The following is a 230059-nucleotide window of genomic DNA, read 5'->3' as shown; positions in this document are numbered from 1 at the left end:
CTCGGTCGAGGCGGCCTTGCAGCGCCTGCCGCCCCGGGCCGCCATCGCGGCCGAGACCCTGCGCGCCCGCGCCGGCGACGACATGCCGATCGCCGGGCTCACCGCCTATCTGGCGCGGGCGGGCTATGCCAAGGTCGGCACGGCGGGCGAGGCGGGCGAATATGCGGTCCGTGGCGGCATCGTCGATATCCTGCCGCCGGGGGCGGAGGAGGGGTATCGCCTGGATTTCTTCGGCGACACGGTGGAAACCATCCGCCGCTACGATCCAGAGTCCCAGCGCACGACCCGGAATGCCGACGAGATCGCCCTGGTCCCGGCCAGCGAAGTGCCTTTCGACGCGGAAGCGATCCGCCGTTTCCGCCAGGCCTATGTCGAATTGTTCGGCGCGGTGACGGACGAGGATCCGCTCTATGAGGCGGTGTCCGCCGGGCGGCGCCATGCCGGGGTCGAGCATTGGCTGGCGCTGTTCTACGAGCGGATGGATTCGGTCCTGGACTATTGCCCGGGGGCCGTGGTCACTCTCGATCCGCATTTCGAGGCGGCGGTGGATGCCCGTCTCGGCCTCGTCGCCGATTACCACGCGGCCCGCATCGCCGCGCGCGAGCAGAAGACCGTGGTGGTGCAGGGCACGGTCTACAAGCCGCCGCCGCCCGGGCTCCTGTACCTGACCGGTTCCACCCTGGAGGGGGCGCTGGCGCGGCGCCGGGTGCGCGTGTTCGAACCCTTCGCCTCGCCCAAGGCGGCCCTCAGCGTCGGCGGCCGGCCGGGGCGGGATTTCGCGCCGGAACGGGCCCAGGGCGGCAGTCCCTATCAGGCCCTGGCCGGGCATCTGGCTGCCGTGGTCGGCGCCGGCAAGCGGCCGGTGGTGGCCGCCACCTCGATCGGCTCGCGCGACCGGCTGCATACGGTGCTGCGCGATCACGGCATTGCGCCGATCGCCGCCGTCGACAGCCCGAAGGAGATCGCCGCCCTGCCGCGCAATTGCGTCGGCCTTGCGGTCATCGCCATCGACAATGGCTTCGAGGACGGCGAGATGGCCGTCGTCACCGAGCAGGACCTGCTGGGCGACCGCCTGATCCGCGCTGCCAAGCGGGCGCGCAAGGCCGACAATTTCCTGACCGACGCCTCGACCCTGGCGGTCGGCGATCTCGTCGTCCATGTCGATCACGGCATCGGCCGCTTCGAGGGCTTGAAGACCATCGAGGTTTCGGGCGCCCCGCACGACTGCCTGCACCTGACCTATGACGGCGGCGACAAGCTGTTCCTGCCGGTCGAGAATATCGAACTGCTCACCCGCTACGGCTCGGGCGACAGCGAGGCCGCGCTCGACAAGCTGGGCGGCGGCGCCTGGCAGGCGCGGAAGGCGAAGCTGAAGCGCCGCATCCGCGAGATCGCCACCCACCTGATCGATATCGCGGCCAAGCGCGCCCTGAAGACGGCGAGCCTGCTTCACGTCTCCGACGGGCTCTACCAGGAATTCTGCACCCGCTTCCCTTACGAGGAAACCGAGGACCAGTTGAAGGCGATCGCCGACGTCATGGCCGACATGACCTCCGGCAAGCCCATGGACCGGCTGGTCTGCGGCGACGTCGGCTTCGGCAAGACCGAGGTCGCCTTGCGGGCCGCCTTCATCGGGGCGCTGTCGGGCAAGCAGGTGGCGGTGGTGGCGCCGACCACGCTGCTGTGCCGCCAGCATGTCGCGACCTTCCAGAAGCGTTTCGCCGGTCTCCCTGTGCGGATCGAGCAATTGTCCCGCCTCGTCACCGCCAAGGAAGCGGCGGAGACGCGGAAGGGCCTCGTCGGCGGCGATGTCGACATCATCATCGGCACCCATGCCCTGCTGGGCAAGACGGTCGCCTTCAAGGACCTGGGCCTTCTCATCATCGACGAGGAGCAGCATTTCGGCGTCAATCACAAGGAACGCCTGAAGCAATTGCGCGCCGACGTCCATGTCCTGACCCTGACCGCGACGCCGATACCGCGTACCCTGCAACTGGCCATGTCGGGCGTGCGCGAACTGTCGATCATCGCCACGCCGCCGGTGGATCGCCTGGCGGTGCGCACCTTCGTCATGCCCTTCGACCCGGTGGTGATCCGCGAAGCCCTGCTGCGCGAGCATTTCCGCGGCGGGCAGAGCTTCTATGTCGTGCCCCGCATCGCCGATCTCGACGATGCCGCCGATTTCCTGCACGAGCATGTGCCGGAGGTGAAATTCGTCAAGGCCCACGGCCAGATGCCGGCGGGCGAGTTGGACGATGTGATGAACGCCTTCTACGACGGCAAGTTCGACGTCCTGCTGGCGACCACCATCGTCGAATCCGGCCTCGACATTCCGACCGCGAATACCCTCGTGGTGCATCGGGCGGATATGTTCGGCCTTGCCCAGCTGTACCAGATCCGGGGCCGCATCGGCCGTTCCAAGAACCGCGCCTTCGCCTATCTGACCACGGCGCCGCGGATGAAACTCTCGGCGACCGCCGAACGCCGCCTCGACGTGCTGCAATCGCTGGAAGAGTTGGGCGCCGGCTTCACGCTGGCCAGCCACGATCTCGACATCCGCGGCGCCGGCAACCTCCTGGGCGAGGAACAATCCGGTCACATCCGCGAAGTCGGCTTCGAGCTGTACCAGGACATGCTGGAGGAAGCGATCGCCAACGCCCGCCTTGCCGGCGGCGCGGACGACGAGGCGGACAGCACCGAATGGTCGCCGCAGATCAATATCGGCGCCCCGGTCCTGATCCCGGAAGGTTACGTCGCCGACCTCGACCTGCGCATGACCCTGTACCGCCGCATCTCGCGCCTGGAAAGCCGGGCGGAGATCGATGGCCTCGCCGCCGAGATGATCGACCGCTTCGGCCCCCTGCCGGACGAGGTGAAGAACCTTCTCACCATCGTCGAGATGAAGGCGCTGGCGAAACGCGCCGGCGTCGAGAAGCTGGACGCCGGCCCCAAGGGCGGCACGGTCACCTTCCGCAATCACACCTTCGCCAATCCCGCCGGCCTGGTGCAGTGGCTGTCGAAATCGGCCGGCACGATCAAGCTCCGCCCCGACCAGAAACTGGTCTGGTTGCAGGACTGGAACGATGTGGACAAGCGCCTGAAGGGCGCCTTCCACCTCGTGCTGCGCCTCGCCGAGATCGCCGACGCCGCGCCCGACCCCCAGGCGGCCAAAAAACTCCCGCCGCCCCCGCCGCCGGCCCCGAAGCCGGTGATCAAGGCCCCGCCGCCGAAATTCGGGCGGCGCTGATCGGCGGGGCATGGTGGCCCCGTTCACAACCGGGGCGCTTGTCCCGTGCTAGAGCAAGTGGGTGCTGCTTGGCCGGGAGATGCATATGGCGGAAAATGGACGGCAATTGCCCCATCTGCGGCAGGCGTTGGTCGATGAGACCGGCGGGCCCATCGCCCGGGGGAAGATGAAGGCCGCTTTCAAGCCGGGATCGGCCGAGTCGTTTTCCTGGCTTCAAACCGGCTTTCTCCGTCTGGCCAGAAGGGGCGGCGCTCTTCGGCCATGGTCGGGGGAGCGCCTCGCCAACGGCTTCATGGCGGCTGGGACCAGGGTAGGGGGACCCGCTCTCTCCCTGCCCGCGGCCCTGCGGGAAACCTTGAAAGAGGCTTTCCGGTCGGGGGTGACGGCGCCCGTGGTCCTGACATGGCAGGGGGTACACCGTGCCCTTTGGTTCAGGGACACGGCGACGGGGAAGATGGTCGAGTTGAGCTTGACCCGCTGGCAGATGGCGATACGCGAGGATGACGGCGATCTAGCCGTCCAGATCGCGGCCGAGGACGACGTGGGCGGTCTTGCCGTGACCGCGGATTTCATCCTGGATGCGATCACCCGTGTGGCCTGTTTCGGCGCCCTTGTGGAGACGTTGATTCAACCCTTCGTCTATCGCGAGACGCCGGCCTTTTGCACGACGCTCGATGGTCTCTTGCTCGAAAACGCCATGCTCGGCATGGTCGACCGTGCCTATGGCGTGGGCCGGGAGGGCTGGGTCAGCGTTGGGGAAAGCCGTTGGGACCCCGTGCTGGTGATCACCCCGGTGGTCCTGCCCGGGGGGCGCAACGACCTGGGCTTTGTCAGCAGTTTCGAGAATCATATCTGGCCAAGGCTTTGGGTGCACGGCCTGTCGATGGCGGCCATCGCCGGCTATCTGTCGTACGGCTGGTCGTTCCATCAGGTGTGGAGCGGCCGCCCCGGGGTGAAGCTCGAAGAGCGGGAATATAAGTACGGTGTCAGCGAGCTTGCGGAGGCCCTGACCCTGGACGGCAACCTGAGCAAGGCCGGGCTCAGCCTGACATTTACCGTCGAGACCAAGGTGGGCAGCCACTGGCGGCCGAAAGGCGGTCCCCTGGTGCGGGATTGCCTGCTGCCCTGGGAATTGCTGATCCTGCGCTTTCCCGAATTTACCAGCCATCTTCCCCATTTCCGCAAGCAGGGGGAAGCCGGGGCATCGTGAGGACGATGCCCCGCAAGGCGTTACGCCTCGCCGAAGACGCGCTTGAAGATCGTGTCGACGTGCTTGGTGTGATAGTCGAGGTTGAACAGGCTCTCCAACTCGGCATCGGAAAGTGCCGACGTCACCTTCGGGTCCGCCTTCAGGAAATCGAGGAAGGCGCCTTCGCCGCGCCAGACCTTCATGGCGTTTTCCTGGACGATGCGATAGCTGTCCTCGCGCGAGACGCCCTTCTGGGTCAGGGCCAGCAGCACGCGCTGGGAATGGACCACGCCGCCGAGACGGTCCAGGTTCCGCTGCATGTTTTCCGGATAGATGACCAGGCCGTCCATCATCGAGGTCAGGCGGGCCAGGGCGAAATCCAGGTGCACGGTGGCGTCCGGGCCGATGCCGCGCTCGACCGAGGAATGCGAGATGTCGCGCTCGTGCCACAGCGCCACATTCTCGAAGGCGGGCACGGCGGCCGAACGCACCAGCCGGGCAAGGCCGGTCAGGTTTTCGGACAGCACCGGGTTCCGCTTGTGCGGCATGGCGGAGGAACCCTTCTGGCCCTTGGTGAAGGCTTCCTCGGCTTCCAGCACTTCGGTGCGCTGAAGGTGGCGGACCTCGACGGCAAGGCGCTCGATCGAGGAGGCGACCACGGCCAGCGCCGCGAAGAAGGCGGCATGGCGGTCGCGCGGGATGACCTGGGTCGAGACCGGCTCGATGGCAAGGCCCATCTTGGCCGCGACATACTCCTCGACGCTCGGATCGACATTGGCGAACGTGCCGACCGCGCCGGAAATGGCGCAGGTGGCGATTTCCTTGCGCGCGGCGACCAGACGCTCGCGGCCGCGGGTGAATTCGGCATAGGCCTGGGCCATCTTCAGGCCGAAGGTGACGGGCTCGGCATGGATGCCGTGGCTGCGGCCGATGCAGACCGTATATTTGTGCTCGAGGGCCCGGCGCTTGAGGACGACGAGCAGGGCATCGACATCCTCGATCAGGATGTCGGCGGCACGCGCAAGCTGGACCGCGAGGCAGGTGTCCAGCACGTCGGACGAGGTCATGCCCTGGTGCATGAAGCGGGCTTCCGGCCCCACATGCTCGGCGACCGAGGTCAGGAAGGCGATGACGTCGTGCTTCACCTCGCGCTCGATCTCGTCGATGCGCTCGACGTCGAAGGCGCCGCGCTCCCAGATCGCCTTGGCCGCATCCGCCGGCACGATGCCGAGGCCGACCATGGCATCGGCGGCATGGGCCTCGATTTCGAACCAGATGCGGAAACGCGCCTCCGGGGTCCAGAGATCGGCCATTTTTGCGCGGGTATAGCGGGGGATCATGGGCACTGCCTGACGTCGAATGAGATGCGCCCGTGAATAGGGGAGGCGGGCCTTGCTATCAAGCCCGAATCCGGCAATCCCATGTTGCGGTGCGGCATGGCCGGTTGCTAGAGTTCGGCCATGGTGACGTTGCGTACCCCCGACCCCCTGCTCGATCGGATCGAGACTCTCTTCGATCGGCAGAATTTCGCCGCCCTCCTGGGCATGCGCCTTGCCCTGGTGGAACCGGGGCGGGTGATCATCGAGATGCCGCCCGACAGGAAGCTGACCCAGCAGCACGGCGCGCTGCATGCGGGGGCGACGACGTCGCTTGCCGATACGGCGGCGGGCTTCGCCGCGCTGACCATGATGCCGGAAGGGGCCGACGTCATGTCGGTCGAATTCAAGATCAACCTGATGGCGCCGGGCAAGGGCAGCCATTTCCGGGCCGATGCCCGCGTGCTGCGCGCAGGCCGCACCATCACCACGGTGGAAGCCCGCGCCCAGGCGAGGGGCGACGACGGCACCTGGGCCGATTACGCCACCTTCCTCGGCACGATGATCTGTCTCAGGCCGAGGACGGCCTGACGTTCAGCGGCGGTGGCCGAAGCCCCGCGATTTCACCGGGGCCTCGGCCTTGCGGCCCGTGGCCTGCATGGCGATCAGGGTCAGCACGCCCATGAGGCCGATGGCCGCCACCTGTTCCAGCAGCACCAGCAGGCTTGCGCCCTCGTTCCAACCCGTCGGCAGATCCAACATCTTCGCCTCCTTGCGGCAACCGTTGCGCCATTAGGCGGAAAGGCGGCCCTGGCTGCATTGACCTGCATCACAAATCGGTGCGCCGGGCCCCATGTTCAAGGGATGCGCTCACCGGGCCAGGAAATAGCGCCCGCCGTCGCCCCGCAACTGGCCGTGGATGGCCATGACTTCCAGAAGTTCCGCGACCCTTTCGCGCCGCTTGCGCCCGCCGGTAAAGGCGGCGGCCAGGGCATCGGCGGAAACCGGGCCGGCGTGGCGATGGAGGGTGTCATGCACCAGCCGCACCTGTTCGGCGAGGCCGGCGGGCCAGGCGGGCAGACCGCGGGCGGCCAGCGGCAGGCCGATGTCCGCATCCAGCTGTTCCGGCCGCGCGCCGGCGGCGAAGCGCGGCACCTGGAACGACGGCCGCAGCCAGCGGACCTGCCCGCGCCGTTCCTCGCCCTGGCGGGCAAGGTTCAACTCCACCAGCCGGCGAAGAATATCCTCGGCCGCGAGATCCGCCGGCCAGCCATAGGCGGCGGCCGTCGCGCGGTCGATGTCGTCATGCAGTTTCCGCAGGATCGAGACATGGGCCGCCTCGTGCAGCGTCCGCTCCTTTTCATCGAGGGGCGGGGCATCGGGATTGCGGCCCAAGTCGCGCAGCCGTTCGAGCGCATTGTAAAGCCCGGTCATGGTCAGGCCCGGGACCTCGGCCAGCCGCGCCTTGCGGAAGGCATCCAACCGTTCCCCCTGGTCCCGCAGGCGCACCCGGTCGGCGGCGGATAGTTCGGGGAAGGGGAAGGGATCGAAGCAGCGGGTCTTGTTGTAACGCGGGTCATTGCCCACCCCCAGCCGCCCGCCCGCCGCCAGGGCCCAGGTCACATGAATATGGGAGGAGAGAACCGCCAGCGTGCTGGCCTCGGCATCGCCGATGCAGACGAGCATATTGTCGGGAAGAACCTGCTCGTCCAGCAGGGTGAACACCCGGTGCTTTGTGGTTTCAACCGTGGCGATGTAACGGGAGAGGTGTGAAAATGCGGCCCGCAGGTCAGGCCTTGGCTTTCCGAACAGCCACCATTTGTCGGCATAGGCGGCGCTGTCCTTTGAACTCTCGCGCTTCGCCTCCCGCTCGTGTTTGACCTGTTCCAGCACCCACTGATAGACGGCGGGAAACCGCTCCTGCACCTCACCGGCCGAAAGGCCGAAGAGGTCGATCACCAGGGCGCCGCGTGGCTTGGCCGTCAGGTCTCTGCCGTTGCGATAGGGCCGGATGTGGCGTTCGAGGCCGGGGATCGTGCCGAGGCCGAGTTTGGCCGCTTCCGCCGCGGTGACGATGAAGCCGGCGCCGTGAAGTTTCACGCCCGGGCTGCACAGGCCCATGTTCGCGCGAAGGGGCAGGGCGGCGGCAAGATCGGCGCCGAGGGTGAGATGGGCGCGGATCACGCCCTTCTGTTCCTGCAACGTGACGCTTGGCTGGTCGGTATCGAGATCGGCTTCGGCTGTCACGGTCAGCAGGCGGCCGGGGCTATGCTCCAGGGTGGCGACGGTCATGGCGATGCGGACGGCCGCCTTGTCGCTGCTTTTCAGCCAGGGGTGGTCGGCGATGGCGAAGAGCAGGGAAAGCGCTTGCCGGTCCGCCATGTGCCGTTCGATCACGCGGCGGGAAAAGGTCTGGGTGATCGAATTTGTGGTGATGAAGCCGAAGCGGCGGATGGCCCCCGCGCGTAGGAGGTCGGCCGCCTGATCCCAGAAATGCATGACGAAATCGGCCCCGCCCGGGATCTCCGGGCGGGCGGCCCAGCAGGCTTCGGCATAGCCGTCGCCCAGTTCGGCGCGCATGTCCTTGCCGCCGATGAAGGGCGGGTTGCCGATCACGAAGTCGGCGGCCGGCCAGGGGGCGGGGCGGGGATTGCGATAGGCGACCAGCGGCACGCGGGCGGTTTCATCCGGCACCGCCCGCCCGGTCAGGGCATCGCGGCGGTGGCTGCGGCCGTCCCAGCGGCTGCGCGGCCGGCCCGCGGCATCGAGCAGGGGATCGGCGCCGTCGTGGCGGATCACCGCATCCTCGCAGCGGATATTGTCGAAGGCATGCAGGATCGGTTCCTTGATGTCGGCCCGCCCGCCGGTGCGCACCTGCCACTTGATGTAACCGATCCAGAGCACGAGGTCGGCGATCTGCACCGCGCGCGGGTTGAGGTCGAGGCCGAGGAACTGATGCGGATCGACCGCCCGGTCCGACAGGTCGAGCAGGCCCTGGGCGTCGCCCAGGTGCTGGAGGTAATCCAGCACTTCCCCTTCCAGGCGCTTCATCAGTTCCATGGCGACATAGAGGAAATTGCCCGTGCCGCAGGCGGGATCCAGCACCCGGACGGCGCAGAGCCTTCGGTGGAAATCATGGACGGCGGCGATCGCCTCGGCCTGCCGGCCTTCGGTGACCAGGGTCTCCGCCTCGGTCTGGGTCGCCTGCCAGTCGCGGTTCAAGGGCTCCAGCAGGGTCGGGATCACCAGCCGTTCGACATAGGGGCGGGGCGTGTAATGCGCGCCCAGGCGATGCCTTTCGCCGGGATCGAGGGCGCGTTCCAGCAGGGTGCCGAAGATCGCCGGCTCAACTTCCTTCCAGTCGTGGCGGGCGGCCTCCAGGAGTTGGCGGATCTCCGCCTCGTCGAGGTCCAGGGCCCGGGGATCGCGGAACAGGCCGCCGTTGAAGCGCCGGACCAGCAGGCGCACGCTGGCGGCGAAACCGCCGGTATCCATCGTGTGCCAAAGGTCTTCGACCAGCGGGCGGAAGCTGGCCGGTGCCTTGGCCGTATCCGCCAGCAAGGTGGTGAAAGCCTGCCGCTCCAGCAGGCCGACATCCTCGGCGAACATGGTGAAGAGGCAGCGCATCAGGAATTCCGCCACCATGCCCGGGGCATGGCCGCGGGCTTCCAGCCGGCGCGCGACCGGGGCGAGGCCGGCCGCCACTTCCGCCGTCACCTCGGCCGAGCGGCGGGCGGGGTCGAGGTCGTGGGGTGCCGTCCACACCAGGGACAGGCGCCGGCGCACCTTCGGGTCATGCAACTGGTCGAGGGACAGGCGGAAATTCTGCCGGTCGGGGAATTGGGCGTAATTCTTGCCCTGGCCCGAGAAATCGGCGTAAAGCTCGATCACATGGCCGACATCGACCACCGCCAGGAAGGGCGGCCAGCCATGGTCGCCGGGCAGGGACTTGGCATAGCCCTCGGCCTGGCGGCGGGCGTTCAGCATGGCACTGTCCCAGCCGGCGCTGCCGCGCCAGGCCATGCCCCGGCGCAGCGGGCGGCCGGCCGGCGGCTGGACCTGGCGTTTCGCGCTTTGCTTGCCCTCCATGACGAAGCAGCCGCGCTTGTAGAGATCGATGAAGCCCGGCGTGCTGCTGCCGTCCTCGTGACAGGTGGTCACGGGCCGCTCGAAGACGAAATCGTTCAGCCCGTCGTCCGGGGTCGAAGGCTGCGGCCGGGGCAGGGCCAGCAGGTCGCAGATCTCCAGCACGAAGCCCTGGAAATTAGACCGTTCGCCGCCGCCGGACGGTGCCCAGCGGGCGATGAAGGCATCGATCCGCCGCGCCCCCTCCGCCGTGGAAAGATCGTCCATGGCCCCCCCCCAAAGTCGTCTTTGCAACCCTTGGGAAGTTTAAGACGATTCTACCACCAGGAGTCCATGCGCAAAATGCCCGCCGGAGGATTGCTTACAGCAATCCCAGGCTCTTGAACGAGGCATGGGCCTGGCGGCCGATCACCAGATGATCGTGCAGGTTGATGCCCACGGCTTTCAGCGCCTTGTCGAGGTCGCGGGTCATCTCGATGTCGGCGCGGCTGGGCGTCGGGTCGCCGGAGGGGTGGTTGTGCACGAGAATGACGGCGGAGGCGGCGAGGTCCAGGGCGCGCTTCACCACCTCGCGGATATAGAGCGGCGACTGGTCCACCGTGCCCTTGCCATGGGCCTCGTCGGCGATCAGGACGTTCTTGCGGTCGAGGAAGAGGACGCGGGTCTCCTCCCTTGCCTCGCGCGACAGGCGGGCGCGGCAATAGTCGAGCAGGGCGGACCAGGAGGCGATGACCGGCTTCTGCATGACGTCGGCGGCCAGCAGGCGCAGCGCCCCCTCGCGCACCGTCTTCAGGGCGATGGCGGCGACCTCGCCCATGCCGTCCCGGGTTTCGAGCTGGTCGAGAGGGGCGGCGATGACATTGGCGAAGGAACCGAAGCGGGCCAGCAGGTCCTTGGCCAGGGGCTTCACGTCCCGGCGCGGGATGGCCAGCGCCAGCAGAAGTTCCAGGATCTCGTAATCCGGCATGCCCTGGCCGCCGGTTTCGCGGAACCGGGCGCGCAGCCGCGCGCGATGGCCGTGGTAATGGGGCGCCGGCTCGGCCGCCGGCGCCTCTCCCGGCAGGTCGGGCTGGCGCTCAGGCGGCATAGGGCGGCTTGGTATAGCCGGCGGGAGACAGGGTGAAGATTTCGAGGCCGGTCTCGGTGACGCCCACCGAATGCTCGAACTGGGCCGACAGGGTGCGGTCGCGGGTGACCGCGGTCCAGCCGTCCGCCAGCATGCGCACGTCCGGCCGGCCGATGTTGATCATGGGCTCGACGGTGAAGAACATGCCGGCCTCGATCACCGGGCCGGTGCCGGGCTTGCCGTAGTGGAGCACGTTCGGCGCATCGTGGAACACCCGGCCGAGGCCGTGGCCGCAGAAGTCGCGGACGACGGACAGGTTGAACCCCTCGGCATATTTCTGGATCGCCGCGCCGATGTCGCCGAAGGTGGCGCCGGGGCGGACCACGTCCAGCCCGCGCATCAGGGCGTCATAGGTGACGTCGATCAGCCGGCGGGCGCGCAGCGGGACGTCGCCGACCGGATAGGTGCGGTTGGTATCGCCGTGCCAGCCGTCCAGGATCACGGTGACGTCGATGTTGAGAATATCGCCCTCGCGCATCGGCTTGTCCGCCGGGATGCCGTGGCAGATGACATGGTTCAGCGAGGTGCAGATCGAAGCCGGAAAGCCCCGGTAGTTATAGGGCGCCGGCCAGGCGCCGTGATCGAGGATGAAGGCCCGCGCCAGATCGTCCAGGTGCTGGGTGGTGACGCCGGGCCGGACCTCGGGGGTCAATATGTCCAGGCATTGGGCGGCCAGACGGCCGGCCGCGCGCATGCCGTCGAAATCCTCGGCGGTGTGTATCTTGATCTTGTCCGACCGGCGGTTGACATAGGCGTCCTCCTCTTCGGGGCGCGACGCCTGGGTTGTCCTGTTCATCGTTGATCCAGTGTTCGGAGAGTGGGCACAGGCTAGCGCGGTTTCCGGCAAAGTGGAAACCGCTTTGCTGGATCGCGGCCTCAATCGACCGGCAGGGCCCGGTCCAGGGTGATGCCGGCCGGATCGATCCGGCAGGCGTGGCACAGCACCTCGACCCCTCGGGCCCGGGCATCGCGGTAGGCGCGGTCATAGGCGGGGTCGATGTCGGCGGCGACGGCGAAACGGGTCGCATCGGTCCGCTGCACCAGATAGAGGAGCACGGCCCGCCGCCCGCCCGCGACCGCCTCTGCCAGTTCGTCCAGGTGCTTGGCGCCCCGGGCCGTGACGCTGTCGGGGAATTCGGCAAGGCCCGGCCGGCGCGACAGGGTGACGCTCTTCACCTCGACCAGGCAATCGGGCCCGCCCGCGGCCGCATCGGACAGAAGCAGGTCGATGCGGCTGTTGCGGCCATAGGGCACTTCGCGCCGCAGATCGCCATAGCCGGCCAGGGCGGGAATGCGGCCGGCGGCCACCGCCTCCGCCACCACCACATTGGCAAGGCCGGTGTCGATGCCGACCAGGGCGCCGCCGATCTCGACCAGGCGCCACGACCAGCGCAATTTCCGCTTCGGGTCGCGCGCGGGCGACAGGAAGACCCGGGCCCCCTCGGGCGCGAGGCCCAGCATGGAGCCCGGATTGGCGCAATGGGCGGTCACCGTCTCGCCGGTGTCGAGAACGACATCGGCCAGGAAACGCTTGTAGCGGCGGATCAGGCGCGCGGGGACCAGGGGGGCATCGAAATTCACAGGCGATGGCCGGCGCAGCAGGCGTCGAATTCGGCGGGATCATGGGCGCAGAAGATGGTGATCTCGCGCCCCCGCGCCAGTTTCAGCTGGCGCAGCCGTTCCTGGTTCTTCTTGCGCAGCGCGCCGATCGTATCCGTCGCCGCCTGGAACAGGACGAGGCCGGGCGGCGTCGCCACCTTCTCCGCCAGCGAGCCGTGATGGAAATAGGCATCGCCGGCGTGCAGGATCCAGCCCTCGGGCGTGCGCAGGGCGACGCCGCAATGGCCGGCGGTATGGCCGTGCAGGGGCACCAGCAGGATTTCCCCCTCGGGGAAGCCGAGAGCGCGGACGCCGGCAAAGCCGAACCAATCCTCGCCGCCGCCGTCGCCATGGGGCACCCAATCGGGGCCATGGGCCCATTGCGCCGGGATATAGCGGGCCTTGGCGGCCAGGGTCTTCCGCGCCTGGGCCGCCTCGTGCTCGCGCAGGTGCAGGTGCACCTTGGCCCTGGGGAAATCGCCAAGGCCGCCGGCATGATCGAGATCCATATGGGTCAGCACGATGTGGCGGACGTCGGCGGCGGCAAAGCCCAGCGCCTCGATCTGCGCCAGCGCGGTTTCCGCCCGGTCGAGGCGGGGCTGGGTCAGGGCGACGAAGCCGGCCCCGAGCCGGCGCGGCCGGGCGATGTCGCCGGTGCCGAGGCCGGTATCGACCAGCACCAGCCCGTCCGAGGTTTCGATCAGCAGGACATGGCAGACCATGCGCGCCCGCGCCAGCAGGCCGCCGCGCCCCGCGATCAGGCGCCCGCCCCAGGGGCACATGGTGGCGGCATTCAGGTGATGGACACGCATGATGATTCCCCCTCCGGCTTTGGTGACATTTTATCACGAAAGCCGGGGGCGCGCGTCAGCCCGCCTTCTTGCGCGCCTCCTGCCCGAAGGAGGAAAGGGCAAGGGCGGTCTCCGGCAGTTTCAGCGTGCCGCCCTCCAGCCGTTGCCGGAGGTAGGTGAAGCTCTGCGCCGTCTGGGCGAAGAGATGCTCGCCGGCGATCAGGCCGGGGCGGGCGGGATGATCGGCATCGACGAAGCGGGGCAGGGGCTCCACCTCTGTCCCATAGTCGACATTGAAGAACAGGGGGAAGGAATAGCGCTCCTCCTTCACCTTGCGCACCCGGTGGCTGGTGGCGACGAAGGCGCCGTTGGTCCAAAGCTCCATCATGTCGCCGATATTGACGACGAAGGCGCCGGGCATGGGCGGCACGTCGATCCAGACCCCGGCGCCGTTCATGACTTCGAGCCCCGGCGCGGTGACATGCAGCAGGGTGAAGCATTCGTAATCCGTATGGGCGCCGATGCCGGTGGCATCCTTCGCCTCCGGATTGAAGGGATAATGGACCAGGCGCAACTGGCTGGGCGGCTTGGTCACCAGGTGGTCCAGCCCGTCGGGCGCCTCGCCCATCGCCTCGGCGAAGCCTTGCAGCAGGCGCCGCCCGACCGCGAGCACGGCGTCGTAATAGGCGCCCACCCGTTCGCGGAAGCCCGGCAGAGCCGGCCATTGGTTGGGGCCGAGCATGGGATTGCCGGCCAGGTAATCCGGATCCGCCGCCGGCAGGTCGAGGGCGAGGTCGTAGGCTTCCTTCAGGTCCTTGCTGGCGCCGTAGAAGACTTCCTCGCCCACCGGCACGTAACCCCGGTGATTGCTGGACCTGCCGATATAGACCTGCATCTTCTCGTCGTGCGGGCGGGCGAAGAATTCGGTCGCCGCGGCCAGCAGCCCGTCGAACAATGCGGGCGCCATGCCGTGGCCGGTGACATAGAGGAAGCCGACATCGCGGGCGGCCACGCGCAGGGCCGCCGCCGTGCGCGCCCGGGCCTCGGGATCACGGCCGCCCAGCGCCGAAATATCGACCACCGGCAGGCTGGTGAAATTGCGTGCGGTCATGGCCGGGCCTCAGCGCGCGGGGGCCAGCGCTTCCGCCTCGTGGCGGGCGTGCTGGCCGAACTGGTGGAGGTTGGAGGCATTGTCCGGCAGCACCAGCCGGCCCTCGGCGATCCGCTTCTGAAGGTAGACGAAGCCCTGGGCGGTGACCTGGAACAGGTGCTCGCCCGCGACCACGGGCTTGCGGGCCGGCTTGTCCCCGGTCACGAACATGGGCAGGGGGGCGACTTCGGTGTGATAGTCGACGCTGAAGAACAGGGGGAACGAATAGCGTTCCTCCCTGACCTTGCGCACCCGGTGGCTGGTGGCGATGAACTCGCCATTGGTCCAGGCTTCCATCATGTCGCCCAGGTTGACGACGAAGGCATTGTCCAGCGGCGGCACGTCGATCCATTCGCCCGCCCCGTTCATGACTTCGAGCCCCGGCGCGGTGACACGCAGCAGGGTGAAGACTTCCATGTCCGTGTGCGGGGAAATGCCGAGCGCATTGCCCGGCGCCTTTTCGTTGTAGGGGTAATGGACCAGGCGCAACTGGGACGGCGGCTTGGTCACATAGCTGTCGAAAAGCGACGGGTCCTGGCCCAGGGCTTCGGCGAAGCCGCGCAGCAGCACCCGGCCGACACTCATCACGCCGTCGTAATAGGCCCCGACCTTTTCCCGGAAGCCGGGCAGGGCCGGCCATTGGTTGGGGCCCAGCATGGGGTTGCCGGCCAGATAATCCGGGTCGTCCGCCGGCAGGTCGATCGACAGGTCGTAGGCTTCCTTCTGGTCGGGCACGCCGCCGTAGATCACTTCCTCGCCGGTCGGCACGTAACCCCGATGGTTCGAGGACTTGCCGATATAGACCTGCATCTTCTCGTCGAGCGGCCGGGCGAAGAAATCCTTCGCCGTGGCCAGGAGGTCGTCGAAGAGGCCGGGCGCCATGCCGTGGCCGGTGACGTAGAGGAAGCCGATCTCGCGGGCCGTCCGCCCCAGGTCCGCCACCACGCGGGCGCGGGCGTCCGGGTCGTCGCCGAAGAGGGGGGAGATATCGATGACGGGCAGGCTGGTGAAATTGCCGGGCTTCGCCATGATCGGCTTCCTTTACGCTTAAGGTTACAGCTTGCCTTCGGCCGCCATGGCGGCGAAGCTGTCGTCGTAGCGCAGCTTCACATTGTTCGGATCGCCCAGGATCTTGCCGCCGGGGATTTCGATGCCGACCGCATCCGGGCTCTTGGCGCCTTCGCCGAGCAGGCCGTGCTCGAAGCTGAACTTCGAGACCAGCGCCAGCGCCTCGGCCAGCTTGGGCGAGCGCAGGAACTCGATGGTTTCCTTCGGGGTCTGGAACAGGAAGGTGGTGTCGAGCTGGGTCTGGAAGCCCGGGATGTCGGTGCCCGCGCCCTTGGCCATGAAGTCCATGGCTTCCTTGCTCTTCTCGTCGCCCTTGGCGATCAGGGCCAGGGTCTCGTACCAGGCGCCGGTCAGGGCCTTGCCGAGGGCCGGATTGTCCTTCAGGACCTGGGTGTTCACCAGGGCGACGTCCAGGATCTCATAGGGGATCTTGGTGCTGTCGAAGACCGTGGTGACATCGGGCACCGCCTGAATGTCGGAGAGCGCCGGCTTCCACGAGACCAGGGCCTGGACGTCGGCGGTGCCGAAGGCGGCGACGAAATCGGCGTCCGAGATATTGACGGTCTTCAGGTCCGATTCCTTCAGGCCGACGCTGTCGAGCGCGCGGGCGAGCGTGTAATGCGAGACCGAGAATTGCACGACATGGACGGTCATGCCCTTGAGGTCGGCGACGGTCTTGCCCTTGCCCTTGATGACGATGGCGTCGTTGCCGTTGGAATAGTCGCCGGTGACCAGCACCGTGCTGTCGACCCCGCCCGCGGCCGGGATGGTGAGGGCGTCCATCGAGGCGATGGTGACGCCGTCGAACTGGCCGGCGGTATATTGGTTCACGGATTCGATATAGTCGGGCACCTGCACGAAATCGATGGTGATGCCGTATTTGTCCGCCCACTTCTTGACGATGCCGGCGTGATCGGCATAGGCCCAGGGCATGAAGCCCGCATAGATGCCCCAGGCGATGCGGAAGTCCTTCTTCGTCTCGGCCGTGGCGAGGCCAGGCAGCAGCGCGAGACAACACGAGAGGGCGGCGGCGAAACGTGTCAGGCGGCGAAGAAACATAAGCACTCTCCTCCTTGATGGACGGTTGGGCGGCTCAGCGAGCCAGGGCGGTGGGACGAAGGGCGGAAAAATCGACGAGATCGGTCAGGACGCCCTGCAGCGCCTGGATCGACCAGCGGCGATGGGTGGGCCGGCCGTCGGCGGCGGTTTCGCCAGTCAGCAGGCCGGCGCCGCCCTGGGCGGTGACCGGGGCAAGGTTGCAGCCCTCGCGCCAGGGCAGGCTGGAGCGGGTGATGATCCAGCCTTCGTCCGTCACGGCGCCGAAGGAAATCTCCATGTCGATCAGGGCGCGGGCGGCGGCCGGGGTCGGCGCGGCGGCGACCAGTTCGGCCAGGGTCTCGCCCGCGGGCAGGGCGGCGTCGCGGCCGCGGGCGAACATGAAATGGTCGCCGCTGCGCACGATCGTGCCCGGGCGGCCGTCTGCACCGGCCAGGCGGGCCGCGGCGGCGGGCTGGGTCGCTTCCGGGCCGCGGTGCCAATGCTCGATATAGGGAATGTCGCGGCCTTCCTCGACCAGGACGTCGCCCTCGAACCACAGTTTGCCGACATCGGAATAGGGCGAGGTCGGTTGCAGGTCGAGGTCGCGGCGCCATTCGAAATGGCCGCCGTCGAACAGCAATTCGCCGGCGAAGCCTTCCTGCGCCGCCAGCCACGCCAGGGCCGGGCGGTCCAGGTCGTCGAGGCAGGAATAGCCACCGAAGTCCGGCCGGCCCGCGGGCTGGCGCAGGTCGATATAGAGGCTGGGGCCCTGAAGCCAGCAGACGGCCGTGGCCGTGTCGCGCCGGCCGTCAGGCCACGCGATCAGCGAGCGTTGCCAAAGTCCCCTGACGATCGCGACAGACAGCACATCGGCCTCCATGATTGGAACGATGACAAATCATGGTCACTGATTGTGCGCTGCAATAGGTGGGAATTGTCAATGGAGGACATAGATTGAATCTATGCCTCCGGGTGCTCCAGCTCGTGGAGAATGCTGGAAAGCAGGATCCGGGTGGGGGTGCTGCGCTCGGTCTCGCCCCGGGTGATGACATAGACGTGGTAACTGGGCAGCATATCTTCCGGCAGCATGGGCGACAGGCTGGTCCCCGCCGCCTCGGCGACCACGGTGGGCAGGAAGCCGATGCCGAGGCCAAGCTCGATCAGGCGCCGCACCTCGTAGAGGTTTTCGGCCAGCCCCCCGACCCGTTCGCCGAGGCCGTAGCGGCGGCGGAACTGGCGCAATTGCTCGGTCTCGTCCTCCCCGGTCAGGATGAAGCGGTCGAGGGTGACGTCGGCGGGATGGCACGGGCCGTCGCCGAAGCGGGGATGGCGGGGGCCGCAGTACAGCTGCTGGGTCTCGCGCATCAGGGGGAAATAGGTCAGGCCGGCGGCCGGGGCGTGATCGCCGGCGATGCCGAGTTCCGCCTCGCCGGAGGCGACGGCCTGGATGACCGCGCTGTGGGTCGCGATGTCGAACTTGATCTCGATCCCCGGGTATTCGGCATTGAAGGCGACCAGGGCCCGGTCGAAGGCGGGGCAGACCAAGTTGGAAATCATGTGCAGGCGGATCGAGCCCTCGACCATGCCCGCCGCCTTCGCCACCTCGTGCGGGATGTCGCGGGCCGCCAGCGCCATCTGCTCGCAGATCTTCAGCAGCGCCTGGCCGGCCACGGTCGGGACCACGCCGCCGGCGGTGCGGTGGAACAGCCGCGTGCCCAACTGGTCCTCCAGGCGTTTCAGGGCGGCGCTGATGCTCGGCTGCTGGCGGTTCAGGCGGCGCGCGGCGGCGCCGATCCCGCCCGAGCGGGTGATCTCGACGAAGAGCTTGAACAGGTTCCAGTCGATGCGCTGGGCGAAGACGCGGTCGTTGGTGCTGTCGGCGGCGCGGGCCGGGCTGCTGCGGGCGGGCGGGGCGGGGGGAACGCGCGGGGGCTTCGGCATCGCTGTTTCGATCTGCTGCTGATCGGCCTATAGTGCGCCACCATGACGACCGCGAACAATGACCCCGACGCCCGAATCTATACGGCCGCCCTGGCGATCATCGGCAACGAGATCCTGTCGGGCCGGACGCAGGATGCCAATCTGGCCCATCTCGCCAAGACCCTGAACACCTGGGGCGTCGAGATGCGCGAGGTCCGGGTGGTGCCGGATATCGAGGGCGAAATCGTCGACGCGGTGAACGCGCTCCGCGCCCGCTATGACTATGTCTTCACCACCGGCGGCATCGGCCCGACCCATGACGACATCACCGCCGATTCGATCGCCAAGGCTTTCGCCCTGCCGCTGATCGAGCACCCGGCGGCGATCGCGCTGCTGGCCGCCCATTACCCGCCGGGCGAACTGACCCCGGTGCGCCGGCGCATGGCGCGGGTGCCGGACGGGGCCGACCTGATCGAGAACCCGATCTCCAAGGCGCCGGGCTTTCGCATCGGCAATGTCTTCGTCCTGGCCGGCGTGCCGGCGATCATGCGCGCCCAGCTCGAAGGGGCGCGCGGCTTCATCGCCGGCGGGCGCAGCGTGCAGTCGCGCACCGTTTCCGTCCTGGTCGGCGAAAGCCGGATCGCCGAACTGCTGGAAGACGTGCAGAAGCATTATCCCGATACCGACATCGGCTCCTATCCCTTCTTCCGCAAGGCGGGCTTCGGCACCGCCCTGGTGCTGCGCGGCCGCGACCTGCCCCGCCTCGAGGAGGCGACGGAAAGCCTGCGCCAGGCCCTGCGCGGCGCCGGGATCGAAGCGCATGAGGGCGAGATTCCGGCCTGATCGAACAGAGGATTCGCGCCGGAATGTGACAGCGGTCGCAACCGCGCCGCAATTTCCGCGTTATAATGCCGGAAATTGACGGGCCGGGAGTCGGCCCGGGTTCTTCGTCGGGAGCATCAGTTGAAGAAAATCGCCACCGTCTGTCTCGGTCTTGCGCTCGCCGGCTGCGCATCGGGATATCGCCCGGTGATCGACCCTGCGACCTCCAAGGCCCCGCCCGGCTATTACAACAGCGACCTCGCCTATTGCCAGAACCTGGCCGATCAGGTGCCCTCGGCCAATGAGGCGGCGGGACGCGGCCTGGCCGGCGCCGCGCTCGGTGCCGTCGCCGGCGGCATCATCGGTTCGCTGTCGGGCAATTTCGGCACCGGCCTTGCGGCCGGCGCCGGCCTTGGCGCCGCCTCGGGCATCGCCAGCGGCGGCATCAGCGCCGAGCAGGAAAAGCGCCAGGTGATCAACAATTGCATGCGTAACCGGGGCTATTCGGTTCTCAACTGATGCCGCTTTGACGGGTGCCGGCGGCATGCTAGAAGGCGCGGCGGCCGTTGCCGCCGCCGCTTCCCTCCCGGCGCCCGCTTGGCGGAATTGGTAGACGCAAGCGACTTAAAATCGCTCGGCTTTGCCGTGCCGGTTCGATCCCGGCAGCGGGCACCAGGGAGAATGATCATGAACCTTCGTGCTTCGGCCTTCTTGCTGGCGCTGGCCGCTGCCGGCGGCCTGGCCGGCTGCGCCAGCCCGCGCGCGGACGCGGCGCTGGAAGCCCAGAACAATCTGGTCGGCATGTCCAAGGCGACGCTGCTGTCCTGTGCCGGCGCCCCGGCGGCGGCCATGGCGGCAAGCCCGACCGAGGAAGTCCTGACCTATGAGAGCCGCAGCGTCCGGGGCTATCGCTCCGGCCCCAGCTTCGGCCTTGGCATCTTCGGCGGGTCGGGCCATGTCGGCTATGGCATGGGCTTCCCGATTTTCGGCGGTGCCGATTACGTCGATGATTCGGAAAACTGCCGGGCCAGCTTCACGCTGCGCAACGGCGTGGTGACCAAGGTCGTCTACGGCGGCACCGACCAGCGGACCGCCCAGCGCCTGGAGCAATGCTACCAGATCCTCGAAAACTGCCTGCAACGCCCTGCTGTCGCTTCCCCGGCCGGCTGAGCGCCGGCACGCGGCCGGCCCGGACAAAAGGAAGCCCGGCCGGAGGGGGCGGCCGGGCTTCTATGGTGCCAGACTAGGGCATCCGGATCGCGGCTAGGGGCAGAGGGGCAGTTGCGATCCTTAGGCACCACACCCCCGAGGGGGCTTTGCAATCACCGCTTCGTTCAGGCGGCATGTATGAATAATACCCCGAAATGGTGCCGGTTCCGGGCGGGAATGTGACCATTTCAGGGCACGGGAAAAAGACGGCGACCGACAAGGGCATGGCGCAGGATCAGACGACGGACACCGCCGGCGCGGGCGGTGCGGGGCTTACCGGCCTTGCCCGGTTCGGGCGGGCGTTCCGCCACCCGGCCTATCGCTATTTCTTTGCCGGCCAGCTGGTGTCGCTGACGGGGACCTGGGTGCAGACCGTGGCGCAAAGCTGGCTGGTCTACCGCCTGACCGGTTCGCCCCTGATGCTGGGCACAGTCGTCTTCGTCAACCAATTGCCCATGCTGGTGCTGGCGCCATTGTCCGGTGCGCTGGCCGACCGCCTGCCCAAGCGCCGCCTGATCGTCGCCACCCAGGCGATGCAGATGATGCTGGCGGCCGGGCTTGCCGGGCTCACCCTGGGCGGGGCGGTGTCGGTGCCCCTGGTGCTGGCGGTCGCCGGCCTGTCCGGCCTCGTGCAGGCGCTCGACGTGCCGGCGCGCCAGGCTTTCGTCGTCGAGATGGTGGGCAAGGACGACTTGCCCAATGCGATCGCGCTCAATTCCTCGCTCTTCAACGGGGCGCGGCTGATCGGGCCGAGTGTCGGCGGCCTTCTGGTCGCGGCGGTGGGCGAGGGCTGGTGCTTCGCCCTCAACGCCGGCAGTTTCGCCGCCGTCATCCTCAGCCTCGCCCTGATGCCCCTGCCGGCGCGGCCGCCGGTCGCGCGGCAGGCGCGCGGCCTTGCCGCGATCCGCGAAGGCTTCGCCTATGCCTGGGGCGAGCGGCGGGTGCGCCGCCTGCTTGCCCTGGTCGGCTGGACCAGCCTGCTCGGCATGCCCTATACGACGCTGCTGCCGGTCTATGCCGGCCTGAAGCACGGCGGCGGGCCCGCCACCCTCGGCACCCTGATGGCGGCGGCCGGGGCCGGGGCCTTTGCGGCCGCCCTGGTGCTGGCCGGCCTCGCCCGGGCGCCGCGCTTCCGGACCGTGGGCCTTGCCGCCACCGGCTTCGGCGCCGCGCTGGCGCTTTTCGCCGTCACCGATGTCTATCCCCTGGCGCTGGCGGCGCTGGCGCTGGCCGGCTTCTCGATGATGGTCGAGGTGGGCAGCGCCAACATCATCCTGCAATCCCTGGTGCCGGATGCGCTGCGCGGCCGGGTGATGGCGCTTTATGCCATGATGTTCCTCGGCATGGCGCCGTTCGGCGGCCTGCTCGTCGGCTTCGCGGCCGAGCGGTTCGGCATCGTCGCGGCGACCGTCGGCGGCGGCCTGCTGTGCGTCTGCGCGGGTGTGATCGTGCTCACCGGCGGCAGGCGGCGCGGTGTGCTCTGATCCTGCCGCATTTCTGTCGTGATTCTGGCATTCTCTGCCGCGCCGGCAGGGGGGCCGGGTGATTCAGTTCGAGGGTGAGGATGAGCAAGGCCTGGATATTCCTGAAACAGCTGTGGGCCTTGACCTTGCCCTATTTCAAGTCGCGGGGCGGTCTCTGGGCGCTCGGCTTCTTCGGCTTCCTGGTCGGGCTCAGCTTCGTGATCGTCGAGATCAACGTCCGCCTGAGCTATTGGAACAATCGCTTTTTCACCGCCTTGCAGGAAAAGAACCAGGATACGTTCTGGGCCGAGATCGTCGTCTTCGCGCAATTGGCCGGTCTCTGGATCGCCTTTGCGGTCCTGCGCTACGTCTTGACCCAGGTCTTCGAGATCCGCTGGCGCACCTGGCTGACCAATCATTTCATCGAGCGCTGGACCCGGGCCAATGCGGCCTACAAGATGCAGCTGACCCACCGCGGCACTGACAACCCCGACCAGCGCATCGCCGACGACCTCCGCCTCTTCGTCGACAAGACGCTGGCGCTGTCGCTCAGCTTCATCAGCAATGCGGCGACCCTGGTGTCCTTTTCCTTCGTCCTGTGGAGCCTGTCCGGACAGGTCCAGACCGTCACCCTGTTCGGCGCCGACTATGTCGTGCCGGGCCTTCTCTTCTGGGTGGCGCTGGTCTATTCGGCGCTCATCACCTGGGTCCTGCACCTGATCGGCCGGCCGCTGGTCCGCCTCAATTTCGAGCGCGAGCGGCGCGAGGCGGATTTCCGCTTCGATCTGGTCCGGGTGCGCGAGAATGCCGAGGCGGTCGCCCTCTACGGCGGCGGCGAGGCCGAGCGCGAGCGCCTGAGCGGGCGTTTCGAGGAAGTCCGGCGCAACTTCATGGCCATCGTCAACCGCCAGAAAGTGCTGGTCGGGGTGCAGGCGACCTTCGACCAGGCGGTGATCCTGGTGCCCTATCTGGTGATGGGCGCGGCCTATTTCGGCGGGCGCATCCCCCTCGGCCATATGACCCAATCGGCCGGGGCGTTCAATTCGGTCCAGGGCGCCTTCTCGTGGTTCGCCAATCTCTATACCGCCCTGGCCGAATGGGCCGCGGTGGTGCAGCGTCTGACCAGCTTCCTGCAGGTCCTGAAACAGGCCGAGGCCCAGCAATCGGCCTTCGCCGCCACCCCAGCCGGCGGTTCCGACTGGGTGGCGAGCGATCTCGACATCGCCCTGCCGGACGGCCGGCCGCTGCTGTCGACCGATTTCACCCTGAAGGAAGGCGAGCACGTCCTCATCACCGGCGTTTCCGGCTCGGGCAAATCGACCCTGTTCCGTGTTCTCGCCGGCATCTGGCCGTTCGGCGAGGGCGGGCTGGCCATCCCGGCCGGGGCCGCCGGCAAGGGCACCCTGTTCCTGCCCCAGCGGCCCTATGTGCCGGTGGGCACGCTGCGCGCCGCCGTCGCCTATCCCGCCAAGGCGGCGGAGGTTCACGACGATGTCCTGCGCCAGGCCCTGGCCGATGTCGGCCTGCCCGCGCTGGCGGGGCGGCTGGACGACGAGGGGCATTGGCAGAACACCCTGTCGGGCGGCGAATTGCAGCGCCTGGCCCTGGCCCGGGCGCTGGTTCAGCAGCCGCGCTGGCTGTTCCTGGACGAGGCGACCTCGGCCATGGACGAGGCGATGGAGCAGCGGCTCTATACCCTGATCCGCGAGCGCCTGCCGCAGACGACCGTGATCTCCATCGGCCACCGCAGCAGCCTGCGGCCGTTCCACGATCGCGAGTTCCGCCTCGGCCCGGCCTGACCGCGCGGGCTCAGAGGCCCCGGCTGGCGGCCAGTTCCGCCAGCGCCACGGCTTCCGGGTTGCGCCAATAGCGCACCCGGCCGATCTCGGTGCGGATGGCGGCGGCATAGGCGGCGCATAGCGCCCGGCCCCGCCCTTCGATTGCGCCGGGCTGCTGGAGCCGGGCGGCGACGATCAATTGGGTGTTGCGGCTGGTCGGTTGCAGCAGGGGGGCGATGGAGGCGCCGGCGGCCTCGGCCAGGTCTTCCAGCCGTTCGAGATGGGCGAAGCGCTCGGCGAGGCGGGCGCCGAGGTCGCCTGTCTCTTCGTCGAATTCCGGCTCGCCGTCGTTTTCGAGCCGGGTCGCCCGGTGCAGGGCCTGCTGGAGATCGATGTCGATCTGGTCCCGCCATTTGTTCAGGGCGTGGACCGGCAGGCCGGTCGGCCGCAGCGCCGCCCGCAGCCGGAGCAGCCAGCGTGCCACCTGCACCGCTTCCGCATGGTCTTCCGCGAACCCGTCCCGCCGCATCATGGCGGCGGCGATGCGCTGGCCGCTGCGCTGGATCGGGCCGCGCGCGAGCAGCGTGACCGGGCCGCTTATGGTCGACAGCAGCAAGGGCGGCAGGCTGGACGCCTCGAAGATGCCCGCCTTCAGGTTGGCGCCGGCCAGGGCTTCGATGTGCTCGACAAGGGGGGCGAGGCGGGGGGGAAGATCCGGGTCGAGGGCGAGGGGCAGGTCGGGACGGCGGGGCTCGGGCAGCAGGCGGTGGCAAAGGACGGCGAATTCGTGAAGGGCGCTGGCCAATTGCACCACCAGGGCCTGGGCCACGCGCTTGCCCTGGGCGGCACCCCGCCGTTGCAGGTCGTCGGCGACAAGGTCGCGGGCGCGCCGGCGGTAGAGAAACGCCAGCGGCAACTGGTCGGCGCCGATGGTGGGCAGGCCGGCCGCGGCAAGATCGCGGCCGAGCTGCCGCACCGCCGCGGTGAGGGCGGGGCCCGACGGGTCGGGCAGGGCCAGGGCGGCCTCCAGCGCCGGCGCCGCGACCGGCCACAGGGTAAGCAGTTCGAGAACGTCGGCGATCACGTCGGTGTCGATCGGCGGCAGGTTGCGGGCCTGTTCGGCGAAGAAGCGGTCGCGCAGGCCCATCGCCAGGGTGCAGAACTGGTCCAGGGCGGCGCGGTCCAGCGCCAGCTGGCTCAGCCGGGCGACCGCCAGCCGGCGCAATTCCTCGCGCAGTGCCCGGGCCTCGGGCAGGGCGAGGGCGGCCTCGATCAGATGCCCGGCGCACAGCCGTTCCATCATCTGCACCGCCTCGGCGGCCTTTTCGGGAAAGGCGGCGCGGGCGAGGGCGCCCCAGAGCGCGCCCATGTCGGCCCGATAGAGGGCCAGGGGCGGCCGCCCGGCGCCGCCGGGCATGCCCGGTTCCTCGATCAGGAAGCGGTCGACGAGGCTGGTGAAGAGGCGGCGGGCGCGCTGGGGCCGCAGGCTGTTCAGGCGTTCGACCAGGGCATGGCGAAGGGCCGCGACGCGGTCGTCGCCCTGGCCCGGCGGCGGCAGGCCTTCGAGCAGGGTGACGATCTTTTCCGCCGGCAGGGACATGGCGAGCGCCGTCGCCCGGGCGATGGCATCGGTGCCGTTTCGCGGGCCGTCGGTGGGATCTTCGGATGTCGTCATGACGGGACCTTAGGGGGATTTGCCTTAACGAGTGGTTCCCGCCCCGGCTAAGATCGGGGACGGGACGATGGCGAGGAACGCATCAACGTGAACAGCACTGAACGCCTGCCGGGGCTGGTCCGCCTCGGCCTCTGCGCCGGGCCGGCGGAAACCGGACGGCCGGCACGCATCACCGACGGCGCGCCCGTCACCAGCCTGTGGAACGAATACGGCGACAACAGCGGCCGGCTCTTTTCCGGCATCTGGTCGTCGACCGCCGGCAGCTGGCAGGTCGATTATACCGAAGAGGAAGTCTGCGTCATTCTCGAGGGCCGCATCCGCCTGACCGCGGCGGACGGCATCGCCGAGGATTTCGGCCCCGGCGACAGTTTCGTCATCCCCAGCGGCTTTCGCGGCACCTGGACGACGCTGGAGCCGGTGCGGAAACTCTACGTCATCTACGAGCCGCCGGCCGCCTGAGCGCGGCCGCGGCGGCAGGACGTCGGCCAAATGGACGAGGCCCCGCGGGCGGGCCTTAGAGGCCGTTTGGAAATCCGCCGGATCGACCCGTCCGGGGTTTCCAAACGGTCTCTTAGCGGCGGCCCAGCACGCCCGGCGGCAGGGCGTTGCCGGTGTCGTCCTCGATCACCTGGTTGCGTTCGCGCTGGTTCTGCTCGCGGATCGCCGGATCGCGCATGATCAGGGGGGCGAGGTCGGTCAGGTCGAGGAAACTGTCGGCCTGGCGGCGCAATTCGTCGGCGATCATGGGCGGGCTGGAGCGCACGGTCGAGACCACGGTGACGCGCACGCCCCGGGCCTGCACCGCTTCGACCAGCCGGCGGAAGCCGCCGTCGCCCGAGAACAGCACGGCATGGTCGAGGCGCGGGCTGAGATCCAGCATGTCGCAGGCGAGCTCGATGTCCATGCCGCCCTTGATGCGGCGCCGGCCCTGGGAGTCGGTGAATTCCTTGGCCGGCTTGGTGATCACCGTATAGCTGTTGTAATCCAGCCAGTCGACCAGGGGCCGGATCGGCGAATATTCCTCGCCCTCGAGCAGGGCCGTGTAGTAATAGGCCCGCAGCAGGCGGCCCCGCTTGCCGAATTCGCCAAGCAGCCGCCGGTAATCGATATCGAAACCGAGGTTGCGTGCGGCAGAGAAAAGATTGGCCCCGTCGATGAAGAGCGCAATGCGCTCGTTCGCGTAAAATGTCATCGCTCAAATGTCCTTGTAAATGGACCGGATCCGAATATCGGGGGGATTGATCCAGTCTGGATTACAGAGTCTAAGGCATTCCGCAGCCAGGGTGAAAGAATTATCATGCTTCTGATCGGTATCGGCGCCAACCTGCCCGACAGGGAGGGACGCATGCCGCGCCATTCCGTAACGGCGGCGATCGAAAGGCTGCGGACCGCCTCCTCCTGGTCCGTTGACGCCGTTTCCCGGCTTTGGGAGACCGCGCCCGTCCCGATCTCCGATCAACCCTGGTATGTTAATGCGGTGGTTGCCGCAAAGACAACCCTCGGTGTGGGTGAGATCCTGAATTCCTTGCACGACATCGAAAACGACTTCGGCCGCACCCGCAACCGCCGCTGGGAGGCGCGGATCCTGGATCTCGACCTTCTGGCCCACGGCCCCCTGGTGTGCGGCCGGGACCAGTTGCGCGAGCCGGTCGTGCCGCATCCAAGGCTGGCGGAGCGGGCCTTCGTGCTGCTGCCGCTGGCCGAGGTGGCGCCCGGCTGGCGCCACCCGGCCACCGGCGAGACGGTGGAGGCGATGATCGCCCGTCTCGATCCCGGCCAGATCTGCCGCCCGCTCGAGGCTTGAGGCCGGGGGCGGCACCGCGACGCAAACCTTGCTTTCGCGGGGGGCGCTCTCTATGTTCAGTGTTCGCCTTTAAAACTAGCGGGAGTTGCCGCGTATGGCTCGCGTTACCGTCGAAGACTGTGTGCTCAAGGTTCCGAACCGGTTCGAACTGGTTCTGCTGGCGGGGCATCGTGCCCGTGCCATTTCCGCCGGGGCGCCGCTTTCCGTCGCACGCGACAACGACAAGAACCCGGTCGTCGCGCTGCGCGAGATCGCCGACGAGACGGTGGCGATCCGCGGGCTCCGCGACAGCCTGATCGGCACGCTGCAGCACCATGTCGAGCGCGACGAGCCGGTCGAGGACGACATGCCCCGCCTGATGGCCGGCCAGGACGCCGCCATGGAGGGGATCGCCGTCGATGCCTATGCCGACACGATGTCGGATCTCGCGGCGGAACTCGACGCGGCGCTCGGTGGCGACGACGACGACGAATAACCGGCGCCCTGCGCCCGCCACGGCCCGTACCGTCCCGGTGCGGGCCGTTTCCGTCTGTTCCCCCTGTTTTCCGTCTGTCTGACCGGGGAGGCCGTCCGTGATCCGCCAGTACGAACTTGTCGAGCGGGTACGCGCCTATGATCCCCAGGCGGACGAGAATCTCCTGAACCGCGCCTATGTCTTCTCGATGAAGGCGCACGGCAGCCAGAAGCGCGCCTCCGGCGATCCCTATTTCTCCCATCCGCTCGAAGTCGCCGGCATCCTGACCGAGATGAAGCTGGACAGTAACACCATCGTTACCGCCCTGCTGCACGACACGATCGAGGATACGGTCGCCACCTACGAGGATATCGAGCGCCTGTTCGGCTCGAAGATCGCCCAGCTCGTCGACGGCGTGACCAAATTGTCCAAGCTGGAGCGGCCGGCCTCGGAATCCGCCCGCCAGGCGGAGAATTTCCGCAAGCTCCTGGTCGCGATGTCGAACGACATCCGCGTGCTGCTGGTGAAGCTGGCCGACCGGCTGCACAACATGCGCACGATCCATTTCATCAAGGATCCGGAGAAGCGCAAGCGCATCGCCGTCGAGACGATGGAGATCTATGCGCCGCTGGCCGAGCGCATCGGCATGCAGGAAATGAAGGAAGAGCTGGAGGATCTGGCCTTCGCCCAGATCAACGGCGACGCCCGCGAGGGCATCCTCGCCCGGCTCGAATTCCTGCGCTCGAAGGGCGGCACGCTGATCCCCAAAGTGTCGGAACAGCTCTACCGCACCCTGGTGCAGGCGGGGGTCGACTGTTCGGTGCAGGGGCGCGAGAAGCGGCCCTATTCGATCTGGCGCAAGATGGAGAAGAAGAACATCTCCTTCGAGCAGCTGTCCGACATCATGGCCTTCCGCATCATCGTCGGCGATATCGGCGACTGCTATCGCGCGCTCGGCGTCATCCACGCCGCCTATCCGATGGTGCCGGGCCGCTTCAAGGATTACATCTCGACGCCGAAGCGGAACGGCTACCGTTCCCTGCATTCGACCGTGATCGGCCCCGAGCGGCAGAAGATCGAGGTCCAGATCCGCACCCGCGAGATGCATCAGGTGGCGGAACTCGGCGTCGCCGCCCATTGGCACTACAAGGAAGCGCCGGCAGGGCCGGCCGGGCAGGCCGCACCCGCGCCGACCGACGGCATGCAGTACCGCTGGCTGCGCGAACTGCTGGAAATCCTGGAGCATGCCTCGACGCCCGAGGAATTCCTCGAGCATACCAAGCTCGAAATGTTCCAGGACCAGGTCTTCTGCTTCACCCCGAAGGGCGACCTGATCGCCCTGCCCAAGGGGGCGACGCCGCTCGACTTCGCCTATGCGGTCCATACCTCGGTCGGGCATACCTGCGTCGGCGCCAAGGTCAACGGCCGTCTGCAGCCGCTGCGCACCGAACTGCAGAACGGCGACCAGGTCGAGATCGTCCGCTCCAAGGCCCAGACGCCCAGCGCCGACTGGGAAAACCTGGTGGTCACCGGCCATGCCCGCTCGGCCATCCGCCGCTTCCTGCGCGGCCAGCAGCGCGAGCAATACCTGACGCTGGGCAAGGAGATCATCGCCAAGGCGTTCCAGCAGGGCGGCCACGAGGCGACGGAAAAGGCGGTCGAGGCGGTCTTGCGCAATTTCCGCCAGAAGACGGTCGAGGATCTCTATGTCGCGGTCGGCCAGGGGCTGGTCACCGGCCGTGCGGTGGTCGAGGCGGTCTTCCCGGGCGAGAAGCTGAAGGAACAGGGCAAGGTCGTCCCCATCACCCGGGGCAAGACCAGCCGCGGCACGGCCAAGGGCGTGCCGATCAAGGGCCTGATCCCCGGCATGGCGATCCATTACGCCGGCTGCTGCCATCCCCTGCCGGGCGACCGCATCGTCGGCATCGTCTCGACCGGGCGCGGCGTCACCGTGCACGCCATCGACTGCAAGACGCTCGAGCAATACAACGACCAGCCGGAACGCTGGCTCGACCTCGCCTGGTCGGGCGACGAGAGCGACGGCCCCCATACCGGCCGCATCACGGCCATCGTCTCGAACGAGCCGGGCTCGCTGTCGACCGTCGCCAATGTCATCGCCAAGGGGCTCGGCAATGTGGTGAACCTGAAGTTCACCGACCGCACCGCCGATTTCGTCGAGATGATGATCGACATCGAGGTGCGCGACCTCAAGCATCTCACCACCATCGTCGCCGCGCTGCGCGCCAATCCCGCCATCAGCTCGGTCGAGCGCGCCCGCGGCTGATCCCCTCCCGCCCCGCCGCTCCTCCACGCCGGCGCGGGGCCTGCCTATAGGAACGACAATCATGGACCAGGCCCAGGTTCTGGACGAATTCCGCGCCGCCAAGGCCCTGCTGGAGGGCCATTTCATCCTCACCTCCGGCCTGCGCAGCCCGCTGTACCTGCAATGCGCCCGCGTCCTCATGGACCCGCAGCGGGCCGGCCGCCTGTGCGCCGCCCTTGCCGGCAAGGTCCGCGCCGCGCTCGGCGGGGACGGCGTCGATCTGGTCGTCTCGCCCGCCATGGGCGGGGTCGTCGTCGGTTACGAGATGGGGCGGCAGCTGGGCGTGCCCGCGATCTTCGTCGAGCGGGTGGACGGCAAATTCGCGCTGCGCCGCGGCTTCGACATTCCGGACGGGGCGCGCTGCCTGATGGTCGAGGACGTGGTGACCACCGGCCTGTCGTCGCGCGAATGCATCGACGTCATTAACGGCCTCGGCGGCCGGGTGGTGGCGGGCGCCTGCCTGGTCGACCGTTCGGACGGCAAGGCGGAGATCGGCGTGCCCCTGGTGCCCCTGGTGCGGCTGGCCGTGCCGGCCTATGCTCCCGACGCCCTGCCGCCGGAACTGGCGGCGCTGCCGGCGGTGAAGCCGGGCAGCCGCGGCCTGAAGTAACTGTCGGAAGTAGACGTAACAGTCAGGGGACCATGACATGGCGTCGGCACCGCATCTGCGCCTCGGCGTGAACATCGACCACGTCGCCACCATCCGCAACGCCCGGGGCGGCCGCCATCCGGACCCGGTGCGGGCGGCGCGGCTGGCGGCGGCGGCCGGGGCCGACGGCATCACCGCCCACCTGCGCGAGGACCGGCGCCATATTTCCGACGACGACATTTCCCGCCTGGCGCGGGAGATCGACCTGCCGCTGAACCTCGAAATGGCGGCGACCGACGAAATGCTGGCGATCGCCCTGGCCCACCGGCCCCACGCCTGCTGCCTGGTGCCCGAGAAGCGCGAGGAAAAGACCACCGAGGGCGGCCTCGACGTCGCCGTCGGCCACCGGCTGCTGGCGCCCTTCATCCGCCAGCTCGTCGATGCCGGGATCCGGGTCTCGCTCTTCGTCGATCCGGAGGAGGTGCAGCTCGCGGTCGCCAAGGCGCTGGGCGCCCAGGTGGTCGAACTCCATACCGGCGCCTATTGCGAGGCGGAAGGGGCGGGCAGGGCGGCGGAACTCGCCCGCATCACCCGCGCGGCGGCGGTGGCCGAGCGGCTGGGCCTCGAATGCCATGCCGGCCATGGGCTGTCGTTCGAGACGGTGAAGCCGGTCGCCGCCATCCCGACCGTGGTCGAACTGAACATCGGCCATTTCCTGGTCGGCGAGGCGATCTTCGTCGGCCTCGAGACCTCGATCCGCCATATGCGCCGCCTGATGGACGAGGCGCGGGAAGGGCGGGCGGCATGATCATCGGCATCGGTTCCGACCTGATCGACATCCGCCGCATCGAAAAGACGCTGGAGCGATTCGGCGACCGCTTCCTCGACCGCGTCTTCACGGAGACGGAGCGGGCCAAGGCGGAGCGGCGCCTGCGCACCAAGGTCGCGACCTATGCCAAGCGCTTCGCCGCCAAGGAAGCCTGCGCCAAGGCGCTGGGCACCGGCTTTTCCCGGGGCGTCTTCTGGCGCGATCTCGGGGTCGTCAACCTGCCGGGCGGCAAGCCCACCCTGGCGCTGACCGGCGGCGCGGCCGGGCGGCTGGCGCAACTGACGCCCCCCGGCATGCGCGCCGTGATCGACCTCACGATCACCGACGAGCCGCCGCTGGCAAGCGCGGTGGTAATCATTTCCGCCGTACCCGCCTGACGGCGCGGCCGCCGCCTGCCGCACCCCAATTTGGTGCCACCCCCCGGATTTGGGCTGTTGCATCGCAAAGTGGATTGAATCACACTGATTTTGACACGACCCGCCGCCGCGCGGCGGGCGTGCTTCGTCGTTCTTTAATATATCTGTTTTGTGACAAGCGGCATCACTCATTGGGGGGTACAATGATGATCGACTGGACGAGCGGCGGGCGGCAGGGCCTGCGCAGAATGGCCTTGGGCGGGGTCGCTCTTGCGGCCATGGCGGCTGCGGCGGCACCGGCTGCGGCGGCGGGCGTCGACTTCGTGTTCATCGTCGACGAGTCGGGCTCCATGGGCGGGGAACATGATTTCATCCCGACCCTGGTGAACGACCTGAACGGCGTCTTCAGCGCCAACGGCTTCTCGGACAACCGTTTCGCCATGATCGGCTTCGGCGACGCCAATGTCGTGCCGCGGCTGGTGACCGGCTTCACCACGGCGGCCGATGTCTCGGCGCTGGCCAGCACGCTGAAGGTGAACGGCGGCACCGAGGACGGCTATGCCGCCATCGACTTCTCCTTCGCGACGCTGAACACGCCGCCGAGCAGCATCCGCGCCGATGCCGGCCAGTTCCTGCTGATCACCGACGAAGACCGGGACAATACCAACAGCTCCCTGTCCTTCAATTCGATCCTCAGCCAGTTCCAGACCAACAACGTCGGCCTGAACGGGCTCTACGATATCCAGACGATCTCGATCGTCCCGGGCGCCTCGCCCCCGACCAGCACCGACCGGAACAACCTCGGCACCTATAACGGCCAGGTCCTGGCGGTCGATACCCTGAACAACAAGGTCTATGTCGTCGACAGCCACACGCCGGGCGGCTATCGCGCGATCACCCTGCCGGGCGGGATCACGCCGATCGTCGGCGGTGCGGGGACGACCCAGGCCGACTATGTCAACCTGGGCACCAATACGGTCGGCGGCTGCGTCGGCTCGCTCGACCAGCTGCGCAGCAATATCCCGGTCGTGGTCGGCGCCTTCGCCGGCGCGCTGGTGGACTGCCTGACCGTCGTCGTCGTCAACAACCCGGGCTCGTTCCAGGCGCGGACCCAGGTCGTGCTGAAGAATTTCTTCGGCACGGCGCAGTATTCCACGATCCTGCACTCCTACCCGGGCGTGCTGGCGCTCGACTCGCGCAATCCCTACAGCCGCCGCACTGCCGGCCGGACGCCGGGGACCTTCTCCTTCGCCGCCGCGGGCAACGGCCTCGACGGCGCCGCCTCGGGCGCGACCGCCGACTATGTCTCGCCGGACGGCCTCTACACGGTCTATGGCAGCTTCAGCTTCGACTGGGGCCGCGCCGGCCAGACGGCGACCTCGATCGGTTCCAGCTTCGATTCGCAGACCCTGCTGGTCGGCGGCGACTATGCGGTGACCGGCAATATCGCCGTCGGTGCCGCCTTCGCCTATTCGAACACGACCAACACCCTGAACAACAAGACCGACGAGCAGGATATCGACGGTTACAACCTCTATCTCTATGGCACCTATGCGATCGCCAAGGCGCATTTCGAGGCCGTGGTGAACGCCGGCCTTCTCGATCAGGACACCACCCGCACCGCCGGCGGCAACAGCTTCAGCGGCAATACGGACGGCTGGGTCTGGGGCGGCCAGATCAGCGGCGGCTATGACTTCGACCTGGCCGACGGGCTCAGCGCCGGTCCCGTGGTCGCGCTCCGCTACAGCAAGCTGACCTTCGATGCCTACAATGAATCGGGCGGCGCCGGTGCCGCCGCGGTCGGCGACCAGGAAGCGCAGGCGCTGGTCCTCTCGCTCGGCGGCCGTGCCGCCTTCACCATCGTGAAGGACGACACGACGGCCCTGCTGCTGCGTTTCCGCGGTGCCTGGGAACATGACTTCAAGGACGGCGCCGAGCCTGTCACCGTCGCCCAGATCGGCGGCGGCCAGACCTTCAGCGTCGTGCCCGACGATGCCGACAACAGCTGGGTGGCGCTCGGCGCCGGGGTCACGCTGGACGGGGCTGGTTACAGCTTCTTCGGCGATTTCGACACCCGCGTCGACTACGAGAATGCCGACCTCTATTTCGGCCGGGTCGGTGTGAAGGTCTACTTCTGATCCCGTGCCGGGGGGCGGCGACGCCCCCCGGTGCATCTTGATGACCTGGGGCATAGATGACCTGGGGCGTAATCGACCACGCCCCCGCGATGACGGAGAGTGATGCGGCCGGGGTTTCCACCCCGAACCCTTGAGAAAAGGATGCCGCGATGTCTCTCTCCGCTCTGCTTCGCTCCGCCCGTTCCCTGCTGCTCATCGATGCCGCGACCTGCCTGGCCATGGGCGCGATCCTGCTCGCCGCCGGCGATGCCGTCGCCGGCCTGACCGCGCTCGATCCCGCACTCCTGTTCTGGGCCGGCGTGCTGCTGCTGCCGATCGGGGCCTATATGGCCTTGGCCGCTCTCGGGCCGCGGGTGGCGCCTTTCCATCTGGGCGTGATCGTCGCCGGAAATTTCCTCTGGGTCCTGGCCAGCGTCGCGGTCCTCGCGGTGGGCGCGGCGAACGGGCCCGGCATCGCTTTCGTCGGGGTCCAGGCCGTGGCGGTGGCCGTCCTCGGCGGCCTCGAACTGCGGGCGCTGGCGGGCGGCGGCGGTCCGGCCGCGGCCGTCGCAAAACAGTAACTGCGGCGTTTCCAAGCCGAAAGAGCGGCGTCACAAACGCCTGCTAACTCTCGCCTCCGTACCCTGAGCGAGGGCGGAGGCCGGGACGGCGGGAAGCCGCCGTCCCGGCCTGTCGTTTTCGCGGGCAGGGCCAACAACAGTAGCGAGAGTAACGATGGCGCTCTTCCCCTTGATCAAGGATTCGATCTCCGACCGTCTGGTCACCCCGAACACCGAGGCCCAGTCGATCGACCTGAAAAAGGTCTTCGGCGTCGCCGGCGCCGGGGGCTATACGTTCTCGGTCCAGAGCAGCGATCCGGCGGTCGTCAAGGGCGCCACCATCGATCCCGCCACCGGCATCCTGACCTTCGCCTATGGCACGCTCGGCGTGTCGGACATCACCGTAACCTGCCGCGATCTTCTCGGCATCACGGTGACCGACGAATTCCGCATCCGCGTCGCGGGCGAGAACGCCTATACGATCGCGGTCCTGCCGGATACCCAGGACTACACCGATGCCGGCCCGCTGGATCCGACCTTCGGCAAGATGACGCAGTGGCTGGTCGACAACAAGGACAGCCACAACATCCAGTTCGTCGTCCATGTCGGCGACATCACCCAGAGCAACACGACAATCCAATACGGCGTCGCCGATGCCGCGCTGAACAAGCTCGACGGCGTCATTCCCTATTCGGTGCTGCCGGGCAACCACGACGGCACCTCGTCGATCTACGACGGCGGCAATTTCGACAAGTATTTCTCGCCGGCCCAGCAGGCGGCAGCCAACCCGACCACGTTCGGCGGCACCTACGACCAGGAGCCGGAAAGCGGCCGCAACAATTACCAGACCTTCACCGCCCCGGACGGCACCAAGTGGCTGGTCCTCTCGCTCGAGTTCGGCGCGCGTGAGGACGTGCTGCGCTGGGCGGGCGAGGTCATCGAGGGCCATCTCGACCACCGCGTGATCCTGGCCAACCATTCCTACATGACCTGGGCCGGCCGCCACGACGCCACCGGCGCCCCCCTCTACGACGAAGGCACCGGCCCCGACTACGGCATCGGTTCCTCGACCGAGCGGGCGAGCGACGGCGAGATGATGTACCGCGCCCTGGTGCAGAAGTACCCGAATGTAACCTTCACCTTCTCGGGCCATATCTTCGGCGACGGCGCCGAGACGCTGGTTTCCTACAATCAGTACGGCCAGCCGGTCTACCAGATGATGGTGAACTACCAGGACGGCGTCGCCCGCGAGATCACGGGCAACGGCGACAGCGGGAAGGGCGGCAACGGCGGCAACGGCGCCATCCGCCTGATCGTCATCGATCCCGACAACGGCACCATGTCGACCGAAACCTATTTCGTGAATTTCGACGAATATCTGGCCGGCGGGCGCGCGAACGGGGCCCTGGCCGGCGCCTATCGCGGCCATCAGGAAAGCTATGAGGTCGATCTCGGCACGCCGCTGGTCGCCGCCGTCGCCAAGGCCGGCAACGACATCCAGGTGAAGGCGGCGGGCGCCGGCACGGCTGCGGTTACGCTGCACGGCGAGGGCACCCTGAACCCGGCGAAAGACGCCGGCCTGTCCCACGTCTGGAAGGACGACGACGGCCATGTCGTCGCCCGCGGCGCGACCCCGACCCTGGATCTCGCCCCCGGCAACCACCGCTTCACCCTCGAGGTGGCGGACAGCGCCGGCCGCGTCTCCACCGACGGCGTGCTGGTCCAGGTCGGCAACGGCTCGACCTTGCTGATGGACAATTTCAACGACGGTGACGCGGCCGGCTGGGGCCGCCCGGGCGAGAATGCCACCGCCATCGGCTTCGGCACGCCGGAATCCTTCGGCCTGCCGGCGATCCCCGGCGGCGCGGAGGCGGTCGCCGCCATCCCCGCGCTGACCAATACCCAGTCCCTGGTGGTGTCGCCGAACCTCGGCGCGCCGCAGGGCTCGCTGCTCGCGTCCTATTCGCTCGTCTTCGACATCTATGTGAAGAACGGCGGCAACGGCGCCTTCACGTCGCTGCTGCAGACCGACCTGACCAATACGTCGGACGGCGACCTGTTCATCCGTAACCTCGGCAACGGCACCGGCGGCATCGGCATCGGCGGCGACTATGAGGGCGGCTTCAAGTACGACGCCTGGCAGCGCCTGGCGGTCACCTATGCCGAACAGGCGGACGGCAGCGTCCTGCTGACCAAATATGTCGACGGCGTCAAGGTCGGCGACCAGACCATCTCGGGCGATCGCTTCAAGCTCGACCTCGCCAATGGCGCCGCCCTCTTCACCGACGAGGACGGCGAGACCAACAATGTCTTCGTCTCCTCGCTGCTGATCACCGACAAGGTCTATACCGCCGACGAGATCGCGGCCCTCGGCGGGGTCAAGGCGGGCGGCATCGTCGGCGCCGCGCCGACCCAGGGCTCGGTCCAGTTCGATTTCACCAACGGCACCCTGGCCCCGACCTTCGGCGTCTCCACCCTCTCGCTCGGCGACAGCAACGGCGGCAGCGGCAGCTTCCTGGTCAAGGGCTCGGCCGCTTCCCGCGATACGGTCGCCGAGGGCCAGGCGGGCCTGGAAGGCCGGGTCTATGAACAGTCCGACAGCGCGAACAACACGCTGGTCTGGAACGATCCGGCGGCCAAGGCCTGGAAGAACTATGTCTACGAGGCGACGCTGGCGACGACGGACAACGACGGTATCGGCGTCGTCTTCTATTATCAGGATGCCGGCAACCACTACCGCTTCGTGCTGAACGCCGAAGGCAATACCCGCAGCCTGATCAAGGTCCAGGGCGGCGTCGAGACCATTCTCGCGGTCACCCATGCCGGCACGCCGTTCCAGCAGGACATGGCGGTGAAGGTGGTGGCCCAGGACGGCCGCATCGCCGTCTTCCTCGACGGCACGGACGTCTTCGGCACGGTCGCCGATCAGGCGCCGCTGGCCGGCGGCACGGTCGGCTTCTATTCCGACACCCAGCGCAGCTCGCAGTTCGACGACGTCTCGGTCAACCCGGTCCGCCTGACCGCCGAGGCGGGCGCGCTGGCCCCGGCCCTGGACCGTGACGGCGACGGCCGCGTCGACGTCACCCTCGACGGCGGCGCCAGCTATGCCCCCGGCGCGATCGCGGCCTATGAATGGCTGAATGCGGCGGGCGAAGTGGTCGCTACCGGCGCCCGGCCGACCCTGGCCCTTGGCGCGGGCCAGCATGAACTGACCCTGAAGGTGACCGACGGCGCCGGCGCCACGGCGACCGACAAGGTCTTCGTCGAGGTGGTGGGCAAGGACCGCATCCTGCTGGACGAGGATTTCGGCGCCGCCGACAGTCTCTCGGCCTGGAAGATCGTGGACGAGGGCACCAAGGGCGGTGTCGGCGCCGACGGCAAGGCCTCGGACTGGAAACTGGTCGACGGCCAGCTGGTGCAGCTGTCCGGCCTGATGAGCGACCAGCTGACCTGGACCGGCGCCTCGGCGGCCAACGACTGGCAGAAGGGCTGGAGCCCGCTGGGCGACGGCGTCAACGTGCTGCGCAAGGGCACCTACGCCCTCTATGACCAGGCGGCGGCGCTGGAGTGGCAGGATTACGCCGTCGAGGCCACGATCGCCACGCCGGACAAGGATGCCCTCGGCCTGTTGTTCTATTACAAGGACGCCGGCAACTACTACAAGCTGGAGCTGGACGCCAACGGCGACTACGACCGCAACCCCAGCAACGGCGCGGGCAGCCTGTTCCAGCTGATCCAGGTGAAGGACGGGATCGAAAAATACCTGACCCAGATCCCGGCCAAATACACCCCGGGCGAGGCTTTCGACCTGCGGGTCGAAGTGCTGGACGGCAAGATCCAGGCCTATGTCGACGGCATGGAACTCTTCGCCTATGCGATCGAGGACCGCGCCCATGAGGGCGGCACCATCGGCCTGTTCTCCTGGGGCAGCGCCGGCGTCGCCTTCGACGACGTCCGCGTCTATGCCCTGGGCGACCAGCCGCCGGCCGGGCCGACCGTGATCGCCGGCACCCCGGGCAACGACCTGCTGACCGGCACCGCCGGCGACGATGAATTCGACGGCAAGGGCGGCGTCGACGTCATCCTCGGCGGTGCGGGCGCCGATGTCGCCATCGTCGGGACCCTGGCGCCGGCGATCGTCGGCAAGGTCGGCGACACCACGGTGCTGGTCGACGGCGACAAGGCCCTGGTCCTCGACAGCGTCGAGACCCTGCGCCGCGCCGACGGCACCACGGCCGCGGTCGCGGCGCTGGCGGTGAACGGCAACCTCGAAGGTTCGGCGAGCGACGATCTGCTGGCCGCGAGCGCGGAAAAGCCGGTCGTGATCGGCGGCGCGGGCGACGACGTGGTGACCGGCGGCGCCGGCCCGGTCAGCGTTCTTGCCGGCGGTGCGGCCGACGATATCCTGGTCGGGGGCAGCGGCCGGGCGATCGCGGTGATCGACGCGGCTTTCGCGGATGTCACCATCCGCCAGATGTCGCTGGCGGAAGTGAAGCTCTACAACCGCCTGCTCGATGCCCGGGGCATCGCCCTCGATCTCGACGTGCCGGCCTATAAGGTCAAGGGGCCGGACGGGACCGACGTCATCCAGGCCGATGTCCTGAAGCTGAACGACCGGCTGATCGCCCTGGCCGAGCCGGACGACCGTATCCTGCTGGGCGACGGGGACGACCATCATACCGCGACCGCCGGCGACGATATCGTCCTCGGCCGCGGCGGCAACGATGTCATCGACGGCGGGGCCGGCAACGACATCCTGGCCGGCGGCGCCGGGGACGACACGCTGATGGGCGGCGCCGGCAACGACTGGCTGGTGGCCGACCGCGGTGCCGACAATCTCCTCGGCGGTTCGGGCGACGACCGCCTGCTGGTCCTCACCGGCGACGGCAGCAGCGTCGCCGCCCTCGGCGGCTCGGGCCGGGATATCTATATCCTCGGCTTCGATCCGGCGCAGGGCCGGCTGGATGTCGATCTCATCATCGCCGATTTCGCCCCGGGCGAGGATGTGATCAATCTCGCCGGGCTGCGCGACAAGGGCGGGGCCCGTCTCGACCTTGCCGATATCCTGGCCGCCGCGACGGAAGACGCGGACGGCAGCGCGGTGATCGATCTCGGCGCCTTTGCCGGCGCCGGGGGCGAGGCGGTCGCGGGCAGCATCACCCTGGCCGGCCTGGCCAAGGCGGACCTGACCGCAGGCCTCTTCGACACGCTGACCGCGATCGAGCCGCCGCGGCCGCTGGACGACCTGCTCGTCGCCTGATTTCCGCAGCACACTTCCGACCGGCCGTGGCCCCCGCCACGGCCGGTTTCATTTTTTCTTCGCGGTAGTTTTAGGGAAGCGTCACGCTACCGTAAAAGAGCGGCGGCATCCTCCCCCCACTGACGACTGTGTGCCTTTTTGGGGGGCTGAGCCATGTCTTATACCTTGCAGATTCTTCACGCATCCGATCTCGAGGCCGGCTTGGCCGCGCTGGAGCGCGCTCCCAATTTCGCCGCCATCATCGATTGGCTGGAAGACACCTACTCGAACTCGATCACCCTGTCGGGCGGCGACAACATCCTGCCCAGCCCGTTCTTCAACGCCGGCGCCGATCCCGCGCTGCGCGCCACCTTCATCCAGGTGATGAACGAATTCTACGGCCTGCCGCGCGACGTGAACGGCGACGGCACGCCCGATTCCTACGCCGACCTGCGGGAATCGCTGGGCCGCGTCGATATCGCGATGATGAACATCATCGGCTTCGACGCCTCGGCCATGGGCAACCATGAATTCGACCAGGGCACCGGCGTCCTCTCCGAGATCATCCGTCCGGACTACCGCACCGCGGGCCTTGGCAACGACCGCTGGGTCGGCACCCAGTTCCCCTATCTCTCGGCCAACCTCGACTTCTCGAAGGACCCGAACCTGGCGTCCGCCTACACGAACAGCATCCTGAACGTGAACGCCTTCGACAGCGGCCCGGCGCAGTCCCTCGCCAACACCACCGTGCCGAAGATCGCGCCGGCCGCGATCATCGAAGAGAACGGGGAAAAGATCGGCCTCGTCGGCGCCACCACCCAGATCCTGGCCACGATCTCGTCGCCCGGCGCGACCGAGGTCAAGGGCCCGGACGCCAACGACATGCCGGCGCTGGCCGCCATCCTGCAGCCCTATGTGAACGACCTGATCGCCCAGGGCGTGAACAAGATCGTCCTCATGTCCCACCTGCAGGACATCAACCTGGAAAAGGCCCTGGCGCCGCTGCTGACCGGGGTCGACGTCATCGTCGCCGCCGGCTCGCACACCCTGTCGGCCGATGCCACCGACCGCCTCGCGGCGGGCGACACCAAGCAGGACGATTATCCGGTCGTCTCAGCCGGCGCGGACGGCAAGCCGGTCGCCATCGTCTCGACCGCGAATGAATATTCCTATGTCGGCCGCCTGGTCGTCACCTTCGACGACGACGGCGTGATCGACCCGGCCAGCATCGACGCCGACATTTCCGGCGCCTATGTCGCCGATGCGGCGACGGTCGAAAGCCTGTGGGGCTCGCTCGATGCCGCCTTCGCGAACGGCACCAAGGGCGACCTCGTCGGCACCCTGACCGCCGCCGTGTCGGACCTCATCGTCGCCAAGGACGGCACCGTCTACGGCCAGACCGACGTCTACCTCGAAGGCCGCCGCGAACTGGTCCGCACCGAGGAAACCAACCTCGGCAATCTCACCGCCGACGCCAACCTGGCGCTGGCCCGCGAAATCGACCCGACCACCGCGGTCTCGATCAAGAACGGCGGCGGCATCCGCGCCCCGATCGGCGAAATCACCGTGGTCGGCACCGGCGATCCGCAGTACCTGCCGCCGGCGGCCAATCCGGACGCGGGCAAGCAGGCGGGCGACATCAGCCAGCTCGACCTCGAGAATTCGCTGCGCTTCAACAATGCCCTGTCGCTGGTCACCGTGACCGCCGAAGGCCTCCTGAAGATCCTGGAGCACTCGGTCGCGGGCGTCGCCCCGGGCGCCACGCCGGGCAGCTTCCCGCAGATCGGCGGCCTGCACTTCTCCTATGACCCCTCGGCCCCGGTCGGCGACCGCATCCAGTCCGTCGCCCTGAAGGACGAAGCGGGCAACACCACCAAGATCCTGGTGCAGGACGGCAACGTGGTGGTCGATCCGGCGACCCCGGTGCGCATCGTCACCCTCAGCTTCCTGGTCGACGGCGGCGACGGCTACCCGTTCCCGGCGCTGGTGACCAACCGCGTCGATCTTTCGACCGACCTCGCCGAGCAGGCGGCCTTCGCCCGCTACCTCGAGGACAATTACAGCGACACGCCCTATAACACCGAAGACACGACCATCGGCCTCGACTCCCGCATCCAGAACCTCGCCGAGCGTTCGGATACGGTCGATGCCCCGGTCGCCAGCCAGCAGATCGGCGCCAGCCTGCTCGGCGTCGCCGACTCGGGCTCGGGCGCAACCGGTTCCGAGGTTTCGGCCTTCGATCCGGCGACGCTGCGCCTCTTCGTCACCAACGGCGCGCAGAACGCCATCGACATCTTCAACCTCGCGGATCCGGAATTCCCGGTGAAGATCGGCCAGCTGGACCTGTCCAAGCTGACCGCGTTCGGCGGCGTCACCTCGGTCGCGGTCAAGAACGGCCTGGTCGCCGTGGCGGTCCCCAATGCCGACGGCACCAAGGACGGCCAGATCGCGGTCTACGGCACCGACGGCACCTTCCTGAAGACCTTTGCCGCCGGCGCCCTGCCGGACATGGTCACCTTCTCGCCGGACGGCACCAAGATCCTGACCGCCAACGAAGGCGAGCCGGTCGCCGCCGGTAACCCCAAGGGTTCGGTGACCGTGGTCGACATCTCGACCGGTCTCGATACCGCGGTGGTCACCCAGGTCGGCTTCACCGCCTTCGACGGCAAGGAAGCCGATCTCCGCGCCCAGGGCGTGCGCGTCTTCCCGGGCCAGACCTTCTCCAACGACGTCGAGCCGGAATATGTCACCGTCTCGGCCGACGGCACCAAGGCCTTCGTCACCCTGCAGGAACAGAACTCGGTCGCGGTCATCGACCTCGTGACCAAGACCGTGACCTCGATCCTGCCGCTCGGCACGATCGATCACAGCAAGGACGGCTCGGGCATCGACGCCTCCGACCGCGACGATGCCATCAACATCACCACCCACCCGGTCTTCGGCATGTTCATGCCGGACGCCATCACCAACTACACGGTGGGCGGCAAGACCTACTTCATCACCGCCAACGAGGGTGACGACCGCGGCGAGACCGCCCGCGTCCGCGACCTGAAGCTGGACCCGACCGCCTTCCCGAACGCCAAGGAAATCCAGGCCAACAGCGACCTCGGTCGTCTGACGGTCTCGACCATCGACGGCGACATCGACGGCGACGGCGACTATGACCGGCTGTATTCCTACGGCACCCGCTCGTTCTCGATCTTCGACGACCAGGGCAAGCTGGTGTTCAACTCGGGCGACCAGTTCGAGAAGATCATCGCCGAACTGACCCCGGCCCTGTTCAATGCCGACAACGGCGCCTTCGACGGCCGTTCGGACAACAAGGGGCCGGAGCCGGAAGGTGTGACCCTGGCCACCATCGACGGCCAGATCTATGCCTTCATCGGCCTGGAGCGGGCCAGCGGCATCATGATCTACAACGTCACCGATCCGGCCAAGGTCTCCTACGTCACCTATATCGACGGCCTGAAGCTCGGCCAGGTTTCGCCCGAAACCCTGCAGGTGGTCTCGGCCACGGACAGCCCGACCCACAAGCCGCTGCTGATCGTCGCCAACGAGGTCAGCGGCACCACCGCGATCTACGAACTGAGCGGCGCCGGCATCGCCGACCATGAAGTCACCGGCACCTCGGGCGACGACACCCTGGCCGGCACCGTCGGCGTCGACGTCTATGACGGCGGCGCGGGCGACGACGTGGTCACCGGCGGCACCCGCGACGACAAGCTGGCGGGCGGCGCGGACGACGACATCATCCTCGGCGGCCGCGGCACCGACGTGGCCAGCTTCGCGGCCCACATCGGCGATGTCACCATCACCCGCATGTCGGCTTCGGACATCGCCCTCTACAACCGCCTGCTGACCGGCAAGCAGGTCGCTCTCGACACCAATGAAGCGGCCTTCAAGGTTTCGGGCCCCGACGGCGTCGACGTCGTCCAGGCCGAGGAACTGCACTTCGCCGACGGCGTGCTGCGCATCACCGACGGCATCCTGGTGCTCGACGGCCGCGCCGACACCTTCAAGGGCGGCACCAAGGCCGATGCGATCGCCGGCGGCGCCGGTGACGACGTCATCGACGGCGGCAACGGCGACGACCTGCTGATCGGCGGCGCCGGGGCCGATACCCTGATGGGCGGCGCCGGCAACGACATCCTGGTCGCCGACCAGGGTGACGACAACCTGCTGGGCGGTTCGGGCAACGACATCCTGATCGCGCTCGGGGCCGACGGCGCCTCGGTCGCCATGCTGGGCGGCTCGGGCAACGACGTCTTCGCCTTCCTGGCGGGCGACAGCCGCCTGGGCCTGGACGTCGATGCCATCATCGCCGACTTCTCGACCGACGACCGCATCAACCTGGGCGACCTGCGCAGCGCCTCGGGCGCGGTGCTGACGCTGGCCGACATCCTGGCCGTGTCCAGCGACGTCGGCGGCGACGCGGTGATCAACCTCGACGGCTTCGTGACCGCCGGCGGGGCCGATGTCGGCGGCAGCATCACGCTCGCCGGCGTCGAGGTCGGCAGCCTGACTGCGGCGTCCTTCGACTTCGCCGCCCTGGTCCTGCCGGCGACGGCGAACTTCGCCGATGTGATCGATCCGGTCGCCCACGCGGCCTGATCAGGTTTGGCGGGGGCGCTGCGGCGCCCCCGTTCATCACGAAATTGTCATCGGACCGACCGGGAACCGCAACCGGTCGGCTCTATCACCTGGGCAGGCCCGGCCGGATTCCGGCCCGGCCGCATCAGCAAGGACGAGGCGAATGAGCGTATCCGGTATCGCCGAAACCGAAGGTTCCGTCTTTTTTGTCGACGCCCGCAAGCAGGCGGCCGAGCTTCTGCGCCGGCGGCCCGCGGCTCCGCGCGGCAATCGGGCGGGGGCGGGGCTCGGCCTTGCGTCCATGGCGGTGCTGCTCGGCGCCTGCGGCCTGAACGACAGCGACGGCGGCAGTGCGCCGCCCGCCGCCGTGACCGGCCGGGTGGTCAAGGATTACGCCGCCGGCACCAACGTCTTCGCCGACGCCAACAACAACGGCGTGCGCGACGCGGGCGAGCAGGGGGCGGTGACCGGCACCGACGGCAGCTTCGTCGCTTCCAATTTCACCGGCATCATGACCGCGACCGGCGGCATCGACACCGGCAACGGCGTTGCCCTGTCCGACATCGTGCTGCGCGCCCCGGCGGGGGCGACGGTGATCACGCCGCTGACCACCCTGATGGTCGCCGGCGCCACCGAGGCCGAGGTGATCGCCGCCTTCGGCCTTGCCGCCGGCACGGATATCGACCGGCTGGATGCCCTGGCCGGGGTCAAGGCCGGCACCGCCGGTGCGGCGGCCGTGCTCACCGCCGGCCATGTCGCGACCGTGACCATCCGCGCCCTCGCGGCCCTGAACGGCGAGAGCTTCACCGCCGCCGCGACCCGCCTGGCCGACAGCCTGACCGGCCAGGCGGTCGATTTCACCAGCAAGGATGTCCTGAAGGCCTATATCAAGGGCGCCGATGCGGTCACCGCCGATCGTGCTGCCAGCCTGATCGGGGCCGTGAACGACGCCCTGCTGGACCGTGCCGCCAATCCGCTGGGCGCCGGCCTGCAGGCCGCCTCGCTGCTTGGCCAGACCGTGCTGATCGCCGATCTTCAGCGCTTCCTGGCGGCGCCGGCCGAAGAGGCCTGGGCCGCGCTCACCGCCCGCTACAGCGGCCAGACGCTCACCGATCTGATCACCGCCGCCGAGGGCGCGCTGCCCGCCGCCAATGCGGAAGTGATCGCCGGCATCGATCATCTGCTGACCGACGCCGGCAAGCCGGCCGTGGTCAAGGCCGCCGATCTTCTGAAGAACGACCACAGCGTCGACGGCGACGCCCTCAGCCTGACCGGGGTCGAGGTTCCGGCCGCCCAGGCCGGGCGTCTCGCCGTCGTCTTCGATGCCGCCACCGGCACGCTGACCGTTACCCCGGCCGCCGGCTTCACCGGCCTTGCCAGCTTCACCTACCTCGGCAAGGACGCCGAGGGCAACGCCTTCAAGGGCACGGTCCTCGTCGATGTCGACGGTTCGATCCTGCCCGACGGCGCCGGCAACGACACGATCACCGGCACCGGCGAGCGCAATGTCATCATCTCCGGCGCGGGCGACGATACGCTTTACGGCCTCGGCGGCGACGACCGCCTGATCTCGCTGGCCGGCAGCGATGCCATCGACGGCGGCAGCGGCGCCGATATCCTGGTCGCGGCCGGCCGCGACGGGGCCGAGGTCGTGCTGCGCGGCGGCTCGGGCGCCGATCTCTTCGTGCTCGCCCCGGCCAAGGCCGATCTCGCCCTCGATGTCGAGGCGATCATCGTCGATTTCGCCAAGGGCGCCGACCGCATCGACCTGTCGGCGCTCCGCGACGGCGACGGCAGCGTGCTCACCATCGACGACATCCTGGCGGCCACCGGCAATGCGAACGGCGATGCGGTGATCGACCTCAGCCATTTCGTCACCGCCGCGGGCAAGGATGTCGAGGGCGGCATCACCCTGACCGGCATCGACAGCGCCGATCTGGGCGCCGGTGATTTCGTTCTGGCCGGCGGCACCGATTGGCGCGCCGGGATCGAGGACCTGCTGGCAACCGCTGTGACCGTATGATGTTCATCTTTTCGCGCCGGCCGTCGCCGGTGCTGGTAGGGCCGGCACTGGTTGCCGGCCTTATCCTGTTGACCGCCTGTGACGACCTGGAGATGCCGCCGGAAGCGGCCGTCGTCCAGCCCGCGGTCCTGCCCGCCGCCAGCGCCCCGGTTCATGTCGAAATCGCAGCGCCGGCGCCGGCCCCGGTTCCGCCGGTTTCAGCCCCCCTGGCGGACGACCTCGGCCTCGTGGAGCGGATCGAGGCGCGCGAACGTTTCGCCGTAGGTCCGCGCCTGCCGGCGGAAGCCTTCGTCACCCTGGTGCGCGATGCCGTGATCAGCCATCCGCAATACAACAGCGCGGCCACCGAGGCGGAGATCGGCGGCTTCGCCATCGACGAGGCCTGGGCGGGCCTGATGCCCCAGGTCAGCGTCGGCGCCACCGGCAGCGCCAGCCAGTTTTCCGCGACCCGCAGCGACATGTCCGGCACCAGCCGGAGCCGCGGCTTCGAAAAGGATGCGGATGTCTTCGTCCGCGCCCGGCAATTGCTGTTCGATGCCGGCGCCACTTTCGATCGCATCGGCCAGGGCGAAGCGGAATATGCCGCCGGCCTCCGCCAGCAGGAAGCGACGGCGACCGGCCTCGCGGTCGAGGCCATCGCCAGCTATTACGAGACGCTGGCCTTCACCATGCTGGTCGGCCTCGGCGAGGATCACCTCGGCCGGCTGCGCGAGCTGGAGGAGATGGTCGACGCCCGGCGCCTCGGCGGCGGCGGCGATCTCGGCGACCTTGCCGAGGTGCGGGCGGAGCGGGCCAATGCCGAAACCCGCCATGTCTCGATCCGGCGGCGCCTGACCGATGCGCGCAGCCGCTTCGGCGAATTGTTCGGGCGCGAGCCCGGCGCCGAACTGCCCTGGCCGGCGATCGCCCCCGGCCTTCCGCCGACGCGGGAAGATGCCCTGGCGATGGCGGCCGCGACCCATCCGGCCCTGCTGGCGGCGCGCGAGAAGGTCAGGGCCAGCGGCCTCGCCCTCTCCGCCGTCGAGGCCGAGCGCTATCCGAACCTCAGTCTCGAAGTGGACGGGGCGCGTTACGACATTGCCACCGATCCGGTCGACGGCGTGACCTTCCGCATCGTCGGCAGCATGAAGCTCTATGACGGCGGCCTGTCCGATGCCCGCGAGGGGCGGGCAGGGGCGGCGCAGCGGAAGGCGCGTTTCGACGAAGCCTATGCGCTGCGCTCCGTCGAGCGGCGCACGGCCGCGGCCTTCGATGCGCTGCGCCTGATGGAGGACGAGAGCCGCGCCGCCGATGCCGCCCTGGCGGCGACGGCGGCGGCAAGGGTCGCCACCCGCGAGCGCTTTCTGGCGGTCGGCGGCAATCTTCTCAACGTCCTCAATGCCGAGGTCGACGCCCATAATGCCGCCGTCGCCTGGATCGAGGTGATGGTCAACCGCGAGATCGCCCGCTTCCGCCTGTTGGAAGCGACCGGCGGCCTTGCCCCCTATATGGGTCTGGAGGTATCGCCATGACCGAACAGCTGGAGGCGCGCGACCGCCCGTGGCGCGAGCATTGGTTCTGGGGTGCGTTCTGGCGCAGCCGCGGCATCTATGGCCAGGTGGTGCTGGCGGCGGCGGTGACCAATGTCTTCGCCCTGTCGACCTCGCTGTTCTCGATGACGGTCTATGACCGCGTGATCCCCAATGATGCGATGGAAAGCCTGGCGGCCCTCGCCATCGGCATGGGCGTCATCGTCTTCTTCGATCTCGCGATCAAGCTGATCCGCGCCTATTTCATCGATATCGCCAGCCGGCGGGCCGATCTCGATATCGGCGAGAAAGTCTTCGAGCAGGTCCTGCGCATGCCGCTGGCGGCGCGGCGCGGGGCTTCCGGCGCCTTCGCCTCGACCATGCGGGAATTCGAGACGCTGCGGGAATTCTTCACCTCCGCCACCCTGGTTGCCATCGTCGACCTGCCGTTCATCCTGCTGTTCCTGCTGGTCATCTATATGATCGGCGGCTGGCTGGTGCTGGTGCCGGCGCTGTCGGTGCCGCTGGTCCTGCTCGCGGCGCTGGCGTCCCAGCCGGCGCTGTCGCGGCTGTCGCGCCTCGGGCTGAAGAGTGCGCGCACCCGCCAGGCCGTGCTGGTCGAGACCCTGGCCGGGATCGAAACGGTGAAGGCGGTGGGCGCCGGGGCGGAGATGGCCGGGCGCTGGCGCGCCGGCATCGCCCATGGCGCCGAAATCGGCCAGCAGTCGCGCTTCTGGTCGCAGCTGGCGGTCAATGCCGCCGCCTTCGCCCAGCAGGCGGTGCAGGTCGGCATCGTCATTCACGGCGTCTTCCTGATCAAGGACGGGCTCTTGTCCATGGGCGCGCTGATCGCCTGCTCGATCCTGGCCGGGCGGGCGCTGGCGCCCCTGGCGCAGCTGGCCAACGTCCTGGCGCGGGCCCATCATGCCGCCGCCTCGTTCAAGGTCCTGTCCGAGATCATGGCCGCGCCGGTGGAGATGCGGGCGGGGCAGGGGGCCCTGACCAAGAGCCGCTTCAACGGCGCGATCGAATTCCGCAACGTGATCTTCCGCTATCCGGGCAAACCTTATCGCGCGCTGGACGACGTATCCTTCCGCATCGAGCCGGGCGAGCGGGTCGCCCTGCTGGGCCGGGTCGGCTCGGGCAAGAGCACGCTGGCGCGCCTGATCCTCGGCCTCTACACGCCTGAGGACGGCACGGTCACCATCGACGGCACCGAAGTCCGGCAATGGGATCCGGATCATCTCCGCCGTTCGGTCGGCGTCGTCTTGCAGGATGTCTGCCTGTTCTCGGGCACGATCCGCCACAATGTGACGGTCGGCCTCGACGATGTCGACGACGACCGCCTGCTCGCCGCCGCCGAGGCCTCGGGCCTGCACGACATGATCGGCCACCTGCCGCAGGGTTACGACCTCGAGATCGAGGAGCGGGGCGAGGGCCTGTCCGGCGGCCAGCGCCAGGCGATCGCGCTCACCCGTGCCCTGGTGCGCGATCCCGCCATCTATGTGATGGACGAGCCGACCAGCGCCATGGACGTCCGCACCGAGGCGCAGTTCATCGAACGCATGAAACCCCTGGTCGAGGGCCGCACCCTGGTCCTCGTCACCCACCGGACGGCGATGCTCGACCTCGTCGACAAGGTGATCGTGCTCGACCGGGGCAAGGTGGTGGCGGCCGGCCCGCGCGACCGGGTACTGGCGGCGCTGAGCCCGAAGGGCCCGCGCCCGGCGGCGGAGGCGGTAGCATGACCATGGCCCCGATCGAACGGCCGGAAGACATCAAGCCGGCCATTTCCGCCAGCCTGCTGGTCGGCATCGTCGCCCTGTTCCTGGTCGTCTTCGTGCTCTGGGCCGGCTTTGCCGAACTCGACAAGGTGACCCGGGGCGACGGCCGGGTGATCCCGTCGCGCCAGGTCCAGGTGGTGCAGAACCTCGAGGGCGGCATCGTCAAGGAAATCCTGGTGCGCCAGGGCGACCGGGTGAAGGCGGGCGACGTCCTGCTGCGCATGGACGGCGTCGCCTTCGACGCCGAATTCCGCAAGACGCGGGAGGAATATCTGTCGCTCGCCGCCCGCTTCGTCCGCCTGGAGGCGGAGGCCGACCTGCGCCAGCCCGTGTTCCCGGACGATCTGCTGCGCGATGCGCCCGATTACGTCGCGGCCGAGCGGGCGCTGGCCGCCGGGCGGCGCAACGACCTCGACGTCCGCCTGTCGATCCTGTCGTCCCGCCTCGACCAGCGCCGGCAGGCGCTGGCGGAGGCGACCTCGGCGCTGGCCAATGCGGAAAAGGCCATGGCGCTGGCCCGGGCCGAGCATGAGATCATCGAGCCCCTGGTGTCGCGCGGCTTGCAGCCCCGGGTCGAGCTGGTGCGCGCCGACCAGCGCCTGACCGCCGCGACCGGCGAGCGCGACCTCTCCCGTCTCGCCATGGAGCGGAGCGCCCAGGCGATCACCGAGACCGAGCGCGAGATCGAGAGCACCGGCCTGCAATTCAAGGCGGAGGCGCTGGAAGCCCTGACCGAGGTGAAGCGCCAGCGCGACCTGCTGGAACGGGCCATGCCGGCGATGGAGGACCGGGTGGAGCGGACCGAGGTGCGTTCCCCCCTCGGCGGGATCGTGAACCGGGTCCTGGTCCATACCATCGGCGGCGTCGCCCAGCCGGGCATGCCCCTGGTCGAGGTCGTGCCGCTGGACGACACGCTGCTGATCGAGGCCCGCATCCGCCCGGAAGACATCGCCTTCCTGGCACCGGGGCTGGACGCGCGGGTCAAGCTGACGGCCTATGATTTCGCCGTCTACGGCGCCCTGCCGGCGACGGTGGAGCATATCAGCGCCGATGCCGTGACCGACGAGAAGGGCGAGCGCTTCTATATCGCCCAGGTCCGCACCACCCGCCCCAGCCTGGGCCGGAAGGGCGGGACGGAAGAATTGCCGATCCTGCCCGGCATGGTCGCCCAGGTCGATATCCTGACCGGCAAGCGCAGCGTGCTCGACTATATCCTGACCCCGATCGTCCGGGTGCGGGACACGGCATTCCGCGAAAGCTGATTTTTGGCTCGCCTGAATCGCCCGTACCGCTGAAGCTGGGGTGTGTTCAGGCGAAGCGGAAGCGTCGGCTTCCCCCTCACCCCCGCCCTCTCCCCCAAGGGGCGAGGGAGTCGATGCCGTGCGTGGGTGGACTCCCTCGCCCCTTGGGGGAGAGGGCGGGGGTGAGGGGGAACTTCAGCCGCTTGGCGTATGCGCTCAAGGCATCTTAACGGGATCGAGGCGGGCATGGCTGTCGAAGGCGCGGGGAGCAATCTGGCCCCGATCGTGGTGTTGCTGGGGGCGGGGGTGGTCGCGGTGCCGCTGTTCAGGCGCCTCGGGCTCGGCTCCGTGCTCGGCTATTTCACCGCGGGCCTCGCCATCGGGCCGTTCGGCTTCGCCTTTTTCTCCGATCCCGCTGCGATCCTTCATGTCGCCGAACTGGGCGTGGTGCTGTTCCTGTTCATCGTCGGGCTGGAGATGCGGCCGGCCAAGCTGTGGGGCCTGCGGCGCGAGATCTTCGGCCTCGGCGTTGCCCAGGTCGTCGCCTGCGGCGCCCTGCTCACCGGGGTCGGCGTGCTGCTCGGCTATGCGCCGGTGGTCGCCTTCATCGGCGGGGCGGGCTTCGTGCTGTCGTCGACCGCCGTCGTCATGCAGGTGCTGAACGAGCGGGGCGAAACCGCGACGCCGGCCGGCCAGCAGGCGGTCTCGATCCTGCTGCTCGAAGATCTCGCCATTGTGCCCCTGCTGGCCGTGGTCTCCCTGCTGGCGCCGGCGGGCGATGCGGCGGCGGGGGACGAGCGCTGGCTCGGCGTCGTCGTCGCACTCGGGGCGCTGGCGGTGCTGGTCGCCGCCGGGCGCTGGCTGCTCAATCCGCTGTTCGCGGTCCTGGCCGGGGCGCGGGCGCGGGAAGTGATGACGGCCGCCGCCCTGCTGGTGGTCCTCGGTTCGGCCCTGCTGATGGAAAAGAGCGGGCTGTCCATGGCGCTCGGGGCTTTTCTCGCCGGCGTGCTGCTGTCGGGGTCGAGCTTCCGCCACCAGTTGGAGGTCGATATCGAACCTTTCAAGGGGCTGCTGCTCGGGCTGTTCTTCCTGGCCGTCGGCATGTCGCTGGATGTCGGGGTGGTGCTGGCGGAATGGCGGGTGACGCTGGCCCTGGTCGCGGCCTTCATGGCGGCGAAGGGGCTCGGCATCTATATCGTCGCCCGGGTCTTCGGGGCGTCGAACCGGACCGCGATCACCCGCCTGTCGCAATTCGCCCAAGGGGGGGAATTCGCCTTCGTCCTCTATGCCGCTGCCCTGGCCGCCGGCCTCATGGGCGCAAGGGACGGGGCGGTGATGTCGGCCGCCATCATCCTGTCCATGGCCCTGACCCCGATCCTGATCCTGGCCGTCGACCGGGCCAACCGGGCGCCGCAGGATGCGGGCGACGATCTCGACCGGGCGGAGGACCTGCACGGCAAGGTCCTGATGATCGGCTTCGGCCGCTTCGGCCAGGTGGCGTCGCAAGTGCTGCTCGCCCGCGGGATCGAGGTTTCCCTGATCGACAACGACCCCAACCGCATCCGCGAGGCCGGCCGGTTCGGCGTGAAAGTCTATTACGGCGACGGCACCAGGCTCGACGTCCTGCACGCCTCGGGCGCGGGGGAGGCGGCGGCGATCCTGGTCTGCATCGACGACCGGGCGGCAGCGACCCATATCGTCGATATCGTCCGGGCCGAATTCCCGCTGGCGAAACTGCTCGTGCGCTCCTACGACCGGCGCCACTCGATCCAGCTGATCCGCAAGGGCGTGGATTTCGAGGTGCGCGAGACGTTCGAATCCGCGCTCGCCTTCGGCAGCGCCGCCCTGAAGTCGCTGGGCGAGGAGGGCGAGGACTGCGCCCAACTGAAGGCCGAGATCCGCCGGCGCGACGCCGAGCGCCTGGCCCAGCAGGTGCTGGAGGACGGTCAGATCGGCAGCGGCCGCGCCGCCGGCCCGGTGCCCGAGCCGCTGACCCGGCCGCGCAAGGGGGCGTGATCGCCGCCCTGGCCCATCAGGTGCTCGATGAACAGGTTGAACAATTCGGTCTGGCTGGAGATGCCGAGCTTGGCGTGAATATGCTTGCGGTGGATCTTCACCGTGCCTTCGGCGATTTCCAGCGTCCGGGCGATGGACAGGCTGGAATGGCCGCGCAGGATCAGGCTGACGACGGTCTGTTCCCGGGGCGTCAGCCGGTCCTGGCGGAAGCTGCGGAACGCCGCCTCGACGGTTGCCGTGCGCTGGCCCTCGCTGTGGCGGGCGGCAAGGTGGTGCCAGTGCCGGGCCATCAGCGCGCCGACCATGGGCGCCGCCGCGCGCAGGCGCTCCATCTCCGCCGCCGCGAAGGGGGCATTGCCGTGCTGGCGCATCAGCGAATAGGCAAGGCTCAGATCGCCGGCCAGCGGCGCGATGAAGACGATTTCCTCCGCCAGCGTGCCGGTCTCCATCGAGATGCAGGGATGGACCGCCGGTGACTTGAAATAGTCGCCGTCGAAGAAGGCGTCGGGTGCCAGGTCGCGCAGGCGGTAGAGGCCCGGGGCCACGCGGCGCCGGCAGGCGGCATAGACCGCGTCGAGCAGATAGGTGCCGTTCAGGTAATTGTCCATGATCGCGGCCGGCGACACGCCGTTCAGCCCGTCATGCAGCAGAAGCGGCCGATCCTGCCCCGGATAGGCGAAGACGCAGCTGATGTCGAAAGGGGCGACGGTCGCCAGGGCACGGTCGAGGGACGCTGGAAACCCCTCCCGGCCGATCATCGACACGAGGTCGGGGGTGCGCGCGTGCCAGTCGCCGATCTGCAAACCCTGCCCCTTTTTGATGCACCGCAGCATATCCCCTTCGGGGTATGTACGCACTGTCGCAGGAAACGAACATGATCGGTAGGAAAAAGCTGGCGCTCCGGTCAAGATTCTGCGGGCGCGGTCGAGCGGTGACCAACGCGAGGGGCAAGGGGCATGGCCGGCAGGCTGGCAGGCAAGATCGCACTGATTTCGGGCGGGGCCACGGGCATGGGCGGGGCGGCAGCCGTGCTGTTCGCCGCCGAGGGGGCGAAGGTCGCCATCGTCGACCGCAATGAGGCGGCGGCGGAGGCGACGGCGGCGCAGATCGCGGCCGCGGGCGGCGAGGCGGCGGTCTTTCCCGCCGATGTTTCCGACGAGGGCGCGGTGGCGGCCGCGGTCGATGCCGCCACGGCGCGCTTCGGCGCGATCACCACCCTGTTCAATCACGCCGGCTCGATCGTCATCAAGCCCTTCCTCGAGACGACGCTGGCCGAATGGGAATGGCTGCATGCGGTCAACGTCCGCTCCATGTTCCTGATGACCCGCGCGGTGCTGCCGGGGATGATCGCGGCCGGCGGCGGCTCGATCGTCTGCACCTCGTCCATCTCGGCGGTGGCGGCGACGCCGATGGAAGTGCTCTACGACACCACCAAGGGCGCCTGCCACATGTTCGCCCGCGCCATCGCGGTCGAATTCCGCGACCGCAACATCCGCTGTAACGCCGTCTGTCCCGGCTTCATCCGCACGCCCCACGGCCTGCGCGAGGTCGAGCTGCTGCAATCCTACGGCGTCGACGTCTCGGAAGCCGCGCTCGCCGCCCAGCAGGGCCGCATCGGCGAGCCGGAGGAGGTGGCGAAGGCCGCCCTCTTCCTCGCCAGCGACGAGGCGAGTTTCGTCAACGGCGCCCAGCTCTTCGTCGACAACGGCTTCACCGCGATCTGAGGGGCAACATGCCGGGTTTCATCAAGGCTTACGTCCGCTTCATGGACCGCATCAGTTTCTGGACCGGCCTCTTTGCCATGTATCTGGTCTTTGCCCTGCTGGGCATCCTGCTGCTCGCCTCCTTCATGAAGGTGTTCTTCCTGCCCCTGAACTGGACCGTCGAGATGGCCCAGTTCGTCATGGCGTCCTATTACCTGCTGGGCGGGGCCTGGACCTTGCGGGAAGGGGAACATGTGCGCATGGACCTCGTCTACGGCGGCTGGCCGGTGAGGCGGCAGGCCAAGGTCGACCTCTTCACCAATCTGGCCATGATCGCCTTCCTCGTCCTGCTGCTTTACGGCGGTGTTTCCAGCACGGTCTATGCGATCGAATACGGCGAGCGCAGTTTCTCGCCCTGGCGGCCCTATATGTGGCCGGTCAAGGTGGTGCTGACCTTCGGCATCCTGCTCACCCTGTTGCAGGCGATCGCGATCTTCTTCAAGGACTGGGCCGCGGCCCGGGGGGAGACCCTGCCGTGAGCTATGAACTCATCGCCCTCATGATGTTCAGCGGCATGATGCTGCTGCTGCTCACCGGCCAGCGGGTCTTCGCGGTCATCGGTTTCGTGGGGGCGGCGTCGGCCCTGCTGCTCTGGGGCGACGGTTCGGCCGAACTGTCCTTCGCCTCGGCCATGAAGCTGATGAAGTGGTATCCCATGCTGACGCTGCCGCTCTTCGTCTTCATGGGGTACATGCTGGCGGAAAGCCGGATCGCCGACGATCTCTACAAGATGTTCCATGTCTGGATGGGGCCGGTGCGGGGCGGGCTGGCGCTGGGCACGGTCATGCTGATGGTGGTGATCTCGGCCATCAACGGCCTTTCCGTCGCCGGCATGGCGGTGGGGGCGACCATCGCCCTGCCGGAACTGCTGCGCCGCAACGCCGACAAGGTCATGGTCACCGGCGTGATCCAGGCAGGCTCGACCCTCGGGATCCTGCTGCCGCCCAGCGTCGTCCTCGTGCTCTACGGCATGATCGCGCGCCAGCCGGTCGGCCACCTGTGGATGGCCGGCGTCTTTCCCGGCCTGCTGATGGCGGTCATCTTCGGCCTCTATATCGTCATCCGCTGCTGGCTTCAGCCGAACCTCTGCCCGCCGCTGACCAAGGAGGAGCGGGCGAGCTATACCTGGGGCGACAAATTCGCCCTGCTGCGGGCGGGGCTGATCCCGCTGGTGATCTTCGTCACCATGACCGGCCTGTTCCTGACCGGGGTCACCAGCCTCGTTGAAAGCTCGGCGGTCGGGGCGCTGTCGTCGATCGTCGCCGTCGTCGTCCGCGGCCGCTTCACCTGGAAGATCCTGCACGAGACGGTGAAGAAGACGCTGGGCATCTCCTGCATGTTCATGTGGATCCTGCTGGCGGCGCTCTGCTTCGGCGCGGTCTTCGACGGGCTGGGCGCGGTCAAGTCGATCGAGCATCTGTTCGTCGGCGAACTGGGCATGGATCGCTGGGTGATCCTGATCATGATGCAGGTCACCTTCCTGATCCTGGGCGCCTTCCTCGACGATACCGCCATGCTGGTGATCGTGGCGCCGCTGTTCATCCCGCTGGCCGGCAGCCTCGGCTTCGATCTGGTCTGGTACGGCGTGCTCTATACGATCACCTGCCAGGTCGCCTATCTGACGCCGCCCTTCGGCTACAACCTGTTCCTGATGCGCTCTATGGCGCCGCCCGAGATTACGCTGCCCGACATCTACCGCTCCGTGGTGCCCTTCGTCGGCCTGATGGTGCTGACCCTGATCATCATCGGTGTCTTTCCCGAAATCGCCACGTGGCTGCCCCACTACTACTACGGCAATTGACAAGGAGGCTGGGTGATGAAGAAGACCAACAGGCGTGATTTCCTGAAGAAGGCCGGCATCGCCACGGCCGCCGCCGCGGGCACCGCCACCATCGGCGCGCCCTATGTCAAGGCGGCGGAACCGATCAAGTGGCGGTTCCAGACCTATGCCGGCTCGGTTCTCGGCCAGCATGTGACCAAGCCCGCCATCGACGCCTTCAACAAGGCCGCCAAGGGCGAGATGGTGATCGAGCTTTACTACGCCGACCAATTGGTGCCGACCGGGGAATTGTTCCGCGCCCTGCAATCCGGGACCATCGACGCCGTCCATTCCGACGACGATTCCATGGCCGCGCCGGTCGAAGTGGCGACCTTCGGCGGCTATTTCCCCTTCGCGACCAAGCATGCCCTGGACGTGCCGACCCTGTTCACCCAATACGGTCTGGCCGATATCTGGCGCGACGCCTACAAGAAGGCGGAGGGCGTGGTCTGGCTCTCGGCCGCCGGCCAGGACCCCTGTAATTTCAACACCAAGAAGCCGATCCGCTCGGTGAAGGACCTGGAGGGCCTGCGCCTCTATACCTTCCCGACCGCGGGCCGTTTCCTCGCCCAGTTCGGCGTGGTGCCGGTCTCCCTGCCCTATGAGGACGTGCAGGTCGCGGCCCAGACCGGCGAGATCGACGGCATGTCCTGGTCCGGGATCACCGAGGATTACACCGTGGGCTGGGCCGATGTAACCAAATACTTCCTGACCAACAATATCTCGGGCGCCTGGATCGGCTCCTGGTTCGTCAACGAGAAGCGCTGGGCGGAATTGCCCGAGCACCTGAAGGAACTCTATCTCGCCTGCGTGAAAGCCGGTCACCAGTACCGCGACCAATGGTATTGGGGCGGCGAGGCCAAGCTGCGCGCCACCGGCACCAAGCTGGAACTCACCACCGTGCCCGCCGCCGAATGGGCCGTCCTCGAAGAGGCGGCCAAGAAATTCTGGGACGAAGTGGCGGCCGAAAGCGAGATCAAGGCCAAGGTGGTTTCGATCTTCAAGGAATACAACGCGACCATCGGCAAGGCCGGCGGTCTCTATTCCTGCGGCTGAGGGACCCGGCCCTCGGCGCCTCGGGCGTCCGAGGGCTGTGTCCGGCGCGGGGGGCTATGCAGGCGCCGGCCTTGCCGTCCCGCCGCCCGCGCTGAAATAATCCGCCGCGCTGCCGCTGCGGCGAGAGAGAGACATGAACCCCCAAGATGCCGGCACCGGCGGGTCTTTCCGGCCCGCCCTCGGCTTTCGCGAATTCGTCGCCATCGTCGCCTTCACCATGTCGCTGGGCGCCCTGTCCATGGACAGCATGCTGCCGGCCTTCGGCCAGATGCGCACCGCCTTCGGCCTGGCTGACCCGAACGAGATGCAGCTGACCGTGGTCGTCTTCATGGCCGGCTTCGGCGTCGCCCAGCTTCTCTACGGGCCGCTGTCGGACAATTGGGGCCGGCGCCCGGCGCTGATGCTCGGGCTCGGGATCTTTACCCTGGGCTCGCTGATGGCGATCGCGGCGCCCAGTTTCGAGGTGCTGATCGCCGCCCGCCTGGTCCAGGGGATCGGCGCGGCGGCAACGCGCATCATCACGACCGCCATCACCCGCGACCGTTTCGAGGGCGCGGAAATGGCCCGGGTGATGGCGCTGATCATGATGGTCTTCATCGTCGTGCCGGTCTTCGCGCCCTCGATCGGCAGCCTGATCCTGCTGGCGGGCGGCTGGCGGCTGGTCTTTGCCGGCATGCTGGCGGTCGGGCTCGTGGTCGCCCTGTGGTTCCACCTGCGCATGCCGGAAACCCTGCATCCCGAATACCGCATGCCCCTGTCGGCGCGGCGCATCGGGGCGGCGGCGCTGCGCTGCATCCGGACCAGGCAGAGTTTCGCCGCCGCGACCTCGACCGGCCTCCTCTACGGCTGCTTGATGGCCTACATCGCTTCGGCGGAACAGATCTTCGCCGGGCCGGTCTATGGCCTCGGGCCGCTGTTTCCCGTCGTCTTCGGGCTGATCGCGGCGCTGATGGGCGGGGCGTCCTTCACCAATTCGCGCCTTGTCCGCCGCCTCGGCATCCGTCGGCTGCTGCATACCGGGCAATGCGGCTTCGTCGCCTGCGCCCTGGTCATGGTCGGCCTCGCGCTCGGCTTCGACGGCAGGCCGCCGCTGGTCGCCTTCTGCCTGGTGCTGACCGCCTGCCTGTTCCTGTTCAGCCTGACCATGCCGAATTTCAATGCCCTGGCCATGTCGCCCCTGGGCGATATCGCCGGCACCGCATCGTCCTTGATCGGCTTCTATACCACGATCGGCGGCGCCATGCTGGGCGGGCTGGTGGCAAGGTTCTTCGACGGCACGGTGATCCCGCTGTCCCTCGGCTTCCTCGTCCTCGGCGGGGCCTCGCTGGCGGTGACGCTCTGGGCCGAAGGGGGGCGCCTGTTCGGCGACGCCCCCGCCGCCCCTCACTGAAGGGCAGCCAGCGGGTCGCTGATCTCGACCCGCAGATCCGGCCGGCCGGTCGCCGCGAATTCCCGGCGCAGGCGATCGGCCAGGAGCCCGGCGTCGCGGTGATAGGCGGCAAGGCGCGCCGGCGTCCAGGGCGGCAGGTCTTCGATCTCGGCCCGGTCGTATTCCTCGCTCCAGGCATTGAGATCCAGGGTCAGCTGCCAGGAAATCCCGATCCGGTCGGGCGGGAGCGCCTCGTCCGCCGGGGCCAGGCTGCGCAGCGGCCAGTCATAGAGCGCCGGCACCAGCATGACCCCCCCGTCCAGGTCGCGGGCCGGGGGCACGGGCAGGGCCGCGGGCTCGAAGCTGATCGCGGTATCGGGCAGGGCGGCCCGGACCGCCGGCAGCAGCGCTGCGCCCGCCGCGTCGATCCCGGCCTGGGCGGCGGGATCGAGCAGGGCGGCCCGGCGCGGGTCATGGGCATCGGCCCGGGACTGGAACAGGTCGATCCAGCCGAGCAGGCGCGCGGTCAGGTCTTCCGGCAGGTAGGCGCGCTGTTCCCAGGTTTCCCAGGGCAGGCCGGTTTCGGCATCGATCAGGCCGGTGCCGCCCCAGGACGGCGTCAGGATCAGCCGCGCCGGCACCGGTTCCGGCGCCATGCCCCCGTCGATCGCGTTGCCGCCGCCCGGCCGGTCGACCAGCTGCCGCAGGACCATGCCGTAACCGAAGACGAAGCAGAAGATCGCGATCGCGAGAAGCGCCGGGTGAAGCGCCTCGAACGGCCGCAGCGTGCCGGCATGGCCGGCCCAGATCACCCCCGCGGTCGCGACGAGATAGAGAAGGAAGGCGTTCCAGGTGCTGCGCCGGCCCTTCGCGTCCGGCGGATCTTCCGGGTCGAGGTAGCGGGGCGCCACGATCACCAGATAGACCGCCTGGGCCAGGGCATTGACGATGAAGAGCACGACCGCCCAATCCCACAGCATGATCAGGGCGAAGCCGCCGGCGCCGATGCCGACCGGGGCGGCGGTCAGCCAGATCTGGCGGATGCGCTCGGCCCGCGGGGTCCGCTTCATCGACAGGGCGGCGAGCGCCCGGTCGATGAAGCCGCCCATGACCGCGGCCCGGAGCGCGACGAGGCCGGCGAAGCCATAGAAGGCGCCGAGCGGGCGCAGCACGAGGTCGGCAGGCGTTACGTCCATCACTTCCGTTCCGTCTCTTGCCCTTCGGCGCCGATCCCCAGGCGCTCGATCACCATGTCCATTGGGGTGCCGCGGGCGACGACCAGCAATTGTTCCGGCGCCCGGCTGCAGGCGATGGTCACGGCGCCGCGCGGGCAGACGTCGAAGCAGCGGGTCTCGACGATGCCGGTCTTCGGCTTCGCCTTGCAGTCGCCGCCCAGGGCCCGGGACAGGGCCTTGGCGAAATCCTGCTTGCCGTCCGGGCCGAAGCCGCGCTTGGCCTTCCGCTCGCATTTGCCGCAGACGAGGACGAAATCCTCCCATCCGGTCTTGATCGGCTTGCTGATGTCCTTGACCATCGTTCCTTCCTTGCGGCACCACCTTATGCGGTGAAGAACATGGGGCCGCGATGATGCCGTTCACAGGGGCAGCGTTCACAGGGGGGGCCGGGCGGGCCAATCGGTCGCATTGCCCGCGCCCGGCCGGGGGCGCGAAGTGTGCGACATGAGACTCTATCGCAAAATCATGGCCGGACTCGCCAGCGCGGCAACGGCCTTCGCCCTGGCGGCCACCGTTGCCGGGCCCGGCCATGGCGCCCCCGCTGCCGATCCGGCGGCCCTGGCCCGCCTGGGCGAACAATTGTTCCATGATACCAACCTGTCGCGGAACCGCACCCAGGCCTGCGCCACCTGCCATATGCCCGACCTCGGCCTCGCCGACGGCCGCGAGGTCGAGGGGACGGGAAGGGCGGTGTCGCTGGGCGACGACGGCACTTCGATCGGGACCCGCAATGCCCCGACCGCCGGCTATGCCCTGCTGTCTCCCGCCTTTGCCCTGACGGCGGCGGGGGCCTATGTCGGCGGCCAGTTCCTGGACGGGCGGGCGGCGACCCTCGAGGACCAGGCGGCGGGCCCGCCGCTCAACCCCCTCGAAATGGCGATGCCGGACAAGGCGGCGGTGGTCGCGCGGCTGCGCGAGAACAAGGATTATGTCGCCGCCTTCGGCGCCCTGTTCGGCAAAACCGTCCTCGACGATGCCGAGACCGGCTATGCCGCCATGACCGGGGCGATCGCCGCCTTCGAGCGGACGCCCGCCTTCGCCCCCTTCGATTCCAAATACGACCGTTTCCTGCGCGGCGAGGCGGTGCTGACGCCGGAGGAGGAATTGGGCCGGGTCCTGTTCTTCTCCAGCCAGTTCACCAATTGCAGCCAGTGCCACCGGCTGAAACCCGTGGGCGGGCAGGAGGGGGAGACCTTCTCCAACTACCAGTTCCACAATATCGGCGTGCCGGCCAATCCCGCCCTCGATGCCGCGCAGGGCAAGCCCGTGGCCGACCAGGGCCTGGCCGCCAACGACGCGGTGACCGACAAGGCGGCCGCGGCCGGCCGCTTCAAGGTGCCGACCTTGCGCAATGTCGCGGTCACCGGCCCCTATATGCACAACGGCGTGTTCAAGGACCTGCGCACGGTCATCCTCTTCTACAACAAGTACAACGCCAAGGCGGCGCGCCGGCAGATCGACCCGGAAACGGGCGCGCCCTGGGCGCCGCCGGAAGTGGCCGGCAATATCTCGCTGAAGGAACTGGAATCGGGGCCGGCCCTGGACGACAAGCGCATCAATGCCCTGGTCGCCTTCCTGAAGACCCTGACCGACCGGCGCTATGAGGCCCTGATCCCGGCGGAATAGCAATTTCGCATGGCACCACGGGGGTCCGTCCCGGCATCATGGCGTGAGCCCTGCCTTGCCGAGTCCAGACCATGTCCGATGCCGTCCTGACCACGCCAGCACCCGCGGTCGACCCGGCCGAAGCCGCCGCCCTCCTGCGCGAGCATTTCGGCCTGGCGGGCGAGGTGACGGCGCTGGCCGGCGAGCGGGACCGCAATTTCCGCCTGCGCACGGCGGACGGCCGGGCCTTCGTCCTCAAGATGGCGCATCCGGCGGAACCGGCGGCGGTCACCAATCTCCAGACGGCGGCCCTGATCCATATCGCCGCGCGCGACCGCGCCCTGCCGGTGCCGCGCGTGGTGCCGGGCCTGGACGGTGCGGTCGAACGTGTCCTGCCCTTCGCCGACGGCCGCGCCATGGTGGTGCGCCTGATCACCTATCTCGACGGCGAGCCCCTGCACAGCAGCACGGCGTCCCCCGCCCAGGCCTTGGCGCTGGGCCGCGTCCTCGGCCGGCTGGACCGGGCGCTCGGCGATTTCGCCCATGGGGCGGCGGAACGCGACCTGCTCTGGGATGCCACCCGTGTCACCCGCATGCGCCGCCTCTTGGCCTATCTGCCGGGGGAGGAGGAGCGCGACCTCGTCGCCCGCCTGATCGACCGCTTCGAGGTGGAGGCGGCGCCCGTGCTCGACGGCCTGCGCCGGCAACTCATCCACAACGACCTCAACCCGCATAATGTCGTGGTCGATCCGGCCGATCATGCCCGCATCGCCGGCATCATCGATTTCGGCGATGCGCTGGCCGCGCCCCTGGTGGCCGACCTCGGCACCGCGCTCGCCTATCAGGTCGAGGGGGGCGACGATCCTTTGGCGCGGGTGCGGCCCTTCGTTGCCGGCTTTGCCGCCGAATGCCCGCTGACGGCGGCGGAAATCGCCGTCCTGCCCCACCTGATCCTGGCGCGCATGATGCTGACGGTCTGCGTCACCCATTGGCGGGCGGGGCTGGCGCCGGACAATCGCGATTACATCCTGCGCAACAATCCGGGCGCCTGGCGCGGGCTGCGCGCCCTGGCCGCCCGCCCGCCCGCCGCCCTGGCCGGCGACCTGCGCCGGGCCTTGAGGGATTGAGCCCATGACCATGATCAACGCCTATGTGCCCGGCACCGCGGCCGGGGATGCCGCGGAACAGGCCATGATCGCGCGCCGCCAGCGCCTGCTGGGGCCGGCCTATCGCCTGTTCTATGCCCATCCGGTCCATTTCGTGCGGGGCGAGGGGGTCTTTCTGTTCGATGCGGCGGGCACGCCCTATCTCGACGTCTACAACAATGTCGCCTCGGTCGGCCATTGCCGGCCCGAGGTGGTGGAGGCGATCGCCCGGCAGGCCGCGATCCTCAACACCCATACCCGCTACCTGCACGAGGGCATCCTCGATTTCGCCGAGCGCTTCCTGGCCGAATTCCCGGCCGCGATCGGCCACCTGATGCTGACCTGCAGCGGCAGCGAGGCCAATGATCTGGCACTTCGCATCGCCCGCAAGCATACGGGCGGGCAGGGGGTGATCGTGACCCGGCTGGCCTATCACGGGGTGACCGCGCAACTGGCGGAACTGTCGCCGTCCCTCGGCCCCGCGGTCGAGCCCGGGCCCCATGTCCGCCTGGTGCCGGCCCCCGATGGCTATCGCGGCACGGGCGAGGTCGGCGCCGCCTTTGCCGCCGGCGTCCAGGCCGCGATCGACGACTTTAGGGCGAAGGGCATCAGGCCCGCCGCCCTGCTGGTCGATACGATTTTTTCCAGCGACGGCGTCTATGCCGATCCGCCGGGCTTCCTGGCCCCCGCGGTCGCGGCGATCCGGGCGGCGGGCGGCGTCTTCATCGCCGACGAGGTGCAGCCGGGATTCGGGCGTACGGGCGATGCCCTGTGGGGGTTCGCCCGCCACGGCGTGGTCCCGGACATGGCGACCGTGGGCAAGCCCATGGGCAATGGCCACCCGGTTGCCGGCGTCGTGCTGCGGCCCGAGGTGGTGGCCGCTTTCGGCCGCGACATCCGCTATTTCAACACCTTCGGCGGCAATCCGGTCTCGGTCGCGGCGGCGGATGCGGTGCTGTCCGTCATCCAGCGCGAGGGCCTGCGCGAGAATGCCCGGACGGTCGGCGCCTATCTCGCCGCCGGACTGCGGCGCCTGGGCGACCGCCACCCGATCCTCGGCGATATCCGGGGCGCCGGCCTGTTCATCGGGGCCGAACTGGTGCTCGACCGCGCGTCCAAGGCCCCGGCGACGGCGGAAACCGCCCGCATCGTCAACGGCCTGCGCGAGCGCCGGGTACTGATCAGCGCGACCGGGCCGGCGGCCAATATCCTGAAGATACGGCCGCCGCTGGTCTTCTCGAAGGCGAATGCGGACCTTTTCCTCGCCACCCTGGACGAGGTCCTGGCCGCGCTCTGAGTTTTATTTCCCGCTATATTGGGCCGGGCGCTTCTGGAGGAAGGCGGCGACGCCTTCCTGGAAGTCGGCGGTCTGGCCGGCGGCGCGCTGCAACTGGCGTTCGAGGTCCAGCTGCTGGTCGTAGCTGTTCTCGAAGCTCGCCTGCATCATCTTGCGGATATAGCCGATCGCCTTGGTCGGGCCCTTGGCCAGTTTCCGCGCGATCCCGGTCGCCACCGGCAGGAGGTCGGCATCCTCGACCACCCGGTTGATCAGGCCCCAGTCGAGCGCCTTTTCCGCCGGCAGCTTTTCCGCCAGCAGGGCAAGTTCCAGCGCCCGTGCGCGGCCGACCAGGCGGGGCAGCAGCCACGACGAGCCGCCGTCCGGCACCAGCCCGATCTTGGCGAAGGCCTGAAGGAAGCTGGCGGATTTCGCCGCGACGACGATATCGCCGATCAGGGCGAAGCTCATGCCGACGCCGGCGGCCGGGCCGTTCACCGCGGTGACGATCGGGATGCGCAGGTCGCGGAGGCGCTTGAATACCGGGTTGTAGAATTCCTCGAGCACGCTGCCGACATCCGGAACGCCGTCGCCGGACAGGCCGTCCGGATCGGCCAGGTTGGCCCCGGCGCAGAAGCCGCGCCCGGCCCCGGTGATCAGCAGGGCGCGGGCGCCCTGGGCCGGATCCTCGGCGATCGCAAGGGCCGCCGCGATTTCGCGGATCATCGCCTTGGAGACGGCGTTCAGCGCCGCCGGCTGGTTCAGAGTCAGGGTCATCAAGCCATCGTCGAGGTCGACGGTGATCTTCTCGAACGCATACGACATGAAGGTCAGGCTCCGGTAAAGGCGGGTTTCCGCTTTTGCAGGAAGGCGGCGACGCCCTCCATCGTGTCATGGGTGTTGAAGGCGATGCGCTGGGATTCCGCCTCGAAGGCGAGCTGGCTCTCGAAGTCGTTGCCTTCGGAGGCCAGCAGGGCGCGCTTGATCAGGCCGAAGCCGGTGGTCGGGCCGGCGGCCAGCCGGTCGGCGACGGCTTCGGCCTCGGCCATCAGCCGGTCGTCGTCGACGGCGGCCCAGATCAGGCCCCAGTCGGCGGCCTTTTCCGCCGGCAGCCGCTCGCCGAGCAGGGCAAGGCCGAGTGCCCGGGCCCGGCCGACAAGGCGCGGCACGGCCCAGGTGCAGCCGATATCCGGCACGATGCCGAGGTTCGGCCCGAAGACCTGGATGAAGCTGGCGGATCTGGCGGCGATCACGATATCGCAGGCAAGCGCCACCCCGACGCCGCCGCCGGCGACGACGCCGTTGACGGCGGCGACCACCGGCTTCCTCAGCGCGGCGATGCGGGCGACCATCGGGTTGATCAGGCTGTGCATGGTCTCGGCGACGCCGTCGCCGAGGGTGCCGCCCTCGGGCGTCTGGCGCGGCCGGGCGAGGTCGGCGCCGGAACAGAAGGCCCGCCCGGCCCCGGTCAGCAGCACGGCACGGACGGCGGGATCGGCGGCAATATCGTCGAACGTGCGGGAGAGTTCACGGTACATCGGCTCGTTGAGGGCGTTCAGCACCTCCGGCCGATTGAGCGTGATCTGCGCAACTCCCCCCCGACGCTCGACCAGGAGCGTTTCATAGGTCATTTGGTCCTCTTATGTCGCGGGACCGGGCGATTAGAGCGGCTTTCCGAACGGAAGTGAACCCTGTTCACTTCCGGCCAGGGTGCCGCGACGGCAATCAGCGCCGCCGGCGCGCCGGCTTTCGCGCGGACTCGGACGGTGCCACCGGCCAGTCGGGATCGGGCAGGGCTTCGAAGGCGGCGAGAATGCCCTTGGACCAGCCTTCCGAGATCGCCGTCATATAGGGATCGTTGCGCGGGATGCGCCGATAATGCCCGACCTTCAGGCTGTCCCGTTCATAGATCAGGACATCCAGCGGCATGGCCACCGAGACATTGGAACGCATGGTGGAATCGAAGGAGATCAGGGTGCATTTGGCGGCGACGGTCAGGGAGGTGTCGGGCCGCACGATGCGGTCGATGATCGGCTTGCCGTATTTGGTCTCGCCGATCTGGAAATAGGGCGTGTCCTTGCCCGCTTCGATGAAATTGCCGGCGGCATAGATCTGGAACAGGCGCGGCGCCTCGTCGCCGATCTGGCCGCCCAGGATGAACATGGCGTTGAAATCGGCGCCATGCGCCTTCAGGTGCTCGCCGTCCAGGGCATGGACCTCGCGCAGGGCGGCGCCGACGATGCGGGCGGCCTCGAACATGCTGCCTGCCCGGCTGATGGCGCGGTTGGCGCGGGATTTCGCCACTGCCGTCTTCGGCGCCGCCTGGTTCCAGGCATGCAACTGGCTGACTGCCGATTGGGTGATCGCGAGATTGCCCGAGCCCATGAGGACGATCACCCGTTCGCCCGGGACTTCGAACACCGTCATCTTCTTGAAGGTGGAAACATGGTCGACACCCGCATTGGTGCGCGTATCGGAAGCGAAGACGATCCCGGCGTCGAGAAGCAGGCCGACGGCATAAGTCATGGGCGGTGATCCGAAGGAGTGATGAAGGGCGCCCCTATAGCACGCCGACCCCCATCCCTTCACGCTCTTCCGCGATCAGCCAAAGAAAAAGGGGCGGCCGCGGGGCCACCCCTTTTCACTGTCGCCTTGCAGCGGGATCAGGCAGCGACGCGGCGCTTCTCGATCTCGGCGGCGAGGGCGGCGAAGCGGCTGTGCAGCGGCTCGATGGTGGCGCGGATGGCCGAGGCGGTGGTCTCGGCGATCTTCTGGGTGTGGGCGAGATAGATGTCGAGCGCGGTCTTGGTGTACTTGTCCTGCAGTTCGACGGCTTCGCCGAAGGACTTGACACCCCAGAGCTTCTTCGCGGTTTCGACGTTCTCTTCGGTCGCGATCTTCACGGCTTCGGCGACGGCTTCGCCGACGGCCTTCAGGCCTTCCGCGGCGGCCTTGCCCGAGGCGGCGACGTCGGTGGCCGAGGCCTTGCCGAATTCAGCCACGTCGGTCGCGGTCGCCTTCAGGGTGGCGTAGCGGGACTTCGACCAGTCCTGCGCCTTGCTGAAGTTTTCCTTCACGTCGGCAACGGCCTTCTTGGCGTTCTCTTCGACCTTCGAGGTCACTTCCGTCACCTGCTCGCGACCCCAGGCAATGGCCTTCTCGAACTGGTTCGAGGCATTGTCCAGCGCGGTCTCGACGGCTTCGCCGGCCTTCGCGGTGACTTCTTCAACGGTTTCCACAGATTCCACAACAGTCTCCAGAACTTCACCGGCCACGTCTTCGGTGGCGGTGGTCTTCTTCTTGGTGGCCATCTCTGCTCTCCTGATTCTGCGTTTCTTCAAAAGGGGGAAATCGGCTACGCTTGGTACCAACCGCCGCGGGGCACATCATTGTGCGGCGCAACATGCAGCTTAGATAAGATGTCTGCTGCGGCGCGTCAATACGATTTTTCCGCACTGCACAAAAATGAAATGTTGCAGCGGACCGGAACCCGATTCCGGTATTTGCTCTCAGGCGCAAATTCTGACAATTTATCGGTATAAAAGGGCCCACGCCCGAGGAGAGGGAACATGAGTTTGGCCGAACAACGTTTCGAACCCGCGGGCAGCAGCCCGGCCGCGACCATCCGCGACACCCTGGACCGCATGCGCCGCGACTTCATCAAGGCGGGGCCGCCGCCCCTGGCCTTGCGCCGCGACCGGCTGGCGCGGCTGAAGAAGGCCCTGATGGACAATAAGGATGCCTTCCTCGATGCGGTTTCCGCCGATTTCGGCCATCGTTCGCGCCACGAGACCCTGCTGACCGACTTCGTCGTGACGGCCGAGGGCATCAAGCATATGACCAAGCATGTGGCGCAGTGGATGCGCCCGGAAAAGCGCCCGGTCTCGATCAATTATTTCCCGGCCTCGAACCGGATCCTGTTCCAGCCGCTCGGCGTCGTCGGCGTCATCTCGCCGTGGAACTATCCGATCCAGCTCGCCTTCGGGCCGATCGCGGCTGCCTTTGCCGCCGGCAACCGGGTGATGCTGAAGCCGTCCGAATTCACCCCCCGGACCTCGGAACTGATGGCCAAGGCGCTGCGCGCCGAGTTTAGCGAGCTGGAAATCACGGTCTTCACCGGCGGCCCGGAAGTGGGCGAGGCTTTCTCGCGCCAGCCCTACGACCATTTGTTCTTCACCGGTGCCACCTCGATCGGGCGCCATGTCATGCGGGCGGCGGCGGAAAACCTGGTGCCGGTGACGCTCGAACTCGGCGGCAAGTCGCCGACCATCGTCGACCGCAACGCCCGCCTCGATGCCGCCGTCGGCAGCATCGTGCAGGGCAAGTTCCTGAATGCCGGCCAGACCTGCGTCGCCCCCGACTATGTCTTCGTGCCGGACGACAAGCGCGACCAGTTCGTCGACCTCGTGCAGAAGCAGGTGGCCAAGGCCTACCCGACCCTCAAGGACAATGACGACTACACCTCGGTCGTGAACCAGCGGCACTTCGACCGCCTGAAGGGCCTGATCGCCGATGCCGAGGCCAAGGGCGCCAAGGTCATCCAGGTCAACCCGGCGCAGGAGAGTTTCGAACAGCAGCCGGCGCATAAGATCCCGCCGACCCTGATCCTCGACGCCACCGACGACATGAAGGTGATGCAGGACGAGATCTTCGGGCCCCTGCTGCCGATCAAGACCTATCGCCAGGTCGACGAAGCCATCGATTATGTGAACGAGCATCCGCGCCCGCTCGCCCTCTATGTCTTCTCCGACGACAGGGCGGTGCAGGACAAGGTGCTGACCCGGACCACCTCGGGCGGGGCGGCGATCAACGAGACGGTGATGCATGTCGCCCAGGAAGACCTGCCGTTCGGCGGCGTCGGCCCCTCGGGCATGGGATCCTACCATGGCCGCGAAGGTTTCCTCACCTTCAGCCACAGGAAGGCGGTCATGCACCAGTCGAAATACAACCTGCTGTCGATGATGCGCCCGCCCTTCGGCAAGACCATCGATCGCCTGCTCGGCTTCATGCTGAAGTAAGCGGCAAAGCAAGCCCGGAAACGACAGCGCCCCGGCCATCGGCCGGGGCGTTTTGCAATTCTCCGGCGCTCGGCAAGGGGGCGTCCACGGCCGCAAGAGCCAGCATCGATTGCGAGCGCGTGAAAAAATTGATTTGATGGAGACCCAGTCTTAAGGGGAAGCCGCGAATGGTTGCTGAACGGCGGCCGGCATCAGGATCCGGGCTCTATGACGACGATATCCTGCTCTGGTCGGCGGAGCAGGCCGCGCATTTGCGGGCACGGCGGTTCGACCGACTGGATATCGCCCATCTTATCGAGGAGATCGAGGATTTGGGGGCGTCCCAGAAGCGGGCACTTGAAGCGCATCTCTACAATATCCTGCGTCATATGCTGAAGCTGACGCTTTCGCCGTCAGGCGAACCGAGAAAACATTGGAAATCTGAAGTTTCGGCCTTTCGGATCGCGGCACGGCGAGACCTGAGGAGAACGCCGAGCCTGAAGCATCACATCGACAAGCTGTTTGAAAACGCTTGGGAAGATGCCAGGGACGCCGCGATCGCCGACTTCGCGGCTTTTGACGAAGCCGTGGCGGTACCCGAGACTTGTCCCTGGACTCTCGAAGATGTGCTGAACGGCGGCGAGATCTCGACACCGGCCGGCAAACCGCCTTCGAACCACGAGCAGACCTGACGATCGGTTCGCCTCGTTGCCCTCGGTCTTGATCGCGCATGTCGAATGAAAAAGGTCCCGGGTCTTTGAACCCGGGACCTTCAGATCATTCACGCGGTGGCGTTCGTCTCGATCAGGCTTCGATCGGAAGCGGTTCCTTGGCCGGATAGACCGGGCGCAGGATGAAGGCGGGGACATGGTCGCCGAAGCCGATGACGCTGGGGCCCAGGTCGTCGTCGCGGCGGCCGCGGCGCTCACGGCGGTCACCCCGGTCGCGCTCGTTCCCGCGCTCCGACCGATCGCGTTCACCCCGATCGCGCTCGCTCCGGTCACGCTCGCTCCGATCACGCTCGCTCCGATCACGCTCACTCCGATCACGCTCGGGCGCGGGATCGGGCCGGGCCGGGCGCTCGGTGCGGTCTTCGCGGGCGACTCGCTCCTCGCGGGGGGGGGCGTCGTCGTTCCGGCGGCGGTTGCGGCCGCGGGGGGGACGGGAGTCTTCGGCCGCGGCGGGGGCGGCGGCTTCGACCGTTTCGGCCTCGGGCTTCCGGGCCTTGGGGCCGCGCACGCCCTTCACCGTTGCGGTGGCCCGGCCGCGGCTGCGCTTGCGGGCCTTGGCTTCGGCGTCGGACAGAAGCTCGCAGGGTTCGATCCCGTCGACGCTCAGGCGCTCGATGCTCTGCTTGATCAAGTCTTCGATCGCCTTGACGAATTTCGTGTCATAGGGGCTGGCGAGGGTGAAAGCCTTGCCCTCGCGGCCAGCGCGGCCGGTGCGGCCGATGCGGTGCACGTAATCCTCGGCATGGATCGGCACGTCGAAATTGAAGACATGGCTGATCTCGGCGACGTCGAGGCCACGGGCGGCAACGTCGGAGGCGACCAGGATCGGCACTTCGCCGGCCCGGAAGCGTTCGAGCACCACGTTCCGCTCGCTCTGCACCATGTCGCCATGCAGGGCGGCGGCATTGAAGCCGTGCTTCTGCAGCGACTTGCCGACGATATCGACATCGACCTTGCGGTTGCAGAAGATGATGGCGTTGCGGATCTCTTCGGTGCGCAGCAGGTGGCGCAGGGCCGGGCGCTTGTCCGCCTCGTCGACGACGGCGAGCCGCTGGGTGATGGTGGTCGCGGTCGAGGAGGCGCGGGCGACGGAGATTTCCACCGGCAGGGTGAGGAACTTGTCGGCCAGGCGCTTCACTTCCGGCAACATGGTCGCCGAGAAGAACAGGGTCTGGCGGCTGCCCGGCAGCAGGCTGCAGATCCGCTCGAGATCGGGGATGAAGCCCATGTCCAGCATGCGGTCGGCTTCATCGACCACGAGGACCTTGATGCCCGACATCATGATGCGGCCGCGCTCGAAATGGTCGAGCAGGCGGCCCGGGGTGGCGATCAGCACGTCGACCCCGCGGTCGAGCTTCTTCACCTGCTCGTCCATCGAGGTGCCGCCGATCAGCAGCGCCATCGAGAGCTTGTGATACTTGCCGTATTTCTCGAAATTCTCGGCCACCTGGGCGGCCAGTTCGCGGGTCGGCTCCAGGATCAGGGAGCGGGGCATGCGCGCCTTGGGACGCCCGGCCGCGAGGACATCGATCATGGGCAGGGTGAAGGACGCCGTCTTGCCCGTGCCGGTCTGGGCGATGCCCATGACGTCGCGGCCTTGCAGGACCTGGGGGATGGCCTGGGCCTGAATCGGGGTGGGCTCGGCATATCCGGCCTCTGCCACCGCCCGCAGCACTTCAGCGCTGAGGCCCAGTTCTTCAAAACTCATTGACCGTGGTTCCGCTTCCCTGGTGCCGCAGCCGCCCGACCATCGGGACAGTTGGGCCGATCGGCTGTCGGACCGATCACGCCCTTTGATCGCTGCGATGCACAATTTACAGCACGGGCGACGATAGACGAATGTACCGTCAAGTCAACCTCCGGGCGGCGCCGGGCGGCCATGCGTGCCGTGGGCCGTTGCCGAAGCGCCACGGCGACGGCCCACGGCGAGTCCTTGCGCTCAATCGCAGGTCAGTTCGAAAGTCAGGCGCTGCTCCGAGACATAGGTCGCAGCCTTTCGCAGGCGGTAGGTGGTGTTATTCCAGGTCGTGCTTGAATCGGTACCTTGCCAGAAGTAGCGCCCGTTGACGCTTTCTGCGTAATAGTAGAGGGAAAGGCCGTCCGACTGACGCAAGAGATCGCCATTCTTGTTCTTCAGGCCCGTGCTGGCGAGGGCGTCGATCCGGTACCAGGCATGGGGGTGCCAGTTGCGATAGCCATCGGCATGCTCGATCAGCAGGTTGATCGGCAGGCGGCACTTGTTGACCACACGAATTTCCCGCGTCGCGGGCTGCTGGGCGGCCGCGGTGCCGACAAACTGGAGCGCGGCAAGGCCGAGCAGGGCGGCGGGCCAGATTTTTCCGAAGAACGAGCGGTGGGGAAACTGCATCCTCAATCTCCTGCGACGTTACCTACAAAGGATTGTTGATCTCGCTCGATAGTCCGACATTGTCGGCTGTATCGATAGATCAATGAATCCTTTTTGGAATCGTTCCGGCGCAGCATATCGAAAAAGGATGTTTTTCTTCGGCGCTTCCCGTTGTGGCGTCTCGTGCCGAGCTGTGTGCTGAACTAATTGATAATGGTGAAGCCGCGGATCGGCAGGCTCGGCAGGATCGTTACCAGGGCGGCCATCAGGGTGTCGGCATAGGCCGGGTCGGCCAAGCCGGCGATCGCGGGGCCGGTGACGAGGGCGGTGGATACCCGGCGCCGGCCCTGGCACAGCACGACCTGGGCGGTGAAGGCGGCGCCGGCCGCCGGTGCCGTGACCAGGGGCGCCAGGCTGTCGGCCGGCGCGCAGGCCCGATCGCCGGCGGCGGCGGCTTTCGGGTGATAGAGGATGACGAGGCGCACCCCTTCGTCCTTGCCGGGGACGAGGCGGTGGGCATTGATCGTCGCCGGCAGGCGCAGTGGCGCCAGCGCGTCGGCGGCACCGGCACCCGCCACCGGGGCGCCGACGACGGTGGCCGGCAGGGTTCCGTCGACGGTCGCGGCGTTCAGGATGCTGGTGCGGTAGAAGTCGACGTCCAGATCCTGATGGGTGACCACCGGGGCAATCCCGGCGCAGCCCGCGAGCAGGGCGAGGGCGAGAAGGGCACCGGTCCGGTAAAGGGCTTTCGGCATCGCGGCTCTCCTCGCGGTGGTGCTCAGATATCGAGATCGGTGGCGCGGGCGGCGTTTTCCTGGATGAAGGCGAAGCGGGTTTCCGCCTTCTTGCCCATCAGGCGCTCGACCAGATGGGCGGTATCGCCCTCGTCGCCCTCGAACACCGTGACCCGCAGCAGGGTGCGCTTGGTCCGGTCCATGGTGGTTTCGCGCAATTGGGCGGGTGGCATTTCGCCGAGACCCTTGAAGCGGCTGATCTCGATCTTGGCGCCGGCCTTGAAGTCGCGCCTGATCCGGCGGTCCTTGTCGTCGTCGTCCATGGCATAGACGGTCTTGCCGCCCTGGGTTATGCGATAGAGCGGCGGCATGGCCAGGTAGAGATGGCCCGAACGGATCAGCCCCGGCATCTCGCGCCAGAAGAAGGTCATGAGCAGCGAGGCGATATGGGCGCCGTCGACATCCGCATCGGTCATGATGATGACGCGCTCGTAGCGGAGGTCGCCCTCGCGGAACCGGCTGCCCGCGCCGCAGCCGAGCGCCAGGGCGAGATCGGACAATTCCTGATTTGCCTCCATCTTGCCGGCGGCGGCGGAGGCGACGTTCAGGATCTTGCCGCGCAGGGGCAGCACCGCCTGGGTGGCACGGTCGCGCGCCTGCTTGGCGGAGCCGCCGGCCGAATCGCCCTCGACCAGGAAGATCTCGGTGCCCGCCGCCTGATCGCGCGAACAATCCGCCAGCTTGCCGGGCAGGCGCAGCTTCCGGGTGGCGGTCTTGCGGTTGGTTTCCTTGTCGGCCCGCTTCTTCAGCCGTTCCTCGGCCCGGGCGACGACATGGTCGAGCAGGGCATTGGCGGCGGCGGGGTCGGAGGTCAGCCAATGTTCGAAACGGTCCTTGATCGCCGCCTCGACCAGGCGCGCGGCCTCGGGCGTCGACAGCCGTTCCTTGGTCTGGCCCTGGAACTGGGGATCGGTGATGAACAGGGACAGCAGGATGGTGGCGCCGCCGATCACGTCTTCCGCCGTGACCTGGGCCGCGCGCTTGTTGTTGGTCAATTCGCCGAAGCCCTTAAGGGCGCGGGCGAGCGCGCTGCGCAGGCCGGCCTCATGGGTGCCGCCCTCGGGCGTCGGCACGGTGTTGCAGTAGGAATGGATGAAGGTGTCGGCATCGACCGGCCAGGCGATCGCCCATTCCACCTCGCCCGCATTGGTGCCGGGCAGCCGCGCCTGGCCGGCGAAGGGCAGGGGGGTGACGGTCGGCTGGTTCTCGATCGTCGCGGCCAGGAAGTCCGCCAGGCCGCCCGGGAAATGCAGCGTATCCTGGGCCGGGGTGGGGTCGCCGGCGGGGATCGCCTCGGCCGGGCAGGACCAGCGGATCTCGACGCCCCGGAACAGATAGGCCTTGGAACGCGCCATGCGGTAGAGCCGGGACGGCTTGAAGTGCAGGGCGGTGCCGAAAATCTCCGGGTCCGGCTTGAAGGTGACCGTGGTGCCGCGCCGGTTCTGCACCGGGCCGACGGCCTGGACCGGGGCGACCGGCTTGCCCCGGACATAGGTCTGGCGCCAGAGCTGGCGGTCGCGCGCGACCTCGACCACCATTTCCTCGGACAGGGCATTGACCACCGAGGAGCCGACGCCGTGCAGACCGCCCGAGGTCTGATAGGCTTTGCCGCTGAATTTGCCGCCCGAATGCAGGGTGGTGAGAATCACTTCGAGGGCCGACTTGTCCTTGAACTTCGGATGGGGGTCGACGGGGATGCCGCGGCCGTTGTCGCGGATGGTCAGGCGGCCGTCGGCGCCGAGGTCGATCTCGATCCGGCTGGCGTGGCCGGCGACCGCCTCGTCCATGGAATTGTCCAGGATTTCCGCCGCCAGATGGTGGAACGCGCGCTCGTCGGTGCCGCCGATATACATGCCCGGCCGCTTGCGGACAGGCTCCAGCCCTTCGAGGACCTCGATATCCTTGGCGGTGTAATCGTCGGGCGCGGCGTTGCGTTCGAACAGGTCGGCAGGCTTACTCATCGGGACACTTCAGCAGGAGGGGGCGGCCCAGTATAGGGCGCCGGTACCCCTAGCGCTAACCCACAGAACGGGAACTGTCCATGAACAAAGCCCCGGGACCGTGCCCCTGGCCCCGGATGCCGCCCGCGCGCTAGGCTTGCCCGGTCCAGGGGCGGAAAGCCCGGTCTGCAAGGGGAGTATCAATGACCATGGCCACCGACGATTCCGTGCATCCCGAGGCGCGCGGCCTCGAAGTCGTGATTCGGACCGCGCCCATGCCGGCGGATGCCAACGGCAACGGCGACATCTTCGGCGGCTGGATTCTCAGCCACATGGATATCGCCGCCGGCGTCCTGGCGGCCAAGCGGGCCCAGGGGCGGGTGGCCACGGTGGCGATCGACGCCATGACCTTCCTGAAGCCGGTCTATATCGGCGATCTTCTGTCGATCTACGGCGAGGTGGTTGGCGTCGGCCGGACTTCGATCAAAGTGCGGCTGGAAACCTGGGTCGAACGCCAGCGCCGCCGCGACGGCAGCCTGACCGCCCGCCAGAGCATGCGCGTGACCGAAGGCACTTTCGTCATGGTCGCGATCGATGAGGAGGGCCGGCCCCGGGTCGTCCCCGAGGCTTGAGGCGAGTGGCCCGCCGGCTGGGGGAAGCCGGCGGGCGACGGTTTGCCTTGGGGGGGCAAGGCGCGCCGACAGGGTTGCCCCTCGCGTGGTTCAACGGCGCCCGAGCCGGGTTCCTGCGCTGCGGTCGAAGAAAATCAGCCCCTGCCGTCGCGAAGAAAGGCCAGGATCCGTGCCCTCAGCCATCGCCGGGTCTCGATCGGCAGGTAGCCGCCGAAATCGAGCTTCGCCGCGTCGCCCCGGAAGTAGAGCGTGCTGTTGGCGATGCTGATTTCCTCGACCGCGGCGGTGGCGATCCGCCCGGTTTCCACCCGGTTGCCGCCGGCCCTGTCGGTCTTGAAGAGGATGACGGCGTCGGCGGTGACTTCCAGTCCCTTGCGGCTGGCGCGGTCGGCATGGACGACATAGCCGACGAGGGCGAGGAAGGGCAGGGCGACGATCACCCCGAAATAGCTGCCAGCCGCCAGGGGCATGAGGGCGAAGCCGATGAAGATGGCGGCGATCTTGGCGATTTCCCGCCAGGGGTATACCGGGGTAAGGCGCAGCGCCGTCAGCCGGCCGCCGCCGGTTTCGAGGCGGAGGAGGCCGGGGGCCTCGCCGGTGGCGAGGGCGACGGCATCGACACCCAGCGTCCGCTGGCGCAGGCGTTCCGTCACGTTGCGGTCGAGGTCGGCCGCCGCGCGCTGTTCGATCCGGCCGTCTTCCTCGACCGTCAGCACCGGCAGGGACAGGCGTCGCGACCAGGCTTCGAGGGCGGGGCGGAGCCGCTTTTCGTTCCGGGTCTGATAGAGGTCGAAGGCGGGGGCGAGATCGTGTCCCGCCTTCGGCACGAGGCGGACGCTGTAGAGGGTGCGCGACTGCCGCTTGCTGGTCCGGTGACTGCGCTGCGCCTCGGCGACGCCCGCGTAGTCGGAGAAGGGGACCAGGCGGCTGTGCGTCCCGGACAGGCCCCGCCGGTCGTGCCGGATACCGCCGGGGACGAGATCGGCGGTCTCCCGGCGAAGGGCGAGATGGATGCCGCGAAGGCCGGCGGCGACGGCGGCGGCGATGATCGCGGCCATGATCGCGGGCACGAACCAGGGGACGCTTGCGACCCGGGCAGCAGTCCCGATCATGGCCGCATTGACGCCGCCGATGACGAGGGCGGAGACCACCAGGATGATGGCGAGGGGGAGGTTCCGATCGGCCAGGATGAACCGGGATGTCTCGTCCTCGTGCGTCATGTCACCCCTCGAAAGCCGTCGCGCCGGGCCATGGTCCCCGATTCCCGCGCCGAAGACGAGCGGATCGGCCGGGAGGGCAAACGAAAAGGCCGAAAAACGAAAAGGGGCGGCATCGCTGCCGCCCCTCGTGACGTCCGAACCCGGGAGGGATCAGGCGGTGTAGTACATGTCGAACTCGACCGGGTGCGGCGTGTGTTCGTAGTTGTAGACGTCCTGGTACTTCAGCTCGATGTAGCTGTCGATCAGGTCGTCGGTGAAGACGCCGCCCTTGGTCAGGAACTCGCGGTCCTTGTCCAGGTTCTCGAGCGCTTCGCGGAGCGAGCCGCAGACGGTCGGGATGTGCTTCAGCTCTTCCGGCGGCAGGTGGTACAGGTCCTTGTCCATGGCTTCGCCCGGATGGATCTTGTTCAGGATGCCGTCGATGCCGGCCATCAGCATGGCCGAGAACGCCAGATAGGGGTTCGCCAGCGGGTCGGGGAAGCGGACTTCGACGCGCTTCGCCTTCGGGCTGTTGCCGTAGGGGATACGGCAGGACGCCGAACGGTTGCGGGCCGAATAGGCCAGCAGCACGGGGGCCTCGAAGCCCGGGATCAGGCGCTTGTAGCTGTTGGTGGTCGGGTTCGTGAAGGCATTGATCGCCTTCGCGTGCTTGATGACGCCGCCGATGTAGTAGAGGCAGGTGTCCGACAGGCCGGCGTATTTGTCACCGGCGAAAGTCGTGTTGCCGTCCTTCCAGATCGACTGGTGCACGTGCATGCCCGAACCGTTGTCGCCCTTGATCGGCTTCGGCATGAAGGTCGCGGTCTTGCCGTACTGATAGGCGACGTTCTGGACGACGTACTTGTAGATCTGGATATAGTCGGCGGCGCGGACCAGCGTCGCGAACTTGATGCCCAGTTCGTGCTGCGAGGCCGCCACTTCGTGGTGGTGCTTCTCGATCGGCAGGCCCATCTCGCCCATGACCGACAGCATCTCGCCGCGCATGTCGTTCAGGGTGTCGACCGGCGGCACCGGGAAATAGCCGCCCTTGACCGGCGGGCGGTAGCCGAGGTTGCCGCTTTCATAGGACTTGTCGGTGTTGTAGGGGCCTTCGATGTCGTCGATCTCGTAGGAGACCTTGTTCATCGCGACCTTGAACTTCACTTCGTCGAACACGAAGAACTCGGCTTCCGGGCCGATGTACACGGTGTCGCCGAGGCCGGTGTAGGAGACATAGGCTTCGGCGCGCTTCGCGACCGAGCGCGGATCGCGCGAGTAGCCTTCGCCGGTGGCGGGCTCGATGATGTCGCAGAAGACGACCAGGGTCGGCTGCGCCACGAAGGGATCGATCACGGCGGTGGCCGGGTCCGGCATCAGGATCATGTCGGAATCATTGATCGGCTTCCAGCCGGCGATCGAGGAACCGTCGAACATGGTGCCGTCGGTGAAGAGATCCTCGTCGACGCAGCTCTCGTCGATCGACAGATGCTGCCACTTGCCCTTGAAATCGGTGAAACGCAGGGAAACGTACTTGATCCCCTTGTCTTTGATCAGCTGAAGGACGGTCTTGGCGTCTGACATGGTCTCAGGTCCCGGTTGGTTGTTGGACTGATGGGAAATGCAAATGCGGCGATCAGATCGCGTCCGTGCCGGTCTCGCCGGTCCGGATGCGAATGGCCTGTTCGACGGGGCTGACGAAAATCTTGCCGTCGCCGATCCGACCCGTGCGCGCCGCGCTCTGGATCGCTTCGATCGCCCGCTCGACAAGGTCGTCCTCGAGCACGATCTCGAGCTTCACCTTGGGCAGGAAATCGACGACATATTCGGCGCCGCGATAGAGTTCGGTATGGCCCTTCTGGCGGCCGAAGCCCTTGGCTTCGGTGACCGTGATGCCTTTGAGCCCGACCTCGTTCAATGCTTCTTTCACTTCGTCGAGCTTGAAGGGCTTGATGATTGCCTCGATTTTTTTCATCGCACCTGGGTCGCCTTGGCAGGTTTTGTACGGTCGGTTTCGCCGCCCCACCACATATGCATGCGCCGTGCCAACCGGCGGCATATGCGGTGCCAACCGGCTCCCGCGCAGGGATTCCGGTTGAGAATCGGGGGCGGCCGAAGCCGGGGTGAAGAGCTTCAGCATGCGGTCAGTCTATTTTTTATGCAAATTGATCATAATTTGTGCATCTGCGGCGTTCTACGCCCCGGGCCTGTCGTTTGGCTGCTGGTGAAGCCGGCGGGCGCATGCCTATGATCCGGGCATGCAGGCGCTCAATCCTCTCTTCGCCGGTCTCGGCACCACCATCTTCACCGTCATGTCGGCCCTGGCGGTCGAGCATCAGGCGATCAACCTCGGCCAGGGCTTCCCGGACGAGGATGGTCCCCTGGACGTCCGGGAGGAGGCGGCCCGGGTCCTGATCGAGGGGCCGAACCAATATCCGCCCATGATGGGCCTGCCGGCGCTGCGCCAGGCGGTCGCCGACCACGACCGCCGTTTCTACGGCCTCGACTACGACTGGTCGCGGGAAGTGCTGGTCACCTCGGGCGCGACCGAGGCGCTGGGGGCGGCGCTGATCGCCCTGCTGTCGCCGGGCGACGAGGTCGTGCTGTTCGAGCCGCTTTACGATTCCTACCTGCCGATCATCCGGCAGGCGGGAGCGGTGCCGCGCCTCGTCCGCCTGCAGCCGCCCGACTGGTCGATCCCGCTGGACGGCCTTGCCGCCGCCTTCAATGCCCGCACCCGCCTCGTGCTGTTCAATACGCCGATGAACCCGACCGGCAAGGTGTTCTCGCCGGCCGAACTGACGGCGATCGCCGATCTGGCCCGGGCGCACGACGCCTATGTCCTCTGCGACGAGGTTTACGAGCACCTGGTCTTTTCCGGCCATGCCCATGTCCCGATCGCCACCCTGCCGGGCATGCGCGAGCGCACGGTTCGGATCGGCTCCGCCGGCAAGACCTTTTCCCTGACCGGCTGGAAGGTCGGCTATCTGTCGGGCCCGGCGGCGATGATCGGCGTGATCGCCAAGGTGCACCAATTCCTCACCTTCACCACGCCGCCCAATCTCCAGGCCGGGGTCGCCCTCGGCCTGCGCAAGGGGGGCGACTATTTCGCCGGCCTCGCCGCCGCGCTGGAAGCGAAGCGCGACCGGCTGACGGCGGGCCTCCGCGCGGTCGGCTATGCGACCTTGCCGGTCGCCGGCAGCTATTTCGTCACCGCCGACATCCGCGGCACCGGCCCCGCCCTGCCGGACGACGACTATTGCCAGTGGCTGACCCGCCATGTCGGCGTCGCGGCGGTCCCGGTCAGCGCCTTCTACGGTGGCGAGGCGGCACCGCGCCACCTGATCCGCTTCTGCTTCTGCAAGCGCGACGAGATCCTCGACGCCGCCATCGCCCGCCTGGCCCAAGGACTGAAGACAGCGGCCTGACGCGAACGGCCATGGCGGCTTTGGTCACTTCACCGGCAAGGGCTTACCCTTGGCGTCGAAAAAAGGGAACTTCGTTCCGGTCATAGGGCTGTTTCGCCCATGCCAACCCTTAAACTCTTGCCCGGTATCCTGGCTTCTTTTGGAGGACATTGACGCAGGAGGGATTTTTCATGCCGAAATTCTTCATTGAAGACTCAGAATATCTTTTGCGTATTTATCGCGATGAAATTTGTTTGCCATACCCTTTCGTCACCTCCGAGCAGCGTCTGCCCTATGTGCTGTGTTTTGGTGACGAAGTTGGACAGGCCAGGGCCCGACTCGACAGGCAGGCGTGGCTTCCCTCGGAAGAAATTTGTCGGGCGACTGCAGAAGCCTATGTCCAGTGGCTGGGGGCCAGCGGCGCCGTTCCGGAGCCGCTGGCAACAAATGTGCGGCTGTCCGATATCGCCGACGATGGTACGTTGATACTCCAGCCGGTCCGCTATGAGGATTACGCTCGTACGAATCTGGTCATGGATTGGCCGGCGGGGCCATCGCTCAGGGAGCGTGAGAAGGGCCGGCTCGCCCCTCTGCGGGAGAGTGAATTCGCCAATCCGATGGGTGTCAGCATTCTGGCCGTGAACACCTTGGGGGAAGTCCCGCTTCAGATCCGCTCACAATCGATAGCTGTCCGTCCGGGCATGATTTGCTCAACGGCATCGGGGGGACTGGACATCGGCGATATCCCCTCCGCGTCGAGCTGCATGGCAGAATGGCGGCTCATGCGGGAACTTGAGGAGGAAATGGGGACCGGACTGGCGGGCCGCCTCGGCGCACCGCAAGTGCTGGGTCTCGCGCGGGAGCTTTCGCGCGGCGGTCAGCCGGAACTCTTTCTCGTCGCCGAGGGGGATTTCAGCCGTGACGATGTGCTGCGCTCAATACGAGCGACGGCGATGTGGGAGACGCATGACATTATCTTCCTGCAATTTCCACGGCGGAATGCCGGCTTCGACCTGTCCGGCGCCGCACAGGCCATGGACGCATTCGACCGCGCATATGGGACACGCGTCGCACAGCCGTTACGAGCCCACGTCAGTCTTTGGTTCCGATTCCTGGCCCGATCAGGCTTGCTGATCGGCCCCGGCCAGTGACGGAGAGGCGCCCTGGCCCTGTCAGAAATTGCCCAGTCGTTTCCACGGCGACAAGGGGTGACAGGGATCCCGATCGTCAGGATCGGCAAGCACCGGAGCCGATCGCATTTCATCATCCGTCAGCAACGACAGACCCGCCGCCAGGCTTTGCGAGCAGATCGTGTCCACGATGCCCTGCAGGCTCAGCAATTGCATGGATGGCAATGGCCAGATATTCGCCGTCCTGTCGCCCGAGGCCGTCGCCACATATCTGCCATCGGGCGAGAAGGTCGCCGCGAACACCTCGCTGCCGTGACCGATCAAGGCATATACAAGGTCATGTGTATCCGCGTCATAGATACGCGCCTGTTTGAACGCCTCCGACGCGACGACGATGAGTTTGTCGTCCGGAGAAAATTGCGCGCCCCAAATCGAGTCGCCCGGCGAGGTGATCGCATCGCCGATCTGCTGGCAGTTGCGCGCATCCCAAATGCGTATGCTGCGATCTTCAGAGGCCGTAATGACACGGGTACCGTCGTGCGAGAAATTCACGTCACGCAATGCCGCCTTGTGTCCGATCAGCGGGCAGACCTCTTCGCCGCCGGACGTATTCCAAACATATCCGTCTTCATAGGATACGGATACCGCTCGTGTTCCATCGGGAGAGAATGCCGCCGAGGCGGCCCCGGCAATGTGGGAAAAGGCTGTGATCGGCGCTTGCCGCTGATCGATGTCCCAGATCTGGGCGGAGTTGTCGCGCGAGGCGGTGATGATTTTGCTGCCGTCGCGCGAAAACTCGACATCCATCACCTTTGCGCGGTGAATGAATGGCTCTCCATTCTGGCAATCGTCGCTTTCGCGATTTCCGCAGTTCCGCCAATTCCAGAGACGGACTTCGTTATCGTTGACAAGTGCGGTCGCGAGCAATCGCCCGTCGGGTGAGAACGTAATGGACTGGGTTATGCCCGTGGCAATCTCGGCCAATAGATCGCCGCTGTCGGCGTCCCATACACGCGTGTTCGAGCCTTCTTTATCCTCTCCCTTCAAAGAGGCGGTGGCTACCTTCTCACCCTCGAAAGAGGCGGTGGCTACATATCGGCCGTCCGGAGAAAATGCGACGGAGCGGACGCGTGCCAGGTGACCGGACAGTTTTCTTACCATCTCCCCCTGAAAGAAATCCGACCGCCAGCGCCGGGACTGCCCGTCCGCGCTGGCGGTAACGAATGATTTGCCGTCGCGAGCGAAGTGAACCGACCATATGCTGTTTTCGTGTCCTGCATATTCGAATACGAGATCGTCGCTCTCCGCATCCCACAGCCGCGCTATTCTGTTGTCGCCGACAGAGACTATATGCCGGCCATCAGGGGAGAAGGCGGCGCCGCGCACCGATCCACCATGGTTGTATTCCCGAATGATCCGCCGTGTTTCGGCGTCCAGCATACGAACCGCCTTGCCGGACGCGACCAGCAGCCGCCGCCCGTTCGGGGCGAAAATCAGCTGACGCATGTATTCGTCGGGCAGCTTGAGGAAATTGGCAAAGGTGCCGGTTTTCAGATTCAGTAGACTGATGTAACCATTTTGATAGCCGACTGCGAGGATCTCCTCGTCGTCGCTGACGGCAAAGACCGTGTTGCCGCGGTTCGCTTCCTGCGGACGGGGAATAGGCATCAGCATAGCGCCACTGCGCGGTTCCCAGATATGGACCTCACCGTCGTCCGAAGCTGAAATAATGCTTGCGCCATCCCGCCTGAACGACAGTTGGGAAATGCGCCGACTATGATTTTCGTAGCGAAATACGAGTTTTCCGTTCGCGACGTCCCAAACCCATACTTTCCCATCACCGGTTCCGGTCGCGAGCAATGCTCCATCGGGCGAGAACGTGGCCTGGAAAATCTGCAGGGGACGAGGCCTGCCCTCATTGTGGTCCAGCACATGAAGCGCCGTCCCGTCACCATCGGTGCGCCAGATACGCGCCGTGCCATCGAACGAGACTGACGCTACGAGTTTCTCGTCATGCGAGAAGACGGCCTGCTCAACCTTATCGGTGTGCCCCTCGAACTGCCGCATCATTACACCCGTGCGGGCGTCCCACAGGGCGACCGTGCGATCGTAAGATGCGGTAAGAATCATCGAACTGTCGGATGTCAGATAGGTGGAACGGACTTGGTCCCGGTGATGCAGGGCGGCGAGAGCACCGGAGGTCATCTGTTGTAACCGAAGGATGTCTTCCGCGGCCGAGGCGTCGAAGCCGATGATCGGAGAATCGTGACCATTTATACTGGCAAGCGCATACCTTGCCGCCCGGTCCGCATGGCCGTCATTGAGGGCATTCCGGGCGAGCGCGGCCAATGTGTCGGAACGCCGCTGGTTGAGCCCCTGGGTCGTGCTCAGGACCCCGAAAATGCCGAGCATCAGCACGGCAAGCATGGCCATCAACAGGGCAAACCCGCGCCGCTGCAGGCGTCTGTTGTGCTCGATCTGCTGGCGTATTTCCTCGAGGCGTGAGGCTTCGCGCGCGGTCTCCTCATTCTCGGCTTGGCGGCAGATCGCCACATAACGCGCCGCCTGAGCCCCGGCAACAGCGGAGAAATCGGGCCGCGTCATCACCTCTTCGGCCGCCAGCAGCCGCAGTCCGCGATGCTGCAGCCATTCGACGCCCGCTTCGGCGGCGCCGTTGTCCAGCCAATCCTGTGTTGCGCGCCTTACGCTTTCCAGTGCCGCCAAAGCGGTCTGTTCTTCATCAAGCCAGCGTTGAAGCAAAAACCATTGTCGCAGCAGCGCTTCATGAGCGGGTTCGACGGTGCCTTCGAGCGGATTGCGACCGCGGTTATCGGAGTAAAGAAGGCGCTGATCGACCAGCAGGCGGACCAGCGGCTTCGTTTCGTCCGGCAGGCTTGCGAACACAGCGACCCGCCGGCGGGGCGAGCGGGTTTCCGGATTGATCCCTGCGAGCCAGGGAATAAAGGCCCGCCGCAGCAGAGCTTCCAGTTCGATGCGCGATTTCGGCAATTCAGGGATGGCCCTGGCTTTGGCCAGAGCTTCTTCAATCGCCGCTTCCATGGATCCCTGAAGGCCGCCCAGATACTCATAGTCCGCAAGGGTCAGCACCCCGCCTGATCCATGCAGGCGCAGCAGACGCTCCAATGTGAACGCGACGAGCGGCAAGGCGTCCGCGGCATCGAACTCTTCCAGAAGGCGCTGTATGAGGGCAGGCTCGACCTTCAGCGGCGGTTTCGCCAAACGCGCGGGGCCTTCGACGACGACGTGAAGCATGCCGGGCGCAATCCGTGGCAAAGTGAAGGCCGTCTGCGAATCGCGCATGAGCCCATTCTGCACCGCCTCGTAAGAGTCGGTTCGCACAGTGCTGAGGACCAGGATGTCCTGGTCTTCAAGTACGGCGGCTTCCAGCATTTCACAAAAGGCAGCCTGTTCCTTATTGTCTCCGGTAAATAATTCCTCCGCCTGATCGATCGGGATAACCACCGTCAATCGTTTCTGATTGTAGGTTTCATTGCCGGCAGCCGCGAATGCGTGAATGCGTTCAGCAGCGCGGTTGCGAACTGCCGAAATAATGTCGGCCAGTTCTCGCCCCCCTCCTGCGAGGGTCGTCTTCCGCCCCGCAAGGCGGGAAATGCTGGCAGCGAGGCCATACGCTCCCGACACGGCCGCGCGCTCAGGACGAACGACCGGGGCGACGAGGAAATTCGTTTCGTCGCGCGCCAGCCGGGCGACGAGGCCGGCCCGCAGGAACGACGACTTGCCCGCCCCCGAGGCCCCGAGGATGCTCAGCATCCGCTTGGCCGGCGTGTTCCGCATCTTGCGCAATTCATCGAGACCAAGCGCGATCTCGGCTTCACGGCCGAAGAAGATCGCGGCGTCCTGCACATCGAGCGCATGCAAGCCGCGATAGACCGGTCGCAGCGGCTCATTCTGCGGTGGCCAGTTGAAGCTCTCCGGATGTACGCCCGCGCGCTTCATCCCGATCTTCAGTGTTTCTAAGCCTTTGGCCTCCATTTCCGGCGTGGAAATATCGGCAATCTGATATTTATTGAATGATTCTGTGATCTTGTTTTCTTGATAAGGGGTTATTATTACCGGGAATATGTTTTTTCCAAGAAAATCTGCGACACGAAATTCTGTCACGCACCAACTTGAACTCAGCCAGTTCGGCGAAATTAATAGAATGACAGCAGTGCAGGACGCGCCCGCTCGCGTCAATTCATCATGCCAGCGCTGGCCAGCCGAGATACCTCTCTCCGGATCGAGATCGAGAAAAATCTGGTCCCAGCCGTTCGCTCTCAGCCAATCGCGCATATAGACCGCGCGTGCATTGTCCTCGCTGGAGTGACTGATGAAGATCACGCTCACAACTGTCTTTCCTGCTTCCGATCAGGGTAGTAGACACGGATTTGTTGCAATTTTTGTGACGACACGTGTGGCCCGAGCGGGCCCCCCGGATAACCGGGATCGCCTTCCAGCGCTTTGTGCCCCCAAGCGCTCCACGCCATTTCCCGGTGGCGGTAGCTGACGAACACCTTGGTGGTGAGAGGGGGGCATTTTAGGCCCTGTCGCCATTCCGCACGCTCCGCCTACATACCGATCGACCATTACCATCAAGGATAGCATCGGGCGGGCGGATAAGTACCATTGAATTCACTGCGCCATCGGCAATCCGGCCTCGGACGCGATTCCGTCGCGTCCGAAGACAGCGGCTTGACGCGAACGGCCGGGCGGCGTATACGCACGGCCTCTGCGGCGGGTGTAGCTCAGTTGGTTAGAGCGCCAGATTGTGGCTCTGGAGGTCGCGGGTTCGAGACCCGTCACTCGCCCCATTTATCTTGAAGGCCATCCCTTGCGGATGGCCTTCGCGTTTCCGGGCCGGTTTCCCTTCGCTTTTGCACAAATGCGGGCCTGCGGGCAGTTGACCGCCGTCGACGATTGTGAGACTGGGGCAGGGCGGGACGGCCGAGGTCGGTGAGGCGCCGTTTCCCGGAGGGTTTCGTGCGATGGTCGAGCTTGCCCGCAATCCCCTGGTCGAACTGCCGGAACGGCGGGACGGTATCGTCTTCGCATTTCATATCGTCGACGGCCTGGGCCGCCGGCTGGTCGGCTGGGACGCGGTCGACCACGCCATGGCGGACGAGGCGGGCTTCGTCTGGCTGCATCTCGACCTGTCCGTGCGCCGGGCGCGGGAATGGATCGCGCTCGCGCCGACGATTCCCGAAGACCTGCGCCACGAATTGGGCGCCAGCGACGTCCGCACCCGGCTGGAGCAGTACCAGGGCACGATCTTCGGCGTCTTCACCGACATGCTCTATGACATAGATCCGGACCTGACCGAGATTTCGACGGTCAGGATCTTCGGCTCCGGGCGTCTCGTGGTCAGTGCCCGCCGCCATCCATCGCGGACCATGGACAAGCTGCGCCGCGCCCTCTACGACGGCCACCGGCTGCGCGGGCCCGCCGACCTGATCGCGACCATGCTGGCCAATCTGGCCGAGACGGTCGAAATGGCCGTGGTCGAACTCATCGTCTCCCTCGACGAGATCGAGGACCGCCTGCTCGAAGGGCGGCGCTCCAGCGCCCGGGAAGACCTGGGCGCGGTGCGCCGCTTCGCCGTCCGCCTGCACCGCCACCTCGCCCTGAAGCGCAGGGCGGTGTTCCAGGTCTGCGCCCGGCCGCCGGTCTTCTTCAGCGAGGAGGACGGCGTCGATCTCCGCGAGGCGATCGAGCAATTGGGGGCGGTGGTCGACGATCTCGTCTCGGCCCAGGAACGGGCCAAGCTGCTTTACGAAGAAATGGCCGCCCAGCAGGCCGAACTCGCCAACCGCAACCTGCTGATTCTCTCGGTGCTGACCGCGGTGTTCCTGCCGATGACCCTGGTCACCGGCATTTTCGGGATGAATGTCGCTGGCCTGCCCGGCCTCGTGAATGTCCATGCCTTCTGGTGGACCATGCTGGGCATGGCGGTGGTCGGCCTTGCCGCCTTCTTCGGCCTCCGCCGTCTCAACATTTTCTGAGCCATGAGCGGCGCTTCCCTGGCTTTTCCCCTGGTGTTCTATTCGCCGCCGCTGCGCAAGGTGGTGGCGCAGGGCGCGGAATGGACCTTCGAGACCCTGGTGGTCGGGCGCGACGGCAAGGCCCGGCGCCTGCCGGGTGCCGCCCGCTTTTCCGAGGCGGAGGGGCGGAAGGCCTGCGCCGCCCATGTCATCGCCCAGATGCGCGTCGACCGCGACACCGCAAACCGGCGCGGGCGGGGCTCGATCGGCCTCGTCGCCATCGTCGACCTTGCGTCCTGGGATGACCTGTGTCTCGCCTATGGTGTCCCCGAGAGCGGGGCGAAAGGGGGATAGACGTGTCCGCCATCGCCATCACCCTGGTCCGGCACGGCCGGCAGAACGCCGGCTTCGGTGCCGATGCCGATCCCGGCCTCGATCCCGTGGGCGAGGAGCAGGCCCGCGCCATGGCCGGGCTGATCGGCCCCAGCGACGGGCGCCGCCTGGTCGTCAGCCCCTTGCGCCGCGCCCGCCTGACCGCGGCGGCGCTCGAAGCCGCCTGGGGCATCGCCGCCGAGGTCGAGCCCCGGATCGCCGAAGTGCCGACCCGAGGCCTGTCGCTGGCCGAGCGCGGCGCCTGGCTGCGCCCCTTCCTCCAGGGCCGCTGGTCGGACCAGCCGAACCACCTGCGGGCCTGGCGCCGCGGCCTTCACGACTATTTCGCGGCGGTGACGGCGCCCGGCGTCTTCGTCACCCATTTCGTGGTCATCAATGCCCTGATCGGCCTTGTCACCGACAGCGATCTGGTGACGCCGACCATGCCCGACCATTGTTCCATCAACCGCTTCGCGCTGGACGGCGGGCACCTGCGGCTGGTGGAAACGGGCGCCCAGGCCCGCACGGTGATCGGATGAGCGCCGCCCTGCTGACCCCGGCCGAAATGGCCGAGGCGGACCGCCTGACCATCGCCGCCGGCACCCCCGGCACCGTGCTGATGGAGAATGCCGGCCGTGCCGTCTTTCATGCCATCGTCGCCCGCTATCGGCCGCAGACGGTCGCCGTGCTATGCGGGCCGGGCAACAACGGCGGCGACGGCTGGGTGGTGGCCCGCCTGCTGCGCGACGCCGGCTTCGACGTCCGCCTGGCCAGCCTGGCGCCGGCGGAGCGATTGACGGGCGATGCCGCGGCCATGGCCCGGCGCTGGACGGGGCCGGTCCAGGCCTTCACCCCGGAGGTTCTCGACGGCGCGGGCCTGATCGTCGACGCGGTCTTCGGCGCCGGCCTCGCCCGGGCCATCGACGGTGCGGTCGTCGGGATGATCCGGGCCGTCCGGCCCGGGCAGGCGGTGGTCGCCGTCGACCTGCCCAGCGGCATCAGCGGCGAGACCGGGGCCGAACTCGGCATCGCCTTCACCGCCGACCTGACCGTGACCTTCTTCCGGGCGAAGCCGGGCCATTGGCTCTATCCCGGGCGGGCGCGCTGCGGCCGCCTCGTCGTCGCCGATATCGGCATCGACGCGGGGTGCTTGGACGCGATCGGGCCGCGCCACGCCCTGAACGGGCCGGATCTCTGGGGCGGGGCGTTTCCCCTGCTGCGGACCGACGGCCATAAATACGACCGCGGCCATACGGTGGTCCTGGCGGGCGGACCGCTGAACACCGGCGCCGCGCGGCTGGCGGCGCGGGCGGCGCTGCGCTGCGGCAGCGGCCTCGTCACCACCGTCGCCGGGCCCGAGGCGGCCCTGGTCGTCGCCGCCCATCAGACCGCCTGCATGGTCGCCGCCCTCGAAGGCCCGGCCGATTTCGCCCGCTTTCTCGAAGACGGGCGCCGCAATGCGGTGGTGGTCGGGCCCGCGGCGGGGCTGGACGAGGCGACCTTCGCGGCGGCCCTGGCCGCGGTCTCCTCGGGCGCTGCGGCCGTGCTCGATGCCGATGCCCTGACGGTGATGAAGGGCCGGGCGGGGGAGATCTTCGCGGCGCGCCGCGGCCCCCTGGTGCTCACCCCCCATGACGGCGAATTCGCCCGCGTCTTTCCGGCCCTGGCCGACCTGCCGTCGCGCGCAGCCCGGGCGGCGGCGGCGGCGCGGGACAGCGGCGCGGTCGTCGTGCTGAAGGGCGCGGACAGTTGCATCGCCGCCCCGGACGGGCGGGTGGCGATCAACGGCAATGCCCCGCCCACCCTGGCGACCGCCGGTTCGGGCGACGTGCTGGCCGGCATCGTCGCCGGCCTGATGGCCCAGCGCATGCCGGCCTTCGAGGCGGCGGCGGCCGGCGTCTGGCTGCACGGCCTCGCGGCGCAGGGGGCAGGGCGGGGCATGATCGCGGATGATCTGGTGGAGCGGCTGCCTTTGGCGCTGCAACACACCGAAAATCACTTGCTTGGCATGGGGCAGGCGGGCTAAATCCCGCATCCATCACAGGCCGCGCCGGGTCATGCTGGCGCGGCATTCATCCATGCGGGCGTGGTGGAATTGGTAGACACGCCAGATTTAGGTTCTGGTGGCGCAAGTCGTGGGGGTTCAAGTCCCTCCGCCCGCACCAGAGAGATCCCGGAAGAAAGAGCGATGAACGTAACCGAGACCGCCGCCGACGGCCTGAAGCGCGAATTCCTGATCAGCATCGGTGCGGCCGCCATCGACGCCGAAGTCCAGGTCAAGATCAAGGACCTCTCGACCAAGATCCGGATGCCGGGCTTCCGTCCCGGCAAGGTGCCGGTGAGCCTCGTCGCCAAGACCCATGGCGATGCCGTGCTCGGCGAAGTGCTGCAGCAGAAGGTGAACGAGTCGATCCAGTCGACCCTGACCGAGAAGAACCTCCGCCCGGCGACCGAGCCGAAGGTGGACGTGACCAAGGCCGGCAAGGGCGAAGACCTGGAATTCAAGCTCTCGCTCGAAGTCCTGCCCGAGATCGAACCCGCCGACGTCAAGGACATCGCCCTCGAAAAGCTGGTCGCCCCCGTCTCGGACGAGGAAGTCGACACCATGCTGAAGGGCTTTGCCGACAACCGGAAGAATTTCGTCGCCGAGGAAGGCCGCGTCGCCAAGGCCGGCGATGCCCTGACCATCAATTTCGTCGGCCGCGTCGACGGTGACGTGTTCGAGGGCGGTTCGGCCGACGGCGTCGACCTCGAAATCGGCTCGGGCCGCTTCATCCCCGGCTTCGAGGACCAGCTGGTCGGCTCCAAGGCCGGCGACATCGTGAAGGTGAACGTCACCTTCCCGGCGGATTACGGCGCCAAGGAACTGGCCGGCAAGGATGCCGTGTTCGACGTCGAGGTCAAGGAAGTCAAGGTCTCGGCCGAGATCGTCATCGACGACGAATTCGCCAAGGGCTTCGGCCTCGACGACCTCGAAGCCCTGAAGGCGGCGCTGCGCGAGCAGATCGAGCGCCAGCACGGCCAGCTGACCCGCCAGCGCCTGAAGCGCGACCTGCTGGACGCGCTGGCCGCGCGCCATGATTTCCCGGTGCCGGACAGCCTGGTCGAGATCGAGATCCAGCAGATCGCCCGCCAGCTCAGCGAGACGCCGGAAGGCGAGGAGCTGACCGACGAGAAGAAGGCCGAATTCCGCGAGATCGCGATCCGCCGCGTCCGTCTCGGCCTGCTGCTGGCCGAAGTGGGCCGCCGCGCCAATGTCCAGGTCAAGGCCGAGGAAGTGAACCGCGCGATCATGGAAGAGGCCCGCCGCTGGCCCGGCCAGGAACGCCAGGTGATCGAGTTCTTCCGCAGCAACGAACAGGCCCAGGCCCAGCTGCGCGCCCCGATCTACGAGGACAAGGTCGTCGACCTCCTGCTCGAACAGGCGCAGACCACCGAGCGCGAGGTTTCCCTGGACGAGCTTCAGAAGGATCCGGACGAGGAAACCGAAGCCGCCGCCTGAGCCCGGCCGCAATCGCATCGACAAGCCCCGGATCGGCCTGATCCGGGGCTTTTCACGTGAAGGGGGAGCCATGTCGGTCCGCAAGATCCAATTCCTGCTGGCGTCCGTCTTCTTCGTGCTCGGGGGCTGGTGCCTGGTCGCGCCGCAGTCGGTGCTGGACCTGACCGTGACGCCGGCCTACCGGGGCGACGATCCGGTCGTGCCCATTCTGGTCGGGTGCTTCGGCGCCCAGGCGCTGCTGTCCGGCCTGTTCGCCGCCTTCTCGCGCTTCACCCGCGCCACTTTTCTCGCCTATGGCATCGCCCTGCTGCCGTTTTTCGTCTTCAACTACTGGTTCTTCGTGGTCGAGCCCATGCTGACCTGGATCGGCCTGCTGGACGCCCTCGGCAATGCGGTCATGCTGGGGTTGTGCGTGCTCGGCTGGCGGGCGGCGGGGCGCGAATAGCAAATCTTCATCCGCTTTCTTGAAATTGCCACGATGCATCGACAGATGCTAACCGTTGAGCATAGCCCTGCCGTCCAGATTCGGATGACGGGCAGGGGGCAGGAGACGACGTGATGATGAAGGATCCGTACGAGTTCACCATGAACACCCTGGTGCCCATGGTGGTCGAGCAGACGGCAAGGGGCGAGCGGGCCTTCGACATCTATTCCCGCCTGCTGAAGGAGAGAATCATTTTCCTGGTCGGCCCGGTCAACGACGCGGTCTCGTCGCTGATCACCGCCCAGCTGCTGTTCCTCGAAGCCGAAAACCCGAAGAAGGACATCGCCCTCTATATCAATTCGCCGGGCGGCGTCGTCACCTCGGGCCTCGGCATCTACGACACGATGCAGTACATCAAGCCGAAGGTTTCGACCGTCTGCTTCGGCCAGGCCTGTTCGATGGGCTCGCTCCTGCTCGCCGCCGGCGCGGCGGGCCAGCGCATCGCCCTGCCGAATTCGCGCATCATGGTGCACCAGCCCTCGGGCGGTGCCCAGGGCCAGGCGACGGACATCGAGATCCAGGCCCGCGAGATCCTGGCGCTCAGGAAGCGGCTGAACGAAATCTATGTCCAGCACACGGGCCAGCCCTTCGAGAAGATCGAGGCGGCGCTGGAGCGCGACAACTTCATGACGGCCGATCAGGCCAAGGATTTCGGCCTGATCGACCAGGTGTTCAGCGCCCGGCCGGATCCGGAGGCGGACAAGGCCGCGGCCTGACCGGCGATCGGCGGGGCGGTCCCGGATCGGGATTCGCCCCGCTGCGGTGCGATTGTTTACCTTGAAGCAAGCCCTTCACGGCTAAACATGACTTGATAGGCAACCGGGAGCCATGCTCGTATCGCAGCATGGTGGGCACCGGAGCGGTGCCTGACTCGTGCCCCGACGGGCAGGGCGGTCGCCGCGCCAGAACATAGGCGCTTCTCGGCGCCCGCCGCCCGTTTAGAGAAAGTCTCTTGTGCAATGCACAAAAAGGCTTCTACGATCGGGGGGCGGGGATTGGGATGGAGTGAAGATGACCAAGCTCAGCGGCAGCGACTCCAAGAACACCCTGTACTGCTCTTTCTGCGGGAAGAGCCAGCACGAGGTGCGCAAGCTCATTGCCGGCCCGACCGTTTTCATCTGCGATGAATGCGTCGAGCTGTGCATGGACATCATTCGCGAGGAGCACAAGTCCGCCCTCGTGAAGACCAGGGACGGGGTCCCGACGCCGCAGGATATCTGCCGCGTGCTGGACGACTATGTGATCGGCCAGTATCACGCCAAGCGGGTGCTGTCCGTCGCCGTCCACAACCACTACAAGCGTCTCAGCCACGCGGCGAAGAACAACGACGTCGAACTGGCGAAGTCGAACATCCTGCTGATCGGGCCGACCGGCTGCGGCAAGACGCTGCTGGCCCAGACCCTGGCCCGCATCCTGGACGTGCCCTTCACGATGGCGGATGCGACCACGCTGACCGAAGCCGGCTATGTCGGCGAGGACGTGGAAAACATCATCCTGAAGCTGCTCCAGGCCGCCGACTACAATGTCGAGCGGGCGCAGCGCGGCATCGTCTATATCGACGAAGTGGACAAGATCAGCCGCAAGTCCGACAACCCGTCGATCACCCGCGACGTCTCGGGCGAGGGCGTGCAGCAGGCCTTGCTGAAGATCATGGAAGGCACGGTCGCCAGCGTTCCGCCCCAGGGCGGCCGCAAGCATCCGCAGCAGGAATTCCTGCAGGTGGATACGACCAACATCCTGTTCATCTGCGGCGGCGCCTTCGCCGGCCTCGAGAAGATCATCGCCGGGCGGCGCCAGGGCAAGTCGATCGGCTTCGGCGCCGAGGTCAAGGGGCCGGACGATCGCGGCACGGGCGAGATCCTCCGCGATATCGAGCCGGAAGACCTGCTGAAATTCGGCCTGATCCCCGAATTCGTCGGTCGCCTGCCGGTGATCGCGACCCTGAACGACCTTTCCGAGGAAGCGCTGGTCGAGATCCTGTCGGCGCCGAAGAATGCGCTGCTGAAGCAGTACCAGCGCCTGTTCGAGATGGAGGACACCAAGCTGACCTTCGCCGAGGATGCGCTGAAGGCCGTCGCCCGCAAGGCGATCGCCCGCAAGACCGGCGCCCGGGGCCTGCGCTCGATCATGGAGAGCATCCTGCTCGACACCATGTTCGACCTGCCCGGCCTTGCCGATGTCGACGAGGTGGTGATCAATGCCGAAGTGGTCGAAGGGCGGGCCAAGCCGCTCTATTCCCACGCCGCGCGGCGTGAGGACAAGGCCAGCGGTGCCTGACGGCGGGGCATACGTCAAGCGCAACGGCGCCCCCCTTGAAGCGGGGCGCCGCCAGCCACATCTCGTTAATAATTCAAGTCGCGATACGGTCACACGCGTTGCGGTGAGAAGCCTGTCCCCCCTGCGGGCGACCGGGCCGGTGCCTTTGCGGGCCGGCGTGGTCGGCCCATGACGAAAGACAGCCCATGAGCAAGAGTATCGACCAAGGCCCGGCCCAGAGCTATGCGGTGTTGCCGCTGCGGGACATCGTCGTTTTCCCCCATATGATCGTGCCGCTGTTCGTCGGGCGCGAAAAGTCGGTCAAGGCCCTGGAAGAGGTGATGAAGGACGACAAGCAGATCCTGCTCGTCGCCCAGCGCAACGCCGCCCAGGACAATCCGACCGAGAAGGACGTCTATGACGTCGGCACCATCGCCTCCGTCCTGCAACTGCTGAAGCTGCCCGACGGTACCGTGAAGGTGCTGGTCGAAGGCGGGGCGCGGGCGCGCATCGTCGACTTCGTCGAGAACGACGCCTTCTTCAAGGCCCGCGCGGTCACCGTGCCGGACGAGGACAGCGACAAGCGCGAGATCGACGCGCTCGCCCGCTCGGTCGTCTCCCAGTTCGAGCAATATGTGAAGCTGAACAAGAAGGTCCCGCCCGAGGTCCTGGTCTCGGTGAACCAGATCGACGACCCGTCGAAGCTGGCGGATACCGTCGCCTCCCATCTCGCGACCAAGGTTGCCGACAAGCAGGACGTGCTCGAGATCGTCAAGGTCTCGGAACGGCTGGAGAAGGTCTACGGCCTGATGGAAGGCGAGATCGGCGTGCTGCAGGTCGAGAAGAAGATCCGCAGCCGCGTGAAGCGCCAGATGGAGAAGACCCAGCGGGAGTACTACCTCAACGAACAGCTCAAGGCGATCCAGAAGGAATTGGGCGAGGGCGAGGAGGGCCGCGACGAGGTCGCCGAGATCGAAGAGCGGGTGAAGAAGACCAAGCTCTCGAAGGAAGCCCGCGAAAAGGCCCAGGCCGAGATCAAGAAGCTGCGCTCCATGAGCCCGATGTCGGCCGAGGCGACGGTGGTGCGCAACTATCTCGACTGGCTGCTGTCTATCCCGTGGGGCAAGAAGTCCAAGGTGAAGAAGGATATCCGCGAGGCCCAGAAGGTTCTCGACACGGATCACTTCGGCCTGGAGAAGGTCAAGGAACGCATCCTCGAATATCTGGCCGTGCAGCAGCGCGCGACCAAGGTGAAGGGGCCGATCCTGTGCCTCGTCGGCCCGCCCGGCGTCGGCAAGACCTCGCTCGGCAAGTCGATCGCCAGGGCGACGGGGCGCGAATTCATCCGCATGTCGCTGGGCGGCGTGCGCGACGAGGCCGAGATCCGCGGCCATCGCCGGACCTATATCGGCTCGATGCCCGGCAAGGTCATCCAGGCGATGAAGAAGGCCAAGGCGAACAACCCGCTGTTCCTGCTCGACGAGATCGACAAGCTCGGCCAGGACTTCCGGGGCGACCCGTCGTCGGCCCTGCTCGAAGTGCTCGATCCGGAACAGAACCAGAGCTTCGCCGACCACTATCTCGAAGTGGACTACGACCTGTCGGACGTCATGTTCGTGACGACGGCCAATTCGCTGCGCATGCCCCAGCCGCTGCTGGACCGCATGGAGATCATCCGCATCGCCGGCTATACGGAAGATGAGAAGATCGAGATCGCCAAGCGCCACCTGATCCCCAAGCAGGTGAAGGAGCACGGCCTGAAGGACGGCGAATGGGCGATCGCGGACGAGGCCATCCGCGACTTGGTGCGTTACTACACGCGCGAGGCGGGCGTGCGCTCGCTCGAACGCGAGGTGGCGAACCTGACCCGCAAGGCGATCCGCGAAATCCTCCAGGATGGCGTGAAGTCGATCACGGTGACCGCCGAGAACCTGGAGAAATACGCGGGCGTGAAGCGCTTCCGCTTCGGCGAGATCGACGCGGAAGACCAGGTCGGCGTCGTCACCGGCCTGGCCTGGACCGAGGTCGGCGGCGAATTGCTGCAGATCGAGGCGGTGCTCCTGCCCGGCAAGGGCAAGGTCACCACCACCGGCAAGCTGGGCGACGTGATGCAGGAATCGATTTCGGCGGCGACCTCCTATGTCCGCAGCCGGGCGGTTTCCTTCGGCATCAAGCCGACCGCCTTCGAGAAGAGCGACATCCACGTCCACGTGCCGGAAGGGGCGACCCCGAAGGACGGCCCCTCGGCCGGCGTCGGCATGGTGACCTCGATCGTCTCGGTGCTGACCCAGATCCCGGTCCGGCGCGACATCGCCATGACCGGCGAGATCACCCTGCGCGGCCGGGTGTTCCCGATCGGCGGCCTGAAGGAAAAGCTGCTGGCGGCACTGCGCGGCGGCATCAAGACGGTGCTGATCCCGAAGGACAACGAGAAGGATCTGGCCGAGATTCCGGACAATGTGAAGGCCGGGCTCGAAATCGTGCCCGTCTCCACGGTGGACGAGGTCCTCGCCCGGGCGCTCACCCGTCCGGTCGAGCCGATCGAATGGTCGCCCGAGGCGGAGGCGAAGCCCGCCACCCCGGTCGTCGCCGGCGCCGATACCGTCGTCGCCCACTGATCGCTGCCTAAATTGGCGCCGCCCATCCGGTCACCCGGGTGGGCGGCGTCATTTTTGAGCATCGGTGTGGGCGCAAGAATGGCGGAAACCCTTGGTTTTTTACTTTGACGCCCCTCGGGGCCGCTCTTAAGATCGCGGCGATTCCGGCGGGCGTTTCGGCTGGATTAACAACCTCACGAAGGGGGCAATAGTGGCAAATAAGAACGACCTCATCGCGGCTGTCGCGGAATCGGCTGGGCTCTCGAAGACGGACGCGGGCCGCGCTGTCGATGCCGTGTTCGAGGCGATCACCAATGCGCTGAAGCAGGGCGATGATGTGCGTCTGGTCGGCTTCGGCACTTTCGATGTCGTGAAGCGTGCCGCCTCCGAAGGCCGCAACCCGCGGACCGGCGAGAAGATCGAGATCCCGGCTTCGGTGCAGCCGAAGTTCCGTCCGGGCAAGGGCCTGAAAGACGCGCTGAACTGAGTTGCCGCGGCCGCATCCGGCCGCGGTTGATGATTTGCCGGCCGCGCCTCGGTGCGGCCGGTCTTGTTTTTGGGCCCTCTCTTCGGGGCCCGGCGGGCGATTAGCTCAGGGGTAGAGCGTCTCGTTTACACCGAGAATGTCGGCGGTTCGATCCCGTCATCGCCCACCACGCCTCGACGTCTTCTGCGAGCCGGTCAGGCTGATGCGGGTGACGCTTTGCAGGTGCCAGCCCGTATCCTTGAAATAGAGATCGGAAAGCCCGGCCAGGAAGGTGGCGATCTGGCCGTGGGTCATCACCCATTCGCCGTAGTTCGGGTCGAACAGATGGGCGGTGATCCGGTGCATGTTGCCGGTGACGCTGGTGAAGCAGCTGTAGCCGGCGATGGCATGGGCGCCGTTGCCGCCGTTCACCGTATCGCGGAACTGCAGGTCCCAGGCCATGCCGACATTGAGGCGGTTCAGGTCCTTGGCCAGGATCCGCATCATCTCTTCCGAGGTCTGCCATTCCTCGACCGTGGGGGCGGAGAAATTGCCGAAGCTGGGCGGCGGGCCGATATGGGTATTGTCGCTGTCATAATGCAGGCCGGCCCGATCCCCCGCCATGGAGCGGGCCTGCACCCCACCGAGCGCATCCCAGTCGCGGATGAAATCCTTGTAGTGCTGCATGACCAGGCCAAAGGCCGGCGGCGCGCCCAGGAAGGAGATGCGCTCGCGCGGCGATTCGCCCGGGTTCTTGCCGATGGTGCGCAGCCAGAAATCCACCAGCCCGGCGCAGATGCCTTCCTTCAGTTCGGGGTCGCGGTTGTGCTGCGACAGCAGCGCGGTCTGGCTGAAGGGGACGAAAGCGATGAAATCACCCTTGATCGGGCTGTTGGCGGCCATGGCGGGCGTCCTCGGATTGCACGGCGCGAGTATGAAGGATGCGCCGGGCGGGCGCCATGACGGCAGTCACAACCGGGTCACGGCCGTCACGGCCAGGTCATGGATGCCGCTTGACAGGACGATGGGGCATCAGTAGAAAGACGGCCTTCGCTGGTCACGCGGGTGTAGCTCAGTTGGTTAGAGCGCCGGCCTGTCACGCCGGAGGTCACGGGTTCGAGCCCCGCCACTCGCGCCACCACGAAGTTGGACAAGCCGCCGCCCCCTGGGGCAGGCGGCTTTTTCATGACCGCGGTGCGAAACGCGGCATTGACCCCCGCCTTTCCGGCCCCCTATGGTTGGCGGGCGGTGCAGGCCGCATCCGGGCCCGCGGGAAGGGTTGAACCCACTTGCATCGCTGAACTGGCAAGCCAGACCTTTGTGCAGCCGAACATGCGGGCCGTCGGCATCTCTGCACGGAGGGTCCATGACACGGCTTCCCGACCGCCCCAATATCGATCTGCTGAAGAAACAGGCCAAGGACCTGCTGGCCGCCTGCCGGCGCGGCGATCCGGGCGCCTTCGCCCGCCTGCGCGCCGGCCTGCCCGGCAGGGTACCGGGCATCCCTGAGCTTCGGCTGCATGACGCCCAGTTCTGCCTGGCGCGAGAATATGGTTTCCCGTCCTGGGCGGAATTGAGCCGCTATGTCGCCGCCGCGCGGGCCCTGGCCGCCGACCGGGGGCAGCGGCTGGCGACCTGGCTCGGCCTCGTCTATGCGGGCGACATCTGCGGCGGCATGAACCGGGCCAGCCCGGCCGCGGCCGCCCGCCTGCTGGACCTCGATCCGGACCTGCCGGGCGGCGATCCCCATCTCGCCTGTGCCGTCGGCGATCTCGCCGTCCTGCGGGCCGCGACCGCGCGGGACCCCGGCTGGGTCGGGCGGCCGGGCGGGCCGCTGGCATTGCCGCCGCTGGTGGCGGTCACCCATTCGGGCCTTGTCCGCCTGCCGCGTTTTCGTGCCGCCCTGCATGATGCCGCCCGCTTCCTGCTCGAGGCGGGGGCCGACCCGGATCAGGCGGCGGGCAGCCGCTGGCCGCCGGCCTCGCCGGCAGCGCCCGCTGCGGACATGCCGCTTTCCGCCCTTTACGGCGCCGCCGGGCAGAACCGGGATCCGGCGCTGACCCGCCTGCTGCTGGCGGCCGGCGCCGATCCCAACGACGGCGAATCCCTCTATCACGCGCTCGAGAGTGCGGAATGCACCGGCCTGCTGCTGGCGGCCGGGGCCCGGGTGGCGGGGACCAACGCGCTCTACCGCGCGCTCGATCTCGACGATGTCGCGGTGCTGAAAATGCTGCTGGCCGCCGGGGCCGATCCCAATACGCCGGCCGCCGGCGCCCCGATGGCGGCCGGCTGGGGGCACCCGCTGCTGTGGGCGATCAGGCGGCGGCGCTCGCCGGCCCATGTCGAGGCCCTGCTTGCCGCCGGGGCCGATGCCGCGGTCCGGGCGCCGGACGGCACCGGGGCCTATGGCCTCGCCCTTCGTTTCGGCCTGACCGAGGTGGCGGAGATGCTGGCCGCGGCCGGCCATGCCGAACCCTTGAGCGAGGACGAACAGTTCATCGCCGCCTGCGCCGCCGGGGACGAAGCGACCGCCCGGCGCCTCCAGGCCCGGCGTCCGGACCTGCCCGGGGCCCTGGCGCCGGCGCGCCTCAGCCTGCTGTCGGAACTGGCCGCCCTCGGCCGCGGTGCGGCGGTCGAAGTGATGGTCCGCCTGGGCTGGCCGATCGAGTCCCGGGGCGGGGATTGGGCCGCTTCCGCGCTCAATCAGGCGGTATTCATCGGCGATGCCGCCATGACCCGCTTCCTGCTCGAGCATGGCGCCGACTGGCAGGCGCGCCACGGCTTCGGCGACAATGCCTGCGGGACATTGTCCTGGGCCTCGGTGAACGAGCCCGCGGACGGGGGCGATTGGCCGGGCTGCGCCGAAGCCCTGATCGCCGCCGGCATGCCCGGCGGGCGGCCGGATCCGCGCGGCGGGGGCCATGTCCTGATCCACGGTCAGGTCAAGCTCTTCGCCCCATCGGTGGCCGATGTCCTGACCGGCGAGGCGGCGGCAGCGCCGGAGACCTGAAGCCTCGATCCTTTGCGGAGAATCGAAGCCGCCGCCCGATGAGGTGGCGGCTTGCCCCTGCTGTGCTTTGCCACGCTTTCCCGCTCCCGCGCGCCGTCATGGCACTCGCCCATCTCCACCGGGTCGAGGGGGATGAGGCGGCGATGCGCGAACGGAAGGCCTGATCGGGCCGCCGGAAAGAAAACGGGGGGCGGCGGAAATAGTCTTTTGACAAGAATCGAAGCCGCCGCTAAAAGGGCGCCTCGCTGGTCAAGCGGGTGTAGCTCAGTTGGTTAGAGCGCCGGCCTGTCACGCCGGAGGTCACGGGTTCGAGCCCCGCCACTCGCGCCAGCGCATTTCCAGAAAAGGCCGTCCCCCGGGGGCGGCCTTTTTGCTTTCCGATCACAAAAGGGGTCGCGACTCGCTGACGCGGGGCAGGGAGGGGGCGGCGGGATCGCCGGCCGTGTCTGGAAACTGCGGCGTGCCGCTGCGGCGGGCACCGGCAGGGCGACCAAGACATTGCAATTGCTTCGCAAAAGCAAGAAAACGAAGTCAGTTTCGAGTCAATTTAGACATATGTCACAAGGGCCTGAGCAAATTCCTTGCGCCGCGATAAGAAGACGCGCTTTGGGCTGGACCGATCACTTTCTTTGAGATAATCCGGCGCCTATACTCCACGGTCAGAAGGGGGTTGGCTTGGGCTCGGTGCCGTTCGCGCAGACAGTTCTGCTGCGTCGAATCCGATAAGTCAGCTTTCCTGACCTTTCCTCGCGCTTGACGGATCTCGCATGGACGCGTTGCTCAGGGAATATCTCCCGATCCTGATTTTCCTCGGGGTCGCGCTCGGGCTCTCGATCGTCATGATCATTGCCTCGCTCATCGCCGGCGAGCAGAAGCCGGACAGCGAAAAGCTCTCGGCCTATGAATGCGGCTTCGACGCGTTCTCCGACGCCCGCGGCCGCTTCGACGTCCGCTTCTACCTGGTGTCGATTCTCTTCATCATCTTCGACCTTGAAGTCGCCTTCCTGTTCCCCTGGGCCATTTCGCTCGGGGATATCGGCGTTTTCGGCTTCTGGTCGATGATGGTCTTCCTCGGTGTTCTCACCGTCGGCTTCTGTTACGAATGGAAGAAGGGGGCGCTCGAATGGGAGTGATCACCAAGCCGGAAGGCGCCGTCGTCCCCGTGAAGGACCCGTTCTTCACCGATATCTCGGATGAACTGGCCGACAAGGGCTTTCTCGTCACCAATCTCGACGCGCTGGTGAACTGGGCCCGGACCGGTTCGCTGTGGTGGATGACCTTCGGCCTCGCCTGTTGCGCGGTCGAGATGATGCATTCCTCCATGCCCCGCTACGACATGGAGCGTTTCGGCGTCGCCCCCCGGGCCTCGCCGCGTCAGTCCGACGTGATGATCGTCGCCGGCACCCTGACCAACAAGATGGCGCCCGCCATGCGCAAGGTCTACGACCAGATGTCGGAGCCGCGCTGGGTGATCTCGATGGGCAGCTGCGCCAATGGCGGCGGCTATTACCATTATTCCTATTCGGTGGTGCGCGGCTGCGATCGCATCGTGCCGGTGGACGTCTATGTGCCGGGCTGCCCGCCCACGGCCGAGGCGCTGCTTTACGGCATTCTGCAATTGCAGAAGAAGATCCGCCGCACCCAGACGATTGCGCGGTAGAGGTAGGCACGCGATGGCGCTTTATCCCAATGCCGAGGCCCAGGCCGCCTTCGTCGCCCGTCTCGAGACCCTGGCGGGCGAGGGGCTTCTGACCTCGGTCGCGATCGCTTTCGACGAAGTGACCGCGACGGTCGACGCCGCCCGCATTCTCGACGTCCTGACCGCGCTGAAGGCCGATCCCGCCCTGCTGCTCGACCAATTGGTCGATGTCTGCGGCGTCGATTATCCCGAGCGCGACCAGCGCTTCGATGTCGTCTATCACCTGCTGTCGATGCGGAAGAACCTGCGGCTGCGGATCAAGCTGCGCACCGACGAGGATACCCCGGTGCCGAGCGTGGTCGACCTCTTCCCGACCGCCGGCTGGTTCGAGCGCGAAGCCTGGGACATGTACGGCATCTTCTTCGCCGGCAACCCGGACCTGCGCCGCATCCTCACCGACTACGGCTTCGAGGGGCACCCCTTGCGGAAGGACTTCCCGCTGACCGGCTATGTCGAGCTGCGCTACGACGAGGAACAGAAGCGCGTCGTCTACGAGCCGGTGAAGCTGACCCAGGAATTCCGCCGCTTCGATTTCCTCTCGCCCTGGGAAGGCGCCAAATACGTGCTGCCGGGCGACGAGAAGGCAACCGCTGCTGCGCCCCCCCCTGCTGCTGCGCCCCCGGCGCCGGCCAAGAACTGACGGGACGACGCCCATGGCCGAAGTCGACATCAAAACCTACAGCCTGAACTTCGGGCCGCAGCATCCGGCGGCCCACGGCGTGCTCCGCCTCGTCATGGAACTCGACGGCGAGATGATCGAGCGCTGCGACCCGCATATCGGCCTGCTGCACCGCGGCACCGAGAAGCTGATCGAGCACAAGACCTATATGCAGGCCGTGCCCTATTTCGACCGGCTGGACTATGTCTGCCCGATGAACCAGGAGCATGCCTTCGTCCTGGCGGCGGAAAAGCTGATTGGCTGCAAGGTGCCGGAACGCGGCCAGTTCATGCGCGTGCTCTGGTGCGAGATCGGCCGGATCACCAATCACCTGATGAACACCATGTCGCACGGCATGGACGTCGGCGCGCTCACCCCCATCCTCTGGGGCTTCGAGGAGCGCGAGAAGCTGATGTGCTTCTACGAGCGCGTCTGCGGCGCGCGCCTGCATGCGGCCTATTTCCGCGTCGGCGGCGTCCACCAGGATATGCCGGCCGGCCTTGCCGAGGATATCTGGGCCTGGACCGAGACTTTCCCCAAGGTCCTCGACGACCTGGAGACCCTGATCGTCGGCAACCGTATCTTCAAGCAGCGCAATGTCGATATCGGCGTCGTCTCGGCCGAGGATGCCATCGCCTGGGGCTTCACCGGCCCCATGCTGCGCGGTTCGGGCGTCGCCTGGGACCTGCGCAAGGCGCAGCCCTACGAGGTCTACGACCAGGTCGATTTCGACGTGCCGGTGGGCCGCAACGGCGATTGCTACGACCGCTTCGTGCTGCGCTTCTATGAGATGCGCGAGTCGCTGAAGATCGTCCGCCAGTGCCTGGAGAAAATGCCCAAGGGCCCGGTGATGACCGAGGACGGCAAGGTGGCGCCGCCGCGCCGGGGCGACATGAAGCGCTCGATGGAAGCGCTCATCCACCACTTCAAGCTCTATACCGAGGGCTTCCACGTGCCGGCCGGCGAAGTCTATGCCGCGGTCGAAGCGCCGAAGGGCGAATTCGCCGTCTATCTGGTGGGCGACGGCACCAACAAGCCCTATCGCTGCAAGATCCGGGCCCCGGCCTTCGTGCATCTGCAGGCGATGGATTTCATGGCCAAGGGTCACATGCTGGCGGATGCGCCGGCGATCATCGGCAGTCAGGATATCGTGTTCGGGGAGGTCGACCGTTGAGCCACGGCGTAGCGCCTGCGGGTCCGTTCGAGCAGCCCGCCACCTTCGAATTCAACGAAGAGAACAAGCAACTGGCCGCGACCATCATCGCGCGCTACCCCGAGGGGCGCCAGCGTTCCGCGCTGGTTCCTCTGCTGGACATCGCCCAGCGCCAGGCCGGCGGCTGGCTGCCGCGCGCCGCCATGGAATATCTGGCCGACCTTCTGGGGCTCGCCGTCATCCGTGTCTATGAAGTGGCGACCTTCTACACGATGTTCAATATGGCGCCGGTCGGAAAACATCTGGTCCAGGTGTGTACGACCACGCCGTGCTGGCTTCGGGGGTCCGACGAGGTGCTCGCCGCCTGCAAGACCCGCCTCGGCATCGGCGTGAACCAGACGACCCCGGACGGCACCTTCAGCCTGATGGAAGCGGAATGCCTGGGCGCCTGCGTGAATGCGCCCATGATGCAGGTCAACGACGATTTCTACGAGGACCTGACGGCGGCCTCGACCACCGCCATCCTCGACGCGCTGGCCCGGGGCGAGAACCCGGCGACCGGCCCGCAGATCGACCGTCAGACGTCGTGCCCCCAGGGCGGCCCGACCACCCTGACCACCCTCAAGGCAGGGGAGTGACGCGATGCTTCAGGACAAGGATCGCATCTTCACCAATCTCTACGGCTTCGAGGACTGGCGCCTGCCGGCCGCGAAGGCGCGCGGCGATTGGGACGGCACGGCGGCGATCATCGCCAAGGGGCCGGACTGGATCATCAACGAGATGAAGGCCTCGGGCCTGCGCGGCCGCGGCGGCGCCGGCTTCCCGACCGGCATGAAGTGGTCCTTCATGCCCAAGCAGTCGGACGGGCGCCCCAGCTATCTCGTCGTCAATGCCGACGAATCCGAGCCCGGCACCTGCAAGGACCGCGACATCATCCGTCACGACCCGCAGAAGCTGATCGAGGGCTGCCTGATCGCCGGCTTCGCCATGCGCGCGGTCGCCGCCTATATCTACATCCGCGGCGAATTCATCCAGGAACGCCGCCGGTTGCAGGCGGCGGTCGACGAGGCCTATGCCGCGGGCCTGATCGGCAAGAATGCCGCCGGTTCCGGCTATGACTTCGACGTCTTCGTCCACCACGGCGCCGGCGCCTATATCTGCGGCGAGGAAACCGCCCTGATCCAGAGCCTGGAGGGCAAGAAGGGCCAGCCGCGCCTGAAGCCGCCGTTCCCGGCCGGCGTCGGCGTCTGGGGCTGCCCGACGACGGTGAACAACGTCGAATCGATCGCGGTCGCACCCACCATCCTGCGCCGGGGCGGGGCGTGGTTCGCCGGTCTCGGCCGGCCGAACAACACCGGCACCAAGGTCTTCTGCATTTCGGGCCATGTGAACAAGCCCTGCAATGTCGAAGAGGAAATGGGCATTCCGCTGAAGGAACTCATCGAGAAACATTGCGGCGGTGTCCGCGGCGGCTGGGACAACCTGCTGGCCGTGATCCCGGGCGGTTCCTCGGTTCCCATGCTGCCCAAGGCGATCTGCGACGAGGTCCTGATGGATTTCGACAGCCTCAGGGCGCAGCGCTCCGGCCTCGGCACGGCGGCGGTGATCGTCATGGACAAGTCGACCGACCTGATCAAGGCGATCGCGCGGCTGTCCAAATTCTACAAGCACGAAAGCTGCGGCCAGTGCACGCCGTGCCGCGAGGGCACGGGCTGGATGTGGCGCGTGATGGAACGCCTCGCCATCGGCAAGGCCGAGCCGGAAGAGATCGACACCCTTCTCGAAGTGACCACCCAGGTGGAAGGGCACACGATCTGCGCCCTTGGCGATGCGGCGGCCTGGCCGATCCAGGGCCTGATCCGGCATTTCCGCCCGGTGCTCGAACAGCGTATCGCGGATTACAAGGCCCGGACGTCCCGGCCTGTGGCTGCGGAATAGAGGTGAACCGATGCCCACCTTGACCGTTGACGGCAAGACCGTCGAAGTCCCGGCCGGTGCCAACGTCCTCCAGGCTTGCGAGGCGGCGGGTGCCGAGATTCCGCGCTTCTGCTATCACGAGCGCCTGTCGATCGCCGGCAATTGCCGCATGTGCCTGGTCGAACAGGAAAAGGCGCCGAAGCCCGTCGCCTCCTGCGCCATGCCGGCGGCGGACGGCATGGTGATCAAGACCAACACCCCCCTGGTGCGCAAGGCGCGCCGGGGCGTGATGGAATTCCTGCTGATCAACCATCCGCTCGACTGCCCGATCTGCGACCAGGGCGGCGAATGCGACCTGCAGGATCAGGCCATGGCCTATGGCTTCGACCATAGCCGCTACAAGGAAAACAAGCGCGCCGTTCCCGAAAAGAACATGGGCCCGCTGATCAAGACGACCATGACGCGGTGCATCCAGTGCACCCGCTGCGTCCGTTTCGCGACCGAGGTTTCGGGCGTCGAGGAAATTGGCGCCGTCGGCCGCGGCGAGACCATGGAAATCACCACCTATCTCAACCAGGCGGTGACCTCCAACCTCTCGGGCAATGTGATCGACCTCTGCCCCGTGGGCGCCCTGACCTCGAAGCCCTATGCCTTCGCGGCCCGGCCCTGGGAACTGAAGAAGACCGAGAGCATCGACGTCCATGACGCGCTCGGCTCGGCCATCCGGGTCGATGCCCGCGGCGCCGGCGTGCTCCGCATCCTGCCCCGCCTCAACGACGAGGTGAACGAGGAATGGATCTCGGACAAGACCCGCTTCGCGGTCGACGGCCTGGCCAAGCGCCGGCTGGACCGGCCCTATGTCCGGGTCAACGGTAAGCTCCAGCCCGCGACCTGGGACGAGGCTTTCGCCGCCATCGGCGCCGCCCTTTCGACCACCCCGGCCGACAAGGTCGCGGCGCTGGCGGGTGACCTCGCCGATCTTGAAAGCATCAAGGCGCTGAAGGACCTCTTCGAGGCCATCGGGGCGAAGAGCGTGGATTGCCGCCTCGACGGCGCCAAGCTCGACGCCTCGGTCCGCGCCTCCTATCTCTTCAACTCGACCATTGCCGGGATCGAGCAGGCGGATGCCCTGCTGCTGATCGGCACCGATCCCTCGACCGAGGCGGCGGTGCTGAACGCCCGTATCCGCAAGCGTTACCTGCGCGGCGGCTTCAAGATCGCGGCGATCGGCCGGAAGGTGGACCTGACCTACCGCGCCCAATGGCTGGGCGAGGGGGCGGAGGCGCTGGAAAAGCTGGTGGCGGGCGAGGGCTTCGCCGAGGTGCTGAAGGCGGCCAAGGCCCCGGCCATCATCATCGGCCAGGGCGCGCTGGCGCGCGCCGACGGCGCGGTGATCCTGGGCCTGGCCCGCAAGCTGGCCGAGGCGACGGGTGTCGTCGCCGAGGGCTGGAACGGCTTCAACGTCCTGCACACGGCGGCGTCGCGGGTCGGCGCGCTCGACCTCGGCTTCGTGCCGGGCGAGGGCGGGCTCGATGCGGAAGCGGTGATCGCGGGCAAGGCGGATTTCGTCTGGCTGCTGGGCGCCGACGGCATCGACACCACCGACCTGAAGGCGCCCTTCGTCGTCTATCAGGGCAGCCACGGCGATGCCGGCGCCCATGTCGCCGACGTCATTCTGCCGGGGGCGGCCTATACGGAAAAGAGCGGCACCTATGTGAACACCGAAGGCCGGGTGCAGCGCACCCGCCGGGCCGTGTTCCCGCCGGGCGACGCGCGCGAGGACTGGGCGATCATCCGCGCCTTCTCGGAACGGGTCGGCCGGAAGCTGCCTTACGACAGCCTGAACCAGCTTCGCGCCAGGATCGCCGAACAAGTGCCGCACCTCGGCCGTCTCGACGAGATCGCCCCGGCCGGCTGGGCGCCCTTCGGGGCCGAGGGCGGGGTCGAAGCCGCGCCCTTCGACTATGCGGTGGAGAATTTCTACCTGACCAACCCGATCGCCCGCGCCTCGGCCACCATGGCCGAATGCGTGGCGGTCAAACAGGAACAGGCCTGCGGTTGCGGCCACAGCCACGGGGCGACGGGGACTCATGGTTAATCTCTTTGCCGAGGCGGTCCTGCCCTTGATCGCTCTTTCCGCCGAGGTGGCGGGCGTCGTCATGCCGCTCGTCCTTGCGGCCATCGTCGCGGTGGCGGCCCTGGTATGGCGCGAAATGTCGCCCTACCTTGCCGCCCGCGGCGCCTGATCTGTTGCCGAGGCGGATGTCATGAGCGAAATGCTCCTCGAATTCCTGATCATCCTCGCGAAGATCTTCGCGATCGTGCTGCCGCTGCTGCTGGCGGTCGCCTTCACCACCTTGCTGGACCGCAAGGTCTGGGCCATGATGCAGCTGCGCAAGGGGCCGAATGTGGTCGGGCCCTTCGGCCTGCTGCAACCCTTCGCCGACGGCGTGAAGCTGGCCTTCAAGGAAACCATCATCCCGGCGGGCGCCAACAAGGGCGTGTTCCTGCTGGCGCCGGTGATCACCTTCACCCTGGCGCTGATCGCCTGGGCGGTGATCCCCTTCGGCGACGGCATCGTGCTGGCCGACATCAATGTCGGCATCCTTTACCTCTTCGCGATCTCGTCGCTCGGCGTCTATGGCATCATCATGGGCGGCTGGGCGTCGAACTCGAAGTATCCCTTCCTCGGCGGGCTGCGCTCGGCGGCGCAGATGGTGTCCTACGAAGTCTCGATCGGCTTCGTCATCGTCACCGTGCTGCTCTGCGTCGGCTCGCTGAACCTCAACGACATCGTGAAGGCCCAGGAACACATCTGGTTCGCGATCCCGCTGCTGCCGATGTTCGTGGTCTTCTTCATCTCGGCGCTGGCCGAAACCAACCGCCCGCCTTTCGACCTGCCGGAAGCGGAATCGGAACTGGTGGCCGGCTTCCAGATCGAATATTCGTCGCTGGCCTTCGCCCTCTTCATGCTGGGCGAATACGGCAACATGATCCTGATGAGCGCCATGACCGCCATCCTGTTCCTGGGCGGGTGGCAGCCGATTTCGCTGTTCGGGTTGCTCGACTGGATCCCGGGGCCGCTCTGGTTCTTCGCGAAGACCTTCGTCGTCCTCTTCACCTTCTGCTGGGTGAAGGCGACCGTGCCGCGCTATCGCTACGACCAGCTGATGCGGCTGGGCTGGAAAGTGTTCCTGCCGTTCTCGCTGTTCTGGCTGGTCTTGACCGCGGGCGTGCTGGTCACCTTCGGCTGGCTGCCGGTGAAGGGCTGAGGAGAGACGTCATGGCATTTCTCGACCGTACCGCCCGCGCCTTCCTGCTGACCGAACTGGTCAAGGGGATGCTGCTGACCTTCAGCTATTCCTTCAAGAAGAAAGCGACGATCAATTACCCTTACGAGAAGGGCCGCCTCAGCCCCCGGTTCCGGGGCGAGCATGCGCTGCGACGCTATCCCAACGGGGAAGAGCGCTGCATCGCCTGCAAGCTGTGCGAGGCGATCTGCCCGGCCCAGGCCATCACCATCGAGGCCGAACCGCGCGACGACGGCAGCCGCCGCACCACGCGCTACGACATCGACATGACGAAATGCATCTACTGCGGCTTCTGCCAGGAAGCCTGCCCGGTCGATGCCATCGTCGAGGGCCCGAACTTCGAGTTCGCGACCGAAACCCGCGAGGAGCTGATGTACAACAAGGACAAGCTGCTCGCGAACGGCGAGCGGTGGGAGCGCGAGATCGCGGCGAATATCGCCGCCGACGCGCCCTACCGGTGAGGAGGGCACCGTGATCGCTTCCCTCGTCTTCTATCTCTTCGCCGCCATCACCGTGGCGTCGGCCGTGATGGTCATCTCGGCGCGCAACCCGGTGCATTCGGTGCTGTTCCTGATCCTGGCCTTCTTCAATGCGGCCGGGCTCTTCCTGCTGCTCGGGGCCGAGTTCCTGTCGATGATCCTGGTGATCGTCTATGTCGGCGCGGTGGCGGTGCTGTTCCTCTTCGTCGTCATGATGCTGGACGTGAACTTCACCGAGTTGCGCCAGGGCTTCCTGCAATATCTGCCGGTGGGCGGGGTGATCGGCCTCATCCTGCTGGTCGAACTGCTCCTGGTGCTCGGCTCCTGGTCCGTGCTGCCGACGGCGGGCGAACTCGCCGCCGCCCGGGCGCCGGACGTGGCCGCGGTCACCAATACGGATGCCATCGGCCGCATCATGTACACGCAGTATCTGCTTCCGTTCCAGGCGGCCGGCCTCATCCTGTTGGTCGCCATGATCGGGGCCATCGTGCTGACGCTGCGCCACCGCCCGGGGGTGAAGCGCCAGGTGATCGCGCGCCAGGTGACCCGCACCATGGAAACCGCGGTCGAGGTCAAGCAAGTGAAGCCGGGGCAGGGGATCTGAGCCATGGATATCGGGCTTGGCCATTATCTGACCGTCGCCGCCATCCTGTTCGTGATCGGCGTCTTCGGCATCTTCCTCAACCGGAAGAACGTCATCATCATCCTGATGTCGATCGAGCTGATCCTGCTGGCGGTGAACCTGAACCTGGTCGCCTTCTCCAGCTTCCTGCACGATCTGGCCGGTCAGGTCTTCGCGCTCCTCATCCTGACCGTTGCCGCCGGCGAGGCGGCGATCGGTCTGGCCATCCTCGTCATCTATATCCGCAACCGCGGCAGCATCGCGGTTGAGGATATCAACCTCATGAAGGGCTGACGGCATGATCGCGGCCATTGTATTTCTGCCGCTGCTCGGGGCCGTCATCGCCGGCTTCTTCGGGCGGCTGATCGGGGCGCGGGGGGCGCAGATCGTCACCTCGACCCTGCTGGTCGTCGCGGCCGTCCTCTCGTGGGTGACCTTCTTCCAGGTCACCGGCCATGAGGGCGGCGCCTATAAGATGCGGCTGATGACCTGGGTGCTGTCCGGCGCCTTCGAGGTCGACTGGGCGTTCCGGGTCGATACGCTGACCGCGGTCATGCTGGTGGTGGTCACCAGCGTGTCCTCGCTGGTCCATATCTACTCGGTCGGCTATATGGCCGAGGATCCGCATATCCCGCGCTTCCACGCCTATCTGTCGCTGTTCACCTTCGCCATGCTGATGCTGGTGACGGCGGACAATTTCCTCCAGGTCTTCTTCGGCTGGGAAGGCGTCGGGCTCGCGTCCTACCTGCTGATCGGCTTCTGGTACAAGAAGCCCTCGGCCAATGCGGCGGCGATCAAGGCCTTCGTCGTCAACCGGGTGGGCGACTTCGGCTTCGCGCTCGGCATCTTCGCCATCTTCCTGGTCTTCAACTCGGTTTCCTTCGACACCGTCTTCGCGGCGGCGGCGGGCAAGGCCGGGCAGACCTTCAACTTCCTCGGCTACGACGTCGACATCATGACGACGATCTGCCTGCTGCTCTTCGTCGGCTGCATGGGCAAGTCGGCGCAGCTCGGCCTCCACACCTGGCTGCCGGACGCGATGGAAGGCCCGACCCCGGTCTCGGCCCTGATCCACGCGGCGACCATGGTCACCGCCGGCGTGTTCCTGGTCGCGCGGGCGTCGCCGCTGTTCGAGTTCGCGCCCTCGGCGCTCGCGGTCGTCACCGTGGTCGGGGCCACCACCGCCTTCTTCGCGGCGACGGTCGGCCTCGTCCAGAACGACATCAAGCGGGTGATCGCCTATTCGACCTGCTCGCAGCTCGGCTACATGTTCTTCGCGGCGGGGGTCGGCGCCTATGAGGCGGCGGTGTTCCACCTCTTCACCCATGCCTTCTTCAAGGCCCTGCTGTTCCTCGGCGCCGGCTCGGTCATCCATGCGATGCACCACGAGCAGGACATGCGGAACATGGGCGGGACCTGGAAGTACATCAAGTTCACCTATGCGATGATGTGGATCGGCAATCTGGCCCTGGCCGGCGTGCCCTTCTTCGCGGGCTTCTACTCCAAGGACATGGTCCTCGAAGTGGCTTACGCGGCGCATTCCGGGGTCGGCACCTATGCCTTCTGGCTGGGCATCATCGCGGCGTCCTTCACCGCCTTCTACTCGTGGCGCCTGCTGTTCCTCACCTTCCACGGCGAGAAGCGCTGGGGCGGCCATGGTCACGGCCACGGCCATGACGACCACGGCCATGGCCATGGTCACGCCCATACCCCGCACGAAAGCCCGCTGGCGATGACCATCCCGCTGGCCCTGCTGGCGGTGGGCGCCGTGTTCTCGGGCTTCTGGTTCTACGACAGTTTCGTCGGCGAGCATCGCGAAGCCTTCTGGGGCGGGGCGATCTTCGTCGCCGAGGCCAACAAGGTGATCGAGCACGCGCACCATGTCCCCGGCTGGGTGAAGCTGCTGCCGCTGATCGTGACCGCGGGCGGGATCTTCGTCGCCTGGGTCTTCTACATCCTGAAGCCGAAATGGCCGGACCAGCTGGCCAAGACCCACCGGGAGGCCTATGCCTTCCTGCTGAACAAGTGGTACTTCGACGAACTCTATGACCTGCTATTCGTCAAGGGTGCGCGCCTGTTCGGCCGGGTCTTCTGGAAGCAGGGCGACGGCGCCGTCATCGACGGCCTCGGGCCCAACGGCATTTCCGCCCGCGTGCTCGACATCGCGCGGCGCGCGGCGAAGCTGCAATCCGGCTTCGTCTATCACTACGCCTTCGCCATGCTGATTGGCGTGGCGCTCCTCGTTACCTGGTATGTCTATCGGATGGGCGTGACGCCATGATCGCGGACCTGGCCCAAGGGTGGCCGATACTCTCGGTCACCACCTTCCTGCCGCTCGTCGGTGCCCTGCTGATCCTGCTGACGCGGGGCGAGGGCGAGGCGGTCGAGAAGAACATTCGTCGGATCGCCCTGATCACGACGGTGGTCACCTTCCTCGTCTCGCTCATCATCTGGGCGGGCTTCAACAATGCGACCGCCGACTTCCAATACGTCGAGAAGACGGCCTGGATCGGCGATACGATCACCTATCACATGGGTGTCGACGGGATCTCGATCCTCTTCGTCATCCTGACCACCTTCCTGATGCCGCTGTGCATTCTCGCCTCCGACGTGATCCACACGCGGGTCCGGGAATATATGGTCGCCTTCCTGGTCCTCGAGACGCTGATGATCGGCGTCTTCTGCGCCCTGGACCTGGTGCTCTTCTATCTCTTCTTCGAGGCCGGCCTCATTCCGATGTTCCTGATCATCGGCATCTGGGGCGGGCCGCGGCGGATCTACGCGACCTTCAAGTTCTTCCTCTACACCCTGGTCGGGTCGCTGCTGATGCTGCTGGCGATCATCGCCATCTACCTGACCGCGGGGACGACCGACGTCGTCGAACTGTTCAAGTATAATTTCCCGGTCGACATGCAGTTCTGGCTGTGGCTGGCCTTCTTCGCCTCCTTCGCGGTGAAGGTGCCGATGTGGCCGGTACATACCTGGCTGCCGGATGCCCACGTCGAGGCGCCGACGGCGGGCTCGGTGATCCTGGCCGGCGTCATGCTGAAGATGGGCGGCTACGGCTTCATCCGCTTCTCGCTGCCGCTGTTCCCCGATGCCTCGGAATATTTCGCGCCCCTGATGTTCACCCTGTCGATCGTGGCAGTGATCTACACCTCCCTGGTCGCCCTGGTGCAGGAGGATATGAAAAAGCTGATCGCCTATTCGTCGGTCGCGCATATGGGCTTCATCACCCTCGGCACCTTCTCCTTCACCGAGCAGGGCCTGCAGGGCGCGATCATCCAGATGGTCAGCCACGGTATCGTCTCGGGCGCGCTGTTCCTTTGCGTCGGCGTCGTCTACGACCGCCTGCACACCCGCGAGATCGCGCGCTACGGCGGCCTCGTGAACCGCATGCCGGTCTATGCCTTCGTCTTCATGCTCTTCACCATGGCGACGGTGGGCCTGCCCGGAACCTCCGGCTTCGTCGGCGAATTCCTGATCCTGACCGGCACCTTCAAGGCGAGCACGATCGCGACCTTCTTCGCGGCGACCGGGCTGGTGCTGGGGGCGGCCTATTCGCTGCACCTCTACCGCCGGGTGGTGTTCGGGGAACTGGTCCATGCCGACCTCCAGGATATGGAAGACCTGAACTGGCGTGAGAAGGCGACCTTCCTGCCCCTGATGGTCACCGCGCTGTGGATCGGCATCTATCCGACCTACTTCACGGCGGCGACCGATGCCTCGGTGCAGAACCTCGTCACGCAAATCCGTACCAAGATCGCGGCCAATGCGGCGGCCACGCCCGCCGCCGCGCCGGAAGCGGGGAAGACCCACTGATGACGACGCTGTCGACGGATCTCCTGCTGATCCTGCCCGAACTCCTCCTGGCCGGCGGCGCGCTGGCGCTGCTGCTCGTCGGGGCCTATCGGGGCGAGGGCAGTGCCGCCCTGGTGCGTTTCGGGGCCTTCGCCCTGCTGGTCGCGGTCCTGGTGCTGACGCTCTGCGGCGGCGGCCCCAAGCAATTGGGCTTCAACGACATGGTCGTGGTCGACGGGTTCGGCCGCTTCATGAAGGTCCTGGTGCTGATCGGCGCCCTGGTCGCCGTGCCGATGTCGGTGGATTTCTTCCGCCGCGCCGGCTCCGACCAGTTCGAGTATCCGGTGCTGGTGCTGCTGGCCACCCTCGGCATGCTGCTGATGATTTCGGCCAACGACCTGATCACGCTCTATGTCGGGCTGGAGTTGCAATCGCTGGCGCTTTACGTGCTCGCCGCCTTCCTGCGCGACGATGCCAGGTCGACCGAGGCGGGGCTCAAGTATTTCGTCCTCGGCGCGCTGTCGTCGGGCATGCTGCTCTATGGCTGCTCGCTGATCTACGGCTTCTCGGGCACGACCAATTTCGCCGATCTCGCCAAGGGCATCGCGGCGCTCGGCGACAAGGGCGCCTCGATCGGCCTGATCGTCGGCATCGTCTTCCTGGTCGCCGGCCTGGCCTTCAAGGTTTCGGCCGTGCCCTTCCACATGTGGACGCCGGACGTCTACGAAGGCTCGCCGACCCCGGTCACCGCCTTTTTCGCGGCGGCGCCCAAGGTGGCGGCTATGGCCCTGTTCCTGCGCACCCTGGTCTCGCCCTTCGGCGAGATCGCGGGGCAATGGCAGCAGATCATCGTCTTCGTCGCGGTGGCGTCCATGCTGCTCGGCGCCTTCGCGGCGATCGGCCAGAGCAATATCAAGCGCCTGCTGGCCTATTCCTCCATCGGCCACGTCGGCTATGCCCTGGTCGGGCTGGCCGCCGGGGGCGAGCAGGGGATCCGCGGCGTGCTGATCTATATGGCGATCTATCTCGTCATGACGGTCGGCACCTTCGGCGTCATCCTGCTGATGCGGAAAGACGGCAAGCCGGTAGAGACGATCGCCGATTTCGCCGGCCTCGGCCGCAGCCATCCGTGGCTCGCCTTCGTCATGGCCGCCTTCATGTTCTCGTTGGCGGGCGTGCCGCCGCTGGCCGGCTTCTTCGCGAAATTCTATGTCTTCATCGCGGCGATCGAGCAGGGGCTCTATGTCGTCTCGGTGATCGGTATGCTGGCCAGCGCCGTCTCGGCCTTCTACTACCTCCGGGTCGTGAAGATCATGTATTTCGATGCGCCGGCCGGCGCGCTCGAAACCCCGCTGCCGCTCGCCTCGCGCCTGGTGGTCACGGTCAGCGGCGCGCTGACGCTGCTCTACTTCATCGCGCCGGCGCCCCTGGTGGCGGCGGCCGGTGTCGCCGCCAAGACGCTCGTGCCCTGACGGATGGCAGAGACGCTGTACCCAGGGTTCGAACGACCCGCGATCGCCGGCTGGCGCGTTCTCCACTTCCCCGAGCTCGACTCGACGAACGAGGAGGCGCGCCGCCGGGCCCAGCAGGGCGACGAGGGCGACCTCGCCCTCTACGCCGACCGCCAGCATGCCGGCCGCGGCCGCCGCGGCCGCGCCTGGGTCTCGGGCGAGGGCAACCTGTTCCTCAGCTGCCTGCTGCGGCCGGCGGTGGGGCCGGCGCGGGCAGCCGAACTGTCCTTCGCGACCGCGCTTGCCGCCCATGACGCCCTGTCGGCGGCGACCGGGCTCGGTCCGCGCTTTCAGCTGAAATGGCCGAACGATCTCCTGCTCGACGGGGCCAAGGTGGCCGGCATCCTGCTGGAATCGGCGACCGGCCGCGACGGCGGGCTCGAATTCCTGGTCATCGGCATCGGCGTCAACCTGGCGGCCTTCCCGGCGGAAACGCCCTATCCGGCGACCTCGGTCGCCGCGACCCTGGGGCGGGCCGTTGCCCCCCTCGACCTGATCGCGGCCTTTCTGCCCCGCCTGTCCCATTGGATCACGGTCTGGGAACGGGAAGGGTTCGCCGGCATTCGCGATGCCTGGGCGGCCCGTGCTGCCGGCCTCGGCGAGCGCATCACCGTCCGCCTCGCCCATGAGACGCTGGAGGGCGTGTTCTCGGGCCTTCGCCTGGATGGCGCCCTCGACCTGCGCCTCGACAGCGGCGCGGTGCGGGCGGTGACGGCGGGCGACGTCTTCCTGCCCGGCACCGAAGGGGCAGGCCGTTGAGCCGCCGTCCCCCCGCTGCCGCCGCGCCCCGATTGTTCGACCGCCGCCCCCGGGCGGACGAATTGCTGTTCGTGCCGCTGGGCGGTTCGGGCGAGATCGGCATGAACCTGAACCTCTACGGCCATGCCGGCAAATGGCTGATGCTGGATCTCGGCGTCACCTTCGCTGACGAGCGCCTGCCGGGCATCGACCTGGTCCTGCCCGATCCCGCCTTCATCGAGGAGCGGCGCGAGGATCTGATCGCCCTGGTGCTGACCCATGCCCATGAGGATCATATCGGCGCCGTACCCTATCTCTGGGACCGGCTGCGCTGCCCGATCTATGCCACCCCCTTCACCGCCGCCCTGGTGCGGCGCAAGCTGAAGGAAGTGGGGCTCGAACGGGAAGCGGAACTGAACATCCTGCCCATGAACGGGCGGGTCGAGCTTGGCCCCTTCGCCTGCGAACTGGTGACCCTGACCCATTCGATTCCCGAACCGAATGCGGTGGCGATCACCACGAGCCTCGGCACCGTGCTTCATACCGGCGACTGGAAACTGGACCCCGAACCCCTGGTCGGCCCGACGGCGGATGCCCGGCGGCTGGAGGAACTGGGCACCGGCGGCGTCCTGGCCATGGTCTGCGATTCGACCAATGTGTTCTCGCCCGGCACCTCGGGCTCGGAAGCGGCGGTCAGGGACAGCCTGATCGAGATGATCCGCCCGCTGACCGGGCGGGTGGCGGTCACCACCTTCGCCTCCAATGTCGCGCGCATCGCCTCGATCGGGGTCGCCGCCGCCGCCGCCGACCGCCATCTGGTGCTGGTCGGGCGCTCCATGCACCGGGTGGTCGAGGCGGCGAAGGAAACCGGCTATCTCCTGGACCTGCCCCCCGTCCTGGACGAGGACGAGGCGGGATACCTGCCGAAGGACAAGGTGCTCTACCTCTGCACCGGCAGCCAGGGCGAGCCGCGGGGCGCCACCGCCCGCATCGCCCGGGGCGAGCACCGGCACATCGCGCTGGGGCAGGGGGATACGGCGATCTTCTCGTCCAAGATCATTCCGGGCAACGAACTGGCCCTGGGCGAGGTCCACAACCTCCTGGCCCGGGCCGGGGTTCGGGTGATCACGGAAAAGGGCAATTTCATCCATGTCTCGGGCCATCCCAACCGGGATGAACTGGCCGAAATGTACGGCTGGGTGCGGCCGGAGATCGCGGTCCCGGTCCATGGCGAAGCCCGCCACCTGGTCGAACACGCGGCCTTCGCCCGCAGCCTTCAGGTCCGCCATGCCCCGGTGATCGCCAATGGCGACGTGCTGCGCCTCGCCCCGGGCGAGCCCCAGATCATCGGCGAGGTGGAATCGGGCCGTCTCGCCATCGACGGCGAGATCATCGTCGCCATCGACGATCCGGCCATCGTCGCGCGGCGGAAGATCAGCTTCGCCGGCCATGTCGTCGTCACCCTGGTGCTCGACGCCAAGGGCAAGCCGGCGGCGGATCCGGAGGTCGTTCTCGCCGGCCTGGCCGAGGACGAGGAGGCCGATCTGGCCGAGGAGATCGCCGAGGCGGTCGCCGCCGCCCTGCCGCGCGGCAAGGGCGCCGATGCCGACACCATGGCCGAAGCCGCGCGCATGGCCGCGCGGAAAGCCGCCCACCGCCTGACCGGCCGGAAGCCGGTCACCGATGTTCAGGTCATCCGCCTGCGGGGCTGACAGCCATGAGAGGCGGCGGCGGAATGCCTCAGGACCGCGCGGCTTGCCCGCGGCGGCCGGAATGCCTAGAGCGTGTTCGGAATGACCGTCATTCCGAACACGCTCTACTGCTTTGATTTTACGCATCTTCAGACGGCGAACCGGTTTCCACTTCGCCTGAAGATGCTCTAACGTGCGGCCGTCCTCATCAATGGCGGTGACAGCAGCATGACCATCATCGGCGGTATCGTCTTTTTCTCGATCACCTGGTGGCTGGTGTTCTTTGCCGTCCTGCCCTGGGGCGTGCGCAGCCACGAGGAAGACCGGGTCGAGCGCGTGACCGGCGTTCCCGGGGGGATTCCCCATACCCCGCGCCTGGGGCTGAAGGCCCTGATCACGACCGGGATCACCCTGGTTCTGCTGGCGGTCTTCTCGGTGGTGGTCGAATACGACCTCGTGGGCTTCCGCGCCTTCATCGAGGCGAACTGAGGCGGCCGCCGGGCCCCCGGCGGAAGCGCGCCGCCACGTCCCGGCGGCGCGCCCCCTGCATGCTTATTCGTGAACCGTGTAGCTGCCCAGTTCGCACAGATTGATCGCGCGGTCGTCGACGTTGGAGCCGTCCTTGAAGACGGTCTTGATGTCATAGACGCAGGTCGCCCGGCCGTCGGCGACGGTGACCTGGATGCTGTCGCCGGCCGACAGCGTATCGTTGCCCAGGAGATTCTCTTCCCAATTGTTGACGTTGCTGGGCGAGAGATAGAATTCGGTCACCGCCACGCCGGTCGCATTCTTCAGCGTGAAGGCCAGATCCTCGGCCAGCGCGGTTCCGCTGGCGAAGGCAGTGCAAGCAACGACTATTCCGCCCCGGAGGATGGTGGATAGACGCATTTTCTTCTCTTTTCCGATTTCTCTCTCGGATCCCACGATGGCGATCCGCAGATGTGCATCCTGCACGCCCTAAAATTGCCGCAAAATATAAAGCCGTAAATATGAAGTAGTTCACTCGGATCAATTCGGCGCATTTTTTCGGGATTAAAATTCAAGCGCCGAGAATGGTGCTGAATACTGCAAAAAACCTTGCTATTGCGCGGTGCAATATATGCATGGGGCCGCGTGCCGGCGGTCGTGAGGGGCCGATGGCGGAGAAAACAGGAGCATGAGGGGGAATCGGGGGCAGCGCTCGTGACGGCAGGGGCCAGAAAAGGCACAAGGCCCCGTAGGGCCTTGCACAACGCTGCACAGTCGCACTTTCGGTTGGCCATTATGGCTGGCCTTGATGCCCGAAGGCGCTTCCTCCCTAAACTTGGGCGGGTCTATCGACCCCCTCTTTGGTGACAGGGATGCTACTCAACTCCCGCATGGGAGTCACGCGCTTTCGTCATGGATGCTCCGAAAAAGTGCAACATGCCCCTTAAAGAGGCTAAAGGGAGGGCAGAATCTGGACGAGTGTCCGAATATATACTGTTGGCCTCATACTAAAGTCTAGGGAGAGGCGATTCGCCGCGGGGGCAGGGGCCGGCATTGGCACGGCATGATTTCCACGGTCAGGCGATTGCGCGACCGCGCCGTTTTCCCTACCTTCGCCGCCTGATCAACGAGAAATCCGCCATGCGTCTGTCCCGCTATTTCCTGCCCACGCTCCGGGAAAACCCGGCCGAGGCCCAGATCGTCTCCCACCGCCTGATGCTGCGCGCCGGACTGGTGCGCCAGTCGGCCGCCGGCATCTATTCCTGGCTGCCGCTGGGGCTCAAGGTGCTGCGCAATATCGAGCGCATCGTGCGCGAGGAGCAGAACCGGGCCGGCGCCATCGAACTGCTGATGCCGACCATCCAGTCGGCCGACCTGTGGCGGGAATCGGGCCGCTATGATGCCTATGGCAAGGAGATGCTGCGCATCACCGACCGCCACGAGCGCGAGATGCTCTACGGCCCGACCAACGAGGAACTGATCACCGCGATCGTCCGCGACAGCATCAAGTCCTACCGCGACCTGCCGCGGAACCTCTATCACATCCAGTGGAAGTTCCGCGACGAGGTGCGCCCCCGCTTCGGCGTGATGCGCGGCCGCGAATTCCTGATGAAGGACGCCTATTCCTTCGACATCGACAAGGCCGGCGCCCGCAAGGCCTATGAGAAGATGTTCGTCGCCTATCTGCGCACCTATGCCCGCCTGGGCCTGAAGGCGATCCCGATGGCGGCCGACACCGGCCCGATCGGCGGCGACATGAGCCATGAATTCATCATCCTGGCCGAGACCGGCGAAAGCGCCGTCTTCTGCCATGGGGACCTGGTCGACTACGACATCCTGGGCCAGGAGATCGATTTCGAGGGCGATCTTGGCCCGATCATCGAGCGCTGGACCGGGCTTTACGCCGCGACCGACGAGAAGCACGACGAAGCCCGCTTCGAGGCCGATGTTCCGGCTGAAAAGCGGATCGCGGCGCGCGGCATCGAGGTCGGCCATATCTTCTATTTCGGCACGAAATATTCGAAGCCCATGGGCGCCGTCGTCGCCGGCCCGAACGGCGAGCCGGTGGACCTGGAGATGGGTTCCTACGGCATCGGCGTGTCGCGCCTGATCGGCGCCATCATCGAGGCCAGCCACGACGACAACGGCATCATCTGGCCGGAAAGCGTCGCCCCCTTCAAGGTCGCCCTGATCAACCTGAAGTCGGGCGATGCCACCGTGGATGCGGCCTGCGACAAGCTCTATGCCCAGCTCGAAGCCGCCGGGATCGAGACGCTGTACGACGATACGGCGGAACGCGCCGGCTCGAAGTTCGCGACCGCCGATCTGATCGGCCTGCCCTGGCAGGTCCATGTCGGGCCGCGCGGCCTTGCCAACGGCATCGTCGAGGTCAAGAACCGCAAGACCGGCGAGCGGCGCGAAGTGGCGATCGATCAGGTGGCGGCGGCGCTCGGCTGACCGGCTGCGCTTCGCGCCCCTCACCCCGGGCCTCTCCCCGCAAGCGGGGCGAGGGAGGTGGGGCAGCGCGGGGCCGGTTCCCTCGCCCCGCTTGCAGGGAGAGGGTTAGGGTGAGGGGAATACCATCCCACACGGGCACAGGGAGTAAGGCATGTTCCGTCGCTTCGAATGGATGCTGGCCGGGCGCTACCTGCGGGCCAGGCGCCAGGAAGGCTTCATCTCGATCATCGCCTGGTTCTCCCTGCTCGGGATCGGCCTCGGGGTCGCCACCCTGATCATCGTGATGGCGGTGATGAACGGCTTCCGGGCCGAGTTGATGGGCCGCATCCTGGGCATCAACGGCCATGTCATCGTCCAGTCCCAGGTCGGGCCGGTGATGGATTACGAGGGGCTGGCGCTCAAGTTCGAAACCCTGCCCGAGGTCGTCTCGGCCATGCCCATGGTCGAGGCGCAGGTGATGGTGACGGCCCGGGGCCAGGCCGGCGGCGGCCTGGTGCGCGGCCTGTCCAAGGCCGATCTCGCGCGCCTGCCGCTGGTCGCCGACAATATCGTCGCCGGCACCATCGACGACTTCGAGGGCGACGACGTGGTGATGATCGGCAACCGCATGGCCGAACGCATGGGCGTCAATGTCGGCGACACGGTGACCATCCTGTCGCCCAACGGCACCGCGACCGTGGTCGGCACCACGCCGCGCATGAAGGCTTACCGGGTGGTCGGCCTGTTCAGCCTGGGCATGGCGGAATATGACGGCACCTTCGTCTTCATGCCGATCGACCATGCCCGCGCCTTCTTCCGCACCGGGGCCGGGGTTTCGGCGATCGAGGTCATGCTGCGGAACCCGGACCTGTCCAATGACGTCGCCCTGAAGCTCAAGGGGCTGGCGCCGGGCCTGCGGACGGTGACCTGGCAGGTGCTGAACGCCACCTTCTTCGGCGCGCTGGCGGTCGAGCGCAACGTGATGTTCCTGATCCTGACCCTGATCATCGTGGTGGCCGCCTTCAATATCATCTCGTCCCTGATCATGCTGGTGAAGGACAAGGGCAGGGGCATCGCCATCCTGCGCACCATGGGGGCGACACGGGGCGCGATCATGCGCGTGTTCCTGATCTGCGGCGCCTCGATCGGCGTCATCGGCACGCTGGGCGGCTTCGCCCTCGGCGTGCTGTTCTGCGACAATATCGAGGCGATCCGCCAGTTCCTGCAAAGCCTGACGGGGGCGCGGCTGTTCCCGGACGAGATCTATTTCCTGTCGCGCATTCCGGCAAAGATGGAGGTGGGCGAGGTCGCGACCGTGGTCGCCATGGGCTTCGCCCTGTCGTTCCTGGCCACGCTCTATCCCTCGTGGCGGGCGGCCCGGCTCGACCCGGTGGAGGCGCTGCGCCATGAGTGAGCCGAGCCTGCACCTTCAAGGCATCACCCGCACCTTCATCCAGGGGGCGGAGCGGCTGGACGTGTTGCGCGGGGTCGATCTCACCCTGCACCCGGGCGAGATCGTCGCCCTGGTCGGCCCGTCCGGCACCGGCAAGTCGACCTTGCTGCATATCGCCGGCCTGCTGGAACGGCCGACCGCGGGCAAGGTCGTCGTCGTCGGCACCGCGGCCGGCGACCTGTCGGACAAGGAGCGGACGCGGCTGCGCCTGTCCCGGCTCGGTTTCGTCTATCAGTTTCACCACCTGCTGCCGGAATTCACCGCGCTCGAAAACGTCATGATGCCGCAATTGATCGCGGGCACGGGCAAGGGCCGGGCCCGGCAGCGGGCGGACGAATTGCTGGCCAAGGTCGGCCTGTCGCCCCGGGCCGGGCATCGCCCGGCGAAACTGTCGGGCGGGGAACAGCAGCGGGTCGCCATCGTCCGGGCCCTGGCCAACCGGCCGAAGGTCCTGCTGGCGGACGAGCCGACCGGCAATCTGGACGAGCGCACGGCCGATCTCGTGTTCGGGGAATTGCTGCACCTGGTCCGGGACGAGGGCCTGTCGGCCCTGATCGCCACCCATAATCCGGCGCTGGCGGCGCGCATGACCCGCACGGTCACCATGCACGAAGGGCGTTTGATCCCGGCCTGAATGGCTTAAGATCGGGCTCGTTCAGGAGAGTCTTTTCATGGCCCATGCCGGCTTCGTGCATTTGCGCGTCCACACCGCTTTTTCCCTGTCCGAGGGGGCGATCCCGGTCAAGAAACTGGTCGGCCTGGTCGCCAAGGCGAAGATGCCGGCGGTGGCGGTGACCGACAGCAACAATCTGTTCGGCGCCCTGGAATTCTCCGACACGGCGGTGAAAAGCGGGCTGCAGCCGATCATGGGCGTGCAATTGTCGATCGCGCCCCCGGGCAGCACCGACCCGCGCGCCGGCCGCCGGCCGGACCCGGATCCGATCGTGCTGCTGGCCCAGAATGCGGCCGGGCTGGCCAATCTTCTCAGGCTTTCGAGCGCCGCCTATACCGATCCCGACCACGGCCGCCCGCCGGAAGTGGCCATCGAGCGCCTGGCGGAAGCGACCGAGGGCCTGCTGTGCCTCGCCGGCGGCGCCAAGGGCCCGGTCGGGCGCCTGTTGTTCGAGGGGCAGAAGGATGCGGCGCGCGAATTGCTGGCCCGCTTCGAGGCGCTGTTCCCCGGCCGTCTCTATATCGAGATCCAGCGCCACGGCATGGAAGACGAGGAGGCGACCGAAGCCGACCTGATCGACCTTGCCTATGAACGCAACCTGCCCCTGGTCGCAACCAACGACTGCTATTTCGCCGACGAGGGCGCCTATGCCGCCCATGACGCGCTGCTGTGCATCGCCGAGGGCTCGACCGTCGGCAATACGGAACGCCGGCGCCTGACCCCCGGGCATCGCTTCCGATCCGCCGAGGAGATGCGCGAGCTTTTCGCCGACCTGCCGGAGGCTGTGGACAATACCCTGGTGATCGCAAGGCGCTGTGCGGTCCGCGCCAAGACCCGCGGCCCCCTGCTGCCGCCCTTTCCCTGCGGCGAGGGCCACGACGAGATCAGCGAATTGCGCCGCACGGCGACCGAGGGCCTGCACATGCGCCTCGCGAAACATGTCTTCACGCCTGAAATGGATGAGGAAAAGCGCAAGGAAACCGCCGTACCCTATTGGGAACGCTTGGAATTCGAGCTGGGGATCATCATCAGGATGAAATTCCCCGGCTATTTCCTGATCGTGTCCGACTTCATCCAATGGGCGAAGCGCCAGGGCATCCCGGTGGGGCCGGGGCGCGGGTCGGGGGCGGGTTCGCTGGTCGCCTGGGCCTTGCAGATCACGGATGTGGATCCCTTGCGCTTCGGCCTGCTGTTCGAGCGGTTCCTGAACCCCGAGCGCGTGTCCATGCCCGACTTCGACATCGACTTCTGCCAGGACAAGCGCGACCGCGTGATCCGCTACGTGGTCGAGAAATACGGCCAGGACAAGGTCGCCCAGATCATCACCTTCGGTAAGCTGCAAGCCCGCGCGGTGATGCGCGACGTCGGCCGCGTGCTCGAAATGCCGCTCGGGCAGATCGACAAGCTGGCCAAGATGGTGCCGAACAATCCGGCCAACCCGGTCACCCTGGAACAGGCGATCGAGATGGAGCCCCGGCTCCAGCAGGCCCGGGACGAGGACGAGACGGTCAAGCGCCTGATCGATATCGCCCTGAAGCTGGAAGGGCTCTATCGCCATGCCTCGACCCATGCCGCCGGCGTGGTGATCGGCGACCGGCCGCTGGTCGATCTCGTGCCGCTTTACCGCGATCCGCGCTCCGACATGCTGGTCACCCAATACAACATGAAATGGGTGGAGCCGGCGGGCCTGATCAAGTTCGACTTCCTGGGCCTGAAGACCCTGACCGTGCTGGATCTGGCCGTGCGCCTGATCGCCAACCGGGGCATCACCATCGATCTGGCCGCGACCGCGCTCGAAGACAAGAAAAGCTACGAGATCCTGGCCAGGGGCGACACGGTCGGCGTGTTCCAGCTCGAATCGTCCGGCATGCGCGATGCGCTGAAAAAGCTGAAGCCCGACTGTTTCGAAGACATCGTCGCCATGGTCGCGCTCTACCGCCCGGGCCCGATGGACAATATCCCGAAATACATCGCCTGCAAGCACGGGGAGGAGGCGCCGGACTACCTGCACCCCAAGCTCGAAGGGGTACTGAAGGAAACCTACGGCGTCATCATCTACCAGGAACAGGTGATGCAGATCGCCCAGATCCTGGCCGGCTATTCGCTGGGCGAGGCGGACCTGCTCCGCCGCGCCATGGGCAAGAAGATCAAGGAGGAGATGGACCAGCAGCGCATCCGCTTCGTGCAGGGCGCGGAGGCGCGCGGCGTCGACCCGAAGAAGGCGGATGAGATCTTCGACCTCGTCAACAAATTCGCCGGCTACGGCTTCAACAAGAGCCACGCCGTCGCCTATGCCCTGGTCGCCTATCACACCGCCTATCTGAAGGCCAATTACCCGGTCGAATTCATGGCCGCGATCATGACCCTCGACCTTGCGAATACGGACAAGCTGAACGTCTTCCGCCAGGAACTAGGGCGGATGAAGATCCCGCTGCTCCAGCCCGACATCAACCGTTCCGACGCCGATTTCGCGGTCGAGGCGCAGGACGGCGGCAGCTATGCCATCCGCTATGCGCTGGCCGCGATCAAGATCATCGGCCATGACGCGATCGAGAAAGTCCTGACCGAGCGCAAGAGCAACGGCCTGTTCAAATCCGTGGCGGATTTCGCCAACCGGCTGGACCCCAAGTGGCTGAACCGCCGCCAGGTCGAAAACCTGGCCAAGGCCGGCGCCTTCGACAGCCTGGAAAAGAACCGGGCACGGGTCTGCACCGGGGCGGAAGCGGTGGTGCGCTTTGCCGATGTCGCCACGCGGGAGCGCGAATCGCAGCAGGAAAGCCTGTTCGGCGGCGGGGCGGCGGGGCCTGCCGACACCCTGGCCCTGCCGGCGGTGCCGCCCTGGTCGGCCATGGACCAGTCGGCCAATGAATTCGAGGCGATCGGCTTCTATCTCTCGGCGCACCCGATGGACGGCTACGGCAAGTCGCTGGACCGCCTGGGGATCACCCGGCTCGGCCAGGTGGAGCGGCGCATCGCCGGCGGCCAGAGCAAGCTGCGCATCGCCGGCATCGTCCTCTCGCGCCAGGAAAAAGTCGCGAAGAGCGGCAACCGCTTCGCCTTCGTCAAGCTGACGGACCAGAGCGGCGTGGTCGAGCTGACGGTCTTTTCCGAGGTCCTGGTGATGAGCCGCGACCTGCTCGAACCCGGCACGCCGGTGCTGGTCGAGGTCGAGGGCCGGATCGACGGCGAGATGGTCCGCATGATGACCCAGAGCATTCAGTCGCTGGACAAGGTGGTGGCCAACAGCGCCGCCGGTGTCCGCCTCTATCTCGCCGACGCCAAGGCGGCGGAGGGGATGAAGGGAATGCTGGCCAAGGTGCCCAAGGGCAAGGGCCGCATCGCCCTCGTCCTCGGCTTTCCCGAGGAGGAGCGGGAGTTGGAGTTCGAGTTGCCGGACCGCTTCGCCGTCAGCCCCTCGATCGTCCAGAATCTGCGCTCCATGCCGGGGATCGAGCGGGTGGTGGAACTGTAGCGGTACCTGGTGGCGATCCCGGCCGCGGCCTTCAAACTCGGGAGCGCGGACAGATGCCGTACCTGATCGAAGATGCGCCGGAAATCGTTCTGGCCAGTGGCCGGAAATGGCGCGGGGCTGGTAGCAAATTTGCTATCGACCGAGATGGAGGCTCTTATCTCTCGTATTTATTTAAGGATGAGAACAGGGATAAGGGAGATTATCATCGGGTTTTTTGCTTTGTAAGCGCAGGTAAGTCGATTTTTCTAAACGTATCCAGTTCATTCATTGGCGGAGATTGGAGGAAAAGGTCATTCTTCATATTCGGTTTTACCTCAATGGCATTTCTTGACATGGAATTCAGGCGTATTGGCGGTTATCCCTCGATTTACCCAGCGCAAAGCGCCTTGAGCGACAACGAGAGAACATCTCTCCTTTTAATGGCGATGCGAGCGTTGATCGACTATGGCCAAGTTGTCAATTCACCAGAGGATCGGGCGCAAGGCGCCACAACCTATGTCGGGCAGAACGTAGAGAGGACCGGAAGTATCCCCGATACGTATCTCTCCTGCGAAGAAATTGAAGAAATTACCAGGAGTATTTATTGAAGAATCAATAGTTATCGCCGGGGATTTTTATAATTTAAACGATGAAGTTGTATTTATTATTTCAGAATCGGTATTCCACCGTCAGGCCGAAGGTGCGGGGATCGCCGGGGACGACGACCACGGCGCCGACGTTGTAGGGCAGGCCGGCGGCGGCGGTGAAGTAATTCTCGTCGAACAGGTTGCGCACCCAGAGGCTGGCGCGCCAGCGCTCGTCGGCACTGCCGAGGCCGAGGCGGGCGTCGGCGAGGCCGAAGGCGGGCACGATGGTTTCCCGCGACGACGGATCGGTGTTGTAGCTTGAACGATAGGCATAGCTCGCGCCGATGAAGCCGATCAATGCGTTGCCCGCCCAGGTGCCCAGCGGGCGGGCATAGTCGGCGCTGACGAAGGCGGTCCACAGCGGGGCGGCGCGCAGGCGCCGGCCGGCCAGATCGGCGGTGCAGAGCCGGCCGGCCGCCACCGCCTGCTCGGGCGGGCAGGGGGCATCGGCGTAGGACAGGATCTTGGTGTCGTTGTAGGAGACGGAGCCGGTCAGGCGGAGGCCGTCGAGCGGGATCGCCTCCACCTCCACCTCGATGCCGCGGGCGCGCAGGCGCCCGACATTGCCGAGATAGGTGGTGAAGGTGGTGCGATCGACCAGGGACGACTGGTAGTCGTCGACGATCGTCCAATAGAGCGCGGTGTTCACCTGCAGGCGCTGGTCGAACAGGCCGGCCTTCAGGCCCAGTTCATAGCTCGTGGTCTTTTCCGGGGCGACGCGGCGGCTGACCCCGTCGCTGACCGAGGCGAAATTGATCCCGCCCGCCTTGTAGCCGGTCGCGACCAGGGCATAGGCGAGAACGCTCTCGGTCAGGTGCCAGCCGGCGCTGAACAGGCCCGACAGATTGTCTTGCCAAGTCCGCTCGCTGAAGGCGCCGGGCTTGAAGAAGGACTGCCGCGCCAGATCGTCCAGGGCCTCGATGCCAAGGCCGAGGATGCTGCCGCCGCCGCTCTGCCAGGCGCGGAAATCCCCCTCGCGCCAGTCGGCGGTATAGCGGAGCCCCGCGGTCAGGGCGAAGCGCTGGTCGATGTTCCAGGTCGCCTGGCCGAAGCCGGCCAGGCTTTCGGTCCTGGGGCTGGCCGCCTGATGATCGGTGAAACCGTCGAACAGCCGGCTCGCCTCCGGGTAGAGGAGCAATCGGTCGATCGGGGCGATGCCGGTGAAATTCGCCAGTGTCGGCCCGGCGTCCGCACCGAGTTCGATGGTTTGCAGGCTTTCGCTGTCCTGGCGGAAATAATAGGCGCCGACGAGAGTGTCGATCGTTTCCCCCCCGCGGGAGGCGAGGCGGATTTCCTGGGAGAATTGCTGCTGGTCGACCGAGGTGCCGAACTGGCGCACGGCATCGGTGGCATTGTAGTCGCCGTCGAAATGCGGCTCGAAGCGCCAGCGCCGCCAGGCGGTGATCGCGGTCAGGAGATGATCGCCGATTTCCCACTGCACTTCGGCGGCGATGCCGTCTTCCGACATCTGGCTCGTCTGCGGGGCATCGACGCTGCTCTCCCGGCGGCTGGAATCGAGGGGGCCGGGATCATAGCCGACCCGGGCCAGGCGCTCGGCATAGCCGTTGGGAAAGGGGCTGCCGTCCGGCTGGGTGGTGATGGCGTGGGAGAGAAGCTGGACGCAGCAATCGCCGTCCTGCTCGCTGTGATCGACGATCAGGCGCAGGCTGAAACGGTCGTCCGGCACCCACAGCACCTGCCCGCGTAGCGAGAGATCGTTGTAATCGTTCAAATCCCGGGCGGCGCGCGATGCCGGATTGGTATTCTCGACGAAACCGTCCCGCCGTGTGTAGGTGCTCGACAGGCGCAGCGCCACCGTGTCCGAGACCGGGCCAGTCACCACGGCCTGGACCTGGCCATAGTCGTAATGGCCATAGGACAGGCGCAGCCAGCCGCCGGGCTCGAAGTCGGGCGGGGCGGTGGTGATCGACAGGGCGCCGGCCGAGGTGTTCCGCCCGAACGTCGTGCCCTGGGGGCCGCGCATGACCTCGATCCGGTCGAGATCGAAGAGCGTGGCGGTTAGGGCGCCGGGCCGGGCGCGGTAGACCCCGTCGACGAAAACGCCGACCGCACTTTCAAGTCCCTCCGTCGCCAGCGAATTGCCGAGGCCCCGGATCGAGAAACTGGCATTGCGATAGCTGGGGGTGAAGACCTGGGCGTTCGGGATCTGGGTATAGAACTGGCCGGCCGAATCCGTCGCCCGCGCCTTCAGGGTCTCACCCGAGACCACGGAGACGGGCAGGGGCACATCCGCCGCCATTTCCGGCCGTCGCCGCGCCGTCACCTCGACCGGGTCCAACTCGATGACGATCACCGGGGCGGCGGCGGAGAGGGCTGCGGCTGCCGAGTCGGCGGGATCGGCTGTCTCCGCCAGGCCGTGGGCTGCACCGAACACCAAGGCGGTACTGCCGACCGCCATTACCCCACGCCGCAACAGACCCACGAAGACGCCCCCGATGACCAGATTGTCCTGGTGTAATCGGCGGATTCGAACCGGACAACGAGGATTGGCGCCGGGCTGGGGCAGGTCAGGCTTGCCGGCGCAGATCGCGGTAGAGGGCGGGGGCACTCCAGGGGGCGGCGCCCTGTTCGGCGGCACGGATCAGGGCGATGATCCGCTGGTTGACCGGGGCGCGCCGGCCCAGCCCGGCGGCCAGGGCCAGGATTTCGCCGTTGATGTAATCGACTTCGGTGCGGCGCCCGGCGGCCAGATCGTCGGCCATGGACGAACGGGCGTGGCGGTCCACCCGGGGCGCGCCGCCCCGGGCGCTGACCCGGCGGAACAGCCAGTCGGGCAGGGACAGCACCAGCGGCATGTGCCGGGGCGGCAGCGGGCCCAATTGCGCGGGCGCGATGCCGGCCAGCTTTAGCAGGGAAAGCGCCTCGCGCTGGCACAGTGCGACGGCGCGGCGATAATCCCGCGCGGCCAGCTGCGCCGCCAGCGGCAGGCCGGACAGGGCATTCACCGCATTGTTGAGGTTGATCAGCAGCTTGGCCCAGAGCACCGCCGTCATGGCGCGATGCAGGGAGACGGTCAGGCCCGCGGCGGCGAAGGCGGGCATCACCGCCTGGATCGCCGGATGGTCCTCGATCGCGATGGCGCCGCTGGTGCCCTGGTGCAGGTGCCCGGGGGCGGGTTCGGCCACATTGAAGGGCACCATGCCGGCCAGCACGGTCCGGCCCGGCAGCAGGGCGCGCAGGCGCTCCGGGTTGGAGACGCCGTTCTGGAGGCTGACGACCGCGGCGTCCGGCCGGGCGTGGGCGGCGATATCGGCCGCCGCCGCCTCGGTCGCCGGGCTTTTCACGGCGAGGAAAATCAGGTCGGCGCCGGCCAGCGCCTCGGGCGTCGTGGCCAACTGAAGCGCCGCCGCCTCGATGCCGAACCGTCGGCCGTCGAGATCGGTCACGGTCAGGCCGTGGGCGCGCAGGGCCTCGATCTGGCGCGGCCGGCCGATGAAGGTGACGTCGGCTCCGGCGGCGGCCAGGCGCCCGCCGACATAGCCGCCGATCAGCCCCGCCCCCAGGATGGCGATACGCTTGTTGCCGGTCATGATCCTGCCGTCCTCTCCCCACGTATTCTGGCCCACGTATTTTGGCTATAATGCCAGAACAGGCGCCGCTCAAATGTCGGCTTGTTGACAATTGCCGGCCCCCCGGCACCGCCCCATGCGGTTTTGAACCTTGCTTTTGCCGGGTATTGGGGGTAATAGGCGCGCCATTCCACACGTGGGGTTTGCGGCTGCGGAAGGGTTCCGCCGTCGCTCCGGTGTCCGGATTTCCGGACGACATCCCACGGAGGCTCAACCGGAAAAGGTACAGATCATGGCCGTTCCTTCGTTCTCCATGCGCCAGCTCCTCGAAGCCGGCGTTCACTTCGGTCACCAGACTCACCGCTGGAACCCGCGCATGGCGCCGTTCCTGTTCGGCGTGCGCAACAATATCCACATCATCGACCTGGGCCAGACGGTGCCGATGCTGCACCGCGCGCTGCAGGCGATTCGCGACGTCGTCGCCGGCGGCGGCCGCGTGCTCTTCGTCGGCACCAAGCGCACCGCCCAGCAGCCGATCGCCGATGGGGCGGCCCGCTGCGGCCAGTATTACGTGAACCACCGCTGGCTCGGCGGCATGCTGACCAACTGGAAGACCATCTCCCAGTCGATCAAGCGCCTGAAGTCGCTCGACGAGCAGCTCCAGGGCGAGGCGCTCGGCCTCACCAAGAAGGAGCAGCTGAACCTGCAGCGCGAGAAGGAAAAGCTGGAACGCGCGCTCGGCGGCATCAAGGAGATGGGCGGCCTGCCCGACATCATCTTCATCATCGACACCAACAAGGAAGACATCGCCATCCAGGAAGCCAACAAGCTGGGCATCCCGGTGGTCGCGATCGTCGACAGCAATTCCAACCCGGCCGGCATCACCTATCCGGTGCCGGGCAATGACGACGCGCTGCGCGCCGTCACCACCTATTGCGATCTGGTCGCCCGCGCGGTCCTCGACGGCATTCAGGCCGAGCTGACCGCGGCCGGCGTCGACATCGGCGGCATTGAAGAGCTGGTCGATGTCGAGGCGGAAGAAGCCGCCCTCCAGGCCGCCGAGGCCGAAGCCTCGGGCGAGGCGGCCCAGGCGTAAAGCCCGGGCCCCGCTCCTGATCGCAGAACCGACAGAAAGGTAGATCCCATGGCTGAGGTTTCAGCGGCCCTCGTGAAGGACCTGCGCACGAAGACCGGCGCCGGCATGATGGACTGCAAGAAGGCGTTGGCCGAAAACGGCGGCGACATCGAGCAGGCGATCGACTGGCTGCGCAAGAAGGGCCTGTCGGCCGCCGCCAAGAAGGCCGACCGCGTCGCCGCGGAAGGCCTCGTCGCGGTCGCCTCGAACGGCGCCAAGGCCGCCGTCGTCGAAGTGAACTCGGAAACCGACTTCGTCGCCCGCAACCCGGCGTTCCAGTCGTTCGTCGCGACCGTCGCCCAGGTCGCGATCGATGCCGGCTCGGACATCGAGGCGGTCGCCGCCGCGGCCTATCCGGGCGCGGACAAGCCGGTGAAGGACGAGCTGACCAACCTGATCGCCACCATCGGCGAGAACATGAACCTGCGCCGCGCTTCGGTTCTCGAAGTGCCGCAGGGCGTGGTCGCGTCCTACATCCATTCCGCCACGGCCCCGGGCCTTGGCCGCATCGGCGTGCTCGTCGCCCTCGAATCGGCGGCGCCGGCCGACAAGCTGGAAGTGCTGGGCAAGCAGATCGCCATGCACATCGCGGCCACCAACCCGGCCTCGCTGGACGTCGCCTCGCTCGACCAGTCGCTGATCGCCCGCGAGCGTGACGTGCTGACCGAACAGGCCCGCGCCTCGGGCAAGCCGGACAATATCATCGAGAAGATGATCGAAGGCCGCATCCGCAAGTACTATGAGGAAGTCGTGCTCCTGGAGCAGGTCTTCATCATCGACGGCGAGACCAAGGTGAGCAAGGCCGTCGAGGCCGCTGCCAAGGACGCCGGCAGCCCGATCAAGGTCACCGGCTTCGTCCGCTACGCGCTCGGCGAAGGCATCGAGAAGCAGGTCTCCGACTTCGCCGCCGAAGTGGCCGCGCAGGCCGCCCGCTGACCGACCGGCAACAAGGGCCCGGCGCTTGCGGCGCCGGGCCTTTTTTGTGCCCGGATTCGGCGCCAGAAACAAATTCGCCATCAGCGGCCGTTCCCGTTGGCCGGCCGCCGGTCAGATGATATACCCCGTGACCAGCCCGGCCGCCCGGCCGGGCCGGAAGCCGCTCGCGCCTGGATCGATCCCCCATGACCACCGTGCCGAAATTCCGCCGCATCATGCTGAAAGTCTCGGGCGAGGCCCTGATGGGCGCCCAGGCCTATGGCATCGATCAGGAAACGGTGGATCGCATCGCCCGCGACATCAAGGGGGCCTATGACCTCGGCATCGAGATCTGCCTCGTCATCGGCGGCGGCAACATTTTCCGCGGCCTGTCCAAGGCGGCCCACGGCATGGAACGCGCCACCGCCGATTACATGGGCATGCTGGCGACGGTGATGAACGCGCTCGCGCTCCAGAGCGGGCTCGAGAAGTTCGGCCTGCAGACCCGCGTCGTCTCCGCCATTCCCATGACCTCGGTGTGCGAGCCCTATATCCGCCGCCGCGCCATCCGCCACATGGAAAAGGGCAGGGTGGTGATCTTCGCCGCGGGCACCGGCAATCCCTTCTTCACCACCGATACGGCGGCGACGCTGCGCGCCATCGAGATGGGCTGCGACGTAATGCTGAAGGGGACCCAGGTCGACGGCGTCTATTCCGCCGATCCGAAGCGCGATCCGGACGCCACGCGCTATGACGAACTGACCTATCAGGAAGTGCTGGCCCGGGACCTGCGGGTCATGGATGCCTCGGCCATCGCGCTCGCCCGCGACAACCGCATCCCGATCCTGGTCTATAGCCTGTCCGAACCCGTGGTCTCCGTCCTCACCGGCGAGGCCAAATCGACCATCATCAGGGAAGGGGAGTAACACCTTGTCCGACGAGCCCGATCTCGACGCGATCGAGCGGCGCATGAATGGCGCCGTCGAGAACCTGAAGCATGAATTCGCGGGGCTGCGCACCGGCCGCGCTTCGCCGAACCTGCTCGATCCGATCACGGTCGAGGTTTACGGCGCGCAGATGGCGATCAATCAGGTGGCGTCGATCTCGGTGCCGGAGTCGCGCATGCTCTCGGTCTCGGTGTGGGACCGCGGCTCGGTCTCGGCCGTCGAGAAGGCGATCCGCAATTCCGGCCTCGGCGTCAATCCGGTGGTCGACGGCACGCTGATCCGCATTCCGATCCCGGAACTGAACCAGGAGCGGCGCCAGGAAATGGTGAAGCTCGCCTCGAAATATACCGAACAGGCCCGCGTCGCCGTGCGCAATGTGCGCCGCGACGGCATGGATCAGCTGAAAAAGCTCGAAAAAGACAGCAAGATTTCCGAGGACGATCACAAGATCTACGCCGACGAAGTCCAGGATATGACCGACAAGGCGATCGCCGTCATCGACGCGGCGCTGGCTTCGAAGGAAAAGGAAATCCTGCAGGTCTGAGCCCTGGGCGGACCCGGCAGGGGGACGGTACCGGATGATGAAACCGGCGATCGAGCAACGGGATGCGGCCCTGCCGCGCCATGTCGCCGTCATCATGGACGGCAACGGGCGCTGGGCGAAGGCGCGCCTGCTGCCCCGCGTCGTCGGCCACCAGCGCGGCTCGGAAGCCGTGCGCCGGGTGGTCGAGGCGGCGGCCGACTTCAATATCGAATATCTGACCCTCTATGCCTTTTCCTCGGAAAACTGGAAGCGGCCGGAGGCGGAGATCGGCGACCTGATGGGGCTGCTGCGGCTCTATCTCCGCCGTGACCTCGCCGAACTCCATGCCAACGGCGTGCGCATCCGCGTGATCGGCGACCGCGCCCGGCTCGCGCCCGACATTCTCGGCCTGATCGACCAGGCGGAGAGCAAGACCCGCGACAACCGCCGCCTGACGGTGACGCTGGCGATTTCCTACGGCGGGCAGGCCGAGATCGTGCGTGCCGCCCGCTCCCTGGCCGAGGATGTCGCCGCCGGCCGCCTGGCGCCGGCCGCGATCGACGAGGCGCTGTTCGCCAGCCGGCTGGAGACCGCGGGCATTCCGGATCCCGACCTGGTGATCCGGACCTCGGGCGAGAAGCGCCTGTCGAATTTCCTGCTGTGGCAGGCGGCCTATGCCGAATTCATCTTTGTCGATACGCTGTGGCCGGACTTCGGGCGCGAGGAACTGGCATCGGCGCTGCGCGAATACCAGCAGCGCGACCGCCGCTTCGGCGCGCGCAAGGAATGACCCGGTCCGCGTGACCGGGAAGGAATGACGGGGGGCATGGGCGCAACGATCGAGAGCAGGCTGCCGGGCCGGGATCTCTCCCTGCGGGTGGCATCCGGCACCGTGCTGGCCCTGGTCGGCCTCGGCGCCGTTCATGCCGGGGGCGGGTGGTTCGTGGCCCTGGTGACCGTCATCGCCTTTCTGCTGGTCTATGAATGGGACCGCATCGCCGAAGGCGACGGGCTGGGCGACATGGCCCGGCTGCATGGCGCCTTCGTCGGCGCGGCGCTGGCCGTCGGCGTCTTCGGCCTGTTTGCGGTCGCCCTCGGCGTCGTTGCCGTCGGCGCCGCCGTTTCCTGGTGGTTCGCGGCGAAACGCGGCCTGCGCCGGCCCTGGCCGGTGCTGGCCGTGCCCTATGTCGCGCTGCCCTGCCTGTCGATGCTGTGGCTGCGCTTCGATGCCGAGGCGGGAACGGAACTGACCTATTGGCTGCTGGTCTCGATCTGGGCGACCGATACCGGGGCCTATGCCGCCGGCCGCACCATCGGCGGGCCGAAGCTGGCGCCGCGCATCAGCCCGAAGAAGACCTGGGCCGGGCTGATCGGCGGCGTGGCGGCGGCGATCGTCGCCGGCGGCCTGACCGCCTGGATCGTCGGCCTGCCCGATCCCCTGGCCTTCGCGCTGGTCAGCGGCATCGTCGGCGCCTGGAGCCAGCTCGGCGACCTGTCGGAAAGTGCCGTGAAGCGCCATTTCGGCGTGAAGGATTCGAGCAACCTGATCCCCGGCCACGGCGGTTTCCTGGACCGGCTGGACGGCCTGCTCTTCGCCGCCCCCGCCGCCGCGCTGGCCGTGCTGGTCGGAGCGCTGTGATGGCGAGGCGCGTCACCGTGCTCGGCTCCACCGGTTCGGTCGGGACCAGCACCCTCGATCTCGTCGGCCGCAACCCGGACCAGTTCGAGGTCGCGGCCCTGGTCGCCCACCGGCGCCTGGACGTGCTGGTCGAGCAGGCCCGGCGCTTCCGTCCCGCCTTCGTCGCCAGTGCCGACGAGGCGGCCCTGCCGGCCCTGCGCGAGGCCCTGGCCGGCCTCGGCATCGAGGTCGGCGTCGGCCCGGGGGCGGTGGTCGAGGCGGCGAAAGTGCCGGCCGACCTCGTCATGTCGGCGATCGTCGGTGCCGCCGGCCTTGCCCCGACATTGGCCGCGGTCGAGCGCGGCGCCATCGTCGCCCTGGCCAACAAGGAGGCGCTGGTCTGCGCCGGCGATATCTTCACCGCCGCCGTTGCCCGCCACGGCGCCACCCTGCTGCCGGTCGATTCCGAGCATAATGCGATTTTCCAGGTCTTCGACGAGGCGCGGCGCGACCGGGTGGCCCGGCTGATCCTCACCGCCTCGGGCGGGCCGTTCCGCTCCGCCGACCGCGAGGTGATGGAGCGGGCGACCCCGGCCCAGGCTGTCGCCCATCCCAATTGGTCGATGGGCGCGAAGATTTCCGTCGATTCCGCCACCATGATGAACAAGGGCCTGGAACTGATCGAGGCGCACCACCTGTTCGCCATGCCGGAGGACAGGATCGACATCCTGGTGCATCCCCAGTCGGTCATCCACAGCCTGGTCGAATATGTCGACGGTTCGGTGCTGGCGCAGCTTGGCTCGCCGGACATGCGGGTGCCGATCGCCTATGCGCTGGCCTGGCCCGACCGCATGGCGACGCCGGTCGCCCGCCTCGACCTCGCCTCGATCGCGCGCCTGACCTTCGAGCCGCCGGACGCCCAGCGCTTCCCGGCCCTGGCGCTGGCCCGCCACGCCTTGAAATCGGGGGGGGCGGCGCCTACAATCCTGAATGCGGCGAATGAGGTGGCGGTTGCCGCCTTCCTGGGCGGCCGGATCGGTTTTCTCGATATCGCCGCAATTGTCGATCAGGTATTGGACAGATTGGCAGGGCGCTTCGGCGTATCCTGTCTAGACGACGTGATGGCGGCCGATGCCGCCGCGCGCCGACAAGCCGAAGCCGCGGCCGATCAGGCCTGAGCGGACGGTGCAGAACGGGTGGATGAAACGCGGCGCGTCTCGGGCGCGCCGGGAAAGGCGGGCCTCAGGTGGGTGATTTCATTGGCGGCGTCGGGTCGTCGCTGCACACGATCATCTTCTTCGTCATTGCGATCTCGGTCCTGGTCTCGGTCCATGAGTACGGCCACTTCTGGGTCGCGCGCCGCTGCGGCGTGAAGGTCGAGGTCTTTTCCATCGGCTTCGGCCGCGAGATCTTCGGCTGGACCGACCGTTTGGGCACCCGCTGGCGCATTTCCATGCTGCCGCTCGGCGGCTATGTCCGTTTCTTCGGCGATGCCGATGCCACCTCGGCGCTGCCCGACGGCACCATCGCCATGACCGAGGCGGAGCGGAAGGTCAGCTTCGCCGGGCAATCGGTGGGCAAGCGGGCGGCGATCGCCGCCGCCGGCCCGATCGCCAATTTCCTTCTGGCAATCGTTCTTTTCTATGGCCTGATCGTCGCGCTGGGCCAGCCTTTCACCCCGCCGGTGGTGGACAAGGTCTCGCCCGGCAGCGCGGCGGAAGCCGCGGGCCTTCTGCCCGGCGACCGGATCCTGGCGGTGGACGGCAGCTCGGTCGAGCGCTTCGAGGACCTGATCATGGTCATCCGCCTCAACCAGGGCACGCCCGTGCGCCTGAGCGTGGCGCGGGCCGGCGAGCAGCTGGAGATCGGCGCCACCCCGACCATCACCGAGATCGACAACGGCCAGGGCGGCAAGCAGAAGATCGGCCTGCTCGGGGTATCCTCCTCGGGCGTCGAGTTCAAGGAACACGGCGTCGTCGATTCCCTCTGGTATGCGGTCCGGGAGGTCGGCTCGGTCGTCAATGTGACGGCGACCGCGGTCGGCCAGATGATTGCGGGCAGCCGGGGCACCGAAGAACTGGGGGGGCCGCTCCGAATCGCCGACATGTCGGGGCGCGTGGCCAAGGTCGGGATCGACAGTTTCATCCTGCTGATCGCCGCTTTGTCCGTAAACCTCGCTTTGTTCAACCTTTTGCCGGTGCCGATGCTGGACGGCGGACACTTGTTGTTCTATGCGTTTGAGGCCATACGTGGTCGTCCGCTCGGGGACCGGACTCAGGAGTTCGGCTTCCGCGTGGGTCTTGCTATGGTGCTGACGTTGATGGTGTTCGCGACCTGGAACGATCTCGTTCAACTCCGGGTCGTCGATTTCATCAGCCGGCTTTTCACCTGATCGGCGACGGCAGAGGGAGTTCTGGGGTGTCCTCAATGGTGCGCGTTGCGCGTCGGCTTGTCGGGCCGGCTACGTTGGCTGTCGGTCTTGCGGCGTCTCCCGCCGCTTTTGCCCAGGTTCGCGGGGCCGGGGCCGAGGCTGCCGCCCCGATCGTTTCCGCCATCCGCGTCGAGGGCAACCAGCGCGTCGAGCCGGAGACGGTCATCTCCTATATGTCGATCCGGGCGGGCGAGCGCTTCGACCCCGTGAAGCTCGACCTGTCGCTGAAGGCGCTCTATGCGACCGGCCTGTTCGGCGACGTGCAGATCCGTGCCGAGGGCAACGACCTCGTCGTCACGGTGGTCGAGAACCCGATCATCAACCGCGTGGTTCTCGAGGGGAACAGCAAGCTCTCGGAAGAGCAGCTGACCAAGGAACTCCAGGTCAAGCCGCGCGTCATCTTCACCCGCGCCAAGGTGCAGTCGGACGTCCAGCGCATGCTGGAGCTTTATCGCCGCGCCGGCCGTTTCGCCGCGACGATCGAGCCGAAGATCGTGCAGCTGCCGCAGAACCGCGTCGACCTGATCTTCGAGATCAAGGAAGGCCCGAACACCGGTGTCGAGCGCATCAGCTTCATCGGCAACAAGGCCTTCACCGACGGCGAACTGCGCGAGGAAATCGCGACCCGCGAAAGCCGCTGGTACCGCTTCTTCTCGTCCGAGGACAATTACGACCCGGACCGCATGACCTATGACCGCGAATTGCTGCGGAAATTCTACCTGACCAACGGCTATGCGGATTTCCGCGTGCTGTCGGCGGTCGCCGATCTGACTCCGGAGCGCGACGCCTTCTTCATCACCTTCACGGTCGACGAGGGCGAGATCTACACCTTCGGCGGCATCGACATCGAAAGCCGCATCCGCGACCTCGTGCCGGACGAGCTGCGCAGCCAGCTTCTCACCCTCGAGGGCGAGACCTATAACGCGGAACTGATCGAGAAGACCATCGACAGGCTGACGGATGCCGCCGGCAACCTCGGCTATGCCTTCATCGACATCCGCCCGGTGCTGAAGCGCGACCGTGAAAAGCACACGGTCTCGATCACCTATCAGATCAACGAGGCGCCCCGCGTCTACGTCGAGCGCATCAACATCCAGGGCAACGTCCGCACCCTCGACGAAGTCATCCGCCGCGAATTCCGCCTGTCCGAAGGCGATGCCTTCAACACGGCGAAGAAGGAACGGTCGCGCCAGCGCCTTCAGGCGCTCGGCTTCTTCGACAAGGTGGATGTCACCCAGGTCCAGGGCAGCGCGCCCGACCGCACGGTGATGAATGTCGAGGTGCAGGAACGCTCGACCGGCGAGCTTCAGGTCGGCGCCGGCTTTTCGTCGTCGGAAGGCGTGGTCGGCGAAGTCTCGGTGCGCGAGCGCAACCTGCTCGGCCGCGGCCAGGACATCCGCATTTCGGCCAGCCTGTCGCAGAAGCGCACCCAGTTCGACTTCGGCTTCACCGAGCCCTATTTCCTCGGCCGTAATGTCGCCGCCGGTATCGACCTGTTCAATATCGACCGCGACTACCAGGACGAGGCGCAATACGACCTGCGCCGGACCGGTTTCGCCCTGCGCGCCGGCTTCAATATTTCCGAATTCCTGCGCATGACCACGCGCTATACCCTGCGCCAGGACGAGATCACCAATGTCGGGCCGTTCGCCTCCTTCGCGGTGAAGGAAGCGGAGGGGCAGGCGCTGACCTCCATGGTCGGCTATGTGCTCGGCTACGACCGGCGCGACCGGCCGCAGCGCCCGACCGACGGCTATTACCTGTTCATCGGCCAGGATTTCGCCGGTCTCGGCGGCGACGTGACCTATATCCGCACCACCGCGGGCGCCAATTACTACTACCCGATCACGTCGTCGGTGGTGGCCTCGCTCTCGGCCGAGGGCGGCTATATCCACGGCCTTGGCCAGAATGTCCGCCTGAACGACCGTTTCGACGTCGGCGGCCAGAACCTCCGCGGCTTCAAGGATGCCGGCATCGGCCCGCGCGACGCCATCTCGCGCGACAGCCTGGGCGGCAATATCTATGCCATCGGTACGGCCGAGGTCAGCTTCCCGGTCGGCCTGCCGGACGAATACGGCATCCGCGCCAGCGTCTTCACCGATTTCGGCACGCTGTTCGAGGTCGATACCGCGCCGACCGTCAGCGTGCTCGACGATTCCTCGCTGCGCATGTCGGCGGGCATCGGCATTTCGTGGGATTCGCCCTTCGGCCCGATCCGGGTCGACTTCGCGCAAGCCCTTCTCAAGGAAGACTACGACGAAACCCAGGTCTTCCGCTTCAGCTTCGGGACGAAGTTCTGATGATGCGCAAATCGCTCCATGCCGCCCTGCTGGGCGTCGCCCTTGCTGTCGGCGCCGCCGCGCCGGCGCTGGCCGAGAATCTGCCGCAGGCGGCGCCCTTGATCGTGAATTACGAAAGGCTGCAAACGGCGTCGAAGGCGGCGCAGGATGTCCGCCGCCAGGTCCAGGCCGTGCAGGCCAAATATCAGGCCGTGATCGACAAGGATCTGCAGAACCTGAAGGCCGAGGAAAAGAAGCTGCGCGACGCGGCGCCCAAACTGTCGGACGCCGAGCGCGACAAGCGCCAGAAGGCGTTCGAAGCCAAGGTCGCCGAGGCGCAGCGCCGTGCCCAGGCCAGCAACAAGGCGATCTCGGAGGCGGTGGACGCCGCCGGCGCCAAGGTGCGCGAAGCGCTGGTGCCGATCTTCAGCGAGATCATGACCAGCCGCGGCTCCAACCTCCTGCTCGGCACCAATGAAGTACTCTATTTCGACCCGAAGCTCGAGATCACCGGCGAAGTCCTGGCGGCGCTCGATGCCCAGCTGCCGTCGATCAAGGTTGAAGTCGCGCCCGTGAAATGACCATGGCCGAACCCCGCTTTTTCGTGGGCAGGGGGCCGTACAGCCTGGGGACTTTGGCCGAGATCGCCGGCGCCACCCTCGGCGAGGGCGCGGATCCCGGCCAGATCGTCGCCGGTGCCGCGCCGCTCGAATGGGCGGGGCCCGAGCAGATCACCTATGTCGGCCATGCCAAGTTCCTGGGCGCCCTGGGGGCGACCAGGGCCGGCGCCTGCCTGCTGCGCGAGGAGCACGCCCGCCGCGCGCCCAAGGGTGTCGCCCTGCTGCATTCGCGCCAGCCGGCGATCGCCTATGCCAGGATCGCCCAATTCTTCCACCCGCGCCGCGAGGCTGCGGCCGGCATCGCCGCCACCGCGGTGATCGGCGAGGGCGCCGTGCTCGGCCCGGGCTGCGAGATCGGCCCCGGGGCGACGATCGGCGCGGGGGCAAGGCTCGGCCGCGGCGTGATCGTCGATCCTTGTGCCGTGATCGGGCGGGGTGTCGTGCTCGGCGACGAGGTGATCGTCGGCGCCGGCGCTTCCGTCCATTTTGCCGTGGTCGGGGCGCGCAGCACCTTCTTCGCCGGGGCCAGGATCGGCGAGGCGGGCTTCGGCTTCGTGCCCAATCCCCCGGCCGGCCATCTGCGCATCCCCCAGGTGGGCCGGGTGATCATCGGCAGCGACGTCGAGGTCGGGGCGAATGCCTGCATCGACCGCGGGGTCTACGGTGACACGGTGATCGGCGACGGCACCATCATCGACAATCTCGTGCAGATCGGCCACAACGTGAAGCTCGGCAGGGGCTGCGTCCTGGCGGCCCAGGTCGGCATTTCGGGCTCCTGTACGGTGGGCGATTTCGTCGCCTTCGGCGGTTCGGCCGGGGTCGCCGATCATATCAATATCGGGACGGGGGCGCAGATCGCGGCGAAGGCCGGCGTCATGCGCGACGTTCCGCCAGGGGTAACGGTCGGCGGCACGCCGGCGGTGCCCATCAAGCAATGGTTCCGTGAGGCGACGACCCTGTCCCGCCTTGCCCAGCACAAGGGGGAAGACAATGTCTGAGGCCGGGGAGACCAGCGCGCAGACGCTCGAGACGATCGATATCATGCGGATCATGCAGATGATCCCGCATCGGTATCCCATGCTGCTGGTCGATCGCGTGGTGGATCTGATCGGGGGCGAAAGCGCCACCGGGATCAAGAATGTCTCCATCAACGAACCGTTCTTCCAGGGGCATTTCCCGTCCTATCCGGTGATGCCGGGCGTCCTGATCGTCGAAGCCATGGCGCAGACCGCCGGCGTCGTCGTCATCAAGATGCTGGGCAACGAGGCGGAGGGCCGGCTGGTCTATTTCATGTCCATCGAGGATTGCCGGTTCCGCAAGCCGGTGGTCCCGGGCGACCAGATGCGCATCCACGTGAAGAAGGAACGCGGCCGCGCCAATGTCTGGAAATTCCATTGCGTGGCCAAGGTCGAAGGCGCATTGGCCGCCGAGGCGACCGTGACCGCGATGATTCTCGACCGCTGAGGAGACGGGTCTTGTCCATTATCCACCCGAGCGCCATCGTCGATCCGGCCGCCAAGATCGGCCAGGATGTCGAGATCGGGCCGTTCTGCATCGTCGGTGCCGATGTCGAACTGGCCGACGGCGTGAAGTTGAAGGGCCATGTGGTCGTCTCCGGCCTGACCCGCATCGGCGCCGGTACCCAGATCCATCCCTTCGCCGTGATCGGCGCCCCGCCCCAGACGTTGAAGCCGATCGGCGACGATACCCGCATCGTCATCGGCGAGAATTGCCAGATCCGCGAGCATGCGACGGTTCACCCGGGCACGGTGGGCGGCGGCGGCCTGACCTCGGTCGGGAACAATTGCCTGCTCATGGTCAGCACCCATGTCGGCCACGACTGCCATGTCGGCAACAATGTGGTGATGGCCAATAACGGCACCCTGGGCGGCCATGTCACCCTGGGCGATTTCGTCTATGTCGGCGGCCTGTCGGCCATTCACCAGAATGTCCGGATCGGCGCGCATGCCATGATCGGCGGCATGTCCGGGGTCGAGCAGGACGTCATTCCCTATGGCTCGGTCATGGGCAACCGCGCCTTCCTGGCCGGGCTCAACATCATCGGCCTGAAGCGCCGCGGTTTCAGCCGCGAGCAGATCCACGGCCTGCGCCGCGCCTATCGCCTGCTGTTCGCCGACGAGGGCACGCTGGCCGAACGCCTGGCCGATGTGACCGAGGAATTCTCGGGCAGCGACGTGGTGATGGATGTCGTCGCCTTCATGCAGGCGGATTCCGCCCGCTCCTTCGTCCTGCCGCGCGCCGATCGTGGCGGTGCCTGAGCCGGCGCCGAAACTCGGCATCATTGCCGGCGGCGGCGATCTCCCCGTCCGGCTGGCGGCCGCCTGTCGCCGCCAGGGCCGGCCTTTCTTTGTTCTCGGTCTAAAGGGCTCAGCCGTTGCCCGCCCGGATGAAGGCATCGCCGACGAATGGGCGGCGATCGGCGAGGTGGGCCGGATCCTGGCCCTGCTGCGCGCCGCCGGGTGCCGCGCCGTGGTCATGGCCGGCAATGTGGCGCGGCCGGATTTCAAGACGCTTCGCCTGGACTGGAAGGGTGTGCGCGTTTTGCCCCGGGTGCTGGCGGGGGCGCGGAAGGGTGACGACAACCTGCTGAAGGCCCTGGTCCAGATCTTCGAGGACGAGGGCTTCGCGGTCGCCGGCGCCGATCAGGTGCTGGACGAATTGCTGCTGCCGGCGGGCCCCCTCGGCTGTCTCGGCCTCGGTCCCGGCCAGGAGGGCGATCTCGCCCGGGCGTTGCAGGTGGTCGAGGCCCTGGGCCGGGTCGATGTCGGGCAGGGGGCGGTAGTGGCGGAAACCGAGGTCCTCGCCATCGAGGCGGCGGAGGGGACGGACCGCATGCTGGCCCGCTGCGCCGAACTGCGGGCCGGCTGGACCGCCCGTGCCGGCCTGCTTCTGAAATTGCCGAAACACGGGCAGGAGAGGCGGGTCGACCTGCCGACCATCGGGGTCGCCACGGTCGAGGGCGCGGCGCGGGCCGGGCTGGCGGGCATCGTCGGCGCCGCCGGCGCGACCCTGGTGGTGGACCGGGCGGCGGTGGCCGCGCGGGCGGATGAATTGGGGCTGTTTGTCGTGGGGTTGCAGCGATGACCGCGTATCGGGACGGGCTGCCGGCGGCGCGGCCCCTGCATGTCTTCATCATCGCCGGCGAGCCGTCGGGCGATGCTTTGGGCGCCCGGGTGATGGCGGCCCTCAAGCGCGAAACCGGGGGCGCCGTGCGCTTCACCGGCGTCGGCGGCCCGCTGATGACGGGCGAGGGCATGGCCAGCCAGTTCCCGATGGCGGAACTGACCCTGCTCGGCGTCCTGGAAGTCCTGCCCAAGGCGGCCCATGTCCTGCGCCGGGTGCGGGAAGTGGCGGCGGCGATCCTCGACCAGCGGCCGGACGTGGTCGTCACCGTCGATGCCCCGGCCTTTTCCTTCCGAGTCGGCAAGAAGATCAAGGGGCAGGGGATCCCCCATATCCATTACGTGGCGCCCACGGTCTGGGCCTGGCGGCCGCGGCGGGCGAAGATGGTCGCCGGCTTCCTCAGCCATCTCCTGGTGCTGTTCCCGTTCGAGCCGCCCTATTTCGAGCGGCATGGGCTGGCCACCAGCTTCGTCGGCCATTCGGTGGTCGAGGGGGCGGCGGATGCGGACAGCTTGCGCGCCGGCGGCGCCGCCCTGCTGGCCCGCCTCGGCATCGATCCGGGGCGGCCGGTGCTGGTCGTCCTGCCCGGCAGCCGGTCGAGCGAGGTGAAGCGCCTGGGGCCGGTTTTCGGGGCGGCGCTGGGCCTGCTGGCCGCGCAATTCCCCGGCCTCGCGGTGCTGGTGCCGACCGTGCCCAATGTCGCCGGCCTGGTGAAGGCGGCGGTCGCGGATTGGCCCCTGCCGGTCCATGTCCTCGAAGACGCGGCGGACAAGCTGCCGGCAATGGCGGCGGCGGGCACGGCGCTGGCCGCGTCCGGCACGGTGGCGCTGGAACTGGCCCTGGCGGAAACGCCCATGGTCATCGCCTATCGCGCCAATCCGCTCAGCGTGCTGGTGGTGCGGATGATGGCGAAGGTGCGCTTCGCCAATCTGATCAATATCATCGAGGATCGGGCCATCGTCCCCGAACTGCTGCAAAGCCAGTGCACGCCGGAAAAGCTGGCGGCGGCGACCGGCCACCTGATGCGGGACGAAGGCGCGCGGGCGGAACAGGTGGGCGCCATGCGCCGGGTGATGACCGCGCTCGGCCGCGGCGGACCGGCCCCGTCGGCCCGGGCGGCGCGGGCGATCCTGGCGGCACTCCGGCCTCTGTAGAACAGGCGCTTATAAGAGCCGATAGAGCGCCCAGGCCCCGGCCAGCAGCAGGCCGGGCAGGACGAGACGGCGCGCGATCAGGGCGATCAGCTTCCGTGCCGGCCGCCGGTTGTCGTTCGCGGGCCGGCCCAGCCGGACCCAGACGCCCTTGCGGGCGCCGGGGGGGACGAGGCCGGCGCCCGGCGAACGGGCCCCGGCGCCGTTGCGCCTGGACTGTCCGCCGGACATCCGCTGTTCCATGCCGGTCAGGCGCGCTCGGCCACCGGCACGAAGGCGCGGCGGGGCGAACCGGTGTAGAGCTGACGCGGGCGGCCGATCTTCTGCGAGGGATCGGCGATCATTTCCGACCATTGGGCGATCCAGCCGACGGTGCGCGCCAGGGCGAACAGCGGCGTGAACATCGTGGTCGGGAAGCCCATGGCGCGCAGGATGATGCCCGAATAGAAGTCGACGTTCGGGTAGAGCTTCTTCTCGATGAAATAGGGATCGCTGAGGGCGATCTTTTCCAGTTCCATCGCGACCTGGAACAGGGGGTCGTTGTGGACGCCCAGTTCGTCGAGCACCTGGCGGGCGGTTTCCTGCATCACCTTGGCGCGCGGGTCGTAGTTCTTGTAGACCCGGTGGCCGAAGCCCATCAGGCGGAACGGATCGTTCTTGTCCTTGGCCTTGGCGATATATTCCGGGATGCGGTCCGGCGTGCCGATCTGCTGCAGCATGTTGAGCGCCGCTTCATTCGCGCCGCCATGGGCGGGACCCCACAGGCAGGCGATGCCGGCGGCGATACAGGCGAAGGGATTGGCGCCCGACGAGCCGGCCAGGCGGACGGTCGAGGTCGAGGCATTCTGCTCGTGATCGGCGTGCAGGATGAAGATCTTGTCGAGCGCGCTCGCCAGCGTCGGCGAAACCTTATAGGGCTCGCAGGGGACGCCGAAGGTCATGTAGAGGAAGTTCTCGCAGTAATCGAGATCGTTCCGCGGATACATGAACGGCTGGCCGATCGAATACTTGTAGGCCATGGCGATGATCGTCGGCATCTTGGCGATCAGGCGGTGGCTGGCGATGACGCGCTGCACCGGGTCGCTGATGTCGGTCGAGTCGTGGTAGAAGGCCGAAAGCGCGCCGACCACGCCGCAGATCACGGCCATCGGGTGCGCGTCGCGGCGGAAGCCGCGGAAGAACATCGACAGCTGCTCATGCACCATCGTGTGATAGGTGATGTTCTTCAGGAACTTTTCCTTCTGCGCCTGGGTCGGCAACTCGCCGTTCAGGAGCAGGTAGCAGACTTCGGGGAAGTCGCTCTTGTCGGCCAGATCGTCGATCGAATAGCCGCGATAGAGCAGGACGCCCTCGTCGCCGTCGATATAGGTGATCGTGGATTCGCACGACGCGGTCGAGGTGAACCCCGGGTCATAGGTGAAGTGACCCGTCTCGGCATAGAGCTTCCGAATATCGATGACCTTGGGCCCGACCGAACCCTCTATCAACGGCAACGATATTTTCTTGCCCGCATCCTCAAGAACCACAGAGGTCTGATCGGCCATCTCGCTGCACTCCGTATGAGATCGTCTGAGATTAAAGTGGTCAGGGGGCGGAGCCGATTGGGGGAGAAGTGCCCCGCACCCGTCGGTTTGGAAGTGTCGCCCTCATTATAATGCCAAGCATTTCGGCACGAACAGGGCCCTCGTGGCCGATCTGCATCTTTTCAAGTCATAAAATGGTAACAGACCATCCTCGCGGCGGCGCCCTAAGCCTATGCGCCCAATACGTCGGCAATGCGGCCGAGGGTTTCCTCGCGGCCCAGGACCTCGGCGACCTCGAAGATCGGGGGCGACACGGTCGAGCCGGACAGGGCCGCGCGCAGGGGCTGGGCGATATCGCCGAGCTTCGCCCCTGTCGATTCGGCAAGGCCCCGGGCGGCGCCTTCGATCATGGCGGCGGAGAACGAGTCGAGATCGGCGATCGCCGCCTTCAGCGCGGCCAGCCGGTCGCGGCCGGGGGTGCCGGCGGCGACCACTTTCTCGGCCTTGGCATCGAGGGCGAGCGGCCGCGCGGCGACCAGGAAGCGGGCAGAATCGACCAGTTGCACCAGGGTGCGGGCGCGGGCCTTCAAGCCCTCGATCGAGCCGTGGAGGCGCGCCGTCTCGATTTCGCTCAGGCCCCGGCCGAGATCCTTGGCCAGCTGCCCGGCGACGAGGCCGGCGAGGCGCGCGTTGTCCGCCTCGCGCAGGTAGTGGCCGTTCAGATTGTCGAGCTTGGCGAAATCGAAGCGGGCGGGCGAGCGGCCGACGCTTTCGAGGCCGAACCACGCGACCGCCTGTTCGGTGGAGATGATTTCGTCGTCGCCATGGCTCCAACCGAGGCGGAGCAGGTAATTCCGCATCGCTTCGGGCAGATAGCCGAGGTCGCGATAGGCATCGACGCCGAGCGCGCCGTGGCGCTTCGACAGTTTGGCGCCGTCCGCCCCGTGGATCAGCGGGATATGGGCGAAGGCCGGGACGTCCCAGCCGAGGGCGAGGTAAAGCTGGGTCTGGCGCGCGGTATTGGTCAGGTGGTCGTCGCCGCGGATGACATGGGTGATGCCCATGTCGTGGTCGTCGACCACCACCGACAGCATATAGGTCGGCGTGCCGTCCGAGCGCAGCAGGATCATGTCGTCGAGTTCGGTATTGGGGAAGCGGACCTCGCCCTGCACCAGATCCTGGACCATGGTCTCGCCCTCGCGCGGGGCCTTCAGACGGACGGCGGGCTTCACGCCGGCGGGCGCCTCGGCCGGGTCGCGGTCGCGCCAATAGCCGTTGTAGCGCGGCGGCAGGCCGTTGGCCTTGGCCTCCTCGCGCATCGCGGTCAATTCGTCCGGCGTGCAATAGCAGTAATAGGCCTTGCCCTCGGCGATCAGGCGATGCGCCTCGGCGGCGTGCAGGGCGGCGCGGGAGAACTGGTGGACGACATCGCCGTCCCAGTCGAGGCCCAGCCATTGCAGGCCCTCGAAGATCTTGCCGATGGCATCGTCGGTCGAACGCTGGCGGTCCGTGTCCTCGATGCGCAGGCGGAACGTGCCGCCGAAATGCCGGGCGAACAGCCAGTTGAAGAGGGCCGTGCGCGCCCCCCCGATGTGCAGGTAGCCGGTGGGCGAAGGGGCAAAACGGGTGACGATAGCGGACATGACGGTGAATACGCTTCTTCTTCTGCAAACGTGACTTCTTAGCATGGCGATTTGGCGGATCACACCCTTTCGAGCGCCTGCTACCATGCGGCGATAGTCGTAACGGGAATGCCACGATTCCTGCCCTTCGCTTCCGGTCGCTTCTGAATGCAACTTATAATTGAAAACCGGGATCGCTGGTCCTTATGGCTTCCGGTGCTGATCGGCGCAGGCATCGGGCTTTACTTCGCATTGCCGGTCGAGCCTGCGCTTCATGCCGCCGTCGCGCCCGCCGTCCTGGTTGCATCGGCGCTGCTGGCCATGCGCCGGCATCCGGTCGCCGTCGTCTGTCTTGCAGGGGCGCTGGCCGTCGCCGCCGGCTTTGCCGCGATCGCGCTGCGGGCCCATCTGCAGGGAACGCCGGTGGTGCCGGGGCGGACCGGAATCGTGGTCGTCGAGGGGCGGGTCCTGACCGTCGAGGCCCGGCCCGACCAGCGGCCCCGCCTCGGCCTCCGTGTCGCGCGGGCGACCGGCCTTGCCCCGCCCTGGCCGCGGGAAATCCGCCTCAGTTTCGATACCGCGGCCACGGTCGCGGGGCTGGCCCCCGGGGCCCGGATCGCGGTGCAGGCCATTCTCTTGCCGCCGCCCGGGCCGGCGCTGCCCGGCGCGCCGGACCATGGCCGGGCCCTGTGGTTCGGCGGCATCGGGGCGGTCGGCTTTGCCACCGCCGCCCCGATCGCGATCGACGACGGCGCGGGGCAGGGCGGGCTGGCCGCCTGGCGCCAGCGCATGGCCGGCCGTATCGCCAACGCCATGGACCGGACCGAGGGCGCGATCGCCGCCGCCCTGATGGTCGGCATCCGCGGCGGCATTCCGGAGGCGGTGGAGGCGCGCTGGCGAGCCGCCGGGATTTCCCACATCCTGTCGATCTCGGGCCTGCACATCGGCCTTGCCGCCGGGGTCGTGCTGTTTTCCCTGCGTTTCCTGCTGGCGGCCGCGGGTTCCGTCTCGCTGCGCTATCCGGTGAAGAAATGGGCGGCGGCCGCGGCCATTCTCGCGGCGGGGGCCTATACGGTGGTCGCCGGCCTCGACGTGCCGGCGCAGCGCAGCTTCATCATGACCGCCATCGTCCTGGTCGCGGTGATCGCCGACCGGCTGGCGATCACGCTGCGCCTGGTCGCCATTGCCGCCGCCGTGATCCTGCTGCTGGAACCGGAAAGCCTGACCGCGCCCGGTTTCGGCATGTCCTTCGCCTCGGTCACCGCCCTTGTCGCCGGCTTCGAGGCGGTGCGGACGCCGCTGGCCCGTTGGCGGGCGCAGACCGGGCTTTTCGGGCGCGGGGGCCTGGCCCTGCTCGGTATCCTGCTCTCGGGCGTGCTGGCGACCGTGGCCACGGCGCCCTTCGGGGTCGCCCATTTCGGCCAGTTCTCCGCCTATGGCATCGTCGCCAACCTCGTGGCCGTGCCTTGGACCGGCTTTCTCGTCATGCCGCTGATCGTGGTCGCGGCTTTGCTCATGCCCTTCGGTGCCGAGGGGCCGGTGCTGGCCCTGCTCGGGCCGGCGATCGGGGTGATCGATGCGCTGGCGGCCGAAATCGCCGCCTTGCCCGGGGCACAGCTATCGGTGCCGGCCATGGGGCAGGGGGCGCTGGTCCTGATGGTGCTGGCGGGCCTGTCGCTGTGCCTGTGGCGGGGGCGGCTGCGGCTCAGCGCGCTCGCGTTCCTCGCGGCCGGCCTCGGCCTCTGGGCGGCCGAGATCGCCGATCCGCCCCGCCTGCTGATTCACGAGGAAGGCCGGGCGGTCGCCACGGTGCGGGACGGCGCCCTGGTCGCCCTGCCGCCGGCCAGCCCTCGTTTCGTGATCGAGCAATGGCAGGAACGCCTGGGCCTGGGCACCCTTGCCGTTACCGCCCGGGCCGAGGCTTGCGAGGGCCGCCGCTGCCGCCTGGCCCTGCCCGGCGGCGGCGAGGCGGTGATCGATACGGCAGCGGAAGCGGCGGAGATCCCCTGTGCCGCCGTGGTCATCCTGACGGCGCGGGAGGCGGCGGCCCCGGCGGATTGCCCCGGCCTCGTCCTTGGCCCGTCACGCCTCGCCGGGCGCGGCACGCTGGTGATCGACGGCGAGGGGCGCCTGAGCGATACGGCGGCGGCGCGCGGCCGGCGCCCCTGGACGCCGGGCTGGTGGGCGCCCGTTCAGTGATAGCGGCGGAACAGGCCGACCAGCCGGCCCTGGACCTTCACCCGGTCGGGGCCGAAGATCCGCGTCTCATAGGCGGCATTGGCGGGTTCGAGGGCGATCGTATTGCCCTTGCGGCGCAGGCGCTTCAAGGTCGCCTCGGCGTCGTCGATCAGGGCGACCACGATGGTGCCGTTCTCCGCCGTGTCGGCGCGGCGGATGATGACCACGTCGCCGTCGTTGATGCCGGCCTCGACCATGGAATCGCCCTGCACCTCGAGGGCGTAATGTTCGCCCTTGCCGAGCAGGCTGGCGGGGACGGCGACGCTGCGGGAATTGTCCGACAGCGCCTCGATCGGGGTGCCGGCGGCGATCCGCCCGTGCAGGGGCAGGGAGACGGCGGCCAGGCCCTCGTCCGTGCGCGCGGCGGGCAGGGGGGTGGAGAAGGTGCCGGTGATCACCTTGCCGTCGGTCGCGGCGATGCGCGGCCCCTTGGTGGTCTTGATCGGATCGGGCAGGCGCGTGACTTCGAGCGCCCGGGCGCGATGGGCGAGGCGGCGGATGAAGCCCCGTTCCTCCAGCGCCGTGATCAGGCGGTGAATGCCCGACTTCGATTTCAGGTTCAGGGCGTCCTTCATCTCGTCGAACGAGGGCGACACGCCCTTTTCCCGCAGGCGGGCGTCGATGAAGACGAGCAATTCATATTGCTTCTTGGTCAGCATGGCCCGCCCCTATGGAATCGGTTATTGGAACATTCGCGGAACACTTGTCAGTGTTCTATTTTGGTTCCAGGTCCCCGTCAAGTCGTTCAGGCTTTCAAGTCGTTCAGGCCTTCAATTTCTTGAACTTTTCCGCCGCCTGGACCAGGGCGGCGCGAATCCCGGGCTCGAAGGCGCTGTGGCCGGCATCGGGCACGACCTTGTAGCCCGCCTCGGGCCAGGCGCGGTGCAGGTCGTCGGCGGAGCGGATGGGGCAGACCATGTCATAGCGCCCCTGCACGATCTCCGCCGGGATGTGGCGGATGCGCCCGACGTCTTCGAGCAATTGATCGGGGCGGAGGAAGCAATCGTTGACGAAGTAATGCGCCTCGATCCGGGCGAGGCCGAGGGCGGTGACATCCTCGCCGAAGCCGCGCACCGTCTCGGGGCTGGGCAGCAAGGTCGAGCAGGCGCCCTCATAGGTGCTCCACACCCGTGCCGCCGGCAGGTGGACGGCGGGGTCCGGATCGGTCAGGCGGCGGTGGTAGTGGCCGAGGATGTCGTCCCGTTCCGCTTCCGGCAGATAGCCGGCGAAGCGGCGCCAGTTCTCGGGGAAGACTTCCTTCATGCCGTAGAGGAACCAGTGAAGCTCGCTCGGCCGGCACAGGAAGATGCCGCGCAGGATGAGGGCGATCACCTGTTCAGGGTGGGTTTCGGCATAGGCGAGGCCGAGGGTCGAGCCCCAGCTGCCGCCGAAGACGATCCAGCGCTCGATGCGCAGATGCTCGCGCAGGCGTTCCATGTCGGCGATCAGGTCCGGGGTCGTGTTCCGCTCGATCGCGCCGAAGGGGCGGGAGCGGCCGGCGCCGCGCTGGTCGAAGACGACGATGCAATAGATCTCGGGGTCGAAGAAGCGCCGGTGGATGGGCTTCGCGCCCGAGCCCGGGCCGCCGTGCACGAAGACGACCGGCAGGCCGCGCACATTGCCCGATACTTCCCAATAGACGGCATGGCCGTCGCCCGTATCGAGATGGCCGGTCAGGACGGGTTCGATCTCGGGGTAGAGGTCGCTGCGCATGTCGAAATCCAACCGTCAGATCTGGTCGAGAAGAATGGCGGGCACCAGGGCGCCGGCGGGCAGTGCCGGCGCCAGTACCGGCCGCTGGATCAGCGCGTCGGCCAGGGCCAGCGTCCGCAGCTGCGACGAATCCTGCACCGGCGCCGGCTGGGCCAGGGGAATGCCGTCGGCGCCCGGGGCCAGGGTCGCGCGGACGTAATCCTCGCGCTTGTCGTTGGCGCCCAGCGGGCTTGCCAGGCGCACCTCGGCAAGGCGGGGGGCGGCGCCGGGCAGGCCCGACAGGCGCTCGATCGCGGGGCCGAGGAAGAGCAGGGAACAGACGAAGGCCGAAACCGGGTTGCCCGGCAGGCCGAGCAGCGGCGTATCGCCGTGGCGCCCGAACATCAGGGGCTTGCCCGGCCGCATCGCGATCTTCCAGAAGTCGAGGGTGGCGCCGTCGCCGGCCAGGACCCGGGCGATCAGGTCATGGTCGCCGACCGAGGCCCCGCCCAGCGTGACCAGGAGATCGGCGCCGGCGGCCCGGCCCGCGCGGGTGGCGATATCGGCGGCATCGTCCCGGGCGATGCCGAGGTCGACGGCGGTCGCCCCCCGGGCCTCGATGAAGGCGAGCAGGGCCGGCCGCGCGGCATCGACGATCTGGGCCGGGCCCCGCGGCAGGCCGGGCGGGACCAGTTCGTCGCCGGTGGCGAGCACGGCGATGCGCGGCCGGCGATGGACGTCGATCCGGGGCACGTCGGCGGCGGCGAGCAGGCCGATATCGCGCACCCCGAGGCGCCGGGGGGCGCTGTAGAGAAGGTCGCCCGTGGCGAAATCGAGGCCGGCGGGGCGGACAAAGCGGCCGGGGCCCGGCACGTCGGCGAGGTGAACGAGGTCGCCCTCGTGCCGCGCGTCCTCCTGGATGGCGACGGCATCGGCGCCCGCGGGCACCGGGGCGCCAGTGAAGATGCGCACCGTCTCGCCCGGGGCCACGGCACCGGCAAAGCCCCGCCCGGCGGCGGATTCGCCGATCGCGCGCAAGGGACCGGCGCCGTCGGCGCTGCGCACCGCCCAGCCGTCCATGGCGGAAACGGCGACCGGCGGCTGGGTGCGGCGGGCGGCGACATCGGCGGCGAGAACCCGGCCGAGCGCCGCGTCGAGGCCGATGTTCTCGGGGCCGGTGGGGGCAAGGGCGGCGACGATCCGCGCGCGGGCCTCGGCGACCGGGATCATGGCGCGACCCATTCGCCGGACTTGCCGCCGCTTTTCGCGAGCAGGCGGATATCGCCGATGACGATGCCCTTATCGACCGCCTTGCACATGTCGTAGATGGTGAGCGCGGCGACGGAGACCGCGGTCAGCGCCTCCATCTCCACCCCGGTCCTGCCCGTAACCCGGGCGGTCGCGGTCACGGTGATGGTGCCGGCGGCGCGGTCGAGGACGAAATCGATGCCGACGAAATCGACCGGCAGGCCGTGGCAGAGCGGGATCAGCTGGTCCGTCCGCTTCGCCGCCATGATCCCGGCGAGGCGCGCCGTGGTCAGCACGTCGCCCTTGGCGATGCCGCCCGCGGTGATCAGGTCGACGATGTCGGGCCGCAGGGTGACGAGGCCGCGGGCGGTGGCGCTGCGCGCCGTCTCGGTCTTGCCCGAGACGTCGACCATGGCCGCCCGCCCCTCGGCGTCGAGATGGGACAGCCGGTTCATGCCGCCGCTCCGAGCCCGAGCAGGCGCCGGGTGGCGGCCGCGACGTCGCTTTGCCGCATCAGGCTTTCACCGACGAGGAAGGTCTTCACCCCGACGGCGTCGAGGCGGCGAAGGTCGGCATGGCTTTCGAGCCCGCTCTCGCCGACGCAGATGCGGCCGGCCGGCACCCGGGGGGCCAGGGTCTCGGCGGTGGCGAGGTCGACCTTCAAGGTCTTCAGGTTGCGGTTGTTGATGCCGATCAGGGGCGAGGGCAATTTCAGGGCCCGCTCCATCTCGTCGCCGTCATGGACTTCGATCAGGGCATCCATGCCGTAGTCCGCCGCCGCCTGCACGAGGTCGAGGGCCAGGGCATCGTCGACCGCCGCCATGATGACGAGGATGCAGTCGGCGCCCCAGGCCCGCGCCTCCGGCACCTGATAGGTATCGACCATGAAATCCTTGCGCAGCGCCGGCAGTGCGGTCGCGCCCCGTGCCTGGGTCAGGAATTCCGGTGCGCCCTGGAACGAGGGGCCGTCGGTCAGGACCGAGAGACAGGCGGCGCCCCCCGCCTCATAGGCGCGGGCGAGCTGCGGGGGATCGAAGTCGGCGCGGATCAGGCCCTTGGACGGGCTGGCCTTCTTCACCTCGGCGATCAGGGCGAAGCGATCGTCGGCATGGGCGGCCGCGATCGCCCGGGCGAAGCCGCGGGGCGGGGCGGCGGCGCGGGCCGCCGCCTCGACCGCGGCAAGGGGGCGGGCGGCGCGGGCCGCCGCCACTTCGTCGCGCTTGTAGGCGCAGATCCGGGCGAGCGTATCGCTCATGGCCTGTTCGACACTTTCACCAGGGTTTCGAGGGCTTTCTTCGCGCGGCCGTCGTCGATCGCGGCCTGGGCGGCAAGAACGCCGTCCTTCAGCGTCTCCGCCTTGCCGGCGACGATCAGGCCGGCCGCCGCATTGAGGCAGACGACATCGCGATAGGCATTCTTCACGCCGTCGAAAAGGGCGCGCATGGCGAAAGTATTCGCCTGCGGATCGCCGCCTTTCAGTTCGGCCGCCTCGACCCGGGGCAGGCCCGCTTCCTCGGGCGTGATGTCGAATTCGCGGATGGAACCGTCCGGGTTCAGTTCGGCGACATGGGTGGGCCCGGTCGTGGTCACCTCGTCCAGCCCGTCGGAACCATGGACGACCCAGGCCTTTTCGGTGCCGACGACTTTCAGCACTTCGGCCAGCGGCCGCACCCAGGCGGCGGAGAAGACGCCGAGCAACTGCCGCGTCACCCCCGCCGGATTGGACAGGGGGCCGAGCAGGTTGAACAGGGTGCGGGTGCCGAGTTCGGTGCGCACCGGGCCGACGAAGCGCATGGCGGCATGGTGGTTCGGTGCGAACATGAAGCCGATGCCGGCCTTGGCGATGCAGCGCGTGATCTGCGCCGGCTCGAGATCCAGCTTCACGCCGAGCCCGGCCAGGACCTCGGCCGAGCCGGAGCGGGACGACAGCGCCCGGTTGCCGTGCTTGGCGACCGGCACGCCGAGCCCGGCCAGGACGAAGCTCGCCGCACTCGAGATGTTCCAGGTGCCGGCGCCGTCGCCGCCGGTGCCGCAGACGTCGATCGCGCCCTCGGGGGCTTCGACCCGGCGCATCTTGGCGCGCATGGTCTCGACCCCGGCGGCGAGTTCGTCGACCGTCTCGCCCCGGATCCGCAGCGCCATCAGGAAGGCGCCGATCTGGGCATGGGAGGCATCGCCCGACATCATCAGGTCGAAGGCGTCGCGCGCCTTCTGGTGCGACAGGGGCTGGCCGGTGGCGACATCGGCCAGGATGGTCTTGAAGGCGGTGGTGGTCGGGGCGCGGAATTTCCGCTGGTTGCCGGGCAGCGCGCCGGCCAGCGCCAGGAAATTCTCCAGCATCACCATGCCGTGTTCCGAGGCGATGCTTTCCGGGTGGAACTGCACGCCGTGCACCGGATGGGTGCGGTGGGCCAGCCCCATGGCGAGGCCGTCCTCGGTCTCGGCGGTGACGTCCAGTTCCTCGGGCATCGTCTCGCGGGCCACGATCAGGCTGTGGTAGCGCGTCGCCTTGAAGGGCGTGGGCAGGCCGTTGAACACCGACTTGTTGCGGTGGTGGATCGGGCTGACCTTGCCGTGCAGGGGCTGGGGCGCACGCACCACCTTGCCGCCATAGGCCTGGCCGATGGTCTGATGGCCGAGGCAGACGCCGAGGATCGGGATCTTGTGGCCGAGGCGGCGGACGGTATCGAGGCAGATGCCGGCGCGGTCCGGATCGCAGGGCCCGGGCGAGAGCACGATCGCGCGGGGCTTCCGGGCCTCCAACTCGTCGACCGTGATCGCGTCGTTGCGCCAGACCTCGACCTTCGCCCCCAACTCGCCCAGGAAGTGGTAGAGGTTGTAGGTGAAGCTGTCGTAGTTGTCGATCAGCGCGATCATCGGCAAAGTCCAGGCAAAGAGATCACCCCGCCGCAACCATTCGCGGCGGCGAATGGGGATCCAACCCCCTGGCGCCGGTCTCGTCAAGGGCTGGTCGCTGCGGCTTTGCCGCTTGTCGTTGTCGCAACGCCGGAAACATGGCGCTATCTCTTGGTCATGACACGCGAATCGATGTCCACGCCCGAGTGCCGGCATGCCTGAGAAGGGCAGGGGCACGCGCGCCGTCGCCAGGCGCCCGCGCTCGAAGCCGCGCGGCACCCGCGCCCGCCGCGGCGGGGTGCTGGGCCGGCCGCTGGTCCGGCGCGCCGTGATCGCCCTCTGGGCGGTGGTGGTCGCGGCGGCGGTCGGCTTCCTGCTGATGCGGACGATGGACGAGCAGGGCTTCGCCTTGCGCCGGCCGACCGCGGTGCAGCCGGGCGTGGTCGCCGCCGCCCCGCCGCCGGCACCCGTAACGGCCGCGCCCGCCGCCCCGGCGGCGCAGGGGCGGCTCGGCATCGCCACCCCGGTCGAAAAGCCCGAGGTGGCGCAGGCCCTGCCGCCGCCGCCCGCGGTCGCGGCCGAGGAGGCGCCCTACGACAGCCGCCCGGCCTGGCAGCGCTATGCCCAGGCGCCGGGCGAGGCCCCGGGCAAGAAGCCGCTGCTCGCCATCGTCATCGACGACGTCGGGGTGGCCAGGCGCGACCTCGATGCCCTGCTCGATCTCGATCCCGGGGTGACCTTCGCGATCATGGGCTATGCCGAGCGGATGGACGATTTCGCCCGCAAGGCCCGCGCCCGTGGCCACGAACTGATGATCCATGTCCCGATGGAGCCCCAGGGCAATGCCGATCCCGGGCCGAATGCGCTGAAGCTGGGCCTTGGCGCCGACGAGATCCGCCGGCGGCTGCGCTGGCATCTCGACCGGCACGACAGCTATGTCGGGATCAACAACCATATGGGCAGCCGCTTCACCGCGGATGCCGCCGCCATGGCCGTGGTGGCCGAGGAATTGAGGGCGCGGGGGCTGCTGTTCCTCGATTCGAAGACCATCGGCAACAGCGCGGGCGAGGACAGGGCCCGGGCCGCCGGTATTCCGACCGCGTCGCGCGATGTCTTTCTCGACAATGAGATCGGCGCCAATGCGATCGAGGCGCAGCTGGTGCTGGCGGAGCGGCGGGCGCGGGAGAAGGGCACGGCGATCGCCATCGGCCATCCCCATGCCGCGACCGTGGAAGCCCTGGCCCGCTTCCTGCCCCAGGCGAAGGCGCGGGGCATCGCCATAGTGCCGGTCTCGACCGTGATCTTCCGCCGTGCAGGGTCGGCGGCGGCAGCGGGCGGCGGCGACGCGACGCCCGCCAGCGGCGCTACCGACGGTTCCGGGAAGCGAAACGGATCGCCTCCTCGGCCGCGCGGATGACGGCACGGGCCTTGTTGCAGCTTTCCTGATATTCGGCTTCCGGATCGCTGTCGAGGACGACGCCGCCGCCGGCCTGGACCACCAGGACCCCGTCCTTCACCACGCCGGTGCGCAGCGCGATGCAGGTATCCATCGAGCCGTTGGCCGAGAAATAGCCGACGCCCCCGGCGTAGAGATTGCGCCGCTCGGGTTCCAGCTCGTCGATGATCTCCATCGCCCGGACCTTGGGCGCGCCCGAGACCGTGCCCGCCGGAAAGCCGGCGAGCAAGGCGTCGACCGCATCGTATTGCGGCGCGATCCGGCCCTCGACGTTGGAGACGATGTGCATCACATGGCTGTAACGCTCGATGACGTTGCGCTGGGTGACCTTGACCGAGCCGATCTCGGCGACCCGGCCGACGTCGTTGCGCCCGAGGTCGAGCAGCATCAGGTGCTCCGCCAATTCCTTCGGATCGCTCAGCAGGTCTTTTTCGAGCGCCTGGTCCGCCTCTTCGGTCTGGCCGCGGGGGCGGGTGCCGGCGATCGGGCGGATGGTCACCCGGTCGTCGCGCAGGCGGACCAGGATCTCGGGGCTGGAGCCGACGACGGAAAAGCCGTCGAGGTCCAGGTAGAACATGAAGGGCGACGGGTTGAGCCGGCGCAGCGCTCGATAGAGCGCGATCGGCGGCAGGCTGAAGGGGATGCGGAAGCGCTGGCTGGGCACGACCTGGAAGATATCGCCGGCGGCGATATACTCCTTCGCCTTCAGGACCATCCGGTGATAGTCGCCGCGGGCCATATTGGCCTGGGGCTGGCTCATGGCCGGGACCGGGCCGTTGTCGCTGCGCGCACCCGGCAGGTCGCGTTCGAAGTCGTTCACCGTATCGGCGATGCGTTCGGCCGCGCGGCTATAGGCGGCGCGGGCGTCGACCCCGGGTTCGACCCAGGCCGGCGAGACCACCGTGACCACGTCCTTCACGGAATCGAAGATCGCCATGATCGAGGGGCGGATGAACAGACTGTCCGGAATCCCCAGGGTGTCGGGCTTCGCGGTCGGGACGCGCTCGACCAGGCGCACCATCTCATAGCCGAAATAGCCGTAGAGGCCGGAGGCCATGGGCGGCAGTTCGGCCGGCAGGTCGATGCGCGATTCGGCGATCAGGGCGCGCAGCGACGCCAGCGCATCGCCGGGGCAGGGGCGGAAGTGGCCGCGGTCGGCCCGGGCGATGCGGTTGATCTCCGCCTTGTTGCCCTGGGCGCGCCAGATCAGGTCGGGCTTCAGGCCGATGATCGAATAGCGCGCCCGGGTGGCGCCGCCCTCGACCGATTCGAAGAGGAAGCGATAGGGCTCGCCGTCCGTCAGCTTGAGCAGGGCCGAGACCGGGGTTTCCAGGTCGGCGACCAGGGTGGTCCAGACGACCTGCGGCTTCCCGGCGTCATAGGCGGCGCGGAAACTGTCGAAATCGGGCTGGATGGTCATCTTGCGGGGCCGCCGAGGAGGCTGTTGATCAGGGTTTCGTTGACGGAAACGCCGAAGCGCTGGCGCAGGTCCGATTCGAGCACGGCGGCAAGGTCGCCGGCGAAATCGTTGCGCAGCGTATCGGCCAGCGCCTTCACGCCGGCGGCATTGTCGCCGGGTTCGGCAACCTCGATGTCGCGCACGGCGCCGACGACGATATCCTCGCCGTTCAGGGCCGGGGCCGCCGCCGCCTTGCCCTTGTCGAGGGTGAAGAGGCGGGTGACGATCTCGGCGGGCAGGGCGGAGAAGATGGTGTCGCCGCTGCGCTGGCCGGGGCCGGCCATGCCGGGGACGGCGGCAACCTGCTTCGCCACTTCGGCGACCGGCTTGCCGTCGTTGAGGGCGCCGACCAGCTCGTCGGCCAGGCGCTGCTGGCGGGTCTTGCGCTCGGCCACTTCCCAGGCCTTGGCCACCTCGGCCTTCACCTGGTCGAGGGGCTTCAGCGCCGACGGCGTCACCGCGTCGACCCGGCCGATGACATAGCCGCCGTTGGCGGTGTCCAGGATCTCGCCGTCGCGGCCGGCTTCCGCCTCGAACAGGCCGGGCAGCAGCTGCGGGCTGTCGGCAAGGGCGATCGCCTTGCCGTCGCGGTCGAAGCCTTTCGCATCGATCGCCTCGACCTTTTTCACCGGCACCTTCAGGCGCTCGCCGACTTCCTCGAGGGTGGCGCCGCTGGCCAGTTCGTCCTGCAATGCCTTGCCGAGATCGGTGAGGCGGAGATTGGCTTCCTCGCGCGCGGCGATCGCGGCGATTTCGTCGCGGACCGCTTCGAGGGGACGGGTAATGCCGGCCTCGATCTTGTTCACCTTGAACAGGTGCCAGCCGAGCGGCGATTGCACGGGGCCGCCGAAACCGCCCTCGGCGGCGGCGAACACCGCATCGGCCAGGGCGGTCGGCAGGGTTCCCTTGGTGACGAGGCCGAGCTTGGTGTCCGCCTCGTCCATCTTGGCGATCGCCTTGGCCACTTCGGCGAAGGGCTTGCCGGCGGCAAGCTCGGCCAGCGCCTTGTCCGCGTCCTCCCGGGTGGTCACGACGATCTGGTCGACGTCGCGCTTTTCCTCGGTGACATATTCGGCGCGGTGTTCCTCATAGGTGCCGGCGATTGCCTCCTCGGTCGGGGTGATCGTCCTGGCGATCTCGGCGGGATCGAGGGCGAGGATGGTGACCGCGCGGTATTCGGGGGCGGTGAAGCTCTGCGGGTTGGCTTTGTAATAGGCGTCGATCGCGGCCTCGTCCGGGGCGGCGATGGTGCCGACGGCGGCCGGCGTCACCGCGAAATAATCGATGGTCCGGCGCTCGTTGCGGAAACGGTAGAGGGCGGCGGCCGCGATCTGCGGCACCCGCGCCCCGCTGGCCGCCGGGCCGTAGAGCTGGGCGCGCAGCAGTTCGGCGCGGATCTGGCCGGTCAGCATCGCTTCCGACAGGTTGGCCTGGCGCAGCACCAGCTGGAAGCGGGTGGCGTCGAACTTGCCGGTGATGCCCTGGAAGGCCGGGATGGCGGCGATCTCGCGGGCGATCAGGTCGTCGGGCACGCGGATGTCGAAGCGATCCGCGGCCTCGCGGATGGTCGCGTCGGAGACCAGCTGGCTCAGCACCGCGCCCTGGATGTTGAAGGCGATCGCCTGCTCGCGGGTGAAGGTGCCGCCCAATTGCTGCTGCAACTGGCGCAATTCGCGATCGAAGGCGATCTGGAAGTCCTGGGCCGTGACCTCTGCATCCCCCACCTTGGCGACCGCCGTGTCCGCCCCGGTCTTGAACAGGCTGTTGCCCTGCCAGATGCCGATGCCGAAGCTGACGATGAGAATGGCGAGAAAGGCACGAACGACCCAGGTCGAGGCGCCCTTGCGAAGGGACTGGAGCATGATACGACGACGTCCTTGAAGGCGTGTCCGCCGGGCCGGCGGGCGGCGCATGATAGGGGCAGGCCTTGACTGCCGCAAGTTTTGGCGGCTGCTTGTGGCGCGTCGGGGTCGATCGAGGGTGTCATGCGGTTTCTGATCACGGGTACGGCGGGGTTCATCGGCTTCCACATGGCGAAGCGCCTGCTGGACGAAGGGCACGAGGTCTTCGGCCTCGACGGCATGACTCCCTATTACGATCCAAGGCTGAAGGAGGGCCGGAATGCAGTGCTTTCCGCCCATCCCGCCTATCGCTTCGAGGCGATGCGGCTCGAGGAGGCGGAGCGCGTGATGGCTTTCGCCAAGGCGGCGAGGCCCGATGTCGTCTTCCATTTCGCGGCCCAGGCCGGGGTGCGCTATTCGCTGGAGAATCCGCGCTCCTATGTCGATTCGAACCTGGTCGGGACCTTCAACCTGATGGAGGCGGCGCGGGAAACCGCGCCCCGGCACCTGATCATGGCCTCCACCAGTTCCGCCTATGGCGGCAACAGGGAGATGCCGTTCCGGGAAACCCACGGTGCCGATCACCCCCTGACCCTCTATGCCGCGACCAAGAAGGCGACGGAGGCGATGGCGCATTCCTATGCCCATCTGTGGCAGATCCCGACCACCATGCTGCGCTTCTTCACGGTCTACGGCCCCTGGGGCCGGCCGGACATGGCGCTGTTCAAATTCGTCGACGGCATCCTGAACGGCCGCCCGATCGACATTTACGGCGAGGGGCGCATGTCGCGCGACTTCACCTATGTCGGCGACCTGGTCGAAGCCATGGCGCGCCTGATCGAGCGCCCGCCCGCCGACGGCGGCGAACCCCTGGGCGCCCATGATTCCCTGAGCCCGGTCGCGCCCTTCCGGGTCGTCAACATCGGCGGCGGGCAGCCCGTGCCCCTGCTCGACTTCGTCGATGCGATCGAGGACGCGGTGGGCCTCAAGGCCCGGCGCAACATGCTGCCGATGCAGAAGGGCGACGTGACCGACACTTTCGCCAGCGCCGACCTGCTGCGCGACCTGACCGGCTATGTCCCGTCGACGCCGGTGCGGGACGGGGTGCGCGCCTTCGTTTCCTGGTACCGCCAGTACCACGGCAACCGCTGAGACGGGATCCGCGACCGTTCGCGACCTTCACGAAGCCGCCACACTTTGCTAGACGACGCCATCGTCGTTCGAACAAGTCTATGAGGATGGAAACGCCATGGCCCGTCGCCCCTTTGTTGCCGGTAACTGGAAGATGAACGGGCTGACCGCCTCCCTGGCCGAGATCGACGCCCTGATCGCGGCGGCGGGCGAGGCGGGGGCCGCGGTCGATATCGCCATCTGCCCGCCGGCGACCCTGGTCGGCGCCGCCGCGCTTCGCGCCGCGGGGTCCGTCGTCGCCATCGGCGGCCAGGACTGCCACGCCAAGGCGAGCGGCGCCCATACCGGCGATATCGCCGCCGAAGCCCTGAAGGATGCCGGCGCCGCCCATGTCATCGTCGGCCACAGCGAGCGCCGCACCGACCACGCCGAAACCGATGCCGCGGTGAAGGCCAAGGCCGAAGCCGCCTGGCGCGCCGGCCTCGTCGCCATCATTTGCGTCGGCGAAACCGAGGCGGAGCGCGACGCCGGCAAGACCCTGGACGTGATCGGCCGCCAGCTCGCCGGCTCGATCCCCGAGGGGGCGACGGCGGCCAATACGGTCGTCGCCTACGAGCCGGTCTGGGCGATCGGCACCGGCCGCACCCCGAACAACGATGAAATCGTCGAGGTCCACAGCTTCATGCGCGGCCAGCTGTCGGCCCGGTTCGGCGCCGCGGCGGCGGCCGGCATCCGCCTTCTCTACGGCGGCTCGGTGAAGCCGAGCAATGCGGATGTGATCCTGAAACTGGCCGATGTCGACGGTGCCCTGGTCGGCGGCGCCAGCCTGAAGGCGGCGGATTTCCTGCCCATCATCAACGCCGCGCGCTGACCGCCGGCCGTGCCATGACCGCGGCGCAGGGGTCTGCCGCGCCGCGAAACTGGCATTGGCGACGACAAACGTGTAAGAACGCCGGCAATTGATCACGGGCGTCCTGCGCCCGGCCCCCCCTTCCTCAATCGGAACCGACATGGACTATCTGCTCGTCCTCCACCTTGTCATTGCGGTCGCCCTGATCGGCGTGGTTCTCGTCCAGAAGTCCGAGGGCGGCGCTCTCGGCATCGGCGGCGGCGGCGGGGGCTTCATGTCGGCGCGCGGTGCGGCCAATTTCCTCACCCGGCTGACCGGGATCCTGGCCGCCATCTTCATGCTGACCTCGCTCGGCCTGACCATCCTGGCCAATAGCGGCGGCTCGGGCTCCATCGTCGACCGGATCGAGGCCCAGCAGGCCCCGACCCTGGTGCCGAGCGATCCGGCCCCCGCGACCCCGGCCCCTGACGCCTCTTCCGCGGCGCCCGAATCGGTGCCCGCACCCGCAGAAACGCCCGCGGCGCCCGCGCCGGCCCCGGCCAACTGACGGAAACCCTTGGTTCAACGCGCCGTCGTTGTGCGACGACGGCGCCCTTTGGTATGTTGTACGCCCATGGCGCGGTTCATCTTCATCACCGGCGGCGTGGTCTCCTCGCTCGGCAAAGGTCTGGCCTCGGCGGCACTGGGTGCCCTGTTGCAGGCCCGCGGCTTTTCCGTCCGTCTGAGGAAGCTCGACCCCTATCTCAACGTTGATCCGGGGACCATGAGCCCCTATCAGCACGGCGAAGTCTATGTCACCGACGACGGGGCGGAGACCGACCTCGACCTCGGCCATTACGAGCGCTTCACCGGCGTGCCCTCGCGGCGTTCCGATAATGTGACCACCGGCCGCATCTATCAGACCATCCTGACCAAGGAGCGGCGGGGCGACTACCTGGGCGGCACCGTGCAGGTGATTCCCCATGTGACCGACGCGATCAAGGAATTCGTCCTGGCGGATACGGACGATACGGATTTCGTCCTGGTCGAGATCGGCGGCACGGTCGGCGACATCGAGAGCCTGCCGTTCATGGAGGCCATCCGCCAGCTGGGCAACGACCTGCCGCCGCAGCACGCGGTCTATGTCCACCTCACCTTGGTGCCCTATATCCCTTCCGCCGGCGAGCTGAAGACCAAGCCGACCCAGCATTCGGTGAAGGAATTGCGCTCGATCGGCATCCAGCCGAACATCATCCTGTGCCGCTGCGACCGCGAGGTGCCGGAGGGCGAGCGCAAGAAGATCGCGCTGTTCTGCAACGTGCGCCCCGAGAACGTCATCCAGGCGCTGGACGTCGGCTCGATCTACGAAGTGCCGATCTCCTATCACGCCGAGAAATTCGACGACCGTATCCTGGATGCCTTCGGCCTCTCCGCGCCGGCGCCCGATCTCGCCCGCTGGCAGGAGATCCACCGCCGCTGGACCCAGCCGGAAGGCGAGGTCACGATCGCCATTGTCGGCAAATATACCGGCCTCAAGGATGCCTATAAGTCCCTGGCCGAGGCGCTCTACCACGGCGGCATCGCCAACAATGTGAAGGTCAATCTCGAATGGATCGAGTCCGAGACCTTCGAGAAGGAAGACGCGGTCGCCCATCTTGAAGAGGTGGACGGCATTCTCGTCCCCGGCGGCTTCGGCTATCGCGGGGTCGAGGGCAAGATCGCGGCGGCCAATTTCGCCCGCAACCACCGGGTACCCTATTTCGGCATCTGCTTCGGCATGCAGATCGCGGTGATCGAGGCGGCGCGCAATCTCTCCGGGCTCGAACACGCGTCCTCGACCGAGTTCGGCCCGACCGCGGAACCAGTGGTCGGCCTGATGACCGAATGGGTGCGCGGCAACGAGCGCGAGACCCGCTCGAAGGACGGCGACCTCGGCGGCACCATGCGCCTCGGCGCCTTCGACGCCAGCCTGAAGCCCGGCAGCCATGCCGCCGGGATCTACGGCACCACCGCGATCAGCGAGCGCCATCGCCACCGCTACGAAGTGAACATCAACTATGTGCCGCGCCTCGAACAGCGCGGGCTGCTGTTCTCCGGCCTGTCGCCGGATGGACAATTGCCGGAAATCGTCGAGATTCCGGATCACCCCTGGTTCATCGGCGTGCAGTTCCACCCGGAACTGAAATCGAAACCCTTCGATCCGCACCCGTTGTTCGCCAGTTTCATCAAGGCGGCGCTAGACCAGTCCCGCCTGGTCTGACCGAGGAGAGGGCAGATGACCGAAACCCGTCACGTCCGCGTCGGCGATCTCACCATCGGCAACGATCTGCCCTTCACCCTGATCGCCGGCCCCTGCGCCATGGAGGGGCGGGAACACGCCCTGGACATGGCGTCGGCGCTGAAGGAGATCACCGGGCGCCTCGGCATCGGGCTGATCTACAAGTCGAGCTTCGACAAGGCCAACCGCACCTCGGTGAAGTCGAACCGCGGCATCGGCCTCGATACGGCACTCGCCATCTTCGCCGAGGTGAAGGAAAAGCTGGGCCTGCCGGTGATCACCGACGTCCATCTGCCCGACCAGTGCAAGCCGGTGGCGGAAGTCGTCGACATGCTCCAGATCCCGGCCTTCCTCTGCCGTCAGACCGACCTCCTGCTCGCCGCGGGCGAGACCGGCAAGGCGATCAACGTGAAGAAGGGCCAGTTCCTGGCGCCCTGGGACATGAAGAACGTCGTCGCCAAGATCGATTCGACCGGCAATCCCAACACGCTGCTGTGCGAGCGCGGCGCTTCCTTCGGCTATAACACCCTGGTCTCGGACATGCGCTCGCTGCCGATCATGGCCGAGACCGGCTGCCCGGTGATCTTCGACGCCACCCATTCGGTGCAGCAGCCGGGCGGGCAGGGGGCGACTTCGGGCGGCGACCGCCGCTTCGTGCCGACGCTGGCCCGCGCGGCGCTGGCGATCGGTGTCGCCGGCGTCTTCATGGAAACCCACCAGGACCCGGACAGCGCACCGTCCGACGGTCCCAACATGGTCCCCCTGGCAAAGCTGGAGGGGATCCTTGCCGGCCTGGTCGACATCGATCGCCTGACCAAGGCCTATAACGCGAAACAACAGTAAGACCGACGCCCGAGGAATTTGAAATGACCGGCATTGTCGATATTCACGCCCGCGAAATCCTGGACAGCCGCGGCAACCCGACCGTCGAGGTCGACGTCCTGCTCGACTCCGGCGCCTTCGGCCGCGCGGCGGTGCCCTCGGGCGCCTCGACCGGCGCCCATGAGGCGAACGAGAAGCGCGACGGCGGCAGCCGTTACCTGGGCAAGGGCGTGCAGCAGGCGGTCGAGGCCGTGAACGGCGAGATCTTCGACGCCCTGGCCGGCCAGGACGCGGAAGACCAGCTCTCGCTCGACGCCCAGATGATCGAACTGGACGGCACCCCGAACAAGGCGCGCCTGGGCGCCAACGCCATCCTGGGCGTTTCGCTCGCGATCGCGAAGGCGGCGGCGGAAGACCAGGGCGTGCCGCTCTACCGCTATATCGGCGGCCCGACCGCGCGCGTCCTGCCGGTGCCGATGATGAACATCGTCAACGGCGGCGCCCATGCCGACAACCCGATCGACATCCAGGAATTCATGATCCAGCCGGTCGCGGCCGAGACCGTGGCCGATGCGGTGCGCATCGGCGCTGAGATCTTCCACCGCCTGAAGGCGGAGCTGAAGACCGCCGGCCATGCCACCAATGTCGGCGACGAGGGCGGCTTCGCCCCCAACCTGAACGGCACCATCGCCGCCCTCGACTTCATCATGAAGGCGATCGAAAAGGCAGGCTACAAGCCGGGCGTGGACGTCACCCTGGCCCTTGACGCCGCTTCGACCGAATTCTTCAAGGACGGCAAGTACAACCTGCACGGCGAGGGCAAGGTCCTCGATTCCGCCGGTCTCGTCGATTACTGGGCCGGCCTCGTGAACGGCTATCCCATCGTCTCGATCGAGGACGGCATGGCGGAAGACGACTGGGAAGGCTGGAAGCTGCTGACCGACAAGATCGGCAGCAAGGTCCAACTCGTCGGCGACGATCTCTTCGTCACCAACCCGAAGCGCCTGGGCGACGGCATAAAGGCCGGCGTCGGCAATGCCATCCTGGTCAAGGTCAACCAGATCGGCACCCTGTCGGAAACCCTGGAAGCGGTCGACCTGGCGCATCGCGCCGGCTACAAGGCCGTGATGTCGCACCGTTCGGGCGAGACCGAGGATGCGACCATCGCCGATCTCGCGGTCGCCACCAACTGCGGCCAGATCAAGACCGGCTCCCTGGCCCGTTCGGACCGAACCGCCAAATACAACCAGCTCATCCGCATCGAGGAAGAGCTTGGCACCATCGCCCGCTATGCCGGTCGCTCGATCCTGAAGGCCTGAACCTTGCGGTACTGAAACGGAACGGCCGGGCAGCGCTGCCCGGCCGTTTTGCTTTTATTTCAGGTGCGCTTCGAGGAAGTCGAGGGTGCGTTCGCGCGCCAGGCTGGCGGCGGCCTCGTCGTAATTGGCCCGGCGGTCGGAGTTGAAGCCGTGGTCGGCGGCATAGACGTGGATCGCCACTTCCGGGTTCTTGTCGGCCAGGAGTTCGATCTTCTCGAGCGGGATGGTCGCGTCCTTCTCGCCGAAATGCAGCATGGTCGGGCATTTCGGCGTGGCGTTCATGAAGTTGAGGATGGCCGTGCCGTAATAGCCGACGGCGCAGGACAGGCCCTGCACCCGCGCCGCCGCCAGCCAGGCCACCGCCCCGCCGTAGCAATAGCCGACGATGCCCGTGGGCAGCCGCTCCTCGCCGCGGCGAAGGTGCGAGACGCAGGCGCCGACATCCAGCATCGGCCCGTCCCAGCCCACCCGTTCGCGCAGCGCCCGGCCCCGGGCGACGCCGTCGGCGTCATAGGGCAGGTCGACGCCGCGTTCCGCGCGGTCGTAAAGCTGGGGCGCCAGGACTTCATAGCCCTCGGCGGCGAAACCGGCGGCGACATCGCGGATATGGCCGTTCACGCCGAAGATTTCCATGGCGATGACGAGGCCGGCGCGCGGCTCGTCCTCGGGACGGATGTGCCAGGCCTGGAAACGATGGCCGTCGGTCGCTTCCAGTTCGATCCATTCACCGCTCATGGCGTCCCCCGTTGTCGCTGCCCTCGCGCTTCCTGAAAAAGACTTTGCCGGTCACGCTGCATACCGTTTCGCCCGCCGCATTGACCGCACTGAAGCGCTGGATCACCAGGCCCCGGTCCGGGCGGCTGGCGGAGGGCGTCGCCGATACCACCTCGGTCCAGACATCGAGCACGTCGCCCGGCCGGCTGGGCTTCAGCCAGCGCAGGTCCTCGAACCCGGGCGAGACGATGAAGCCGGCGCCGCCCCGGTCGAGTGCTGCCTGCGACACCAGTTTCATGATTTTCGACATCGTATGCCAGCCCGAAGCGATCAGGCCGCCATAGGGCGAGCGGCGCGCCGCGTCCTCGTCGATGTGAAAGCTCTGGGGATCGAACTGGCGGGCGAAGGCGACGATCTCCTCGGCGGTGAAGGCGATCGTGCCGACATGGGTGCGGGTGCCGGGGATGAAGTCCTCCAGCCAGTCGATGCGGGTAGGGGCGATGCGGGCCGGGACGATGCGGGTAGGGGCGGTCATGCGGCACCGCCGGCGTCACGACAGCCCATCATCACCTTGCTGGTCATCTCCAGGACCACGTCGTCCTGCTGGTTCAGCAATTCATGGCGGGCGAAGACGATGCCCATCTCGGGCCGCGAGGCGGAGCGGCGCCGGTCGGTCACGGTGACGCGCACGCGCAGCACGTCGCCCGGGCGCACCGGCAGCAGGTAACGCACCTCGTCCACCCCGGGCGAGCCCATGGAGGCGGAACGCAGCATGTAACCGTCGCACATCAGGCGCATCATCATCGAACAGGAATGCAGGCCCGAGGCGATGAGGCCGCCGAAGGGCGATTCGGCCGCCGCCACCGGATCGGTATGGATCGCCTGGGGATCGAATTCGCGCGCGAAGGCGATGATTTCGGCCGCTTCCACCCGTTTTTCGCCATAGGTCGCGACGCTGCCCACGTCGAAATCCTCGAAATGGAGGAATGCCGCCATTCCCGTTCCCCTCGTCGTTGTCGCGGGGGGAATCTAGACGCCGGGGCCGGCAGGCGCAATCCTCGCGCCGTCGTCGCCGGGCACCGCGGCGCGGAGGCGGGGGCGGGCGAAATCGATGAAGGCCCGGACCCGCAGCGACATCAGGCGCTTTTGGGGATAGGCAAGGTGGATCGGTACCGCCGGCCGCTCGAAGGCGCGCAGCAGGCGGACCAGCCGGCCCGCCGCCAGATGCTCCGCGACCTGGTAGTGCAGCAGCCGGGTGCAGCCGAGCCCCTGAAGGCAGGCATCGAGTGCGGCATCGACCTGATTGGTGCCGAGCACCGGGGCGATGGGCACGACCCGCCGTTCGCCTTCGATCTCGAAGCTCCAGCCCCGGTCGCCGGCATCGAAGGCAAGGCAGCGGTGCCGGCCCAGGTCCGCCGGGACCTGCGGCTGGCCGTAACGGTCGAGGTAGCGGGGGCTGGCCACCACCACCTGCCGCGTCGCCCCGAGCGGCAGCGCGACCATCGAGGACTCCGCCAGCCCGCCGATGCGGAGCGCCAGGTCCATGCCTTCCTCCAGCAGGTCGACGACACGGTCGAGCAGCAGCAACTGCACCTGCATGTCGGGATGGGCGGCCAGGAATTCATTGACCACCGGCACGACATGGCGCCGGCCGAACATGACCGGCGCGGTGAGCGACAGGCGCCCGGCCGGCCGGTGCTGCCGCGCCGACAGCAGATGTTCGGCGTCCTCGACATCGGCCAGGATCCGGCGGCAGCGGGCGAGATAGTCCCGCCCTTCATCGGTCAGGGCGAGGCGGCGGGTGGTGCGGTTCAACAGGCGGACACCCAGCGCCGCCTCCAGGGCTGCCAGCAGGCGGACGACGCCGGTCGGCGATTGGCTCGTCGCCGCGGCGGCCGCGGTCAGGCTGCCGGCGTCGACGATCTGCACGAAGGTGGCCATGGCGCGGAACTTGTCCATGCTCGCCTCGATGGATTGCTGCGAAATCCGCGATAGTGAACTGACGAATGAGGAATTCATCGCAAGCGGAGCATAAGACAAAGTTCGTCCGGCGGCCATGGAAGGATGGGACCGGGCATGAACATGGGCATGAACACGGCTGCGGTCAGGCTGCTTGGCTATGACCATGTCGGCATCAGGGTCACGGACCGGGAACGGGCGCTCGCCTTCTACCGCCGCCTCGGCTTCGAGGAGCGCTTGCGGTTCGAGGGGCATGAGGCGAACGAAATGGTTTCGGCCGACGGGCTGCGCATCAACCTGATCTTCAACGGGGCCAGGCGCCCGGGGGCGCGCAATGTCCTGCTCGACGAGCCGGTGAAATTGCCCGGCATCACCCATCCCGCCTTCATCGTCGACGACCTCGGCCGGCTGCAGGACCTGCTGGCGGCCGAGGGGATCCGCATCACCGAGGGGCCGGAACGGATCGGCCCCCGGCGCATCGCCCTCTTCATCCGCGACCCGGACGGCAATGTGCTCGAATTCGACCAGCTCATCGAAGATGGAAAAGCCAGAGAAGCCATAGAAGACAGAGAAGACAAGGAAGGACAGACCCCATGACCGACACGATCGCCGCCGGCCGGGCGCCGGTGCTCTATGATCTCGAGCCCTCGGGCAATTGCTACAAAGTGCGGCTTTTCGCCAGCCTGGCGCAGATCCCGCTGGAGCGCCGGCCCGTCGATTTTCTTGCCGGCGACCACAAGCGCGAGCCGGTGATCGGCCTCAACCCTTGGGGGGAACTGCCGGTGCTGGTCGACGGCGACGTGGTGCTGCGCGACAGCCAGGCCATCCTCGTCTATCTCGCCCGGCGCTATGGCGGCGAAGCCTGGTGGCCGGGCGATGCCTGCCGCCAGGGCGAGGTCGTCCAATGGCTGTCGACCGCGGCCAATGAAATCCAGCACGGCCCCTGCACGGCCCGCCTGATCCGCAAATTCGGCATGGCCCTGGACGAGGCCGCCGCCCGCCGCACCGGCGACCGCATTCTGGGCCTGCTCGAAGCCCATCTGGTCCGCAGCGACTGGCTGGCCGCCAACCGCCCGACCATCGCCGACTGCGCCGTCTTCCCCTATGTCGCCCTGGCAGGCGAGGGCGGCATCGACCTCGCCCCCTATCCCTTCATCCGCGCCTGGATCGCCCGCATCGCCCAACTGCCCCACTTCCTGCCCACCGCCGGCCTCGCCCCCGCCGCATGAACCAACCGACCCCGGCGGCCCCCCGCCGCCGGGACCTCGGAAAGCCACAACGGCGCGCTGCGGTTGGACGTCAGCTGCTGGGCCGCTAAACTGCACTCGCGATGCACCTCGTCCCGGCTCGCATTGCGGTTGGACCCCGGTCACCAGACCGCTAAACTGCGACTATAACGCCGCCGCTCCCCTGGGGCGTTGCGGTTGGACCCAGTCACCAGACCGCTAAACTCAAAGCGCATGACGGCTGAAAGTGGGGCAAGTTGCGGTTGGACCCCAGTCACCAGACCGCTAAACTGGTCGTGGTCGTGATGGGCTCGCAGATGGGGTTGCGGTTGGACCCCAGTCACCAGACCGCTAAACTCTCGAGCTTTTCGGCAAAGCGCCGGACTTGGTTGCGGTTGGACCCCAGTCACCAGACCGCTAAACTGGCAACCGCCGAGGCCATGTCGAAGGCGCAGTTGCGGTTGGGCCCCAGTCACCAGACCGCTAAACTCGGCTATCGTGCAGGCATGTGCAATGAATAGTTGCGGTTGGACCCCAGTCACCAGACCGCTAAACTATCGCGCGTGGACGGGCGAAGGGCATGGCGGTTGCGGTTGGACCCCAGTCACCAGACCGCTAAACTTGCGGCCGCGACGACCGGGGTTGCCTGACCGTTGCGGTTGGACCCCAGTCACCAGACCGCTAAACTGCCGATTTTCGCGCAGCACTGGACCTTGGCGTTGCGGTTGGACCCCAGTCACCAGACCGCTAAACTCATCGCCAGTGCCGCCCGGTTCCGGGTGGCGTTGCGGTTGGACCCCAGTCACCAGACCGCTAAACTAAGCGATGCGCCACGCTCAGTCGCTGCTGGGTTGCGGTTGGACCCCAGTCACCAGACCGCTAAACTCGAGACCGGCACTGGCGGCGTTGCAGACGCGTTGCGGTTGGACCCCAGTCACCAGACCGCTAAACTCATTTCCAGGTCGCGCCATCGGCAACCTCGGTTGCGGTTGGACCCCAGTCACCAGACCGCTAAACTGAAGGACAAGGCCAGCGGCGAGTGGAAGGAGTTGCGGTTGGACCCCAGTCACCAGACCGCTAAACTGGGGGAGAGCGTCAACTAACATATTAACATGTTGCGGTTGGACCCCAGTCACCAGACCGCTAAACTGAGGGCGGGTTTCTCGCGTTCTTCAACGTAGTTGCGGTTGGACCCCAGTCACCAGACCGCTAAACTACAGGCGGTCGGCGTCTTGCCGCAGCCCAGGTTGCGGTTGGACCCCAGTCACCAGACCGCTAAACTGATGGCCACGGTCTCGCCGCGAGCCCTGTCGTTGCGGTTGGACCCCAGTCACCAGACCGCTAAACTCGTCGCGCAACCGTTCACGCAGGGCTTCGAGTTGCGGTTGGACCCCAGTCACCAGACCGCTAAACTATATGATCAAGCAAATACTTGCGCGCTTTTGTTGCGGTTGGACCCCAGTCACCAGACCGCTAAACTCGGCTGGGAAATAGGTATGGTCTACCGCACGTTGCGGTTGGACCCCAGTCACCAGACCGCTAAACTCGCAGGTTGTAGCGTTTGAAGCTCTCCAGCGTTGCGGTTGGACCCCAGTCACCAGACCGCTAAACTAAGACGAGATTGAACAAGAGAGGCGCAGGCGTTGCGGTTGGACCCCAGTCACCAGACCGCTAAACTCCGCAAAAGGTGCGCAGTACGCGCTCGTCCATTGCGGTTGGACCCCAGTCACCAGACCGCTAAACTGGTCGGATCGATATCGATGCCGACCGCGGTGTTGCGGTTGGACCCCAGTCACCAGACCGCTAAACTGCCGTCGCCTTGCGACCAGAATCCGCGCCAGTTGCGGTTGGACCCCAGTCACCAGACCGCTAAACTGACACGAAAGGCAATGTGGGCAAGCGTTCAGTTGCGGTTGGACCCCAGTCACCAGACCGCTAAACTTAGCCGAATTCGTTTTCGATGAAGCGGCGCGTTGCGGTTGGACCCCAGTCACCAGACCGCTAAACTCGCTGCCTTCACGCCCGTGGTGATCGTCTTGTTGCGGTTGGACCCCAGTCACCAGACCGCTAAACTCCCGAACCATCGGGCCACGATCAGGCCGCCGTTGCGGTTGGACCCCAGTCACCAGACCGCTAAACTCAAGGGCTTCGACGATGCGACCGACTGATTGTTGCGGTTGGACCCCAGTCACCAGACCGCTAAACTCGCCCGTCGCGCCGCGCCTCGGCCTTCTTCGTTGCGGTTGGACCCCAGTCACCAGACCGCTAAACTCGGCGCTTCGTCGATGGTATCGGCCCCGCGGTTGCGGTTGGACCCCAGTCACCAGACCGCTAAACTCCTTGACCTGGCGCCCGAAGGCGCCATAGCGTTGCGGTTGGACCCCAGTCACCAGACCGCTAAACTTCCTTGCCGGGCTTGGCGCGCCAGAAGTCCGTTGCGGTTGGACCCCAGTCACCAGACCGCTAAACTAGCCCGATTGCCGTTTCGGCGGCTAGTACGGTTGCGGTTGGACCCCAGTCACCAGACCGCTAAACTTTCAAGTCTAAAGGACGTAACTTAAAAGAAGTTGCGGTTGGACCCCAGTCACCAGACCGCTAAACTTCCTGCGCTAGGTCGACGACGGCTTCCCTGGTTGCGGTTGGACCCCAGTCACCAGACCGCTAAACTCGCCTTCAGGGCGCCGCGCTGCATGATGCCGTTGCGGTTGGACCCCAGTCACCAGACCGCTAAACTATAGGCCTTCACCGATGCGAAGGTCTCGGCGTTGCGGTTGGACCCCAGTCACCAGACCGCTAAACTTCCGCGTTTTCTGAATGGCTCGACGGCCTCGTTGCGGTTGGACCCCAGTCACCAGACCGCTAAACTGATTCCGTCAAGGTCGGCGTAGGTTGGCTCGGTTGCGGTTGGACCCCAGTCACCAGACCGCTAAACTCTCTGGCGAGCCGATGTGCGATCTTGCTTCGTTGCGGTTGGACCCCAGTCACCAGACCGCTAAACTGGCGTGAAAAAATACATGAGTGTAACCCTCGTTGCGGTTGGACCCCAGTCACCAGACCGCTAAACTATCCCCGCACTGGAACCCGCGATCGTTACGGTTGCGGTTGGACCCCAGTCACCAGACCGCTAAACTCGCCGGAGCCGTAGAACGCGGCGCCTGTTGGTTGCGGTTGGACCCCAGTCACCAGACCGCTAAACTGGGGCCCGGATGCACCCGCTGGAGCGGGCGGTTGCGGTTGGACCCCAGTCACCAGACCGCTAAACTATGGAAGCCGATCTTGCCCTGACCGGCAAGGTTGCGGTTGGACCCCAGTCACCAGACCGCTAAACTTCTGATCGTTTTCTGGCGACACGAACGGCAGTTGCGGTTGGACCCCAGTCACCAGACCGCTAAACTCTGCTGGCGGGCAAGGACATCGCGACCATGGTTGCGGTTGGACCCCAGTCACCAGACCGCTAAACTGTCGCCATTGGCGATCCGCTCCCGCTGCCGGTTGCGGTTGGACCCCAGTCACCAGACCGCTAAACTTCCGCACGCTTTGCGATCGCGCGATCCGCCGTTGCGGTTGGACCCCAGTCACCAGACCGCTAAACTGCGTCCAGGAGCGACCTGGTCGCCATCGACGTTGCGGTTGGACCCCAGTCACCAGACCGCTAAACTTGCGGCACCGGGCAGTCCTGGGTGTGCATCGTTGCGGTTGGACCCCAGTCACCAGACCGCTAAACTCCACCGCGCGCTGCTGGCCGATTATCGTAGGTTGCGGTTGGACCCCAGTCACCAGACCGCTAAACTGCGCAGGTCGCTCAGCACCTGCTGGGCCGAGTTGCGGTTGGACCCCAGTCACCAGACCGCTAAACTAAGCTGATACAGGACCAAGCCGCAGCGCTGGTTGCGGTTGGACCCCAGTCACCAGACCGCTAAACTCACGCTGATCAGGCCCTGCCGCTCGAGGTAGTTGCGGTTGGACCCCAGTCACCAGACCGCTAAACTACCGGCGGCGAGGGTCATGGCGCCCGAGGTGTTGCGGTTGGACCCCAGTCACCAGACCGCTAAACTTTAGTGGAAATACTATTGTTGATAGTTCTAGTTGCGGTTGGACCCCAGTCACCAGACCGCTAAACTCTTCCCCCCCACCGTTTCGCCGGCGGCGGTGTTGCGGTTGGACCCCAGTCACCAGACCGCTAAACTATTGATTGCCAGCTACGAAACCATCGGCTGGTTGCGGTTGGACCCCAGTCACCAGACCGCTAAACTTCGCGCTTGGCTTTCTCGATCGCGCGGCTTGTTGCGGTTGGACCCCAGTCACCAGACCGCTAAACTGCAGCGTGATCCGCTTCGGCGATTACGGCGGTTGCGGTTGGACCCCAGTCACCAGACCGCTAAACTCGTCGACGGCAACGACTCCTATTGGGGTTTGTTGCGGTTGGACCCCAGTCACCAGACCGCTAAACTCAACCGGGGCTCGACGAAAAGGGGCGGCTGGTTGCGGTTGGACCCCAGTCACCAGACCGCTAAACTAACATGGCAAATGAACAGTTCGAGAGCGTTGTTGCGGTTGGACCCCAGTCACCAGACCGCTAAACTATTTCGCCGCCGCCGAGGGCTTCCGTATCCGTTGCGGTTGGACCCCAGTCACCAGACCGCTAAACTTCCCGCTAGCGTACTTCGAGTTACGTAACGGTTGCGGTTGGACCCCAGTCACCAGACCGCTAAACTTTCAGCTCGGACAGCTTGTCGGCCTTGCGTGTTGCGGTTGGACCCCAGTCACCAGACCGCTAAACTGCTACCACCAATCCATCGTCCCCCAGGTTGGTTGCGGTTGGACCCCAGTCACCAGACCGCTAAACTTGAAGCCACGCGCGGCGATCTGCGCGGCCTGTTGCGGTTGGACCCCAGTCACCAGACCGCTAAACTGTGCTCGCCAATGCCTCCGACATCTATTTCGTTGCGGTTGGACCCCAGTCACCAGACCGCTAAACTGATCTGGTCGGTGACGAGGGGTCGGTTTATGTTGCGGTTGGACCCCAGTCACCAGACCGCTAAACTCCCGGCCTGGCGCGTGAAGCGCCGGTCTAGGTTGCGGTTGGACCCCAGTCACCAGACCGCTAAACTGCGCCAGCGCAGAGGCCCGGGCGGCTTCGGGTTGCGGTTGGACCCCAGTCACCAGACCGCTAAACTCTGCCGATCTGGGCGCCGTTGCCGCTGCTGGTTGCGGTTGGACCCCAGTCACCAGACCGCTAAACTCGGTCAGAAGGGCAAGTAATCCACCCATGGGTTGCGGTTGGACCCCAGTCACCAGACCGCTAAACTGCGATATGAACTAAGGCCCTGATTTCAGGGCCTTTTTTCTTTCTGGAGGGAGGCGGGGGCCGGGCCGTGGCGGGGCTAGAACAGGACAAGTTGATTCGGGTTTTTCGGGCCTGGTTCACGTTTTCTTCCCCGGTAGGTGCGGATCATCTCATATTGTTTGTCGGTGATCTGGACGACGTGGACCTTGCCGCTCTTCGGCATCAGGGCTTCGATCTGGCGGCACAGGGCTTCGGCCTTTTCCTTGCCGGCGGCAAAGCGAAGATAGACCGAGAATTGCGACATTTCGAAGCCGAGGTCCTGGAGGCCCAGGCGGAACCGGGTGGCGGCCCGGCGTTCGGCTTTCGTGCCCACGGGCAGGTCGAAGAGGACGATCAGCCACATGATGCGATAGGCGCTGAGGGCCGGGCTTTGGTCCACATCAGCCCTCCAGCGGCAAGCGGGGCAGGGGCAGGGCGAGATCCTCGCCCTCGCCGGCATGCGCCCGGGCCAGCGAGGCGACGAGGCGTTCGGCGCAGGTCATCACCGGGCTCAGGCCCTGGGCGGTCGGCAGGTCGAGGACCATGGCCCGGGCCAGCGCCGTCTTGGCCGCGGTATCGACACCTGCCGCACCCTCGCGCACCAGGCGCCAGACTTCGAGGTCAACGGCCGGGCGGAAGGGTTCCATCAAGTCGTCGACCAGCACCATGGGATTGCCGCGATTGGCATGCATCAGGCCGATGCCGGGGTGGAGCCCGCCGGCCATCACCGCCCGGGCGACGCCGGCGCGCAGCACGGCATAGCCGTAGTTGAGCAGCCCGTTGATGCCGGGATCGTCCCGGTCGCGGCGGAATTCGGGCCCGAACAGCAGGGGCCAGTAGCGCCGCGCCGCCTCGGCCTCCACATTGTCCGGGTCGCCGGACCGGACCTTGCGCGACAGCAGCTGAAACCCGGCATGGCGGGCGCCCACCGCGGCAAGGGTGGCCCCTTGCGCCAGGATCTTGGCCCGGACGATCTGTGCCCACAGGCGTTTCTTCAAGGGGGTGCTGGCGGCGATCTGGTCGGCCATGCGGCCCGATTGCTGGTGATGGCCGTCGACCGGCCAGACGATCGCTTCCGGCCTGTGGTTCGGGCCGCACAGCACGACCGGAATGCCCCGGCGCGACAATTCGACCAGGACATTGTTGGTGAAGGTGAGGCCGTGGGCATTGGTCACCAGGGCGGCGATACCGTCGACGGCCACGCGGCCGACTTCCGCGCCCCCGTCCGAGACGACGAGGAAGCCGCGGTTCAGGGCGACGTGGCGGCCGTCCGTCGCGATATCGATCACGCGCCCGACCATCGCCCGCGCCCCTTGACGTTACAGGCGCTTCAGGGCATCGGCGGGGTCCAGCCGCCAGACCGTGCCCAGTTCATCCACCCGGACCTTTTGCGCCCCCATGGCCTTCAGGGTCGAATAGCTGGCCATCAGCCATTCGAAGGGGTCGTCCTCGGCGTCGTGGCGCTTGTCCAGGCTGCCCGCCTCGCAATGCAGGGCCAGCTTGAAGCGATTCGCCGCCGCGTCCAGGCGGCGGACGATCATGATGCAGTCCCGGCCCTTCCAGTTCAGCCGCAAAAGGTCACCCTTGAACACCCGCATGACGAAGCTCGCGTCCGGCCACTGGCGCCAGGCCGGCTGGTTCGAGGGCGTGTTGGCACTGAAGACGGAGGTCGCCTCGCCGATCCATTTGCCGTCCGCCGTCTCGATGATGTCGATGAAGGCATTGTCGCCGGCGGCATAGGCCTTGTAGGCCGGCCCGCCGCCGTCCGGGGCGATGGCGACCAGGAATTCAGCCTTTTCCTTCTTCAGAATACGGACGCGCCTGATGCCGTTGGCGATATGGGGATCCTTGACCATGCGGGCGAAGTCGCCGAGGGCGTCGGCGAGCTTCTGCCCGCTTGGCTTCGCCTCGGCCCAATGAGCGGCGACCAGATCGCGCAGGCGGCGGTCGCGGATCCGGGGCAGTTCCGCCTCCGTCAGCGCCTCGAACGTCTTGCGGTAGACGAGGTTCATGCCGTCCTCGGCCGCGGGATCGCGGACGAGGCCATAGGCGGTTTCCTCGTGCAGCCGGCCCGAGGTGGCGTTGCCGGTCCGCTGGCCAGCCTGGGCGCCGTGGTCCGCCTTGTGGGAGACGGTCATCCGGTCGCGCCAGGCGCTCAGGCTGTCGTGCAGGTCGGGCAAGGGCAGGGGCACGACGATGCGGTCGCGCTCCTCGTCATAGGTGCTGGCCATCAGGAGCAGCAGGCGCCGGCTGGTCAGGGCGGCGACCAGGGCATCGATCGCGTGATGGCGGTGGTCCAGCCGGCTCTTGCTGTCGCCGTAATTGTTGGGCAGCAGGCCGTTCAGGCCCCATTTGGCCCGCAGCAGGGCGGTCAGCCGGCCGGGAATGACCCAGACCTGATTGGCCGGGGTGACCGCGCTCAGGTAATCCTTGGCCATGCGCGCCAGCCAGCCGGTCTCGTTCAGCTGGCGGGCGAGGAAGCCCTCCTCGTCGCCGAAACGTTCCAAGGCATCGGGGGCGAAGCGCCAGCGCTTGTTCTTCGGCAATTGCGCGGCGCGGGCGGCGATGCCCGGCCAGTCGTAGCGCGGATCGTTGTGGAAAGCCTGCCAGGGCGTGCGATTGCCCTTGTCCCGGTTGGCCCGGCGCAGCGCCACCGTCTTGTTCGCCGCACTGTCGTCGAAAGAAATGGAGAAGGGGATCAGGTGTTCGATCTCCACCTCTCCGTTCTCGGAAAACAGCCGTCGAAGCCCGATTTTCTCGGGCGTGAACGGGCAGTCCCGCTCAATGCTGTCGCGCGGCGAAAGCTCTTCCCAAAGGCGCAGTTTCAGCAGGTTGCGGGCATTGACGGCGACGCCCAGCTCGGCCAACTTCTCGCGGCGGGCATCGTTCCGGCGCTGGTTGGCGGCCTGTTCCTTCTCGACCTCGGCCAATTGCCGGGGCGAGAGCTTGAAGTCGCGGGTCATTTCGACCACCACCTGGGCCGGCGGGCCATAGCGGTCGATCAGAGCATTGACGATGCGGCGCACCTGGCCGAGGCCGATATGGACGGTCGGGTTGGGCAGGCGACCGAACCGCTTTTCAGGCGTGTCCCAGGGATCGCCGGTGCCGACCACATCGTCCTGCAGCCATTGGCCGTAATAGGGCAGGCGGGGCAGCAGATCGCCCCGGTCCTTGACCGAATGGGATTTGCCCAGCCCCTCGACGCAAGCCTCGTCATAGCTGAGGCCGCCGGCCATCAGGGGCACGAGGATCTTCAAGGCGCGCAGGCCGAGGCGGCCATAGCCATCGGGCAGGGCGGTGCCGGCGGCGGCTGCTGCAACGCTGCGGGAGGCGCCGGCCTCGGTCACCAGCCAGTCGATCAGGGTGGGTTCGTCTTCCTCGTTCAGCAGGCGGTCGACGATCGCCCATTGCTTCGCAGGCGGGAAATGGCGCCAGTCCTTGCCGAAGATTTTCTTGGCCGCCAGCCGTTCCGCCGTCTCGTCGCCCTTCAGCCGGTCGCGCTTTTCGCTTTCGAGGTTGAAGCGCGCCTCGGCGGGCAGTTTCAACAGGGCACGCATCTTGTCGAAGGACAGGCTGTTGGCGGCAAGCAAGGCCTTGCCGACCAACTCCCCCTCTTCGGGCATCAGGCGGCGCTGGGGGGTGCCGGCCATCTCGATGCGGAGGTTGCGCACCTCCTGCCAGACGCGGAAGTGTTGGGCCAGGGGATGGGCGCGGGGCGCGCGGTAGCCTTCGAGGTCGTCCTTGTCGCGCGCGGGCAGCAGGGCACATTTGCCCGGCGGCGGGCTGCGCAGCGGGCGCTGATAGAAGATGATGCGGGCCAGCGCCGCCTGCACGGCGGCGGTGAGTTCGGGGTGGTGGGCGGCCTGGGCCGCCCACAGCGTGTCGAACTCCACCTCGATCAGGTCGCGGGTCGGGTAGAAATCATAGGAGGCCTTGGCCCGTCCATCGCCATCAAGGCCACCGGCCAGATCGTCGCGGGTCGGGGAGGCTTTGGCCCCCGCGCCTTTCAGGCGGACGCGCACCGTCTCCCCCTTAAGGCGGCGGTGATGCAGGAATTCGCCGAGCGTGCGGGCCTTTTCCTCGGCCATGGCCGCTTTCAGCCGGGTTGCCGCCTGCTTGATCAGGCCGGCCTCGCCGTCACCCTTTTCCGATTTGCGGTTGGACTTGAAACCGCGCCGCTGATCCAGGTGAAAGATCACCCGGCCGAAATGATGCAGAGGCAGGGGGCCATCCAGGCCCGCGACACGCAGGTCATAGGGATCGAGCGCCTCCAGCGCCTTCCGCCCGCCTTCATCCGCCGGCATCAGGCCATAATCGACCAGGGCTTGCAGCAGCGCCGCCCGGCGCCGGACATAGCGATCCCGCCGCCGCCGCATGCCCCGCGCGACCCGCCGCGCCACCGCACTGGACTTCCGCGATTTCGCCTCGCGCCCGTCATGGAAGATACGCACCCCACCGGGGCCGAGCGCCTTCGGATTGCCCCGCCCGTCGAGCCAGACCAGGAACCAGCCGAGGGAGGTAGACCCAAGGTCAAGACCGAGACGATAGGGCCGTCGCACCTGAGGCATACGCTTCTTCCTGGTTGTGATTTTGAAACGATAGGCCGCTCAGGATGAGACTTGACAGAGACACTTCCAAGTGGAAAAATTCATACACTGACGATTAGCGGTTAGGAAAATCACAAGATACGTTTAGCGGTCTGGTGACTGGGGTTCTGATCGTTAACACGCTGAAACATGCAAAAAATGGCGACAGGCTGCGGCCTGTCGCCTTCTTTGTTTGTGAGCTTAACTCACAGCAGCACCCGCTGGACTCTTCCGAGTCAACAAGGTAGGGTTATTGTGGATGGGGCCCCATAAATGGGGCGGTTGGTTATATTGTGACGATATGCCACATCGCCGACTCTTTTCCAACAGAGTGAAAGGAGTGTGAGCGTCACTTCCAAATCGATCGCTCACACTCCACCCTGAATTCATTCTCATTACTTTACGAGTGAGTCAAGGGGTATTTTTTGGCACGACACCTTTTCCAGTTTGTTCAGCTAACCTAGTTGCCGATTTCGGTGAATTTTTTTAGCCTTTCTCAGCATATCGTCGGCGAGAGTGGTTGGCAATGTAGGGTTTCCTGCGAGAGCAATTGCATGGGGGATTTTATTAAAAACTCCTCATAAAATTTTCGAAATCTAGAATTCGTAAATATTATTTTTTAGAAATATTTCTTTCCATGTAAATCTCTATCAGCTTACTTCTTACTCCGATTAAAAATCGGCGCTAGGGTAGCTGAGTTGCAGACGGCTTTGCTAATTGGGCCCTCTGCTAACAAGCCGAAAGGCGTCAAATGGGCGACAGGCTGCGGCCTGTCGCCCTTCTTGTTTTGCGGCTTTCCATGCCGATCGGGCTTGATTGCGAGGTGAGAAGGGAAGGAAGTATCCTTAGTCACCTTTAAGAGAGAGCCTATGCGCGACCTCGACCCCGTAACCGAGCATGCCGTGCGGCGCTTTGCGAGCTTGCTGCACGACCGCTATGAACCACTGGATGTCATCGTCTATGGCAGCCGTGCGCGGGGCACGCATCGGCCGGATAGTGATGCCGATGTCGCGGTGATCCTGGGCGGGGATCCTCAGCGCTTTGTCGCGACGAAGCTGGACATGTCGGATATTGCTTACGACATCCTGCTTGAAACGGGTGTCAATATTTCGCCCTTGCCCATATGGCTGAATGAATGGGCCCGCCCTGAGGATTACTCCAATCCTCAACTGCTCGAAAATATCGCCAGGGAAGGCGTGCGCCTGTGACGGCCGGCCCCGATGCCATGCGCCTGATGGATAAGGCTGTTCAGGCGTGCAGTTCCGCTCGCTTGCTGCTGAATCACGGTGATCGGGATGGCGCTTGCAATCGCGCTTATTATGCCATGTTTGACGCGGGATGCGCCGTTCTGGCCAAATTTCTCCCTCATGAAAAACATGGAAAATCTCACGCTGGCGTAATCAATGCATTCAGCCTGCATTTCGTGAAGACTGGCCTGGTCGGCAAGGATCTTGGAAGATCTTTGAAGAGGGCCGAGGAAATGAGATTGATTGCCGATTATCGAGGGGGCGTTCTTGATTCCAAGGATGTCGAAATAATTATTGATCGCGCCGAATATTTTATAGAGACGTTGAGGGGCAATTTTTTTCTGGAATAAACGCCTCTCGCCTCAATGAAAATTCCGGCCCTTGGGCAGGGCGGTGGCGGGGCTGCGGCGGTCGCCCCTGGCGATTTCGGCGAGCCAGGGGGTGCGGTCGTCGATCGTGGCGGCGATGACGTGGATGACGTTTTCCGCGGCTTGCAGGCGGCCGGTGACGGTGACGAGGCGCGCCCCCAGCACGATGGGGCGGAATTGTTCGTAGATCTTCGGCCAGACCACGATATTGGCGATGCCGGTCTCGTCTTCCAGGGTCATGAAGATGACGCCGCTGGCGGTGCCCGGGCGCTGGCGGACGAGGACGAGGCCCGAGACGGTGAGGCGGCGGCCGGATTTCAGGCTTGCGAGATCGATGTTGCGGACGGCGCCGGCGGCACGCAGGCGGTCGCGCAGGAAGCCGACCGGGTGCCCCTTCAGCGACAGATGCAGACGGTGGTAGTCCTCGATCACCTGCTGGCCCGGGGTAAGCGGGGTCAGGGCCGCGTCGGGTTCCACCGTGCCGGGGTCGGCCGCGGTGCGGAACAGCGGCAGGTCGTCCTTGTCGCCCGCCCGGCGCAGGCCCTTCACCGCCCAGAGCGCGTCGCGCCGGTCGAGGCCGAGCGAGCGGAAGCCATCGGCCAGGGCCAGCCGCTCCAGCGCCGCGACCGGCAGGCCGGTGCGTAGCCAGAGGTCGCGGATGGAATCGAAGCCGGCGCCGCGCCCGGCCTCGATCCGGCGGGCGTCTTCTTCCTTGAAGCCGTCGATCTGGCGAAAGCCGAGGCGAAGCGCATGGCTTGCCCGGATCGCCCCGGCCATGGCCGCGAAGCGGGGATGCAGGCGGCCTTGGCCGCCGGGCTCCAGCCCGTTGTCCCAGACCGAGGCATTGATGTCGACGGGGCGGATCTCGACCCCGTGTTCGGCGGCATCGCGCACCAGTTGGGCGGGGGCGTAGAACCCCATGGGCTGGCTGTTCAGGATGGCGGCGGCAAAGACATCCGGGTACCGGCACTTGATCCAGGCCGAGACATAGACCAGCAGGGCGAAGCTGGCGGCATGGCTTTCCGGAAAGCCGTAGTCGCCGAAGCCCTTGATCTGCTCGAAGCAGCCCTTGGCGAAATCCTCGGGATAGCCGCGCTCGATCATGCGGCCGACGAAACGGTCCTGGTAGAGGTGGATGGTGCCGGTCCGGCGGAAGGTCGCCATGGCCCGGCGCAGCCGGTCGGCCTCGTCGCCGCTGAATTCGGCGGCGACCATGGCGATCTGCATCGCCTGTTCCTGGAACAGGGGCACGCCGCAGGTCTTCTTCAGGACCCGCTCCAATTCGCGGGGGTCGCCGTCCTTCGGGCCCGGGTATTCGACGACCTCCTCCCCGTTCCGGCGCTTCAGGTAGGGATGCACCATGTTGCCCTGGATCGGGCCGGGGCGGACGATCGCCACCTCGATCACGAGGTCGTAGTAATTGCGCGGCTTCAGGCGCGGCAGCATGGTCATCTGCGCCCGGCTTTCGACCTGGAAGAGGCCGACGGAATCCGCCGTGCACAGCATGTCGTAGACCGCGGCCTCGTTCCGGGGAATATCCCCCATGTGCCCGGACAGGCCGTAACGGTCGCGCATCAGGCCCAGCGCCTTGCGGATGCAGGTGAGCATGCCGAGCGCCAGCACGTCGATCTTCAGGATGCGCAGGGCATCGAGATCGTCCTTGTCCCATTCGACGACGAAACGGTCCGCCATCGCCGCATTCTCGATCGGCACCAGTTCGTCGAGCCGGCCCCGGGTGATGACGAAGCCGCCCACATGCTGCGACAGATGGCGCGGAAAGCCGGTCAGTTCGCGCGCCAGATCGAGGGCGAGGCCGAGCCGCCGGTCCCCGGGGTCGAGGCCGGCGCGCCTGGCCTCGTCGTCGGCGATGCCCTTCCGGCTCCAGCCCCACAGCATGCCGGACAGCCGCCCGGCAATATCGCCGGAAAGGCCGAAGACCTTGCCGACCTCGCGCATCGCGCTGCGCCCGCGATAGGAGATCACGGTGGCGGCAAGGGCGGCGCGGTCGCGGCCGTAACGCCTGTAGATATATTGGATCACTTCTTCCCGGCGCTCGTGCTCGAAATCGACGTCGATATCGGGCGGTTCCTGCCGCTCGGCACTGACGAAACGCTCGAACAGGAGGTCCACTTCCTCCGGGTTGACCTCGGTGATACCGAGAAGATAGCAGACGAGGGAATTGGCCGCCGAGCCCCGACCCTGGCACAGGATGCCTTGCCCCCGCGCAAAGCGGACGATGTCGTGGACGGTGAGGAAATAGGGCGCATAGGACAGGCGGCCGATCAGGGCCAGTTCCTTGTCCAGGGTGCGGCGGGTCCTGTCCGGCATGCCGCCGGGGTAACGCCAGGCGATGCCCCGTTCCGCCAGGGCCGCCAGGGCGGACTGGGGATCGCTGTAACCGGCGACGATCTCGTCGGGATAATCGTAGGACAATTGGTCGAGCGAGAAGCGGCAGTCGTCGAGAAAGGCCAGGGTTTCCGCCACCGCTTCCGGCGCCTGGGCGAACAGGCGGGCCATTTCGGCCGGCGGCTTCAGGTGGCGTTCGGCATTGGCGGCCAGGCGAAGGCCCGCCGCCTCGAGGGTGACATGCTCGCGGATGCAGGTCATGACATCGGCCAGGGGGCGGCGCGCCGGACTGTGATAGAGGACGTCGTTCGTCGCCAGCAGGGGCACCCGGGCGGCCTGTGCCAGGGCCCGCAGCCGGGCGAGGCGGCGGTGGTCGTCACCCTGGTAGAGCATGGCGGCGCCGAGCCGGATCCGGCCCCGGAAGCGGCGCAGCACGGCGGCGGTCACCCCCTCGTCCGGCAGGGCGGGCGGGCACAGGATCAGGTTCAGCCCCTCCTGCCAGCGGTCGAGATCGGCGAGGTCGAGATGGCACTCACCCTTGGGTGCCCGCAACTTGCCCTGGGCGAGCAGGCGGGTGAGGCGGGCCCAGGCCGCCCGGTCGCGCGGATAGGCCAGGATATCGGGCGTGCCGTCGCGAAAGACCAGGCGGGCGCCGACGATCAGGCGGAAACCCTGGTCCCGGGCCGCGACATGGGCCCGGACCACGCCCGCCACCGAATTGCGGTCGGCGACGCCGATCCCGGCAAGGCCGAGGGCCTTCGCCGTCAGCACCAGTTCGTCGGCGTGGGAGGCGCCGCGCAGGAAGCTGTAACCGGTGGCGACCGCAAGCTCGGCATAGGCGGCGCTCACAGGAAGACCCCGTGCAGGTGCCAGGACGGGCGGTCGGTCTCGCGGCCGTAAAGCCCGGCGCGGAACAGCCAGAGCCGCAGGCCGGCCTCGGTCTCGATGCGGAAATAGTCGCGGGTGGGCAGGCCGTCGTCCGCCGCCTGCCACCATTCGGTGGCGATCCGCTCCGGCCCTTCGGCGCGGGCGACCTGGTGCCAGGCGCTGCGCCAGCGAAAGCGCCGGGGCGGGCCGTCGGGTACCTCGGCCAGGGCTTCGATCGCCTCCGGCCGCTCGAAGAGGCGGAAGGGACGGGCGGGGATTTGGCTGTCCTGCGCCGGGGCCGGCGCGGGCGGCGGCCGGTCGCCCGCCCCGGCCAGGGCCATGGCCCGTTCCGGCACATGGCTGTCCCGGGGGGCGAGGCGGCGCACCTGCGCGGCGCCGAGCCGGGCCGTCAGGTGATCGACGAGGCCGGCGAAGGCCTGTTCCGCGTCGAGGGCGGCGGCGCCGTCGAAGCCCGGCTGGCGGGGCGGGCGGCGGGCGGTCTCGACGGCGGCAAGGCGGATCAGTTCGAAGCCGAAACCGGCTTCGACGCCATCCTTCAGGGCGGCCAGCCGGTCGGCGAACAGGCGGCGCATCTCGTCCCCCCGCACCAGCGGCCGGCTGGCCCCGACCGTCAGCCGCTCCACCTTGCCGTCGACCCGGAACAGGCTGGCCTCGATCCGGGCGGCGCCGAGGCCCGCCGTCTCCAACTGCCCGCCGAGAAGATCGCCCAGGGCCGCAAGCGCGGCGAGGATATGGCTTTCCAGGCCGATCGGCTCCAGCAGCCGGCGTTCGACCAGATATTCGGGCACCGGGCGGCGGGGCGAGATCGGCTCGTCGACAAGGCCGAGGGCTTGGTCCAGGCGATGCAGCAGGACAGCGCCGTAGCGGGCGGCCAGCGGCGCTCGCGGGCGCGACAGCAGGTCGGCCACGGTTTCGAGCCCGGCTTCCTCCAGGCCCCGGATACGGTTGTCGTCGAGGCGGAGGGCGGCCAGGGGCAGGGGGGCGAGCAGGGCGCGTTCCCGCCCCCGGGCCGCCGCCACCTCGGCCCCGTGGCGGGCCAGCGCCGAGGCGCAGCCGACCGTGCCCGCCACGGCGATGCGGGCATGGATGCCGCGCGCGTTCAACTGCCGGCGGATGGCGGCGGCCATCGCCACCTCGCCGTCGAAGAGATGGGCGCAGCCGGTGATGTCCAGCAGCAGGCCGTCCGGGGGATCCAGGGCGACGAGGGGCGTCCAGGCTTCCATGCCCTCGGCCAGCCATTCCAGCAGGGTGCGATCGGCCGCCGCATCCTCGGGCACGATGTCGAGGGCGGGATACATGGCCTGGGCATCGGCCAGCGCCAGCCCTGGCGCCAGGCCGAGGGCGCGGGCGGCGGCATCGGCGGCGCTCAGCCGCAGCGCGCTGCCGCGCTTGCCGACGGTGACCAGCGCCGGGCCGTCACCCGGCGCGGCGAAGCGGGAGGACAGCCCCCGGTCGCGGCGGATGCGGTCGGTGGGCAGGAACGGCAGCCAGATCGAGAGATGGCGCCGCGAGGGTGAAACACCGCTCATCACGCCTCCAAGCCAGGGACCAGCGGCCGACGGGGCCGCGGCGGTTGCGGGTAAGGTCGAGATCGAAGGCCGCCGCCCCGAGGCCGCCCCAGCCGTCCAGCGGCCCCGGCACGGGCGCCACGGTCCAGCGGGTCGCGGCGGCGGAGGTACCGGCGAAGGCGCGGTGGCGGACGAGAAGGCCGAGGCCGCCCCCCTCCCGCGCGGCGAGCGACAGGCGGCGGGTGGCGGTCAGGTCGGCCACCGGGCCATCGCCCGGCAGTTCCGCCACCACGGCGGCGACGCTCGGGCAGCGCAAGGCTTCCTCCGCCGCCCACAGGGCATCGGTCGCATTGCGGGTCGCGACCAGCAGCAGGCGACGGCTGTCGAGGCCGAGGCCGGCAAGGCCGGGGCCATAGGGCAGGCCCTGGTCGCGGAAAACCTCGGCCGGGCCGGCCCAGACCAAGGCACCCCGTTCCCCCGCCAGGCGAAGGCCGAGCCCGGCCCCGGCCGGCCCGGCGAATTCATGCAGCGCCCCGGCGACCAGACCGCCGCCCAGGGCATCGTCCAGCGCGGCGATGCCGAAGGGCGCGAAGACGGGCGGCGGCGCCCCGCCGGGGGCGGCCCGCTCGATCCGGGCGATCTGCCGGCGCAGGGCGTCCCGCGGACAGGAAGGCGTTGCGCCGCCGGGCGCGTGAAAGGGTGGGGCGGGGCTCATATGTTCACTATATGTTCCTATCCGATCGCTGGCAAGGGCCTTGCCCGCGGCTGGGAAGCGGGGGGACGGCGACCTCTTTCTAGGCAGGGTAAAATGTATACACTTTGCACATGATGCCTATTTATCAATCAATCAACCGCCGCATTGCAGCATGCCGAGCGCTGGAATCTGTCCCTGGTGCCGAATTTTATCCTTAATAATCAATTGATTGAAAAATTCCGGGGCCGTGTTCAGGGAATTGGCACAAGACTTGATGGAGTCCCAGGCAGAGATCGAATGCCAGAGGGGGCAAACCATGAACCGCCGCGACTTCCTGAAGACTGCGTCAACCGCCGCCGTGGTGGCCGGCACCGGGGTGGCCGCCCCGGCGATCCTGTCGCCCGCCCGCGCCGACGCCCGGAAGGAAACCCTGCTCGTCGTCTCGGAAAGCGGCCCGAACAATCTCGACATCCAGGGTGTCGGCACCAATGTGCCCGGCTACGAGGTCAGCTGGAATTGCTACGACCGCCTGATCGGCCACGAGATGAAGGAGGGCCCGGGCGTCGTTCCCTATTACGACCGCGACAAGTTCAAGCCCGAGCTGGCCGAGGACATGACGGTCGGCGACATGTCGGCGACCTTCAAGCTGCGCAAGGATGCGGTGTTCCAGGACGGCACGCCGGTCACGGCCGCGGATGTGAAATGGTCGCTGGACCGGGCGGTCAGCGTCGGCGGCTTCCCGACCTTCCAGATGAAGGCGGGCTCGCTCGAAAAGCCGGAACAGTTCGTCGCCGTCGACGACCATACCTTCCGGGTCGATTTCCTGCGCAAGGACCGGCTGACCGTGCCCGATCTCGCGGTCATCGTGCCGGGCATCCTGAATTCCCAACTGGTGAAGAAGAACGCGACAGAGGCCGACCCCTGGGGCCTCGAGTACACCAAGCAGAACACGGCGGGCAGCGGCGCCTTCAAGGTGATCAAATGGACCGCGGGGACCGAGGTCGTGCTGGAGCGCAACGAGAACTGGAAGGGCGGGCCGCTGCCGGCGCTGCGCCGGGTGATCTGGCGCATGGTGCCCTCCGCCGGCAACCGCCGCGCGCTGCTCGAGCGGGGCGATGCCGACCTGTCCTACGACCTGCCGTCCAAGGATTTCGCCGAGATGAAGTCGGCCGGCAAGCTGAAGCTGGTCTCCACGCCCTATAGCAACGGCATCCAGTATATCGGCATGAATGTGAACAAGCCGCCCTTCGACAACCCGAAGGTCCGCCAGGCGATCGCCTATGCCATTCCCTACCAGAAGATCATCGACGCGGTGATGTTCGGCCTGGCCAAGCCCATGTTCGGGGCGCCGGCGGATGCCGCGACCGAGGTCGCCTGGCCGCAACCCCACAAGTTCAACACCGACATGGCCAAGGCCAAGGCGCTGCTGGCCGAGGCCGGTTACGAGAACGGCTTCGAGACCACGATTTCCTTCGACCTCGGCTTTGCCGGCGTGAACGAGCCCCTGTGCATCCTGTTGCAGGAAAGCCTGGCCCAGCTGGGCATCAAGGCGACGATCAACAAGATCCCGGGTGCCAACTGGCGCACCGAGCTGAACAAGAAGGAAATGCCGCTCTATACCAACGTCTTCTCGGGCTGGCTGGACTACCCGGAATATTTCTTCTTCTGGTGCTACCACGGGCAGAATTCCGTCTTCAACACCATGGGTTACAAGTCGGCGGCGATGGATGCCCTGATCGACGGCGCCCGCAACGCCGCCGCCACCGGCGATGCCGCGACCTACGAGACGGACGTGAAGGGTTTCGTCGACCTCGCCTTCACCGACGTGCCGCGCATTCCGCTCTACCAGCCCTATGTCAACGTCGCGATGCAGCCGAATATCGGCGGGTACCAGTACTGGTTCCACCGCCGCCTCGACTATCGCGCCCTGACCAAGGCGTAAGGGGAGGGAACGGCCATGCTGACCTCCTTCCTCAAGCGGCTGGCGACGGCGATCCCCAGCCTGATCGGCGTGATCATCGTCACCTTCCTGCTCACCCGCGTGCTGCCGGGCGATACCGCCGCCTATTTCGCCGGGCCCGCCGCCTCGGCCGAGGCGATCGAGGAAATCCGGGTCAAGCTCGGCCTGGACAAGAGCCTGCCGGAGCAATTCGTCGATTACGTCGGCGGGCTGGTCTCCGGCGATCTCGGCATGTCGCTCACCACCGGCCAGCCGGTGGTGAAGGATATTGTCGAACGCCTGCCGGCCTCGGCCGAACTGACCCTGCTCGGGCTTTTCGTCGCCATCGCCATCGCGGTGCCGCTGGGCATCCTGGCGGCGGTGCGCCAGGGCTCGTGGGTCGATCACCTGTGCCGCATCGTCGCCACCGCCGGCGTCTCGCTGCCGGTGTTCTTCACCGGGCTGCTGCTCGTATATGTCTTCTACTACCAGCTCGGCTGGGCGCCGGCGCCGCTCGGCCGGCTCGACGTCTTCGCCGTGGCGCCCGATCCGATCACCGGCTTCCTGCTGATCGACACGCTGCTGGTCGGCGACGGCGAGACTTTCCTCGCCGCCCTGGCGCAACTGGCGGTGCCGGCGGCGACGCTGGGGATTTTCGCCCTGGCCCCGATCACCCGCATCACCCGCGCCTCCATGCTCTCCGTCCTGTCGTCGGAATTCGTGCGCACGGCCCGGGCGAGCGGGCTGTCGCCCTATAAGGTCGTCGTCGCCTATGCCTTCCGGAATGCCATGCTGCCGGTGGTCACCACCCTCGGCATGGTGTTTTCCTTCCTGCTCGGCGCCAATGTCCTGGTCGAGAAAGTCTTCGCCTGGCCGGGCATCGGCTCCTATGCGGTCGAGGCGCTGATCGCCTCGGATTACGCGCCGGTGCAGGGCTTCGTGCTCGCCATGGCCATTCTCTATGTCCTTCTCAACCTGCTGATCGACCTCCTCTACGGGATCATCGACCCCCGCGTGAGGATCGAAGGATGAGTGCCGTGACCGTATCCGAGACCAAGGCGCCCCCGTCCTCGGGCCTTGCCGCCACCCTTCGCCATGCCCGCCATGTGATCGGCAAGAACCCGGTCACCGGCCTCTCCTTCGCGCTGTTCGGGCTGTTCGTGCTCGCCGCGCTGATCGGGCCCTGGATCGTGCCCTACGATCCCCTGGAATCCGATACGGCGGCGGCCCTGCAGCCGCCCTCCGGCGCCCATTGGTTCGGCACCGACCAATTGGGCCGCGACATCTTCAGCCGCGTGGTGGCGGCGACCCGCCTCGATATGGCGATCGCCATCCTCTCGGTCGCGCTGGTCTTCGTCGTCGGCGGGCTGGCCGGGGTGGCGGCGGGCTTCTTCGGCGGCTGGACCGACCGCATCGTCGGCCGGCTTGCCGATACGATCATGGCCTTTCCGCTCTTCGTCCTCGCCATGGGCATCGTCGCGGCGCTGGGCAATACGGTGACCAACATCGTCATCGCCACCGCGATCGTGAATTTCCCGCTCTATGCCCGGATCGCCCGGGCGGAGGCGAATATCCGCCGCGAGGCGGGCTTCGTGCAGGCGGCGCGCCTGACCGGCAATTCCGAGTTCCGCACCCTGCTGACCCAGATCGTGCCCAACATCCTGCCGATCATGATGGTGCAGATGTCGCTGACCATGGGCTACGCCATCCTGAACGCGGCCGGCCTCTCGTTCATCGGCCTCGGCGTCCGTCCGCCGACGCCGGAATGGGGAATCATGGTCGCCGAGGGCGCGGCCTTCATCGTCTCCGGCGAATGGTGGATCGCGCTGTTTCCCGGCCTCGCCCTGATGCTGGCCGTCTTCTGCTTCAACCTGATGGGCGATGGTCTCCGCGACATCATCGATCCCCAGCGCCGGACCTAAGGGAGAAACAGCCATGACCGCCATCCCCCTTCTGGATGTCAAGGATCTGACCGTCGAATTCTCCACCCGCCGGGGCATCGTGCAGGCAGTCAAGGAAGTCAGCCTTTCCGTGCCCAAGGGCGAGATCGTCGGCGTCGTCGGCGAGAGCGGCTCGGGCAAGTCGGTGACGTCTTACGCCGTCATGCGCATCCTCGACCGGGTGGGCAGGGTCGCCCGGGGATCCATCCTCTATACCAGCCTCGACCTTCTGGCCGCCTCCGAGTCCGAGATGCGGGACCTGCGCGGGCGGGAGATCTCGATGATCTTCCAGAACCCGCGCCTGGCGCTGAACCCGATCCGCAAGGTCGGCCGCCAGCTCGAGGATGTCCTGCTCCAGCACGCCCAGGCCCAGCCCGACAATGTGAGGCAGAAGGCGATCGACCTCCTGGCCCAGGTCCGCATCGCCCGGCCGGAGGAGCGCTATCACGCCTATCCCTTCGAGCTGTCCGGCGGCATGTGCCAGCGCGTGGTGATCGCGCTGGCCCTCGCCTGCCAGCCACAACTGCTGATCGCGGACGAGCCGACCACCGGCCTCGACGTGACGACGCAGAAGGCGGTGATGGATCTCGTCGTCGATCTCGTCCGGGCGCGGGGCATGTCGGCGATCCTGATCACCCATGATCTCGGCCTTGCCGCCGCCTATTGCGACAAGGTGGTGGTGATGGAAAAGGGTAGGGTGGTCGAAACCGCCGCCGCCGCCACCATCTTCAGGGCGCCGGAAGCGGCCTATACCCGGAAGCTGATGCGGGCGACGCCGCGCCCCGGCATCACCCTGCACGACCTGCTGCCCGAGGATGCGGCCCCCGCGCCCGTGCCGCCGAAGGCGCCGGACACGGCCCTCGCCCCCCTGCTGGCGGTCGAGAACCTGGTGAAGGAATATCCGCGCCAGGCGCCGCCCCGCAAATTCTTCGGCAAGCAGGCGGAGCCGCCGCCGCCGTTCCGCGCGGTCGACGGGATTTCCTTCACCGTCGGGCGGGGGGAAAGCGTCGGCCTGGTCGGCGAATCCGGCTGCGGCAAGTCGACGACCTCGACCATCGTCATGCGCCTGATCGATCCGAGCGGCGGCCGCATCATGTTCGACGGGCAGGAGATCAGCACGATCCCGGCCCGGCGCTTCGCCGCCTCGCCCTTGCGGAAACGCATCCAGATGGTGTTCCAGGACCCGACCGAAAGCCTGAACCCGCGCTATACGGTGGCCCGGGCCATCGCCGATCCGCTGCTGCGCATGGGCGGCTATCGCGCCGGCGCCCGCCTGAACGAGCGGGTGGCGGAGCTCGCCACCATGGTCGGCCTGCCGCTGGACCTGATCGACCGGTTCCCGCACCAATTGTCCGGCGGGCAGAAGGCGCGGGTGGGGATTGCCCGGGCGATCGCCCTCAATCCCGAACTCGTCATCCTCGACGAGCCGACGGCGGCGCTCGACGTCTCGGTGCAGGCGGTGGTGCTCAATCTCCTTCAGCACCTGAAGGAGACGCTCGGCATGTCCTATCTCTTCGTCAGCCACGACCTGCATGTCGTGCGCCTGCTGTGCGACCGGGTGATCGTCATGCGCCAGGGCCGCATCGTCGAGGAAGGGACGGCGGAACAGGTCCTCGAAGCGCCGCAGGCCGATTATACCCGGGAATTGATCGCCGCCATTCCTCACCCGCCGGTGTGACGGCGGTTCTCGTAGAGGATATGGCCGAGCACGGCGACAAGCACGATCAGCCCGCCGGCGACGGTCGCCGGCAGCGGCGTCTCGCCGAAGGCAAGCCACACCCATAGGGGCGCGAGCGGGGCGTCCAGCGCCCCGATCAAGGCCGACATGCCGGCCGGGATCAGCCGCGCGCCCAGGGTGAAGACGATCAGGCCGAGCCCCATGTTGGTCGTGCCGAACAGGGCGAGCCAGCCGAGATCCGCCGCCGAGACGGCGAAGGGCGAAGCCAGCGGCAGGGCGACCAGCGCGCCGAGCAGGGAGGCGATACAGGCCGCCGGCATCATCTCGATCCGGACCTTCGACTGGCGCAGCAGGATGATGGTGACCGCCATGGTCAGGGTCATGAAGACGGCGAGAAGGTCGCCGATCACGTCGCCCTCGCCGAAGCCCTGGATCACGGTGATGCCGATGCCGCAAAGGGCCAGGGTGCTGGCGACCAGGGTCGGCGCGGTCAGGCGCTCACCCAGGAACAGGGCGGCAAGGCCGGCGGACATGAAGGGCAGCAGGGCATAGATGATCGAGACATGGGCGACCGTCGTCAGCTTCAGCGAGACGACATAGGCGATCATGCCTGTCGCCATCATCACCGTGAACAGCACGCCTTGCCTGCCCATGGCCCGGGCCGCCGAAACCAGCGAGCGGCGCTCGACAAGGGCGACATAGCCATAGGCGGTGAGCGCGCCGAACAGCCCGCGCCAGAACAGGATGGTCCAGGCGTCATGGGGCAGCAGGCGGGTGAAGAGGCCGGCCGAACTCCAGGCCAGGGTCGACAGCGCGACCAGCGCCACGCCGAGACGCATGTCGTTCCGGACGGCCGGGGCAGCGGGCGCAAGGCTGGTCATGGCTCTCCACCGTCCGGACAAGGGCGGCGCACTGTAGAAAGCCCGCCGCCGTGCCGCAAGCCGGCCCCGGCGAAGGGCTGCAATGCGCTCAGCGCTGCCGCAGGCGCCAGGCCTTGGGCCCGCTGCCGGTCCAGCGCCGGAAGGCGCGGGTGAAGGCGCTCTGCTCGGAAAACCCCAGAAGCCCGGCGACATCGCTCAGCGACAGCCGGGGATCGCGCAGGTATTCCCGGGCCAGATGCAGGCGCGTATCCTCGAACAGGGCGCGGAAGCTGGTGCCCGCCGCCTCCAGGCGCCGGTGCAGGGTGCGCGGCGACAGGGCGAGGGCGGCCGCCACCGCCTCCAGGGTCGCGCCCTCCCGGCCGAGGCCGTGGGCGAGCGCCCGGCGCACCTGCTGCGCGACATCCGCCTCCGCCGGCAGGGCGGCGAGCAGCGTCTCGACCTGGGCTGCCAGCAGGTCCGCCAGCACCGGGTCGTGGCGGTCCAGCGGCAGGGCCAGCCAGGCCTGGGGGAACACCATCCGGGTCCGCGCCTCGGCGAAGCGGGGTTCATGGCCGAAGAAGGCGCGGTAGGGCGCGAGATCGGCGGGCGGCGGATTGATGAAGGCGATCAGGTCGGGCACGAGGTCCGGCCGCGCCGTGATCTGGCGCGTGGCCTGGACCAGGGCGGCCACGGCCGCCTCGTCGACCAGGGGGCCGGGCCGGCCCCGCTCGTCGCCCCATTCGAGGACGATTCGGTCGCCGTCCAGGTGCCAGGACAGGCGGTTGATGTCATTGACCAGCCGTTCATAGCGTTGCAGCCGCAGCAGCGCCGCCCCCAGGGTCGGGCAGGATTGCAGGGCATAGCCGAGCAGGCCCAGGTGGCCGATCTCGAACGCCCGGCCGATCCGAAGGCCGAGATCGGGCGCCCCGAGGCGCGTGGCCGCGGCGTCCAGCAGGTCGCGCCAGGGGCCGACCGGCAGCACGGGCCCGCGCCTGGCCAGGGCCGCGATCCCGGCGCCGCCCGGCAGATCTTCGAGGGTCAGGCCGGCCCCGGCCAGCACCGCGGCCAGCATCTGCGCATAGGCGCTGCCGATATGGCCCCCGATGTGGCCCCGAACCCTGTCGCCGTTGTTCATCCCGTCTCTCCCCGAGGGGAGTATAGACGGTCAGAGGTCGACGATTTCAACGTCCTCGGGCTTGACCGGGCGGTCGAGGAAGATGGTCGCGACGCGGGCGAAGCGGCTGGCGGAATCCGTCGCCATGAATTGCACCCGCCCGCGCCGCCCGCCGGCGGCAAGGCCGTGGGCGGCCAGGGCGCCGGCGACCGCCTCCGCCGCGGTCGAGGCGCTGTCGACCAGCGTCACCTCGGGCCCCGCCACGGCGGCGATGGCCGGGCGCAGCAGGGGGAAATGGGTGCAGCCCAGCACCAGGGCCTCGGGCTTCGGCCGGCCGTGGTTCAGGATCGGTTCGAGATAGCGATGCGCCGCCGCCTCGACCGCAGCGCCCGCCGTCCAGCCTTCCTCGGCCATGGCGACGAAGACCGAGCAGGCTTGCTGGCGAATGTCAGCATCGGGTGCCAAGGCCTTGATCGCCTTAACATATGCCCCTGAGCCGACGGTCGATTCCGTAGCCAATACGCCGATCCGGCCCGACGGCGCGGCGGCAACGGCGGCGGCGGCGCCCGGCTCGATCACGCTGATCACGTCGACCCCGGGAAAGGCGGCGGAAAGGGCCGGGATGGCATGGGCGGAAGCCGTGTTGCAGGCGATCACCAGCATCTTCACGCCCCGGTCGACCAGGTGCTGGGCCGCCTGCACCGCATAGCGGGCGACGGTTTCCGGGCTCTTGGTGCCATAGGGCAGGCGGGCGGTATCGCCGAGATAGAGCAGGTCCTCCGCCGGCAGGCGGTCGGCGATGGCATCGAGGACGGTGAGGCCGCCGATCCCGGAATCGAAGATCCCGATCGGCAGGGCGCGAAGATGGTCGGTCATGCGAGGAGGGGGGCGGCGACGGCCTGTTCGAGAAGGGAAAGTGCCTGGTCAACGGTGGCGAGGCGGACGGCGCCGCGGCCGATGTCGCCGAAGCGGCGCTCGACATGGAGGGTCGGGGCATCGACCCGGGCCAGGGCGAAATGGACGAGGCCGACCGGCTTGTCGGCGCTGCCGCCGCCGGGCCCGGCGATGCCGGTGACCGCGACCGTGATATGGACCCGGCTGCGCTCCAGCGCGCCTTCGGCCATGGCCCGGGCGACCGGTTCGGACACCGCGCCATATTGCAGCAGCAGGTCCTTGGGCACGCCCAGGAGTTCGGCCTTGGCGTGGTTGGAATAGGAGACGAAGCCGCGTTCGAGCACAGCGGACGAGCCGGCGATTTCGGTCAGCAGGCCGGCGATCAACCCGCCGGTGCAGCTTTCCGCGGTGGCGATGCGCTGGCCGTTGGCGGTCGCCCGGGCGACCAGGGCGGCGGCCCGGGCCTCGAGCGCGGGCGGAAAGAGCGACGTCACCATAATTCGACCAGACCTCCCATCAGCACCAGCCCCATCAGGCCGGCGATGACATCGTCGACGACGATGCCGAATCCGCCCGGCAGGCTGCGGTCGGCCCAGCTTGCGGGCCAGGGCTTCCAAATGTCGAGTACCCGGAACACCAGGAAGGCGATCGCAAAAAACAGGGGGTCGTTCGGCACCAGGACGAGGGTGAACCATTGCCCGGCGAATTCGTCGACGACGACGCTGCCCGGGTCCTTGGCGTCCATGGCGCCGGCATAGATCCCGGACGCCCAGATGCCGATCGCGGTGATCAGCGCGGCGGCAACGGCAAGGCCGACCGGCCCCCAGGCGGCGGCGATGAACCAGGCGGGGACCAGGGCGGCGGCGGAGCCCCAGGTGCCCGCGGGCCCCGGGATATGGCCGACGAAGACCCCGGTCGAGATCACGCGCGCCGGATGCCAGAGGGGAAGCATGTCAGGGAAGCCTTACGGTTGCGATCGCCTGGGCGGCGATGCCTTCGCCCCGGCCGGTGAAGCCCAGGCGCTCGGTGGTGGTCGCCTTCACGCTGACGCGATCCGGCGCGATCTGAAGAATACCGGCGATCCTTGACGAAATCGCGGCACGATGGGGCCCCACTTTGGGGCGTTCGCAGATGATCGTCAGGTCGACATGGGCGATCGCCCCGCCCCGGGCGGCGACGAGGCCGGCGGCATGGGCCAGGAAGCGGCTCGACGCGGCGCCCCGCCACTGGGGATCGCTGGGCGGGAAATGCTGGCCGATGTCGCCGGCGGCAATCGCGCCGAGCACGGCATCGGTGATCGCATGCAGGGCGACGTCGGCGTCCGAATGGCCGATCAGGCTCTGGTCGTGGGGGATCTTGACGCCGCCGAGCCAGACCCCGTCGCCGGGGCCGAGGCTGTGGACGTCGAAGCCGCTGCCGGTGCGGATGTCGGGCAGGGCGGTCAGGGCCTGATGGCGGGCGCGGGCCAGATCGTCCTCGGTCGTCACCTTGAAATTCTCCTCCCGGCCGGGGGTGAGGGCGACCGCGAGGCCAGCCGCCTCGGCCAGCGCGGTATCGTCGGTCAGGCCGTCGCCCTCGAAGCGGCGATGGGCATCGAGAATGGCGTCGAAGCGGAAACCCTGGGGCGTCTGCGCGCGGTAGAGCCCGTCGCGCGGCACGGTGCCGCCGGCCAGGCCGTCGTCGCCCCGCTTCAGCGTGTCGACCACGGCGACGGCGGGCAGGGCGGCGGGATGGTGCTTCAAGGCCGCCAGCACGCCGTCGATCAGGGGCATGTCGACGAAGGGGCGGGCCCCGTCGTGGATCAGCACGAGGTCCGGCGGCCGGGGCAGGGCGGCCAGCGCTTCCAGCCCGGCCAGGACCGAACCCTGGCGGTCGGCCGCGCCGGCGACGAAAGGCTCCACCCCCAGGCCGTCGAGGGCGGCGGCCGCGGTCCCCGCCCAGGCCGGGTCGATGACGACGACGATCGCCCCGATCCCCGGATGGCGGCGCAAGGCCGCCACGGCGCGGCGGATCAGGGGCTGGCCGGCCAGGTCGAGATATTGCTTGGGCACGGCGCCGCCCATTCTTTTGCCACTTCCGGCGGCAACGACGAGGGCGGCGACAGCGGGGCCTTGTATGGATTCGCGCATGGCTGAGACACTAGCCTTGCCTTAAGGGCCGGCCTAGTGTCACCTGCGAAGGATTCCGTAAATCCTGCACCGTTAACGATGGCAGGCCATTGCAGTGCACAAGCAATGGGCCTACACTGCCTCTTTATCGTGCATCCGTAAAAAGTGCCCAACGAATGACCAGCGCGAGCGGCAAGACCATCGGTCCCATCACTGTCGGGCCCGTGACCATTGAAGAACCGGTGATCCTCGCCCCCATGTCCGGGGTGACGGATATGCCGTTCCGCCGCCTCGTGAAGCGCCAGGGCGCCGGTCTCGTCGTCTCCGAGATGATCGCCTCCGAGGCGATGATCCGCCAGTCCCGCCAGTCGCTGAAGATGGCCAGCAATTGCGCCGAGGAATTCCCCATGTCGGTGCAGCTCGCCGGCTGCGAGGCGAAGCCCATGGCCGAGGCGGCGAAGCTGAACGAGGACCGGGGCGCCGCCATCATCGACATCAACATGGGCTGCCCGGTGAAGAAGGTGGCGGTGAACGGCCATGCCGGTTCCGCCCTGATGCGCGACCTCGGCCATGCCCGCAGCCTGATCGAGGCGACGGTGAAGGCCGTCAAGCTGCCGGTGACCCTGAAGATGCGCACCGGCTGGGACCATGACAGCCGCAACGCGCCCGAGCTTGCCCGCATCGCGGAAGATTGCGGCATCCAGATGGTCACCGTGCACGGCCGCACCCGCTGCCAGATGTACAACGGCCATGCGGACTGGGATTTCATCGCCGAGGTCAAGGCCGCGGTGAAGATCCCGGTGATCGCCAACGGCGACGTCAACACGCTGGAGGATGCCGCCCGGATCCTGGCGTCTTCCGGGGCGGATGGCGTGATGATCGGGCGCGGCGCCTATGGCCGGCCCTGGTTCATCGGCCAGGTGATGCATTTCCTGAAGACCGGGGAACGGCTGCCGGATCCGCCGCTGCACGCGCAACTGGCCATGCTGCTCGATCATTACGACGCCATGCTGGAACATTACGGCGATGTCCCGGGCATGCGCATGGCCCGGAAGCACGTCTCCTGGTATTCCGCCGGCCTGCCGGGCTCCGCCGCCTTCCGCTCCGAGGTCAACCGCATGGAGGATCCCCGGGCGGTGAAGGATCACATCCGGGCCTTCTACAGCCCGGTGATCGAGCGAAGGGCCGCCTGATGGCCAAACCCTCGACCGCGGCTTCCGGCGATGCCGTTCCTGCCATGGCGGATCTGAACATCGATCTCGAAGCCGTCCTCAACGCCCTCGGCAAGGCCGTGCTCCTGGTCGATCGCAACGGCTATATCCGCTATGCCAATGCCGCCGCCGAGCAATTCTTCGCGACCGGCGCCACCGTCCTCAACCGCATGCGCCTGGATCAGGTGACGCCCTTCGCCCACCCCCTGCTGGCGGTGGTCGAACAGGTGCGCCAGGGCGGGGTCTCGGTCTTCGAATACGAGGTCGATTTCGGCTCGCCGAAAATCGGCCATCGCCCGGTCGACATGCAGGTGACCCTGCTCGGCGACCAGTCGGGCCTGCTGCTGATCGCCTTGCAGGAACGTGCCATCGCCCAGCGCATCGACCGCCAGCTGACCCATCGCGGCGCCGCCCGCTCGGTCACCGGCATGGCCGCGATCCTGGCCCATGAGATCAAGAACCCGCTGTCCGGCATTCGGGGTGCCGCCCAGCTGCTCGAACAGAATCTGGCCGAGGGGGACCACGACCTCACCCGCCTGATCTGCGACGAGACCGACCGCATCTGCAGCCTCGTCGACCGGATGGAAGCCTTCAACGAAGGCCGGTCGCCGACCCGCGACCCGGTGAATATTCACGTCGTCCTGGAACACGTGAAGAAGATCGCCATGAACGGTTTCGCCAAGGGCATCCGCTTCACCGAAAGCTACGACCCCTCGCTGCCGCCGGTGCCGGGCGACCGCGACCAGCTGATCCAGGTCTTCCTCAACCTGGTGAAGAACGCGGCGGAGGCGGTGCCGGCCAAGGGCGGCGAGATCGCGCTTTCGACCGCCTATCGCCATGGTGTCCGCATGGCCGTGCCGGGCACCCGCCGGCGCCTGCGCCTGCCCCTGGAAGTGACGGTGCGCGACAATGGCGAAGGTGTCCCCCCCGACCTGAAACCCCATCTGTTCGAGCCCTTCGTGACCACCAAGTCGAGCGGCACCGGCCTCGGCCTTGCCCTTGTCGCCAAGATCGTGGGCGACCACGGCGGCATGATCGAATGCGAATCCGAGCCCCGGCGCACGGTGTTCCGTGTGCTGCTGCCGGTCGCGACCGAGTAATTCAGCGAGTTCCCCATGGCAGTCCCCGGCGTCACCGACGGCAATACCCCGACGATCCTGATCGCGGACGACGATCGCGCCATCCGCGAAGTGCTGGACCGGGCGATCGGCCGCCTCGGCTATCACGTCCGCTCGACCGGCAATGCCGCCACCCTGTGGCGCTGGGTCTCGGGCGGGGAAGGGGATCTCGTCATCACCGACGTGATGATGCCGGACGAGAACGGCCTCGACCTGCTGCCGCGCATCAAGCGCCTGCGGCCGGAACTGCCGATCATCGTCATGTCCGCCCACAACACGCTGATGACGGCGGTGAAGGCGGCGGAACGCGGCGCTTACGAATATCTGCCGAAGCCCTTCGACCTGAAGGAGTTGACCACCGTCGTCCAGCGCGCCCTGACCTTGCCGAAATCGGCGGCGGTGGTCGATAATCCGCTCGGCGACGGCGACGACAAGGTGCCGCTGATCGGCCGCTCGCCCGCCATGCAGGAAATCTACCGCGTGCTGGCGCGCCTGATGGGCACCGACCTGACCGTGATGATCACGGGCGAGTCCGGTACCGGCAAGGAACTGGTGGCCCACGCCCTGCACCATTACGGCAAGCGCCGCAACGGCCCCTTCGTCGCCATCAACATGGCGGCGATCCCGCGCGAACTGATCGAAAGCGAGCTTTTCGGCCACGAGAAGGGTGCCTTCACCGGCGCCAATGCCCGCAGCGTCGGCCGCTTCCAGCAGGCCGAGGGCGGCACCCTGTTCCTCGACGAGATCGGCGACATGCCGCTCGAGGCCCAGACCCGCCTGCTGCGCGTGCTACAGCAGGGCGAATATACCACGGTCGGCGGGCGCAGCCCGATCAAGACCGATGTCCGCATCGTTTCCGCCACCCACCGCGACCTGCGTCAATTGGTGCACCAGGGCCTGTTCCGCGAAGACCTGTTCTATCGCCTGAACGTGGTGCCGCTGCGCCTGCCGCCCTTGCGCGAGCGGTCGGAGGATATTCCGGATCTCGCCCGCCATTTCCTCAACCAGGCGACCGCCCAGGGCCTGCCGGCCAAGCTGGTCGACGGCGAGGCGATGGAATTCCTCAAGCGCTATCGCTGGCCGGGCAATGTCCGCGAACTGGAAAACCTGATCCGCCGCTTGGCCGCCCTCTATGCCGAGGAAGTGATCGGCGTCGACGTGGTGAAGGCCGAACTGGTCGAGCCCGAGGTGCAGTTCCGCACCGGCGGCGGCGACGAGCCGGTCAGCCTGTCGGTCGCGGTGGAGCGCCATCTGGCGCGCTATTTCGCCGCCCACGACGAGGGCCTGCCGCCCGCCGGCCTCTACGACCGCATCCTGCGCGAGGTGGAACGGCCGCTGATCGAGATCAGCCTGTCGGCGACCCGGGGCAACCAGATCCGCGCCGCGGAACTCCTCGGCCTGAACCGCAATACCTTGCGCAAGAAGATCCGCGATCTCGATATCCAGGTTTTGCGCAGCATCAAGTGATGCAATTTCACAACGCTGTGATATTCTGACAACAGCCGCATGAGTCTGTGCCGGTGCCGCATCGGCCAGGGGAGCTGTCTTGAACGACGTCACGGGGATGAAGAAGGCGAGCCGCGCCGCCCGGCTGGAAGCCTGGGTGAGCAGCAGCCATATCAGCCGCCGGCTGGTCATCCTGCTGGTGCTGCTGGCGGCGGGTTCGGGCACCGCGACCTATATCGCGCTGCGCGACCCGACGGTGCAGGACGGCGATACCTCGGTCATCATTCCGCTGCTGCTGCTCGATCTCGTGCTCGTGCTGGCGCTGGCCAGCCTGGTCGCGACCCGGCTGGTGCGCCTGTGGTGGGCGCGGCGCTCGGGCCTTGCGGGCGCCAAGCTGCATATCCGCATCGTCGCCCTGTTCGGGGCCATCGCCGCGGTGCCCACGATCTTTCTCGGCGTCGCCTCGGCGCTGTTCTTCAACCTGATCATCGATACCTGGTTCAGCGAGCGGGTGCAGGGCGCGGTGTCCGATTCCGTGATCATCGCCAAGGCCTATGTCGAGGAACACAGCAAGACCATCGAGGCCGATATCCGGGCGATGGCCAACGACATCAACCGCAAGGCGCCGCTGGTCGACAACAACCCGGACCTGTTCAACCTGATGCTGGAGAACCAGTCGGCGGTGCGCGGCCTGGCCGAGGCGATCGTGATCAATTCGTCCGGCCGGGTGCTGGCGCGCACCGCGCTGTCCTTCGGCATGGAGTTCGACCGCCTGCCGGCCACCGCCCTCGACCGCGCCAGCCGGGACGGGGAGGTGGCGATCATCACCACCGAGGACGACCGGGTGCGCGCCCTGGTGCGCCTCGATTCCTTCCTCGACGCCTATCTCTACGTCGGGCGCTTCGTCGATCCCCGGGTCATCGCCTATGTCGAGCGGACCCAGGCCGCGGTCGCCGAATACAATGAATTGCAGAAGCGCCGCCTGGGCATCCAGGTGACTTTCGCCTTCGTCTTCGTCCTGGTCGGCCTTCTGATCCTGCTGACCGCGATCCTGGCCGGGCTCTGGGTCGCGACCAAGCTGGTCGAGCCGGTCGCCCGCCTGTTCGGCGCGACCGAGCGCTTGCGCGAGGGCGACCTCACCGCCCGCGTCGAGACCGGCACTTCGGACGACGAGCTGGCCTCGCTCGGCCGCGCCTTCAACCGCATGGCGGGGCAGATCGAGGCCCAGCACGGCGCGCTTCGCGATGCCAACCACCAGCTCGACGAGCGCCGCCGCTTCACCGAGGCCGTGCTGGCCGGGGTGTCCGCCGGCGTGATCGGCATCGACATCGAGGGCCGGATCACCCTGCCCAACCGCTCCGCCCAGGAATTGCTGGGGCTTTCCGCCGACCGCATGATCGGCGAGATGATCGGCGACATGGTGCCGGAACTGGCCGGCCTCGTCGCCGACGCCAAGGACCGGCCCGAGCGCGAGGTGCAGGCCCAGGTCAATCTCGCCCGGGGCGGCGTCTCGCGCCATTTCAGCGTCCGCGTGGTGGGCGAGCGGGCAGGGCGGGCCATGCGCGGCTTCGTCGTCACCTTCGACGACGTCACCGACCTCGTCTCGGCCCAGCGTACCGCCGCCTGGGCCGATATCGCCCGCCGCATCGCCCATGAGATCAAGAACCCGCTGACCCCGATCCAATTGTCGGCCGAGCGGCTGAAGCGGAAATACGGCCGCGAGATCGCGACCGATCCCGAAGTGTTCAGCCAATGCACCGACACGATCATCCGCCAGGTCGGCGACATCGGCCGCATGGTCGACGAATTCTCGGCCTTCGCCCGCATGCCGACCGCCGCCTTCCGCATGGAGGACCTGAGCGAGCAGGTGCGCCAGGCCGTGTTCCTGCGCCATGTCGCGGCCCCGGCGATCGTGTTCGAAAGCGAATTGCCGCCCGAGCCGGTGGTCGCCCTGTTCGATTCCCGCCAGATCGGCCAGGCGCTGACCAATGTCCTGAAGAACGCGGCCGAGGCGATCGAGGCCCGGGATGCCGGCGGGGACCTGCCGCCGGGCCGGATCACCGCCCATCTGACCGCCGCCGAGGGCTGGCTGCGCGTCGAGGTCCGCGACAACGGCAAGGGCTTGCCGGTGGCCGAGCGCGACCGCCTGACCGAACCCTATGTGACGACGCGGACCAAGGGCACCGGCCTTGGCCTCGCCATCGTCCGCAAGATCATGGAAGAGCACGGCGGCACGATTTCGCTGGGCGACAACCCCGGCGGCGGGGCGGTCGTCACCCTGAGCTTCCCCTGGCGCCAGGACAGCGCCCAGGCAACACCCCAGACCGAAGCGAGGATTGCGCATGGGTCGTGAAATACTGGTGGTCGACGACGAGGCGGATATCCGCGACCTCGTCGCCGGCATCCTTCAGGACGAAGGCTATGAGACAAGGACGGCGGGCAATGCCGACGAAGCCCTGGCCGCCATCGACGCCCGCCTGCCGTCGCTGGTGATCCTCGATATCTGGCTCCAGGGCAGCCGGCTGGACGGGCTGGAAATCCTGGAAGCGATCAAGCGCGCCCATCCCGATATCCCGGTCGTGATGATTTCCGGCCACGGCACGATCGAAACCGCGGTCGGCGCCCTGAAGCGCGGCGCCTATGACTTCATCGAAAAGCCGTTCAAGGCCGACCGCCTGCTGCTTCTCGTCCAGCGGGCGATCGAATCCGCCCAGCTGAAGCGCGAGAACCGCGCCCTCAAGGCCCGCTCCAACATCGAGGACGAGATGATCGGCCGCTCGGCGGCCATGAATACCGTCCGCGGTCTCGTCGAGAAGGCCGCCCCCATGGGCAGCCGGGTGATGATCATGGGCCCGCCCGGCGCCGGCAAGGAAGTCGTCGCCCGCCAGTTGCACCGGATGTCGCGCCGGGCCGACGGGCCCTTTGCCGTGGTCAATGCCGCGACCATGGCACCCGAGCGGATGGAGGCGGAACTCTTCGGCGTCGAAGCCTCGGCCAGCGCCGACGGCATGCCCCGCGTCGGCCTGTTCGAACAGGCCCATGGCGGCACGCTGTTCCTGGACGAAGTGGCGGACATGCCGCTGGAAACCCAGGCCAAGATCCTGCGCGTCCTGGTCGACCAGACCTTCGAGCGGGTCGGCGGGCGCAACCGGGTGCAGGTCGATGTCCGGGTGGTCAGCGCCTCCGCCCGCGACCTTCATGCCGAGATCGCCATCGGCCGCTTCCGCGAGGATCTGTTCCACCGCCTCTCGGTCGTGCCGATCCGGGTGCCGCGGCTTGCCGACCGGCGCGAGGATATCCCGGACCTCGCCCTTCATTTCATCCAGCGCATCAGCACCGCCAACGGCGTGCCGCCGCGCAATATCTCGAACGAGGCCATGGCGGTGATGCAGGCCTATGACTGGCCGGGCAATGTCCGCCAGTTGCGCAATGTCTGCGAACGCCTGCTGATCCTGGCCAACGACGACGCCGAAGGGGCGATCGGCGCCGACATGCTGCCGGCCGAGGTCGGCGGCGCCGGCCCCGCGACCCTGCGGGCGGACGGCGGCGAGGTGATCATGGCCCTGCCGCTGCGCGAGGCGCGGGAAGCCTTCGAGCGGGATTATCTGCTCGCCCAGGTCGCGCGCTTCGGCAACAACATCAGCCGCACCGCCACCTTCATCGGCATGGAGCGCTCGGCCCTGCATCGCAAGCTGAAGTCGCTCGGCATCACCATCAACGATCGGGGACAGGGCTGAGGGGGCGGGGCTCAGGTCCTGCCTTCCCCGGCGTCAACCCGTTGAATGGGCGCGGCCTAAAGCATACTTGTGCGCAAGGGCCAATCGCTATATCCCCATGCGCCGGTTTCCCCAGGCGGGCATCAGATTCGCGGGGGCAAGCGGTATCGCGGGCGGGTTGGCGCATCTCGATGGGGCCCAAGAATTTTCCTTGCGGAGCTTCGGCAAGCCTGCGATATAATTGTGCAGTGCAGCAAAATGTGTGTGTCGCTGCCATGCGTACCGATGCCGTCCCCTGATTCAGGGGGCAGGCGCCGGATCGTCAGACTGAAGGCAAGACGCAACAAGAAGAAGAAGGTTCAAAAATGTCGGAGCGATCCCAAAACGTTCAGGACGTGTTCCTGAATTATGTGCGCAAGAACAAGACGCCGGTCACGGTTTTTCTCGTCAATGGCGTGAAACTTCAGGGCGTGATCACCTGGTTCGACAATTTCTGCGTCCTGCTGCGTCGTGACGGCCACATCCAGCTGGTCTACAAGCACGCGATCTCCACCGTGATGCCCGCGGCGCCGATCCAGCTGTTCGATCCCCAGGCGAGCGAGGCCCCGCGCGACCATTGACCGAGGCTTTCGATCCCGCCGCTGCGGCAAAGCACCGCAAGGCGGCGGGGCGCGCGATCGTCGTCCATCCCTATGTGCGGGGACAGGCGTCCGGTGACGAGCCGGGCGGCGCCGCCCTGCGCCTGCCTGCCGCCCGGCTCGAGGAGGCGGTGGGCCTGACCGCGGCCATCGCCCTCGACGTCGTCGAGGCGATCGAGGCGCCGGTCGACCGCATCCGCCCCGCCACCTGGCTCGGCACCGGCAAGGTGGAAGACCTGCGCCAGGCCGTCGATATGTTCGGCGTCGATGTCGTGATCATGAATTGCGCGCTGTCGCCGGTGCAGCAGCGCAACCTGGAACGCGACCTCAAGACCAAGGTGATCGACCGTACCGGCCTGATCCTGGAAATCTTCGGCGAGCGCGCGGCGACAAGGGAAGGGCGGCTTCAGGTCGAGCTTGCCCATCTGTCCTACCAGAAAAGCCGGCTTGTCCGTTCCTGGACCCACCTGGAACGCCAGCGCGGCGGTGTCGGCTTCCTGGGCGGCCCGGGCGAGACCCAGATCGAGGCCGACCGCCGGATCCTGTCCGACAAGATCACGCGCCTGAAGCGGGAGTTGGAAACCGTCACCCGGACGCGGGAATTGCACCGCCGCAACCGCCGCAAAGTGCCGCATCCGATCGTGGCCCTGGTCGGCTATACCAATGCCGGCAAATCCTCGCTCTTCAACCGGCTGACGCGGGCGGACGTGCTGGCGGCCGACCTGCTGTTTGCCACCCTCGATCCGACCATGCGCGGGATCAGGCTGCCGTCCGGCCGGCGGATCATCCTGTCCGATACAGTCGGCTTCGTCTCCGACCTGCCCACCCATCTGGTCGCCGCCTTCCGGGCGACGCTCGAAGAAGTGCTCGAAGCCGACGTCATCCTCCATGTCCGCGACATCGCCCATCCCGAAAGCGAGGCGCAGAAGGCGGATGTCCTGTCGGTGCTGGGCGAACTCGGCGTCGACGAGGTCGCCCAGACCGAGCGGATGATCGAAGTCCTGAACAAGATCGACCTGCTCTTGCCCGAGGAGCGCCTGAGCCTCGACAATGCCGCCCACCGGCTGCCGGCGATCCTGCCCGTCTCGGCGCTGACGGGCGAGGGGGTGGAGCGTCTGCTCGCCCTTCTCGACGAGAAACTGGGCACGGCGCGGGAATTCCTCGAACTCGACGTAGCACTTGCCGATGGCGCCGCCCTGGCCTTCCTCTACCAGCACGGCGAAGTGATCGCCCGCGAGGACCGGGAGGACGGCACCGCCCATCTGACCGTCGGCATCGATCACGCCGACCTCGGGCGCTTCATCAAGCGCTTCGGTCCGCAGGCGGCGGGCTGAGAGGCTGTTCAGCCGCCCTGCCGTTCCAGCGCCTTGGCCTCGTTCCACAGGCTGTCGAGGAAATCCAGTTGCTGGGGGCCCTGGCGGCCGTCCTCCGCCAGGCGCCGCTCGATATGGCGGAAGCGGCGCTCGAATTTCGCATTGGCGGCGCGAAGGGCGGTTTCCGCCTCGACCCCCAGGTGCCGGCCGATATTGGCCATGACGAAGAGCATGTCGCCCAATTCGTCTTCCAGCCGGTCGATGCCGCTGCCGGCGGCGATCTCGACCTTCAGTTCGCGGATTTCCTCTTCCAGCTTGTCGAGCACGGGCAGGAGGTCCGGCCAGTCGAAGCCGATGCGGGCGGCGCGCTTTTGCAGCTTGGCCGCGCGCAGCAGGGCGGGCAGGGCGAGGGGAACATCGTCCAGCAGGCCGCCCTTGGCCTTGGCCGCGCGCTCCTGCGCCTTCATATCTTCCCAGCGGGCGGCGTCATGGGCATCGGCATCGCCGAAGATATGAGGATGGCGGGCGATCATCTTGCCGGTGATCGCCTCCGCCACGTCGGCGAAGGTGAAGGCGCCCTGTTCTTCGGCGATCCGGGCATGGAACACGACCTGGAACAGAAGGTCGCCCAATTCCTCGCGCAGGTCGCCCAGGTCGTGGCGGGCGATGGCGTCGGCCACCTCGTAAGCCTCCTCGATCGTATAGGGGGCGATGGTGGCGAAGGTCTGCTCCCTGTCCCAGGGGCAGCCGTCCTGCGGGGCCCGCAGCCGGACCATGAGAGCGAGAAGGGCGGCGAGGGGGCTGTTGTCGGGCGAGGAGGAGGGCATGACGGGGATCCTGCGCAAGCACGAAGAATAGGGCGACGAAGAATAGGGCGACGAAGAGAAGGGGCGCCGGCCGGGCGCAATCGCGTTATCATCCGGGGCCTGATCATCCAGGGCCTGCGTGCGCCGGAGCCCGCGGGCGTCGGAGAATCCCCGTGGACACGTCGACCTTCAGCTTCACAGCCCTTTACACCGGCGAGACCTGGGTTGCCAACGGCCTGTCCCTGCCCGAGCTGCGAACCCCCGCCGGCGACCTGATGTATAAATTGGCCGCGCCGGCGGAATGGGCGGGCGGCAAGGTGTTCGGCACCAACCTGCGGCGCATGCTGGTGGCCCGCCATGCCCTGATCGACCGCATCCTGGCCAGTCTCGTCGCCGAAATGCCGGGCTTGCAGATCCTGGAGATCGCCTGCGGCCTGTCGGCCCGGGGCTGGCGCTTTACCCGGCAATTTCCCGATCTGCGCTATGTCGAGGCCGACCTGCCGGCCATGGCCGCGCTGAAGGTCCGCGCCCTGGCGCGGGTGCCCGATCTTTCCACCCATCATGCGGTCGTCGCCATCGATGTCCTGGCCGCCGACGGGCCTCAATCCCTGGACGCCGTTCTCGCCCAGTCCTTCGATCCCGCCCGGCCGGTGGCCGTGGTGACCGAAGGATTGATGAATTATTTCACCCTCGATACGGCGACGGATGTCTGGAACCGCTTGTCGGCCGCGCTCGCCCGTTTCCCGAGCGCCGCCTATCTGACCGAAACCTATCCGGAACCGGAGAAGGCCTTGCTCCGTCTTGCCATGCGGGCCGGCGCCGCCGGGCTGCGCCTGGTTTCGCGCTCGGATGCGGGCGTTCACTTCAAGTCGGCGGAGGCGGGGGCCCGCCATCTCCGCGCCTGCGGTTTCGCCGAGGCCGATATCGCCTATCCGCCGGGGGAAAGAATGGTCGCGGTGCTGACCGCGCGCCCTCAGGCAAGGCCAAGCGCCAGCCCGACCACCACCACATAGCGGCCGATCTTGCCGATGGCGACGAGCAGCAGGAACACGGCCAGAGGTTCGCGCAGCACGCCGGCGACGATGGTCAGGGCATCGCCGCCGAGCGGCAGCCAGCTGAGCAGCAGGCTCCAGCGGCCATAGCGGCGATACCAGCCCTCGGCCCGGCGCAGCGCCCCGGGCCCGACCGGAAACCAGCGCCGGTGCCTGAAGCGCTCGACCCCGCGGCCGAGCAGCCAATTGGTCGCGGCGCCCAGCGTATTGCCGGCCCCGGCGACCAGGACCACCAGGCCGGCGTCGTGATCCGCCAGCACCATGCCGACCACTGCGGCTTCGGACTGCAACGGCAGAATGGTGGCCGCCCCGAACGCCACCAGGAAAAGCCCGGCATAAAGCCCGGCCACGATCATCGCCGTTTCCGCCATGGGACAAGAGCTACCCAATCCGCGGCCCGGGGGACAGCCCAAACGCTGCTGTCACTGGCCTATCCATTAGTCGCATAATATATATTATGGAAAATAAAGAACTGAGCTAACCCTATATCAGCCCGGTCAAGGCGGCCCGCTTGTTTTTGGCGTTCTCGACCGAGGCCTCCGCCGCCTCATAGATGCCCCAGGCGCGCACCCGGTCGCGCTGCAACAGGGCGAGATAGGATCTGGCGCAGTTGGCGTGCGGGCCTGACTCGCTGATATGGTTGGCGATGGTACGTTGCGCCATTTTGACGATCGACGGGTTCGTGCTGGTGCGCATCAACTCGACCGACTGGAACACGCTCGTGATCACACGGAACCGATCCTCCCAAAGCTCTTCCCGCTCGTTGAGGCCGAAGAATTCGATGTTCACCCCGGCGCGGCGATGGTCTTGCCCGTCCGCGGTCACGGGTATGGCGACGATGCCTTCGAAGGTGATCAGGCTCTCCGGATCCTGATCCACCGTCCCGAGCGGAAAGATCAGGAACGGCTGTTCGCCGGCGTTGAGCGTTGATACATCCGCCTCCGCCGGGCCGCGGGCCGTGCCGGCAATCGGGAAATAATTGGCTTTGCGCGCCGTGTTGCACCCCTTGCAGGCGGCGGCGTAATTCGACAGCTCGTAGGCCAGCCAGTAATAGCCATCGCCGGTGCCGCCGGTCGCGAACGGGAAGGTTGGCCTTTCCTCTCCGGCCTTCGCCGGCGCCGGCCAGGCCTTGACGGCATTCTTCGGCCGGAAATGCTCGATATCCTGTGTCGCCTTGCCAGAGTTTTCCCCGCCCAGCGGCAATTCGCAGAAGATGCATTTGTTGGATTGAAGCCGCATGAAGACCGGCTTCACATCGCTCCACGATGGCCCGCCCTCGACATAGCGGCCGACCTGCTTGATCGCCTCCGTGCGGGCCCGGGCGGCCGCCCGCCAGTGCGGGACTTCACTGTCGACCAAGGCCTCGATCACGGCCAATGTCGCATACGGATAGCGGATCATTGCTGGCCCTCAACCCCGCGACGAGCCGAACGGTGTCATGGAGGCCAGCCAGTCCGGCATCTCGGCGCTTTTCCCCGAAAGGGTTTCCGCCGCGCCGCTGCCCTTGGCGGCCTGGCGCATGAATTTCATGGCGGCCTCCCTGTCGCCCGTGACGGCCCGGCGCGTCAATTCGTCCAGATGGGCCTTGAACTTCGGATCCCGCGTCGAATCCAGGCCGAAAATTTCGGACCGGAGAATCTGATCAGCCGTCAGGCCATAAATTTCCTCGTCCGGCCGCTTGATGACGATATTGCCCCGCCGTCCGGTCTCGACATGAATGACATTCACCCGCTCCAGCGTTCCGACCACCAGCGGGCTGTGGGACGTCATGATGAACTGGAGGTTGGGCAACGTCTCGGCCAGAGTCGGGATCATGGTCCGCTGCCATTCGGGGTGAATATGCAGGTCGATCTCGTCGACCAGGACGACCCCCTTGTTGTCGACCAGTTTCTGGCCCGATGGGCAGCCCATGCAGACGTGATAGAGCAGATCGCCGATCCAGCCGATATAGGCCTTATAGGCATCGGAAAGCGCGCTATAGGGCACCAGATTGCGGCGCCCGACCTGGAACAGATATTCCCCCTGCTCCAATTGGCCGGTAAAGACCACCTGCCCGCGCGACAGCCGGCTGATAAGGCCGACCACCTGCTTATATCGGCCCGGGTTGCGGCCCTGCCATTCCGGCAGCCAGCTCGCCAAGGGCCTCAAGGTGAAATGGTCTTCGAACAGCGACGCCACGCGCTCGTAACGCAATTGGCGCGATTTGGCGCGCAGCCCGGGATCGCTCGAGGCGGAAGGTTCCACCCGCCGGGTCGCGCCATAGCCGACCATGAGAAAGGCGGGGGAATGGTCGCGGAACATGCCGTCCCAGATCGGGTCCTGCGCCTCGGCGGCGCGCAGCATCTCGAAATCGCCGCGCCGCTCGACACTGGCCGCGATCGACTGCACCACGGTTTTCCCCCCCTCGCCCGCGCTGCCGGCCTTGTCCTCCCGGTCCTGCGGGTGGATCACGACCTCGACCTTCGCCATCGCCCGTTCGGGGGAAAGGCCCCTGGCGTTGCGGCGGATCAGGGCATAGGGGCGGAAACCCGATGAATCGGCGATCACCGGCGACAGCGCGGCCAAGGCCACGGCATCGAGCATCGTGCTTTTCCCGGCGCCGTTGATGCCGAGCAGTAAATTCACATTGGGCAAGCGCGGCGGCCAGTTCGCCACATCGGCGAAGGTGCGGCCGGGTTCCCGCCCCGGATAGACGAATTCCAGCCTGCCCTTCGTGATCGATCGGAGATCGCTGACCTCCAGATTCCTGATGTACATAGGGTCTCCGCGATGCGAGGGGCAAGCTGCGGCCCCAACCATAGCACGAGTGGGGCGCGCTGAAGCACTGCGGATCATGCCCGTCGGGCAGCAGCGCAGCGGGGTGACCTGCTAGGCCATGGCTCGGCAGCGGTGACGAAATTAATTTTATTATATTTTCCAGTCTCTTGTATCTGATCTCTAAGGTTTTTTATGATCCGGCCGCGCCCACTCCGGCGGCGCCCAGAGGTGCTTGAGGCGCAGCCACAGGGGCCCGGGGCGCATCACGTCGCGCATCATGTCGATGAATTCGTGCAGGTTCAGGGTCAGGATATTGGTGCTGCGCACCTGGCGGACGATGCCGTAGTCGACCTTCTCCACCTCCGGTTCGAAGGTGCCGAACAGGCGATCGAACAGGATCAGGACGCCGCCGTAATTCTTGTCGATGTATTGGGGATTGCGGCCATGGTGGGCGCGGTGGTGCGAGGGCGTCACGAAGACATATTCCACCCAGGCCGGCAGTTTATCCACAGCCTCGGTGTGGACGAAATATTGGTAAGCGAGGTTCAGGGCGTAAAGCGCCAGGGTCCATTCCGGGCTGATGCCGATCAGCATCAGGGGCGTGAAGAACAGCCAATAGCCGGTCAGGGAATAGAGCATGCTCTGGCGCATCGCCGTGGTCAGGTTCATCTCCTCGCCCGAGTGATGGACCACATGGGCGCACCAGAACCAGCGCACCCGGTGGGAGGTGCGATGGAACCAGTAATAGCAGAACTCGACCAGGAGGAAGAGCAGCGGCGCCGTCCACAGGTTCAGCGGCACATCGGCGATCCGGTGGTCGTAAACCCAATGCATCGCCGCCATGAAGACCAGCGCATGCCCGATCAGTTCGAACACCTGATAGGCCCCGCCCAGGTTCAGGTTGGTGAAGATCTGCTTCGGCGAGAATTGCCTCAGCCGCCCGCGCCGCGCCATCACGAACCATTCGACGGCAAAGGCGGCAAGAAACACCGGCGTCAGGCCGATCAGAATGATCTGCTTCCAATCCACCGGCCCGCCGAGCCATTGCTCCAGGCTTTGCGCGATCGCTTCCATTGCCGTTTCCCCTCATTGTTGAGAAGACTAGCAAAGCCCCCTGCCCTTGGCTTGACGCCGCCCGTCATATTTTTGACAGTTCTCGCCAAGCCTCGAACCGGATCGGCGGGGTGTGTTTCTGGTGGATTGCTATCGCCCCCTCGACAGGAGCGGGCGTACAATTAAAAGATGAAGCCCCCGGACAGTCATAACCCGCCACCAGCGCTTTGGCGTGTGCTGCTGGGTTTTGCCGTGGCGCCCGGTGCGGCCGCCCTGATGATGGCCGTGGACGAAGCCTTACCGCGAAACATGACACCCGGCCAATTCTGGAGGTCGGTGCAACTGGTCGCCGTTTTCGCCTATCCGCCGGCCTTGCTTCTCGGCTTTCCGGCCGTGGTTGCTTTCGGGCATATTAAGGCGAACCGGCCGGCGCTCTGTGGCATAGCCGGTGCGGGGATCGCCGCGGCCCCCTGGTTGCTGCTGTTTCTGTTCGGCGGCTCGAACACGGGCTGGATGGAGACCGGCATGATCGTTGTCCGTGCGGCGGCCTACGGCTTTGGCGCCGGCATGATCTTCTGGCTCATCGTCGACGGGCCGTGGCGCCGCCGTCAGGCCGCCGCCCCTGCCCCGTAAAGCGCGTGGGCGCGGGTTTCGAAGGCGGCGATCATGCGGATCGCGGCGTCTTCGAACACGCCGCCGATCACCTGCTGGTAGACCTTGTTCTTGAATTCGAAATCGACCAGGAAATCGATCACGCAGCCGGGGCTGCCGTCCGCCGTCGGCAGGAAGCGCCAATGGTTCTTCAGGTAGGAGAACGGCCCTTCGGTGAAGGAGACCTCGATCTCGTCCGGCGGGTTCAGGCTGACGGCGGAGGTGAAGCGCTCGCGGAACGCCTTATAGCCGATCATCAGGTCGGCGATGATCAGGTCGTCGGATTTGGCGCGGATGCGCGCCCCCACGCACCAGGGCAGGAATTCCGGGTATTTGGCGATATCGGCGACCAGTTGGAACAATTGCGCCGCGCTATAGGGCAGCGTCTTCACTTCGGCATAGCGCGGCATCAACTCATCCGGATTACGCCTGCGCGGCGAGCTTTGCCTCCCGCGCGGCCTTCAGCTTCACGAAATCCTCGCCCGCGTGGTGGGACGACCGGGTCAGCGGCGAGGCGGAAACCATCAGGAATCCCTTCGCCCGCGCCATTCTGGCGTAATCGGCGAATTCCTCGGGCGTGACAAATCGATCCACCGGCGCGTGCTTCGGCGTCGGTTGAAGATACTGGCCGATGGTGATGAAGTCGACGTCCGCGGAACGAAGATCGTCCATCACCTGATAGACTTCCGACTTCGTCTCGCCGAGGCCGACCATGATGCCGGACTTGGTGAAGACCGTGGGGTCCAGTTCCTTCACCCGGTTGAGAATGCGCAGCGAATGGAAATAGCGCGCCCCCGGCCGGATCGTCGGGTAAAGCCGCGGCACGGTTTCGAGATTGTGATTGTAGACGTCGGGCCGGGCCCGGACCACCGCCTCCAGCGCCCCGTCCTTCCGCAGGAAATCGGGGGTCAGGATTTCGATGGTGGTGGTCGGGGCGGTATCGCGCAGCCGGCCGATCACCTTCACGAACTGGCTGGCGCCGCCGTCCGCGAGGTCGTCCCGGTCGACGGAGGTGATGACCACATGTTCGAGCGCCATTTCGCCGACGGCGATCGCCACATGCTCCGGCTCGTCGGGATCGGGATGCGCGGGCATCCCGGTCTTGATGTTGCAGAAGGCGCAGGCCCGGGTGCAGGTGTCGCCCAGGATCATCACCGTCGCGTGCTTCTTCTTCCAGCATTCCCCGATGTTCGGGCAAGCCGCCTCCTCGCACACCGTGTTCAGCTTGAGACGGCGCATCAGGTTGCGCGTCTCGGCATATTCGGGGCTGGTCGGGGCCTTGACGCGCAGCCATTCGGGCTTGGGCTTCCGCTCGATGCGGGCCTGCACCTGATTGGAGACGTCCTTGATGCCGGAGAGATCGTTCATCGTCATCCCCTAGATGTGAATGGCCCGGCCGTAAGCGTCAAGCACCGCTTCATGCATCATTTCAGAGAGGGTGGGATGCGGGAATACCGTGTGCATCAGCTCCTCTTCCGTGGTTTCCAGCCCCATGGCGACGACGAAGCCCTGGATCAGTTCGGTCACCTCGGCGCCGACCAGATGGGCGCCCAGCAATTGCCCGGTCTTGGCATCGAAAATGGTCTTCACCAGGCCCTGGTCCTCGCCGAGCGCGATCGCCTTGCCGTTCGCCGTGAAGGGGAAGCGGCCAACCTTGACCTCGTAGCCGGCCTCTTTCGCCTTCTTCTCGGTCAGGCCGACCGAGGCGACCTGCGGGTTGCAATAGGTGCAGCCGGGGATCTGCTCCTTCTTCATCGGGTGCGGGTGCAGGCCCTTGATCGCCTCGACGCAGATCACGCCCTCGTGTTCCGCCTTATGGGCCAGCATGGGCGGGCCGGCGACATCGCCGATGGCATAGAGGCCGGGCACATTGGTGCGGCCGTAGCCGTCGATCCTGATGCAGCCGCGCTCGGTCGCGACGCCGAGGGCTTCCAGCCCCAGGTCCTCGATATTGCCGACGACGCCGACCGCCGAAATCACCCGGTCGACGGTGAGTTCGGATTTCGCGCCCTTCGCATCCTCGATGGTGGCGGTGACGCTGTCCGTGCCCTTCTTCAGGCCCAGCACCTTGGCCTGGGTCAGGATCTTCATGCCCTGCTTTTCGAGGCGTTTCCGCACGTGGGCGGCGATTTCCTCGTCCTCGACGGGCAGGATCTGCGGCATGACTTCGACCACCGTGACCTCGACGCCGAGGGTGCGATAGAAGCTGGCGAATTCGATGCCGATGGCGCCCGAGCCGACCACCAGCAGGGATTTCGGCGTCGCCTCCGGCACCATGGCTTCGAAATAGGTCCAGACCAGCTTGCCGTCCGGCTCCAGCCCCGGCAGGGCGCGGGGCCGCGCCCCGGTCGCCAGGATGACGTGTTTCGCGGCGTAATCGCCGACCTTGGCGCCGTCCTTGGTCACGGACAGCGTGGTCGGCCCGGTCAGCCTCGCCGCGCCGTCGATCACGGTGACCTTGTTCTTCTTCAAGAGGAAGCCGACACCGCCGTTGAGGCGCTTGGACACCCCGCGCGAGCGTTCGACGATCTTCTTGATGTCGAAAGAGACCCCGGTGGCCGAGAGGCCGTAATCGCCGGGGTGCTGAAGATAGTGATAGATCTCGGCGGAGCGGAGCAGCGCCTTGGTCGGGATACAGCCCCAGTTGAGGCAGATCCCGCCCAGGTGCTTCTTCTCGACCACGGCAGTCTTGAAGCCCAGTTGCGCGGCGCGGATGGCGGCGACATAGCCGCCCGGCCCGCCGCCCACGACGATGACGTCGAAAGTCTCGGCCATGGTCGTCTCCTTACAGCATCATGGTGATCGGGTCTTCGATCAGACCCTTGAAGGCGGCCAGGAATTCGGCCCCGACCGCGCCGTCGACCACCCGGTGGTCGCAGGACAGGGTCACCGTCATCACGGTCGCCACCGCCAGCGCGCCGGCCTTCACCACCGGGCGCTTCTCGCCGGCGCCGATGGCCAGGATCGCGCCATGGGGCGGGTTGATCACGGCGGCGAATTCCTTGATCCCGAACATGCCGAGGTTGGAGATCGAGAAGGTGCCGCCCTGGTATTCGGCGGGTTTCAGCTTGCGGCCCCGGGCCCGTTCCGCCAGGTCCTTGGTCTCGGCCGCGATGGCGGCCAGGCCCTTGCCCTCGGCGTTGAAGACGATCGGGGTGATCAGCCCGCCGTCGATCGCCACCGCCACCGCGACATCGGCGTGGCGGTGGCGCAGGATCGCCTCGTCGGTCCAGGTGGCATTGGCCGCCGGGACTTTCTTCAAGGCCAGCGCCGAGGCGCGGACGATGAAGTCGTTCACCGAAATCTTGGCCGGCGACTTGGCATTCAATTGGGTGCGCAGTTCAAGCAGCGCATCCAATTCGCAATCGATGGTCAGGTAGAAATGCGGGATGGTGGACTTGGCCTCCGTCAGGCGCTTCGCCACCGTCTTGCGCATGCCGTCGTTCGGGATCGAGGTGAAGGAGCCCTCGGGGAACGGGAACACGGCGGGTTTCGGCGCGGGCGCCGGGGCGGCCACCGGGGCCGGGGCCGGCGCGGCGGCGACCGGGGCGGGTGCCGCCTTCGGCGCCTTGGCCGCAGCCTCGACATCCGCCTTCACGATCCGGCCGTGCGGGCCGGAACCCGTCACCGCGGCAAGGTCGACACCGCTGTTCTTGGCGATGCGCCTGGCCAGCGGGCTGGCGAAGACGCGGGCGCCCCCCGCAGCGGCCGGGCCCGGCACGGCGACTGGGGCCGTGACAGTCGGCGCGGGCGCGGCGGCGGCGGGCGCCGGTGCTGCGGCGGGGGCCGCCTTCGGCGCCGGCGCGGCCGAGACATCCTCGCCCTCAGCCGCCACCAGGGCGATCACTGTGTTCACCGCCACATTGTCCGTGCCTTCCGGGACCAGGATCTTCGCCAGGGTGCCCTCGTCGACCGCTTCCACTTCCATGGTCGCCTTGTCGGTCTCGATCTCGGCGATCACGTCGCCGGATTTGATGGTGTCGCCTTCCTTCACCAGCCATTTGGCCAGCTTGCCCTCGGTCATGGTGGGCGAGAGCGCAGGCATCAGGATTTCGATGGCCATGGTCATTCTCCCCGTCAGGCGCGGTACAGGACGGCCTTGGCCGCCGCCACGATATCGGCGGCACCCGGCAGGGCCAGTTTTTCCAGGTTGGCGGCATAGGGCATGGGCACGTCCTTGCCGGCCACCCGGGCGACCGGGGCATCCAGCCAGTCGAAGGCGTTTTCCATGATCTGCACCGCGACTTCGGCGCCGATGCCGGCGAAGGCCCAGCCTTCTTCCACCGTCACCAGGCGGTTGGTCTTCTGGACCGAGCGCACCACCGTCTCGATGTCGAGCGGGCGGAGCGAGCGGAGGTCGATCACTTCCGCCTCGATCCCCTCGCCCGCCAGGATCTCGGCGGCGGCCAGCGCATGCATGACGCTGATCGAGAAGGCGACCAGGGTCACATCCTTGCCCGGCCGGGCGATGCGCGCCTTGCCGATGGGCAGGACGTAATCCGCCGTCGGCACTTCGAAGCTCTTGCCGTAGAGGATTTCATTCTCGAGGAAGACGATCGGGTTCGGATCGCGGATCGCCGCCTTCAGCAAGCCCTTGGCATCCGCCGCCGAATAGGGCGACACCACCTTCAGGCCCGGGCAATGGGCATACCACGAGGCATAGCACTGGCTGTGCTGCGCGCCGACGCGCGACGCCGCCCCGTTCGGGCCGCGGAACACGATCGGCGACGATTGCTGCCCGCCGGACATATAAAGCGTCTTCGCCGCCGAATTGATGATGTGGTCGATCGCCTGCATGGCGAAGTTGAAGGTCATGAATTCGACCACCGGCTTCAGCCCGGTGAAGGCGGCGCCGACGCCGAGACCGGCAAAGCCGTATTCGGTGATCGGCGTGTCGATCACTCGTTCCGCGCCGAATTCGTCGAGCAGGCCTTGGGTCACCTTATAGGCACCCTGGTATTGCGCCACTTCCTCGCCCATCACGAAGACCGACGGGTCGGCGCGCATCTCTTCCGCCATGGCATCGCGCAGGGCTTCACGGACGGTCATGGTCACGGTCGGGCCGGCGGGCAGGTCGCTGACCGGCGCCGCGATCGGCGCGGCATAGACCTTGGGGGCCTCGGCCACGGCGGGGGCCGGCGCAGGCGCCGCGACCGGGGTCGGGGCCGGGCCGGTGGCCGCCCCCTCGCCCGTGATCTGGGCGATCACCGTGTTCACCGCCACATTGTCGGTGCCTTCGGCGACCAGGATCTTCTCGATCACGCCCTCGTCGACGGCTTCCACTTCCATGGTCGCCTTGTCGGTCTCGATCTCGGCGATCACGTCGCCGGATTTGACGGTGTCGCCTTCCTTCACCAGCCATTTGGCCAGCTTGCCCTCGGTCATGGTGGGCGAGAGCGCGGGCATCAGAATATCGATAGCCATGTCTTTAATTCCCGGTCTCAGAGAAGAATGTCGGTCATCAACTCGCTCGGATCGGGTTCCGGGCTCGTTTGCGCGAATTCCGCCGATTCAGCGACCAGCTTCTTCACTTCGGCATCGATGGCCTTCAGGCCGGCTTCGTCGATCAGGCCGGCGGTCAGCAGCTGGTCGCGGGCATGGTCGATGGGGTCATGTTCCGTCCGCATCTTCTGCACCTCTTCCTTGGTGCGGTATTTCGCCGGGTCGGACATGGAATGGCCGCGATAGCGGTAGGTCTTCATTTCGAGCAGGAATGGGCCGTTCCCTTCGCGGGCCCATTTCACCGCCTCGAGCGCGGCTTCGCGGACGGCCAGCACATCCATGCCGTCCACTTCCTTGCCGGGAATGTTGAAGCTGTCGCCGCGGCGGTGCAGCTTGGTCTGGGCCGAGGCGCGGGCGACCGCGGTGCCCATGGCATATTGGTTGTTCTCGATGACGTAGATCACCGGCAGGCGCCAGAGTTCGGCCATGTTGAAACTCTCGTAGACCTGGCCCTGGTTGGCCGCGCCGTCGCCGAAATAGGCGAGGCAGACATTGTCGGTCTTGCGGTACTTCATGGCGAAGGCGACACCGGTGCCGAGCGGCACCTGGGCGCCGACGATGCCGTGGCCGCCGTAGAATTGCTTCTCCTTGGAGAACATATGCATCGAGCCGCCCTTCCCCTTGGAATAGCCGCCGATGCGCCCGGTCAGTTCCGCCATCACGCCCTTCGGGTCCATGCCGCAGGCCAGCATATGGCCGTGGTCGCGATAGCCGGTGATGACCGCGTCACCTTCCTTCAGCGCCGCCTGCATGCCGACGACCACCGCTTCCTGCCCGATGTAGAGATGGCAGAAGCCGCCGATCAGGCCCATGCCGTACATCTGGCCGGCCTTCTCCTCGAAGCGGCGGATCAGCAGCATTTCGCGGTAATAATGGATCAGCTCGGGCCCAGGACCATTGGTCGCCGGTTCTTCCGCCTGCTTCTTGCCTGCCTTGGCCATGGAGTCCTCCGTTTAGATCTCGGTGCCCTTCAACCGTTGGCGGTGACAATACCGAAAGAGGCATGGCGGGCAATGCAAACGAAGGGATAGTCATGCGAAATCGCATATCCTATTGCGCCGCAATGGCCGCTTTCATGCATTCTTCGGGAAATGATCGTCAAGGCAAGCGGCGGACAGCAAAAAGGGGCGTTGCCGCCCCTTTTCACCGTCGATGGCGGCAATTTATGTCAGTGGTTGCCGCTGGACGGGATCAAGTCCTTGGAGGCTTCGCCCATGCTGTCCGAGATGCCGCCGAAGGAACCGGTCTTGATCGCGGCGCCGAGCGGCGTGGTCGCGGGCAGCGCGGCGCCCAGGATGGTGACGACCAGCGCGATCCCCCCGAGCGTATAGCCGATGGCCGGCACGATGCCGGTGGCGATGAAGGCGGCCGGGATCGCCGCGATGACGAGCGAGGCCAGGATCGAGCCCCAGGTGAGCTGGGCGCCGATGAACAGCAGGATGGCGAGAATGCCGGCCTTCACGTACCGGCCCGTAGCGGACTTCATGCGTAACCTCCACTGTTGTGCGGGACCGGCCGTTCTTGACGGGCCGTTTCACGACGCGAGATGAAGCAGAGGTAACAAATCCGCAAAAGCGCCGCACTTATACCATTGGCGACGCTAGACCATCGTCTAACCGGCCCGGCGAGACCTGGACGATTATTGCGCGGGCGTCAGGATGACGGCGTCGTTCTCATGGGCGAAGCCGAGGATGACGCGGGCGCGTTCCTCGATCATGTCGCGGTCGAGGCTTTCCGGCCGCAGCAGGGAGACCCGGCGGTCCAGCGCTTCCCGCTCGCCCGAGACGGCGGCGAGTTCGGCCTTGGTCTGCTCGATCTCATGGGTGAGGCGCAGCCAGGACACCAGGCCATAGTCGCCCTGCACCAGGTGATAGCCGAAATAGGCGGTCACGCAGGTGGCGACCGTCGGCACGACGGCCTGACGGAAACGGCGGCGGATTTCGGCGGCGATGCTCATGTCATGAATGAATCACGGGCGGATTCCGCGGTCAATCGATTCCGCAACATGCATGATAACAGCACCTCAGCCCAGGTTGCGCAGCCGCTCGATCCGCTGGGCCAGCGGCGGGTGGGTCGACATCAGGGCGGTGGCCTTGGCCGAGAAATCGCGGAACGGGTTGACGATGAACAGATGCTGGGTCGCCCGGTTGGCCCGGTCGAGGGGCACGGTGGATGCGCCCAGTTTCTCCAGCGCGGAAATCAGGGCCAGGGGGTTGCGGGTCAGGCGGGCGCTGGTCGCATCGGCCAGATATTCGCGCTGGCGCGAGATCGCCATCTGCACCAGTTTCGCCGCGATGGGGGCGACGATGGCGGCGATCACCAGGATCACCATCAGGATCGCCTGGGCGCCGTTGTTCTTGCCGTTGCCCGAACTGCGGCGGCCGCCGCCGAAGCGCGACATGCGCAGCACCGCATCGCCGACCAGGGCGATCAGGCCGACATAGACGCCGACCGCGGTGCCATAGCGGACGTCTAGGTTCTGGACATGGCCCATTTCATGGCCGACCACCGCCTGCAATTCCTCGCGGTTCAGGGCCTGCATCAGGCCCCGGGTGACCGCGACCGCCGACCGTTCGGTCGACATGCCGGTGGCGAAGGCGTTCAGCGCCTCCGTCTCCATCACCGCGACCCGGGGCTTGGGAATGCCGGCCGCGATCGCCATTTCCTCGACGATATTGTGCAGCTGGGGTTCTTGTTCCGCCGTCACCTCGCGCGCGCCGGACAGCGACAGGACGATCCTGTCGCCGATCTTCATCACGATCAGGGTCCAGACCAGGCTGATCGCGATCATGACGACGGCAAAGCCGAAACCGAGGCCGGAGGCCCAGGGCTTGAAATCCGCCCTGCCCTCGCCCGCCTCGACGGTTGCACCGATCAGATAGCCGAGCACGGCGCCGATCGCGATCATCACCGCGATCAGGATCCAGGTCAGGCGCCGGTTGCGGGCGGCGGCGGCGTGGAAATCGGTCGAGACCAGCCCGGCAGCCGCAGTCGCGGCCGGGCGCGGGGCGAAGACCGTCGCCCCCTCCTCCGCCGGCGGCGGGGCGGGGCTCCGCCTGCCCCAGGGGCCGGGCTTCGGGCCGTCGCTCATGCCGGCCTCAGCGCAGCGAGACTTTCACCGGCGCGGTTTCCGCCTCCGGCACTTCGAAATATTCATGCATGCCGAAATTGCCGAAGCGCGCGATCAGGTTCGAGGGGAACTGCTCGATGCGATTGTTCTGGCCCATGACGCTGTCGTTGTAGTGCTGGCGCGCGAAGGCGATCTTGTTCTCGGTCGAGGTCAGTTCCTCCATCAGGCTGCGCACATTCTCGTTCGCCTTCAGGTCGGGATAGGATTCGGCCAGGGCGAAGAATTTGCCCAGCGCGCCCGAAACCGCCGCCTCCGCCGCGCCGGCCTCGGCCGGGGAATGGGCGTTCATCGCGGAATTGCGCGCCGCGATCACCTGCTTCAGGGTTTCCTGCTCGTAACCCATATAGTCTTTCGCCACCTCGACCAGGTTGGGGATCAGGTCGTAGCGCCGCTTCAGCTGCACGTCGATCTGCTTCCAGCCGTTGGCCACCTGGTTCTTGCCGGCGACGAGGCCGTTGTAGGTGACGATCGCGTAACCGATGACGGCAACGACGAGACCGAGGACGATCCACCCGAACATCTCAACTCTCCCTGGGCGACAGCACGCGCCCGGCAACGGCATCCAGTTTCGCGGCCAGCCCCTTGTCCCTGGCGGCGGGCGCCGTGATCAGGGCATGGTCCAGGGCGTGGTCGCAACCCTTGTGGCAGGCGGCCGGCCGCTCCGCCGCGAGCAGGGGAGCGACGGCCTTGACCAGGGCACGCCCCGCATCGGCGTTCCGATTCAGGACCTCGACGATGGTGGCCACTTCGACCGCGCCATGATCATCGTGCCAGCAGTCGTAGTCTGTGACCATGGCTACGGTGGCGTAGCAAATCTCCGCCTCGCGGGCGAGCTTGGCCTCCGGCATGTTGGTCATGCCGATCACGTCGCAGCCCCAGGACCGATAGAGTTCCGATTCCGCGCGGGAGGAGAACTGCGGCCCCTCCATCGCCAGATAGGTGCCGCCCCGGTGCAGGGCAAGGCCGAGTGCGCCCGCCGCCTGCACCACGAGGTCGCCCAGCCGGCCGCACACCGGCTCCGCCATCGAGACATGGGCGACGAGGCCGTTGCCGAAGAAACTCTTTTCCCGCGCGAAAGTGCGGTCGATGAACTGGTCGACCAGCACGAAAGTGCCGGGGGCCAGTTCTTCGCGAAAGGAACCGCAGGCGGAGAGCGACAGGATATCGGTCACCCCCAGGCGCTTCAGGGCATCGATATTGGCGCGGTAGTCGATGCCGCCCGGGGCCAGCCGGTGGCCGCGGCCGTGGCGCGGCAGGAAGGCGACGTCCAGCCCGCCCAGGCGGCCGGTGACGATCTCGTCCGAGACCTCGCCCCAGGGGCTTTCGACCGCGACCGCGCGCCGGTCTTCGAGGCCGTCGATATCGTAAAGCCCGCTGCCGCCCAGAACGCCCAGAACCGCCATGCCGCCCTCGCCCCTCTTTCAAACGAAACGGGGAGGCTTCGCAGCCTCCCCGTTCATCATGGCCGAACGGCCGGTGGGATCAATGGCCCTGAACCTTCTTCCGCACGCGGAGGTAGGTCAGGAAGGAGAACACGGTCAGGATGGCCAGGAAGCCCATGACCTTCACGCCTGCGCGCTTGCGCTCTTCCAGCTTGGGCTCGGCCGTCCACATCAGGAAGGTCGAGACGTCGTGGGCCATCTGGGCGACGGTCGCCTTGGTGCCGTCGGCATAGGTGACCTGATCGTCGTTCAGCGGCTTCGCCATGGCGATCTGGTGGCCCGGGAAGGCGGCGTTGTAGTTCATGCCCGCATTGAGCGTGAACCCGGCCGGCGTCTCGTGATAACCGGTCAGCAGGGCATAGAGATAGTCCGGGCCGCCGACGCGGGCCTTGGCGATCAGCGACAGGTCGGGCGGCAGGGCACCGCCGTTGCTGGCCCGGGCCGCCAGTTCGTTCGCGAAGGGCGAATGGAAGCGATCGGCGGGCAGGCCCTTGCGGGTCGTCGCCTCGCCGCTCTCGTCGAGCGCCGGATATTCGTATTGCGCCGCCAGCGCCTTCACTTCGGCTTCGGAGAAGCCGAGATCGGCGAGGTTGCGGAACGACAGGTATTTCATCGAGTGACAGGAGGCGCAGACCTCCTTGTACACCTGATAGCCACGCTGCAGGGAGGCGCGGTCAAAGGTGCCGAAGGCGCCGTTGAAGCTCCATTCCTGCTTCTCGATATGGACCGCCTCGGAAGCCGCCGCGACCCCGGTGCCGAGACCGAGAGCGAGGAGCGCCGCAGCGCCGATCTTCATCGCACGCATCATCATCTCCTCCCTCACGCCTTGGCGTCGCCAAGGACCGCCTTGGCGATCGATTCTGGCACCGGCAGCGGCTTCTCGTACCAGGAAATCAGCGGCACGATGACGAAGAAGTGCGCGAAATAATAGAGCGAGGCGATGCGGCCGACGACGATGTAGATGCCTTCCGCCGGCATCGCGCCGATATAGCCGAGGATCACGCCGTTCACCACGAAGATCCAGAAGGCCAGCTTGTAGACCGGGCGGAACTTCGCCGACCGCACCTTCGAGAAGTCGAGATACGGCAGGAGGAACAGGATGACGATCGCGCCGCCCATGGCGATGACGCCGCCGAGCTTGTCCGGCACCGCGCGCAGGATCGCGTAGAACGGCAGGAAGTACCATTCGGGAACGATATGCGCCGGGGTCACGAGGGGGTTAGCCTCGATGTAGTTGTCCGGATGGCCCAGGTAGTTCGGGTTGAAGAACACCCAGTAGGCGAAGAACATCAGGAACACGCAGAGACCGAAAGCGTCCTTGGCCGTGTAGTACGGGTGGAACGGGACGGTGTCCTGGTCGCCCTTGATCTCGATGCCGAGCGGGTTGTTCGACTTCGTGGTGTGCAGGGCCCAGAGGTGCAGGAACACCACGGCGCAGATCACGAAGGGCAGCAGGTAGTGCAGCGAGAAGAACCGGTTCAGGGTCGGGTTGTCGACCGAGAAGCCGCCCCACAGCAGGGTGACGATGTCACCGCCGATCACGGGGACCGCGCCGAACAGGTTGGTGATCACGGTGGCGCCCCAGAAGGACATCTGGCCCCACGGCAGCACGTAACCCATGAAGGCCGTCGCCATCATCAGGATGAAGATGACGATGCCGAGCCACCACAGCAGTTCCCGCGGCGCCTTGTAGGAGCCGTAGTACATGCCGCGGATGATGTGGATATAGACCACGATGAAGAACATCGAGGCGCCGTTGGCGTGGGCGTAGCGGATCAGCCAGCCGTAGTTCACGTCGCGCATGATGTGCTCGACGGACGCGAAGGCCAGGGTCACATGAGGCGTGTAGTGCATGACCAGGATGATCCCGGTCACGATCTGGGCGACCAGCATGAAGCCGGCCAGCGAACCGAAGTTCCACCAGTAGTTGAGGTTCCGCGGCGCCGGATAGGATACGAGCGCACCTTCGACCGTCGAGATGATCGGCAGGCGCGCCTCGATCCACTTGATGACCTTGGAATTGGTCTGGAATGGGGTGGATGAGCTCATGAATAGGCCCCTCAGCCGATCTTGATCTTGGTGTCGGACAGGAACTGATATTCGGGGATCGCCAGGTTCAGCGGCGCCGGCCCCTTGCGGATGCGGCCCGAGCTGTCGTAGTGCGACCCGTGGCAGGGGCAGAACCAGCCGTCGTATTCACCCTGCTGGCCCAGCGGCACGCAGCCGAGATGGGTGCAGATGCCGACCATGACCAGCCACTGCTTCTTGCCGTCCTTGACGCGCTGGGCGTCGGCCTGCGGGTCGCGCAGTTCCGACAGCGGCACCGCCTCGGCTTCCTCGATTTCCTTGGCCGTGCGGTGCCGGATGAAGACCGGCTTGCCGCGCCACATCACCGTGATGCCCTGGCCCTCGGCAATCGGGGTGAGATCGACTTCCGTCGACGAAAGCGCGAGCACGTCGGCCGCGGGATTCATCTGGTCGATCAGCGGCCAAACCGTTGCACCGGCCGCGACCGCGCCGAGACCGACCGTCGCGACGTACAGGAAGTCGCGCCGGGTGGCCTGGCCCGATCCATGTGCATCATGGCCGGCTGAGCTGGACGTCGCCATCTAAAGACCCTCTGCGATATGAGAAATCTGCCCACTTAGTGGCATCCAAAATCTTGATTGTCCAGCACCCCTGGTCTTGTGACACGATGCCGCACAGCCTTTGATCGCGCTCATGGAACCCCTAAATCCCCGCATTTCCGCGGGAAAGACCATGCGCCTCGCCCTTTACTGCCCCGACATTCCCCAAAATGCCGGCACCATGATCCGGCTGGGGGCCTGCCTCGGCGTGGGGGTGGACGTGATCGAACCCTGCGGTTTCACCTTCTCGGACGCATCGCTGCGCCGGGCCGGCATGGATTATCTTGCGCGAGCGGCGATTCGCCGTCACCTCGATTTCGCCGCATTCGACCAATTCAGGATGGCCGAGGGCCGCCGCCTGATCGCCCTGACCACCAGGGGCGCCGGCGTGCCCCATGATTTCGCCTTCAGGCCCGACGACATCCTCCTGGTCGGGCGCGAGAGCGCGGGCCTGCCCGACGAGGTGCACGCCCTGGCCGATGCGCGGCTGCGCATTCCGATGGTGGCCGGCGCACGCAGCTTGAATGTCGCCGTCTCTGCCGCCATGGTCCTCGCCGAGGCGCTCCGCCAGACCCGGCAATTCCCGAGCGACAGAAGCGAATGACCGACGACCTGAAAGCCCGCGCCGCCGCCTGGTTCCAGAGCCTGCGCGACCGCATCTGCGCCGCCTTCGAGGCGCTGGAAGACGCTTGCGAGCAAGGGGACGCGCCCGGCCGATTCGAGCGCACGCCCTGGCAGCGCCCGGGCGGCGGCGGCGGCGTCATGGCGGTCATGAAGGGCCGGGTGTTCGAGAAGGTCGGGGTCAATATCTCCACGGTCGAGGGTAGCTTCAGCCCCGAATTCGCGAAGAACATCCGGGGCGCCGGCGCGGACGGCCGCTTCTGGGCCAGCGGCATCAGCCTGGTCGCCCACCCCTGCTCGCCCCTCGTCCCCGCCGCCCATATGAACACCCGCCGGATCGAGACCACGCTCGGCTGGTTCGGCGGCGGCGGCGACCTGACCCCGGTCTTTCCCGACGACGAGGACACGGCCGCCTTCCACGGCGCCTTCAAGGCCGCCTGCGACCGTTTCGACCCGACCTACTACCCGCGCTTCAAGGCGTGGTGCGACGAGTATTTCTTCCTGCCGCACCGGAACGAGCCGCGGGGCGTCGGCGGCATTTTCTACGACAGCCTGGACAGCGGCGATGCGGAAGCCGACTTCGCCTTCACCCGCGCGGTCGGCGAAGCCTTCCTCGACGTCTACCCAAGGCTGGTCGCCCGCCACATGAACGAGCCCTGGTCGGCGGCCCAGCGCGAGGCCCAGTTGGTCAAGCGCGGCCGCTACGTCGAGTTCAACCTCCTCTACGACCGCGGCACCACCTTCGGCCTGAAGACCGGCGGCAACACCGAGGCGATCCTCATGTCCCTGCCGCCCGAGGTGAAGTGGCCGTAACGGCCCCTGGCCTTTCCGTGCTACGCTCAGCCAAGGCGGCAGTGTCCCCAAGGAAGTGAGAACGATGGCCACCAGCGTTCGGATCGACGGCCAGTTGGAAGCGCGGCTCCAACGTCTTGCCCAGGCGAAGGCGCAGTCCACCGACGAATTGTTGATCGCAGCGTTGCAGCAATTCATCGAGCGAGAGGAAGCCCGGCAGGATTTCGTCGGTGAGGCACTGCAATCCCTGGCCGCGTTCCAGCGCGACGGCCTGCATCTGACCGGCGCGGAAACCCGCGATTGGTTGAAGCAATGGGGCGCGGGTCGCGGTGAGGCCCCGCCCGATTGCCACGAGTAATCGTTACAGCGGCCGCTGTCCGCGGGCTTGAACGATGCCGGGCGTTTATGTCCGACAACGCTCCTGCCGCCCTCGCCCGGGCTGCCACCGTTATCGAGCGCCATTTTCTCCTGCTTGAAACGGTACCGGAAATGGGGCGGCCGTTGCCTGAAGAGCCCGGCTTGCGGGAATTGATCATCCCTTTCGGCTCATCGGGCTACATCGCGCTCTATCGTTACGAACCCAAGGACGATGCGGTCATCGTCTTGGCCTTCCGGCACCAACGCGAGGCGGGCTATTGATGGCTGGCGCGGCCATCATGTCCCTGCCGCCCGAGGCGGTAGCGAACCTGATCGCCGTGCAGGAAGCAGGCTTTCGAGAACAGGCCGAGGTCCAGGGGATTGGGCAGGCGGACATCGTCGAGATCGGGGCAGGCCTTGAGCGCCGGGTCATAGGCGCGGTCGATCTGGGCGATGAAGGCGAAGACGATGCCCCGGTCCTGCGCCAGCGCCTTCAGGGCGCGGACCTGGGTCATCAGGTCCGGATGTTCGCGGCGCTGGTCGAGGATCTGGAGATAGTCGACGACCGCCATCGTGCCCCGAGGGACATCGCGCAGTTTTTCCGAGATGTGGCCGGCGCAGATGCCGTCGGCCGCATCCCATTCGAAACGCCCGGCGAAATCGGCCTGATCGGCGCCGATGGCCTGGAAGCAGCGGTCGATCTCCCACCCGGTATATTCGAGGGTGAAGAACAGGCTCCGGTGGCCGGCCCTCATGGCTTCGACCGCGAGGCCGAGGGCCAGCAGCGTCTTGCCCTGCCCCGGGCGGGCCCCGATCAGCAGGAGATCGCCCGGCACCAGCCGCTCGTAGAGGAAGCGCGCCGGCGATAGGGGCAGGGGCGCGCGGGCGGCCAGCAGGCTCCAGGCCGGAAAGCCTTCCTCGGCGGCGATCCGGTCGAGGGCGGCATGCAGGGGCACCCCGGCCGCCCGGGACAGGTGTTTTGCCTTGCGTTTCAATTGATGGATGGGCGCGGAGAGTTTCATCACGGAACCTCCCGTTGCGAGCAAAGGCCGCAATCCCCCCTTATGCATGGCGCTCGA

At 67.1% G+C, this 230059-nt stretch carries 195 protein-coding genes, 6 tRNA genes and 1 CRISPR repeat array (1 of these 202 cut by a window edge); of the genes, 121 read left to right on the top strand and 80 right to left on the bottom strand.

Annotated elements, in window-relative coordinates; translation table 11 throughout:
* Window positions 1-3247: the 3' portion of a transcription-repair coupling factor gene (mfd, locus tag DKG75_RS05125; protein WP_243746443.1), read on the top strand. The gene continues 323 nt to the left of window position 1, outside the view; only the last 3247 of its 3570 coding nucleotides appear in the window; its start codon lies off the left edge, out of view; it ends in the stop codon at window positions 3245-3247.
* An 85-nt stretch (window positions 3248-3332) separates the two neighbouring features.
* The gene (locus tag DKG75_RS05120) at window positions 3333-4457 is read left to right on the top strand and encodes a hypothetical protein (RefSeq protein WP_133636772.1); all 1125 of its coding nucleotides are present in this window, start codon (window positions 3333-3335) and stop codon (window positions 4455-4457) included.
* Between the two features lie 20 nt (window positions 4458-4477).
* Here the strand turns inward: DKG75_RS05120 and purB are convergent, their stop codons facing one another.
* Window positions 4478-5776, bottom strand: a complete 1299-nt coding sequence (gene purB, locus DKG75_RS05115) for an adenylosuccinate lyase (RefSeq protein WP_109919963.1) — start codon at window positions 5774-5776, stop codon at window positions 4478-4480.
* Between the two features lie 120 nt (window positions 5777-5896).
* On the opposite strand from purB, the gene DKG75_RS05110 reads away from it, so the two are divergent.
* On the top strand, window positions 5897-6343 hold the full coding sequence (locus DKG75_RS05110) for a PaaI family thioesterase (protein ID WP_109919962.1): 447 nt from the start codon (window positions 5897-5899) through the stop codon (window positions 6341-6343).
* A gap of 3 nt (window positions 6344-6346) precedes the next feature.
* On the opposite strand, the gene DKG75_RS22910 is transcribed toward DKG75_RS05110, so the two are convergent.
* The 11 genes from DKG75_RS22910 to DKG75_RS05060 form a co-directional block, all read right to left on the bottom strand.
* Entirely contained in the window at window positions 6347-6514 is a 168-nt protein-coding gene (locus DKG75_RS22910; protein WP_166646342.1) for a hypothetical protein, read from the bottom strand.
* Between the two features lie 108 nt (window positions 6515-6622).
* Complete coding sequence (locus DKG75_RS05105) at window positions 6623-10105, bottom strand: class I SAM-dependent DNA methyltransferase (protein WP_109919961.1); 3483 nt, start codon at window positions 10103-10105, stop codon at window positions 6623-6625.
* Window positions 10106-10199: 94 nt separating this feature from the next.
* Window positions 10200-10925 carry a RadC family protein gene (gene radC, locus DKG75_RS05100; RefSeq protein ID WP_109919960.1) on the bottom strand — a complete coding sequence of 242 codons (726 nt, stop codon included), beginning with the start codon at window positions 10923-10925 and terminating at the stop codon, window positions 10200-10202.
* Entirely contained in the window at window positions 10915-11760 is an 846-nt protein-coding gene (map, locus tag DKG75_RS05095) for a type I methionyl aminopeptidase (protein WP_109919959.1), read from the bottom strand. Before map ends, radC begins: the two co-directional genes overlap by 11 nt.
* Before the next feature lie 80 nt (window positions 11761-11840).
* Window positions 11841-12545 (bottom strand): DNA/RNA nuclease SfsA, encoded by a 705-nt coding sequence (gene sfsA / locus DKG75_RS05090; protein WP_109919958.1) that lies wholly within the window; start codon window positions 12543-12545, stop codon window positions 11841-11843.
* Window positions 12542-13375 (bottom strand): MBL fold metallo-hydrolase, encoded by an 834-nt coding sequence (locus DKG75_RS05085; protein WP_109919957.1) that lies wholly within the window; start codon window positions 13373-13375, stop codon window positions 12542-12544. The genes sfsA and DKG75_RS05085 overlap by 4 nt, the downstream gene beginning before the upstream one ends.
* Window positions 13376-13430: 55 nt before the next feature.
* Complete coding sequence (locus DKG75_RS05080) at window positions 13431-14465, bottom strand: isopenicillin N synthase family dioxygenase (protein WP_109919956.1); 1035 nt, start codon at window positions 14463-14465, stop codon at window positions 13431-13433.
* A gap of 9 nt (window positions 14466-14474) precedes the next feature.
* Window positions 14475-15533, bottom strand: coding sequence for an isopenicillin N synthase family dioxygenase (locus DKG75_RS05075; protein ID WP_109919955.1), 1059 nt, complete (start codon window positions 15531-15533; stop codon window positions 14475-14477).
* 24 nt (window positions 15534-15557) lie between these two features.
* Window positions 15558-16631 (bottom strand): putative urea ABC transporter substrate-binding protein, encoded by a 1074-nt coding sequence (locus tag DKG75_RS05070; protein WP_109919954.1) that lies wholly within the window; start codon window positions 16629-16631, stop codon window positions 15558-15560.
* Window positions 16632-16665: 34 nt separating this feature from the next.
* A complete protein-coding gene (locus tag DKG75_RS05065; RefSeq protein WP_133636770.1) occupies window positions 16666-17478 on the bottom strand; it encodes a hypothetical protein in 813 nt (270 codons plus the stop codon).
* Between the two features lie 92 nt (window positions 17479-17570).
* Entirely contained in the window at window positions 17571-18551 is a 981-nt protein-coding gene (locus DKG75_RS05060; RefSeq protein WP_109919952.1) for a LysR family transcriptional regulator, read from the bottom strand.
* A 42-nt stretch (window positions 18552-18593) separates the two neighbouring features.
* On the opposite strand from DKG75_RS05060, the gene DKG75_RS05055 reads away from it, so the two are divergent.
* From DKG75_RS05055 to DKG75_RS05030, 6 genes are all read left to right on the top strand, one after another.
* Window positions 18594-19373 (top strand): competence/damage-inducible protein A, encoded by a 780-nt coding sequence (locus tag DKG75_RS05055; RefSeq protein ID WP_109919951.1) that lies wholly within the window; start codon window positions 18594-18596, stop codon window positions 19371-19373.
* Between the two features lie 186 nt (window positions 19374-19559).
* Complete coding sequence (locus DKG75_RS05050; protein ID WP_208111944.1) at window positions 19560-19871, top strand: glycine zipper domain-containing protein; 312 nt, start codon at window positions 19560-19562, stop codon at window positions 19869-19871.
* 72 nt (window positions 19872-19943) lie between these two features.
* Window positions 19944-20027 (top strand) — tRNA-Leu (locus tag DKG75_RS05045).
* Between the two features lie 12 nt (window positions 20028-20039).
* The gene (locus DKG75_RS05040) at window positions 20040-20522 is read left to right on the top strand and encodes a hypothetical protein (protein ID WP_109920153.1); all 483 of its coding nucleotides are present in this window, start codon (window positions 20040-20042) and stop codon (window positions 20520-20522) included.
* Window positions 20523-20785: 263 nt separating this feature from the next.
* Entirely contained in the window at window positions 20786-22045 is a 1260-nt protein-coding gene (locus tag DKG75_RS05035; RefSeq protein ID WP_166646341.1) for an MFS transporter, read from the top strand.
* Window positions 22046-22125: 80 nt separating this feature from the next.
* Window positions 22126-23823 (top strand): ABC transporter ATP-binding protein/permease, encoded by a 1698-nt coding sequence (locus DKG75_RS05030; protein WP_109919948.1) that lies wholly within the window; start codon window positions 22126-22128, stop codon window positions 23821-23823.
* Between the two features lie 10 nt (window positions 23824-23833).
* Here DKG75_RS05030 and DKG75_RS05025 read toward each other — a convergent pair whose 3' ends face one another.
* Window positions 23834-25477: a hypothetical protein gene (locus tag DKG75_RS05025; RefSeq protein WP_109919947.1), complete on the bottom strand. Its 1644-nt coding sequence runs from the start codon at window positions 25475-25477 to the stop codon at window positions 23834-23836.
* A gap of 87 nt (window positions 25478-25564) precedes the next feature.
* On the opposite strand from DKG75_RS05025, the gene DKG75_RS05020 reads away from it, so the two are divergent.
* Window positions 25565-25936, top strand: coding sequence for a cupin domain-containing protein (locus DKG75_RS05020; protein WP_166646340.1), 372 nt, complete (start codon window positions 25565-25567; stop codon window positions 25934-25936).
* A gap of 112 nt (window positions 25937-26048) precedes the next feature.
* Here the strand turns inward: DKG75_RS05020 and DKG75_RS05015 are convergent, their stop codons facing one another.
* Window positions 26049-26669, bottom strand: a complete 621-nt coding sequence (locus DKG75_RS05015; protein ID WP_109919945.1) for a LabA-like NYN domain-containing protein — start codon at window positions 26667-26669, stop codon at window positions 26049-26051.
* Between the two features lie 105 nt (window positions 26670-26774).
* On the opposite strand from DKG75_RS05015, the gene folK reads away from it, so the two are divergent.
* The 15 genes from folK to DKG75_RS04940 all read left to right on the top strand — a co-directional run bounded on the left by folK (window position 26775) and on the right by DKG75_RS04940 (window position 52910).
* Window positions 26775-27281, top strand: coding sequence for a 2-amino-4-hydroxy-6-hydroxymethyldihydropteridine diphosphokinase (folK, locus tag DKG75_RS05010; protein ID WP_109919944.1), 507 nt, complete (start codon window positions 26775-26777; stop codon window positions 27279-27281).
* A 94-nt stretch (window positions 27282-27375) separates the two neighbouring features.
* Window positions 27376-27756, top strand: coding sequence for a DNA-directed RNA polymerase subunit omega (rpoZ, locus tag DKG75_RS05005; protein ID WP_109919943.1), 381 nt, complete (start codon window positions 27376-27378; stop codon window positions 27754-27756).
* Between the two features lie 97 nt (window positions 27757-27853).
* A complete protein-coding gene (locus DKG75_RS05000; protein WP_109919942.1) occupies window positions 27854-30019 on the top strand; it encodes a RelA/SpoT family protein in 2166 nt (721 codons plus the stop codon).
* 61 nt (window positions 30020-30080) lie between these two features.
* Window positions 30081-30668, top strand: coding sequence for an orotate phosphoribosyltransferase (gene pyrE, locus DKG75_RS04995; RefSeq protein ID WP_109919941.1), 588 nt, complete (start codon window positions 30081-30083; stop codon window positions 30666-30668).
* Between the two features lie 37 nt (window positions 30669-30705).
* Window positions 30706-31455 carry a pyridoxine 5'-phosphate synthase gene (locus DKG75_RS04990; RefSeq protein ID WP_109919940.1) on the top strand — a complete coding sequence of 250 codons (750 nt, stop codon included), beginning with the start codon at window positions 30706-30708 and terminating at the stop codon, window positions 31453-31455.
* Window positions 31452-31853 (top strand): holo-ACP synthase, encoded by a 402-nt coding sequence (gene acpS / locus DKG75_RS04985; protein WP_109919939.1) that lies wholly within the window; start codon window positions 31452-31454, stop codon window positions 31851-31853. The genes DKG75_RS04990 and acpS overlap by 4 nt, the downstream gene beginning before the upstream one ends.
* Window positions 31854-32035: 182 nt before the next feature.
* Window positions 32036-33970, top strand: coding sequence for an autotransporter domain-containing protein (locus DKG75_RS04980; protein ID WP_109919938.1), 1935 nt, complete (start codon window positions 32036-32038; stop codon window positions 33968-33970).
* Window positions 33971-34119: 149 nt separating this feature from the next.
* Window positions 34120-34530, top strand: coding sequence for a hypothetical protein (locus tag DKG75_RS04975; protein WP_109919937.1), 411 nt, complete (start codon window positions 34120-34122; stop codon window positions 34528-34530).
* Between the two features lie 154 nt (window positions 34531-34684).
* Entirely contained in the window at window positions 34685-39769 is a 5085-nt protein-coding gene (locus tag DKG75_RS04970) for a 3-keto-alpha-glucoside-1,2-lyase-like domain-containing protein (RefSeq protein WP_109919936.1), read from the top strand.
* Window positions 39770-39922: 153 nt separating this feature from the next.
* Window positions 39923-44359, top strand: a complete 4437-nt coding sequence (locus DKG75_RS04965) for a choice-of-anchor I family protein (protein WP_109919935.1) — start codon at window positions 39923-39925, stop codon at window positions 44357-44359.
* Window positions 44360-44501: 142 nt separating this feature from the next.
* Window positions 44502-46361, top strand: a complete 1860-nt coding sequence (locus DKG75_RS04960) for a cadherin-like domain-containing protein (RefSeq protein WP_109919934.1) — start codon at window positions 44502-44504, stop codon at window positions 46359-46361.
* On the top strand, window positions 46358-47872 hold the full coding sequence (locus tag DKG75_RS04955; protein ID WP_109919933.1) for a TolC family protein: 1515 nt from the start codon (window positions 46358-46360) through the stop codon (window positions 47870-47872). Before DKG75_RS04960 ends, DKG75_RS04955 begins: the two co-directional genes overlap by 4 nt.
* The gene (locus tag DKG75_RS04950; RefSeq protein WP_109919932.1) at window positions 47869-49617 is read left to right on the top strand and encodes a type I secretion system permease/ATPase; all 1749 of its coding nucleotides are present in this window, start codon (window positions 47869-47871) and stop codon (window positions 49615-49617) included. The genes DKG75_RS04955 and DKG75_RS04950 overlap by 4 nt, the downstream gene beginning before the upstream one ends.
* A complete protein-coding gene (locus DKG75_RS04945; RefSeq protein ID WP_109919931.1) occupies window positions 49614-50915 on the top strand; it encodes an HlyD family type I secretion periplasmic adaptor subunit in 1302 nt (433 codons plus the stop codon). Before DKG75_RS04950 ends, DKG75_RS04945 begins: the two co-directional genes overlap by 4 nt.
* Before the next feature lie 225 nt (window positions 50916-51140).
* Window positions 51141-52910, top strand: coding sequence for a monovalent cation:proton antiporter-2 (CPA2) family protein (locus DKG75_RS04940; protein ID WP_109919930.1), 1770 nt, complete (start codon window positions 51141-51143; stop codon window positions 52908-52910).
* Here DKG75_RS04940 and DKG75_RS04935 read toward each other — a convergent pair.
* Window positions 52841-53713, bottom strand: coding sequence for a helix-turn-helix transcriptional regulator (locus tag DKG75_RS04935; RefSeq protein WP_166646338.1), 873 nt, complete (start codon window positions 53711-53713; stop codon window positions 52841-52843). The two genes, DKG75_RS04940 and DKG75_RS04935, sit on opposite strands and share 70 nt — an antisense overlap.
* 153 nt (window positions 53714-53866) lie before the next feature.
* Here DKG75_RS04935 and DKG75_RS04930 point away from each other — a divergent pair, with 153 nt between their 5' ends.
* The 5 genes from DKG75_RS04930 to DKG75_RS04910 all read left to right on the top strand — a co-directional run bounded on the left by DKG75_RS04930 (window position 53867) and on the right by DKG75_RS04910 (window position 58938).
* Window positions 53867-54634, top strand: coding sequence for an SDR family NAD(P)-dependent oxidoreductase (locus tag DKG75_RS04930; RefSeq protein WP_109919928.1), 768 nt, complete (start codon window positions 53867-53869; stop codon window positions 54632-54634).
* 8 nt (window positions 54635-54642) lie between these two features.
* The gene (locus DKG75_RS04925) at window positions 54643-55152 is read left to right on the top strand and encodes a TRAP transporter small permease subunit (RefSeq protein ID WP_109919927.1); all 510 of its coding nucleotides are present in this window, start codon (window positions 54643-54645) and stop codon (window positions 55150-55152) included.
* Window positions 55149-56474, top strand: coding sequence for a TRAP transporter large permease (locus tag DKG75_RS04920; RefSeq protein WP_109919926.1), 1326 nt, complete (start codon window positions 55149-55151; stop codon window positions 56472-56474). The genes DKG75_RS04925 and DKG75_RS04920 overlap by 4 nt, the downstream gene beginning before the upstream one ends.
* A 15-nt stretch (window positions 56475-56489) precedes the next feature.
* Window positions 56490-57548: a TRAP transporter substrate-binding protein gene (locus tag DKG75_RS04915; protein WP_109919925.1), complete on the top strand. Its 1059-nt coding sequence runs from the start codon at window positions 56490-56492 to the stop codon at window positions 57546-57548.
* 133 nt (window positions 57549-57681) lie between these two features.
* Complete coding sequence (locus DKG75_RS04910) at window positions 57682-58938, top strand: multidrug effflux MFS transporter (RefSeq protein WP_109919924.1); 1257 nt, start codon at window positions 57682-57684, stop codon at window positions 58936-58938.
* Here DKG75_RS04910 and DKG75_RS04905 read toward each other — a convergent pair.
* Both DKG75_RS04905 and DKG75_RS04900 read right to left on the bottom strand, forming a co-directional pair.
* Window positions 58932-60113, bottom strand: a complete 1182-nt coding sequence (locus DKG75_RS04905) for a hypothetical protein (protein WP_109919923.1) — start codon at window positions 60111-60113, stop codon at window positions 58932-58934. The two genes, DKG75_RS04910 and DKG75_RS04905, sit on opposite strands and share 7 nt — an antisense overlap.
* Window positions 60113-60451 carry a hypothetical protein gene (locus tag DKG75_RS04900; RefSeq protein ID WP_208111943.1) on the bottom strand — a complete coding sequence of 113 codons (339 nt, stop codon included), beginning with the start codon at window positions 60449-60451 and terminating at the stop codon, window positions 60113-60115. The genes DKG75_RS04905 and DKG75_RS04900 overlap by 1 nt, the downstream gene beginning before the upstream one ends.
* A gap of 145 nt (window positions 60452-60596) precedes the next feature.
* On the opposite strand from DKG75_RS04900, the gene DKG75_RS04895 reads away from it, so the two are divergent.
* The 3 genes from DKG75_RS04895 to DKG75_RS04885 all read left to right on the top strand — a co-directional run bounded on the left by DKG75_RS04895 (window position 60597) and on the right by DKG75_RS04885 (window position 64199).
* The gene (locus tag DKG75_RS04895; protein ID WP_208111942.1) at window positions 60597-61778 is read left to right on the top strand and encodes a cytochrome-c peroxidase; all 1182 of its coding nucleotides are present in this window, start codon (window positions 60597-60599) and stop codon (window positions 61776-61778) included.
* 71 nt (window positions 61779-61849) lie between these two features.
* Window positions 61850-62884: a phosphotransferase gene (locus tag DKG75_RS04890; protein WP_109919922.1), complete on the top strand. Its 1035-nt coding sequence runs from the start codon at window positions 61850-61852 to the stop codon at window positions 62882-62884.
* A 4-nt stretch (window positions 62885-62888) separates the two neighbouring features.
* On the top strand, window positions 62889-64199 hold the full coding sequence (locus tag DKG75_RS04885; RefSeq protein WP_109919921.1) for an aspartate aminotransferase family protein: 1311 nt from the start codon (window positions 62889-62891) through the stop codon (window positions 64197-64199).
* 3 nt (window positions 64200-64202) lie between these two features.
* On the opposite strand, the gene DKG75_RS04880 is transcribed toward DKG75_RS04885, so the two are convergent.
* The 4 genes from DKG75_RS04880 to DKG75_RS04865 form a co-directional block, all read right to left on the bottom strand.
* Entirely contained in the window at window positions 64203-65003 is an 801-nt protein-coding gene (locus DKG75_RS04880; protein ID WP_109919920.1) for an enoyl-CoA hydratase/isomerase, read from the bottom strand.
* Window positions 65004-65008: 5 nt separating this feature from the next.
* Window positions 65009-65809, bottom strand: coding sequence for an enoyl-CoA hydratase-related protein (locus DKG75_RS04875; protein ID WP_109919919.1), 801 nt, complete (start codon window positions 65807-65809; stop codon window positions 65009-65011).
* A gap of 94 nt (window positions 65810-65903) precedes the next feature.
* Window positions 65904-66704 carry a proteasome-type protease gene (locus DKG75_RS04870; RefSeq protein ID WP_109919918.1) on the bottom strand — a complete coding sequence of 267 codons (801 nt, stop codon included), beginning with the start codon at window positions 66702-66704 and terminating at the stop codon, window positions 65904-65906.
* A gap of 137 nt (window positions 66705-66841) precedes the next feature.
* Window positions 66842-67489 (bottom strand): phasin family protein, encoded by a 648-nt coding sequence (locus DKG75_RS04865; protein WP_109919917.1) that lies wholly within the window; start codon window positions 67487-67489, stop codon window positions 66842-66844.
* A 258-nt stretch (window positions 67490-67747) separates the two neighbouring features.
* Between DKG75_RS04865 and DKG75_RS04860 the strand changes: the two genes are divergently transcribed.
* Both DKG75_RS04860 and DKG75_RS04855 read left to right on the top strand, forming a co-directional pair.
* Window positions 67748-69196 (top strand): coniferyl aldehyde dehydrogenase, encoded by a 1449-nt coding sequence (locus DKG75_RS04860; RefSeq protein WP_109919916.1) that lies wholly within the window; start codon window positions 67748-67750, stop codon window positions 69194-69196.
* 167 nt (window positions 69197-69363) lie between these two features.
* Window positions 69364-69867 (top strand): DUF29 domain-containing protein, encoded by a 504-nt coding sequence (locus DKG75_RS04855; RefSeq protein WP_109919915.1) that lies wholly within the window; start codon window positions 69364-69366, stop codon window positions 69865-69867.
* A 112-nt stretch (window positions 69868-69979) separates the two neighbouring features.
* Here DKG75_RS04855 and DKG75_RS04850 read toward each other — a convergent pair whose 3' ends face one another.
* The 4 genes from DKG75_RS04850 to parE form a co-directional block, all read right to left on the bottom strand.
* A complete protein-coding gene (locus DKG75_RS04850) occupies window positions 69980-71614 on the bottom strand; it encodes a DEAD/DEAH box helicase (protein WP_109919914.1) in 1635 nt (544 codons plus the stop codon).
* A 231-nt stretch (window positions 71615-71845) separates the two neighbouring features.
* Complete coding sequence (locus DKG75_RS04845; protein WP_109919913.1) at window positions 71846-72274, bottom strand: hypothetical protein; 429 nt, start codon at window positions 72272-72274, stop codon at window positions 71846-71848.
* A gap of 182 nt (window positions 72275-72456) precedes the next feature.
* Window positions 72457-73008 (bottom strand): hypothetical protein, encoded by a 552-nt coding sequence (locus tag DKG75_RS04840; protein ID WP_109919912.1) that lies wholly within the window; start codon window positions 73006-73008, stop codon window positions 72457-72459.
* A 23-nt stretch (window positions 73009-73031) separates the two neighbouring features.
* Window positions 73032-75008, bottom strand: a complete 1977-nt coding sequence (gene parE / locus DKG75_RS04835; protein WP_109919911.1) for a DNA topoisomerase IV subunit B — start codon at window positions 75006-75008, stop codon at window positions 73032-73034.
* Between the two features lie 182 nt (window positions 75009-75190).
* On the opposite strand from parE, the gene DKG75_RS04830 reads away from it, so the two are divergent.
* A complete protein-coding gene (locus DKG75_RS04830; protein ID WP_425086470.1) occupies window positions 75191-75619 on the top strand; it encodes an acyl-CoA thioesterase in 429 nt (142 codons plus the stop codon).
* A gap of 134 nt (window positions 75620-75753) precedes the next feature.
* Here the strand turns inward: DKG75_RS04830 and DKG75_RS04825 are convergent, their stop codons facing one another.
* From DKG75_RS04825 to DKG75_RS04815, 3 genes are all read right to left on the bottom strand, one after another.
* Window positions 75754-76839: a hypothetical protein gene (locus tag DKG75_RS04825; RefSeq protein ID WP_109919910.1), complete on the bottom strand. Its 1086-nt coding sequence runs from the start codon at window positions 76837-76839 to the stop codon at window positions 75754-75756.
* A gap of 150 nt (window positions 76840-76989) precedes the next feature.
* The gene (glnA, locus tag DKG75_RS04820; protein WP_109919909.1) at window positions 76990-78399 is read right to left on the bottom strand and encodes a type I glutamate--ammonia ligase; all 1410 of its coding nucleotides are present in this window, start codon (window positions 78397-78399) and stop codon (window positions 76990-76992) included.
* 52 nt (window positions 78400-78451) lie between these two features.
* On the bottom strand, window positions 78452-78790 hold the full coding sequence (locus DKG75_RS04815; protein WP_109919908.1) for a P-II family nitrogen regulator: 339 nt from the start codon (window positions 78788-78790) through the stop codon (window positions 78452-78454).
* 283 nt (window positions 78791-79073) lie between these two features.
* Between DKG75_RS04815 and DKG75_RS04810 the strand changes: the two genes are divergently transcribed.
* Both DKG75_RS04810 and DKG75_RS04805 read left to right on the top strand, forming a co-directional pair.
* Window positions 79074-80243: an aminotransferase gene (locus DKG75_RS04810; RefSeq protein WP_109919907.1), complete on the top strand. Its 1170-nt coding sequence runs from the start codon at window positions 79074-79076 to the stop codon at window positions 80241-80243.
* 170 nt (window positions 80244-80413) lie between these two features.
* Window positions 80414-81373 carry an NUDIX hydrolase gene (locus tag DKG75_RS04805; RefSeq protein ID WP_109919906.1) on the top strand — a complete coding sequence of 320 codons (960 nt, stop codon included), beginning with the start codon at window positions 80414-80416 and terminating at the stop codon, window positions 81371-81373.
* A gap of 21 nt (window positions 81374-81394) precedes the next feature.
* Here the strand turns inward: DKG75_RS04805 and DKG75_RS04800 are convergent, their stop codons facing one another.
* Complete coding sequence (locus DKG75_RS04800; RefSeq protein ID WP_109919905.1) at window positions 81395-85720, bottom strand: nSTAND1 domain-containing NTPase; 4326 nt, start codon at window positions 85718-85720, stop codon at window positions 81395-81397.
* 387 nt (window positions 85721-86107) lie between these two features.
* On the opposite strand from DKG75_RS04800, the gene DKG75_RS04795 reads away from it, so the two are divergent.
* The 13 genes from DKG75_RS04795 (at window position 86108) to DKG75_RS04735 (ending at window position 97218) form a co-directional block, all read left to right on the top strand.
* Window positions 86108-86184, top strand: a tRNA-His gene (locus DKG75_RS04795).
* Between the two features lie 174 nt (window positions 86185-86358).
* Window positions 86359-87372, top strand: a complete 1014-nt coding sequence (locus DKG75_RS04790; RefSeq protein ID WP_109919904.1) for a CorA family divalent cation transporter — start codon at window positions 86359-86361, stop codon at window positions 87370-87372.
* A gap of 3 nt (window positions 87373-87375) precedes the next feature.
* The gene (locus tag DKG75_RS04785; protein WP_109919903.1) at window positions 87376-87705 is read left to right on the top strand and encodes a hypothetical protein; all 330 of its coding nucleotides are present in this window, start codon (window positions 87376-87378) and stop codon (window positions 87703-87705) included.
* 2 nt (window positions 87706-87707) lie between these two features.
* Window positions 87708-88262, top strand: coding sequence for a histidine phosphatase family protein (locus tag DKG75_RS04780; protein WP_166646337.1), 555 nt, complete (start codon window positions 87708-87710; stop codon window positions 88260-88262).
* Window positions 88259-89749: an NAD(P)H-hydrate dehydratase gene (locus DKG75_RS04775; RefSeq protein WP_208111941.1), complete on the top strand. Its 1491-nt coding sequence runs from the start codon at window positions 88259-88261 to the stop codon at window positions 89747-89749. Before DKG75_RS04780 ends, DKG75_RS04775 begins: the two co-directional genes overlap by 4 nt.
* A gap of 54 nt (window positions 89750-89803) precedes the next feature.
* Window positions 89804-89888 (top strand) — tRNA-Leu (locus tag DKG75_RS04770).
* A gap of 23 nt (window positions 89889-89911) precedes the next feature.
* Window positions 89912-91225, top strand: a complete 1314-nt coding sequence (gene tig / locus DKG75_RS04765) for a trigger factor (RefSeq protein WP_109919901.1) — start codon at window positions 89912-89914, stop codon at window positions 91223-91225.
* A 70-nt stretch (window positions 91226-91295) separates the two neighbouring features.
* Window positions 91296-91670, top strand: a complete 375-nt coding sequence (locus DKG75_RS04760; protein ID WP_109919900.1) for a hypothetical protein — start codon at window positions 91296-91298, stop codon at window positions 91668-91670.
* 113 nt (window positions 91671-91783) lie between these two features.
* Window positions 91784-92425: an ATP-dependent Clp endopeptidase proteolytic subunit ClpP gene (clpP, locus tag DKG75_RS04755; RefSeq protein ID WP_341809835.1), complete on the top strand. Its 642-nt coding sequence runs from the start codon at window positions 91784-91786 to the stop codon at window positions 92423-92425.
* Window positions 92426-92720: 295 nt separating this feature from the next.
* Window positions 92721-93986: an ATP-dependent Clp protease ATP-binding subunit ClpX gene (clpX, locus tag DKG75_RS04750; protein ID WP_109919899.1), complete on the top strand. Its 1266-nt coding sequence runs from the start codon at window positions 92721-92723 to the stop codon at window positions 93984-93986.
* Between the two features lie 185 nt (window positions 93987-94171).
* On the top strand, window positions 94172-96583 hold the full coding sequence (lon, locus tag DKG75_RS04745; RefSeq protein ID WP_109919898.1) for an endopeptidase La: 2412 nt from the start codon (window positions 94172-94174) through the stop codon (window positions 96581-96583).
* 190 nt (window positions 96584-96773) lie between these two features.
* Window positions 96774-97049 carry an HU family DNA-binding protein gene (locus DKG75_RS04740; protein WP_109919897.1) on the top strand — a complete coding sequence of 92 codons (276 nt, stop codon included), beginning with the start codon at window positions 96774-96776 and terminating at the stop codon, window positions 97047-97049.
* 94 nt (window positions 97050-97143) lie between these two features.
* Window positions 97144-97218: transfer RNA gene (locus DKG75_RS04735), tRNA-Val, on the top strand.
* On the opposite strand, the gene DKG75_RS04730 is transcribed toward DKG75_RS04735, so the two are convergent.
* The gene (locus DKG75_RS04730) at window positions 97206-97931 is read right to left on the bottom strand and encodes a YopT-type cysteine protease domain-containing protein (protein ID WP_109919896.1); all 726 of its coding nucleotides are present in this window, start codon (window positions 97929-97931) and stop codon (window positions 97206-97208) included. The genes DKG75_RS04735 and DKG75_RS04730 overlap by 13 nt on opposite strands.
* Before the next feature lie 158 nt (window positions 97932-98089).
* Between DKG75_RS04730 and DKG75_RS04725 the strand changes: the two genes are divergently transcribed.
* From DKG75_RS04725 to DKG75_RS04630, 21 genes are all read left to right on the top strand, one after another.
* Window positions 98090-98166 (top strand) — tRNA-Asp (locus DKG75_RS04725).
* A 228-nt stretch (window positions 98167-98394) separates the two neighbouring features.
* Window positions 98395-100038, top strand: coding sequence for an ankyrin repeat domain-containing protein (locus tag DKG75_RS04720; protein ID WP_109919895.1), 1644 nt, complete (start codon window positions 98395-98397; stop codon window positions 100036-100038).
* A 253-nt stretch (window positions 100039-100291) separates the two neighbouring features.
* Window positions 100292-100368 (top strand) — tRNA-Asp (locus DKG75_RS04715).
* A gap of 437 nt (window positions 100369-100805) precedes the next feature.
* Window positions 100806-101171, top strand: a complete 366-nt coding sequence (locus DKG75_RS04710; RefSeq protein ID WP_109919894.1) for an NADH-quinone oxidoreductase subunit A — start codon at window positions 100806-100808, stop codon at window positions 101169-101171.
* The gene (locus tag DKG75_RS04705; protein WP_109919893.1) at window positions 101141-101698 is read left to right on the top strand and encodes a NuoB/complex I 20 kDa subunit family protein; all 558 of its coding nucleotides are present in this window, start codon (window positions 101141-101143) and stop codon (window positions 101696-101698) included. The genes DKG75_RS04710 and DKG75_RS04705 overlap by 31 nt, the downstream gene beginning before the upstream one ends.
* A gap of 13 nt (window positions 101699-101711) precedes the next feature.
* Window positions 101712-102377 (top strand): NADH-quinone oxidoreductase subunit C, encoded by a 666-nt coding sequence (locus DKG75_RS04700; RefSeq protein WP_109919892.1) that lies wholly within the window; start codon window positions 101712-101714, stop codon window positions 102375-102377.
* A gap of 13 nt (window positions 102378-102390) precedes the next feature.
* Window positions 102391-103569 (top strand): NADH-quinone oxidoreductase subunit D, encoded by a 1179-nt coding sequence (locus DKG75_RS04695; RefSeq protein ID WP_109919891.1) that lies wholly within the window; start codon window positions 102391-102393, stop codon window positions 103567-103569.
* Entirely contained in the window at window positions 103566-104186 is a 621-nt protein-coding gene (nuoE, locus tag DKG75_RS04690; RefSeq protein ID WP_109919890.1) for an NADH-quinone oxidoreductase subunit NuoE, read from the top strand. Before DKG75_RS04695 ends, nuoE begins: the two co-directional genes overlap by 4 nt.
* 4 nt (window positions 104187-104190) lie before the next feature.
* A complete protein-coding gene (gene nuoF, locus DKG75_RS04685) occupies window positions 104191-105486 on the top strand; it encodes an NADH-quinone oxidoreductase subunit NuoF (protein ID WP_109919889.1) in 1296 nt (431 codons plus the stop codon).
* Between the two features lie 10 nt (window positions 105487-105496).
* On the top strand, window positions 105497-107563 hold the full coding sequence (nuoG, locus tag DKG75_RS04680; RefSeq protein ID WP_109919888.1) for an NADH-quinone oxidoreductase subunit NuoG: 2067 nt from the start codon (window positions 105497-105499) through the stop codon (window positions 107561-107563).
* A complete protein-coding gene (locus DKG75_RS22905; RefSeq protein WP_166646336.1) occupies window positions 107556-107711 on the top strand; it encodes a hypothetical protein in 156 nt (51 codons plus the stop codon). The genes nuoG and DKG75_RS22905 overlap by 8 nt, the downstream gene beginning before the upstream one ends.
* Before the next feature lie 21 nt (window positions 107712-107732).
* Window positions 107733-108737: an NADH-quinone oxidoreductase subunit NuoH gene (gene nuoH, locus DKG75_RS04675; protein WP_109919887.1), complete on the top strand. Its 1005-nt coding sequence runs from the start codon at window positions 107733-107735 to the stop codon at window positions 108735-108737.
* Between the two features lie 11 nt (window positions 108738-108748).
* Entirely contained in the window at window positions 108749-109237 is a 489-nt protein-coding gene (nuoI, locus tag DKG75_RS04670; protein ID WP_109919886.1) for an NADH-quinone oxidoreductase subunit NuoI, read from the top strand.
* Between the two features lie 10 nt (window positions 109238-109247).
* A complete protein-coding gene (locus tag DKG75_RS04665) occupies window positions 109248-109859 on the top strand; it encodes an NADH-quinone oxidoreductase subunit J (RefSeq protein ID WP_109919885.1) in 612 nt (203 codons plus the stop codon).
* A 3-nt stretch (window positions 109860-109862) separates the two neighbouring features.
* A complete protein-coding gene (gene nuoK / locus DKG75_RS04660; protein WP_109919884.1) occupies window positions 109863-110171 on the top strand; it encodes an NADH-quinone oxidoreductase subunit NuoK in 309 nt (102 codons plus the stop codon).
* Between the two features lie 4 nt (window positions 110172-110175).
* Window positions 110176-112158 (top strand): NADH-quinone oxidoreductase subunit L, encoded by a 1983-nt coding sequence (gene nuoL, locus DKG75_RS04655; protein ID WP_109919883.1) that lies wholly within the window; start codon window positions 110176-110178, stop codon window positions 112156-112158.
* Window positions 112155-113699, top strand: a complete 1545-nt coding sequence (locus DKG75_RS04650; RefSeq protein ID WP_109919882.1) for an NADH-quinone oxidoreductase subunit M — start codon at window positions 112155-112157, stop codon at window positions 113697-113699. Before nuoL ends, DKG75_RS04650 begins: the two co-directional genes overlap by 4 nt.
* Window positions 113699-115150 carry an NADH-quinone oxidoreductase subunit NuoN gene (gene nuoN, locus DKG75_RS04645; RefSeq protein WP_109919881.1) on the top strand — a complete coding sequence of 484 codons (1452 nt, stop codon included), beginning with the start codon at window positions 113699-113701 and terminating at the stop codon, window positions 115148-115150. The genes DKG75_RS04650 and nuoN overlap by 1 nt, the downstream gene beginning before the upstream one ends.
* Before the next feature lie 3 nt (window positions 115151-115153).
* A complete protein-coding gene (locus tag DKG75_RS04640) occupies window positions 115154-115948 on the top strand; it encodes a biotin--[acetyl-CoA-carboxylase] ligase (RefSeq protein ID WP_109919880.1) in 795 nt (264 codons plus the stop codon).
* Window positions 115945-117639, top strand: a complete 1695-nt coding sequence (locus DKG75_RS04635) for a ribonuclease J (protein WP_341809833.1) — start codon at window positions 115945-115947, stop codon at window positions 117637-117639. The genes DKG75_RS04640 and DKG75_RS04635 overlap by 4 nt, the downstream gene beginning before the upstream one ends.
* A gap of 207 nt (window positions 117640-117846) precedes the next feature.
* Window positions 117847-118107, top strand: a complete 261-nt coding sequence (locus tag DKG75_RS04630) for a DUF1467 family protein (protein WP_109919879.1) — start codon at window positions 117847-117849, stop codon at window positions 118105-118107.
* Between the two features lie 63 nt (window positions 118108-118170).
* On the opposite strand, the gene DKG75_RS04625 is transcribed toward DKG75_RS04630, so the two are convergent.
* Window positions 118171-118506, bottom strand: a complete 336-nt coding sequence (locus tag DKG75_RS04625) for a hypothetical protein (RefSeq protein WP_109919878.1) — start codon at window positions 118504-118506, stop codon at window positions 118171-118173.
* Window positions 118507-119226: 720 nt separating this feature from the next.
* Here DKG75_RS04625 and proS point away from each other — a divergent pair.
* The 5 genes from proS to DKG75_RS22645 all read left to right on the top strand — a co-directional run bounded on the left by proS (window position 119227) and on the right by DKG75_RS22645 (window position 126707).
* Window positions 119227-120543: a proline--tRNA ligase gene (gene proS / locus DKG75_RS04620; protein WP_109919877.1), complete on the top strand. Its 1317-nt coding sequence runs from the start codon at window positions 119227-119229 to the stop codon at window positions 120541-120543.
* A gap of 151 nt (window positions 120544-120694) precedes the next feature.
* Complete coding sequence (locus DKG75_RS04615) at window positions 120695-121936, top strand: lipoprotein-releasing ABC transporter permease subunit (RefSeq protein ID WP_109919876.1); 1242 nt, start codon at window positions 120695-120697, stop codon at window positions 121934-121936.
* On the top strand, window positions 121929-122609 hold the full coding sequence (locus tag DKG75_RS04610; protein WP_109919875.1) for an ABC transporter ATP-binding protein: 681 nt from the start codon (window positions 121929-121931) through the stop codon (window positions 122607-122609). The genes DKG75_RS04615 and DKG75_RS04610 overlap by 8 nt, the downstream gene beginning before the upstream one ends.
* A 37-nt stretch (window positions 122610-122646) precedes the next feature.
* Window positions 122647-126120 (top strand): DNA polymerase III subunit alpha, encoded by a 3474-nt coding sequence (dnaE, locus tag DKG75_RS04605; RefSeq protein ID WP_109919874.1) that lies wholly within the window; start codon window positions 122647-122649, stop codon window positions 126118-126120.
* Window positions 126121-126173: 53 nt separating this feature from the next.
* Window positions 126174-126707, top strand: a complete 534-nt coding sequence (locus tag DKG75_RS22645) for a hypothetical protein (RefSeq protein ID WP_133636768.1) — start codon at window positions 126174-126176, stop codon at window positions 126705-126707.
* A 61-nt stretch (window positions 126708-126768) separates the two neighbouring features.
* On the opposite strand, the gene DKG75_RS04600 is transcribed toward DKG75_RS22645, so the two are convergent.
* Together DKG75_RS04600 and DKG75_RS04595 are read right to left on the bottom strand one after the other, a co-directional pair.
* Window positions 126769-129165, bottom strand: a complete 2397-nt coding sequence (locus DKG75_RS04600) for a TonB-dependent receptor (protein WP_109919873.1) — start codon at window positions 129163-129165, stop codon at window positions 126769-126771.
* A gap of 109 nt (window positions 129166-129274) precedes the next feature.
* The gene (locus DKG75_RS04595) at window positions 129275-130297 is read right to left on the bottom strand and encodes a 2-dehydropantoate 2-reductase (RefSeq protein WP_109919872.1); all 1023 of its coding nucleotides are present in this window, start codon (window positions 130295-130297) and stop codon (window positions 129275-129277) included.
* Between the two features lie 271 nt (window positions 130298-130568).
* Between DKG75_RS04595 and rpsB the strand changes: the two genes are divergently transcribed.
* From rpsB to lpxB, 15 genes are all read left to right on the top strand, one after another.
* Window positions 130569-131372 carry a 30S ribosomal protein S2 gene (gene rpsB / locus DKG75_RS04590; RefSeq protein WP_109919871.1) on the top strand — a complete coding sequence of 268 codons (804 nt, stop codon included), beginning with the start codon at window positions 130569-130571 and terminating at the stop codon, window positions 131370-131372.
* A gap of 48 nt (window positions 131373-131420) precedes the next feature.
* Entirely contained in the window at window positions 131421-132347 is a 927-nt protein-coding gene (tsf, locus tag DKG75_RS04585) for a translation elongation factor Ts (RefSeq protein WP_109919870.1), read from the top strand.
* Between the two features lie 185 nt (window positions 132348-132532).
* On the top strand, window positions 132533-133252 hold the full coding sequence (pyrH, locus tag DKG75_RS04580) for a UMP kinase (RefSeq protein ID WP_109919869.1): 720 nt from the start codon (window positions 132533-132535) through the stop codon (window positions 133250-133252).
* Between the two features lie 43 nt (window positions 133253-133295).
* A complete protein-coding gene (gene frr, locus DKG75_RS04575; protein ID WP_208111960.1) occupies window positions 133296-133817 on the top strand; it encodes a ribosome recycling factor in 522 nt (173 codons plus the stop codon).
* A gap of 37 nt (window positions 133818-133854) precedes the next feature.
* Window positions 133855-134586 (top strand): isoprenyl transferase, encoded by a 732-nt coding sequence (locus DKG75_RS04570; protein WP_109920147.1) that lies wholly within the window; start codon window positions 133855-133857, stop codon window positions 134584-134586.
* 36 nt (window positions 134587-134622) lie between these two features.
* Window positions 134623-135435, top strand: coding sequence for a phosphatidate cytidylyltransferase (locus DKG75_RS04565; protein ID WP_109919867.1), 813 nt, complete (start codon window positions 134623-134625; stop codon window positions 135433-135435).
* Window positions 135435-136592 (top strand): 1-deoxy-D-xylulose-5-phosphate reductoisomerase, encoded by a 1158-nt coding sequence (locus DKG75_RS04560; RefSeq protein WP_109919866.1) that lies wholly within the window; start codon window positions 135435-135437, stop codon window positions 136590-136592. Before DKG75_RS04565 ends, DKG75_RS04560 begins: the two co-directional genes overlap by 1 nt.
* A 68-nt stretch (window positions 136593-136660) precedes the next feature.
* On the top strand, window positions 136661-137806 hold the full coding sequence (gene rseP / locus DKG75_RS04555; RefSeq protein WP_109919865.1) for an RIP metalloprotease RseP: 1146 nt from the start codon (window positions 136661-136663) through the stop codon (window positions 137804-137806).
* Window positions 137807-137880: 74 nt separating this feature from the next.
* Window positions 137881-140145 carry an outer membrane protein assembly factor BamA gene (gene bamA / locus DKG75_RS04550; protein ID WP_243746442.1) on the top strand — a complete coding sequence of 755 codons (2265 nt, stop codon included), beginning with the start codon at window positions 137881-137883 and terminating at the stop codon, window positions 140143-140145.
* A complete protein-coding gene (locus DKG75_RS04545; protein WP_109919863.1) occupies window positions 140145-140705 on the top strand; it encodes an OmpH/Skp family outer membrane protein in 561 nt (186 codons plus the stop codon). The genes bamA and DKG75_RS04545 overlap by 1 nt, the downstream gene beginning before the upstream one ends.
* Window positions 140706-140707: 2 nt before the next feature.
* Window positions 140708-141742, top strand: coding sequence for a UDP-3-O-(3-hydroxymyristoyl)glucosamine N-acyltransferase (gene lpxD / locus DKG75_RS04540; RefSeq protein WP_109919862.1), 1035 nt, complete (start codon window positions 140708-140710; stop codon window positions 141740-141742).
* Window positions 141735-142208, top strand: a complete 474-nt coding sequence (gene fabZ / locus DKG75_RS04535; RefSeq protein WP_109919861.1) for a 3-hydroxyacyl-ACP dehydratase FabZ — start codon at window positions 141735-141737, stop codon at window positions 142206-142208. Before lpxD ends, fabZ begins: the two co-directional genes overlap by 8 nt.
* 11 nt (window positions 142209-142219) lie before the next feature.
* The gene (gene lpxA, locus DKG75_RS04530; protein ID WP_109919860.1) at window positions 142220-143023 is read left to right on the top strand and encodes an acyl-ACP--UDP-N-acetylglucosamine O-acyltransferase; all 804 of its coding nucleotides are present in this window, start codon (window positions 142220-142222) and stop codon (window positions 143021-143023) included.
* Window positions 143010-143849 (top strand): LpxI family protein, encoded by an 840-nt coding sequence (locus DKG75_RS04525; RefSeq protein ID WP_243746441.1) that lies wholly within the window; start codon window positions 143010-143012, stop codon window positions 143847-143849. The genes lpxA and DKG75_RS04525 overlap by 14 nt, the downstream gene beginning before the upstream one ends.
* Window positions 143846-145042, top strand: coding sequence for a lipid-A-disaccharide synthase (lpxB, locus tag DKG75_RS04520; protein ID WP_109919858.1), 1197 nt, complete (start codon window positions 143846-143848; stop codon window positions 145040-145042). The genes DKG75_RS04525 and lpxB overlap by 4 nt, the downstream gene beginning before the upstream one ends.
* Before the next feature lie 9 nt (window positions 145043-145051).
* On the opposite strand, the gene DKG75_RS04515 is transcribed toward lpxB, so the two are convergent.
* The 3 genes from DKG75_RS04515 to gltX form a co-directional block, all read right to left on the bottom strand.
* A complete protein-coding gene (locus DKG75_RS04515; RefSeq protein ID WP_109919857.1) occupies window positions 145052-145270 on the bottom strand; it encodes a hypothetical protein in 219 nt (72 codons plus the stop codon).
* Window positions 145271-145287: 17 nt separating this feature from the next.
* Window positions 145288-146583, bottom strand: coding sequence for a citrate synthase (gene gltA / locus DKG75_RS04510; RefSeq protein ID WP_109919856.1), 1296 nt, complete (start codon window positions 146581-146583; stop codon window positions 145288-145290).
* A 209-nt stretch (window positions 146584-146792) separates the two neighbouring features.
* Window positions 146793-148205, bottom strand: coding sequence for a glutamate--tRNA ligase (gene gltX / locus DKG75_RS04505; RefSeq protein ID WP_109919855.1), 1413 nt, complete (start codon window positions 148203-148205; stop codon window positions 146793-146795).
* Window positions 148206-148400: 195 nt separating this feature from the next.
* Here gltX and DKG75_RS04500 point away from each other — a divergent pair, with 195 nt between their 5' ends.
* Entirely contained in the window at window positions 148401-150383 is a 1983-nt protein-coding gene (locus DKG75_RS04500) for a ComEC/Rec2 family competence protein (RefSeq protein ID WP_166646335.1), read from the top strand.
* Here DKG75_RS04500 and lexA read toward each other — a convergent pair.
* The 6 genes from lexA to DKG75_RS04470 form a co-directional block, all read right to left on the bottom strand.
* Window positions 150377-151081: a transcriptional repressor LexA gene (lexA, locus tag DKG75_RS04495; protein WP_109919853.1), complete on the bottom strand. Its 705-nt coding sequence runs from the start codon at window positions 151079-151081 to the stop codon at window positions 150377-150379. The genes DKG75_RS04500 and lexA overlap by 7 nt on opposite strands.
* A gap of 103 nt (window positions 151082-151184) precedes the next feature.
* Window positions 151185-152135 (bottom strand): prolyl aminopeptidase, encoded by a 951-nt coding sequence (gene pip, locus DKG75_RS04490; protein WP_109920146.1) that lies wholly within the window; start codon window positions 152133-152135, stop codon window positions 151185-151187.
* Window positions 152136-152150: 15 nt separating this feature from the next.
* Complete coding sequence (locus DKG75_RS04485; protein WP_109920145.1) at window positions 152151-153344, bottom strand: molybdopterin molybdotransferase MoeA; 1194 nt, start codon at window positions 153342-153344, stop codon at window positions 152151-152153.
* Complete coding sequence (gene moaC / locus DKG75_RS04480; protein ID WP_109919852.1) at window positions 153341-153817, bottom strand: cyclic pyranopterin monophosphate synthase MoaC; 477 nt, start codon at window positions 153815-153817, stop codon at window positions 153341-153343. The genes DKG75_RS04485 and moaC overlap by 4 nt, the downstream gene beginning before the upstream one ends.
* A complete protein-coding gene (gene trpC / locus DKG75_RS04475; RefSeq protein WP_109919851.1) occupies window positions 153814-154617 on the bottom strand; it encodes an indole-3-glycerol phosphate synthase TrpC in 804 nt (267 codons plus the stop codon). The genes moaC and trpC overlap by 4 nt, the downstream gene beginning before the upstream one ends.
* Window positions 154614-156239, bottom strand: coding sequence for a bifunctional anthranilate synthase component II/anthranilate phosphoribosyltransferase (locus DKG75_RS04470; protein ID WP_109919850.1), 1626 nt, complete (start codon window positions 156237-156239; stop codon window positions 154614-154616). Before DKG75_RS04470 ends, trpC begins: the two co-directional genes overlap by 4 nt.
* 193 nt (window positions 156240-156432) lie before the next feature.
* On the opposite strand from DKG75_RS04470, the gene DKG75_RS04465 reads away from it, so the two are divergent.
* Window positions 156433-157635, top strand: coding sequence for a divergent polysaccharide deacetylase family protein (locus tag DKG75_RS04465; protein ID WP_109919849.1), 1203 nt, complete (start codon window positions 156433-156435; stop codon window positions 157633-157635).
* Here DKG75_RS04465 and trpE read toward each other — a convergent pair.
* Complete coding sequence (gene trpE / locus DKG75_RS04460) at window positions 157583-159094, bottom strand: anthranilate synthase component I (RefSeq protein ID WP_109919848.1); 1512 nt, start codon at window positions 159092-159094, stop codon at window positions 157583-157585. The genes DKG75_RS04465 and trpE overlap by 53 nt on opposite strands.
* Window positions 159091-160995, bottom strand: coding sequence for a peptidylprolyl isomerase (locus DKG75_RS04455; protein WP_166646334.1), 1905 nt, complete (start codon window positions 160993-160995; stop codon window positions 159091-159093). The genes trpE and DKG75_RS04455 overlap by 4 nt, the downstream gene beginning before the upstream one ends.
* Window positions 160996-161118: 123 nt before the next feature.
* Between DKG75_RS04455 and DKG75_RS04450 the strand changes: the two genes are divergently transcribed.
* From DKG75_RS04450 to eno, 6 genes are all read left to right on the top strand, one after another.
* The gene (locus DKG75_RS04450) at window positions 161119-162126 is read left to right on the top strand and encodes an NAD-dependent epimerase/dehydratase family protein (protein ID WP_109919846.1); all 1008 of its coding nucleotides are present in this window, start codon (window positions 161119-161121) and stop codon (window positions 162124-162126) included.
* A gap of 97 nt (window positions 162127-162223) precedes the next feature.
* Entirely contained in the window at window positions 162224-162976 is a 753-nt protein-coding gene (gene tpiA, locus DKG75_RS04445; RefSeq protein ID WP_109919845.1) for a triose-phosphate isomerase, read from the top strand.
* 139 nt (window positions 162977-163115) lie between these two features.
* Window positions 163116-163502, top strand: a complete 387-nt coding sequence (gene secG / locus DKG75_RS04440; protein WP_109919844.1) for a preprotein translocase subunit SecG — start codon at window positions 163116-163118, stop codon at window positions 163500-163502.
* A gap of 66 nt (window positions 163503-163568) precedes the next feature.
* Window positions 163569-165194, top strand: coding sequence for a CTP synthase (locus DKG75_RS04435; protein WP_109919843.1), 1626 nt, complete (start codon window positions 163569-163571; stop codon window positions 165192-165194).
* A 15-nt stretch (window positions 165195-165209) separates the two neighbouring features.
* Window positions 165210-166055, top strand: coding sequence for a 3-deoxy-8-phosphooctulonate synthase (kdsA, locus tag DKG75_RS04430; protein WP_109919842.1), 846 nt, complete (start codon window positions 165210-165212; stop codon window positions 166053-166055).
* A 23-nt stretch (window positions 166056-166078) separates the two neighbouring features.
* Window positions 166079-167353, top strand: a complete 1275-nt coding sequence (gene eno, locus DKG75_RS04425) for a phosphopyruvate hydratase (protein ID WP_109919841.1) — start codon at window positions 166079-166081, stop codon at window positions 167351-167353.
* Between the two features lie 54 nt (window positions 167354-167407).
* On the opposite strand, the gene DKG75_RS04420 is transcribed toward eno, so the two are convergent.
* Genes DKG75_RS04420 through DKG75_RS04405 form a run of 4 tightly spaced genes read right to left on the bottom strand, consistent with a single transcriptional unit; the run spans window position 167408 to window position 170026 of the window.
* Entirely contained in the window at window positions 167408-168088 is a 681-nt protein-coding gene (locus tag DKG75_RS04420; RefSeq protein ID WP_109919840.1) for a dienelactone hydrolase family protein, read from the bottom strand.
* Window positions 168078-168602 carry a MaoC family dehydratase gene (locus tag DKG75_RS04415; protein ID WP_109919839.1) on the bottom strand — a complete coding sequence of 175 codons (525 nt, stop codon included), beginning with the start codon at window positions 168600-168602 and terminating at the stop codon, window positions 168078-168080. Before DKG75_RS04415 ends, DKG75_RS04420 begins: the two co-directional genes overlap by 11 nt.
* On the bottom strand, window positions 168599-169063 hold the full coding sequence (locus tag DKG75_RS04410) for a MaoC family dehydratase (protein WP_109919838.1): 465 nt from the start codon (window positions 169061-169063) through the stop codon (window positions 168599-168601). The genes DKG75_RS04415 and DKG75_RS04410 overlap by 4 nt, the downstream gene beginning before the upstream one ends.
* A 33-nt stretch (window positions 169064-169096) precedes the next feature.
* Window positions 169097-170026, bottom strand: a complete 930-nt coding sequence (locus DKG75_RS04405; protein WP_109919837.1) for a LysR substrate-binding domain-containing protein — start codon at window positions 170024-170026, stop codon at window positions 169097-169099.
* A 117-nt stretch (window positions 170027-170143) separates the two neighbouring features.
* Between DKG75_RS04405 and DKG75_RS04400 the strand changes: the two genes are divergently transcribed.
* Entirely contained in the window at window positions 170144-170623 is a 480-nt protein-coding gene (locus tag DKG75_RS04400; protein ID WP_243746440.1) for a VOC family protein, read from the top strand.
* Complete coding sequence (locus tag DKG75_RS04395) at window positions 170620-171255, top strand: glutathione S-transferase family protein (protein WP_109919836.1); 636 nt, start codon at window positions 170620-170622, stop codon at window positions 171253-171255. Before DKG75_RS04400 ends, DKG75_RS04395 begins: the two co-directional genes overlap by 4 nt.
* Window positions 171256-171508: 253 nt before the next feature.
* Window positions 171509-176561: a CRISPR direct-repeat array (repeat unit 36 nt; unit sequence GTTGCGGTTGGACCCCAGTCACCAGACCGCTAAACT).
* A gap of 75 nt (window positions 176562-176636) precedes the next feature.
* On the opposite strand, the gene cas2 is transcribed toward DKG75_RS04395, so the two are convergent.
* The 3 genes from cas2 to cas9 are packed head-to-tail and all read right to left on the bottom strand — an operon-like array spanning window position 176637 to window position 181146.
* Complete coding sequence (cas2, locus tag DKG75_RS04390) at window positions 176637-176978, bottom strand: CRISPR-associated endonuclease Cas2 (protein ID WP_243746439.1); 342 nt, start codon at window positions 176976-176978, stop codon at window positions 176637-176639.
* Between the two features lies 1 nt (window position 176979).
* On the bottom strand, window positions 176980-177879 hold the full coding sequence (gene cas1 / locus DKG75_RS04385) for a type II CRISPR-associated endonuclease Cas1 (RefSeq protein WP_109919835.1): 900 nt from the start codon (window positions 177877-177879) through the stop codon (window positions 176980-176982).
* A gap of 18 nt (window positions 177880-177897) precedes the next feature.
* Complete coding sequence (cas9, locus tag DKG75_RS04380) at window positions 177898-181146, bottom strand: type II CRISPR RNA-guided endonuclease Cas9 (RefSeq protein ID WP_133636766.1); 3249 nt, start codon at window positions 181144-181146, stop codon at window positions 177898-177900.
* A gap of 887 nt (window positions 181147-182033) precedes the next feature.
* On the opposite strand from cas9, the gene DKG75_RS04375 reads away from it, so the two are divergent.
* Together DKG75_RS04375 and DKG75_RS04370 are read left to right on the top strand one after the other, a co-directional pair.
* On the top strand, window positions 182034-182372 hold the full coding sequence (locus DKG75_RS04375; protein WP_109919833.1) for a nucleotidyltransferase domain-containing protein: 339 nt from the start codon (window positions 182034-182036) through the stop codon (window positions 182370-182372).
* On the top strand, window positions 182369-182761 hold the full coding sequence (locus tag DKG75_RS04370) for a HEPN domain-containing protein (RefSeq protein WP_208111939.1): 393 nt from the start codon (window positions 182369-182371) through the stop codon (window positions 182759-182761). Before DKG75_RS04375 ends, DKG75_RS04370 begins: the two co-directional genes overlap by 4 nt.
* 12 nt (window positions 182762-182773) lie before the next feature.
* Here the strand turns inward: DKG75_RS04370 and DKG75_RS04365 are convergent, their stop codons facing one another.
* Genes DKG75_RS04365 through DKG75_RS04355 form a run of 3 tightly spaced genes read right to left on the bottom strand, consistent with a single transcriptional unit; the run spans window position 182774 to window position 188236 of the window.
* Window positions 182774-185974, bottom strand: coding sequence for an error-prone DNA polymerase (locus tag DKG75_RS04365; RefSeq protein WP_109919832.1), 3201 nt, complete (start codon window positions 185972-185974; stop codon window positions 182774-182776).
* Window positions 185971-187542 carry a Y-family DNA polymerase gene (locus tag DKG75_RS23395; RefSeq protein ID WP_109919831.1) on the bottom strand — a complete coding sequence of 524 codons (1572 nt, stop codon included), beginning with the start codon at window positions 187540-187542 and terminating at the stop codon, window positions 185971-185973. Before DKG75_RS23395 ends, DKG75_RS04365 begins: the two co-directional genes overlap by 4 nt.
* Window positions 187430-188236 carry an ImuA family protein gene (locus DKG75_RS04355; protein ID WP_109919830.1) on the bottom strand — a complete coding sequence of 269 codons (807 nt, stop codon included), beginning with the start codon at window positions 188234-188236 and terminating at the stop codon, window positions 187430-187432. The genes DKG75_RS23395 and DKG75_RS04355 overlap by 113 nt, the downstream gene beginning before the upstream one ends.
* 295 nt (window positions 188237-188531) lie before the next feature.
* Between DKG75_RS04355 and DKG75_RS04350 the strand changes: the two genes are divergently transcribed.
* From DKG75_RS04350 to DKG75_RS04335, 4 genes are read left to right on the top strand one after another with little or no spacing between them, the layout of a single operon-like run.
* Window positions 188532-190157, top strand: a complete 1626-nt coding sequence (locus DKG75_RS04350) for an ABC transporter substrate-binding protein (protein WP_109919829.1) — start codon at window positions 188532-188534, stop codon at window positions 190155-190157.
* Window positions 190158-190172: 15 nt separating this feature from the next.
* Entirely contained in the window at window positions 190173-191186 is a 1014-nt protein-coding gene (locus tag DKG75_RS04345) for an ABC transporter permease (RefSeq protein ID WP_109919828.1), read from the top strand.
* Between the two features lie 5 nt (window positions 191187-191191).
* Window positions 191192-192076 carry an ABC transporter permease gene (locus DKG75_RS04340; protein ID WP_243746438.1) on the top strand — a complete coding sequence of 295 codons (885 nt, stop codon included), beginning with the start codon at window positions 191192-191194 and terminating at the stop codon, window positions 192074-192076.
* 13 nt (window positions 192077-192089) lie between these two features.
* Complete coding sequence (locus DKG75_RS04335; RefSeq protein WP_109919826.1) at window positions 192090-193772, top strand: dipeptide ABC transporter ATP-binding protein; 1683 nt, start codon at window positions 192090-192092, stop codon at window positions 193770-193772.
* Here the strand turns inward: DKG75_RS04335 and DKG75_RS04330 are convergent.
* The 6 genes from DKG75_RS04330 to DKG75_RS04305 form a co-directional block, all read right to left on the bottom strand.
* Window positions 193757-194653: a DMT family transporter gene (locus DKG75_RS04330; RefSeq protein WP_166646333.1), complete on the bottom strand. Its 897-nt coding sequence runs from the start codon at window positions 194651-194653 to the stop codon at window positions 193757-193759. The two genes, DKG75_RS04335 and DKG75_RS04330, sit on opposite strands and share 16 nt — an antisense overlap.
* 88 nt (window positions 194654-194741) lie before the next feature.
* Window positions 194742-195767, bottom strand: a complete 1026-nt coding sequence (locus tag DKG75_RS04325; RefSeq protein ID WP_109919824.1) for an AraC family transcriptional regulator — start codon at window positions 195765-195767, stop codon at window positions 194742-194744.
* Window positions 195768-195797: 30 nt separating this feature from the next.
* The gene (gene murI / locus DKG75_RS04320; protein WP_109919823.1) at window positions 195798-196622 is read right to left on the bottom strand and encodes a glutamate racemase; all 825 of its coding nucleotides are present in this window, start codon (window positions 196620-196622) and stop codon (window positions 195798-195800) included.
* Window positions 196619-197137 carry a CinA family protein gene (locus DKG75_RS04315; protein ID WP_109919822.1) on the bottom strand — a complete coding sequence of 173 codons (519 nt, stop codon included), beginning with the start codon at window positions 197135-197137 and terminating at the stop codon, window positions 196619-196621. The genes murI and DKG75_RS04315 overlap by 4 nt, the downstream gene beginning before the upstream one ends.
* Window positions 197131-197592, bottom strand: a complete 462-nt coding sequence (locus DKG75_RS04310; RefSeq protein WP_109919821.1) for a phosphatidylglycerophosphatase A family protein — start codon at window positions 197590-197592, stop codon at window positions 197131-197133. The genes DKG75_RS04315 and DKG75_RS04310 overlap by 7 nt, the downstream gene beginning before the upstream one ends.
* Window position 197593: 1 nt before the next feature.
* Window positions 197594-198769, bottom strand: coding sequence for a bifunctional 2-C-methyl-D-erythritol 4-phosphate cytidylyltransferase/2-C-methyl-D-erythritol 2,4-cyclodiphosphate synthase (locus DKG75_RS04305; RefSeq protein ID WP_109919820.1), 1176 nt, complete (start codon window positions 198767-198769; stop codon window positions 197594-197596).
* A gap of 155 nt (window positions 198770-198924) precedes the next feature.
* Here DKG75_RS04305 and dusB point away from each other — a divergent pair, with 155 nt between their 5' ends.
* The 7 genes from dusB (at window position 198925) to hflX (ending at window position 208211) form a co-directional block, all read left to right on the top strand.
* Window positions 198925-199941: a tRNA dihydrouridine synthase DusB gene (gene dusB, locus DKG75_RS04300; protein ID WP_109919819.1), complete on the top strand. Its 1017-nt coding sequence runs from the start codon at window positions 198925-198927 to the stop codon at window positions 199939-199941.
* Window positions 199941-201059, top strand: coding sequence for a two-component system sensor histidine kinase NtrB (locus tag DKG75_RS04295; RefSeq protein WP_109919818.1), 1119 nt, complete (start codon window positions 199941-199943; stop codon window positions 201057-201059). The genes dusB and DKG75_RS04295 overlap by 1 nt, the downstream gene beginning before the upstream one ends.
* Window positions 201060-201074: 15 nt before the next feature.
* Entirely contained in the window at window positions 201075-202544 is a 1470-nt protein-coding gene (gene ntrC, locus DKG75_RS04290) for a nitrogen regulation protein NR(I) (RefSeq protein WP_109919817.1), read from the top strand.
* Window positions 202545-202623: 79 nt separating this feature from the next.
* On the top strand, window positions 202624-204876 hold the full coding sequence (locus DKG75_RS04285) for a sensor histidine kinase NtrY-like (protein WP_133636764.1): 2253 nt from the start codon (window positions 202624-202626) through the stop codon (window positions 204874-204876).
* A complete protein-coding gene (ntrX, locus tag DKG75_RS04280) occupies window positions 204866-206260 on the top strand; it encodes a nitrogen assimilation response regulator NtrX (protein WP_109919815.1) in 1395 nt (464 codons plus the stop codon). The genes DKG75_RS04285 and ntrX overlap by 11 nt, the downstream gene beginning before the upstream one ends.
* A 344-nt stretch (window positions 206261-206604) precedes the next feature.
* Window positions 206605-206859, top strand: a complete 255-nt coding sequence (gene hfq / locus DKG75_RS04275; protein ID WP_109919814.1) for an RNA chaperone Hfq — start codon at window positions 206605-206607, stop codon at window positions 206857-206859.
* On the top strand, window positions 206856-208211 hold the full coding sequence (gene hflX, locus DKG75_RS04270) for a GTPase HflX (RefSeq protein ID WP_208111937.1): 1356 nt from the start codon (window positions 206856-206858) through the stop codon (window positions 208209-208211). The genes hfq and hflX overlap by 4 nt, the downstream gene beginning before the upstream one ends.
* 8 nt (window positions 208212-208219) lie before the next feature.
* Here hflX and mazG read toward each other — a convergent pair whose 3' ends face one another.
* The gene (mazG, locus tag DKG75_RS04265; protein ID WP_109919813.1) at window positions 208220-209017 is read right to left on the bottom strand and encodes a nucleoside triphosphate pyrophosphohydrolase; all 798 of its coding nucleotides are present in this window, start codon (window positions 209015-209017) and stop codon (window positions 208220-208222) included.
* Window positions 209018-209169: 152 nt separating this feature from the next.
* Here mazG and DKG75_RS04260 point away from each other — a divergent pair, with 152 nt between their 5' ends.
* Window positions 209170-210009 carry a class I SAM-dependent methyltransferase gene (locus DKG75_RS04260; protein WP_109919812.1) on the top strand — a complete coding sequence of 280 codons (840 nt, stop codon included), beginning with the start codon at window positions 209170-209172 and terminating at the stop codon, window positions 210007-210009.
* Here the strand turns inward: DKG75_RS04260 and DKG75_RS04255 are convergent.
* The 4 genes from DKG75_RS04255 to DKG75_RS04240 form a co-directional block, all read right to left on the bottom strand.
* The gene (locus DKG75_RS04255) at window positions 209970-210419 is read right to left on the bottom strand and encodes a YqaA family protein (RefSeq protein WP_243746437.1); all 450 of its coding nucleotides are present in this window, start codon (window positions 210417-210419) and stop codon (window positions 209970-209972) included. The genes DKG75_RS04260 and DKG75_RS04255 overlap by 40 nt on opposite strands.
* Window positions 210420-210531: 112 nt before the next feature.
* On the bottom strand, window positions 210532-211449 hold the full coding sequence (locus DKG75_RS04250) for a hypothetical protein (RefSeq protein WP_109919811.1): 918 nt from the start codon (window positions 211447-211449) through the stop codon (window positions 210532-210534).
* 9 nt (window positions 211450-211458) lie between these two features.
* Window positions 211459-212805: an AAA family ATPase gene (locus tag DKG75_RS04245; protein WP_109919810.1), complete on the bottom strand. Its 1347-nt coding sequence runs from the start codon at window positions 212803-212805 to the stop codon at window positions 211459-211461.
* A 180-nt stretch (window positions 212806-212985) separates the two neighbouring features.
* A complete protein-coding gene (locus tag DKG75_RS04240; RefSeq protein WP_109919809.1) occupies window positions 212986-213879 on the bottom strand; it encodes a sterol desaturase family protein in 894 nt (297 codons plus the stop codon).
* Window positions 213880-214047: 168 nt separating this feature from the next.
* On the opposite strand from DKG75_RS04240, the gene DKG75_RS04235 reads away from it, so the two are divergent.
* Window positions 214048-214491 (top strand): hypothetical protein, encoded by a 444-nt coding sequence (locus tag DKG75_RS04235; RefSeq protein ID WP_133636762.1) that lies wholly within the window; start codon window positions 214048-214050, stop codon window positions 214489-214491.
* Here the strand turns inward: DKG75_RS04235 and DKG75_RS04230 are convergent.
* The 14 genes from DKG75_RS04230 to petA all read right to left on the bottom strand — a co-directional run bounded on the left by DKG75_RS04230 (window position 214467) and on the right by petA (window position 227192).
* Window positions 214467-214919 carry a type II toxin-antitoxin system RatA family toxin gene (locus DKG75_RS04230; protein ID WP_109919807.1) on the bottom strand — a complete coding sequence of 151 codons (453 nt, stop codon included), beginning with the start codon at window positions 214917-214919 and terminating at the stop codon, window positions 214467-214469. The two genes, DKG75_RS04235 and DKG75_RS04230, sit on opposite strands and share 25 nt — an antisense overlap.
* Window positions 214920-214932: 13 nt before the next feature.
* Entirely contained in the window at window positions 214933-215877 is a 945-nt protein-coding gene (gene lipA / locus DKG75_RS04225) for a lipoyl synthase (RefSeq protein WP_109919806.1), read from the bottom strand.
* A 9-nt stretch (window positions 215878-215886) separates the two neighbouring features.
* On the bottom strand, window positions 215887-217284 hold the full coding sequence (lpdA, locus tag DKG75_RS04220; RefSeq protein ID WP_109919805.1) for a dihydrolipoyl dehydrogenase: 1398 nt from the start codon (window positions 217282-217284) through the stop codon (window positions 215887-215889).
* 10 nt (window positions 217285-217294) lie between these two features.
* A complete protein-coding gene (locus tag DKG75_RS04215; protein WP_109919804.1) occupies window positions 217295-218572 on the bottom strand; it encodes a pyruvate dehydrogenase complex dihydrolipoamide acetyltransferase in 1278 nt (425 codons plus the stop codon).
* 14 nt (window positions 218573-218586) lie between these two features.
* Window positions 218587-219933, bottom strand: coding sequence for a pyruvate dehydrogenase complex E1 component subunit beta (locus DKG75_RS04210; RefSeq protein ID WP_109919803.1), 1347 nt, complete (start codon window positions 219931-219933; stop codon window positions 218587-218589).
* A gap of 17 nt (window positions 219934-219950) precedes the next feature.
* Window positions 219951-220952, bottom strand: coding sequence for a pyruvate dehydrogenase (acetyl-transferring) E1 component subunit alpha (gene pdhA, locus DKG75_RS04205; protein ID WP_109919802.1), 1002 nt, complete (start codon window positions 220950-220952; stop codon window positions 219951-219953).
* Window positions 220953-221179: 227 nt separating this feature from the next.
* Window positions 221180-221497, bottom strand: coding sequence for a hypothetical protein (locus tag DKG75_RS04200; protein WP_133636761.1), 318 nt, complete (start codon window positions 221495-221497; stop codon window positions 221180-221182).
* A 153-nt stretch (window positions 221498-221650) separates the two neighbouring features.
* A complete protein-coding gene (locus DKG75_RS04195; protein ID WP_109919800.1) occupies window positions 221651-221968 on the bottom strand; it encodes an FtsB family cell division protein in 318 nt (105 codons plus the stop codon).
* Window positions 221969-222034: 66 nt separating this feature from the next.
* Window positions 222035-223102, bottom strand: a complete 1068-nt coding sequence (locus tag DKG75_RS04190) for a M48 family metallopeptidase (protein ID WP_109919799.1) — start codon at window positions 223100-223102, stop codon at window positions 222035-222037.
* 7 nt (window positions 223103-223109) lie between these two features.
* Window positions 223110-223661 carry a LemA family protein gene (locus DKG75_RS04185; protein WP_109919798.1) on the bottom strand — a complete coding sequence of 184 codons (552 nt, stop codon included), beginning with the start codon at window positions 223659-223661 and terminating at the stop codon, window positions 223110-223112.
* 1 nt (window position 223662) lies between these two features.
* Window positions 223663-224544, bottom strand: coding sequence for an S-methyl-5'-thioadenosine phosphorylase (locus tag DKG75_RS04180; RefSeq protein ID WP_109919797.1), 882 nt, complete (start codon window positions 224542-224544; stop codon window positions 223663-223665).
* A gap of 79 nt (window positions 224545-224623) precedes the next feature.
* Window positions 224624-225394 (bottom strand): cytochrome c1, encoded by a 771-nt coding sequence (locus DKG75_RS04175; protein ID WP_341809832.1) that lies wholly within the window; start codon window positions 225392-225394, stop codon window positions 224624-224626.
* 8 nt (window positions 225395-225402) lie between these two features.
* Window positions 225403-226632: a cytochrome b gene (locus tag DKG75_RS04170; protein WP_109919796.1), complete on the bottom strand. Its 1230-nt coding sequence runs from the start codon at window positions 226630-226632 to the stop codon at window positions 225403-225405.
* Window positions 226633-226643: 11 nt separating this feature from the next.
* A complete protein-coding gene (gene petA, locus DKG75_RS04165) occupies window positions 226644-227192 on the bottom strand; it encodes a ubiquinol-cytochrome c reductase iron-sulfur subunit (RefSeq protein ID WP_109919795.1) in 549 nt (182 codons plus the stop codon).
* Between the two features lie 151 nt (window positions 227193-227343).
* Here petA and DKG75_RS04160 point away from each other — a divergent pair, with 151 nt between their 5' ends.
* The 4 genes from DKG75_RS04160 to DKG75_RS04145 all read left to right on the top strand — a co-directional run bounded on the left by DKG75_RS04160 (window position 227344) and on the right by DKG75_RS04145 (window position 229262).
* The gene (locus DKG75_RS04160) at window positions 227344-227814 is read left to right on the top strand and encodes a tRNA (cytidine(34)-2'-O)-methyltransferase (RefSeq protein ID WP_109919794.1); all 471 of its coding nucleotides are present in this window, start codon (window positions 227344-227346) and stop codon (window positions 227812-227814) included.
* Window positions 227811-228644: an oxygen-dependent coproporphyrinogen oxidase gene (gene hemF / locus DKG75_RS04155; protein WP_109919793.1), complete on the top strand. Its 834-nt coding sequence runs from the start codon at window positions 227811-227813 to the stop codon at window positions 228642-228644. The genes DKG75_RS04160 and hemF overlap by 4 nt, the downstream gene beginning before the upstream one ends.
* A gap of 64 nt (window positions 228645-228708) precedes the next feature.
* The gene (locus DKG75_RS04150; RefSeq protein ID WP_109919792.1) at window positions 228709-228981 is read left to right on the top strand and encodes a CopG family ribbon-helix-helix protein; all 273 of its coding nucleotides are present in this window, start codon (window positions 228709-228711) and stop codon (window positions 228979-228981) included.
* Window positions 228982-229028: 47 nt separating this feature from the next.
* Window positions 229029-229262, top strand: a complete 234-nt coding sequence (locus DKG75_RS04145; RefSeq protein WP_243746436.1) for a type II toxin-antitoxin system RelE/ParE family toxin — start codon at window positions 229029-229031, stop codon at window positions 229260-229262.
* Here the strand turns inward: DKG75_RS04145 and DKG75_RS04140 are convergent.
* Complete coding sequence (locus DKG75_RS04140) at window positions 229256-230002, bottom strand: DNA helicase (protein ID WP_109919790.1); 747 nt, start codon at window positions 230000-230002, stop codon at window positions 229256-229258. The two genes, DKG75_RS04145 and DKG75_RS04140, sit on opposite strands and share 7 nt — an antisense overlap.
* Window positions 230003-230059 lie beyond the last annotated feature (57 nt).

Source organism: Zavarzinia compransoris (genome assembly GCF_003173055.1).
Taxonomy (GTDB): domain Bacteria; phylum Pseudomonadota; class Alphaproteobacteria; order Zavarziniales; family Zavarziniaceae; genus Zavarzinia; species Zavarzinia compransoris.
The sequence above is the reverse complement of the archived record's forward strand: the minus strand, read 5'-3'. Positions and strand labels throughout refer to the sequence as shown.

What these genes read in the sequence shown, in the direction of transcription:
- cas1 (WP_109919835.1), bottom strand. Translation starts at nt 177,879, where the DNA reads ATGGTCGGGCGCGTGATCGATATCGCGACGGACGGCCGCCACGTCGCC.
- trpC (WP_109919851.1), bottom strand. Translation starts at nt 154,617, where the DNA reads ATGAGCGATACGCTCGCCCGGATCTGCGCCTACAAGCGCGACGAAGTG.
- DKG75_RS04955 (WP_109919933.1), top strand. Translation starts at nt 46,358, where the DNA reads ATGATGTTCATCTTTTCGCGCCGGCCGTCGCCGGTGCTGGTAGGGCCG.
- DKG75_RS04230 (WP_109919807.1), bottom strand. Translation starts at nt 214,919, where the DNA reads ATGCCGCGCTATGCCGAAGTGAAGACGCTGCCCTATAGCGCGGCGCAA.
- nuoH (WP_109919887.1), top strand. Translation starts at nt 107,733, where the DNA reads ATGAGCGAAATGCTCCTCGAATTCCTGATCATCCTCGCGAAGATCTTC.
- DKG75_RS04395 (WP_109919836.1), top strand. Translation starts at nt 170,620, where the DNA reads ATGACCGACACGATCGCCGCCGGCCGGGCGCCGGTGCTCTATGATCTC.
- DKG75_RS04775 (WP_208111941.1), top strand. Translation starts at nt 88,259, where the DNA reads ATGAGCGCCGCCCTGCTGACCCCGGCCGAAATGGCCGAGGCGGACCGC.
- hemF (WP_109919793.1), top strand. Translation starts at nt 227,811, where the DNA reads ATGACCGACGACCTGAAAGCCCGCGCCGCCGCCTGGTTCCAGAGCCTG.
- DKG75_RS04840 (WP_109919912.1), bottom strand. Translation starts at nt 73,008, where the DNA reads ATGCCGAAAGCCCTTTACCGGACCGGTGCCCTTCTCGCCCTCGCCCTG.
- parE (WP_109919911.1), bottom strand. Translation starts at nt 75,008, where the DNA reads ATGAGTAAGCCTGCCGACCTGTTCGAACGCAACGCCGCGCCCGACGAT.
- DKG75_RS04970 (WP_109919936.1), top strand. Translation starts at nt 34,685, where the DNA reads ATGGCGCTCTTCCCCTTGATCAAGGATTCGATCTCCGACCGTCTGGTC.
- lpxB (WP_109919858.1), top strand. Translation starts at nt 143,846, where the DNA reads ATGACCGCGTATCGGGACGGGCTGCCGGCGGCGCGGCCCCTGCATGTC.
- DKG75_RS04870 (WP_109919918.1), bottom strand. Translation starts at nt 66,704, where the DNA reads ATGACTTATGCCGTCGGCCTGCTTCTCGACGCCGGGATCGTCTTCGCT.
- tig (WP_109919901.1), top strand. Translation starts at nt 89,912, where the DNA reads ATGAACGTAACCGAGACCGCCGCCGACGGCCTGAAGCGCGAATTCCTG.
- DKG75_RS04850 (WP_109919914.1), bottom strand. Translation starts at nt 71,614, where the DNA reads ATGAGTTTTGAAGAACTGGGCCTCAGCGCTGAAGTGCTGCGGGCGGTG.
- rpoZ (WP_109919943.1), top strand. Translation starts at nt 27,376, where the DNA reads ATGGCTCGCGTTACCGTCGAAGACTGTGTGCTCAAGGTTCCGAACCGG.
- DKG75_RS04790 (WP_109919904.1), top strand. Translation starts at nt 86,359, where the DNA reads ATGGTCGAGCTTGCCCGCAATCCCCTGGTCGAACTGCCGGAACGGCGG.
- DKG75_RS05105 (WP_109919961.1), bottom strand. Translation starts at nt 10,105, where the DNA reads ATGGACGATCTTTCCACGGCGGAGGGGGCGCGGCGGATCGATGCCTTC.
- DKG75_RS04760 (WP_109919900.1), top strand. Translation starts at nt 91,296, where the DNA reads ATGTCGGTCCGCAAGATCCAATTCCTGCTGGCGTCCGTCTTCTTCGTG.
- DKG75_RS04825 (WP_109919910.1), bottom strand. Translation starts at nt 76,839, where the DNA reads ATGACGCACGAGGACGAGACATCCCGGTTCATCCTGGCCGATCGGAAC.
- petA (WP_109919795.1), bottom strand. Translation starts at nt 227,192, where the DNA reads ATGGCGACGTCCAGCTCAGCCGGCCATGATGCACATGGATCGGGCCAG.
- folK (WP_109919944.1), top strand. Translation starts at nt 26,775, where the DNA reads ATGCTTCTGATCGGTATCGGCGCCAACCTGCCCGACAGGGAGGGACGC.
- lpdA (WP_109919805.1), bottom strand. Translation starts at nt 217,284, where the DNA reads ATGGCCGAGACTTTCGACGTCATCGTCGTGGGCGGCGGGCCGGGCGGC.
- DKG75_RS05040 (WP_109920153.1), top strand. Translation starts at nt 20,040, where the DNA reads ATGAACCTTCGTGCTTCGGCCTTCTTGCTGGCGCTGGCCGCTGCCGGC.
- DKG75_RS05120 (WP_133636772.1), top strand. Translation starts at nt 3,333, where the DNA reads ATGGCGGAAAATGGACGGCAATTGCCCCATCTGCGGCAGGCGTTGGTC.
- DKG75_RS04420 (WP_109919840.1), bottom strand. Translation starts at nt 168,088, where the DNA reads ATGAGCGGTGAATGGATCGAACTGGAAGCGACCGACGGCCATCGTTTC.
- DKG75_RS04515 (WP_109919857.1), bottom strand. Translation starts at nt 145,270, where the DNA reads ATGTCCGGCGGACAGTCCAGGCGCAACGGCGCCGGGGCCCGTTCGCCG.
- moaC (WP_109919852.1), bottom strand. Translation starts at nt 153,817, where the DNA reads ATGAACCGGCTGTCCCATCTCGACGCCGAGGGGCGGGCGGCCATGGTC.
- lipA (WP_109919806.1), bottom strand. Translation starts at nt 215,877, where the DNA reads ATGAACGATCTCTCCGGCATCAAGGACGTCTCCAATCAGGTGCAGGCC.
- DKG75_RS04190 (WP_109919799.1), bottom strand. Translation starts at nt 223,102, where the DNA reads ATGAGCGACGGCCCGAAGCCCGGCCCCTGGGGCAGGCGGAGCCCCGCC.
- DKG75_RS04615 (WP_109919876.1), top strand. Translation starts at nt 120,695, where the DNA reads ATGTTCCGTCGCTTCGAATGGATGCTGGCCGGGCGCTACCTGCGGGCC.
- DKG75_RS04810 (WP_109919907.1), top strand. Translation starts at nt 79,074, where the DNA reads ATGCAGGCGCTCAATCCTCTCTTCGCCGGTCTCGGCACCACCATCTTC.
- DKG75_RS04415 (WP_109919839.1), bottom strand. Translation starts at nt 168,602, where the DNA reads ATGACCGCCCCTACCCGCATCGTCCCGGCCCGCATCGCCCCTACCCGC.
- DKG75_RS05075 (WP_109919955.1), bottom strand. Translation starts at nt 15,533, where the DNA reads ATGGCGAAGCCCGGCAATTTCACCAGCCTGCCCGTCATCGATATCTCC.
- DKG75_RS05110 (WP_109919962.1), top strand. Translation starts at nt 5,897, where the DNA reads ATGGTGACGTTGCGTACCCCCGACCCCCTGCTCGATCGGATCGAGACT.
- DKG75_RS04355 (WP_109919830.1), bottom strand. Translation starts at nt 188,236, where the DNA reads ATGAGCCCCGCCCCACCCTTTCACGCGCCCGGCGGCGCAACGCCTTCC.
- nuoN (WP_109919881.1), top strand. Translation starts at nt 113,699, where the DNA reads ATGACGACGCTGTCGACGGATCTCCTGCTGATCCTGCCCGAACTCCTC.
- DKG75_RS04560 (WP_109919866.1), top strand. Translation starts at nt 135,435, where the DNA reads ATGGCGAGGCGCGTCACCGTGCTCGGCTCCACCGGTTCGGTCGGGACC.
- gltA (WP_109919856.1), bottom strand. Translation starts at nt 146,583, where the DNA reads ATGGCCGATCAGACCTCTGTGGTTCTTGAGGATGCGGGCAAGAAAATA.
- DKG75_RS04965 (WP_109919935.1), top strand. Translation starts at nt 39,923, where the DNA reads ATGTCTTATACCTTGCAGATTCTTCACGCATCCGATCTCGAGGCCGGC.
- clpX (WP_109919899.1), top strand. Translation starts at nt 92,721, where the DNA reads ATGACCAAGCTCAGCGGCAGCGACTCCAAGAACACCCTGTACTGCTCT.
- DKG75_RS04720 (WP_109919895.1), top strand. Translation starts at nt 98,395, where the DNA reads ATGACACGGCTTCCCGACCGCCCCAATATCGATCTGCTGAAGAAACAG.
- DKG75_RS04405 (WP_109919837.1), bottom strand. Translation starts at nt 170,026, where the DNA reads ATGGACAAGTTCCGCGCCATGGCCACCTTCGTGCAGATCGTCGACGCC.
- DKG75_RS04455 (WP_166646334.1), bottom strand. Translation starts at nt 160,995, where the DNA reads ATGCTCCAGTCCCTTCGCAAGGGCGCCTCGACCTGGGTCGTTCGTGCC.
- purB (WP_109919963.1), bottom strand. Translation starts at nt 5,776, where the DNA reads ATGATCCCCCGCTATACCCGCGCAAAAATGGCCGATCTCTGGACCCCG.
- DKG75_RS04330 (WP_166646333.1), bottom strand. Translation starts at nt 194,653, where the DNA reads ATGACCAGCCTTGCGCCCGCTGCCCCGGCCGTCCGGAACGACATGCGT.
- DKG75_RS04375 (WP_109919833.1), top strand. Translation starts at nt 182,034, where the DNA reads ATGCGCGACCTCGACCCCGTAACCGAGCATGCCGTGCGGCGCTTTGCG.
- DKG75_RS05060 (WP_109919952.1), bottom strand. Translation starts at nt 18,551, where the DNA reads ATGCCGAAGCCCCCGCGCGTTCCCCCCGCCCCGCCCGCCCGCAGCAGC.
- DKG75_RS04905 (WP_109919923.1), bottom strand. Translation starts at nt 60,113, where the DNA reads ATGGACGTAACGCCTGCCGACCTCGTGCTGCGCCCGCTCGGCGCCTTC.
- clpP (WP_341809835.1), top strand. Translation starts at nt 91,784, where the DNA reads ATGATGAAGGATCCGTACGAGTTCACCATGAACACCCTGGTGCCCATG.
- DKG75_RS04700 (WP_109919892.1), top strand. Translation starts at nt 101,712, where the DNA reads ATGGCGCTTTATCCCAATGCCGAGGCCCAGGCCGCCTTCGTCGCCCGT.
- nuoF (WP_109919889.1), top strand. Translation starts at nt 104,191, where the DNA reads ATGCTTCAGGACAAGGATCGCATCTTCACCAATCTCTACGGCTTCGAG.
- DKG75_RS04805 (WP_109919906.1), top strand. Translation starts at nt 80,414, where the DNA reads ATGCCGAAATTCTTCATTGAAGACTCAGAATATCTTTTGCGTATTTAT.
- DKG75_RS04400 (WP_243746440.1), top strand. Translation starts at nt 170,144, where the DNA reads ATGAACATGGGCATGAACACGGCTGCGGTCAGGCTGCTTGGCTATGAC.
- DKG75_RS05085 (WP_109919957.1), bottom strand. Translation starts at nt 13,375, where the DNA reads ATGCGTGTCCATCACCTGAATGCCGCCACCATGTGCCCCTGGGGCGGG.
- DKG75_RS04625 (WP_109919878.1), bottom strand. Translation starts at nt 118,506, where the DNA reads ATGCGTCTATCCACCATCCTCCGGGGCGGAATAGTCGTTGCTTGCACT.
- DKG75_RS22905 (WP_166646336.1), top strand. Translation starts at nt 107,556, where the DNA reads ATGGTTAATCTCTTTGCCGAGGCGGTCCTGCCCTTGATCGCTCTTTCC.
- DKG75_RS04900 (WP_208111943.1), bottom strand. Translation starts at nt 60,451, where the DNA reads ATGGTCAAGGACATCAGCAAGCCGATCAAGACCGGATGGGAGGATTTC.
- DKG75_RS05030 (WP_109919948.1), top strand. Translation starts at nt 22,126, where the DNA reads ATGAGCAAGGCCTGGATATTCCTGAAACAGCTGTGGGCCTTGACCTTG.
- DKG75_RS04570 (WP_109920147.1), top strand. Translation starts at nt 133,855, where the DNA reads ATGAAACCGGCGATCGAGCAACGGGATGCGGCCCTGCCGCGCCATGTC.
- tpiA (WP_109919845.1), top strand. Translation starts at nt 162,224, where the DNA reads ATGGCCCGTCGCCCCTTTGTTGCCGGTAACTGGAAGATGAACGGGCTG.
- DKG75_RS04175 (WP_341809832.1), bottom strand. Translation starts at nt 225,394, where the DNA reads ATGATGATGCGTGCGATGAAGATCGGCGCTGCGGCGCTCCTCGCTCTC.
- dnaE (WP_109919874.1), top strand. Translation starts at nt 122,647, where the DNA reads ATGGCCCATGCCGGCTTCGTGCATTTGCGCGTCCACACCGCTTTTTCC.
- secG (WP_109919844.1), top strand. Translation starts at nt 163,116, where the DNA reads ATGGACTATCTGCTCGTCCTCCACCTTGTCATTGCGGTCGCCCTGATC.
- DKG75_RS04895 (WP_208111942.1), top strand. Translation starts at nt 60,597, where the DNA reads ATGAGACTCTATCGCAAAATCATGGCCGGACTCGCCAGCGCGGCAACG.
- DKG75_RS04200 (WP_133636761.1), bottom strand. Translation starts at nt 221,497, where the DNA reads ATGAAGTCCGCTACGGGCCGGTACGTGAAGGCCGGCATTCTCGCCATC.
- DKG75_RS04595 (WP_109919872.1), bottom strand. Translation starts at nt 130,297, where the DNA reads ATGACCGGCAACAAGCGTATCGCCATCCTGGGGGCGGGGCTGATCGGC.
- fabZ (WP_109919861.1), top strand. Translation starts at nt 141,735, where the DNA reads ATGTCTGAGGCCGGGGAGACCAGCGCGCAGACGCTCGAGACGATCGAT.
- DKG75_RS04885 (WP_109919921.1), top strand. Translation starts at nt 62,889, where the DNA reads ATGACCATGATCAACGCCTATGTGCCCGGCACCGCGGCCGGGGATGCC.
- DKG75_RS05025 (WP_109919947.1), bottom strand. Translation starts at nt 25,477, where the DNA reads ATGACGACATCCGAAGATCCCACCGACGGCCCGCGAAACGGCACCGAT.
- DKG75_RS04975 (WP_109919937.1), top strand. Translation starts at nt 34,120, where the DNA reads ATGTCTCTCTCCGCTCTGCTTCGCTCCGCCCGTTCCCTGCTGCTCATC.
- DKG75_RS05055 (WP_109919951.1), top strand. Translation starts at nt 18,594, where the DNA reads ATGACGACCGCGAACAATGACCCCGACGCCCGAATCTATACGGCCGCC.
- nuoL (WP_109919883.1), top strand. Translation starts at nt 110,176, where the DNA reads ATGATCGCGGCCATTGTATTTCTGCCGCTGCTCGGGGCCGTCATCGCC.
- DKG75_RS04250 (WP_109919811.1), bottom strand. Translation starts at nt 211,449, where the DNA reads ATGATCCGCTATCCGTATGCGACATTGGCCGTGATCGAGGCCTTGGTC.
- DKG75_RS04450 (WP_109919846.1), top strand. Translation starts at nt 161,119, where the DNA reads ATGCGGTTTCTGATCACGGGTACGGCGGGGTTCATCGGCTTCCACATG.
- rpsB (WP_109919871.1), top strand. Translation starts at nt 130,569, where the DNA reads ATGGCCGTTCCTTCGTTCTCCATGCGCCAGCTCCTCGAAGCCGGCGTT.
- DKG75_RS04950 (WP_109919932.1), top strand. Translation starts at nt 47,869, where the DNA reads ATGACCGAACAGCTGGAGGCGCGCGACCGCCCGTGGCGCGAGCATTGG.
- ntrX (WP_109919815.1), top strand. Translation starts at nt 204,866, where the DNA reads ATGGGTCGTGAAATACTGGTGGTCGACGACGAGGCGGATATCCGCGAC.
- DKG75_RS04240 (WP_109919809.1), bottom strand. Translation starts at nt 213,879, where the DNA reads ATGGAAGCGATCGCGCAAAGCCTGGAGCAATGGCTCGGCGGGCCGGTG.
- DKG75_RS04255 (WP_243746437.1), bottom strand. Translation starts at nt 210,419, where the DNA reads ATGGCGGAAACGGCGATGATCGTGGCCGGGCTTTATGCCGGGCTTTTC.
- DKG75_RS04960 (WP_109919934.1), top strand. Translation starts at nt 44,502, where the DNA reads ATGAGCGTATCCGGTATCGCCGAAACCGAAGGTTCCGTCTTTTTTGTC.
- DKG75_RS04630 (WP_109919879.1), top strand. Translation starts at nt 117,847, where the DNA reads ATGACCATCATCGGCGGTATCGTCTTTTTCTCGATCACCTGGTGGCTG.
- DKG75_RS04610 (WP_109919875.1), top strand. Translation starts at nt 121,929, where the DNA reads ATGAGTGAGCCGAGCCTGCACCTTCAAGGCATCACCCGCACCTTCATC.
- DKG75_RS04930 (WP_109919928.1), top strand. Translation starts at nt 53,867, where the DNA reads ATGGCCGGCAGGCTGGCAGGCAAGATCGCACTGATTTCGGGCGGGGCC.
- gltX (WP_109919855.1), bottom strand. Translation starts at nt 148,205, where the DNA reads ATGTCCGCTATCGTCACCCGTTTTGCCCCTTCGCCCACCGGCTACCTG.
- DKG75_RS04410 (WP_109919838.1), bottom strand. Translation starts at nt 169,063, where the DNA reads ATGGCGGCATTCCTCCATTTCGAGGATTTCGACGTGGGCAGCGTCGCG.
- map (WP_109919959.1), bottom strand. Translation starts at nt 11,760, where the DNA reads ATGAACAGGACAACCCAGGCGTCGCGCCCCGAAGAGGAGGACGCCTAT.
- DKG75_RS04640 (WP_109919880.1), top strand. Translation starts at nt 115,154, where the DNA reads ATGGCAGAGACGCTGTACCCAGGGTTCGAACGACCCGCGATCGCCGGC.
- DKG75_RS04245 (WP_109919810.1), bottom strand. Translation starts at nt 212,805, where the DNA reads ATGTACATCAGGAATCTGGAGGTCAGCGATCTCCGATCGATCACGAAG.
- DKG75_RS04140 (WP_109919790.1), bottom strand. Translation starts at nt 230,002, where the DNA reads ATGAAACTCTCCGCGCCCATCCATCAATTGAAACGCAAGGCAAAACAC.
- glnA (WP_109919909.1), bottom strand. Translation starts at nt 78,399, where the DNA reads ATGTCAGACGCCAAGACCGTCCTTCAGCTGATCAAAGACAAGGGGATC.
- nuoK (WP_109919884.1), top strand. Translation starts at nt 109,863, where the DNA reads ATGGATATCGGGCTTGGCCATTATCTGACCGTCGCCGCCATCCTGTTC.
- DKG75_RS22645 (WP_133636768.1), top strand. Translation starts at nt 126,174, where the DNA reads ATGCCGTACCTGATCGAAGATGCGCCGGAAATCGTTCTGGCCAGTGGC.
- kdsA (WP_109919842.1), top strand. Translation starts at nt 165,210, where the DNA reads ATGACCGAAACCCGTCACGTCCGCGTCGGCGATCTCACCATCGGCAAC.
- DKG75_RS04310 (WP_109919821.1), bottom strand. Translation starts at nt 197,592, where the DNA reads ATGCTTCCCCTCTGGCATCCGGCGCGCGTGATCTCGACCGGGGTCTTC.
- DKG75_RS22910 (WP_166646342.1), bottom strand. Translation starts at nt 6,514, where the DNA reads ATGTTGGATCTGCCGACGGGTTGGAACGAGGGCGCAAGCCTGCTGGTG.
- DKG75_RS04215 (WP_109919804.1), bottom strand. Translation starts at nt 218,572, where the DNA reads ATGGCCATCGAAATCCTGATGCCTGCGCTCTCGCCCACCATGACCGAG.
- DKG75_RS04465 (WP_109919849.1), top strand. Translation starts at nt 156,433, where the DNA reads ATGCCTGAGAAGGGCAGGGGCACGCGCGCCGTCGCCAGGCGCCCGCGC.
- murI (WP_109919823.1), bottom strand. Translation starts at nt 196,622, where the DNA reads ATGACCGACCATCTTCGCGCCCTGCCGATCGGGATCTTCGATTCCGGG.
- DKG75_RS04705 (WP_109919893.1), top strand. Translation starts at nt 101,141, where the DNA reads ATGGAAGAAGGGGGCGCTCGAATGGGAGTGATCACCAAGCCGGAAGGC.
- DKG75_RS04235 (WP_133636762.1), top strand. Translation starts at nt 214,048, where the DNA reads ATGAAGCCCCCGGACAGTCATAACCCGCCACCAGCGCTTTGGCGTGTG.
- pyrH (WP_109919869.1), top strand. Translation starts at nt 132,533, where the DNA reads ATGACCACCGTGCCGAAATTCCGCCGCATCATGCTGAAAGTCTCGGGC.
- DKG75_RS04435 (WP_109919843.1), top strand. Translation starts at nt 163,569, where the DNA reads ATGGCGCGGTTCATCTTCATCACCGGCGGCGTGGTCTCCTCGCTCGGC.
- DKG75_RS04350 (WP_109919829.1), top strand. Translation starts at nt 188,532, where the DNA reads ATGAACCGCCGCGACTTCCTGAAGACTGCGTCAACCGCCGCCGTGGTG.
- DKG75_RS04650 (WP_109919882.1), top strand. Translation starts at nt 112,155, where the DNA reads ATGATCGCGGACCTGGCCCAAGGGTGGCCGATACTCTCGGTCACCACC.
- DKG75_RS05080 (WP_109919956.1), bottom strand. Translation starts at nt 14,465, where the DNA reads ATGACCGCACGCAATTTCACCAGCCTGCCGGTGGTCGATATTTCGGCG.
- DKG75_RS04335 (WP_109919826.1), top strand. Translation starts at nt 192,090, where the DNA reads ATGACCGCCATCCCCCTTCTGGATGTCAAGGATCTGACCGTCGAATTC.
- DKG75_RS04180 (WP_109919797.1), bottom strand. Translation starts at nt 224,544, where the DNA reads ATGGCGGTTCTGGGCGTTCTGGGCGGCAGCGGGCTTTACGATATCGAC.
- cas9 (WP_133636766.1), bottom strand. Translation starts at nt 181,146, where the DNA reads ATGCCTCAGGTGCGACGGCCCTATCGTCTCGGTCTTGACCTTGGGTCT.
- DKG75_RS04170 (WP_109919796.1), bottom strand. Translation starts at nt 226,632, where the DNA reads ATGAGCTCATCCACCCCATTCCAGACCAATTCCAAGGTCATCAAGTGG.
- DKG75_RS04695 (WP_109919891.1), top strand. Translation starts at nt 102,391, where the DNA reads ATGGCCGAAGTCGACATCAAAACCTACAGCCTGAACTTCGGGCCGCAG.
- DKG75_RS04910 (WP_109919924.1), top strand. Translation starts at nt 57,682, where the DNA reads ATGAACCCCCAAGATGCCGGCACCGGCGGGTCTTTCCGGCCCGCCCTC.
- DKG75_RS04150 (WP_109919792.1), top strand. Translation starts at nt 228,709, where the DNA reads ATGGCCACCAGCGTTCGGATCGACGGCCAGTTGGAAGCGCGGCTCCAA.
- DKG75_RS04945 (WP_109919931.1), top strand. Translation starts at nt 49,614, where the DNA reads ATGACCATGGCCCCGATCGAACGGCCGGAAGACATCAAGCCGGCCATT.
- eno (WP_109919841.1), top strand. Translation starts at nt 166,079, where the DNA reads ATGACCGGCATTGTCGATATTCACGCCCGCGAAATCCTGGACAGCCGC.
- DKG75_RS04345 (WP_109919828.1), top strand. Translation starts at nt 190,173, where the DNA reads ATGCTGACCTCCTTCCTCAAGCGGCTGGCGACGGCGATCCCCAGCCTG.
- DKG75_RS04195 (WP_109919800.1), bottom strand. Translation starts at nt 221,968, where the DNA reads ATGAGCATCGCCGCCGAAATCCGCCGCCGTTTCCGTCAGGCCGTCGTG.
- DKG75_RS04940 (WP_109919930.1), top strand. Translation starts at nt 51,141, where the DNA reads ATGGCTGTCGAAGGCGCGGGGAGCAATCTGGCCCCGATCGTGGTGTTG.
- DKG75_RS04865 (WP_109919917.1), bottom strand. Translation starts at nt 67,489, where the DNA reads ATGGCCACCAAGAAGAAGACCACCGCCACCGAAGACGTGGCCGGTGAA.
- pyrE (WP_109919941.1), top strand. Translation starts at nt 30,081, where the DNA reads ATGGACCAGGCCCAGGTTCTGGACGAATTCCGCGCCGCCAAGGCCCTG.
- pip (WP_109920146.1), bottom strand. Translation starts at nt 152,135, where the DNA reads ATGCGCAGCGACCTCTACCCCGAGATCGAACCCGTCCTGACCGGCCAT.
- proS (WP_109919877.1), top strand. Translation starts at nt 119,227, where the DNA reads ATGCGTCTGTCCCGCTATTTCCTGCCCACGCTCCGGGAAAACCCGGCC.
- DKG75_RS04185 (WP_109919798.1), bottom strand. Translation starts at nt 223,661, where the DNA reads ATGTTCGGGTGGATCGTCCTCGGTCTCGTCGTTGCCGTCATCGGTTAC.
- DKG75_RS04925 (WP_109919927.1), top strand. Translation starts at nt 54,643, where the DNA reads ATGCCGGGTTTCATCAAGGCTTACGTCCGCTTCATGGACCGCATCAGT.
- nuoG (WP_109919888.1), top strand. Translation starts at nt 105,497, where the DNA reads ATGCCCACCTTGACCGTTGACGGCAAGACCGTCGAAGTCCCGGCCGGT.
- DKG75_RS05035 (WP_166646341.1), top strand. Translation starts at nt 20,786, where the DNA reads ATGGCGCAGGATCAGACGACGGACACCGCCGGCGCGGGCGGTGCGGGG.
- DKG75_RS04890 (WP_109919922.1), top strand. Translation starts at nt 61,850, where the DNA reads ATGTCCGATGCCGTCCTGACCACGCCAGCACCCGCGGTCGACCCGGCC.
- DKG75_RS04295 (WP_109919818.1), top strand. Translation starts at nt 199,941, where the DNA reads ATGGCCAAACCCTCGACCGCGGCTTCCGGCGATGCCGTTCCTGCCATG.
- DKG75_RS04845 (WP_109919913.1), bottom strand. Translation starts at nt 72,274, where the DNA reads ATGCAGTTTCCCCACCGCTCGTTCTTCGGAAAAATCTGGCCCGCCGCC.
- DKG75_RS04315 (WP_109919822.1), bottom strand. Translation starts at nt 197,137, where the DNA reads ATGGTGACGTCGCTCTTTCCGCCCGCGCTCGAGGCCCGGGCCGCCGCC.
- DKG75_RS04815 (WP_109919908.1), bottom strand. Translation starts at nt 78,790, where the DNA reads ATGAAAAAAATCGAGGCAATCATCAAGCCCTTCAAGCTCGACGAAGTG.
- DKG75_RS23395 (WP_109919831.1), bottom strand. Translation starts at nt 187,542, where the DNA reads ATGAGCGGTGTTTCACCCTCGCGGCGCCATCTCTCGATCTGGCTGCCG.
- DKG75_RS04785 (WP_109919903.1), top strand. Translation starts at nt 87,376, where the DNA reads ATGAGCGGCGCTTCCCTGGCTTTTCCCCTGGTGTTCTATTCGCCGCCG.
- tsf (WP_109919870.1), top strand. Translation starts at nt 131,421, where the DNA reads ATGGCTGAGGTTTCAGCGGCCCTCGTGAAGGACCTGCGCACGAAGACC.
- DKG75_RS04470 (WP_109919850.1), bottom strand. Translation starts at nt 156,239, where the DNA reads ATGATCGCGCTGATCGACAACTACGACAGCTTCACCTACAACCTCTAC.
- lon (WP_109919898.1), top strand. Translation starts at nt 94,172, where the DNA reads ATGAGCAAGAGTATCGACCAAGGCCCGGCCCAGAGCTATGCGGTGTTG.
- DKG75_RS04830 (WP_425086470.1), top strand. Translation starts at nt 75,191, where the DNA reads ATGACCATGGCCACCGACGATTCCGTGCATCCCGAGGCGCGCGGCCTC.
- DKG75_RS04875 (WP_109919919.1), bottom strand. Translation starts at nt 65,809, where the DNA reads ATGACCTATGAAACGCTCCTGGTCGAGCGTCGGGGGGGAGTTGCGCAG.
- DKG75_RS04325 (WP_109919824.1), bottom strand. Translation starts at nt 195,767, where the DNA reads ATGAACAACGGCGACAGGGTTCGGGGCCACATCGGGGGCCATATCGGC.
- mazG (WP_109919813.1), bottom strand. Translation starts at nt 209,017, where the DNA reads ATGCCCTCCTCCTCGCCCGACAACAGCCCCCTCGCCGCCCTTCTCGCT.
- DKG75_RS04145 (WP_243746436.1), top strand. Translation starts at nt 229,029, where the DNA reads ATGTCCGACAACGCTCCTGCCGCCCTCGCCCGGGCTGCCACCGTTATC.
- ntrC (WP_109919817.1), top strand. Translation starts at nt 201,075, where the DNA reads ATGGCAGTCCCCGGCGTCACCGACGGCAATACCCCGACGATCCTGATC.
- DKG75_RS04565 (WP_109919867.1), top strand. Translation starts at nt 134,623, where the DNA reads ATGGGCGCAACGATCGAGAGCAGGCTGCCGGGCCGGGATCTCTCCCTG.
- dusB (WP_109919819.1), top strand. Translation starts at nt 198,925, where the DNA reads ATGACCAGCGCGAGCGGCAAGACCATCGGTCCCATCACTGTCGGGCCC.
- DKG75_RS04545 (WP_109919863.1), top strand. Translation starts at nt 140,145, where the DNA reads ATGATGCGCAAATCGCTCCATGCCGCCCTGCTGGGCGTCGCCCTTGCT.
- frr (WP_208111960.1), top strand. Translation starts at nt 133,296, where the DNA reads ATGAATGGCGCCGTCGAGAACCTGAAGCATGAATTCGCGGGGCTGCGC.
- DKG75_RS04990 (WP_109919940.1), top strand. Translation starts at nt 30,706, where the DNA reads ATGGCGTCGGCACCGCATCTGCGCCTCGGCGTGAACATCGACCACGTC.
- DKG75_RS04600 (WP_109919873.1), bottom strand. Translation starts at nt 129,165, where the DNA reads ATGGCGGTCGGCAGTACCGCCTTGGTGTTCGGTGCAGCCCACGGCCTG.
- trpE (WP_109919848.1), bottom strand. Translation starts at nt 159,094, where the DNA reads ATGACCATCCAGCCCGATTTCGACAGTTTCCGCGCCGCCTATGACGCC.
- DKG75_RS04485 (WP_109920145.1), bottom strand. Translation starts at nt 153,344, where the DNA reads ATGATCCCGGTCGCCGAGGCCCGCGCGCGGATCGTCGCCGCCCTTGCC.
- DKG75_RS04730 (WP_109919896.1), bottom strand. Translation starts at nt 97,931, where the DNA reads ATGGCCGCCAACAGCCCGATCAAGGGTGATTTCATCGCTTTCGTCCCC.
- DKG75_RS04855 (WP_109919915.1), top strand. Translation starts at nt 69,364, where the DNA reads ATGGTTGCTGAACGGCGGCCGGCATCAGGATCCGGGCTCTATGACGAC.
- DKG75_RS04880 (WP_109919920.1), bottom strand. Translation starts at nt 65,003, where the DNA reads ATGTCGTATGCGTTCGAGAAGATCACCGTCGACCTCGACGATGGCTTG.
- DKG75_RS04210 (WP_109919803.1), bottom strand. Translation starts at nt 219,933, where the DNA reads ATGGCTATCGATATTCTGATGCCCGCGCTCTCGCCCACCATGACCGAG.
- DKG75_RS04710 (WP_109919894.1), top strand. Translation starts at nt 100,806, where the DNA reads ATGGACGCGTTGCTCAGGGAATATCTCCCGATCCTGATTTTCCTCGGG.
- DKG75_RS05070 (WP_109919954.1), bottom strand. Translation starts at nt 16,631, where the DNA reads ATGTTTCTTCGCCGCCTGACACGTTTCGCCGCCGCCCTCTCGTGTTGT.
- DKG75_RS04860 (WP_109919916.1), top strand. Translation starts at nt 67,748, where the DNA reads ATGAGTTTGGCCGAACAACGTTTCGAACCCGCGGGCAGCAGCCCGGCC.
- DKG75_RS04915 (WP_109919925.1), top strand. Translation starts at nt 56,490, where the DNA reads ATGAAGAAGACCAACAGGCGTGATTTCCTGAAGAAGGCCGGCATCGCC.
- DKG75_RS04305 (WP_109919820.1), bottom strand. Translation starts at nt 198,769, where the DNA reads ATGCGCGAATCCATACAAGGCCCCGCTGTCGCCGCCCTCGTCGTTGCC.
- nuoI (WP_109919886.1), top strand. Translation starts at nt 108,749, where the DNA reads ATGGCATTTCTCGACCGTACCGCCCGCGCCTTCCTGCTGACCGAACTG.
- radC (WP_109919960.1), bottom strand. Translation starts at nt 10,925, where the DNA reads ATGCCGCCTGAGCGCCAGCCCGACCTGCCGGGAGAGGCGCCGGCGGCC.
- DKG75_RS05015 (WP_109919945.1), bottom strand. Translation starts at nt 26,669, where the DNA reads ATGACATTTTACGCGAACGAGCGCATTGCGCTCTTCATCGACGGGGCC.
- lpxD (WP_109919862.1), top strand. Translation starts at nt 140,708, where the DNA reads ATGGCCGAACCCCGCTTTTTCGTGGGCAGGGGGCCGTACAGCCTGGGG.
- pdhA (WP_109919802.1), bottom strand. Translation starts at nt 220,952, where the DNA reads ATGGCCAAGGCAGGCAAGAAGCAGGCGGAAGAACCGGCGACCAATGGT.
- DKG75_RS04160 (WP_109919794.1), top strand. Translation starts at nt 227,344, where the DNA reads ATGCGCCTCGCCCTTTACTGCCCCGACATTCCCCAAAATGCCGGCACC.
- acpS (WP_109919939.1), top strand. Translation starts at nt 31,452, where the DNA reads ATGATCATCGGCATCGGTTCCGACCTGATCGACATCCGCCGCATCGAA.
- lexA (WP_109919853.1), bottom strand. Translation starts at nt 151,081, where the DNA reads ATGCTGACCAAGAAGCAATATGAATTGCTCGTCTTCATCGACGCCCGC.
- hfq (WP_109919814.1), top strand. Translation starts at nt 206,605, where the DNA reads ATGTCGGAGCGATCCCAAAACGTTCAGGACGTGTTCCTGAATTATGTG.
- DKG75_RS04980 (WP_109919938.1), top strand. Translation starts at nt 32,036, where the DNA reads ATGATGATCGACTGGACGAGCGGCGGGCGGCAGGGCCTGCGCAGAATG.